The organism is Mycolicibacterium iranicum, assembly GCF_014190915.1.
Lineage (GTDB): Bacteria > Actinomycetota > Actinomycetes > Mycobacteriales > Mycobacteriaceae > Mycobacterium > Mycobacterium iranicum_B.
Genome location: NZ_JACHVU010000006.1, coordinates 114,527 through 295,084, shown reverse-complemented (window position 1 = coordinate 295,084; position 180,558 = coordinate 114,527). Strand labels below are relative to the sequence as shown.

General features: G+C 68.2%; 165 protein-coding genes, 1 tRNA gene, 1 other RNA gene and 2 pseudogenes (1 of these 169 running past the window's edge). 87 read left to right on the top strand and 82 right to left on the bottom strand.

From position 1 onward, the window contains the following. A pseudogene (locus FHR72_RS15845) lies at positions 1-300 on the top strand (HNH endonuclease signature motif containing protein); the annotation flags it as partial. Between the two features lie 13 nt (positions 301-313). On the opposite strand, the gene FHR72_RS15840 reads toward FHR72_RS15845, so the two are convergent. Together FHR72_RS15840 and FHR72_RS15835 are read right to left on the bottom strand one after the other, a co-directional pair. Next, the gene (locus FHR72_RS15840; protein WP_183469649.1) at positions 314-703 is read right to left on the bottom strand and encodes a nitroreductase/quinone reductase family protein; all 390 of its coding nucleotides are present in this window, start codon (positions 701-703) and stop codon (positions 314-316) included. A gap of 22 nt (positions 704-725) precedes the next feature. Continuing rightward, entirely contained in the window at positions 726-1,904 is a 1,179-nt protein-coding gene (locus tag FHR72_RS15835; RefSeq protein WP_183469647.1) for an acyl-CoA dehydrogenase family protein, read from the bottom strand. Between the two features lie 561 nt (positions 1,905-2,465). Between FHR72_RS15835 and FHR72_RS15830 the strand changes: the two genes are divergently transcribed. Then, a complete protein-coding gene (locus tag FHR72_RS15830; RefSeq protein ID WP_183469645.1) occupies positions 2,466-3,440 on the top strand; it encodes an esterase family protein in 975 nt (324 codons plus the stop codon). A gap of 129 nt (positions 3,441-3,569) precedes the next feature. Beyond that, complete coding sequence (locus FHR72_RS15825; protein ID WP_183469643.1) at positions 3,570-4,568, top strand: MDR family oxidoreductase; 999 nt, start codon at positions 3,570-3,572, stop codon at positions 4,566-4,568. On the opposite strand, the gene FHR72_RS15820 is transcribed toward FHR72_RS15825, so the two are convergent. From FHR72_RS15820 to FHR72_RS15805, 4 genes are all read right to left on the bottom strand, one after another. Continuing rightward, positions 4,528-6,801 (bottom strand): molybdopterin-dependent oxidoreductase, encoded by a 2,274-nt coding sequence (locus tag FHR72_RS15820; protein ID WP_183469641.1) that lies wholly within the window; start codon positions 6,799-6,801, stop codon positions 4,528-4,530. The genes FHR72_RS15825 and FHR72_RS15820 overlap by 41 nt on opposite strands. Before the next feature lie 30 nt (positions 6,802-6,831). Beyond that, positions 6,832-8,040, bottom strand: a complete 1,209-nt coding sequence (locus tag FHR72_RS15815) for an acyl-CoA dehydrogenase family protein (protein ID WP_183469639.1) — start codon at positions 8,038-8,040, stop codon at positions 6,832-6,834. A gap of 28 nt (positions 8,041-8,068) precedes the next feature. Continuing rightward, positions 8,069-9,442, bottom strand: coding sequence for an acyl-CoA dehydrogenase family protein (locus FHR72_RS15810; RefSeq protein ID WP_183469637.1), 1,374 nt, complete (start codon positions 9,440-9,442; stop codon positions 8,069-8,071). 173 nt (positions 9,443-9,615) lie between these two features. Beyond that, positions 9,616-10,392, bottom strand: coding sequence for an inositol monophosphatase family protein (locus FHR72_RS15805; protein ID WP_183469635.1), 777 nt, complete (start codon positions 10,390-10,392; stop codon positions 9,616-9,618). A 23-nt stretch (positions 10,393-10,415) separates the two neighbouring features. Here FHR72_RS15805 and FHR72_RS15800 point away from each other — a divergent pair, with 23 nt between their 5' ends. Continuing rightward, complete coding sequence (locus FHR72_RS15800; protein ID WP_183469699.1) at positions 10,416-10,775, top strand: hypothetical protein; 360 nt, start codon at positions 10,416-10,418, stop codon at positions 10,773-10,775. Positions 10,776-10,808: 33 nt separating this feature from the next. Here the strand turns inward: FHR72_RS15800 and FHR72_RS15795 are convergent, their stop codons facing one another. Continuing rightward, positions 10,809-12,185, bottom strand: a complete 1,377-nt coding sequence (locus FHR72_RS15795) for an FAD-dependent oxidoreductase (protein WP_311736156.1) — start codon at positions 12,183-12,185, stop codon at positions 10,809-10,811. Between the two features lie 198 nt (positions 12,186-12,383). On the opposite strand from FHR72_RS15795, the gene prfB reads away from it, so the two are divergent. The 10 genes from prfB (at position 12,384) to FHR72_RS15745 (ending at position 21,272) form a co-directional block, all read left to right on the top strand. Further along, complete coding sequence (prfB, locus tag FHR72_RS15790; RefSeq protein WP_183469633.1) at positions 12,384-13,493, top strand: peptide chain release factor 2; 1,110 nt, start codon at positions 12,384-12,386, stop codon at positions 13,491-13,493. Between the two features lie 2 nt (positions 13,494-13,495). Next, positions 13,496-14,464 (top strand): mechanosensitive ion channel family protein, encoded by a 969-nt coding sequence (locus tag FHR72_RS15785; RefSeq protein ID WP_183469631.1) that lies wholly within the window; start codon positions 13,496-13,498, stop codon positions 14,462-14,464. Continuing rightward, on the top strand, positions 14,461-14,973 hold the full coding sequence (locus FHR72_RS15780; RefSeq protein WP_183469629.1) for an Rv3103c family proline-rich protein: 513 nt from the start codon (positions 14,461-14,463) through the stop codon (positions 14,971-14,973). The genes FHR72_RS15785 and FHR72_RS15780 overlap by 4 nt, the downstream gene beginning before the upstream one ends. 44 nt (positions 14,974-15,017) lie before the next feature. Beyond that, a complete protein-coding gene (gene ftsE, locus FHR72_RS15775; RefSeq protein WP_183469695.1) occupies positions 15,018-15,707 on the top strand; it encodes a cell division ATP-binding protein FtsE in 690 nt (229 codons plus the stop codon). Further along, on the top strand, positions 15,708-16,604 hold the full coding sequence (ftsX, locus tag FHR72_RS15770; protein WP_183469627.1) for a permease-like cell division protein FtsX: 897 nt from the start codon (positions 15,708-15,710) through the stop codon (positions 16,602-16,604). It abuts the gene before it with no gap. A gap of 2 nt (positions 16,605-16,606) precedes the next feature. Beyond that, positions 16,607-17,101 carry an SsrA-binding protein SmpB gene (gene smpB, locus FHR72_RS15765; protein WP_183469625.1) on the top strand — a complete coding sequence of 165 codons (495 nt, stop codon included), beginning with the start codon at positions 16,607-16,609 and terminating at the stop codon, positions 17,099-17,101. Next, positions 17,098-17,937, top strand: coding sequence for a DMT family transporter (locus FHR72_RS15760; RefSeq protein ID WP_183469692.1), 840 nt, complete (start codon positions 17,098-17,100; stop codon positions 17,935-17,937). Before smpB ends, FHR72_RS15760 begins: the two co-directional genes overlap by 4 nt. Positions 17,938-18,049: 112 nt before the next feature. After that, entirely contained in the window at positions 18,050-20,290 is a 2,241-nt protein-coding gene (locus FHR72_RS15755) for a putative bifunctional diguanylate cyclase/phosphodiesterase (RefSeq protein ID WP_311736155.1), read from the top strand. Positions 20,291-20,358: 68 nt separating this feature from the next. Then, positions 20,359-20,726: a transfer-messenger RNA gene (ssrA, locus tag FHR72_RS15750) on the top strand. 357 nt (positions 20,727-21,083) lie between these two features. Further along, positions 21,084-21,272, top strand: a complete 189-nt coding sequence (locus tag FHR72_RS15745; protein ID WP_183469624.1) for a hypothetical protein — start codon at positions 21,084-21,086, stop codon at positions 21,270-21,272. Positions 21,273-21,474: 202 nt separating this feature from the next. Here FHR72_RS15745 and FHR72_RS15740 read toward each other — a convergent pair whose 3' ends face one another. After that, a complete protein-coding gene (locus FHR72_RS15740) occupies positions 21,475-22,374 on the bottom strand; it encodes an NYN domain-containing protein (protein ID WP_183469622.1) in 900 nt (299 codons plus the stop codon). A 93-nt stretch (positions 22,375-22,467) separates the two neighbouring features. Here FHR72_RS15740 and FHR72_RS15735 point away from each other — a divergent pair, with 93 nt between their 5' ends. Genes FHR72_RS15735 through FHR72_RS15725 form a run of 3 tightly spaced genes read left to right on the top strand, consistent with a single transcriptional unit; the run spans position 22,468 to position 25,896 of the window. Beyond that, entirely contained in the window at positions 22,468-23,904 is a 1,437-nt protein-coding gene (locus FHR72_RS15735) for a DUF2252 domain-containing protein (RefSeq protein WP_183469620.1), read from the top strand. Next, complete coding sequence (locus FHR72_RS15730) at positions 23,802-24,518, top strand: DUF998 domain-containing protein (protein WP_311736154.1); 717 nt, start codon at positions 23,802-23,804, stop codon at positions 24,516-24,518. The genes FHR72_RS15735 and FHR72_RS15730 overlap by 103 nt, the downstream gene beginning before the upstream one ends. 10 nt (positions 24,519-24,528) lie before the next feature. Then, entirely contained in the window at positions 24,529-25,896 is a 1,368-nt protein-coding gene (locus FHR72_RS15725) for an FAD-dependent oxidoreductase (RefSeq protein ID WP_183469618.1), read from the top strand. A 26-nt stretch (positions 25,897-25,922) separates the two neighbouring features. Here FHR72_RS15725 and FHR72_RS15720 read toward each other — a convergent pair whose 3' ends face one another. Further along, complete coding sequence (locus tag FHR72_RS15720; protein ID WP_183469686.1) at positions 25,923-26,996, bottom strand: ABC transporter substrate-binding protein; 1,074 nt, start codon at positions 26,994-26,996, stop codon at positions 25,923-25,925. A 134-nt stretch (positions 26,997-27,130) separates the two neighbouring features. After that, positions 27,131-27,985, bottom strand: a complete 855-nt coding sequence (locus FHR72_RS15715) for a cutinase family protein (RefSeq protein ID WP_311736152.1) — start codon at positions 27,983-27,985, stop codon at positions 27,131-27,133. Between the two features lie 324 nt (positions 27,986-28,309). Between FHR72_RS15715 and FHR72_RS15710 the strand changes: the two genes are divergently transcribed. Next, positions 28,310-28,684, top strand: coding sequence for a hypothetical protein (locus FHR72_RS15710; protein WP_183469616.1), 375 nt, complete (start codon positions 28,310-28,312; stop codon positions 28,682-28,684). 7 nt (positions 28,685-28,691) lie between these two features. Here the strand turns inward: FHR72_RS15710 and FHR72_RS15705 are convergent, their stop codons facing one another. From FHR72_RS15705 to FHR72_RS26770, 3 genes are all read right to left on the bottom strand, one after another. Further along, positions 28,692-29,654 carry a cupin domain-containing protein gene (locus FHR72_RS15705; protein ID WP_260156046.1) on the bottom strand — a complete coding sequence of 321 codons (963 nt, stop codon included), beginning with the start codon at positions 29,652-29,654 and terminating at the stop codon, positions 28,692-28,694. A 167-nt stretch (positions 29,655-29,821) separates the two neighbouring features. Continuing rightward, positions 29,822-30,301 (bottom strand): acyl-CoA thioesterase, encoded by a 480-nt coding sequence (locus FHR72_RS15700; protein ID WP_183469614.1) that lies wholly within the window; start codon positions 30,299-30,301, stop codon positions 29,822-29,824. 232 nt (positions 30,302-30,533) lie between these two features. Next, entirely contained in the window at positions 30,534-30,680 is a 147-nt protein-coding gene (locus tag FHR72_RS26770) for a hypothetical protein (RefSeq protein ID WP_311736151.1), read from the bottom strand. A 23-nt stretch (positions 30,681-30,703) separates the two neighbouring features. Between FHR72_RS26770 and FHR72_RS15695 the strand changes: the two genes are divergently transcribed. Further along, complete coding sequence (locus FHR72_RS15695; RefSeq protein ID WP_311736150.1) at positions 30,704-31,396, top strand: LmeA family phospholipid-binding protein; 693 nt, start codon at positions 30,704-30,706, stop codon at positions 31,394-31,396. A 3-nt stretch (positions 31,397-31,399) separates the two neighbouring features. Here the strand turns inward: FHR72_RS15695 and FHR72_RS15690 are convergent, their stop codons facing one another. Further along, on the bottom strand, positions 31,400-31,882 hold the full coding sequence (locus FHR72_RS15690; RefSeq protein ID WP_183469610.1) for an Lrp/AsnC family transcriptional regulator: 483 nt from the start codon (positions 31,880-31,882) through the stop codon (positions 31,400-31,402). 139 nt (positions 31,883-32,021) lie between these two features. Here FHR72_RS15690 and FHR72_RS15685 point away from each other — a divergent pair, with 139 nt between their 5' ends. Continuing rightward, entirely contained in the window at positions 32,022-35,474 is a 3,453-nt protein-coding gene (locus tag FHR72_RS15685) for an indolepyruvate ferredoxin oxidoreductase family protein (RefSeq protein ID WP_183469608.1), read from the top strand. Here FHR72_RS15685 and FHR72_RS15680 read toward each other — a convergent pair. The 9 genes and pseudogenes from FHR72_RS15680 to FHR72_RS15645 form a co-directional block, all read right to left on the bottom strand. Next, a complete protein-coding gene (locus FHR72_RS15680) occupies positions 35,441-36,205 on the bottom strand; it encodes a cutinase family protein (RefSeq protein WP_396888459.1) in 765 nt (254 codons plus the stop codon). The genes FHR72_RS15685 and FHR72_RS15680 overlap by 34 nt on opposite strands. A 12-nt stretch (positions 36,206-36,217) precedes the next feature. Next, complete coding sequence (locus tag FHR72_RS26865; protein ID WP_472670784.1) at positions 36,218-37,306, bottom strand: ABC transporter permease; 1,089 nt, start codon at positions 37,304-37,306, stop codon at positions 36,218-36,220. Then, positions 37,286-37,900, bottom strand: a pseudogene (locus FHR72_RS26860) (ABC transporter ATP-binding protein); the annotation flags it as partial. The gene FHR72_RS26865 and the pseudogene FHR72_RS26860, both read right to left, overlap by 21 nt. A 47-nt stretch (positions 37,901-37,947) precedes the next feature. Continuing rightward, positions 37,948-38,856, bottom strand: a complete 909-nt coding sequence (locus FHR72_RS15670) for a phosphatidate cytidylyltransferase (RefSeq protein WP_183469604.1) — start codon at positions 38,854-38,856, stop codon at positions 37,948-37,950. A gap of 15 nt (positions 38,857-38,871) precedes the next feature. Further along, entirely contained in the window at positions 38,872-39,501 is a 630-nt protein-coding gene (locus tag FHR72_RS15665) for a lysophospholipid acyltransferase family protein (RefSeq protein WP_183469602.1), read from the bottom strand. Further along, entirely contained in the window at positions 39,498-40,325 is an 828-nt protein-coding gene (locus FHR72_RS15660) for a CDP-alcohol phosphatidyltransferase family protein (RefSeq protein ID WP_260156045.1), read from the bottom strand. The genes FHR72_RS15665 and FHR72_RS15660 overlap by 4 nt, the downstream gene beginning before the upstream one ends. 139 nt (positions 40,326-40,464) lie before the next feature. Further along, a complete protein-coding gene (locus FHR72_RS15655) occupies positions 40,465-41,007 on the bottom strand; it encodes a nuclear transport factor 2 family protein (protein ID WP_183469600.1) in 543 nt (180 codons plus the stop codon). 24 nt (positions 41,008-41,031) lie between these two features. Beyond that, complete coding sequence (locus FHR72_RS15650; RefSeq protein ID WP_183469599.1) at positions 41,032-41,883, bottom strand: aminoglycoside phosphotransferase family protein; 852 nt, start codon at positions 41,881-41,883, stop codon at positions 41,032-41,034. After that, positions 41,870-43,045 carry an LLM class flavin-dependent oxidoreductase gene (locus FHR72_RS15645; protein ID WP_183469597.1) on the bottom strand — a complete coding sequence of 392 codons (1,176 nt, stop codon included), beginning with the start codon at positions 43,043-43,045 and terminating at the stop codon, positions 41,870-41,872. The genes FHR72_RS15650 and FHR72_RS15645 overlap by 14 nt, the downstream gene beginning before the upstream one ends. 195 nt (positions 43,046-43,240) lie before the next feature. Between FHR72_RS15645 and FHR72_RS15640 the strand changes: the two genes are divergently transcribed. Continuing rightward, positions 43,241-44,611: an APC family permease gene (locus FHR72_RS15640; RefSeq protein WP_183469595.1), complete on the top strand. Its 1,371-nt coding sequence runs from the start codon at positions 43,241-43,243 to the stop codon at positions 44,609-44,611. Here the strand turns inward: FHR72_RS15640 and FHR72_RS15635 are convergent. Next, positions 44,560-46,140: an alpha/beta hydrolase fold domain-containing protein gene (locus tag FHR72_RS15635; RefSeq protein WP_183469593.1), complete on the bottom strand. Its 1,581-nt coding sequence runs from the start codon at positions 46,138-46,140 to the stop codon at positions 44,560-44,562. The two genes, FHR72_RS15640 and FHR72_RS15635, sit on opposite strands and share 52 nt — an antisense overlap. Positions 46,141-46,313: 173 nt before the next feature. Between FHR72_RS15635 and FHR72_RS15630 the strand changes: the two genes are divergently transcribed. Genes FHR72_RS15630 through FHR72_RS15615 form a run of 4 tightly spaced genes read left to right on the top strand, consistent with a single transcriptional unit; the run spans position 46,314 to position 51,839 of the window. Further along, the gene (locus tag FHR72_RS15630) at positions 46,314-46,982 is read left to right on the top strand and encodes a PAS and ANTAR domain-containing protein (RefSeq protein ID WP_183469591.1); all 669 of its coding nucleotides are present in this window, start codon (positions 46,314-46,316) and stop codon (positions 46,980-46,982) included. Between the two features lie 14 nt (positions 46,983-46,996). After that, positions 46,997-47,359: an STAS domain-containing protein gene (locus FHR72_RS15625; RefSeq protein ID WP_183469589.1), complete on the top strand. Its 363-nt coding sequence runs from the start codon at positions 46,997-46,999 to the stop codon at positions 47,357-47,359. After that, the gene (locus FHR72_RS15620) at positions 47,356-51,525 is read left to right on the top strand and encodes a SpoIIE family protein phosphatase (RefSeq protein ID WP_183469587.1); all 4,170 of its coding nucleotides are present in this window, start codon (positions 47,356-47,358) and stop codon (positions 51,523-51,525) included. The genes FHR72_RS15625 and FHR72_RS15620 overlap by 4 nt, the downstream gene beginning before the upstream one ends. Next, positions 51,525-51,839: an STAS domain-containing protein gene (locus FHR72_RS15615; RefSeq protein WP_183469585.1), complete on the top strand. Its 315-nt coding sequence runs from the start codon at positions 51,525-51,527 to the stop codon at positions 51,837-51,839. Before FHR72_RS15620 ends, FHR72_RS15615 begins: the two co-directional genes overlap by 1 nt. 4 nt (positions 51,840-51,843) lie before the next feature. Here the strand turns inward: FHR72_RS15615 and FHR72_RS15610 are convergent, their stop codons facing one another. Continuing rightward, positions 51,844-52,800, bottom strand: coding sequence for a DNA polymerase domain-containing protein (locus tag FHR72_RS15610; protein ID WP_183469583.1), 957 nt, complete (start codon positions 52,798-52,800; stop codon positions 51,844-51,846). 102 nt (positions 52,801-52,902) lie between these two features. Between FHR72_RS15610 and FHR72_RS15605 the strand changes: the two genes are divergently transcribed. The 3 genes from FHR72_RS15605 (at position 52,903) to FHR72_RS15595 (ending at position 58,955) form a co-directional block, all read left to right on the top strand. Next, on the top strand, positions 52,903-54,966 hold the full coding sequence (locus FHR72_RS15605; protein ID WP_183469581.1) for a TRAP transporter permease: 2,064 nt from the start codon (positions 52,903-52,905) through the stop codon (positions 54,964-54,966). Continuing rightward, a complete protein-coding gene (locus FHR72_RS15600; protein WP_183469579.1) occupies positions 54,951-55,961 on the top strand; it encodes a TAXI family TRAP transporter solute-binding subunit in 1,011 nt (336 codons plus the stop codon). The genes FHR72_RS15605 and FHR72_RS15600 overlap by 16 nt, the downstream gene beginning before the upstream one ends. Before the next feature lie 147 nt (positions 55,962-56,108). Continuing rightward, a complete protein-coding gene (locus tag FHR72_RS15595; RefSeq protein WP_183469679.1) occupies positions 56,109-58,955 on the top strand; it encodes an MMPL/RND family transporter in 2,847 nt (948 codons plus the stop codon). On the opposite strand, the gene FHR72_RS15590 is transcribed toward FHR72_RS15595, so the two are convergent. Both FHR72_RS15590 and FHR72_RS15585 read right to left on the bottom strand, forming a co-directional pair. Beyond that, entirely contained in the window at positions 58,939-59,637 is a 699-nt protein-coding gene (locus FHR72_RS15590; RefSeq protein WP_183469577.1) for an HAD family hydrolase, read from the bottom strand. The genes FHR72_RS15595 and FHR72_RS15590 overlap by 17 nt on opposite strands. A gap of 8 nt (positions 59,638-59,645) precedes the next feature. Then, complete coding sequence (locus FHR72_RS15585) at positions 59,646-60,065, bottom strand: hypothetical protein (RefSeq protein WP_183469575.1); 420 nt, start codon at positions 60,063-60,065, stop codon at positions 59,646-59,648. 385 nt (positions 60,066-60,450) lie between these two features. Between FHR72_RS15585 and FHR72_RS15580 the strand changes: the two genes are divergently transcribed. Further along, complete coding sequence (locus FHR72_RS15580; protein WP_183469573.1) at positions 60,451-61,386, top strand: DUF808 domain-containing protein; 936 nt, start codon at positions 60,451-60,453, stop codon at positions 61,384-61,386. A 3-nt stretch (positions 61,387-61,389) separates the two neighbouring features. On the opposite strand, the gene FHR72_RS15575 is transcribed toward FHR72_RS15580, so the two are convergent. Continuing rightward, positions 61,390-63,291, bottom strand: coding sequence for a RodZ family helix-turn-helix domain-containing protein (locus FHR72_RS15575; protein WP_183469571.1), 1,902 nt, complete (start codon positions 63,289-63,291; stop codon positions 61,390-61,392). Positions 63,292-63,370: 79 nt separating this feature from the next. Beyond that, positions 63,371-63,565: a hypothetical protein gene (locus FHR72_RS15570; RefSeq protein WP_183469569.1), complete on the bottom strand. Its 195-nt coding sequence runs from the start codon at positions 63,563-63,565 to the stop codon at positions 63,371-63,373. 30 nt (positions 63,566-63,595) lie between these two features. Here FHR72_RS15570 and FHR72_RS15565 point away from each other — a divergent pair, with 30 nt between their 5' ends. Together FHR72_RS15565 and FHR72_RS15560 are read left to right on the top strand one after the other, a co-directional pair. Continuing rightward, positions 63,596-64,033 carry a hypothetical protein gene (locus tag FHR72_RS15565; protein WP_183469567.1) on the top strand — a complete coding sequence of 146 codons (438 nt, stop codon included), beginning with the start codon at positions 63,596-63,598 and terminating at the stop codon, positions 64,031-64,033. Positions 64,034-64,072: 39 nt separating this feature from the next. Then, a complete protein-coding gene (locus FHR72_RS15560; protein ID WP_183469566.1) occupies positions 64,073-64,672 on the top strand; it encodes a GNAT family N-acetyltransferase in 600 nt (199 codons plus the stop codon). Between the two features lie 76 nt (positions 64,673-64,748). On the opposite strand, the gene mbtM is transcribed toward FHR72_RS15560, so the two are convergent. The 5 genes from mbtM to crcB (FHR72_RS15535) are packed head-to-tail and all read right to left on the bottom strand — an operon-like array spanning position 64,749 to position 68,476. Beyond that, positions 64,749-66,329, bottom strand: coding sequence for a long-chain-fatty acid--ACP ligase MbtM (mbtM, locus tag FHR72_RS15555; protein WP_183469564.1), 1,581 nt, complete (start codon positions 66,327-66,329; stop codon positions 64,749-64,751). Continuing rightward, complete coding sequence (locus tag FHR72_RS15550) at positions 66,326-66,607, bottom strand: acyl carrier protein (RefSeq protein ID WP_311736158.1); 282 nt, start codon at positions 66,605-66,607, stop codon at positions 66,326-66,328. The genes mbtM and FHR72_RS15550 overlap by 4 nt, the downstream gene beginning before the upstream one ends. Before the next feature lie 35 nt (positions 66,608-66,642). Then, entirely contained in the window at positions 66,643-67,692 is a 1,050-nt protein-coding gene (locus FHR72_RS15545) for a putative PII-like signaling protein (RefSeq protein ID WP_183469560.1), read from the bottom strand. Continuing rightward, the gene (gene crcB / locus FHR72_RS15540) at positions 67,689-68,057 is read right to left on the bottom strand and encodes a fluoride efflux transporter CrcB (RefSeq protein WP_183469558.1); all 369 of its coding nucleotides are present in this window, start codon (positions 68,055-68,057) and stop codon (positions 67,689-67,691) included. The genes FHR72_RS15545 and crcB (FHR72_RS15540) overlap by 4 nt, the downstream gene beginning before the upstream one ends. Next, positions 68,054-68,476, bottom strand: coding sequence for a fluoride efflux transporter CrcB (crcB, locus tag FHR72_RS15535; RefSeq protein ID WP_183469556.1), 423 nt, complete (start codon positions 68,474-68,476; stop codon positions 68,054-68,056). The genes crcB (FHR72_RS15540) and crcB (FHR72_RS15535) overlap by 4 nt, the downstream gene beginning before the upstream one ends. Positions 68,477-68,539: 63 nt before the next feature. Between crcB (FHR72_RS15535) and pgm the strand changes: the two genes are divergently transcribed. From pgm to FHR72_RS15515, 4 genes are all read left to right on the top strand, one after another. After that, complete coding sequence (pgm, locus tag FHR72_RS15530; RefSeq protein WP_183469554.1) at positions 68,540-70,183, top strand: phosphoglucomutase (alpha-D-glucose-1,6-bisphosphate-dependent); 1,644 nt, start codon at positions 68,540-68,542, stop codon at positions 70,181-70,183. Beyond that, positions 70,180-71,448, top strand: coding sequence for an MFS transporter (locus FHR72_RS15525; RefSeq protein WP_183469552.1), 1,269 nt, complete (start codon positions 70,180-70,182; stop codon positions 71,446-71,448). Before pgm ends, FHR72_RS15525 begins: the two co-directional genes overlap by 4 nt. Positions 71,449-71,501: 53 nt before the next feature. Beyond that, positions 71,502-71,574: transfer RNA gene (locus tag FHR72_RS15520), tRNA-Ala, on the top strand. 101 nt (positions 71,575-71,675) lie between these two features. Next, a complete protein-coding gene (locus FHR72_RS15515) occupies positions 71,676-71,933 on the top strand; it encodes a DUF3297 family protein (RefSeq protein ID WP_183469550.1) in 258 nt (85 codons plus the stop codon). A gap of 57 nt (positions 71,934-71,990) precedes the next feature. On the opposite strand, the gene FHR72_RS15510 is transcribed toward FHR72_RS15515, so the two are convergent. After that, positions 71,991-72,806 carry a DUF4344 domain-containing metallopeptidase gene (locus FHR72_RS15510; RefSeq protein WP_183469547.1) on the bottom strand — a complete coding sequence of 272 codons (816 nt, stop codon included), beginning with the start codon at positions 72,804-72,806 and terminating at the stop codon, positions 71,991-71,993. Between the two features lie 686 nt (positions 72,807-73,492). Between FHR72_RS15510 and FHR72_RS15505 the strand changes: the two genes are divergently transcribed. From FHR72_RS15505 to FHR72_RS15485, 5 genes are read left to right on the top strand one after another with little or no spacing between them, the layout of a single operon-like run. Further along, on the top strand, positions 73,493-74,617 hold the full coding sequence (locus tag FHR72_RS15505) for an LLM class flavin-dependent oxidoreductase (protein ID WP_183469545.1): 1,125 nt from the start codon (positions 73,493-73,495) through the stop codon (positions 74,615-74,617). Further along, on the top strand, positions 74,614-75,765 hold the full coding sequence (locus FHR72_RS15500) for a sulfotransferase family protein (RefSeq protein WP_183469544.1): 1,152 nt from the start codon (positions 74,614-74,616) through the stop codon (positions 75,763-75,765). Before FHR72_RS15505 ends, FHR72_RS15500 begins: the two co-directional genes overlap by 4 nt. Continuing rightward, positions 75,765-77,009 (top strand): DUF1214 domain-containing protein, encoded by a 1,245-nt coding sequence (locus tag FHR72_RS15495; protein WP_183469542.1) that lies wholly within the window; start codon positions 75,765-75,767, stop codon positions 77,007-77,009. Before FHR72_RS15500 ends, FHR72_RS15495 begins: the two co-directional genes overlap by 1 nt. 1 nt (position 77,010) lies before the next feature. Continuing rightward, positions 77,011-77,517 (top strand): VOC family protein, encoded by a 507-nt coding sequence (locus tag FHR72_RS15490; RefSeq protein ID WP_183469540.1) that lies wholly within the window; start codon positions 77,011-77,013, stop codon positions 77,515-77,517. Beyond that, positions 77,514-78,944: a carboxylesterase/lipase family protein gene (locus tag FHR72_RS15485; RefSeq protein WP_183469538.1), complete on the top strand. Its 1,431-nt coding sequence runs from the start codon at positions 77,514-77,516 to the stop codon at positions 78,942-78,944. The genes FHR72_RS15490 and FHR72_RS15485 overlap by 4 nt, the downstream gene beginning before the upstream one ends. A 22-nt stretch (positions 78,945-78,966) precedes the next feature. On the opposite strand, the gene FHR72_RS15480 is transcribed toward FHR72_RS15485, so the two are convergent. The 4 genes from FHR72_RS15480 to FHR72_RS15465 all read right to left on the bottom strand — a co-directional run bounded on the left by FHR72_RS15480 (position 78,967) and on the right by FHR72_RS15465 (position 83,878). Continuing rightward, positions 78,967-80,475 (bottom strand): HNH endonuclease signature motif containing protein, encoded by a 1,509-nt coding sequence (locus tag FHR72_RS15480; protein WP_183469536.1) that lies wholly within the window; start codon positions 80,473-80,475, stop codon positions 78,967-78,969. An 81-nt stretch (positions 80,476-80,556) separates the two neighbouring features. Next, complete coding sequence (locus FHR72_RS15475) at positions 80,557-81,969, bottom strand: hypothetical protein (RefSeq protein ID WP_183469534.1); 1,413 nt, start codon at positions 81,967-81,969, stop codon at positions 80,557-80,559. A 445-nt stretch (positions 81,970-82,414) separates the two neighbouring features. Continuing rightward, complete coding sequence (locus FHR72_RS15470) at positions 82,415-83,092, bottom strand: Crp/Fnr family transcriptional regulator (protein WP_183469532.1); 678 nt, start codon at positions 83,090-83,092, stop codon at positions 82,415-82,417. A 219-nt stretch (positions 83,093-83,311) separates the two neighbouring features. Next, a complete protein-coding gene (locus tag FHR72_RS15465) occupies positions 83,312-83,878 on the bottom strand; it encodes a hypothetical protein (protein WP_183469530.1) in 567 nt (188 codons plus the stop codon). A gap of 46 nt (positions 83,879-83,924) precedes the next feature. Here FHR72_RS15465 and FHR72_RS15460 point away from each other — a divergent pair, with 46 nt between their 5' ends. Further along, a complete protein-coding gene (locus FHR72_RS15460) occupies positions 83,925-84,701 on the top strand; it encodes an endonuclease/exonuclease/phosphatase family protein (protein WP_183469528.1) in 777 nt (258 codons plus the stop codon). On the opposite strand, the gene FHR72_RS15455 is transcribed toward FHR72_RS15460, so the two are convergent. Then, a complete protein-coding gene (locus FHR72_RS15455; protein ID WP_183469526.1) occupies positions 84,694-85,938 on the bottom strand; it encodes a sulfotransferase family protein in 1,245 nt (414 codons plus the stop codon). The genes FHR72_RS15460 and FHR72_RS15455 overlap by 8 nt on opposite strands. 28 nt (positions 85,939-85,966) lie before the next feature. Between FHR72_RS15455 and FHR72_RS15450 the strand changes: the two genes are divergently transcribed. From FHR72_RS15450 to FHR72_RS15440, 3 genes are all read left to right on the top strand, one after another. Then, positions 85,967-86,542 (top strand): TetR/AcrR family transcriptional regulator, encoded by a 576-nt coding sequence (locus FHR72_RS15450; protein ID WP_183469524.1) that lies wholly within the window; start codon positions 85,967-85,969, stop codon positions 86,540-86,542. Further along, a complete protein-coding gene (locus FHR72_RS15445) occupies positions 86,539-87,654 on the top strand; it encodes a DUF1214 domain-containing protein (protein WP_183469522.1) in 1,116 nt (371 codons plus the stop codon). Before FHR72_RS15450 ends, FHR72_RS15445 begins: the two co-directional genes overlap by 4 nt. A 133-nt stretch (positions 87,655-87,787) precedes the next feature. Continuing rightward, entirely contained in the window at positions 87,788-88,672 is an 885-nt protein-coding gene (locus tag FHR72_RS15440; protein WP_183469520.1) for a universal stress protein, read from the top strand. A 6-nt stretch (positions 88,673-88,678) separates the two neighbouring features. Here the strand turns inward: FHR72_RS15440 and FHR72_RS15435 are convergent, their stop codons facing one another. Both FHR72_RS15435 and FHR72_RS15430 read right to left on the bottom strand, forming a co-directional pair. Beyond that, entirely contained in the window at positions 88,679-89,821 is a 1,143-nt protein-coding gene (locus tag FHR72_RS15435; RefSeq protein WP_183469518.1) for an acyl-CoA dehydrogenase family protein, read from the bottom strand. Continuing rightward, positions 89,822-91,054 (bottom strand): acyl-CoA dehydrogenase family protein, encoded by a 1,233-nt coding sequence (locus FHR72_RS15430; protein WP_183469516.1) that lies wholly within the window; start codon positions 91,052-91,054, stop codon positions 89,822-89,824. Between the two features lie 216 nt (positions 91,055-91,270). Here FHR72_RS15430 and FHR72_RS15425 point away from each other — a divergent pair, with 216 nt between their 5' ends. After that, positions 91,271-92,176, top strand: a complete 906-nt coding sequence (locus tag FHR72_RS15425; RefSeq protein WP_183469514.1) for a hypothetical protein — start codon at positions 91,271-91,273, stop codon at positions 92,174-92,176. Here the strand turns inward: FHR72_RS15425 and FHR72_RS15420 are convergent. From FHR72_RS15420 to FHR72_RS15410, 3 genes are read right to left on the bottom strand one after another with little or no spacing between them, the layout of a single operon-like run. Then, positions 92,163-94,001 carry a putative bifunctional diguanylate cyclase/phosphodiesterase gene (locus FHR72_RS15420; protein WP_183469511.1) on the bottom strand — a complete coding sequence of 613 codons (1,839 nt, stop codon included), beginning with the start codon at positions 93,999-94,001 and terminating at the stop codon, positions 92,163-92,165. The two genes, FHR72_RS15425 and FHR72_RS15420, sit on opposite strands and share 14 nt — an antisense overlap. A gap of 17 nt (positions 94,002-94,018) precedes the next feature. Continuing rightward, a complete protein-coding gene (locus FHR72_RS15415; protein WP_183469509.1) occupies positions 94,019-96,193 on the bottom strand; it encodes an Rv1355c family protein in 2,175 nt (724 codons plus the stop codon). Then, a complete protein-coding gene (locus FHR72_RS15410; RefSeq protein WP_183469507.1) occupies positions 96,190-96,942 on the bottom strand; it encodes a hypothetical protein in 753 nt (250 codons plus the stop codon). The genes FHR72_RS15415 and FHR72_RS15410 overlap by 4 nt, the downstream gene beginning before the upstream one ends. Positions 96,943-97,687: 745 nt before the next feature. On the opposite strand from FHR72_RS15410, the gene FHR72_RS15405 reads away from it, so the two are divergent. From FHR72_RS15405 to FHR72_RS15395, 3 genes are all read left to right on the top strand, one after another. Next, positions 97,688-98,140, top strand: a complete 453-nt coding sequence (locus FHR72_RS15405) for a MaoC family dehydratase (RefSeq protein ID WP_183469505.1) — start codon at positions 97,688-97,690, stop codon at positions 98,138-98,140. Positions 98,141-98,234: 94 nt separating this feature from the next. Next, positions 98,235-99,575, top strand: coding sequence for a flavin-containing monooxygenase (locus FHR72_RS15400; RefSeq protein WP_183469503.1), 1,341 nt, complete (start codon positions 98,235-98,237; stop codon positions 99,573-99,575). Beyond that, the gene (locus FHR72_RS15395; RefSeq protein ID WP_183469500.1) at positions 99,572-100,462 is read left to right on the top strand and encodes an alpha/beta hydrolase; all 891 of its coding nucleotides are present in this window, start codon (positions 99,572-99,574) and stop codon (positions 100,460-100,462) included. The genes FHR72_RS15400 and FHR72_RS15395 overlap by 4 nt, the downstream gene beginning before the upstream one ends. On the opposite strand, the gene FHR72_RS15390 is transcribed toward FHR72_RS15395, so the two are convergent. Both FHR72_RS15390 and FHR72_RS15385 read right to left on the bottom strand, forming a co-directional pair. Further along, the gene (locus FHR72_RS15390) at positions 100,456-101,277 is read right to left on the bottom strand and encodes a mycofactocin-coupled SDR family oxidoreductase (protein WP_183469498.1); all 822 of its coding nucleotides are present in this window, start codon (positions 101,275-101,277) and stop codon (positions 100,456-100,458) included. The two genes, FHR72_RS15395 and FHR72_RS15390, sit on opposite strands and share 7 nt — an antisense overlap. Continuing rightward, positions 101,274-102,458 (bottom strand): acyl-CoA dehydrogenase family protein, encoded by a 1,185-nt coding sequence (locus FHR72_RS15385; RefSeq protein WP_183469496.1) that lies wholly within the window; start codon positions 102,456-102,458, stop codon positions 101,274-101,276. Before FHR72_RS15385 ends, FHR72_RS15390 begins: the two co-directional genes overlap by 4 nt. Before the next feature lie 116 nt (positions 102,459-102,574). On the opposite strand from FHR72_RS15385, the gene fabG reads away from it, so the two are divergent. From fabG to FHR72_RS15360, 5 genes are read left to right on the top strand one after another with little or no spacing between them, the layout of a single operon-like run. Continuing rightward, positions 102,575-103,327: a 3-oxoacyl-ACP reductase FabG gene (gene fabG, locus FHR72_RS15380; protein WP_183469494.1), complete on the top strand. Its 753-nt coding sequence runs from the start codon at positions 102,575-102,577 to the stop codon at positions 103,325-103,327. Then, entirely contained in the window at positions 103,324-104,541 is a 1,218-nt protein-coding gene (locus tag FHR72_RS15375; RefSeq protein WP_183469492.1) for an acetyl-CoA C-acetyltransferase, read from the top strand. Before fabG ends, FHR72_RS15375 begins: the two co-directional genes overlap by 4 nt. Continuing rightward, a complete protein-coding gene (locus FHR72_RS15370) occupies positions 104,538-105,731 on the top strand; it encodes an acyl-CoA dehydrogenase family protein (protein ID WP_183469490.1) in 1,194 nt (397 codons plus the stop codon). The genes FHR72_RS15375 and FHR72_RS15370 overlap by 4 nt, the downstream gene beginning before the upstream one ends. A gap of 3 nt (positions 105,732-105,734) precedes the next feature. Next, complete coding sequence (locus FHR72_RS15365; protein WP_183469488.1) at positions 105,735-106,403, top strand: GntR family transcriptional regulator; 669 nt, start codon at positions 105,735-105,737, stop codon at positions 106,401-106,403. A gap of 50 nt (positions 106,404-106,453) precedes the next feature. Next, positions 106,454-107,668, top strand: a complete 1,215-nt coding sequence (locus FHR72_RS15360) for a CaiB/BaiF CoA transferase family protein (RefSeq protein WP_183469486.1) — start codon at positions 106,454-106,456, stop codon at positions 107,666-107,668. Between the two features lie 7 nt (positions 107,669-107,675). On the opposite strand, the gene FHR72_RS15355 is transcribed toward FHR72_RS15360, so the two are convergent. From FHR72_RS15355 to FHR72_RS15330, 6 genes are read right to left on the bottom strand one after another with little or no spacing between them, the layout of a single operon-like run. Continuing rightward, entirely contained in the window at positions 107,676-109,196 is a 1,521-nt protein-coding gene (locus FHR72_RS15355) for a class I adenylate-forming enzyme family protein (RefSeq protein WP_183469484.1), read from the bottom strand. Further along, entirely contained in the window at positions 109,189-110,748 is a 1,560-nt protein-coding gene (locus tag FHR72_RS15350; RefSeq protein ID WP_183469482.1) for a class I adenylate-forming enzyme family protein, read from the bottom strand. Before FHR72_RS15350 ends, FHR72_RS15355 begins: the two co-directional genes overlap by 8 nt. Continuing rightward, the gene (locus FHR72_RS15345) at positions 110,745-112,190 is read right to left on the bottom strand and encodes a class I adenylate-forming enzyme family protein (RefSeq protein WP_183469480.1); all 1,446 of its coding nucleotides are present in this window, start codon (positions 112,188-112,190) and stop codon (positions 110,745-110,747) included. The genes FHR72_RS15350 and FHR72_RS15345 overlap by 4 nt, the downstream gene beginning before the upstream one ends. Next, positions 112,190-112,969: an enoyl-CoA hydratase/isomerase family protein gene (locus FHR72_RS15340; RefSeq protein WP_183469478.1), complete on the bottom strand. Its 780-nt coding sequence runs from the start codon at positions 112,967-112,969 to the stop codon at positions 112,190-112,192. The genes FHR72_RS15345 and FHR72_RS15340 overlap by 1 nt, the downstream gene beginning before the upstream one ends. Positions 112,970-112,976: 7 nt before the next feature. Further along, positions 112,977-113,789: an enoyl-CoA hydratase/isomerase family protein gene (locus tag FHR72_RS15335; protein ID WP_183469476.1), complete on the bottom strand. Its 813-nt coding sequence runs from the start codon at positions 113,787-113,789 to the stop codon at positions 112,977-112,979. Between the two features lie 14 nt (positions 113,790-113,803). Next, positions 113,804-114,610, bottom strand: coding sequence for an enoyl-CoA hydratase/isomerase family protein (locus tag FHR72_RS15330; protein WP_311736149.1), 807 nt, complete (start codon positions 114,608-114,610; stop codon positions 113,804-113,806). A 108-nt stretch (positions 114,611-114,718) separates the two neighbouring features. Between FHR72_RS15330 and FHR72_RS15325 the strand changes: the two genes are divergently transcribed. The 3 genes from FHR72_RS15325 to FHR72_RS15315 all read left to right on the top strand — a co-directional run bounded on the left by FHR72_RS15325 (position 114,719) and on the right by FHR72_RS15315 (position 117,669). After that, the gene (locus tag FHR72_RS15325; protein WP_183469472.1) at positions 114,719-115,486 is read left to right on the top strand and encodes a FadR/GntR family transcriptional regulator; all 768 of its coding nucleotides are present in this window, start codon (positions 114,719-114,721) and stop codon (positions 115,484-115,486) included. Between the two features lie 10 nt (positions 115,487-115,496). Beyond that, positions 115,497-116,414 (top strand): enoyl-CoA hydratase/isomerase family protein, encoded by a 918-nt coding sequence (locus tag FHR72_RS15320; protein ID WP_183469470.1) that lies wholly within the window; start codon positions 115,497-115,499, stop codon positions 116,412-116,414. A gap of 79 nt (positions 116,415-116,493) precedes the next feature. Next, positions 116,494-117,669, top strand: coding sequence for a thiolase family protein (locus FHR72_RS15315; RefSeq protein WP_183469468.1), 1,176 nt, complete (start codon positions 116,494-116,496; stop codon positions 117,667-117,669). 35 nt (positions 117,670-117,704) lie between these two features. On the opposite strand, the gene FHR72_RS15310 is transcribed toward FHR72_RS15315, so the two are convergent. Continuing rightward, complete coding sequence (locus FHR72_RS15310; RefSeq protein ID WP_183469466.1) at positions 117,705-118,451, bottom strand: TetR/AcrR family transcriptional regulator; 747 nt, start codon at positions 118,449-118,451, stop codon at positions 117,705-117,707. Positions 118,452-118,724: 273 nt separating this feature from the next. Between FHR72_RS15310 and FHR72_RS15305 the strand changes: the two genes are divergently transcribed. From FHR72_RS15305 to FHR72_RS15270, 8 genes are all read left to right on the top strand, one after another. Next, positions 118,725-119,486: a crotonase/enoyl-CoA hydratase family protein gene (locus FHR72_RS15305; protein WP_183469464.1), complete on the top strand. Its 762-nt coding sequence runs from the start codon at positions 118,725-118,727 to the stop codon at positions 119,484-119,486. A gap of 10 nt (positions 119,487-119,496) precedes the next feature. Further along, a complete protein-coding gene (locus tag FHR72_RS15300) occupies positions 119,497-120,294 on the top strand; it encodes an SDR family NAD(P)-dependent oxidoreductase (protein WP_183469462.1) in 798 nt (265 codons plus the stop codon). Positions 120,295-120,468: 174 nt separating this feature from the next. Further along, a complete protein-coding gene (locus FHR72_RS15295) occupies positions 120,469-121,356 on the top strand; it encodes an enoyl-CoA hydratase (RefSeq protein ID WP_183469460.1) in 888 nt (295 codons plus the stop codon). Further along, positions 121,353-122,579, top strand: coding sequence for an amidohydrolase family protein (locus FHR72_RS15290; RefSeq protein ID WP_183469458.1), 1,227 nt, complete (start codon positions 121,353-121,355; stop codon positions 122,577-122,579). The genes FHR72_RS15295 and FHR72_RS15290 overlap by 4 nt, the downstream gene beginning before the upstream one ends. 5 nt (positions 122,580-122,584) lie before the next feature. Next, complete coding sequence (locus FHR72_RS15285; RefSeq protein ID WP_183469456.1) at positions 122,585-124,213, top strand: acyl-CoA synthetase; 1,629 nt, start codon at positions 122,585-122,587, stop codon at positions 124,211-124,213. Next, positions 124,210-125,049 (top strand): amidohydrolase family protein, encoded by an 840-nt coding sequence (locus FHR72_RS15280; RefSeq protein WP_183469454.1) that lies wholly within the window; start codon positions 124,210-124,212, stop codon positions 125,047-125,049. Before FHR72_RS15285 ends, FHR72_RS15280 begins: the two co-directional genes overlap by 4 nt. Positions 125,050-125,051: 2 nt before the next feature. Continuing rightward, entirely contained in the window at positions 125,052-126,092 is a 1,041-nt protein-coding gene (locus FHR72_RS15275; protein WP_183469452.1) for an acyl-CoA dehydrogenase family protein, read from the top strand. A gap of 3 nt (positions 126,093-126,095) precedes the next feature. Further along, positions 126,096-127,283 (top strand): acyl-CoA dehydrogenase family protein, encoded by a 1,188-nt coding sequence (locus FHR72_RS15270; RefSeq protein ID WP_183469450.1) that lies wholly within the window; start codon positions 126,096-126,098, stop codon positions 127,281-127,283. A gap of 48 nt (positions 127,284-127,331) precedes the next feature. Here the strand turns inward: FHR72_RS15270 and FHR72_RS15265 are convergent, their stop codons facing one another. Both FHR72_RS15265 and FHR72_RS15260 read right to left on the bottom strand, forming a co-directional pair. Beyond that, positions 127,332-128,477, bottom strand: coding sequence for a thiolase family protein (locus tag FHR72_RS15265; protein WP_183469448.1), 1,146 nt, complete (start codon positions 128,475-128,477; stop codon positions 127,332-127,334). A 13-nt stretch (positions 128,478-128,490) separates the two neighbouring features. Beyond that, positions 128,491-129,300 (bottom strand): thioesterase family protein, encoded by an 810-nt coding sequence (locus tag FHR72_RS15260; RefSeq protein WP_183469446.1) that lies wholly within the window; start codon positions 129,298-129,300, stop codon positions 128,491-128,493. A gap of 89 nt (positions 129,301-129,389) precedes the next feature. Between FHR72_RS15260 and FHR72_RS15255 the strand changes: the two genes are divergently transcribed. Then, positions 129,390-130,613: a cytochrome P450 gene (locus tag FHR72_RS15255; RefSeq protein ID WP_183469444.1), complete on the top strand. Its 1,224-nt coding sequence runs from the start codon at positions 129,390-129,392 to the stop codon at positions 130,611-130,613. 3 nt (positions 130,614-130,616) lie between these two features. On the opposite strand, the gene FHR72_RS15250 is transcribed toward FHR72_RS15255, so the two are convergent. Beyond that, entirely contained in the window at positions 130,617-130,991 is a 375-nt protein-coding gene (locus tag FHR72_RS15250) for an NYN domain-containing protein (RefSeq protein ID WP_183469442.1), read from the bottom strand. 43 nt (positions 130,992-131,034) lie between these two features. On the opposite strand from FHR72_RS15250, the gene FHR72_RS15245 reads away from it, so the two are divergent. Next, positions 131,035-133,218 carry a molybdopterin-containing oxidoreductase family protein gene (locus FHR72_RS15245; RefSeq protein WP_183469440.1) on the top strand — a complete coding sequence of 728 codons (2,184 nt, stop codon included), beginning with the start codon at positions 131,035-131,037 and terminating at the stop codon, positions 133,216-133,218. A 15-nt stretch (positions 133,219-133,233) separates the two neighbouring features. Here the strand turns inward: FHR72_RS15245 and FHR72_RS15240 are convergent, their stop codons facing one another. Then, positions 133,234-134,445: a CaiB/BaiF CoA transferase family protein gene (locus tag FHR72_RS15240; protein ID WP_183469677.1), complete on the bottom strand. Its 1,212-nt coding sequence runs from the start codon at positions 134,443-134,445 to the stop codon at positions 133,234-133,236. Positions 134,446-134,648: 203 nt separating this feature from the next. Between FHR72_RS15240 and FHR72_RS15235 the strand changes: the two genes are divergently transcribed. Continuing rightward, on the top strand, positions 134,649-136,112 hold the full coding sequence (locus FHR72_RS15235) for an aldehyde dehydrogenase family protein (RefSeq protein WP_183469675.1): 1,464 nt from the start codon (positions 134,649-134,651) through the stop codon (positions 136,110-136,112). A 61-nt stretch (positions 136,113-136,173) separates the two neighbouring features. Here FHR72_RS15235 and FHR72_RS15230 read toward each other — a convergent pair whose 3' ends face one another. Then, positions 136,174-137,379: a cytochrome P450 gene (locus FHR72_RS15230; RefSeq protein WP_183469438.1), complete on the bottom strand. Its 1,206-nt coding sequence runs from the start codon at positions 137,377-137,379 to the stop codon at positions 136,174-136,176. Positions 137,380-137,442: 63 nt separating this feature from the next. Between FHR72_RS15230 and FHR72_RS15225 the strand changes: the two genes are divergently transcribed. Further along, positions 137,443-138,924, top strand: a complete 1,482-nt coding sequence (locus FHR72_RS15225; protein ID WP_183469436.1) for a coniferyl aldehyde dehydrogenase — start codon at positions 137,443-137,445, stop codon at positions 138,922-138,924. On the opposite strand, the gene FHR72_RS15220 is transcribed toward FHR72_RS15225, so the two are convergent. From FHR72_RS15220 to FHR72_RS15210, 3 genes are all read right to left on the bottom strand, one after another. Then, positions 138,911-140,563 carry a medium-chain acyl-CoA ligase Mig gene (locus FHR72_RS15220; protein WP_183469434.1) on the bottom strand — a complete coding sequence of 551 codons (1,653 nt, stop codon included), beginning with the start codon at positions 140,561-140,563 and terminating at the stop codon, positions 138,911-138,913. The two genes, FHR72_RS15225 and FHR72_RS15220, sit on opposite strands and share 14 nt — an antisense overlap. 67 nt (positions 140,564-140,630) lie before the next feature. Then, on the bottom strand, positions 140,631-141,245 hold the full coding sequence (locus tag FHR72_RS15215) for a cysteine hydrolase family protein (protein WP_183469432.1): 615 nt from the start codon (positions 141,243-141,245) through the stop codon (positions 140,631-140,633). After that, on the bottom strand, positions 141,242-142,258 hold the full coding sequence (locus tag FHR72_RS15210; RefSeq protein ID WP_183469430.1) for an aromatic ring-hydroxylating oxygenase subunit alpha: 1,017 nt from the start codon (positions 142,256-142,258) through the stop codon (positions 141,242-141,244). Before FHR72_RS15210 ends, FHR72_RS15215 begins: the two co-directional genes overlap by 4 nt. Positions 142,259-142,338: 80 nt before the next feature. Here FHR72_RS15210 and FHR72_RS15205 point away from each other — a divergent pair, with 80 nt between their 5' ends. The 4 genes from FHR72_RS15205 to FHR72_RS15190 all read left to right on the top strand — a co-directional run bounded on the left by FHR72_RS15205 (position 142,339) and on the right by FHR72_RS15190 (position 146,604). Then, entirely contained in the window at positions 142,339-143,967 is a 1,629-nt protein-coding gene (locus tag FHR72_RS15205) for a flavin-containing monooxygenase (protein WP_183469428.1), read from the top strand. Further along, on the top strand, positions 143,964-145,088 hold the full coding sequence (locus tag FHR72_RS15200) for an alpha/beta fold hydrolase (RefSeq protein ID WP_183469426.1): 1,125 nt from the start codon (positions 143,964-143,966) through the stop codon (positions 145,086-145,088). Before FHR72_RS15205 ends, FHR72_RS15200 begins: the two co-directional genes overlap by 4 nt. 104 nt (positions 145,089-145,192) lie before the next feature. Next, on the top strand, positions 145,193-145,567 hold the full coding sequence (locus tag FHR72_RS15195; protein ID WP_183469424.1) for a nuclear transport factor 2 family protein: 375 nt from the start codon (positions 145,193-145,195) through the stop codon (positions 145,565-145,567). After that, complete coding sequence (locus tag FHR72_RS15190) at positions 145,531-146,604, top strand: TIGR03857 family LLM class F420-dependent oxidoreductase (RefSeq protein WP_183469673.1); 1,074 nt, start codon at positions 145,531-145,533, stop codon at positions 146,602-146,604. The genes FHR72_RS15195 and FHR72_RS15190 overlap by 37 nt, the downstream gene beginning before the upstream one ends. 62 nt (positions 146,605-146,666) lie before the next feature. On the opposite strand, the gene FHR72_RS15185 is transcribed toward FHR72_RS15190, so the two are convergent. Next, positions 146,667-148,163 (bottom strand): acyl-CoA carboxylase subunit beta, encoded by a 1,497-nt coding sequence (locus FHR72_RS15185; protein WP_183469422.1) that lies wholly within the window; start codon positions 148,161-148,163, stop codon positions 146,667-146,669. Positions 148,164-148,243: 80 nt separating this feature from the next. On the opposite strand from FHR72_RS15185, the gene FHR72_RS15180 reads away from it, so the two are divergent. Continuing rightward, positions 148,244-149,290 carry an LLM class F420-dependent oxidoreductase gene (locus FHR72_RS15180; RefSeq protein WP_183469420.1) on the top strand — a complete coding sequence of 349 codons (1,047 nt, stop codon included), beginning with the start codon at positions 148,244-148,246 and terminating at the stop codon, positions 149,288-149,290. Further along, positions 149,287-150,525: a cytochrome P450 gene (locus FHR72_RS15175; protein ID WP_183469418.1), complete on the top strand. Its 1,239-nt coding sequence runs from the start codon at positions 149,287-149,289 to the stop codon at positions 150,523-150,525. Before FHR72_RS15180 ends, FHR72_RS15175 begins: the two co-directional genes overlap by 4 nt. Positions 150,526-150,599: 74 nt before the next feature. Here the strand turns inward: FHR72_RS15175 and FHR72_RS15170 are convergent, their stop codons facing one another. The 5 genes from FHR72_RS15170 to FHR72_RS15150 form a co-directional block, all read right to left on the bottom strand. After that, positions 150,600-151,895, bottom strand: a complete 1,296-nt coding sequence (locus tag FHR72_RS15170) for an amidohydrolase family protein (protein WP_183469416.1) — start codon at positions 151,893-151,895, stop codon at positions 150,600-150,602. A gap of 53 nt (positions 151,896-151,948) precedes the next feature. Then, positions 151,949-152,086 carry a CstA-like transporter-associated (seleno)protein gene (locus FHR72_RS15165; protein ID WP_396888454.1) on the bottom strand — a complete coding sequence of 46 codons (138 nt, stop codon included), beginning with the start codon at positions 152,084-152,086 and terminating at the stop codon, positions 151,949-151,951. Continuing rightward, positions 152,086-154,392 carry a carbon starvation CstA family protein gene (locus FHR72_RS15160; RefSeq protein ID WP_183469412.1) on the bottom strand — a complete coding sequence of 769 codons (2,307 nt, stop codon included), beginning with the start codon at positions 154,390-154,392 and terminating at the stop codon, positions 152,086-152,088. Before FHR72_RS15160 ends, FHR72_RS15165 begins: the two co-directional genes overlap by 1 nt. Before the next feature lie 101 nt (positions 154,393-154,493). Further along, positions 154,494-156,044 (bottom strand): ATP-dependent DNA ligase, encoded by a 1,551-nt coding sequence (locus FHR72_RS15155; RefSeq protein WP_183469410.1) that lies wholly within the window; start codon positions 156,042-156,044, stop codon positions 154,494-154,496. A 34-nt stretch (positions 156,045-156,078) separates the two neighbouring features. Further along, entirely contained in the window at positions 156,079-157,596 is a 1,518-nt protein-coding gene (locus tag FHR72_RS15150; protein WP_183469408.1) for a molybdopterin-dependent oxidoreductase, read from the bottom strand. Positions 157,597-157,714: 118 nt separating this feature from the next. Between FHR72_RS15150 and FHR72_RS15145 the strand changes: the two genes are divergently transcribed. Together FHR72_RS15145 and FHR72_RS15140 are read left to right on the top strand one after the other, a co-directional pair. Further along, positions 157,715-158,482 (top strand): SDR family NAD(P)-dependent oxidoreductase, encoded by a 768-nt coding sequence (locus FHR72_RS15145; RefSeq protein ID WP_183469406.1) that lies wholly within the window; start codon positions 157,715-157,717, stop codon positions 158,480-158,482. A gap of 104 nt (positions 158,483-158,586) precedes the next feature. Beyond that, on the top strand, positions 158,587-159,639 hold the full coding sequence (locus FHR72_RS15140) for a phosphotransferase family protein (RefSeq protein WP_183469404.1): 1,053 nt from the start codon (positions 158,587-158,589) through the stop codon (positions 159,637-159,639). Here FHR72_RS15140 and FHR72_RS15135 read toward each other — a convergent pair whose 3' ends face one another. Together FHR72_RS15135 and FHR72_RS15130 are read right to left on the bottom strand one after the other, a co-directional pair. After that, entirely contained in the window at positions 159,640-160,413 is a 774-nt protein-coding gene (locus FHR72_RS15135; protein WP_183469671.1) for a sulfite exporter TauE/SafE family protein, read from the bottom strand. 88 nt (positions 160,414-160,501) lie between these two features. Further along, the gene (locus FHR72_RS15130) at positions 160,502-160,768 is read right to left on the bottom strand and encodes a WGxxGxxG family protein (protein ID WP_183469402.1); all 267 of its coding nucleotides are present in this window, start codon (positions 160,766-160,768) and stop codon (positions 160,502-160,504) included. A 514-nt stretch (positions 160,769-161,282) separates the two neighbouring features. Here FHR72_RS15130 and FHR72_RS15125 point away from each other — a divergent pair. After that, on the top strand, positions 161,283-161,768 hold the full coding sequence (locus FHR72_RS15125) for a 2-isopropylmalate synthase (protein ID WP_183469400.1): 486 nt from the start codon (positions 161,283-161,285) through the stop codon (positions 161,766-161,768). Between the two features lie 6 nt (positions 161,769-161,774). Here FHR72_RS15125 and FHR72_RS15120 read toward each other — a convergent pair whose 3' ends face one another. After that, positions 161,775-162,152: a DUF4267 domain-containing protein gene (locus FHR72_RS15120; protein ID WP_183469398.1), complete on the bottom strand. Its 378-nt coding sequence runs from the start codon at positions 162,150-162,152 to the stop codon at positions 161,775-161,777. A 5-nt stretch (positions 162,153-162,157) separates the two neighbouring features. Next, positions 162,158-163,639: a cytochrome P450 gene (locus FHR72_RS15115; RefSeq protein WP_183469396.1), complete on the bottom strand. Its 1,482-nt coding sequence runs from the start codon at positions 163,637-163,639 to the stop codon at positions 162,158-162,160. Between the two features lie 130 nt (positions 163,640-163,769). Here FHR72_RS15115 and FHR72_RS15110 point away from each other — a divergent pair, with 130 nt between their 5' ends. Beyond that, the gene (locus FHR72_RS15110; protein ID WP_183469394.1) at positions 163,770-164,408 is read left to right on the top strand and encodes a TetR/AcrR family transcriptional regulator; all 639 of its coding nucleotides are present in this window, start codon (positions 163,770-163,772) and stop codon (positions 164,406-164,408) included. Here FHR72_RS15110 and FHR72_RS15105 read toward each other — a convergent pair. Then, the gene (locus FHR72_RS15105; RefSeq protein WP_183469392.1) at positions 164,405-164,707 is read right to left on the bottom strand and encodes a hypothetical protein; all 303 of its coding nucleotides are present in this window, start codon (positions 164,705-164,707) and stop codon (positions 164,405-164,407) included. The two genes, FHR72_RS15110 and FHR72_RS15105, sit on opposite strands and share 4 nt — an antisense overlap. A gap of 74 nt (positions 164,708-164,781) precedes the next feature. Between FHR72_RS15105 and FHR72_RS15100 the strand changes: the two genes are divergently transcribed. Continuing rightward, the gene (locus tag FHR72_RS15100; protein WP_183469390.1) at positions 164,782-165,654 is read left to right on the top strand and encodes an SDR family oxidoreductase; all 873 of its coding nucleotides are present in this window, start codon (positions 164,782-164,784) and stop codon (positions 165,652-165,654) included. Between the two features lie 3 nt (positions 165,655-165,657). Here FHR72_RS15100 and FHR72_RS15095 read toward each other — a convergent pair whose 3' ends face one another. From FHR72_RS15095 to FHR72_RS15085, 3 genes are read right to left on the bottom strand one after another with little or no spacing between them, the layout of a single operon-like run. Then, positions 165,658-166,824 carry an AAA family ATPase gene (locus tag FHR72_RS15095; protein ID WP_183469388.1) on the bottom strand — a complete coding sequence of 389 codons (1,167 nt, stop codon included), beginning with the start codon at positions 166,822-166,824 and terminating at the stop codon, positions 165,658-165,660. Positions 166,825-166,834: 10 nt separating this feature from the next. Beyond that, on the bottom strand, positions 166,835-167,917 hold the full coding sequence (locus FHR72_RS15090) for a DNA polymerase IV (protein WP_183469386.1): 1,083 nt from the start codon (positions 167,915-167,917) through the stop codon (positions 166,835-166,837). Continuing rightward, positions 167,914-168,531, bottom strand: a complete 618-nt coding sequence (locus tag FHR72_RS15085) for a TetR/AcrR family transcriptional regulator (protein WP_183469384.1) — start codon at positions 168,529-168,531, stop codon at positions 167,914-167,916. The genes FHR72_RS15090 and FHR72_RS15085 overlap by 4 nt, the downstream gene beginning before the upstream one ends. 86 nt (positions 168,532-168,617) lie before the next feature. On the opposite strand from FHR72_RS15085, the gene FHR72_RS15080 reads away from it, so the two are divergent. The 4 genes from FHR72_RS15080 (at position 168,618) to nrdE (ending at position 172,607) form a co-directional block, all read left to right on the top strand. Further along, on the top strand, positions 168,618-169,181 hold the full coding sequence (locus FHR72_RS15080; RefSeq protein WP_183469382.1) for an NAD(P)H-dependent oxidoreductase: 564 nt from the start codon (positions 168,618-168,620) through the stop codon (positions 169,179-169,181). A 527-nt stretch (positions 169,182-169,708) separates the two neighbouring features. Next, positions 169,709-169,960, top strand: a complete 252-nt coding sequence (locus tag FHR72_RS15075; protein ID WP_183469381.1) for a redoxin NrdH — start codon at positions 169,709-169,711, stop codon at positions 169,958-169,960. A 65-nt stretch (positions 169,961-170,025) separates the two neighbouring features. Further along, on the top strand, positions 170,026-170,472 hold the full coding sequence (gene nrdI, locus FHR72_RS15070) for a class Ib ribonucleoside-diphosphate reductase assembly flavoprotein NrdI (protein ID WP_183469379.1): 447 nt from the start codon (positions 170,026-170,028) through the stop codon (positions 170,470-170,472). Further along, positions 170,439-172,607, top strand: a complete 2,169-nt coding sequence (gene nrdE / locus FHR72_RS15065) for a class 1b ribonucleoside-diphosphate reductase subunit alpha (RefSeq protein WP_183469377.1) — start codon at positions 170,439-170,441, stop codon at positions 172,605-172,607. The genes nrdI and nrdE overlap by 34 nt, the downstream gene beginning before the upstream one ends. A gap of 84 nt (positions 172,608-172,691) precedes the next feature. Here the strand turns inward: nrdE and FHR72_RS15060 are convergent, their stop codons facing one another. After that, complete coding sequence (locus tag FHR72_RS15060; RefSeq protein WP_183469375.1) at positions 172,692-173,078, bottom strand: DUF5997 family protein; 387 nt, start codon at positions 173,076-173,078, stop codon at positions 172,692-172,694. 28 nt (positions 173,079-173,106) lie between these two features. Here FHR72_RS15060 and FHR72_RS15055 point away from each other — a divergent pair, with 28 nt between their 5' ends. Next, the gene (locus FHR72_RS15055; protein ID WP_183469373.1) at positions 173,107-173,829 is read left to right on the top strand and encodes a LysR family transcriptional regulator substrate-binding protein; all 723 of its coding nucleotides are present in this window, start codon (positions 173,107-173,109) and stop codon (positions 173,827-173,829) included. Between the two features lie 82 nt (positions 173,830-173,911). Here the strand turns inward: FHR72_RS15055 and FHR72_RS15050 are convergent, their stop codons facing one another. From FHR72_RS15050 to FHR72_RS15035, 4 genes are read right to left on the bottom strand one after another with little or no spacing between them, the layout of a single operon-like run. Next, positions 173,912-174,328, bottom strand: a complete 417-nt coding sequence (locus FHR72_RS15050) for a VOC family protein (protein ID WP_183469371.1) — start codon at positions 174,326-174,328, stop codon at positions 173,912-173,914. Between the two features lie 15 nt (positions 174,329-174,343). Beyond that, on the bottom strand, positions 174,344-174,751 hold the full coding sequence (locus FHR72_RS15045; RefSeq protein ID WP_183469369.1) for a VOC family protein: 408 nt from the start codon (positions 174,749-174,751) through the stop codon (positions 174,344-174,346). Between the two features lie 31 nt (positions 174,752-174,782). Next, positions 174,783-175,340 carry an SMI1/KNR4 family protein gene (locus tag FHR72_RS15040; RefSeq protein WP_183469367.1) on the bottom strand — a complete coding sequence of 186 codons (558 nt, stop codon included), beginning with the start codon at positions 175,338-175,340 and terminating at the stop codon, positions 174,783-174,785. A 48-nt stretch (positions 175,341-175,388) separates the two neighbouring features. Beyond that, on the bottom strand, positions 175,389-176,570 hold the full coding sequence (locus FHR72_RS15035; RefSeq protein WP_183469365.1) for an NAD(P)/FAD-dependent oxidoreductase: 1,182 nt from the start codon (positions 176,568-176,570) through the stop codon (positions 175,389-175,391). A 152-nt stretch (positions 176,571-176,722) separates the two neighbouring features. On the opposite strand from FHR72_RS15035, the gene FHR72_RS15030 reads away from it, so the two are divergent. Beyond that, entirely contained in the window at positions 176,723-177,463 is a 741-nt protein-coding gene (locus FHR72_RS15030) for a TetR/AcrR family transcriptional regulator (RefSeq protein ID WP_183469363.1), read from the top strand. Positions 177,464-177,678: 215 nt separating this feature from the next. Continuing rightward, entirely contained in the window at positions 177,679-178,641 is a 963-nt protein-coding gene (gene nrdF / locus FHR72_RS15025) for a class 1b ribonucleoside-diphosphate reductase subunit beta (RefSeq protein ID WP_221193632.1), read from the top strand. Here nrdF and FHR72_RS15020 read toward each other — a convergent pair. After that, positions 178,638-180,251: an FAD-binding protein gene (locus FHR72_RS15020; protein WP_183469359.1), complete on the bottom strand. Its 1,614-nt coding sequence runs from the start codon at positions 180,249-180,251 to the stop codon at positions 178,638-178,640. The two genes, nrdF and FHR72_RS15020, sit on opposite strands and share 4 nt — an antisense overlap. 83 nt (positions 180,252-180,334) lie before the next feature. On the opposite strand from FHR72_RS15020, the gene FHR72_RS15015 reads away from it, so the two are divergent. Further along, on the top strand, positions 180,335-180,558 hold the 5' portion of the coding sequence (locus tag FHR72_RS15015; RefSeq protein ID WP_311736148.1) for a TetR/AcrR family transcriptional regulator. Its footprint extends 376 nt past the window's final position; the window shows 224 of its 600 coding nt (coding positions 1-224); its start codon is at positions 180,335-180,337; its stop codon lies beyond the right edge, outside the window.

The window sequence follows — 180,558 nt, the reverse complement described above, 5'->3', positions numbered from 1 at the left end:
CACGCCGTCACCGACTGGACCGCCGGCGGGGAAACCAACATCGACGACCTCGCCTTCGCCTGCCCGGCCGATCACCGCCTCCTCGACACCACCGGTTGGACCACCGCCAAGAACCGCTCGAATCAGACCGAATGGATCCCCCCGCCCGACCTCGACTGGGGGTACCGCCCGCTTGCGGGGGACGGCCAACGCCGCACCAACAGCTACCACCACCCCGAGAGATACCTCCTCGCGGACGACGTTTGGGAAGACGGCGTTTCGGCAGAGGACGACTCCTCAGAAGACAAGGATGACCCGTGAGAGTTGTTGCCGCTCAGTCGGTCAGATCGATGCGCACCGACAGCAGGTTCGTCCCGAAGGTGCGCACACCGAGATTGTTGAACTGCGGCAGTGAGCGCATCCGCGCGCGGGCGTCGTCGTCGGGCAGCAGGTGGGCCGTGCCGCGGTGCCAACGCCCGTTGAGCCGCAGCCGGACTGTGGGGTCGGCCATGATGTTCCGCACGTACTGAGATCTGTCGCCGAACTCGGAGACGAACCAGAACGCCTGTCCGAACCGGCGCCCGCCGATCGGTGTCCGGCGGGGCTTACCGCTCTGACGTCCTGTGGTCTCCAGCAGCGTCTGGAAGGGCATGTGCCGCATGACCCGGTTGGCGATGTTCTTCTGGAAGAACTTGGTGGCGCGGTCACGTCTGGTGTCCGGCATCGGCGGCCCCTCCGTCAGGTCCTCACACCATCGCGGTGCGCGGGATCTCGGCACCTATTGTCAGCGCTCCGGCAAGCTCCCGGCTGGTGTCGTAGTCGAAGATGACGTGGCCGACGATGACGTCGACGTCGCGCTTGACCCGCTGCAGGGGGTTCTCCAGGAAGTGGGCGCCGGCGCCGGATGCGCCGAGAAGATCTCCGATCACCGCGCGTGACTCGTGCACGATGTGGGCTGCGGCCAGCCGTGCCCGGCTGCGAACGGGACGATCCACCTCGTCGCCGGCCGCGACGATCGCTTCGATCTCGCCGACGGTGTCGTCGAGCAGGCTCGTCAGCGCACGCAGCCGCACCTGCGCATCGCCGAGCCGGACCGCGGCAACGGGCTTGTCCTTCTGCATCACGCCCTCATAGGCCAGAAATCTCTGCGAGAGCCTGTCGGTGTAGATCTGCACCGCACGCTCCGCGCTCCCCAGCGCCGGCATCGCCGCCAGCAGGGCCAGCGCGGGCACCATCGGCCACCGGTAGGTGTCGGATGCGTGCAGCGCGGCGCCGGGCGCCCTGCCCGTATAGATGTCGGCGACGGCGACCATCCGGTGCTGCGGGACGAAGGCGTCGTCGATCACCACGTCGTTGGAGCCCGTGGCCCGCATGCCGTCGGTGTGCCAGACGTCCTCGATGCGTGCCTCGCTGATCGGCAGTAGGGCCAGCACCGGATGCAGCGACGACGGATCGCCTGCGGTGCGCTCGCACAGGGCGCCGACCATGATCCAGTTGCCGTCCATGACGCCGGTGGCCCACGACCACCGCCCCGTCAACCGGATGCCGCCGTCGCACGCGACGCCGCGCCCCGTGGGCGCCAGCGGGGCCGGCGCGAGAAACGGACGGGTCGCGAAGGCCTCTTCCTGTGCCTGCTCGTCGAACAGCGCCAGCATCCAGTTGTGCAACGTGTAGAAGCCCAGCGTCCACGCACTCGAGGCGCACCCGTGCGCCATGCGGCGGACGGGGTCGAGGATCGCCGCGAACGGCGCCTGTCTTCCGCCGTACCGGGCGGGGACCAGCAGGTCGAACAGGCCCGCCGACCCGGCCTCCGCCACGGTGGCCGCGGGCAGCCGCCGTGCGTGTTCGGCGTCGGCCGCGCGCTCGGCCAACCTCGCCACGAACTCGGCGGAAACGGGCGAAGGCTCCGGGAGCGCTGCAGGCATGGCCGGAAATTACCATACCTTTTTGTATGGAAAGGGCGCCGCGGGACGGCACCGGGGGAGCGCCGCCCGGGGGCGCTAGCGCGCACGTTGGCGCCGTCTTCGCAGCACGGGGCGTTTCCGGTGGCATTCAGTCGTCGACGGACAACTGCTGCGCCCCGCCGACCCTTTTGGCCTCCGCGGTGCCTGCGAAAATCGGTCAACATCCACGGGCGTCACCACACCGTCAACATTCGGCGTCGACCTGTTCATTTCGCGAAGCCGACAACCCGCCGGCGTCAGCGCTTCTGCGCACTTGAGGGACGTTTCGTCGGGGTCGTCAAATTCGCCTGCGCGCATAAAGGCGCGCCGTCTGATATGGCCGGGCTTTCTCACAGCGTGCCCACATGCTTTACTGCAACCGCTACAACTGAAGTTTTCTCGGGCCCTCCGATGCAGAAATGCAATTCGGAGCGGTGAGACAGCGCGGTGAAGACATTGCTGTGAGGTCTGTGGCGATGTCCGCCTGAGGGAACGCAGGACAAGCCGTACCAGGCGGTACCGGAAGATGGATGGATTGACGGTATGACACTGATTGACAGGATTCTCGGGCCCTGGGCTCGCCGTTTCGGCATTGCCGCGCTCGCCGCGCTGCTGCTGCCGGGCGTGATCGGCCTGACCGGAGGGTCGGCGACTGCCGGAGCCTTCTCGCGGCCGGGGCTGCCGGTCGAGTACCTGATGGTGCCGTCCCCGTCGATGGGGCGCGACATCAAGATTCAGTTCCAGGGCGCCGGGCCCGACTCGCCCGCCCTGTACCTGCTCGACGGACTCCGCGCGCAGGACGACTTCAACGGCTGGGACATCAACACCCAGGCCTTCGAGTGGTACCTCGACTCGGGCATCTCTGTCGTGATGCCGGTCGGTGGCCAGTCGAGCTTCTACTCCAACTGGTACAAGCCCGCCTGCGGTAAGAGCGGCTGCCTGACCTACAACTGGGAGACCTTCCTGACCCAGGAGCTGCCCGCGTGGCTGCAGGCCAACCGCCAGGTGAAGCCCACCGGTAACGCGGCCGTCGGTCTGTCGATGGCGGGCGGCTCGTCGCTCGTGCTCGCGGCGCACCACCCCGGCCAGTTCACCTACGCCGGCTCGATGTCGGGCTTCCTGAACCCGTCTGAAGGCTGGTGGCCCGGCCTGATCAACATCTCCATGGGTGACGCCGGCGGCTACAAGGCCAACGACATGTGGGGCCCGGCCGAGACCGATCCGGCCTGGAAGTACAACGACCCGATGGTCCAGATCCCGAATCTGGTCGCCAACAACAGCCGCATCTGGGTCTATTGCGGCAACGGCACACCCAACGAGCTCGGCGGCGGCGATCTGCCCGCGACGTTCCTCGAGGGGCTGACCATCAAGACCAACCGGACGTTCCAGGACAACTACATCGCTGCCGGTGGCAGCAACGGTGTGTTCAACTTCCCGAACAACGGCACGCACAACTGGGCGTACTGGGGTCGCGAGCTGCAGGCCATGAAGCCCGACCTGCAGGCACATCTCCTCTGACGCAGTACTGAGTGACGAAGCCCCCGGCCACATCGGCCGGGGGCTTCGTCCGTTTCGCCCTCCTGCTTGCACCGGGCCGTCTACCCGCCGCAGTCTTTTCGTGCAGGCCCCGTGGCTACTGTGGCAACCATGACGGAAATCAACGCGATGGTGGCCCACGAAGACGCCGAGGGCGGGATCGTGCTGCGCCACGAGGTGGTCGACGAGTCATTCCTGCCCGAGGGCGACGTGGAGATCCACGTCGAGTACTCCAGCGTCAACTACAAGGACGCCCTGGCGGTGACCCCCAAAGGCGGCGTCGCGCGCTCATACCCGCTGATTCCGGGGATCGACGTCGCGGGCACGGTGACATCGAGCTCGTCGCCGGACTTCGCCGAAGGCGACCGCGTCATCGCGCACGGGCAGGACATCGGCACCGGACGCCACGGCGGCTACGCGCAGACGGCGCGCTATCCCGCCGACTACCTCTTCAAGCTGAACACCCTCGCCACCGCTGACGCCGCCGCGATCGGCACCGCGGGGTTCACCGCCGCGATGAGCGTCAACGCCGTCCGTGCGCACGGGGTCGGCCCCTCCGACGGGCCCGTCCTGGTAACCGGGGCCACCGGGGGTGTCGGCAGCATCAGCGTCGACCTGCTGGCCGGGCTGGGCTATGAAGTGGTCGCGTCGACCGGCAAGGCCGACGCGCACGATCTGCTCAGAGATCTCGGTGCCGCCGAGGTCATCGACCGGGTCCCCGGGCCGGACGAGAAAGTGCGCGCGCTGGGCAAGGCCCATTGGGCCGCCGTCGTCGACTGCGTGGGCGGTACGACGCTGGCCTATGCGCTCAGCACCATGAAATACGGTGGTGTCGCGGCCATCTCGGGTCTCGCCGGGTCGCCCGACCTTCCGGCCACGGTCATGCCGTTCATCCTGCGGGGGGTGACGCTGGCCGGCATCGACTCCGTGCTGCTGCCGATCGACAAGCGGCGTGACATCTGGGCGCAGATCGAATCGGATCTGGCGCCGAAGCACCTGTCGCGGGTCACCCGCGACGTCTCGGTGCGGGAAGTCGCCGACGTGCTGGGCACGATCATCGGCGGCGGCGTCACCGGGCGGACACGGGTAGCGGTGCACGACGGCTTCTGATGCGGCACGGCACGCCGTTGACGACCTGCGTGTTGCTCGGAACATCCACCAGCGCCGCCGGATTGAGCAGATTCAGATTGACCCCGGGATGGGCGTTGGCGACCTCCATGCGGGTGCCGTCGGCTCCGTGACCCCAGCCGTGGGGCAGTGACACCACGCCCGGCATCATCTCGTCGGTCACCTCCGCCACCACCGTGATCGTCCCCTCGCTCGTCGAGATGTCGACCTGCTCGCCGTCTCCGACGCCCTCGCGGTCGGCATCCGCCGGATGGATCAACAGCGTGCACCGGTCCCTGCCGCGCATCAGGCCGGCGACGTTGTGCAGCCAGGAGTTGTTGGACCGCAGGTGCCGTCGGCTCGTCAGGACCAGTCCGTCGTCCGGCCGGTCCACTCGGGCCAGCAGGCGCGGCACGTCGGCGGCGAACAGCGGATGCATCAGCTCGATGCGGCCCGACGGGGTGCTGAGCACCTCGGCCAACCGTCCGCCCTCCAGATCACCGAGCCGCAGCCCGTCGGGGTGTCCGCGCACCTCGGCGAGGGTGAGCCCGCCCGGTCTGCGGCCCAGGTCGTCGCCCCACGGACCCACCCGGATGCCCAGGTCGATCATCCGTTCCGGGCCAACGCCTTTCAGAGCGGCGAAAACCTCGGCAGGGTCGCGGCCGAACAGGGGAGTGTCGGCGGCCTGGCAGGCCGTGTAGACGATGCCCTGGGTGTACAGGTCGTCCATGGCCGCGATGTCGACGTCGGGGACCGGGGTACCGAGCAGCGCGCCGGCCAGACGCAGCATGATCTGCCATTCCTCGGGACGGTCGCCGGGCGGCGGCACAGCCGGATCGGACCACTTCACGCAGGAGGCGATGGAATACATCCAGTAGAGGTCGTCGCAGTGCGGACGCTCCAGGGGCGAGAGCCCCGGCAGCACGACGTCGGCATGCCGGCTCGTCTCGTTGAGCCAGTTGTCGACCGAGATCATGGCGTCCAGGCCGTGCAGTGCCGTGTCAAGGCGGCCGGCGCCGGGGGCCGAAAGCGCGGGATTGCCTGCGACCGTGATGAGTCCGCGGATCTGACCGTCGCCCGGCGTGTCGATCTCCTCGGCCAGGCAGCTGACCGGGAACTGACCCAGAACCTCCGGGGCCCCGCGTACGCGACTGTGGAACCTGCCGAAGCGCCACCCCGGCCCGTCCTGGTCGGGTGGCTTCATGAACATCGGTGACCACACCGGCGCCTTCGGGAACAGCGCCCCGCCCGGGCTGTCGATGCTGCCCAGCGCGGCGTTGACGACGAAGACGAGCCATGTCGCCAGGGTGCCGAATTCCTGTGTGCACGCGCCGATCCGGCTGTACAGCACGGGCCGTCGCGCCGCGGCGAGATCCGCGGCCAGCCTGCGGATGGTGTCGGCCGAGATTCCGGTGGCGGGCGCCACCCGTTCGGGGGAGAACGGGGCGGCCAGCGCGAGGACGTCGTCGAGCCCGTCCAGCATCCCCACGAGGTGGGCGGGGCGACGGATCCCGCCGGTTTCGTCGAGGGTTCGCAGGATGGCGAAGAGCAGCAACGCGTCGGTGCCCGGGCGCACCGGAATCCATTCCGACGCGCGGCGGGCCGTCTGCGTGCGCCGCGGATCGACGACCACCACCGTGCCACCGCGCTCGCGGATGGCTGCCAGCCGCCCCATGATGTCGGGCGCCGACAGCATCGACCCCTGCGAGGCGGACGGGTTCGCGCCCAGCATCATCAGGTGGTCGGTGCGGTCGAGGTCCGGGATGGGTGCGTTCCACATGCCGCCGAACAGCAACGCGCTCACCACGTTCAGCGGCCACTGGTCGACGGTGCCCGGTGTGTAATAGGCGGGCATTCCGGCTGCCGCGGCCATGCCGACGAGCGCGCCGACGTAGGTCTCGAGCCCGAGGTTGTGAGCCACCGGATTTCCGATGTACACCGAGACCGCGCGGACACCGTGCCGGTCGAGGACGGGCCGCAGCACGCGTTCGGTCTCGGCGAACGCGTCGTCCCAGGACACCTGCACGTGCTCGCCTGCACGGTTGCGCACCAGCGGCAGACGAAGACGATCCGGGTCGTGGTGGATGTGCTGCAGCGAGGCGCCTTTGGGGCACAGGTGACCCCGGGACCACACGTCGTCGGGGTTGGACCGCACGGTCGTGACGGTCCCCGCGTCGACGGTGACGCGCAGACCGCACATCGCCTCACAGAGCGGGCAGGTGATGCGATGCTCCACGAGCGCACCGTAACAAGCGGTGCGCCCCGGTTACTTCAATTCGGCGGAGGACAACCCGAGCAGCCTTCGGGCGACGACCAGCTGCTGAATCTGCTGCGTGCCTTCGAAGATGTCGAGGATCTTCGAGTCGCGGGCCCACTTCTCCAGCAGGGTCTGCTCCGAATAGCCCGTCGTCCCGGCCATCTCGACGGCCTTGAGGGTGATGTCGCTGCCGACCCGGGCGGCCTTCGCCTTACCCATCGACGCTTCCTTGGAGTTCGGGATCCTGTTGTCGGCCTGCCACGCCGAGCGCACGGTCAGGAGATAACCGGCTTCCCAGTCGGCCTCCATCCGCAGGAACTCCGCCGCCGGCGCACTCTGCGCGTGGGCCGGCTTGTCGTAGGAGATCTCGATGCCGGCGTCGGTGAGGATCTTGCGCAGCTCTTCGAGCGCGGCGCGTGCCACCCCGACGGCCATCGCCGCCACGATCGGCCGTGTGTTGTCGAAGGTCTCCATGACCCCGGCGAAACCCTTCTCGACGTTGATGTCGGGGCTGCCGAGCAGGTTCTCCTTCGGGATGCGCGCGTTGTCGAACCGGATCGCGGCGGTGTCGGAGGCTTTGATGCCGAGCTTGTTCTCCAGCCGCTCCACGGTCACGCCGGGATGCTCGCGCGGCACGATGAACGACTTGATCGCCGCGCGGCCCTTGGACTTGTCCAACGTCGCCCACACGACGATGTGGGTGGCGCGCGAACCGGCGGTGACATAGATCTTCTCGCCGTTGATCACGTACTCGTCGCCGTCGAGGGTCGCAGTCGTGGACACGGCCGCGGAGTCCGAACCGAAGTCGGGTTCGGTGATGGCCATCGCCGCCCACACCTTGCCGAGCCGCTCGAGCTGTTCCTCGGTGGCCACGCCGGAGATCGCCGCGTTGCCCAGCCCCTGGTAGGGGACCGACAGCAGCAGCGCGACGTCACCCCAGCTCACCTCGAGCGCGTTGAGCAGGGCGGACATGTTGGCGCCGTTGACGTTCTCCTTCGGTCCGTCACCGGAGCGGAACGCGTCGGTGCCCGCGAACGAAATCGTCTTGGCTGCCGAGATTCCTTCGAAAAGCGTTGCCAGCGTGTCCAATTCGACCGGGTAGGCATGCTCTTTGAGGTCGTACTTGCGGGAGATCGGGCGCAGCATCTCCGCAGCGCCCTGATGGCCCTTGTCGATGACCGCCTGCAGCTTCTTCGGCATTTCCAGATTGATCGCCATGTTTTTCAGTCCCTTTCCGGAAGCCTTCTCAGAGCACCACGACACCCTCGGCGACACCGATTGCCCGCAGATCGCGGTACCAGCGTTCGACCGGGTGTTCCTTGGTGTAGCCGTGACCGCCGAGCAGCTGTACGCCGTCGAGGCCGATCTGCATGCCCTTGTCGGTGCCGAGCTTCTTGGCCAGCGCGGCCTCCCGGGCGAAGGACAGGCCCTGCTCGGCGCGCGCCGCACCGCGCCACGTGATCAGACGCAGGCCGTCGAGCTCGATCGCGATGTTCGCCGTCATGAACGCGACCGACTGCCGGTGGGCGATCGGCTCACCGAAGGCGGTGCGCTCCTTGATGTACGGCACGACATAGTCGAGGACGGCATGCGAAGTGCCGACCGCCAGCGCCGCCCATCCCAACCGCGACAGCGCGATGGCCTCGGAGTAGTCGGCGGCGGTCGCGCCGTCTTCACCCAGCCGGGCGCTGACGGGCACGGTGACCTTGTCCAGCTCCACACGGCCGAGGGCGGCAGCACGGATCCCCATGCTCGGGTCCGCCGTCACGGTCAGCCCCTGGGACGACGCCTCGACGAGGAACAGTGCCGGCTTGCCGTCGAGTTGGGCGGCGATGATGAACAGCTCCGCGTCGGCGGCGGCCGGAACCAGTGACTTCACCCCGTCCAGGCGGTAGCCGCTGGGGGTCCGCACGGCCGTCGTCCTCAATGCCGTCGGGTCGAACAGCGGATGGGGTTCGGCGATGGCCAGGCACGCCTGGGGCACGTTCTCCCCGGCGAACTCGTTGAGGTACGTCGCCTGCTGGTCGGCGCTGCCCCAATGCGTCAACGCCGAGGCCACACCACCGGGAGCCAGGATCGGCAGGGCCAGTCCCATGTCCCCGTAGGCCAGCGCCTCGGCGACCAGGGCGTTCGTCACGGTGCTGCGGTGCTCGGCGATGCCGTCGAAGTCTTCGGGGATGTTGATCGCGGTGATGCCGAGTTCGGCGGCCTTGGCGATGAGGTTCGGCGGGTAGGTCGCGGCCTCGTCGGCGTCGTGCGCCGCCGGGCGCAGGATCTCCTCGGCGAACTCCTCGACGGTCTGGACGATCATCTTCTGGTCGTCGTCGGGGGTGAGGTCGAAGAAGTCGGCCCCGCTGGCCTTGAGCCGGGTCGGGGACTTCCCGAGACCCTGGATGCGCTTGAACTGGCGGGTGGAGGCGCCCGCGGCGGCGAAGGCGTGCTGGACGCCGTACTTCAACCCGCGGTTGAACGGGTCGCGCAGGTTGTGCCGGTCGAGGAATTCCTGCCCCACAAACGGTGTGAGCAGCGCGATTCCGATGTCGACCGCGGTCCGCTGATGCTTGCGCAGGCCGACGGCGCTCTCGCGGTCGTTCCGCTTGGACGGAAGGGTGTTCGTCATTGGCGGCTGCCCTCACGTGGTCGTGGACGGTGCGCTGATGCGCAACTGACTCCAGAGTAAGGTAACCGATCTGACTACCGAGTAAGTTTGACCGATCTGTAATGCACTTCACACGTGTCAACGACAGGGTCCCCGGCCCCGTCAGCAAAGTCGACCGAACCCCCGGCGGCGCGTCAGCCCAGCGCGTTCAGGACCGCGTCGTGCAGCAGCCCGTTGGTCGCCAGCGCGCTGCCGCCGTGCGGACCCGGCTGGTTCGACAGGTCGGTGAACCGCCCGCCCGCCTCCCGGACCAGGATGTCCAGCGGTGCGAGATCCCACACCTTGACCTCCGGTTCGACGGCGATGTCGACAGCGCCCTCGGCCACCAGGCAGTACGACCAGAAGTCGCCGTACGCGCGGACCCGCCACACGCTGTCCAGCAACCGACCGAACCGGGACCGCCGGTCGTCCCAGCCCGTGGTCAGGTCTGAATACGACAGGCTCGCCGATTCCACCTCGCCGACCCCCGACACGGAGATCGCGCGGGTGGCGCCGCCGAAGGACGTGAACGCCCCCTGGTCCTGGCCCGCCCACCACCGTCGGCCCAGGGCCGGTGCGCTGACGACGCCGACCACAGGGACGCCGTCGACGAGCAGGGCGATCAGCGTCGACCAGACGGGAACGCCGCGCACGAAGTTCTTGGTGCCGTCGATCGGGTCCACCACCCACTGCCGGCCACTGAACTCCTTGGTGCCACCGAACTCCTCGCCGAACACCGAATCGCCGGGCCGGTCCTCGCCCAGACGCGTGCGCAGCAGTTTCTCGGCATCCAGATCCGCGTCGGTGGCCGGCGTCAGGTCCGGCTTCGTCTCGACGCGCAGATCGACCGCGCCGAACCGTCGCATCGTGAGCGCGTCTGCTTCGTCGGCCAGTTGCAGGGCCAGGGTGACATCGTCGGCGAGGGTCGTCATAGGTGCCGTCCTACCATGGCGGTGTGGTCGAATTCGCGATGATCCTCCTGCTCGTCGGTGCGCTCGTGCTTCTGGCTCGACCACTGCTGCGTCGCAGACAGGGTTTCGGCAACGACTGGGTGCCGGGCACGCTGCTGATCACCGGGGTGAGTCCGCGGCCGGAGGGGGTGACCGGCGAACAGTTCGTGACGATCATCGGGGTCATCAACGGGCCGACCGTCAACGAGTACACCGTCTACACCCGCATGGCCGTGGACGTGAACGCCTGGCCGACGATGGGTCAGCTCATGGAGGTCATGTACTCGCCGCGCAATCCGGAGAAGTGGGGTTTCGGCTCTCGCCCGCAGCCCATGCCGCCGGCGCCGGAGACGCCCTACAACTGACGGGCACGCACGGGCCACGTTCGACGGTGTGCGTCAGCCGTGCCCGATGCGCAGCAGCTCCGCCACACTCGTCAACTTCACCCGTGGCCTGCCCGAGCCGGTGCCCGCTGACCGCTCGTGTTCGTCGATGAGCTTCCAGTGCTCGTTGGTGACGAGTTTCGGCTGACGCTCCAGCAGCCATCGCTCGATGTTGTCGAGATGACCGTCGTCGAATTCGGCGACCTCGGCCGAACTCAGGTCGGTGAGCAGGGTGTCGACCGTGTCGGAGGAATCCTTCTTGTTGCTGCCGATCACGCCGGTGGGGCCCCGCTTGATCCATCCGACGACGTATTCGTTGCGGCTGCCCGCGATTTTCCCGTCGACGTGCGGGATGGTGCCCGCGCGTTCGTCGAAGGGCAGGCCGGGCGTCGGGATGCCGCGGTAGCCGACCGCGCGGACCACCAGCTGAGCCGGCACCTCCTCGCGCTCGCCGGTGTCCTTGGCGGTGACCCGACCGTCGGCCCCGCTGACCAACTCGTTGCGACCGAGCACGATCGACTCCACCCGCGACTCGCCCTTGATCTCGATAGGAGACGTGCGGAACCGGAACACGATCCGGCGCTTGGCGCCCTTCGGAGTCGTCTCGGCGTACCCGCGCAACACTTTGATGTTGTTGCGCACCGTCTTGCCGGCGGCGTCGAGCTCCTCGTCGGTGATGTCGGCGACGTCGGCCGGGTCGACGACGACGTCCACATCGCCGAGCGCTTCAAGGTCCCCGAGCTCGCGGAGCTCGAGCGTGGTGAACGGCGCCTGCAGTGGGCCGCGCCTGCCGATGATGAGCACCTCCTCGACGCCACGGGCGTGCAGGGATTCCAGGGCGTGGTCGGCGATGTCGGTCTCGGCGAGGATTTCGGGGTCACTGACCAGGATGCGGGCCACATCGATCGCGACGTTGCCGTTGCCGACGACCACGGCCCGTCCGCCCGAGACGTCAGGCGCCATCTCCTGGAAATGCGGGTGGGCGTTGTACCACCCCACGAAGTCGACCGCCGCGACGCTGCCCGGCAGGTCCTCACCGGGGATGCCCAGCGCACGGTCGGACTGGGCGCCGATTGCATAGATGACGGCGTCGTAGCGCTCGGCCAGCTCGGCGGGATGCACGTGGTCGCCGATGACGAGGTTGCCGAAGAACCGGAACCGCGGATCCTGGGAGATCTTGTCGAACTGGGCGCTGATCGATTTGATCTTCGGGTGGTCCGGCGCCACTCCCGAGCGCACCAGACCCCACGGCGTGGGCAACATCTCCAGCATGTCGACGTGAACGTCGCGGTTCTCGTCGGCCTCGCCGAATTTCAGCAGGGACGCGGCGGCGAAGTACCCGGAGGGTCCAGAGCCGACGATGGCCACGTAGTACGGCCGCAAAGGGGGCATGGATGAACGCCTTCTGTCGCTGCCCGGACACGCGCAAGGGGCTGTCGCGACGCGGCCGGACGAGGTTCCGGAACCGACTCTAGAACGCCGGCCTCAACCTGGACGTCATTCGGCGGGGTCGAGTCGAAACGCGTCGGGGATTGCCTCGTCAGGCTGCGACAGCCAGCACCGTCGGCGGAGTGAGTAACCTGTTTTCCCGTGGATCCTGACCGCCAATCCGACATCGCCGCCCTCGACACGACACTGACGACGGTGGAGCGTGTCATCGATGTCGACGGGCTCCGCGGCCGCATCGACCAGCTGGAGAAGGATGCCTCCGACCCGCAGCTGTGGGACGACCAGGCACGGGCGCAGAAGGTCACCAGCGACCTGTCGCACGCGCAGGGGGAACTGCGCCGCATCGAGGAGCTGCGCGGGCGCCTCGACGACCTGCCGGTGCTCTACGAGCTCGCCGCAGAAGAGGGCGGAGCCGACGAGCTCGCCGAGGCGGACGCCGAACGGGCCAAGCTGCGCGAGGACATCGAGGCGATGGAGGTGCGCACGCTTCTGTCCGGGGAGTACGACGCCCGCGAGGCACTGGTCAACATCCGTTCCGGCGCCGGCGGGGTGGACGCCGCCGACTGGGCCGAGATGTTGATGCGGATGTACATCCGCTGGGCCGAGCAGCACGGCTACCCCGTCGAGGTCTTCGACACGTCCTACGCCGAAGAGGCCGGCATCAAGAGCGCCACCTTCGCCGTGCACGCCCCGTACGCGTACGGCAACCTGTCGGTCGAACAGGGCACCCACCGGCTGGTCCGGATCAGTCCGTTCGACAACCAGAGCCGCCGCCAGACCTCGTTCGCCGACGTCGAGGTGCTTCCGGTGGTGGAGACCACCGACCACATCGACATCCCGGAGGGTGACGTCCGCGTCGACGTCTACCGCTCCAGCGGCCCGGGTGGGCAGTCGGTGAACACGACCGACTCGGCGGTCCGGCTCACCCACATCCCCACGGGCATCGTCGTGACCTGCCAGAACGAGAAGTCGCAGCTGCAGAACAAGGTGTCGGCGATGCGCGTTCTGCAAGCAAAGCTGTTGGAGCGCAAGCGATTGGAAGAACGCGCAGAAATGGACGCCCTCAAAGGTGATGGCGGCAGTTCGTGGGGTAATCAGATGCGTTCCTACGTTCTGCACCCCTATCAGATGGTCAAAGACCTCCGCACCGAGTTCGAAGTCGGCAACCCGGCCGCCGTGCTGGATGGCGACATCGACGGTTTCCTCGAAGCCGGCATTCGGTGGCGCAACCAGAAAGATGACAACGACTAGCCTTGAACAGCACTCTTCTCGCGTTCGATCTGGCCTCCCATTGGCACGGCTTCTGGCGGGGTGACATCGGGGTCTGGATTCTCGACCGCGGCGTCCGCATCGGGCTGCTGCTGATCGGCGGCCTGCTCGCGGCACGGTTCATCAACTGGATCGCCCAGCGGGTCACCCGCCGCATCGATGCCGAGTACCAGGAGAGCGACCAGCTGGTGCGCTCGGAGAGTGCCAAGCACCGGCAGGCCGTCGCCTCGGTGATCTCCTGGCTGGCGGTCGCCCTGCTGTTCGTGATGGTGGCCGTGCAGATCACCGACATCCTGGCGATCCCGATCGGGTCGCTGGTGGCGCCCGCAGCGGTGATCGGCGCCGCGCTAGGCTTCGGCGCGCAACGGCTGGTGCAGGACCTGCTGGCCGGCTTCTTCATCATCACCGAGAAGCAGTACGGCTTCGGTGACCTTGTCGCGCTGAACGTGGGTGCGCTCGCGCAGCCGGCCGAGGGGACCGTCGAGGACGTGACGCTGCGCGTGACGCGCCTGCGGTCCTCCGAAGGCGAGATGCTGACCATTCCCAACGGCCAGATCATGAAGACGGTCAACCTGTCCAAGGACTGGGCCAGGGCCGTCATCGACATCCCCGTGCCCACGTCGGCCGACCTGAACGCGGTCAACGACGTCCTGCACGAAGTCGCGCAGAAGGCGATCGACGACCCGCAGCTGCACGACCTGCTACTCGACGCACCTCAGCTCATGGGTGTGGAGAGCATCGAACTCGACACCGTGAACCTGCGGATGGTGGCGCGCACCCTGCCCGGCAAGCAGTTCGAGGTGGGCCGCCGCATGCGCGTGCTGGTGATCCGGGCGCTGCGGGTGGCGGGCATCGTCGCGCCGGGGGAGATGGCGCCGCCCGTGGTGGCGGCGATCCCTCACCCCGCCACGACCATGGATGCCGACAAGGACGCCCGGGAGCAGGACAAATGAGGCTCATCCGCAAACGGGACGGGGACGGGCGCGGCTGGCCGCACTACATCCTGGGCGGCCGGATGCGGGCCTCGACGGCCGGTCTGATCGTCGCGTTCATCGCTCTGTTCTGGGTGAACCAGAACTACCAACCCACCCCGCCGGCGCCGGCCGTCGACCCGGCGCAGCAGGTCGTGCCGCCGGGATTCGTCCCGGATCCGAACTACACCTGGGTGCCGCGGACCAACGTCCAGACCCGCGAGCCCGAGTACACCACCACCACGCGGCGCCCGACGACCACGACGACGACGACGACCGAACCCGTCCCGTCCTCTACCGTCACCCCGCCGGAGACCAGCACCAGCCCGATCGTCCCGGGGATCCCGTTCGGTCCGACGACGACCGTCATCGACCCCGACGGACCCGGGCCGCTGAGCCCCGAGACCTTCACGCAGGCGCCGCCGACACTGGCTCCCACCACCGTCGCACCACCCGGGACGGTTCCCGGCACGACGCAGCCACGCCCCTAGTGCCGGGGTGATGCCATGCGGCACCGCTACACTGGCGTGCCGTGATGATCACCCTCGACCGCGTGTCCAAGCAGTACAAGTCGTCTGGCCGCCCCGCGCTCGACAACGTGTCGGTCAAGATCGACAAGGGTGAGTTCGTCTTCCTCATCGGCCCGTCGGGTTCGGGCAAATCGACGTTCATGCGTCTGCTCCTCGCCGAGGAGAATCCGTCCTCGGGGGACATCCGGGTGTCGAAGTTCCACGTGAACAAACTCTCCGGCCGCCACATCCCCGGGCTGCGTCAGGTGATCGGGTGCGTGTTCCAGGACTTCCGGCTGCTACAGCAGAAGACGGTGTTCGAGAACGTCGCGTTCGCCCTCGAGGTGATCGGCAAGCGCGCCGACACCATCAACCGCGTGGTCCCCGACGTGCTGGAGATGGTCGGCCTGTCCGGCAAGGCGAACCGGCTGCCGGCCGAGCTGTCGGGTGGTGAGCAGCAGAGGGTCGCGATCGCCCGGGCGTTCGTCAACCGGCCGTTGGTGCTGCTGGCCGACGAACCCACCGGCAACCTCGACCCCGATACCAGCAAGGACATCATGGACCTGCTCGAGCGGATCAACCGCACGGGCACGACGGTGGTGATGGCCACCCACGACCACCACATCGTCGACTCGATGCGTCAACGTGTCGTCGAACTCGAACTCGGCCGGCTGATTCGCGACGAACAGCGCGGCGTCTACGGAATGGACCGCTAAGTGCGCTTCGGCTTTCTCATCAACGAGGTCCTCACCGGGCTTCGCCGCAACGTGACCATGACGGTCGCGATGATCCTGACCACCGCGATCTCGATCGGATTGTTCGGCGGCGGCCTGCTGGTGGTCCGGTTGGCCGACCAGTCCCGGGCCATCTACCTCGACCGCGTCGAGAGCCAGGTCTTCCTCACCACCGATGTGTCGGCCAACGATCCGACCTGCGACGGCGACCCGTGCAAGGCGCTGCGCCAGACGATCGAGAACCGCGACGACGTGCGGTCGGTGCGGTTCTTGAACCGGGACGAGGCCTACGAGGACGCGATCCGCAAGTTCCCGCAGTACAAGGACGTCGCAGGCAAGGACGCCTTCCCGGCCTCGTTCGTCGTCAAGTTAAACGACCCCGAACAGCATCAGGGGTTCGACGAGGCCATGGTCGGGCAACCCGGTGTGCAGAGCGTGCTCAATCAGAAAGACCTCATCGACAGACTCTTCGCCGTCCTCGACGGCATCAGCAACGCCGCGTTCGCCGTCGCGCTCGTGCAGGCGATCGGCGCGGTGTTGTTGATCGCCAACATGGTCCAAGTCGCGGCCTATACGCGGCGCACCGAGATCGGCATCATGAGGCTGGTGGGCGCGACCCGCTGGTACACCCAGCTGCCGTTCCTGGTGGAGGCGATGCTCGCCGCGCTGATCGGTGTACTGCTCGCGATCGGGGGCCTGATCCTGGTGCGCGCGTTGTTCCTGGAGAACGCGCTGGACCAGTTCTATCAAGCCAACCTGATCGCGAAGGTCGACTATGCCGACGTCCTGTTCTACTGCGCACCCTGGATGCTGTTCCTGGGTCTGGCGATGTCCGGCGTCACCGCCTACGTCACCCTGCGGCTGTACGTGAGACGGTAGCGGTGTCCAAGAAGGCCAAGTCCACCAAGGACACCAACAACCAGGTTGTCGCGTCGAACCGCAAGGCGCGCCACAACTATTCGATCCTGGAAACCTATGAGGCCGGGGTCGCGCTGGTGGGCACCGAGGTCAAGAGTCTCCGCGACGGCACGGCGTCGCTGGCCGACGCGTTCGCCACCGTCGACGACGGGGAGATCTGGCTGCGTAACCTCCACATCCCCGAATATCACCACGGCAGTTGGACCAACCACGCGCCGCGGCGCAACCGGAAACTGTTGCTGCACCGCAGGGAGATCGACAACCTGGTGGGCAAGATCCGAGACGGCAACCTCACCCTCGTCCCGCTGTCGCTGTATTTCACCGGCGGCAAGGTGAAGGTGGAACTGGCCCTGGCACGGGGCAAGCAGGCGCACGACAAACGCCAGGACATGGCTCGCCGCGACGCGCAGCGGGAGGTCACCCGCGAACTGGGCCGCCGCGTCAAGGGCATGACCTGATCGGCATCCTCAGCGCCCTCGTCGCCGCGCTGGGCTATGGCGTCAGCGACTTCGTCGGCGGCATCGCGTCGCGTCGGGTGGCTGCTCTGCGCGTGGTGATCGTGTCCTACCCGGTGGCGCTCGTGTTGCTCACTGTCGTGGCCTTCCCGTTCGGTGGCGAGCTGAGCACCCCCGCGTTGCTGTGGGGGCTGCTGGCCGGGGTGTCGCAGGCGTTCGGTGTGTGGTGGTTCTACGCAGCCCTGGGCTCGGGCCCCATCTCGGTGGTGTCCCCGCTGACCGCGATCCTGGTCGCGGGCATCCCGGTGCTGGCCGGTCTGACGCTGGGGGAGCGGCCGACGGTGCTCGCCGGTCTCGGCGCGGCGGTGGCGCTGATCGCGGTGGTGCTGGTGAGCCAGGTCAACTCCGTCGGCAGCCCACACCGGTTCACCCAGAAGGTCGCCTGGCTGACGGTCGGATCCGGTGTCGCGTTCGGCATGAATTTCGTGATTCTCGACCAGGTCCCTCCCGAGGCCAACCTGTGGCCGCTGGTCTTCGGCCGGCTCGCGTCGACCGCGATCGTGCTGCTCGCCGCGCTCCTGACGGCGAACCTGGTCCTCGAACGCGGCATTCCGCTGCGGCTCGCGTTCCTCGCCGGTGCGCTCGACACCGTTGCCAATATCGCCACGCTGCTGGCCCTGCAATCGTCGTTGCTGTCCCTGGCCGGTGTGCTCGTCGCGCTCTATCCTGCGGCAACCGTCGTATTGGCGATTGCGGTCCTGCGCGAAAAGGTGACACGCTGGCAGTCGGTCGGCATGGTGCTCGCGCTTGCTGCCGTCGCGATGATCACGGCGGGTTAGGCAGAGTCGCGAGGGGGCATCCGACGGCCAGGCATCGGCGCAGCGGTTAGGGGGTGGGGACGTCTCCGGCTACCGCATTCGCATAGCGCTGGTCGTCACCATCACCGTGCTGGTGGCGCTGAACGCGTTCGCCCCATGGGGCGTGACCTCGCTGCGGATCGATGCGGTGCTGCAGACGTGCACCGCCGCCGTGGCCATCGGGTACGGACTCGTGGTGTCGCGGCACATGCAGGGCACCAAGCGGCTGTGGCGGCTGTTGGCCGTCGGTGCGGTCGCGAGCCTGCTGGTCGGCGAGATCGCGTGGTGGCTGGGTCCCGATCTGCCGCCGGCGGTGTGGGTGGTGCCCTATTGGCTGTTCCTTCTTCTCGCGCTCGGCGCGGTGGTGGTGCTGGCGATCAAGGGCCGGGGGGTGGCGGTCCCCGCCGACGGATCGCTGCGCCACACCGCGCTGCTGACGATGTTGGACGGTGGCGTCGCCGCCGCCTCTTTCGCGTTGCTGGTGGTCATCGGGCATTACGGAGGGCACTCCACGTCGTCGTGGCCCCGGTCCGGCCTGCCGGCGATGGAGATCGCCTTCGCGGTGTTCGAGCTCGTCGTCGTGGTCATCGCGGCCGTGGTCGGCATGATGTACTCCGCCGACAGCCTGGTGCGCTCCAACTACCTGCAGTTGGCGTGCGGCGTGGTGGTGATCGTCTCGTCGGACCGGGTGATCGCCTACTTCGAAGCCCACGGCGCGTCCACCGCGGAGGTGGTGTGGGGTGGCGCGGGGATCGTCCTCGGCCCGGTGTTCATCGCGCTCGCGATGCGCGAGAGAGCGGCGTCGGTGCAGCGCACTGAACGTCGTTCGAGGCCGATGGACTGGGCGCAGCTGATCCTGCCCTACACCGGGTTCCTGGGCATCACGATCCTGCTGTCCTACCACGTGTTGGCCGGCAAGGTGCTGGAGCCGGTGGTCGTCGCGACGACGCTCGGGATGGTGATCCTCGTGGCGGCTCGCCAGATCGTCGCTATCGGTGCCCAGCGGCTGTTGACGCAGCGGCTGTACGAGGCCCAGCGGGGCCTGGCACACCAGGTGCTCCACGATTCGCTGACCGGCCTGCCGAACAGACTGCTGTTTGCCCAACGCCTCGACGCCGCCGTGAAGGAGGGCGAGTTCGTCCTGATCTTCGTCGATCTCGACGATTTCAAGGAGGTCAACGACCGCTTCGGCCACGCTGCCGGCGACGAGCTGCTGCGGGCGGTGGGTGAGCGGCTGACGCGGCACGTCACCGAACGGGACACGCTGGCCCGCATCGGCGGCGACGAGTTCGCAATCCTCGTCGAGGGTGGTGGTGAGGTTCCGGAGGTGGTCGCCGACCGCCTACGGGTGGCCCTGCGTGACCCGTTCCCGGTGCACGGATCCTCGGTGCGCGTGCGTGCCAGCATGGGCCTGGTTCGCTCCAGCGCCGACGACAAGTCCCGAACCTCCGACGATCTGCTGCGCCAGGCGGACATCTCGATGTACGCGGGTAAGCGGCTCGGCAAGAACACCGCGGTGGTCTATCAGCCGTCGTCGGGGGTGCGTGCAGAGTTCCCCGCCGCGCTGCGCGAGGCAGAGGGCGGGGTCCCGAACGGGTTCCGGCTCGTCTACCAGCCGGTGGTGCGGCTGCCGGACGAACGGCTGGTCGCCGTGGAGGCGCTGGCGCGATGGACGGCGCCGAACGGCATCGTCATCCCGCCCGAGACGTTCGTCGCGGTCGCCGAATCCGCCGGCCTCGGTGCCATGCTGGACGCCCTGGTACTCGACATGGCCTGCCGCGACGTGGAGGAGGCCGGCCTCGTCGATGCGAGCATTCACGTCAACATCGGGGCGGCACGGCTCGGGAACCCCAACTTCGAGGAGCGGGTCCGGCGCACCCTGGAGCACTGCGAGATGGACCCCGCCCGTCTGGTGCTGGAGATCACCGAGACCGTCCCCATCGTCGACCTGGACGATGCCGCGGCGCAGATCGAACGGTTCAACGACATGGGGGTGAAGATCGCCCTCGACGACTTCGGAGCCGGCTATAACTCGCTGACCTATCTGCATGCGTTGCCCGTCGACATCGTGAAGCTGGACCGAAGCCTCGCCGTGGGTTCGCGCCCTGAGCGTGATCTGGCGCTGTACCGCTCCGTCATAGGCCTCTGCGACGACCTGGGGCTCGACGTCGTGGCCGAGGGCATCGAGACACGGCTGCAGGCCGACACCATTCACGCGGCCGGGTGCCGATTCGCCCAGGGTCATCTGTTTAGCAAGCCGGTTCCGATGGACGAGTTGCGCCGGGAGTGGGCCGACCGGCAGGTCCGCGTCAGCAGCAGCTCGCGCGGGGACTAAATAATGGCTGGCCAATGTTGATGAGGTCGGTAGTATGGAACTTCCGCCGATGGTCGGCGGGTGTGCGAGGGGCTGAACGGTTTCGACTTCGCGCATCGAATCAAGGGAAGCGTGCCGGTGCAGACAACTGACCACCGTAAGCGTCGTTGTAACCAATTAAGCGCCGATTCCAATCAGCGCGATTACGCTCTCGCTGCCTAAGCGAAGCTAATCCGTCAGACCGGGAGAGCCCTCGACCCGGACCCTGGCGTCATCTAGAGGGACCCACCCACGGGTTCGGTCGCGGAACCCATGGGGACATCAAACAGCGACTGGGATCGTCATCCTGACTTGTTCGCGTGATCAGGAGATCCGAGTAGAGACGTAGCGAACTGCGCACGGAGAAGCCTCGAGGGAATGCCGTAGGACCCGGGTTCAATTCCCGGCAGCTCCACCGGAGAAGAAGCAGGTCAGGGACGAAAGTCCCTGACCTGCTTTCGTTTCGATCAACATCTGATCAGTACACGTGAATTGACTCGCCGCGATGGCATCACTGCGCAACGGCAGGCCACGCGAGGACGGCACCTCCGACGTTCAGGTTCTGTACGCCACGGCCTTGTTGTCAGCTCGGCGTCAGTGTCGTCTGGATCCCGCGTTCATGTATCCGTGGGCTGAACGCCGGCGGCCCGGGTGCGGCGCTTCACAGACCTGACGTGTGAGTTCTACAGTCTGTTTCATGGGGAAACGGGGGGAATCTTTCGCACGCTGGTATTACGCCCGAGGGAAGGGTCAACAGTTTCTACTGTGCCTGAGCTTGGTCGTGATGGTGGTCATCGGTCTGGTGCTGACCATTCCGATGCCGGAGCAGCATCCGGACGGGGCGCTGAAAGTGCCGTGCCCCACGAGCGATGTTTACATCAGTCTTGACGATCCGCTGTTCGACGAGAACGATCTCGAAACCAGCCTTTTCCGCGCATGCGCTCGTGCTGGTGACCCCAAATAACTGGATGTCAGCTGGGTGAGGTCCACAGTGTGATCTCAGGCACCGTGTCTGACGCGGATTTACGCCGCATCACCCGGTGACGCTCCTTGAGAGCCTCTGTTACCTGGAGCAAAGTCGGATGCACGTGCTCGGAAAGTTGATGTCAGTTGGGTCTGGCGACCAAGGTGTTGTCGGCTCAACCTCGGCCAGACCGGCGTCCGTGTCACGCGCTTTCGCGTAGCCGCACCATCCGGGTGGTCGAGCTCTCGTCGAGTTCGACGACGTCGCTGCGGGACCGCAGGAAATCGCTGAACGATTTGAAGCCCAGCGACTTTTCGCTGAACGACGGGTCCATCCGTTTCATCTGCGCCTTCACCGCCGAGTTGTGCAGCCACTCGACGTCATCTTTTTCCAGTCCGATCCGCAAGGCTCGGGTCAGCAGGCCGGTCGCGACCGCCTGCGGGTCCGGAGCCTCGGACTCCTCCGACGCCTCGGACGGTTCGGCCGCCTTGCTTCGCGACGAGCGGCGCTTCGGGGCCGGCTTCTCCTCGGCAACGGGATCGGGCTCGAAGACCGGAACGCCCGGCAACGCGTCATAGGTGACGAACTCGTCGCACGCCGCGGCGAGCATCCGGCTCGACGAACCCGCCACACCGATGCCCACCACATACCGGCCCAGCCGCTTGCACCGCTGGGCCAGTGCGATGTAGTCGGAGTCGCCGGCCACGATCACCACGTGCGTCAGATCGGGCAGACGGAACATGTCCTCCACCGCGTCGACGGCCAGCCGGATGTCGGCGCCGTTCTTGCCGTACGCCGCCGCCGGGAACAGCTGAACCAGGTCCACGGCGCGGCCGACCAGCTGACCCCGATAGCGCGCATTGATCTCCGCAGACCAGTCGGCGTAGGCGCGGGTGAGGACCAGCGTGCCGAAGGACGACGCGAAATCGATGATCGCGCCGACATCCACGGTCGCACGGGTGAGCTTGTCCGGGCCGTCCTCGAAACCCTTGGCCTTGTCGCGCTGGAACGAATTGCGCCCGTTGACCTGGTCGTACCGCGAGATGACGATGTTGTCGAAGTCGAGGTACACCGCAACTCGGGTCGCGCCGGATTCTGTCACCAGGACAGTGTGATCGATGAACAGCGCACAGACGGGTCCCACCGCCGACTGCGATTCTCCTAATGTGCCCCACACCGCTGCGGACGAGGCAACATGGCATCGGTGAGTGCCGCGACAGGACCCCCACCCACCAGGCACACGGTGCTGGCCGAGGCGGACGCCGCGCCGTATCACTCGTTGCGTCAGCGCCCGGTCACCCGTGCCGAGCGGTATGCGCTCGGCAAGAGCCTGCGCAAACGGGTGCCCCGCAAGACGCTCGCGGAATGGACGCCGCCGGACGACCGGCCCGACCCCGTGCAACTCATCCAGGCCAACCACCGGGGCCGGGTGGAACGGCTCATTCCGGTGCGGGTGGGCCGAATGATCGCCTCCCCGTACGGGTTCCTGCGCGGCACCGCCGTGGTGATGGCCGACGACGTCGCCCGGCTGCCGTCCACCGGCATCATGCCGGTCGTCTGCGGCGACTCACACCTCGGCAACTTCGGCTTCTACGCCTCCCCGGAGCGCGACCTCGTCATCGATCTCAACGACTTCGACGAGGCGCACCCGGGCGGGTGGGAGTGGGACCTGCGCCGGCTCGTCGCCAGTATCTGGGTCGCGGGGCGCCACAACGGCGCTGCCGAGGACGACTGCGCCGCAGCGGTGCGTTCCTGCGTCTCGGCCTACCGCACCGAGGTGCGCCGACTCGCCGACGAGCCGCTGTTCTCCCGGTCGTTCACCCGCCTCGACGTCGACCGGCTCGCGGGGGAGACGGCGGGTCCGCTGGCCGATCAGGTGCGCCGCTCGGCGGTCCGGGCCCGCCACCGCACGAGTGACCGCGCGCTGCCGCGTTTCACCGAAGAGGTGGGCGGGGTCCGGCGCATCGTCGAGGAACCGCCGCTGATCACCCGACTGCCGGACCGCGAAGCCGACGCGCTGTCCGCCGCGCTCGACGACTATCTCCCGACGCTGTCCACCCATTGGCGGCGCGTGCTGGGTGGTTACACGATCCTCGACGTCGCCCACAAGGTGGTCGGGGTCGGCAGCGTCGGCCTGCGCGCGTATGTGGCTCTGCTGGAAGGATCTTCGCCCGAGGACGTAGTGTTCCTCCAACTGAAGCAGGCGCGCCGCTCCGTGCTGGCGCGCTACGTGCACGGCGAATCGGCGTGGCACGCGCACCAGGGCCAGCGGGTGGTCGAATACCAGCAGGCGCTGCAGACCGTCAGCGACCCGCTGCTGGGGTGGACGACGGTCAACGGGCGGCAGTTCTACGTCCGTCAGTTCCGCAACATGAAGGGCACCATCCCGCTGGACGCCATGGACGGCAAGGCGCTGATCGACTACACCGGTGTCGTCGGGCAGTTGCTGGCCAAGGGGCACGCCAGAACCAGTGGGGCGTCGATGATCGCGGGCTACATGGGGCGCTCCGAGCGGGTCGACGACGCGTTGTGCACCTTCGCGCGCCGGTACGCCGACCAGACCGAAGCCGACCACGCCGCGCTGACCGCCGCAGTCGACAAAGGTCAACTGCCCGTCGAGCGCGGGGTGTAGCGATCACCACCTCTGCCCGTGCGGCGGCGTATCTGTGGCTCCTCGGTGCGGGTGTCTATCTGGTCTGCGAGGCCGTCGCCGCGACGCATGTCGACGGATACAGCTACGTCGCCGACTACATCAGCGACCTCGGTGTCTCACCGGTGATGAACATCGGGGCGTTCATGGTGCACGGATCTCTGTTCCTCGCCGGGGCTGTGGTGCTCGCGCGCGCATCCCCGACCAAACACTGGACGGTACGGGCGTTCGTCGCCGCGGCCGCGGCGAACGCCGCCGGCAACATCCTGGTCGGCGTGTTCCCCAGTGGCTCGGCCCAGGCGCACTGGCATGTCCTCGGCGCGGGGCTGGCGATCGTCGGAGGGAACACCGCCGCGATCATCGGCGGGGCCGGCAGCGGGAGGTTCGGCGCCACAACGGCTTTCCGCCGCGCCGGCATGCTGCTCGGCGCCTTCGGGATCGCGTGCCTGCTGATACTGATCGTCGACGGTGCAGGGGGCTCGACGGTTCTGCCGGTGGGACTCGTCGAGCGCGGCGCGGTCTACCCGATCATTGCGTGGGAACTTCTGGCCGCCATGGCGATTCTGCGTCGCGGACCGGACACGTTCGGGGGCTAGGATCCGCGCCATGCCGCGCACCATCACCGAACCCGCTCGCGAGATCGACGTCCTCCACGAGACCGACGTGCTGGTCGTGGGCTCGGGCCCCGGCGGTCTGGCGGCCGCGTTGGCGGCGGCCCGGGCGGGGGTCGAGGTGACGCTCGTCGAGCGCTACGGCTGTTTCGGCGGGAACATCACCGCTGTCGGCGTCGAGGGCTTCGCCTGGTACCGGCACGAACAGACCGTCGAGGCCGGCGGCATCGGGTGGGAGTTCGAGCAGCGCGCCAGGGCGATGGGCGCGGCGGTACCCGAAAGTCAGTCGCTGTCCTACGAACTCGATTCCGAAGGCTTCAAGGTGGTGGCCGACCGGCTCGTCGAGGAGGCCGGCATCCACGCGATGCTGCACCGTCAGTTCGTCGCGCCGTTGATGGACGGCGACACCGTGATCGGGATCCTGACCGAGTCGAAGGCGGGCCGCGAGGCGATCCTGGCTCGACGGGTCGTCGACGCCACCGGCGACGCCGATGTGGCCACCCGGGCCGGCGCACCGGTGTCCAAGACACCGGTCGAGGCGATGATGGCCGCGTCGGTGATGTTCCATCTCGCCGGGGTGGACAAGGCCGCGTTCCTGCGCGGGGTCGCCGACGATCCGCAGACCTACAGGGACTGGGCTGCCGGGGAATTCGCCGCCGACGAGACAGCCGCCAAGGACGCCGATCTGTATTCGCCGTACCTGGGCAAGCCGTTCGCCAAAGCCATCGAGGACGGCCTGCTGCCGGCCGACCTGAATACCATCGGCGGCACGTGGGGCGCGATGCACGACACGGGCGAGCTGACGTACATGAACCTCGTGCACCTGTCCGGCTGCGACGGGACCGATCCGGACAGCCTGACGCGGTGGGAGATCGAGGGGCGCAGGCAGGCGATGCTGGCCATCGAGGCGTTGCGCCGCTACACGCCCGGCTGCGAGACGGCCCGGCTGCGCAACTTCGGGATGACCATCGGTGTCCGCGACACCCGCAAGATCGACGCCGTCTACAACCTCACCGAGAACGACGTCCGCGAGCAGGGGCGCTTCGACGACAGCATCGGCATCTACCCGGAATTCATCGACGGCTACGGCGTTCTGGTGCTTCCGACGACGGGACGTTATCTGCAGATCCCGTACCGGTCCACCCTGCCGAAAGCCGTGCGCCACCTGATCGTCGCCGGCCGCGCCACCGGCGGAGACCGCATCGCGCACGCCGCGACGCGAAACATGTCCTGCTGCGCGGTCACCGGTCAGGGCGCAGGTGTCGCCGCCGCGCTCTCGGTGCGCTCCGGCAGACAATTCGCCGACGTCGACGTCCACGCCGTCCAGCAGGAGCTGATCCGCCAGGGCGTGCGGATCAGCTAACAGGCCTACTCAACTGACCGGCCTGCTCAACTGACGGCGGAAGCCCAGTTCGCGCCGAGGAACTCCGCGTTCTTCGTGCTCTGCTCGTCGGTCGGGATGATCGGGGCGCCGTCCACCGCGGGCAACGCATCGAACGCCGCCCTGTCGACGGTCCCCGCGTCGGCCATCGCTTCGGCACGCACAGGGCGGGCCATCCCCTTGAGGTAGAGGTTTTGGCCTTCGTCGCTGTAGAGGAACTCCTGCCACAGCCGCGCGGCCGCGGGATGGGGCCCGTCTTTGTTGATCGCCTGAAAGTAATAGCCGCCCACCAGCGCGTCGGACGGCACGAACACCTTCCACGTCGGAATCGTGGCCGTCTGCGCGGAATTGAGGTAGTCCCAGTCGATGACGACCGGTGTCTGGCCGGCTTCGATGGTGGCCGGCGTCGGATCCACCGGCAGGAAGTTGCCGGCATCGTTGAGCCGCCGGAAGAAGTCCACGCCCGGGGCGATGTCGTCGACCGATCCACCGTTCGAGATCGCCGCCATCAGCACACCGTTGGCGGCGGCACTGGCGGTGGTGGGGTCGCCGTTGAGCGCGACCTTGCCGGCGAACTCCGGCTTCAACAGGTCGTTGACGCCGGTGATCTCGGGAACCTTCGCCGAGTCGTAACCGATCGACATGTAGCCGCCGTAGTCGTTGACCCAGGTGCCGTCGGGATCCTTGAACTGCTCCGGGATCTCGTCGAAGGTCGCGACCTTGTACGGCGCGAACATCGCGGTGTTCGCCAACGCGATCGCCTGGCCGAGATCGAAGACATCCGGCGCGGTGCTGCGGCCCTTCTGTTGGTTCGCGGCGTTGATCTCGTCCTGGCTGTTCGCGTCCGGCTGCGCCGAGTTGACCTTGATGCCGTATTTCTCGGAGAAGGCATTGATGATCTCGCCGTAGTTCGCCCAATCGGGTGGCAGCGCAATCACATTCAATTCGCCCTCGGCCTTGGCGGCTTCCACCAGAGCATCCATGCCGCCGAAGTCCTCCGCAGAGGTCGCTTCGCGGGCGTTCACGCCGGACCCGGTCTGGTTGCCGCTGTCGGATTTCTCCGGCGGGGCGCACGCGGCCATCCCGACGACGAGGAACGTGGACGCAGCAAGTGCGAGGAACCGTGATCTGGTCACTGCCGACCCTTCAGGTGAGCGATCAAAACTGGTGTGGGAACACTATCGCGACCGTCGGCCCGCAGCGGCGGGTTCCGACATCACTGCGGTGTCTGTTCCTCCGAGGTGTCCGCGTCCTCTGAGGTGTCCAAGGCGCCGGCCAATTTCCCGACCGCGAAGTCGGCCGCCTGCATCACCAGACCGTCGGAGACATACCGCGCATGCGCGCCGAAGTCGTTGCCCGGCGAGCACACGAAGTCGTTGGGGACACACAGCTCGATGGTCTTGGGCTGATACAGCGGGCCGATGGCGACCGGAGGCTGATTGATCATGCTCATGAACCGATCCGACGGCGTCCCGAGCAGCGTCACCGCGGCGACATGGTCGGCGATGTCGGCTGGCATCGGCTGCGGAACCTCCGACGCCGACACCCCGTCCGGGATCAATTCCGTTGTCACGAAACCCATGACGGCCGCACCCTGGGAATAACCGCCGAGGACCAGCTTGGTGTCGGGGCAGTTCATCGCGATCTGCTGGACATGCGTGCTGGCATCGGTGATGCCCTGGATGGCCGTCGGAAAATCCGGGCTGGCCGGGTAATCCACCGCATACACACGCACCGACCGGCCGGGCAGCTTGGCCTGCAGATCGTCGGCGAGCGCCTGACCCACCGTGCCCAGGCCCGGAGCCTCGGTCGTGCCGCGCGCAAAGACGACCTCGACATCGGGGCAGCCGGGCGGGGCGGCCAGCGGTGCTGCCGCAGGAGCCGGCGCGGGTGCGGGGCCGGGGGCCGGTCCGACGGCGGCGGGCGGCGGCCCCGGGGGTGCCGGCGGGACCGGCGCCGGGGGAGCCGGTTGCGCCCCGGCACGCGGCGCGGCGAGAGGCGCGATCGTCAGCGCGACGGCGGCGACGAGGGCGGGGCGGACAAAAGAACTTAGACGATCTGACAGTCCCACGGCTCGATGGTTGCACATTCGGCTCGAACGAGCACGTCCAAATACGGTCCGTCACAGATCTTTACCGAGGCGTTGTCCAATGCGGACCGTCACCGGCGCGCGACTTCGATACTGGCAACGTCGGATACAGGTTTCACCTGGGCGAATCGGGTCCGCCGGCGAACACAGCTTCCTACACTCAGCGGATACGTCGCCGGCCGTGAGGAACAGACCATGAGACAGTCCATCGTTCAGGCAGGGGGCGCTCCGGCAGGGGGCGCTCCGGGGAGGGCGCCGTCGAGTAGGACCGCCGTCGGCCCCATCGCTGTGGGGGCGGCGTGTGCCGTGGGCAGCCTCGTCTGCGCGCCCGCGGCGGGCGCCGACCTCGCACCGGGGTTTTACCTGTATCGCAGCGTGATGGCCAACGGCGTCGTCACCGACACCCGGATGCGCGTGGACAGCTGCGGGCCCGGCTGCCTGAGTCTGTTCAATCTCGACGCCAACACCGATCAGGGACAGGCGCGCCTGCAGGGCGGCCAATTCGTCCTCGACCAGTGGGTGCCCGGCGGCGCGACCTGTGCCGACGGGCGCCCGGTCGACGTCGTGGCCAGATACACGTTCAACCCGGACGGGACGAACGGTGTCTACACGCTCAACGGTCCGAACCCGTGCGGCGCCGGACCCGTCGGAGTCACGACGTTCACGTTCATCCCGGTGTGACCGCGGTTCAGTCCCGTGGATTGCTGCGCGTCACGATCAGCGGATCTGCTGGGGTGAAAGGGAAGTGGGGCAGGTCGTCGATGTGGGTGTCGAAGGCCGCGGCGAGGACTTCGCGGGAGTAGGCACTCGCCGACGCCCGGTAGCCGATGTCGGCGGGGAACGGCTGGTCGAAGAAGATGAGGAAGTGCCATTCGTCGGTGCCGATGTTCTCGATGTGGTGCGGGTAGGCGCGTGGGATGAAGTACATGTCGCCGGTGGTCATCGTCCAGGTGTCCAGCGTGCCATCGGGATTCATGACGGTCATCCGGGCATCGCCGTGGTGCACGTATCCCATCTCGGCGGTGACCGGATGCCAGTGCGGTTCACGCATCCCGTCCTCGGCGACCCGCAGCGAGTACATCGACATGTCGGTCAGCGCCGGCCAGAACTGATCACGCGCGAACCGTGCGTTGCCGCTCACGTAGTTCAGCCCGGGCGCCTGCGCCTCGATGTCGAACTCGTGCGGATCGTTGAGATACGCGACGGCCGGGATCTCCGGCGCCCCGACGCGCGCGGCGAGCTTGCGATCGGTGGTGTCGCGGCGGATCTTGGCCAGATCCGAGGCGGGCAGGTCGTAGGTGTTGCCGAGAACCGCGTCCGAGAATGCGCCCAGGGTCGCCCCGAATCCGAAGTCCTCGGGACGTTCGTGGCGGAACGCGATGATGAACTCGGCGACGTCGGCGCCGATGTTCTCGATGTGGTGCAGCGAGCCCGAAGCGGCGTGGAACATCTGTCCTGCGGTCACAATGAAGGACGAGAACCTGCTGTGGTCGTCGAGGATCGACACCAGGGCCGTCCCGGACACGCAGTAGGTGAGTTCGTTGGCGTTGGCATGCCAGTGCGGGGTGCGCATCGCACCGGGGTTGAGCAGCACCCGCTTGATCGACAGCCCCGTGAGGATCGGCAGGTTGTCGGCGGTCACGCGCCGCATCGAGCCGAGGTCCGACTCCTCGACGATCTCGCCGTCGGCCAGAGACGCGGTGTGGCTGCTGCGTGCGGTGGACGTCGTCGGGGTGCCCTCCTGACGGGGTGTGCGTTGTCAGAGACGACTCTGCTCCCTCGCGCGCACGCTGTCATGGATGTTGGCGCAGCTCTGCCCTACCTGCTGGCGGTAAGCCGCAATTCCTCCAGGCGGGCTCGGGCGTCGTCGGGGATCGGTGTCGGACCGTCGTCGTCGAGGAGCACCAGCACGGTGTCGCAGAGGCTGATGCAGTCCTTCCCGAGGAACAGGCCCGTCGACGCGACGAAGGAGGTGCGACCGACGTGGCCGATCCCGACCGCGGTGTCGATCACCGACGGCCACGGCGCTTCGCGCAGGTAGTGGACGACGATCGTGGAGGTGACGATGCGCAGGCGCCGGGTGGTGCGGTCGTACACGTCGGGGAAGACCCGGCGGTTCAGCGTCGCCCGCGTGTTCTCGTGCAACGACTCCAAGGCGACGTTGTTCAGGTGCCCGTTCGCGTCCATGTCGCCGAATCGGGCATCGATCGGATGGTGCACCGGGTAGAGGTGGGCGTCCCGCCGCGCCGGGTGGGGCCGCGGCACGGCGCTGACCAACGGGTTCGGTCCGGAATCCATGGGCTCAACGTAGTGTCGCGTCCTCGGCCGACTTCCACCGCCGTCCTGCGCCCATGGGGCACAATTGCCCAGGTGACGCACCCGCCGCATCGCCCCGGGCAGCCCGACCGGCGCGGCCGGGGGACGCCGCAGCCCGACCCCGCGACCCGGCGGATCCCGCGCCCGGGCGGCCCGGAGTCACCGACCGAGCGGCTTCGCGCGCGACCGGCCGATGCGGCGCCGACCGAGCAGTTCAGGCGACCTCCGCCTCCGGCCCGTCCCGCTGGACCGCCTCCGCCCAGGGATGTCCCGCGACCACCCCCGCGGCACCCCACACCTGCAGCGCCGGCCCCGGCACCGGCACTGGCGCCCAGCGCTGAAAAGCCGCATCGCTCAGCATTTTTCACCCGGCAGACCATCGCGTTGCTCGCCGTCGTTGCCGTCGCCGTGATCGTCGGCGGCCTGGCCGGCGCCGAACTCTACGCCCGGCACCGCGCCGACGACGTCCTGGTCGGTATCGCCGAATGCGTCGTCGAGGACGGTGCGACCATCTCCTACGGGGTGAACCCGCCGTTCCTGTGGCAACACCTCACGGGCCACTACACGAACATCTCGGTGCGCACCGCCGGCGACCGAGTACAGGCCGCGGACGGCATGACGGCCGACGTGACGCTGCAGGATGTGCGTTTGAACGATTCCGGTGACTCGAAGGGCACCATCGGCCGGTTGGACGCCACGCTGACATGGCGCGCCGAGGGCATCAAGGAAACCGTCGCGGCGAATCTGCCCGGGGTGGGCGCTCTGGTCACCGACGTCCGTACCGACCCCGCGGCCGGAACCCTCGTCCTGGACGCCGGAAGCGCCGGCGTCACCGCCAAACCCGTTGTGGTCGAGGGGGATCTGACCCTGCAGGTCCTCGAGGTGAGTGGGCCGTTCCCGAAGGACGCCGTACAGTCCGCGCTCGACGACCTGACCAAGAAGCTCAACGACAACTACCCGCTCGGAATCCAGGCGGACAGCGTCGAGGTCACCGACTCGGCGGTTGTCGGAACGTTCTCCAGTCGCGACGCCTCGATCCCGAGCGAAGAAACCAATCCCTGCTTCGCCGCGCTCTGAGGCTCACGTGGGCTGCCGGCCCGCGGCGAGCTGTTCGAGCAGCGGCCGGGTCCGGTAGGCGACGACCTCGTGCATCGCGACCGACATCGTCGTGCGCTCGACGCCCGGGACCGCCAGGACGAGACCCGCGACCCGATAGAGATCGTCGGCGTCGGTGGCGACCACCGCGATCAGCAGGTCGGCGGCGCCCGAGAGCCCGGTCACCTGGGTTATCTGAGTAACGGTCTCCAATTCGGCGATGACGTTCTCCAGCCGGTGCTGGTCGACCACCACGGTGATGAAGGCCTTCAGTGGATATCCCAGGTCGCGCGGGGACACGCACCGGTCGATCGGCGCCAGGACCTTGTCCTGGTCCCAACGGGCCAGCCGTGCCTGCACCGTGTTGCGCGCCAGGTTGAGCATGGTGGCCAGTTGCACTCCCGTCGCGCGGGGCGCGTCACACAGCGCAAGCAACAGACGGGCATCGGTGCGATCCAGCTTCGGCATGTCGCTTAGTATCGCACGTCACACTTTGAGATTTCTGGGCAACATGCTCAATAGAACCTCACATGCTTGCTCACAATGAGTGGCGATGGCACCCTGAGGTCATCAATACGCACAGCAATAGCCGAGGCGGTGAGCTCAGATGACAGACCTCGACATCCGCAGACCCGGTCCGAGTGCCTACGACCTCGGCGACCGGTTCCGCGCCGGATCACCCGCCGTGCTGCTGACCGGGGTGCAGGCCATCGCGCGTGCCCTGGTCGAGCAGCAGGAGCGCGACGCGCGCGCGGGTCGCCGAATCGCCACCTTCGTGTCGGGATACCAGGGCAGCCCACTGGGCGGGGTCGACCGGATGCTGTCCGGGATGCCCGAGGTGCTCGCCGACCACGACATCACCTTTGTTCCGGGCCTGAACGAAGAACTCGCAGCCACGTCGGTGTGGGGGAGTCAGGCGGATTTCGCGGCGCTCTCGCAGAAGGAGCCGCGCTTCGACGGCGTGGTCGGTGTCTGGTACGGCAAGGGGCCCGGTCTCGACCGGGCGACCGACGCGCTTCGGCACGCGAACATGTACGGGGCCAACCCCTCAGGCGGAATGCTGCTGCTGGTCGGCGACGACCCCGCGTCCAAATCCTCCACCGTGCCGGCCGTGAGCGAGCGATCCCTGGCCGCACTGGGCATACCGGTGCTGTTTCCGCGCAACGCCCGAGATATCGTCACGATGGCGATGCACGGCGTGGCGTTGTCGCGCGCCTCGGGATGTGTTGTGGCGCTGAAGATTGTGGCGGACGTGGCCGACGGTGCCTGGACCGTCGACGCGCAGGACGTCGACATCGACATCGTCGTTCCAGAAGTGCTGTGGGAAGGACGCCCTTTCGTCTACCGTCAGCGGCCGATGGCGGCACCGGCCGACAGTCTGCTGGCCGAGGCCGATCTCTACGGTCCGCGCGCAGAGGTCGTGCGTGCCTATTCGTCGGCCAACCGGCTCGACGTCATCGATGTCGACCCTCCCGTGGCGACCGTCGGAATCGCCGCCACCGGAACAGCCTTCGATGCCGTACGGCAGGCTCTCACCGACCTCGGCGCCGACGACGCGGCGCTGCGCCGCGCCGGTGTGCGGCTGCTGCGGATCGGCATGCCGTGGCCGCTGGGGCCCGACACGGTCACCGCGTTCGCCGAAGGGCTGGATGAGATCCTGGTGGTCGAGGACAAGACGGCCTTCGTGGAAGCGCAGATGCGGGACATTCTCTACGGCGGCACCAACGCACCGCGCATCGTGGGCAAGAAGGACACCCAGGGGCAGCCGCTGGTCCCCGCCGACGGCGAGCTGACAGCCGGGCGACTGCTCGGCCCGCTACGCCGCGTGCTGGGAGGCCGGCTGCAGCTGAAAAAGCCTCCGCCACCGGCTCTGTCACTGGAAGTGCTTCCCGTACGCCGCGCCGCCTACTTTTGCAGCGGCTGCCCGCACAACCGCTCCACCGCGGTGCCGGAGGGTTCGCTGGCCGGCGGCGGCATCGGCTGCCACACGATGGTGACCATGTCCGGCCGTAAGGACAGCGCGGTCACCGGGCTCACCCAGATGGGCGGCGAGGGCAGCCAGTGGATCGGCCAGGCGCCGTTCACCGATGTCCCCCATCTCTTTCAGAACATCGGCGACGGAACGTTCTTCCACTCCGGCCAGCTCGCCGTGCAGGCCTGCGTGGCCGCCGGGGTCAACATCACCTACAAGCTGCTCTACAACGAGGTCGTCGCCATGACCGGCGCCCAGCATGCCGAAGGTGCGCTGGCCGTCGCGGCATTGACGCACAAGCTCAGAAGTGAAGGCGTCGCACAGATCATCATCTGTGCCGACGAACCGCAGCGACACCGCAGGCGTGCCCTGGCGGAAGGGACCCTGGTATGGCACCGCGACCGTCTCGACGAGGCGCAGCGTCGCCTGCGCGACGTCACGGGCGTCACAGTGCTGATCTACGACCAGCACTGCGCCGCCGACGCGCGACGGCAACGCAAGCGCGGCACCCTGCCCACACGGACCACCCGGGTGCTCATCAACGAAGCCGTCTGCGAAGGATGCGGCGACTGCGGTGTGAAGTCCAACTGTCTGTCGGTGCAACCGGTGGACACCGAGTTCGGCCGCAAGACCCGGATCGACCAGACGTCGTGCAACACCGATTACAGCTGTCTGGACGGTGACTGCCCGTCGTTCGTCACCGTCGAGGTCACCGGCCGCAGGCAGGCACCTCGGCCGGTGCCGCCGCCACCGCCGGTGTCCGATGTGTCGCTACCCCCCGTCACCTCCACGCAGAACATTCTGTTCGCCGGGATCGGCGGCACGGGCATCGTCACGGTCAACCAGGTGCTGGCCACCGCGGCGCTGCGCGCGGGATACGACGTCGAGAGCCTCGACCAGATCGGGTTGAGCCAGAAGGCCGGGCCCGTGGTCTCGCACCTGCGGTTCGCTGCCGAGCGCCTCGATCCGTCGAACCGGCTGACACCCGGCACCGCGGACTGCGTGGTGGCCTTCGATCTGCTGACCGCAGCCGATACGCGCAACCTCGGCTATGCCGATCCCGCAGCGACCGTCTGCATCGCCTCGACGAGCAAGACGCCGACCGGTGACATGGTGTACGACAAGGAGATCGAGTACCCCGACACGGCCTATCTGCTCAACCGGCTGGGGCAGGTGTGCCGCTCGGTGCACTCCTTCGACGCCCTCGCCGCGGCGCAGTCCCTGTTCGGCGACACCGCGACGGCCAACTTCCTGTTGATCGGCGCCGCGTACCAGGCCGGTGCGCTGCGCATCCCCGCGTCAGCCATCGAAGAGGCCATCGAGATCAACGGCGTTGCCGTGCAGGCGAACACGGCGGCTTTCCGCTGGGGACGAGTGGCGGAGGCCGATCCGGCCCGCTTCCACGACGCCGTGTCACCGGTACCCGCGCGCGGTGCGGCGGCGGTGCCCGCCCAGGTGCTGGCGGACACCACGTTCGCCGGCCACGTCGGTGACCTCATCGCGCGGCGCGCGGCCGATCTCGTCGCCTACCAGAACACGAAGGTCGCGCGTCGTTACGTGACATTGATGCAGACGGTCTGGGCGGCAGAACGGGCACTCGGGACGCGCACCGACTTCAGCGAGGCCGTCGCGCGGGGACTCTACAAGTTCACGGCGTACAAGGACGAGTACGAGGTGGCCCGCCTGCTGACGGATCCGGGCTTCCTCGCCCAGGTGAAAGCCGAAGTGCCGGACGGGGAGAAGCTGACCTACCGGCTGCACCCGCCGATGCTGCGGGCGATGGGCCGTTCGAAGAAGATCGCGCTGGGACCGGCGAGCCACGTCGCGCTTCGGGCGCTGGCCAAGGGAAAGCGGTTGCGCGGGACGCGATTCGACCCCTTCGGTTACGCCCACGTCCGCAGGGTCGAGCGGCAACTGCTCACCGAGTACGCCGACATCGTGACGACCCTGGCCGGCCGACTCGACCACGACAACTACGACCGTGCGGTCGACGTGGCGCGTCTGCCCGACATCGTGCGTGGCTACGAGGCCGTCAAGCTCGGCAACGTCGAGGCCTACCGTGCCCGGTTGGAAGAGTTCGGGTTCTGATCCTGCTGTCGCACATGCTTGGTGATCCACTGGGCGGCCAGCTTCACGAGCCCGGACTGGAGATACCGCACGTGGGCGTCGAAATCGTCGCCGCGCGAACAGATCGGGTCATTCCTGTTGCACAGGTCGGCGGTGCGGGCGCCGAAATCCGGGCTCAGCACCGTCAGAGGCCTGCCGAACCGCGCTGACGGATTGCCGAACACCGCGATCGCCGCGATGTGGGGGATGACCGTGGCGGGCATCGGGGCGGTGTACCCCAGGCCGGCGATCGGCGCGGTCGCGACCACGTCGATCACGGCGGCTCCCTGTGAGTAGCCCCCCAGCACGATCCTGCTGTCCGGGCAGCGGGCCACCAGCGCCTGCACCCGCCGGCTGGCGTCGTTGGCGCCGACCGCGACCTGGCCGAAGTCCCAGGACGCCGGATACCTGACCGCATACGTCCCGACCGACAGCCCCTTCACCATGGGGCGCAGGGTCTCAACCAGTGACGTGCCCACCACACCCAGGCCGGGCGGTTCGTCGGTGCCGCGCGCGAACACGACCTCGACGTCGTGGCACTCCGGCGCGGCTGCCGCGGGCGGCGCACCGAGCGTCAGCGACGTCGTCGAGGCGATCAGGGCGGCTCCCACCGCAGCGATGGTGCGACGCGTCAGCGCACGGGCGGTGCACACGGCCACGGGCCTCTCCTCGACCTGAAGCGGATACGGATGATGCTTCGGTCGCATACCCATCTGTCACAGGATTCACTCCTGCACCAGGCCTCCTGCCCGGCGCCGGACGATCTGCCAGCGGGCGATCGCGGCGAAGAGCAGCGTCAACGCTGCCAGCACGGCCATGTTCACCAGCCAGGTCGATGCGGTGTGCTGCCAGTGCCGGTCGTCGGCGATCCCGACGACCAAGCGCGTCAGGTCCGCCGTCGATGCGGTCGCCGCGAAGCCCCAGCGTCCGGGCATCACGGTCGCGACGGTCTCGAACAGCGGACGGTCCGTCACCGGGATGTAGCCTCCGGCGAGCACCAACTGCGCCATCAGCGTCATCGCCAGCAGCACGATCACCTGGTCGCCGGTACGCGCCACCGCCGACAGCGCGAGCCCCAGCGCCGACGCGGCCACGGCGGTCGCCGCGACGCCTGCGAACATCTCCAGCAGGGGACTGCTCAGGGCCGCCGCGTGCGACGGCGCGGCCTTGCCGACACCGGGTGCGGTGACGACGAGCACCAGGATCGCCGACTGCAGCACCGCGATCCCGCCGAACACAGCGGTTTTCGCGACCAGGTAGGCCGTTGCCGACAGACCCGCGGCCCGCTCGCGCTCGAACAGGGCGCGCTCGCCCACCAGTTCGCGGATGGTCAGGGTCATTCCCATCAGGATCGCGGCGAAGCTCGTCAACGCCACGACATGCTTGGCCTCGAAGGGCGGAGCGCCGTCCGCAGGTATCGCCGCGAGGCCGGCGTCGCCGGCGACGGTCAGCGGCAGCAGGCCGACGAGGAATGGCAGGGCGGCGAGGAACAGCGTGTAGCCGCGGTGGGCGAGCAGCAACCGGACCTGGCGGCGCACCAACGTCCACACCTGACGCCATACGCCGGGCCCGGTGGAGGGCGCAGACACCGCCGCGGTGTCGAGAAGGGCGTTCGATGAACGCCTTTCGGACGGCTGGGCCCTGGTGTCGCGCACCCCGGCGGTGACCCTGGAGAAGACGTCGGCCCAGTCGCTGGCCCCGATCGCCGCGGCGATGTCGCGAGGCGCTCCGCAGAAGGCGAGGGTGCCCCCGGGCGCGAGCAGCAGCACCTGGTCGCAGACGTCGAGGAAGGTCAGGGAATGCGTGACGACCACGACGACGCGGCCGGCGTCGGCCAACCGTCGCAGCATCGCCATGACGGCACGGTCGAGTGCCGGGTCCAGCCCTGTCGTCGGCTCGTCGAGCACCAGCAGCGACGGGCCGGTCAGCAGTTCCAGCGCCACGGAAACCCGTTTGCGCTGGCCGCCGGAAAGTGCGTCGATCCGCGTGTGGGCATGCGGGGTCAATTCGAGCTCGGTGAGCACGTCGGCGACGACCCGTGCGCGTTCGGCCGCCGAACTGGTGGCCGGCATCCGGAGCTCGGCGGCGAAATGCAGTGCCTGCGTGACGGTGAGGCGCTCGTGCACGACATCGTCCTGCGGCACCAGCCCGACGTGGGAGTTGCCCTGGGCGGCGCGGCCGTGCACGGGGCGCCCGTCGAGCAGCACGGTGCCGCGGGTGGGGCGCAACCCTGCGATCACGCGGGCGAGGGTGGACTTGCCCGAGCCGGAGGGTCCAATCACCGCGGTCAGCGATCCGCGCCGTGCGGTGAACGAAACATCCTCCAGCAGAGTCGAATCGGGCGCCACGGTGAGGCTGACGGCCGAGACGGTGAGGCCGCCGGTGGCCGCCGGTGGCCGCCCCGTCATGGGGAGGGTGGGCGCGTCGGTGGTGCAGTAGGTCGTCATGGGTCCGCTCATCCGAGGAAGTAGGCCAGTGGGAGGACAACGAGCAGGGAGTCGATGCGATCGAGCAGGCCGCCGAAGCCGGGGAGCCAGTCGCCGGCGTCTTTCACCTGGGCCTGCCGCTTGAGCATCGACTCCAGGAGGTCACCGAACACGCTACCGAGGGCGACGGCGATCAACAGGCCGACCGTGAGGGTGCCCAGCACGGACAGGATCAGGAAAGCGCCGATCACCGCGCCCACCAGGCCGCCGACGGTCTTGTTGGGGCTCAGCGGGGACAGCGGGCGCCGGGCCCACGCCATCCGCCGCAGACCCTTGCCACCACACCAGGCGGCCACATCGGTGGCCGCGACGGCGAAGCACATCAGGTACGTGTCGGGCCACACCATCACCAGGTGGGCCAGCGACCAGCAGATCCACACTGAGCCGAAGGCCGTGAAAGCGGTTCTGCGGCAACCGTGCTCGATGTCTCCGCCGAGTACGGACGGCAGCGCGCACAGCAGGACGACGATCGGGGCGAAGCCGAGCATCTCCGGCCGTAACCAGGCCGCGGCCGGGTACAGCACGGCCAGCGCGAGCAGCACCCAGGTGTCTGCGCGGCCCAGCCGTACCAGCCGCGCGTATTCGACGACCGCGGTCACGGCGAGCCCGGCGGCCAGCACCGCGGTGGTGCCTTCCCCGATCCAGACGGGCACGCCGACGACGGGCGCGATCAGCACCCAGGTGCGCCACTTCTGGACCAGCTCCGGCTTACGGGCGACGAGGACCGCCAGCCCTGCCGCGCCCAGGACGGCCACGGTCAGCCACAGGAAGAACACGGCCCGTGAGTGCAGGTGTACCTGCAGCGGGCCCAGGTCCACGTCGAGCGCCATGCGCCTGTCGAGGTGCAGGAAGCGCAGATATTCGTCAACGATCATCATGTCCGGCAACCCGTTTCACGAAGCCAACGCGTAGCGCTCGTCGTGACCCGCGTCCGCGCGCAGCGCCACCACCTGCTCGCGCAACTGGGCGGCCGTGACGTCGTGCGGGTCCAGCGGTTCGCCCAGGCGCACCTGCATCGGGGCGGGGGAGTAGCGGCCGTCCTTGGGCAGGACGTCGGCGGTGCCGAGCACCGCGACGGGTACCACCGGCACGCCGCAGTCACGCGCCAGACGCACGGCGCCGGAACGGAATTCCGCGATCACGCCGTCCGTCGACCGGGTTCCCTCGGGGTAGAGGACCACCGTGCGGCCGGCACGCAGCGCCGGCCCGGCTGCGGCGAGCAGCGCGGCGTAATTGCCTGCTCCGGCCCGTCGCACCGGCAGGATTCCCGCCAGGGAGGTGGCGATGACGCGACGCACCGGAACCTCGAACCAGTAGTCGGCGGCGGCACCGAAGACGGGGCGTGCCGCGGGCGGCAGTGCCGCCAGCAGTGCTGCGGTGTCCGCGTGCGACGAATGGTTGGCGACCACCACGCAGCCGCCCCGGACATCCCATCGTCCGTTGACGGTCACGCCGCCCGACGCCGCGCAGACGATCCGCCACAACCAGTGGCGCGCGGTGCTCGCCGCGATCGGGGCGCTCATGCCGCCGCTCCCACCATCGGACGGGTCACTGCCTCGCGCCCGAGGGCGTACAGGGGCTGGGTCACCATGTCGATGGGCTGCGTCACGGCGTCGAGGCGTTCGGCCACGACGCGCCGCGCAGGCTGGGGACGTACCGGGCGGGTAGCCGGACGCGCGGTGCGCTGGGCGGCCAGCTCGCGGCGTGCGGCGCGCAGCCGCAGCACCGTGGTGAGCACCGAGCCGTTCAACAGCTGCATCAGCAGCACCGGCATGAGGACAGGGATGGCGACGGCCAGCACCACGAACACACACCGTTCGGTCTTGCCGAGCGGTCCGCCGTTGCGGCGGGTGGCGCCGGCCCCCGCGGCCGCCAGCGACGCGAACGTCGGAAGTGTGGCCGCCAGCGCGGCGAGGAGGACCTGCAGTACGGGCCAGGACAACCAGTCCAAGCCCGGGCCGCCCTGGCGGGCTGCCCACACGGCCAGGCCCGAGAACGCCAGCAGGTCGGCGGTGCGGTCCCCGATCTCGTTGACCACGAACCCCCACGGGCGGCTCACGCCGCGCGCCCGGGCCACGGCGCCGTCGAGGTTCGCGCCCGCCAGGCGCAGCACCATGAACACGGCCGCCAGCGGCCACCAGCCGAAGGCGAGGGTCACGCCCGCGGCGCCGCCGCCGAGGACGCCGACGACGGTGAAGACATCCGGCGAGATGCGCCGGGCGACGGCCGCGTCGACGATCGGGGTCAGCCGCGAGGTGAACCACGGCTTCAGGGCGTAGAGACCGGTCATGCGCGACCGGGTGTTCGTCGACGGTGTGAGACTGCGCGTCGCGACGGGTGCGTTCATGGCCGGCTCCTTTCGTTGTCGCGTCGATGCCTTTGCGCTCATGCCCGCGGGGTGCGGTGCATGGCGATGAGTACATCGACGCGCAGCGACTACCGATCCCAAACTCGGCGGCGGGATGCGGCGCGCGCGGCCGGCGGCGTCAGCGCACGGGGGCCGAGGGCAGCAGCGAGAAGAAGTCGTGCGACGGGTCGCTGCCGTCCGGCGCTCCGACCGGGGTGTCCCTGGTGACGGGATGGCCGAGGTCGAGCCTGGACGGGTCGTTGACGAAGGCGGAGTCGGTGACGATGGCGCGGTGGGTCACCTTCCACGTGCCGTCGCGTTTCTCGTATCGGTCCAGATACCGTCCGCCCACAATGACGTCGACGTCGTGGTCGCCGACGGTGAAGGTGTGGGTGGCGATGGTGTAGATCTCGCCTTCGGCGACGGCGCCGTCGATCGCGAAGTTCGTTGTGGTGATGTGGTGTTGCATCGATCGGAGAAACGGGCGTGCCGCCGCGATCTGCTCGACGAGTCGGGTGGCCGGACCGGACGAGAAGCTGCCGTGAGCGTCCTCGGCGTCGTCGTGGTAGAGGCTGCGCAGCGTGGCGTCGTCGCCGCGATCGACGGCGCGGCAGTAGCGGTGCACGAGCTTGCGCAGTTCGTGCTCGTCGAGCATCTCCTGCAATGCATCGGTCGGGGTCATCTAAAAAGTCCTTCCGTCGTGCGGTCAGTCCTGCACAGCTTTGGCGATCGCCGCGTATCTGCTCGACGCCGCAGCATCCGCGACGGCTTCGGTAGCGGCGCCGGCCAGCAGTTCGTGCGTCCACGCGTGCACGACCCGCACCAGGGTCCATGCGCGGGCGAGATCCTCGTCGAGGTCGGCGACGGCGACGAGGGTGTGGAACCGGTGGCGGACACCGTCGCGGATGTTGCCCGTGAGCGCATCCCACCGGTGCCACAGCATCGGTGCGATCTCGTAGTGCCGGTCGCCGTTGACCGGACGCGGAGCCACCGCCAGCCACGGTCGGCGTCCGGCGGTGAAGACCTTGCCGGGGTGCAGGTCGCCGTGCAGCACCACCTCGCCGCTCCGGTCGGCCGTCAGGTCTCGGCTCAGCGCGATGACCTGGGTGACGAGCCGGTGCGGGATCGGCGCGCCGCGGGGCAGCCTCCGCAACACCTCGATCCGGTCTGCGACATCCGCTGTGGCAGAGAGCAATTGAGGCAATGCGGGCACGTGCAGGGTGCGGTAGAGCCCCCCGATGACCTCGCACGCGATCGTGTCGGCGCTCTCGTCCAACCGTGGCGGCCGGAGCCGCTCGAGCAGGAGCGCATGTGCCGGCGGATCCGCCCGCAGCAGTCGCACGGCTCCGTCGCCGCCCCAGCGCCGTAGCACGAGGTGCTCGTGCGGGGATGCGGTCTGCGGCGCGCTCACCTTGAGGACGGCGGCCGTCCCGTCGTCGGTGCGCACGGGTGTGACCAGAGAGTCTGCGCCCTCGTGGGTGGGTCCGTCGACGCGAAGCTGCCACTGTGTCAGATGGTTCCGCAGGACGGTGCCCAGATCGTGGTCACCCTCGATCATCGGGCCTCTGGCTCGGCGCAGCCTGTTGTTCGGCGGCGTGATCGTCGATGGCCTTGCCGATCGCGTGTGCCGCCTGGTCGACGAAGGAGCGCCCACTTCCGGTGACCCAGTCGCGCGAGGCGATCGGTCCGCCGAGTTGGCCGGTGAAGTGCGGGATCACATACTGCGCGAACAGTTCGTAGCTGCGCAGCTTCGCCGCCGGCGGCGCCCAGTCGTGGTCGAACAACAGAAAGGCGCCGAACCCTCCGTTGCTCGCCTCCACCAACTCCTCGATTTTCGCGATCGCGTCGTCCGGCGTGCCGATCACCGCAAAGCCCGTCTCCCGATTGTTGGCGATGATCTCCGCGGGCGTGCCGCCCTGGACCGGCCCGGCGGGCAGGATGTGGGTGAAGTAATCGGAGAACTCCGCGATGCCGTACTCCACGTCCCGCTCGGCCTGCTCACGCGTCTCGGCGAGATGCATCGGCCCCACCAGCCGCCACTTGGACCGGTCGGCGACGTGACCGTTCTGCGCGGCGACCTCTTCCCACGTATTCCAGTGCTGGGCAAGCAGATCCATGCCCTGTCGGGCCGTGGCGGCGATCGAGAGCATGCCGATCCCGTGCCGGCCCGCACCCCGCGGGCCGGTCGGGGAGAACGATGCGGCGACCGCGATGTCGAAGCAGGGTCGGCTGTAGGGCCGCAGCTGCAGGCGCGCGTCCTGCAGGGTGAACCCGTCGGTGTGCATGGTGACCGTCTCCCCGCGCAGCAGGCGGACGATCGCATCGAGGCACTGCTCCATGCGCGGGCGCTGCTCGTCGGCCGGAATGCCCAGCATGTGGGCGTCCGACGTGAGCTGGCCGGGCCCGCAGCCCAGCATGACCCGGCCCCGGGTCAGGTGGTCGAGCAGCACCATGCGATCGGCCAGCATCAGCGGGTTGTGGTAGGGCAACGAGCTGACACCCGTGCCGAGCCTGAGGTGTTTCGTCCGCTCGGCGGCGACGCCGATGAACACCTCGGGGGAGGCGATGATCTCGAAGCCTGCGGAGTGGTGCTCGCCCACCCACGCCTCGTCGAAGCCCAGGTGGTCCATCGCGACGATCAGGTCCAGATCGCGCTCCAGGGCGAGAGTGGGGTTCTGACCGGTGGGGTGGAACGGAGCCATGAAGTTTCCGAAGCGCATCTGGTCATTCTGACCGCCGCCCCCGTGGCGCAGGTGGCTTTCTGTGCGTGACGAACGGGCGCAACCACCGCGCCGCCGAGCGACGGTGCGGGGTCCTCAGCCACCTTTCGATCGTGAAAATGCATCGAATGGCCCAGGTCGGGGTACCTGCTGACACGGCCGTATCGGCCGGCAGGCCGACCAGTAGGGGGAGCGATGGCAACCGACGCAGCAGAAGTGAGGGCAGAGCCGACGAAGCTGGCGCGCCGCATCACGGGCCCGCTGCTGTTCCTCTTCATCCTCGGCGACGTCCTGGGAGCCGGCATCTATGCGCTGATGGGTGAGCTGTCCGGCGAGGTCGGAGGCGTCCTGTGGGCGCCGCTGACCGTCGCCCTGCTGCTGGCGCTCCTCACCGCCGGGTCCTACGCCGAGCTGGTGACGAAGTACCCGCGGGCCGGTGGTGCCGCGGTGTTCGCCGAGCGCGCGTTCGGCCGGCCCGTGATCTCGTTCCTTGTCGGTTTCAGCATGCTCGCCGCGGGCGTCACGAGTGCGGCCGGTCTCGCGTTGGCCTTCTCGGGCGACTACCTCGCCACGTTCGTCGACATCCCGACCACCGTTGCCGCGCTGGCGTTCCTGGCGCTGGTGGCCTGCTTGAACGCGCGGGGCATCAGCGAATCCCTGAAGTCCAATGTGGTGATGACGGCCATCGAGGTCTCCGGACTGATCCTCGTCATCGTCGTCGTCGCCCTGATGGTCGGCCGCGGAGACGGCGACGTCGGCCGGGTCACCGAGTTCCCCGACGGCACGACGCCGGCACTGGCGATCCTGGGCGGCGCCATCCTCGCCTACTACTCGTTCGTCGGTTTCGAGACCTCCGCCAACGTCGTCGAGGAGATCAAGGATCCGAGCCGGGTGTATCCCCGGGCGCTGTTCTCCGCGCTGATCACCGCCGGCGTGGTGTACGCGCTGGTCGGCATCGCCAGCGCCGTCGCACTGCCGCCGGCGGAACTCTCGCAGTCCTCCGGGCCGCTGCTCGACGTGGTCGCCGCGTCCGGGGTGGCGGTGCCGGGGTGGCTGTTCAGCCTGATCGCCCTGATCGCGGTGGCCAACGGCGCGCTGCTGACGATGATCATGTCGAGCAGGTTGACGTTCGGGATGTCGGAACAGGGCCTGCTGCCGGCGCTGTTCGCACGCGTGCTCCCCAACCGCCGGACCCCGTGGGTCGCCATCGTCGCGACGACCGCGGTCGCCATGGTGCTGACGCTCATCGGCGATCTGTCCATGCTCGCCGAAACCGTCGTGCTCCTGCTGCTGTTCGTGTTCCTCTCGGCGAACGTGTCGGTACTGGTGTTGCGGCGCGACCACGTCGACCACGACCACTTCCAGGTCTGGACGTTCGTGCCGGTCCTGGGCATCGGCTCCTGCGTGCTGTTGCTGACACAGCAGAGCGCGAAGGTGTGGCTGCTGGCCGCAGCCCTGCTCGCCGGCGGAGTGGTCCTGTACTTCGTGGCGAGAAGGTTTGGAGGACAGCGGAATCAGACGGAGGCCCGGGTCGACACCACGGACGGCCCCACCAGGTCTGCGTAGACGCCGGCCCGATCCTCGTGGGCGTCGGGCAGGAACGGGAACGTGAACCAGTCGTGGATCAGCCCCGCGCGGAACTGGAACGTCACGTTCGGAATCCCCTCGGCGAGCACGCGGTCGCGCAACCGCACCGTGTCCACCGTCAGCAGGTCCCGCGACGAGCTGTAGACGACGGTCGGCGGCAACCCCTGCAGCGACCCGAACAGTGGGCTCGCCATCGGGTCGGACGTGCCTGCCGCGCCGGCCCACTTCGCGCCCGAGCGAACGAGATTCGGGATGTCGAGCAGGGGATCCCTGACCTCGGCACTGCGTGGATCGCTCATCGAGACGTCCAGCCACGGCGCCAGCAGCACCATCCGCGACGGCGTCGTCGCGTTGCGGCGCACCAGTTCCTGCGTCGCGGCCAGGGCGAGGCCGCCACCGGCGGAGTCGCCGAACAGGCTGACGTTCTGCGCGCCGTGCTCATCGATCACCGCGGTGAGGAAATTCGCCGTGCGGGGCACTTCGGTGGCTGCCGTTCCGCCCTTGGTGACGAGGGTCTGCAGCGGAACGATCACCGTGGCACCGGTGTCGCGGGCCATGTCGGCGTAGGTCCACCAGTGGAAGATGCTGGCGGTGGCGACGTAGGCGCCGCCGTGCAGCGCGACCACGACGTCGTCGGTGGCATTCCTGCGCGGCGTGAGCGACCACACCTTCATGCCCTCGAACTCGGTGCGCGTCACGTCGAGTCCGGCCCTGAAGAAGAACGGCGGGATGCCGTCGGTGAAGAACGGGATCTTGAGGCTGGTGAAGGACAGCAACCCGCCGAACGGTTTGAGCACCACCTTGAGCACGTTCAGTCCCGCCGTGACGAGGTTGTGCACGAAAGACGGCCGGCCCGTATAGACCGGCTCGGTAGCGGGCGGGACCGCCAGCACCGCGATCTCCGAGGCGGGAAGGGTGCCGGCCGTCGTGGGAGCGGTGGATTGTTCGTGGGTGCGGTCGTCGTCCTCGCGGCGGGCGGCCCCGGCTAGCGACCACAGGGCCGGCACGGCGGCGGGCGCGTCCGGGGTAGTGGTCCCGGTGGTCGTGTCGACGATGTCGACCGTGGCCGTATCCCGGCTGTCCGGCGCCTCGGCATGGGCATGCGCATCGGCATCGGCATCGTCGAGGGTCTCGTCGGGGTCCGCCTGCGCGTCGGTCGGATCCTCCGCGAGGTCTGCGTCGCTGACGTCCGACCCGTCCTCCGGCTCGGCATCGTCCCGTGGCTCGCCGGTGCCGCCGGTGTCGCCAGTACCGCCGGTCTCGGCAGGGTCGGCGGGATCCTCCGTGCCGGACGCCGGTGCGGCCGGGGTCGACTCGGAGTCGTTGTCGCGGGCGGGTTTCGGCGCGTCGTCGGTCTGCGACGAGTCCGACGGACTCTCTGCGGACGTTCCCTCGTCGGCCGCCCAGGCCGGACCTGCCGCACCGAGGGCGATCACCGCCCCCACACCGAGCGCGGCGGTGAACCCACCCACGCGGCCGGCCTTGCCCCGAACACGATCCACGGTCATCGACGCCTCCCCGTTCCCGACTCTCCGGCGATTCACGGTAGCCGCTCGGCTACCGGCGAACAATGGAGGCGCGGGACGGAATTCGGCGGCCACGACGGCTCGGGGCAGCCACGTCACGCCCCCACCCTGGCTGAACAGGTTTGCCGCGCGCGCTGAAGTGGAATAATGCGGCAATGCCGCATACTGACCGGGCGTCCGCACCCGAGTTGGATGACTTCCTCCGGTCCAGTGGCGATCTCCGCGTCGGCAGCTTCCGATTCTGGTTCGTCGGTCAGCGCTGGGAGTGGTCGGACGAAGTGGCCCTGATGCACGGTTACGAACCCGGCACCGTCACTCCGAGCACCGAGCTGTTGCTCGCGCACAAACATCCCGAGGACCGACGGCACGTACAGGAACTTCTCGATCAGGCGCTGCACACCGGCGGGGCGTTCTCCAGCAGGCACCGGTTCATCGACACCCGCAACCAGGAGCACACTGTGCTCGTGCTGGCCGACCGGATGTTCGATGACCTCGGGGCCGTGGTCGGGACCGAGGGCTACTACGTCGAGCTCACCGACACGTTGAATCAGGCCCGGCGGGACGCCCTGAACAGTTCGCTACCGGACCTGTTCGCCGCGCGTGCAGAGATCGAGCAGGCCAAGGGAGCGTTGATGCTGGTGTACGGGGTCGATGCGGACCAGGCCTTCGAACTTCTGCAGTGGCGCTCCCAGCAGACCAACACGAAACTCCGGGTCCTGGCATCCCGGATCGTCGCGGAGTTCCCCGCGCTGGTGTTCCAGCAGGACGAGCTGCGCAGGCAGTTCGACCATCTCCTCCTCACCGCTCATCAGCGCGTCCGGTGACGGTGCGAGAAGTCGTGACACATCTGGACGTCGCTCAGGAGATGCGGCCCGGCGCGATCGTCCTGTGTGCTGACGGCGAAGTCGACACCGGCACAGTCGAAATCCTCGCGGCCGCGCTGGAGGGCGCCCTCGCCGCGGCCGCAACACGATCCGCAGTTCTCGTCGTCGATCTCGACGCGGTCTCCTACTTCGGCAGCGCCGGGCTCAACGCGTTGCTCGACGGCGCCGAGAGGGCAGACGTGCGGGGGGTCGCGCTGCGGGTGGTGGCCACCAACTCCGAGGTGACCCGGCCCATCGAGGTCACCCGCCTGCAGGAGATCCTGCGGCCGTACCCGAGCCTGGACGAGGCGATGGCCGCGACGGGCGGCGCGCAGTGACCGGCACCGGAGTCGACGGTTCCACCCCGTCCGGCGTCTTCGCCGACGGAAGCGACGTCGGAAGGGATCACGCCCGGGTGGATTGGGCCGCCACGCCGCTGGGCCCGCCCGACCAGTGGCCGCAGAGCCTGCTGACCGCGACCAGCATCCTGCTGTCCTCGCGATTCCCGATGTGGATGGCCTGGGGCCCGGAGCTGACGTTCTTCTGCAACGACGCCTACCGCCGCGACACGCTCGGCCGCAAATACCCGTGGGCACTGGGCCGCCCGGCGCGCGAAGTGTGGGCCGAGATCTGGGGCGACATCGGGCCGCGCATCGAACGAGTCCTGTCCACCGGCGAAGCGACGTGGGACACGGCGCTGCTGCTCTTCCTGCGCCGCTCCGGCTACACCGAGGAGTCCTACCACACGTTCTCCTACAGCCCGCTGCGCGACGACGACGGAACAGTCGTGGGCATGCTGTGCGTCGTCAGCGAGGACACCCAACAGGTCATCGCCGAACGCCGGATGGCCACGCTGCGCGACCTCGGTTCCGACCCCAGCCTGGTGCGCACCGAAGAAGAGATCCTCGGCTTCGCCGATCAACAGCTGTCGCAGAACCTGCGCGACCTGCCCTTCACGCTCACCTATCTGTTCGCCGACGACGGTTCGGCGCGCCTGGCGGGTCGCAGCGGTATCCCCTCGGGTCACCCGGCGGCGCCCGAGACGTTGACGGGCACCGCGGGGGAGCCGTGGCCGTTGGCGGAGCCGACCCGCGGCGATTCCGTCGTGGTCACGATCGATCACGACGCGTATCCGTCGCTGCCGACCGGTGAGTGGCCCGATCCGCCGGAGCAGGCGCTGATCGTCCCACTGCTGCAGCAGGGCGGCTCGCCCAGCGGCTTCCTGGTGGGCGGGCTCAACCGCTACCGCCCACTCGACGAGGCCTACCGGGGTTTCGTCACGCTCGTCGCCGGACACATCGCGGCCGGCATCGGCCTGTCACGCAGCTACCGCACCCAGCAGAAGCGCGCCGAGGAACTGGCCGAACTGGACCGCGCCAAGACCACGTTCTTCTCCAACATCAGCCACGAGTTCCGCACACCGCTGACGCTCATCCTGGATCCGGTCGCCGAACTGCGGCGCTCCGAGAGCATCGGAGAGGATGCCCGCCAGGAGCTCGATGTGGTGTGGCGCAACGGATTACGGCTCACCAAGCTGGTGAACACGCTCCTGGACTTCTCCCGCATCGAGGCGGGGCGCACGCAGGCCCGCTACGAACCGGTCGATCTCGGCAGCCTCACCGCCGAACTGGCCAGTGTGTTCCGCTCGGCGATCGAACGCGCCGGCCTGACGCTCACCGTGGACTGCCCGCAGATGGACGACTCGGTGTACGTCGACCGCGACATGTGGGAGAAGATCGTCTTCAACCTCTTGTCGAACGCGCTCAAATTCACCTTCACGGGCGGCATCTCGGTCACCGCCCGCCGAGACGGCCACGACGCGGTGGTGACGGTCGCCGACACCGGGACCGGCGTGCCGGCCGACGAGATGCCCAGGCTCTTCGAGCGGTTCCACCGGATCGAGAACGCCAGGGCCCGCTCCAACGAGGGCAGCGGGATCGGCCTGGCGCTCGTCAAGGAGTTGATCGGCCTGCACGGCGGCACGATCTCCGCCGACAGTGCCGAGGGTCGGGGCACCACCTTCACGATCCGGCTCCCGTTCGGCACGGCACACCTGCCGGACGACGCCGTCGCGCCGGTCCTCAACGGGCGCAGGGCCGTCGTAGGCGCGGACGCCTACGTCGAAGAGGCGCTGCGCTGGATCCCCGCCGATATCACCGACATCGAGGCTCAGACCGCCGTCGCCGCAACGCTTTCGGAGAGGAGCGCGGGGGGCGCCGAGACGCCCGCGCGGGTGCTGATCGCCGACGACAACGCCGACATGCGGGAGTACCTGACGCGGCTGCTGCGTTCCGACGGCTACCAGGTCGACGCCGTCGTCGACGGGCAGCAGGCGCTGGAGGCCGTCCGGGCAAGTGCCCCGGACATCGTGATCAGCGATGTGATGATGCCCAGGCTCGACGGGCTGGGCCTCGTCGCGGAACTGCGCGCCGACCGCCGGACCGCCGCGGTCCCGGTGCTGCTGCTGTCGGCGCGGGCAGGCCAGGAGGCGTCGATCAGCGGTCTGCGCGCCGGCGCCGACGACTATCTGGTCAAGCCGTTCGCCGCGGCCGAGCTTCTGGCCCGGGTGCGCGCGAATGTCGAACTCGCCCGTCTGCGCAATCACCACGCGCGGTGGCGCACCGCGCTGGTCGACTCACTGCAGGAAGCCTTCTTCGTCTGCGACGAGGACGGCGCGGTGGTCGAGATCAACCCGGCGTTCACCGAGATCCTGGGATTCGGCACCGCCGGGCTGCCCTATCGGCCCACCTATCCGTGGTGGCCGTCCGCGGAGAGCGACCCGGACGCCCACCGCCGGGTAGCCGAGGCGTTCGGCAGCCTGATCGACCAGCCGCACGGCACCATCACCGCGGTACCGGTCAACCACCGCGACGGGCACCGCGTGTGGGTCACCGCCACGTTCACCCATGCCGAGGATCCCGAGACGGGCCGTGACGTCATCGTGGGCACGTTGCGCGACGTCACCGCCGAGCGGTACATCGTGCAGCGTGAGTCCGCGCTGGCCTCGCTGAGCGAGGCGCTCGTGCAGGCCGACACCCTCGACGACGCGGTGCTCGCCGCCGCGGAGGCGTTCTCGGCCGTGTGGCAGGCCCGGCGGGTCGTCGCGGCCACATGGCACGGCCACACCGATGCCGAGGCCGACCCCTCGGGTCCCGACCTGATCTGCGTCGGCGATCCTGCCCGCTGGACGGGGCTGGCCCAGGACGTGCGGGACGCGATCGTGGCGGTGCGGGACGACGATCTGCTGGATCCGCACACGTCGGTCGCCGGGTCGGCCGGCATCGCCCTGCGCCATCCGCTCGGGGTCCTGGTCATCCATCTCGAGCTCTTCGAGCAGCGGCACTTCACCGCCGACGACCGCACGTTGCTCACGATGCTGGCAGGCCGGCTCGGGCAGGGCCTGCAGCGCGTCCACCAGATCGATCAGCAGCGCGAGACCGCGCTCGCCCTGCAGCACGCGATCCTCGGCCCGTCGCTGTCGAGCGGTTTCGCCGTCCGGTATCAGCCGGCCACCCGGCCGCTGCAGGTCGGCGGCGACTGGTACGACGTCGTCGACCTCGACGACGGCCGGATCGGATTGATCGTGGGCGACTGCGTCGGGCACGGGCTGGCCGCTGCCACGGTGATGGGGCAGTTGCGCAGCGCCTGTCGTGCGCTGCTGCTGGAGCATCCCAGTCCTGCCGCTGCTCTCTCCGCGCTGGACAGGTTCGCCGCCCGGCTTCCCGGCGCCCGCTGCACCACGGCGTTCTGCGCGGTCCTCAACCCCGAGACCGGCGAGGTCGTCTACTCGTGCGCGGGCCACCCGCCGCCGATCCTGGTCATGGCCGACCGGAGCACGCACCTTCTGGAGGGCGCCCGGACCACACCGCTGGGCCTGCGCAACGCTCCGCACCGCACCGAGGCCACCGAGACGATGCCGCCGCGCGCGACGCTGCTGCTGTACACCGACGGCCTGGTGGAACGCCGCCGCGAATCGATCGACGACGGCATCGCCAGGGCCACGGATGTCGTCCAGGACAATCGCTCCACCGAACTCGACGAACTCGCGAACGTGATCATGGCGAGGCTCGCGCCGACGGATGGGTATCACGACGATGTGGCACTTCTCCTGTACCGGCAGCCCGCGCCGCTGGACCTCGACATGGCCGCCGATGTCGGCGAGCTCGCGGCCAGCCGGACCGCGCTGCGCGGCTGGCTGGACAGCGGCGGGGTGTCGGCCGATCAAGCCCTCGACGTACTCATCGCCGTCGGGGAAGCGCTCGCGAACGCGATCGAGCACGGCCACCGCGACCACCCCGACGGGCGGGTCCGTCTGCAGGCGATCATGCTGCCCGACCGCCTGCAGGTGACCATCGTCGACACCGGCAAATGGAAGACTCCGGCCGAGATACCGTCGGTGCATCGCGGACGTGGTATCGCGCTCATGCGAGCCTTGATGCACGATGTCACCATCGAATCGCACTCCACCGGCACCACCGTGCACATGAACACGAGGATCGCTTGATGGCCACCCCGCTGCGGCTGCGCACCGACCGTCGCGACGACGGCGTGCTCGTGCTGGTTGCTGTCGGCGAGCTCGATCTGAGCAACATCTCGACCTTCGCCGACGCCCTCTCGACGGCGACCGAGGTCGGCGCGGACGGCTCGCCCCTGCACGTCGACCTCAGCGAGGTCGAGTACCTGGACAGCGGCGCCATCAACGTGCTGTTCGACCACGCCGAGTCGATCGCCCTCGTGGTCAATCCGGTGCTGCTGCCGGTGCTCAAGGTCAGCGGGCTGACCGAGGTCACCACCGTGACACCCGCGACCGGTTCCTGAGCCGTCAGCCGCCGTCGCGGCGGGCCTTCGCGCGCCTCTTGCCTTCGTGCATCGCCGCCACCCGCGCCACCGGGATGGTCCGGCCCTGCCCGATGAGATCGAGCGGTAACCGCTGGGCCGTCGGCATGGCCTCAGCCCAGGGGTCGCGGCCGTCCAACAGCGCGACGGCGGTGTGGACGGTGAAGTCTGACGGCTGCACGCGATCGAGGTCCGACCACGCCACCGGGAACGACACCGGCGTGCCGGCCCGCAGCCGGGGGCTGTAGGCCGCGGCGACAGTGGCGCCCCCGGCCCGCGTGGCGTCGACGAACACCTTCCCGGCCCGGTCCTCGACGATGAAGGCCGTCGTGGCCAGCGACGGGTCGAGTGCCTCGGCCCGCGCCGCGAGCGCCCGGGTGGCGGCAGCGACATCGTCGACGGCCGCGCTGTCGTCGATCGGGACGAAGATGTGGACGCCCCGGGAGCCGCTGGTCTTCACCGCCCCGGACAGCCCGCAATCGGCGAGAGCCTGCCGCACGAGGTGGGCCACGGCGACGACGGCGGCGAAGTCGTCGCCCGTCGGGGGATCGAGATCGAGGATCAGATGCGTGGGTCGGTAGATGTCCTCGGCCGGCCCCAGGGCGGGGTGGTACTCGATCGCGCGCTGGTTGGCCAGCCACAGCAGGGTGCGCCGGTCGTCGCAGAGGGCGTAGTGGATCTCCCGCTTGGACGCCTCAGCCCAGATCGCCACCGTTCGCACCCATTCCGGGGTGTGCTTCGGCACGTTCTTCTGCATGAACGGCGCCCGGCCCCGCAGCGCCCGCAGCACGGTGAGCGGCCGACCCGCCAGGACGGGGAGCATGCGGTCGGCGACGGCATCGAGATAGTCGACCAGGTCGCGTTTGGTGGCCGCGGCATCACCGGTGAGCTGCTCGTCGAGGTTGGTCAGGTCCACGCCTGCACGCTGCTCCACGGTGCCCATCACCCCAGGGTAGGCGCGTCGGTTCGATGACAAGCGTGGCGCGCCAATGGAAGTCGGTATTCCGCCGCGGCCCGGGCCTGCGGCGCTTACCGTTTGGTGCCAATGGACCGGAGCTCAACGCAGGAGCCCGGCGACTCCCCGACGGTGGTCGCCACGGCGTCACCCACCGCGCCCGTGACCGCGGCAGCCGCCGCACCCCAGGTCGACGATCAGGAGAAACCCGGTCGTGAGCTGCGGGGCGGGACACTGCGCCTGGTCGCCTGCGTCGCCTTCGCCGTCGCGCTGCTGACCGTCTGGCAGGTCTTTCGACCGCTGCCGCAGGGCAGCCAGTTCTACCTCATCGTCTTCCTGGCGGGCTCCCTTCCGCTGGTGTACCTGGTCTACCGCTCGGGCTGGAAACGGCTGGACCCCGAGGATCGGCCCGGGATCGTCGACTGGGTGCTGGCCGCCGTCACGCTGGTGGTGTGTCTGTATCCCGTCCTGCCGGTGAGCCTGGGCGCCGGCGGCGGCGGATACAACGCGTTCCTCGACCGGCAGGGCACGCTCGAACCGATCGACGTCGTGATGGGCGCGCTGCTGCTCGTGCTGATCCTGGAGGCCTGTCGACGGACCACGGGTTGGGCGTTGCCCGTGGTGTGCGCGGCATTCCTGGCCTACGGCTACTACGGCGGTCTGCTTCCCCAGGGGTGGGCCATCGCGCACGCGGGGCTGGACTTCGACCAGATCGTCGACGCGCTCTACAACTCGGGCAGCGGCTTCTTCGGCACTCCGCTCGATGTTGCCGCCACCTACATCGTGCTCTTCACGATCTACGGTGCAGTTCTCGAAATGTCAGGCGGTGCACGGTTTTTCGTCGACCTGTCGGTGGCGGCGTTCCGGCGCTCGCGCAGCGCGGCGGGCCGCACCGCGGTGGCGTCGGGCTTCCTGCTGGGGACGGTGTCGGGGTCGGGCACCGCGACCGCCGTCAGCGTCGGGGCGGTGACCTGGCCGATCATGCGGCGGGCCGGCTACACGCCCGAACGCGCAGGCGGTGTACTCGCCGCGGCGGGGGTCGGGGCGTTGCTGTCTCCGCCGACGCTCGGCGCGGCGGCCTTCATCGTCGCCGAGTATCTCGAGGTGTCGTATCTGACGGTGCTGGGCTGGGCCATGATCCCGACCGTTCTCTACTACCTCGGGATCCTGCTGGCGGTCGAGATCGACGCCCGTCGCTTCGGGATGGCGGCGACGCACCTGGACACGCCGTCGGCATGGAAGCTGCTGGGCAGGTTCGGCTATCACTTCTCCTCGCTGATCGCCATCGTGGTGCTGTTGGCGCTGGGGATGTCGGCCACCAGGACGGTGGTATACGCGACGGCCCTGGCATTCGTGTTGTCGTTCCTGGACCGGCGCTTCCGGTTGACGCCCCGTCGGCTCTTCGATGCACTCAGCGCCGGAGTGCGCGGCGTGCTGCCGGTGGTCGCGGTGTGCGCCGCAGCCGGTGTCATCACCGCGATGACGACCAAAACCGGCCTCGGCGCCCAGTTTTCGTCGGTTCTCGTCGGCGGGGTGGATGCCCTGACCGACAACCGCACGCTGATGCTGGCGCTGACCGCGGTCTTCGCCGCCGTGGCGCTGGCGCTGCTCGGGCTCGCGATCCCGGTGACGGCGTCGTTCGTGATCGGGTGGGTCATCATCGGTCCGGCGCTGCTGGCCCTGGACGTGCCCGCCCCGGCCGCGGCGATGTTCGTCTTCTACTACTCGGTGCTCTCCGAGGTGACACCCCCCACCGCGCTGGCGGCCGTCGGGGCGTCGGCGGTCACGGGTGGACGTGCCATCCCCACGATGTGGCAGGCGCTGCGGTACGCGGCCCCGGCGTTCCTGGTGCCGATCGCGTTCGTGCTGACCGGGCCGGGGGAGTACCTCCTGGCCCGCGGACCCCTGCTCGGCGTCGCATGGGCGTCGGCGGTGGCCTGTGTCGGGATCGTCGCGCTCTCGTCTGCTGCCGGCGGGTGGATGCTCGGCATCGGCGCGATGGGCCGGATCCCGCGGACGCTCACCGCGATTGCGGCCCTGCTCCTGCTTTTTCTCGACCCCGTCACGATCGTGGCGGGGCTGGCGTGCCTGCTCTGTGCAGTCGCGCTGACCATCATCACCGACAGGAGGAGACGGCTATGCGACGTGCAGTGACGGTGGTGGCGGCGCTGGTGTTGACCGGCGCCGCGGCGAGCGGATGCGGCGGGAGGCAGGACGCCCCGACCGCGGACTCGGGCGGCGAGATCACCTGTGAGGTCGGCGCCGACACCAGGGTGAGCATCGCGACCGGGAACTCGACAGGGGTGTACTTCTCGCTCGGAAACGCCTATGCCGAACAAGTCTCGGCCGCCACCGACGGGACGGTCAAGGCGACCGCCGCGGAGACGGGTGCCTCGGTGCAGAACATCGAGCAGCTGGTCGGCGGCAGCTACCAGGTGGCGTTCTCGCTGGCCGACACCGCGTCCGACGCGATCGAGGGCAAGGGCAGTTTCGACGGCGAGGAGCAGCCCATCCAGGCGATCTCGCGCATCTACCCCAACTACACGCAGGTGATTGCGCGCGCCGACAGCGGCATCACCTCGATCGCCGACATGCGGGGCAAGCGCGTCTCCACCGGATCGCCGGGCTCGGGGACCGAGGTGATCGCGAACCGGTTGCTGGAGTCGGCGGGGCTCAACCCCCAGAGCGACGTCGCCGCCCAGCGGCTCGACCTCACCAAGACCGTGGACGGTATGAAAGACGGCTCCATCGATGCGCTGTTCTGGTCGGGCGGGCTGCCGACACCGGGCATCACCGACCTGTTCACCTCGGCCCGCGGCGACGTGGTGTTCGTCGACATCACGCCTCAACTCGGTGCGATGGCCGAGATCAGCCCCGCCTACGAGGAAGGCCTGATCCCCGCCGCGACCTATCAGCTGCCCTCCGATGTCGCCACGATCGTCGTTCCGAACGTGCTGCTGGTGCGCGACGACGTCGACGCGAACCTGGCGTGCGTGTTGACCAGGACGCTGTTCGAGAAGCAGCCCGAACTCGCCCAGGTCGTGGGCGCGGCGAAGGGCATCACGCTGGAGAACGCCCGCGACACCGACCCGGTGCCGTTGAACCGCGGTGCCGAATACGCCCTCGACGAGCTCGGTGCGCCGAAGTAAAGCGCTGGTCAAGCTGTGAATCAGCTGTCAACGCCCGATTGACAGGCAATGGTTTGACGCACTACATGTATGACACGCGACACAGTTTGTGTCACGCGCGCGGCTTCGGTGTGGGCCGAGGGGTAGGTCTGAGCGGGGGCGGTGGAAGTGGCAGGTGCCGGGCGGTCCGGGATCGGCGGGGTCATCCGTGCCCTGGCGGTGCCGATCATCCTGGGCTGGATCCTGCTCACCGTTGTCACCAACGTCGCGGTTCCGCCGCTGGAGAAGGTCGGTGAGGAACACACCGTCGGGCTGAGCGCCAACGACGCCCCGTCGATGGTGTCCATGAGGCGCATCGGCGCCGACTTCGACGAGTTCGATTCCGACAGCACCGCGATGATCGTGCTGGAGGGTGAACAGCCCCTCGGCGACGCCGCGCACCGCTACTACGACGAACTGGTCGACAAACTCGAGGCCGACACCGAGCACGTCCAGCACGTCGCCGACTTCTGGGGAGACCCGCTCACCGCATCGGGCGCCCAGAGCACCGACGGCCTCGCGGCCTACGTGCAGGTGTACCTGCACGGGAACCAGGGGGAGCCGAAGGCCAACGAAGCCGTGCTGGCGGTGCGTGAACTCATCGCCGAAACGGCGGCACCGCCGGGCATCGAGGTCTATGTCACCGGAGGCGCGCCACTGGTGGCCGATCAGCACAACGCCGGCGACAAGAGCATCTTCATGGTCACGATGATCACGATCGGCGTCATCGCGGTGATGCTGCTGATCGTCTTCCGCTCCGTGGCCACGATGCTGCTCACCCTGTTCATGGTCTTCGCCGAGTTGGGCGCGGCCCGCGGCATCGTCGCGTTCCTGGCCGACGCCGAGATCATCGGCCTGTCCACCTTCGCGACGAGCCTGCTGACTCTGATGGTCATCGCCGCGGGCACCGATTACGCGATCTTCGCGATCGGCCGCTATCAGGAATCGCGGGGCGCGGGCGACGACCGGGAAACTGCCTACCACACGATGTTCCGCGGCACCGCGCACGTGATCCTGGGCTCGGGCCTGACCATCGCGGGCGCGATGCTGTGCCTGAGCTTCACCCGGCTTCCGTATTTCCAGACGATGGGCGTGCCCTGCGCGGTCGGCACGTTCGTCGCGGTCCTCGCGGCGCTGACGCTCGGCCCCGCGGTCATCGCCGTCGGCAGCCGCTTCGAGTTGTTCGACCCGAAGCGCGAGATCAGCTCCCGCGGGTGGCGGCGGATCGGCGTGTCCGTGGTGCGCTGGCCCGGTCCGGTGCTGGCCGCCACGCTGGCGCTGGCCCTGGTCGGCCTGGTCACGCTCCCGGGGTACAAGACCAACTACGACGCGCGCGACTACCTGCCCGCCGAGGTTCCCGCCAACGTCGGATATGCGGTTGCCGACCAGCATTTCGGCTCCGCGCGGATGAACCCCGAGCTGCTGATGATCGAGAGCGACCACGACCTGCGCAACCCGGCGGACTTCCTCGTCATCGACAAGATCGCCAAGGCCGTCTTCCGGGTGCCCGGTGTCGCCCGCGTGCAGACGATCACCCGTCCCGACGGCAAACCGATCAAGCACACCACCATTCCGTTCCAGATGAGCATGCAGGGCACCACACAGCGTCTCAACGAGAAGTACATGCAGGACCGGATGGCCGACATGCTCGTCCAGGCCGACGCGATGCAGACCAACATCGACACCATGACCAGGATGTCGAGCCTCATGCAGCAGATGTCCGACGTCACCCACCAGATGGTGGCCAAGACCAGGGACATGACGATCGACATCGCCGAATTACGCGATCACATCGCCGATTTCGACGACTTCTTCCGACCGATCCGCAACTACTTCTACTGGGAACCGCACTGCTACGACATCCCGGTCTGCTGGACGATCAGGTCGGTGTTCGACACGCTCGACGGCATCAACCCGCTGACCGACGACATCCAGGAGCTGGTGCCCGAACTCGAGCGGCTCGACGAGCTGATGCCGCAGTTGATCGCGCTGCTGCCCTCGCAGATTCAGACGATGCGCGACATGCAGACGATGATGTTGACGCAGTACCAGAGCCAGAAGGGCCAGCAGGATCAGAGCGCGGCGATGTCGGAGGACGCCGACGCCATGGGCGAGGCGTTCGACGACTCCCGCAACGACGATTCGTTCTATCTGCCCCCCGAGGCCTTCGACAACGACGACTTCAAGCGGGGCATGGAGAACTTCATCTCCCCGGACGGCAAGTCGGTGCGCTTCATCATCAGCCACGAGGGGGATCCGGCCACCGTCGAGGGCATCTCGCATGTGCTGCCGATCAAGACTGCGGCCAAGGAGGCGATCAAGGGGACCCCGCTGGAGGGCTCGACGGTGTACCTCGCCGGCACCGCGGCCACCTACAAGGACATGCGCGACGGTGCGTTCTACGACCTGCTGATCGCCGGAATCGCCGCGGTCACACTGATTTTCGTGATCATGTTGATCATCACCCGTAGCGTGGTCGCCGCCGCGGTGATCGTCGGCACCGTATTGCTCTCGCTGGGAGCATCTTTCGGTCTGTCGGTATTGCTCTGGCAGCACATCCTGGGCCTGGAACTGCACTGGATGGTCCTGCCGATGTCGGTGATCCTGCTGCTCGCCGTCGGTTCGGACTACAACCTGCTGCTGGTGTCGCGGTTCAAGGAGGAACTGGCCGGAGGCCTCAAGACCGGCATCATCCGTGCGATGGCGGGCACGGGGTCGGTCGTCACCTCCGCAGGCCTGGTCTTCGCCGCGACGATGGCGACCTTCGCATTCAGCGATCTGACCGTGATGGCCCAGGTGGGTACCACCATCGCCCTCGGGCTGCTGTTCGACACGCTGATCGTGCGGTCGTTCATGACACCGGCGGTTGCGGCCTTGCTGGGCCGGTGGTTCTGGTGGCCGCAGAAGATCCGGAGCGCCGCATCGCAGCGGCGCCTTGCCAGGATCCGACCCGAGATCGCTACCGCGGGGCGCTGACCCGCGCCGCGAGATCACCGATCTGCGTGGAGTCCAGTTTCGTCAGCAGGTCGCGGGCATTCTCGAACACGTCGGACGCGCCGGCCTCCCGCAGTTCGGAACGCGAGACGCCCCCGCTGAGCAGACCGATGGAGGGGACTCCTGCGCGGTTGGCCGCCTCGCAGTCCCAGATCGCGTCGCCCACGAAGACGGCATCCTCCGCGCTGACCCCCGCGCGGTCGAGTGCGATCTCGACGATGTCGGGCTTGGGTTTGGCCGTGTCGACATCCTCGGAGGACGTCACCGCCGCCACCACGTCGTCGCAGTCGAGCACCTCGCGCAGCATGGCCAGCTCGTCTTCGGGCGCGGAAGTGGCCAACACCACCTGCAGGCCCTTGTCGGCCACCCCGCGCAGCAGTTCGCGTGCACCGGGCAGCGGGGCGAGCAGGCCGGACGTCTCTTTGTAGAACCGGCTGTGGGCATCTTTGAGCCGGTCCAGGACATCCTCGGCGGCATCGCCGGCGAAGGTCTGCATCAGCGTGGAGCCGTCCATGCCGATGCAGCGGTGGACCCGCCAGCTCTCGACCGGTATCCCTTCGGCGTCGAACGCCCGCAGCCACGCGGCGACGTGCAGGTAGTTGGAGTCGACGAGCGTGCCGTCGATGTCGAAGAGAACGGCAGGCGTGCGTGTGTCAGTACTCACGGGGCGGTTCAGGGCACCGGGATGTTGATCGTCGGGCCGCCGGGAATGGAGCCACCGCCGCCGCCGGGTCCGCCGGTGATCGTGGGGCCGCCGGGGATGGCGCCGCCGCCGCCTTCGGGTCCGCCGCCACCGGTGGGCCCACCCGGAATGGAGCCGCCGCCACCCTCGGGTCCGCCGCCGCCGGTCGGGCCACCGGGGATCGAGCCCCCGCCGCCGGGCGCCGTGGTCTCCGCCGGCGCGGGCGCAGACGTCGTCACCGGGGCCGTCGGCGTGGACGGCGTCGTCATCGTGGTGCTCGTCTCCGTCGAGGTCGTGGTGGTCGATGTCGTCGACTCGTCTCCACTGTCGCTACCGCCGCATCCGACGGCGAGCGCCAACACCGCGGCGCCTCCGGAGGCGAGCAGCGTTCGTGACAAACGAGAATTCATGGGTCCACCTTGCTGTCGAGGAATCCACCGGAGGTACCCCGGTGGCCGTATCCCAAACGCTCAGCCGACCGCGTCCGCGCTGCGGCCTGCCCCGTGTGACGCACCGGCGATCAAGGGGTCAGGTCCGTCGCGCACAAGTGGTGGCGGGTCCGGCGGGCGCGCTCTCCGCGGGTGCGCGTCCGTGGCACCTGTGTGCTGCCAACGTGTTTCGAGCGTGTTTCGCGGTCGGGCGGAACGACTCGCCGCCGGAGACGCCAGTGAGCATGCTCGCCACCGGCGCGGCTGGGCATCTGGCCGGCGGATCGTCCGCGTTGGGCCTGGCGTGCGGCCGGGTCCTGTTGGGTAACCTTCCAGCCATGACCGCCCAAGCGATCGGGATGGCTCCATGAGTGGGGGCCTGTTTGCGCTGCTCGACGACGTCGCCGCGCTGGCCCGCCTCGCGGCCGCGTCCGTCGACGATATCGGTGCCGCCGCGGGACGGGCGACCGCCAAGGCCGCCGGCGTGGTCATCGACGACACCGCGGTCACCCCGCAATATGTGCACGGCATCGCCGCTGAGCGCGAGTTGCCGATCATCAGACGCATCGCGCTGGGCTCGCTGCGGAACAAGATCGTCTTCATCCTGCCGGCCGCGCTGCTGCTCAGCCAGTTCGTTCCCTGGCTTTTGACACCCATCCTGATGCTGGGCGCCACCTATCTGTGCTTCGAGGGCGCCGAGAAGGTGTGGGGCATGATCCGCGGCCACGACAAGCACGGCGCCCCGGTGGCCGCGTCCAGTCAGGACGCCGAGAAGTTCATGGTCACGGGCGCGATCCGGACCGACTTCATCCTGTCGGCCGAGATCATGGTGATCGCTCTCAACGAGGTCGCCGACCAGTCCTTCTGGCCGCGGTTGGTCATCCTGCTCGTCGTCGCGGTGGTGATCACGGTCGCGGTGTACGGCGTCGTGGCCGGAATCGTCAAGATGGACGACCTCGGTCTGAAGCTCACCCAGAAATCGTCGGGCTTCGCCAAGAAGCTGGGCCGGGGTCTGGTTGCGGGCATGCCCAAACTGCTGTCGGCGCTGTCGGTCATCGGCACCGCGGCGATGCTCTGGGTTGGCGGCCACATCCTGCTCGTCGGGAGCGATGAGCTCGGCTGGCACGGCCCGTACTCGCTGGTCCACCACGCCGAAGAGGCTGTCCACCACGTCGCGGGCGTGGGCGGTGTGCTGGGCTGGCTGGTCAACACCGCCGCGTCGGCGGTCATCGGTCTGGTGATCGGGGCCCTGGTGGTCGCCGTCGTGCACGTCCTGCCGTTCGGCCGCAAGGACAAGCACTGACCGTCACGGTGTGAACCGGCGGCTGAACCCTGCTCTGCGGAGGGCGAGTTGAGCCTCGCGTTCCTCGGCGGTGACGTAGTCCGTGGTCGTCGGCAGTGTGGCTGCCAGGTCGCCGAGGGGGACCACCCGCGCGGTGACCGTGGGCGCGAGCGACGAGGCCAGGTCCAGGTCCTGGAACCGGATCGACACTGTGCCGCGGTTGAGCCCGCCGGTGGACACCCAGTTGTACACACCGGGGTCGGTCGGCGAGATCACCACAGTGACGCTCCCCTCGGGATCGACTTTGGCCTGGGCGTTGTTGAGGCTGGTCTGCTCGTCCCAGTAGTCGTCGGAGATGGTCCACTGGTTGGTGACCGGAACGACGAAGTAGCGCGCGTTGCCCGGCGTGATGGTGACGACGAGTGCCTCGTCGTCGGACAGGGCGAAGTACCCGGCGCTCTGCAGCTGGGTGGCCAGGAACTCGGCGTTGCGGGAGGGCTGGGGCAGCGTGTTCGGCGGTACCCGGTCTCCAGTCTGTGGGTCGGTGGTCGCGACCTTGATGTATGTCGATTCCCTCCCCAGTCCCATCGCCATCACGAGGGCGGTGAACGTCCCGCGCAGGAGTAGCGGCGGCTCTTTGACGGGCGGGATCAGCGACACCAACGCAGTCAGCAGCCGGCTCTTGGTCACCATCGGACCGAGACCGGGGATCGCGAACCCGCCCAGTTGGCTGAACAGGCTGTTGCGGGGTCCTGACACCCGTTCGATCGACAGGCTCATCGGTGACTGAGTGGTCCAGTCCGACAACGTGTTCCGCACGGCGATCAAGGTCGTTTCCGGGGTGAGCTGCAGGTGGTTACCGTGGCCGGGTGTGGCCGCCTCGGCGCTGACGGTGATGGTGAACGAACCGTCCGGTTCCACGATCAGCCGGCGGCCACTCAGGTTGTCGGCGGTGATGCCGGACAGACCCGTCAGCACACTGAAGTTCGTGTCGGCAGGCAGTGCACCCGAGAACTTCCCCGTGATCACATAACTCGAGGACATGTTCACGCCCATGAACCGGTAGACGGTGTCGGGATTGTCGTAGAGGATGCGGGATCCCTTGACGTCGCGGCCGAACCAGGTGTGCGGTGGGGCGACCTGCGTGACCACCGTCGGGGTCATCGGATTGAGCAACTGCTGTTGGAAGGCCGCGCCCAGCGCGTACTCGTCGACCGACCGGCCCAGGTGCCAGAAGTTCTGTCCGTCGACGCCGCCGATCTCGTCGTACTCCCGTTGCGCGGTGGCCAGCCAGCCGATGCCCAGGACGAACTTCATGAGGCGCACCGGCCAGGTCCTGACCGTCGCAGCGGCCAGCTTCTCGGCCTCGGCTTGCTGCTCTGTGGCCAACGGGCTCGCCGAGGTCTGGGCGAGGGCCGTGAATTCGGTCGTCTCCGCGGTCTCGGCGGTGCTCTCGCGTCGGGCGGACCCGGCCAGGGCGGACACCGCCGCCGGAGCGGGCTCGATGGGGTCGTCGGCGGTGTCGTCGCCGGTGTCGTCACGGTCGTCCCCGTCCACATCGGCACCGGGGGACACGACCTCGACCGTCGCGCGCGAGCTGGAACGGCCTGCGGTCGTCTCGTCCTCGGCCGACGGGTCGTCGGTGGGTAGGTCGTTCTCGGCCTGCTCATCGTCGATGTCGACCGGCTCGTCGCTGGCACCCGCGTCGGCGCTGCTGTCTGCGACGTCCTTTGAATTCTGTTGTGCCGGTTTATGTTCCGAGGTCGCCGAGTCGGACGTGGCGGTGTCGTCATCAGCCCCGGCGACCGCGGGGGACTGCGCGATCGCCAGACCGATGCCCAGAGCGACTGCGAGTGCCCCGACCCGGCCGATGACCTGCCCGTGGCGTGCGAACGGACCGTCGATAAAGGCAGACGTGGTCACCATGGCGGGGTCCTTCCGTGCGTCTGATCCGTACGGTAACCCCGGCCGCCGTTCTGGTCGGCGGAACAGCAGGACGGGGCGGTCAGTCCTCGCTGCTGTCCCGGCCGGCGACGAACGCCAGCAGGCGGGGGTCGTCGCTGGTGAATCTCCCGACCTCTTCGCCGCCGTCACACGTCATCAGCACCACCGTCGCCGACGAGGCGGTGCGGCCGACGACGCGCCACAGCGCACCGGAGTCCTCCCAGCGCTGGAGTTCGGAGACGCGGTCGGTGTCCATCGCTCCACGATGTCACCTAAGCTTCGGCGCGTGAACGCCGCTCACGCGGTCGCCACGGCGGCCACATTCGTCTGGCTGGGGATGGTGCTGGCCATTTCGTTCCTGGAGGCACCGCTCAAGTTCCGTGCGCCCGGAGTGACGTTGCCGGTGGGGCTGGGCATCGGCCGGCTGGTGTTCCGCGCACTGAACACCTGCGAGATCGTCCTGGGCGCTGCGGCGACGCTCGCCGCATTCGGCGCCGCAGCTCCGTGGCCGCCGCGGTCGGCGTTACTCGTCGCGGTGGCGGTGCTGATCGGGCAGATGGCCGTGGTGCGGCCGGCGCTGACCCGGCGCTCCGACCGCGTCCTGGCGGGAGAAGACGGGCCGCGCTCACGCGCTCACTACGCCTACGTCGTTCTGGAGGTGGTCAAGGTCGTCGCCTTGCTCGCCGCCGGCGGTCTGTTGCTTGCCGCACCGGGTCTGGCCTAAGCATAGGCTCACCTATCTCCGGTAGGCTCTGGCCTCACCATGACAGACGTGCTGCCGATCCTGCCCAGGGAGCTCACCGACCTCAGCGACGAGGTCCGCGCCGTGCCGCCCCCGCCGATCCCACAGGTGGCTGCGCCGTACCACTTCCGGCTGGTCGATCCCGACACCGACGCGGCGATAATCTCCGAGTGGATGAACCGGCCGCATCTCGCCGAGGCGTGGGAGTACGACAGACCCGTCGAGTGGTGGCACGGGTATCTGCGGGCGCAACTGGCCGGCACCTACTCCCGGCCGCTGATCGGCGAATTCCACGGCGAGCCCAGCGGCTACATCGAGGTGTACCGCGCAGCCAAGGACTCCATCGCGCCACGATATGACGCCCACCCGTACGACCTGGGCCTGCACGCCGCGATCGCCGATCTGAACATGGTCAACCGGGGTTTCGGTCCGCTGCTTCTGCCGCGGCTGGCCGCCAGCCTGTTCGCGATGGAACCCGAGTGCTCACGCATCATGTTCGACCCGGACCACCGCAACACCGGCGCGCGCAGACTGTGCGAATACGCCAGGTGCGACTTCCTGGGCGAGCATCAGATGTCGAACCGGAAGATGGCGCTGTACGCGCTGAACAGACCGGCCTGAGCAGGACCGGCGCCCGCAATCAGGGTGCAGCGCCTCCTCGCCGGCTCGCGGTCCTCCGTCAGACCGGCGGACCCGTTCATACCCGAGCGGATTCCAGGTCGCGTCTGACCTGGAGCCGGCGCAGCTTGCCCGAGCTGGTGCGCGGCAGCGAGCCCGGCGTCAGGAACACCACCTCGGCGGGGACGACGCCGCATTCGGAGGCGACGCGTTGCACGACTTCGCTTCTCGCGCCTGCCTCGTCGGGCCCACGGAACTCGGCCGCGATGACCAGGCCCTGGCGGACCGAATCGTTGTCGGTGCCCACGGCGACAACCGCGCCCTCGCGCACGCCCCGCACCTGCGCCGCCACGCGTTCCACCTCGCTGGGGAAGATGTTGCGGCCGGCGACGGTGATGAGCTCCTTGGCCCGTCCGCACACGACGAGGCCGCCGTCGGTCATGTAGCCGAGATCGCCTGTGGGGAACCAGTCGCCGGGGCTGTGCGGCTGACCACCGAGGTATCCGGACATCATCGACGTGCCGCGGATCTCGATCTCGCCGATCTCGCGGTCACCGGACTGTTCGGCCGCGGGCGACGGGGCGATGCGCAATTCCATCCCGGGGACGGGCTTGCCCAGGACGGCGTGAGTGCGGACGGCGTCGGTGCCGGGATCGACGATCCGATCGACGAGCAGGCCGGTCCCGGGGCCCGGGGCGGTCACGGCGCAGGTCGACTCCGCCAATCCGTACGACGGAGCCGCGGCGCTGCGGTCGAGCCCGAAGCGGGACAGCTCGTCGAGAAAGAGGTCGAAACCGGCGCAGTCGATCGGTTCCCCGCCGTTGATGGCGAACCGCAGGTGTCCCAGATCCACCTGCGGCACGCGGCGGGCGTACTTGCCGATCACCGAATACGCGAAATTCGGTGCCGCAGTAAGGCTTGCGCGGCTCTCCGACAGCCAGGTCAACCACCGGAACGGTGAGGCGGCGAACGCCGCGGTCGGCGCCAGCCACATCTCGGCGCCGCTGACGAGCCCGGTGAGCAGGAACGTCAGCCCCATGTCGTGGTACAGCGGCAGCCACGTCAGCCCGATGTCGACGGCAGGGTCCACGCCGGTGTGGGTCAGCAGAGCGGTGATGTTGGTGCGGACCGCTTCGGCGGACAGCATCGCGGTGCGCGGTGTCCCGGTGGATCCGGCGGTGCCCTGCAGCACCGCGGGAGTGCCGCCGGGCGCGGGCTGCGCGACCAGCGTGCGGGAGCGCTGCGCGTGGCCCACCGCGGCGAGGTCATGAACGTTGATACCGAATACGTTGTCTCGCAGAAGGTTCAGATGATCGCCGTGCGTGCCGATCTGGGTGACGCCGATCCCGCTGAAGCGTTGGGCGGTGGCGTGTGCCCACTGCCGGTCGTCCGCGCCGCGGACGGGACCGGGGAGGATCGACAGCGCTCGCCCGGCGAGCCAGGCGCCCTGGATCGCGGCGACGAACTCCACGGTGGGTTCGCCGACGAGCCCGACGGCGCCGTCGGGTCCTTCGAGGATCCGTTCGGCGACGTTCTCGGCGCGGGTGTGCAGTTCCTGCCACGGGTGCCGGATCCACTGACCGCTGGCGCGGTCGAGGATGACCAGGTCGCGCGTCGAGCTGGTCATCGTCTCGGACAGCGTGGTCGCGAGAACGCTCACCAGGCCGCAGGCGCTTTGGCCAGAATGGCCGCTTCGAGATCGCCGACAGTGTCGCACGCGAGGAGGTCCTCTTCGGCCAGCGCGACGCCCAGTTTGTCCTCGATGGCCACCATGCCGACCGCGAACGCGACCGAGTCCAGTCCGACATCGTCGATCAGCCGTGAGTCGCTCGTCAGGCGGCTGGTGTCGACGTTGAGGTCGTGGCGCAGGATCTCGATGAGGGCTGCGCTGACGCCGTGTGGAGATGGCGCCGGGGATGTGGTCATGGCGGCAGAGATTACCCCGTCAGCTAAAGATAGGCTACCCTCACAGTTTATTTGGACAGCCCCGTCTCGCCACCGGGTCCGAGGTGACCCCGCCGCTGACCGTCGTAGAGCTCCAGCAGACCCGTCAACGGGCTCGACGTGACCAAACCCTCGCCGGAGGTGAGCTCGTCAACGATCGGAAAGACCGCGGCGATTCGCTCGGCGGTGTCCAGCACCACCGTCGTCACGGGGACCTGACGGGCCAGTTGTAGTAAACGATCTCCGTGGGGCTCGCCGGGTGTGCGGAAGCCCCAGATCGCGCGCAAGACCGTCGCGCCACCGGCACGGTCTGACTGCCTGAGCCGCGCGATCAGCGCCCGGTGGATCGGCTGGCCGTGATGGAGCGACGATTCCCACGTGCGCACGGCCATGCGGCGGAATGCCCCGTCGTCCGCCGGGGTCCCGGCGACGTGGCCGCCGCCGTTCCGATGCACCGTGACCGGCTCGAGGGTGAACCACGCCTCCGGCAGCAGCCCCCGCACCTCGTCGGCGGCACGCAGAGCCTGCGCCGCGGTGCCGATGCCGGCCACGAGCACCGGCACGTCCCGGTTGCGGCCGAAGAACCGTGCGCGGCGCCGCTGCCCGGCCGCCGTGCCGTCGACCCCGAGGTACGCCTCGGCGCCGAGGAACCCGTGCCGGTGGAGCGCGTCGCAGACCGCGAGGTAACCGGGGCGCCCCGCCACCCGGTGCCGCCGGCCCACATGCAGGGACAGCTGCACGTCGCCGTCGAGCGTGCCCGGGTCGTCGGGCAGGAGTGACCCACGCTCCAGCGCGAGCACCGCGCGATCGGTGAGTGTCGCCACCTCCGCGGCCAGCTGGGAGATCCGTTCGGCGGTGTCGACGGCGACGACCGCGACCGGAGGATCCTCGGACAGGCTCAGCGACCGGTCGGTGCGCACGACGTTCGTCGGGCCGAAGCCGGCGATGCCGCGCAGCAGCACGGTGTTCGCGATGCGATGCCGCTCGAACAGATCGAGCACCGCGTCGGCGAGGAAGCGGTCGCCGCTGCGCTGGCGCTCGGCGAAGTACACCGTGAGAGTGAGGATGTCGCGGTTCACCACAGGCCTCCCACGGTCTGCCCCAGCAGCGCGGCGCCGAGCCCGAGGACCATGCTGACGCCGATATTGCCCAGTGCAGACCAGATCTGGCGCTCCTCGGCCAGCCGGTGCGTCTCGAGCATCCACGTCGAGAACGTGGTGTAGGACCCGACGAACGCGGTCCCCGCCAGCAACGCCAGATGCGGGGGCAGCGCGAGGCCTGCGAAGAAGCCCAGCAGTAGCGCCCCGCTGATGTTCACGACGAGCGTGCCGTACGGGAACGCCGTACTCAGCCGCCGGGACACCGCCTTGTCGACGGTGAGCCGGGTGACCGCGCCTGCGCCGCCGAGCAGGAGCACGCCCACCCACACCAAGGGGTCGGTCATCGAGCGCCCTGCCGCTGCCGTAGGCGTCGTGTCACCCCGGCCCGCCGGGTCAGGGCGGTCCCGAGGTACACCGCCACCAGGCCGACCGCGATGCTGGCCGACGTGTAGCCGACCGCCAGGCCGTAGTGGCCGTGCTCGACCATCTTGATGGTCTCGACCTGCATGGTGGAGAACGTCGTCAGGCCGCCGCAGAGCCCGGTGCCCAGAAACGGTCGCCGGTACGCGGAGACCGGCAGACGTTCGAGCAGGCGGGTGACGATCGCGCCGAGCAGGAATGCGCCGACGATGTTGACGGTGAAGGTCGGCCAGGGCCAGCGGCCGGGATCCGGTGCGGCGAGTTCCTCGAACCCCGCGCGGGCCAGGGTGCCGAGCGCACCTCCGGCGAACACCGCGGCCAGTTCTCGCCGGTCGAGCGCCATGGGCGACAGTATGCCCACCCCGCGGCGTGCTGTGGGGGAGGTGGAAGGAGCAGAATCGACGGTATGGCGAATCCGCGTGCCGGCGAACTGGCGCAACCCGAAGACCTCATCGACATCGCCTCCGTCGTGACGGCGTACTACACCGTCGAGCCCGACCCCGACGACGTCGATCAGCAGGTGACCTTCGGCACCTCGGGACACCGGGGATCCAGCCTGGACGCGGCGTTCAACGAGGCGCACATCCTGGCCACCACGCAGGCCATCGTCGAGTACCGCTCCGCGCAGGGCACCACCGGTCCGCTGTTCATCGGTCGCGACACGCACGCCCTGTCGGAGCCGGCCTGGGTGTCGGCGCTGGAGGTGCTGGCCGCCAACGACGTTGTCGCGATGATCGATTCGGCGGACCGCTACACCCCGACCCCGGCCGTCAGCCACGCGATCCTGTCCTACAACCGGGGCCGCGAGGGTGGTCTGGCCGACGGGATCGTCGTCACCCCGTCGCACAACCCACCCCGCGACGGCGGCTTCAAATACAACCCGCCCAACGGCGGACCCGCCGACACCGATGCCACCGGCGCCATCGCCAAGCGCGCCAACGAGATCCTGCGGGAGGGGCTCAAAGGCGTGCACCGGGTTCCCCCGGCGCGCGCGCTGCGGACAGCCCAGCGGCACGACTACATGGACGCCTACGTCTCGGATCTGCCCAACGTCGTCGATCTGCACGCGATCAGCGCCGAAGGGATCCGCATCGGGGCCGACCCACTGGGCGGCGCGAGCGTCGACTACTGGGGTGCCATCGCCGAACGGCACAACCTGCAGCTGACGGTCGTCAACCCGCTCGTCGACGCGACGTGGCGATTCATGACGCTCGATACCGACGGCAAGATCCGGATGGACTGCAGCTCTCCGAACGCGATGGCCGGCCTGCTCCGGGCGATGAAGGCCGACCCCGACGCCTATCAGATCGCGACGGGCAACGACGCGGACTCCGATCGGCACGGCATCGTCACGCCCGACGGCGGCCTGTTGAACCCGAACCACTACCTCGCGGTGGCGATCGACTACCTGTTCGCGCACCGGCCGCAGTGGGCCGGCGACACCGCGGTCGGCAAGACCGCGGTCAGCTCCTCGATCATCGACCGCGTGGTGGGCGGACTCGGCCGCACGCTGGTCGAGGTTCCCGTGGGCTTCAAGTGGTTCGTCGACGGGCTGATCGGCGGGACGATCGGGTTCGGCGGCGAGGAGAGCGCGGGGGCGTCGTTCCTGCGGCGTGACGGCTCGGTGTGGACGACCGACAAGGACGGCATCATCCTGGCGCTGCTGGCCTCGGAGATCCTCGCCGTCACAGGATCCACGCCGTCGCAGCGGTATGCGGAACTGGCCGACAGGTACGGCGCGCCCACCTATGCCCGCATCGATGCGCCGGCCGACCGCGAGCAGAAGGCGCGGCTGGCGAAGCTCTCGGCCGAGCAGGTGACCGCGACCGAACTGGCCGGCGAGAAGATCACCGCGAAGCTGACGTCGGCGCCCGGCAACGGTGCCCCCCTGGGAGGTCTGAAGGTGACGACGGAGAACGCCTGGTTCGCCGCGCGCCCGTCCGGCACCGAGGACGTCTACAAGATCTATGCCGAAAGCTTCCGCGGCGCAGACCATCTCGCCGAGGTGCAGGAAGCCGCGCGCGACGTGGTCAATAAGGTCATTGCGTGACGTCCGCCGCAGAGGGCGACTGTCAGGACAAGGTCAAGCAGCGGCTCCCGCGCGAGGTCTGGGTCCTGGTCGTCGCCAACGTCGTCGTGGCGCTGGGGTACGGCGTGGTCGCCCCGGTGCTGCCGCAGTACGCCCGCCACTTCGGGGTCAGCATCGCGGCCGCGACCTTCGTGATCACCGCGTTCGCCGTGATGCGACTGGTCGGGGCGCCGCCGGCGGGTTTCCTCGTGCAGCGGCTGGGGGAGCGGCGCGTCTACATCAGCGGCCTGATCATCGTCGCGCTGTCCACGGCGGCGTGCGCGTTCGCCGAAACCTATTGGCAGCTCCTGCTGTTCCGCTCGCTCGGCGGTGTCGGGTCGGCGATGTTCACGGTGTCGTCGCTCGGACTGATGATCCGCATCTCACCGGCCGACGCCCGCGGGCGCGTCGCGGGCCTGTTCTCGTCGGGCTTCATGATCGGTTCGGTCGGCGGGCCGATCCTGGGCAGCCTCACCGCAGGCTTCGGGCTGTCGGCGCCGTTCCTGATCTACGGGGCCGCGCTGCTCGTCGCGGCGACCGTCGTGTTCGTCAGTCTGCGCAACTCCACGGTCGTCGGCCGGGGGGACGAGACGACGGAGCCTCCGGTCGCGTTCCGGACGGTGTTCCGGCACCGGGCCTACCGCGCGGCACTGTTCTCGAACTTCGCGACGGGGTGGGCGTCGTTCGGCCTGCGGATCGCGCTGGTGCCGCTGTTCGTCGTCGAGGTGCTGGGCCGCGGACCTGGCGCCGCGGGTCTGGCGCTGACCGCGTTCGCCGTCGGCAACATCTCGGTGGTCATCCCGAGCGGCTACCTGTCGGACCGGCTGGGCCGGCGCAAGCTGCTGATCTTCGGGCTGACGCTGGCCGCGGTGTCGACGTCGCTGGTGGGCTTCACCACGTCGCTGCCGGTGTTCCTGGTGGCCGCCTACGTCGCGGGTGCGGCGACCGGGATCTTCGTGTCTCCGCAGCAGGCTGCGGTCGCCGACGTGGTGGGCAACAAGTCGCGTGGCGGGACGGCCGTGGCGACGTTCCAGATGATGGCGGACTTCGGTTCCATCGGCGGTTCGCTGCTCGTCGGGCTGATCGCGCAGTACACCTCGTACGGGTGGGCCTTCCTCGTCAGCGGCGTCATCCTCGGCATCGCGGCAATCGGATGGGTGTTCGCTCCCGAAACGCGCCCGCGGCCGTCCGACAAGCACACCGAGGCGCGGCCGCTGGGCCCCGAAGCCGGTGGCGAAGTGCCGTGACCAGCGATTTTGAGCCGGTACCCGTCGTGGTGTAGCTTCGATGAGCACAACAAGGGGCTATGGCGCAGTTGGTAGCGCACCACACTGGCAGTGTGGGGGTCAGGGGTTCGAATCCCCTTAGCTCCACCCACGGAACGAGCAGTTCAGCGAGTCGGCTGCGCGGTCAGGGTCGGGTAGGTTCACTGCGATTCCACCCGAGACCGACGCACCATCTACCGAAGGCCATCATGTCCGACGATTCGATCACCGACGTTCCACCCAATCACCTCTCGATTGATCCGAACAGCCCGTTCTATAGCGAAGAGGCGCTCCTGCGCGACGTCGGTATTCGCTTCAACGGCGCAGAGAAGACCAATGTCCACGAATACGACGTGGAAGAGGGTTGGGTGCGCGTGGAAGTGCCCACCGCCAAGGATCGTCGCGGGAACCCCATGGTCGTGAAGCTCAGCGGCACGGTCGAACCGTACTTCCGCCAGCCCAAGTAGCCTCTGCGTGCCGGAGGGCGATCCAGCATTGTGCTGACGTCGCCACCACCCTTCGCGTTACTTGAGGTGCGGCGCCAGCAATGCGGACCACGCTTGTGCGAGCTTGTTGTATTCGGCTTCGCAACCCTGCGCCCGGCGCGGAGGAAGAAGCCCGTCGTCCACGACGTCGGCGTTGGCGGTGGGGTCCGACCCGTAGATCCAGCACTGAAAGTTGTACATGCGGGCCTGATCGAGCGGGTGTTCATCGGCGAACACGTCCTCGCCGACCTCGCCGCGCTCCTCCGCGTACGCGCGGAACATCCGGGCGTAATCCTTGGCGGCCTGCACCTCCTCGACGTCGACCTCGCCGTTCTCGTCCGGTTCGAGCAGCATGTAGGCCGCCAGCTGGTCGGCCACGTCTTCTTCCCGGCCGGTCGTCGGAAGGTCGTAGATGTCGATCGTGGCGTGGCCGAGTTCGTGGTAGAAGGTCGCGATCTCGGCGTTGACGGCAGACTTGTCGGGGTCGGGGTCTTCGTTGGCGGTGAAGATGCGCAGGCTGTGCTCGGCGTCCTCGTAGCAGATCGTCATCGTCTTGCCCGACGGGTCCCAGAAGGCGTTGTCCACGTCGCACTGCGCGCCCAACAGCGGGATGTCGAAAGGGAAGTCGAGCAGCTCGTTGGCGCTCGCTGCGAGATCCTCCAGCAGGTTCGCGTTCTGCATCAGCGTCTGCCCGGCTATCGCTTCCGGCGACGTGGCGTCCTCGTAGGTGGCCACCATGGTCCCCGACTCCGCCGCTGCGGATGACGCCGTCGCGCCCCCGGCGGGGCCATCAGCCCCGCACCCCGCGGCGAACACAGCGGTCGCGAGCGCGGCGGCGGCACGTGAGCGTCGCAACCAGACCTCCTTGTTCACCGCGCGTGTGATCTACGCGTCGCGCACGGACTCGATCACCGCGCCGCTGACAGCAGGGCCGGCCACCGCAGCGTTCGCCACGTCGCAGGCAGCCAACTATAGGTCCCACGCGCCGGCCCAGGGTCTGAATGGGCCTAGGTCGCTCATACTGGTTGCGGGACAACGCTATTGAATGATTGTCAGTCACTGTGCCAGCGCCCGGTGGACACCTGTGCTCCTGGGACGGCAGCGCTGACGAACGTCGTCAGCTCGATCGGAAACCCTTCGTCGTGTGCTATATAACGACACATCTGTCTGAACGACAGGACGTCGAGGTGGGGGTCAACATGAAAAACGAACGGGTCCGCATATCCGCAACCGGTGTCCGGCGGCCTCGACCCGCACGTCGTCTTCCGGCGCTCGCGGTGGCGATCGGGATCGTCTCCCTGGGCACGCTGGTCGCAGGATGCGGCGGTGGTGACGATCCCTCCAGCACGTCGACGACAACGACGACGACCACGACTGCGCCGGGCACCACGGCCCCCGCGACGCCGCCGAAGTCCAAGAAAGACAGCCTCCCGTAGCGATCACTGCCGCGGCGCGCTGCTCGGCAGCGCCGGCCCACCCGTGCTGAGCGAATGCTCAGCATTCCGCTGACGTAGCCGCCATCCTGGGGTAGCTTCCGCTGCATGCCCTTAGAGCTGGCTTCGTTCTTTCGGACGACCCTGCCGCTCGACCTCACCGGGCTCGCCGCCCTCGATGACGGCCGCTACCACTCGCTGTGGATGCCCGACCACCTTGTCAGCTTCTGGCCGGATTCGATCTGGACGCCGGAGTTCACCGACCTCGCCGAGATTTCACCGTCGCCGCACCGCTACCTGGATTCGATGACCGTCGCCGGCGCCGTCGCCGCGCGCACCACCCGCGTGCGCCTCGCGACCAGCGTCCTCGACACCGTCCGCCGCCACCCGGTGATGCTGGCCCAATCGGCGCTCACGCTGAGCCATCTCTCGGACGGCCGGTTCATCCTGGGACTCGGTGCCGGCGAGCGGGAGAACCTGGCGCCGTACGGTTTCGACCACACGCGCACCGTGGGCCGGTTCGCCGAAGCGGTCCGCCTGATCCGGCTGCTCTGGGACACCGAGGGGCCCATCGACGTTGCCGGACAGTACTTCACGCTCGAGCACGCGCGACTGGACGCCGAACTGCACCACAGTGGCCCGCCGCCGATCTGGATCGGCGCCAACGGCCCCCGCATGCTGCGACTGGTCGGGGAACTGGGCGACGGCTGGTGGCCGACGGGCAGCGCGGGGCCCGAGACGTACGCGATCCAGCTGGCGCAGATCAGGCAGGCAGCCGAACAGGCCGGGCGCGACCCGCAGGCGATCACACCCGCGAAGATGGTGGTCTGCCTTCTGGGCGAGCCCGACGAACTGACCGAGATCCTGCAACGGCCCCTGGTGAAGTCGCTGGTTCTACAACTCACGGCCGACGCCCTCGAAGCCGCCGGCCACCGCCATCCGATGGGGCAGCGCTGGCGGGGAATCCAGGACATCGACCCGCGCGTGCTGACCCGCGACAGGCTGCTCCGGCTCTTCGAAGACGTCGACCCGGCGGCGATCCTGTCCGTCGTTACGCACGGCACGCCGAAGCAGGTCGCCGAGCAGATCGCCGATTTCGGCGACGCGGGCGCCCGGGTCGTGTCGGTCCTCGACTACAGCGGCATGGCCGGCCAGGCCTACGCCGCCGCCTCGGCGCGCAAGGTCCGCGAGGTCGAGGACGCACTGCTGCAGCTCACAGGAAGCACACGATGACCCTATTGGGCACCGACGTCCTCCTCGCCGCCGCGCAGGAGTCGACGGGGCTCACCGACTTCGGCGATGACACCCTGCCCGCACGCGTGGCACTGGTCGTCGACCGCCTCAACGACGCCGGCCTCGACGACGCAGGTTCGCAGGCAGCCGCGTACACGATCGATGAGCTGCTGACCAGCCGCCTGCACTTCGTCGCCGACCATGCTCGCTTATCGCTTGCAGGAGAACCGATCACGGCTCCGCTGTTCGCCACCGGCGAGCCGAGGTCGGGTACGACGCTGCTGCACGCGCTGCTTGCCGAGGACGAGGATTCGCGAGCTCTGCGGTTCTGGGAGGTGATGTACCCGTCGCCGCCACCCGGTCCGGCGGCCGACGACGACCCTCGCCGGGCACAGGCCGATGCCGACTGGCGCGCGATCCTCGACCGCATCCCGCCATGGATCGTCAGCCATCCCTACAACGATCTACTCGGTGACGGCCTGCCCGAGTGTGAACGCACGTGGGCGTTCGACTTCCGTGCGACGAACCCTAGCGCCTGGTGGCGAGTTCCCATGACGATCAACAACTTTCCTCAGGACCACCACGCGCAGTACGCCCTGCACCGGATGATGCTGCAGCACATCCAGTACACGCGGCCACCGAAGCGGTGGTTGCTCAAGGGTTTCCACGGCCGACGGCTTCGGGCTCTCTTCGACACCTATCCCGATGCCCGCATCGTGTGGGTGCACCGCGACCCCGTGCAGGTGCTCGCCTCCCAGATCGTGGCCTTCGGGCAGATCAACGAGAGCCTGGCCGGGACGTTGGACTGGACGCAGTACGCCAAGGCCACGATCGAGGGGTCGCGGGCCAACTTCCATGCCTACCTCACCGACCCACTGGTGGACGACCCACGCATCCACCATGTGCGTTACCGCGACTTCGTCGCGGACCCGGTCGCCACGATCGCCGGCTTCTACGACTTCGCCGGAGCGTCGTTCTCGGCCGCCGCGGAGAAGGCGATGCGCGACTATCTCGTCACCAACCGCAGCGACCGGTACGGCAAGTTCACCTACTCCACCGATGTCCTGCCGGTTCCCGTGCAGCAGCTACACGACGAATTCGCCCCCTATCGGGAGCGTTTCGGCATCGACATCGAGACGAGGCGCTGATGGCCTTCGGCGACACCGACGACGACGTGGAGTTGCAGGCAGCGTGGCATGAATTCTGCGACCGGCTCAAGGCGGCCGGGGATCTCGCGTTCAAGGACACCTCGCCGGCGAACGGGCTGCAGCGCGCCGACGCGTTCCGCTACCTGACGCAGAATCTCGGGCAGGCTTACGACCTGGCTCTGGAGACGAAGGACACCCGTTATCCGGTGATCCACCCGTTCTGCGGCCCCACCCGCAAGCTCGGCGGCGACAACGCCGACTTCGTCTATCTGCAGGCGTGGATCGACGGCGCGTCGACGTATCGGATCGCCGGCGACCGGGGCACGGCGCGCTTCCTGAACTTCACCGTCCAGGGGCCGCGTCCCGAGAAAGACGTGTACTACGGCGCCAATCACCCGAATCTGCACGAGCCCTTCGGCGACACTCCGGAGGCGAACATCACCGGCGACGAGCTGAAGACCGAGCCCGACGGCAGCTTCGTCCTCTACATCGGCGGTGAACGGCGAGAACCGAATTGGCTTCCCACCACGCCGGGTTCCCGAAAACTGTTCATGCGGCAGGGGTTCGACTCCTGGGCGGAGCGTTCGGCGCAGTTCAGCATCGAGCGCATCGACATGGACGAGCCGCGGCCGGTCCCGACACCGCAGGATTTGATCGCATCGATGCAGTGGGCCGGCGACTTCCTCACCGGAGCGATGACGGACTGGCCCGATCGCGAGCTGCAGATCGGTTCACTGTTCGGCGAGCCCGAGCCGAACGTGTTCCCCGGTGCGCGGTTCGCAGGCACAGCCGAACAGCGCGACGCGCGCCGAGGCCGGCTGATCGTCACGATGCCCTGGCGGCTCGGACCCGACGACGCGTTGGTCTTCGAATTCGCCGACGACGGGGAGTTCTGGATGCTGACCAACATGGGCGCATTCTGGAACAGCATGGATTACCTGTACCGGCCCGTGAGCTACACGCCGAGCAGGTCGGCCATTGACGGTGACGGCCGTGTGCGAATGGTGATGTCACACAACGATCCCGGCGTGCACAACTGGATCGACACCCAACGTTTCGGCGAGGGCTACCTGACGATGCGCGTCATCGGAAGCCGGCAGCTTCCCGAGGTCACCACCACGGTCGTCCCGGCTGCCCAGCTGCACACCGCCCTGCCGGAGGACACCCGGCGCGTCACGCCCGAAGAACGCGCCGCGCAACTGCACGCACGCTTCGACGCCATCCGCCGCAGGTACAGGATCTGACATGGACCCGAGACTCGAGACGCTCGCCGCGTCGGCGTTCGACAACGTCTACCACGTGGGCCACCTTGTGCCAGACCTGTTGCCTGCCATGCACAGTCTGAGTGCCGCGTTGCAGATCGAATGGGCCCCGCCGTTCGAGATGCGCAGCGGCTTCACCCGTCCGGACGGGTCGTCCGACGACCAGACCGTGCGCATCGCATTCTCCACGTCCGGCCCGCCGTACCTCGAGCTGATCGAGGTCGTCGCCGTCGCGGATTCGATCTTCGCCGAACCGCAGCTCGGCGGCATGCACCACGTCGGCTACTTCGCACAGCGCTGGCGCGACGACGCCGCGCGACTGCAGGACGACGGATGGGACCTGGAGCGCACGGGTTCCGGCGTGGCTTTCCTGCGCGACCCCCGCAGCGGACTTCGCGTCGAAGTGGTGAGCTTCAAAGGCCGCGACTTCTTGACCCGGGTGCTCAGCGGCGAGATGGCTCAGGCTTATCCACTGACCGAGCGCCCGTGACCGCGGTCGCCCACACGTCGTACGGAGCGCTACGCGGCGAAGTCCTCGACGGCGTCGTCGTCTTTCGCGGTGTGCCGTATGCTGCGCCGCCGACGGGCGAGCGTCGATGGCGACCGCCGCAACCCGTGTCGGGCTGGGACGGCGTGCGTGACGCGACCGCGTTCGGGCCCATTGCGCCGCAGGACATCTCGCCACAGCGGCTGGCCAAGCGCGGTCTCACGATGAGCGAGGACTGTCTCACGCTCAACATCTGGACGCCCGCGGCCGACGACCAGCGCCGGCCCGTGTTGGTCTTCCTGCACGGCGGCGGACAGGCGCAGGGCCATGGATCCGCTCCGCTGCTCGACGGCGCGCGACTCGCCCGGCGCGGCGACATCGTCGTGGTGACCCTGAACTTCCGGCTCGGCGTGCTGGGTTCGCTGTACGCGCCCGACTGGCACGGCCCGGACTCCACCAACCTTGCCGTGCGCGACCAGAGGCACGCACTGCAGTGGGTGCGGGAGCAGATCGCGGCGTTCGGAGGCGATTCGGGCGCGGTCACGGTGGCAGGCCAGTCCTCCGGCGCGGTCGCGATAGCGGTTCTGCTCGCGGGAGGGTGCGACCTGTTCGACCGTGCGATCCTGCAGAGTGGCGGCTTGGAGCGTATTCGCTCGGCTGAGGCCGCCGCCGGCGTCGCCGAGCAGCTCGCCGCGCTCCAGCGGTCCGAAGAACCGGGCGTCATGGACATCCTTGCTGCGCAACGCACCATCGACACCGGGTTCGTGCCGCCGCAGGGTCCCTTTCATCCCTGCATCGACGGCGACGTCATCTCCGAGCATCCGCTGGTGGCCGCGAGGACGTCGGACATGCCGACGATCCCGATCCTCGCCGGCACGACTCGCGACGAATGGCGGATCTTCGACGCGGCGCTGGACGAGGAGGTCTTCACCGAGCAATACGTGCGCGACAGGGCACGTGCGCTGGCCGGGGACGCGCACGACCCCGACGTCGTGGTGGCGAACTACCGTTCCGGCCACGACACGTTGCGCGAGGCCGCCGGCGCGATGGTCACCGACTACCACTTCACCGCACCGACCGAGCAGTTCGTCCGCGCCCACGCCGAGCGCGGCAACGCGGTGTTCCGCTACGAACTGCAATGGCCCTCGCCGCGAGCCGGATTGGGGGCATGCCACGATTCGTGCCTGCCCCTACTCTTCGGCAACCTGGCCGCCGCGCCCGTGCTCGCCGGTGACGATGACGCGGCACGCCGCATGTCCGACGCCGTACAGGAGTTGTGGCTCGAGTTCATTCGCGGGGGAGAGCCGTGGGAACGTTACGTCGGCGCCGCGGGATCCACCCTGCTGCTCGGCCCCGAGACCGGGATCGCCCGCGATCATCGCAGCGAGCAGCTCGCCGTGTGGGAGGGGCGCTATCCCGCCTACGGCTGACCTCAACTGCGGCACGTCGCTCTCATGCCACGCGATCTTCCGGAGGCGCAGGTCCACCGGGTTCGTCGACGACGTCTGGTCGCGGTGGTTCTTCTTGCTGGGCATTGCCGGCAGTCTGCTCGGTCGAATCAGCAATAGGGTTGCTGTTCGGCGTATTTGGCTCGGGCGGACGCAGAAGCCGCTCGGGTCGGTGGTGGTAGTTGAGCCGTGCCTGTCCGGTATCGAGTGGGGGCGGCGGGATCCATTCGACCTCGCAGCGGTCGTTCATCCGGGTCGTCCAGCTGCCGCCCTTGACGCCGCGGTTGTCGGGTCCGCAGGCGAGGCCGAGTTCGTCGACATTGGTGTTGCCGCCCTGAGCCCAGTCGGCCACGACATGGTGCACCTGCGAGCCGTAGGCGCCGACGTTGCAGCAGGGCTTGGTGCAGCCGCCGTCCCGCGCGATCAGCATGACCCGCTGGGCCGGGGATGCGATGCGCCTGCTGCGGAACAGATTCAGCGCCGATCCTGTCGCGCCGTCGAACACGGCCAGGTAGTGGTTGGCATGGCCACCCATTCGGATCACGTCCGCGATCGGTATGACCGTGCCGCCGCCGGTGGTGCCGATCCCGGCCCGAGACTCCAGGTCCTGCAGGGTGGTACGGATGATGACAGAGACCGGTAGTCCGTTGTGGTGCCCGAGTTCGCCGCTCATCAGGGCGATACGCCCGACCGCGACCAGCGCGTCGTGCTGTCGCTGGGCGAGGCTGCGGTGGTCGTTGTCGATCTGGGCCTGTGACGGCGTGCCCGACGTACACGGTTCGGGATCGTCGGGATTGCACATGCCTGGCGCCGCATACTTCGCGAAGATGGCCTCCCACACTGCCCACGCCTCCGGCGTCAGTGTCGCAGTGAGATCGGTCATCGCGTCAGGGCGCTGCTTGCCCTTCGAAACCCCGCGCTTGCGAACGCGTTCGGTGTCATCGGGCTCGGGGCCGTCCTGGTCGAGCAGGAACAGTGTCAGGTCGGCAGCGTCCTTGAGTTCTTTGGGACCCACACCGACCGCGGTGCGGACGAGGTCGACCTCGAACTGATCACGGGTGGTCGCATCGACGAAACCGGGCAGTCGATCGATGGCCTTACGGATGACCTCGACGTGCTCGCCGTTGATGAGCCCGCGGGATAGCGCGGCGGCTGTGGCCGGGAGTACCGGCGGCAGTGGCGGCCCCGTCAGCGACTGACGTGGCGCCAGCAGGGCAGCGTCGTTCAGCCGTCGATTGGCCTCGGCGCCCGAGATCCGCCAGCGGGTCGAGAGCACCTCTCTCCACGACTTCGCGCCCATCTCCTGCGGCGTCGCCTCAGCCTGCAAGCGGGCCAGTAGGCGGTGGTTCATGGTGGGCAGCAGGCACCGCAGGGTTTCGAGATCATCAAGGGCGGCAACGAGTTCCGAGCGCGTGAGCAACTCGACGTCGCAACCGGCCACCTCGTCGAAGGCAGCGCGCAGGGCCGCCACCGCGGTCTGCAGCGTGTCATCCGGCATACTTCGAACATACATTCGATGTCCGACAAGTCGGGCCCGTCTCGAGCGGGAACGGCCCCCTCCAGCGGAGGGGGCCGTTCGCGTGCTCACGGGTTGTCAGGCGTCGCTGTCGGACGAACCGCTGCCTCCGGACGAACCGCTGCCTCCGGACGTGCCGCTGTCGGTGGCAGCCGCGCTGCTGTCGGTCTCCGACGCGGTGTCGCCGGCGTCGACCGCCGCGCCGTCGTCGTCGGACGTGTCGACGGCTTCGGCAGGATCGGTGGCAGCGTCCTCGGACTCCTCGTCCTCCGTTGATTCCTCCGCCGGTTCTTCCTCGGTCGTGGGCTCCGGCGCGACGGTCGGATCCTCTTCGGCGTCAGCGTCCGTCGGCAATGCCTCACCGGTCGGCTCCGGTTCCGTGGACTCGGCGGCGCCCGATGCGTCGGCCGGTGTCTCGGTGCCTTCGGCGGTGGTGCTGACGTCGAGGGTCACCAGGTCGCTCTTGTCAGCGAGCTCGGTCGAAGACACCTGTGCCAGTTCGGTTTCGGCGCTGTCCGCCGCCTCGGCCTCTGGGGAGAGTCCCGCCAGCGCCGCGGCGATGGCCTTGGGCAACTGCACGAAGAACGCGTCGACGGGACCGCCCTCGCTGAAGACACCCGGGAAGACCTCCCATTCGGCGGCCACGGTCGGCTGGTACCCGTTGAGGAAGGCGTTGAGAACCTTGGCCGGTGCGTTGACGACCTCGCTGATCGCCGTCTCCCAATCGCCGTCGTAGATCGACGCCGACACCACGTTCAGGATGTCGGTCAGCTGGTAGATCGCCGTGATCGGCGGGCTCAGCAGCGAGTACGCGTATCCGGTCGTCGCGCTGTTGCCGACGAAGACGGCATCGGGCACAGCGCCCACCGCGGTCAGGCCGAAGTCGCGCGCGATCTCCCCGGGGATCTTGAACGCGGGCTCCAGGGGCCAGCCGAACTCACCCAGGCCGAAGATGCTCCAGCTCGTGATGGTCGCGAACGCCCGGGTGAACTGGCCCTGCTGCACCAGTTCCCAGGCAGCCTCCAGCGCGGCGGGCAGTTCCGTCAGGTGCTCCGAGTAGCCAGCGCTGGAGCCTTCGATACCCGACTGGAGCGTCGCCGCGTACGTCGACAGGTTGGCGAAGAACCGTTCGAGCCCGGGCGCAGGATTGAAGACGGCCGCGGCGATCTCGCTGTACAGCGAGGAATTGCTGATGATCTCCCACGTCGCGGGAAGACCTTCGGTCAGAAGGGCGCCACCGCGGCTCCCGATGTTCTGCACCGTCGTGGTGAGCGTGTCACTCCAGACGCCCACCGGGTCGACCCATGCGGACAACTCGACCGCGCGGTCCTGCACCGCCGCAGGCAGGGCGGGGGCCACCGGGTTGATGGCGATAACGGACGCGCCGGCGATTGCCACAGCGGCGCCGAGCAACTTATTGGGGCGCGGTTGACGGGACGACAGCTCGGACGCGAAGACGCGGTCCGACTCGGCACTGATGGCCAGTTGCACGGTAACTCCTGGAGTGAAAGACGGGGTGGCAAGCCCGGAGGCTGCCTGCACGGTAGCTGTGGGTTCCCTGGGCGACAAGACCTACCTTGGTGTTCAGCTAACCGGCAAAAAATAACTGTCAGAAGGGTTTTGCGCGCGTTCGGCCCAGCGGTGCACCCGCAGACGGTGTGCCGAGTTCTGCGCCGACGATCGACTGAGGCGAACTGTAACCAAGGGGTCTCGCGCCGGGGCGGCTACCTCTCGGCAACGTGGCGCAGATCACGTCCCCCGAACCGCGGCAGCAAACACCCTGCCGCACAGGCGAATTAGCAACCGCTCGTCAATATGCGGACTCCACGGGGTTCGCGCGCCCGACCGGGCCCCGGCGGGACGTCGTGGACCTACCTCCGACCTCGGGTGCGACCGGGCGCGAGAGGCTGCGTCCGCGGCCCGCGGGACGGCGAAGTCAGCGACGGGCGCGACGGGCCAGTTGAGCGGGATCGTGGATGAGGATCGTCTTGCCCAGGGGCTCGATCCAGCCTCGCTGCGTGAATTCCGAGAGCGCCTTGTTGATCGTCTCGCGGGACGACCCGGCGAGTTGTGCGATCTCCTCCTGGGTGAGGCCGTGGTCGACCCTCAGCGACTTGCCCTGCTGAGTGCCGAATCGGCGCGCCAGGTCCAGCAGTTGCTTGGCCACACGGCCGGGGACGTCGGTGAAGATCAAATCGCTCAACGTGTCGTTCGTCCGGCGCAACCGGCGCGCCAGGACGCGCAGCAGCTGTTCGGCGATCTCCGGGCGTTCGGCGATCCAGAACCGCAGGGCATCACGATCCATCGAGACGGCGTGCACCGGCGACAGCGCGGTCACGGTGGACGTCCGAGGCCCCGGATCGAAGATCGCCAGCTCACCGAACATGTCGGCCGGCCCCATCAGGGTCAACAGGCTCTCGCGTCCGTCCGGCGAGGTGCATCCGACCTTCACCGTCCCCGACGTGATGATGTACAGCCGGTCGCCCAGCTCGCCTTCGATGAAGATCTTGTGACCCCGACGAAACGAGACCTGCTGCAGCTGGCTGCACAGGGCGGCGACGGCAGCTTGGTCGACTCCCTGGAAAATGGCTGCGCGCGCCAGTACCTCGTCCACATTGCCCTTTCCGGCTTGAGCGCTCGACCCGCCCGAACCCGACAGGCCGGGTGTTACACGAGCGGAAGCATCCGTAAATTATCAGTTGGGCATCCACGTCGCGACCCCGCACGCCCGCAATTGCGGTATGCGGGAACTGATGTCGGTGGTCGCCACCGGACGGCATGTGCGTCAGGGCGCTGCCCAGCCCGTGCGCTCGAGCTCCAAACGGGTTGCCTGTCAGGCGGTTTGAGGCCCGTCGGAGATCCCCAGGCTGTCACATAGGGACAGGAACGCGGTGGCGAACGGATTGTGTGAGGTCAGGTCCCGCATCTGCGGCCAGTCGAGCTGTTCGCGAACGGCGCGCACCGCGGGCAGCAGCTTGGCGAAATCGCAGTGGTGTTCGTGGAGTGCGCGCAGCTTCTGCGTCATCACCTCGGTCGCCGACAGCACCGGGATGGACAGGGCCAGCACGTCCTGCTCGACGGCACGGCCCAGCAGCGCCGCATCCACGGGCACCCGGTTGATCTGGTGCAGCACGTCCACCAGCACCGGGCCGTCGACGGCCAGGGCCGCTTTGAACAGCCATTCCTCCGGCGGCCTGCGGATGTCGAATCCTGCCTTCGACAGTGTGGCTGCGGCGGCCTCGGTGTCGTCCTCGGAGACCACGAAGTCGACATCGTGGTCGGGTTCGGGGCCGCCGTGCACCCACAGGGCATAGCTTCCGGCCAGCGCAAACGGCGGACCGTCGGCTTTGAGCGCCGACGCGGCGCGCTTCAGCGCCTCGCGCAGATCGTCATGGGACATCCGTACCACCGTTGGTTCCTGTCGCAGGGTGGGTAGTTGCATACCCATGAAGCTGGTGACCTTCAACATCCTGCACGGGCGAACACCCGGCGACGGAGTTGACCTGGACCGTTTTGCCGACTGTATCTCCAGGTTGGACGCCGACATCCTGGCACTGCAGGAGGTGGACTCGATCCAGGCGAGGTCCGGACTGGCCGATCTGACCGCGCTGGCGGCCGAGGCGATGGGGGCCCGCAGCCACCGGTTCGTGGCCGCGATCGCCGGAACGCCGGGCGCGACGTGGATGGCGGCCACGGGTGAGGAACAGCCCGGCACCGCCGGTTATGGCGTTGCGCTGCTCTCGCGCTATCCCGCGCTGAACTGGCAGGTCTTGCGGTTGCCGCGGATTCCGTTCCGCTTCCCGCTCTATCTGCGAGAGCCCGGCAAGGTCATCGTGGTCCATGAAGAGCCCCGGGCCGCCGTCGTCGGTCAGTTCGACACGCCACTGGGCGCCCTCACCGTGGTCAACACCCATCTGTCGTTCGTACCCGGCTGGAACCGCGTCCAGCTGCACCGTCTGATGCGCGACGTCCGGGGGATGCCATGGCCGCGGATCCTGACCGGCGACCTGAACATGTCCGCGGTGCCGGCGAGCCGCTGGTCGAGGCTGCGCCCGTTGGCCTCGGCGCCGACCTTCCCCGCCGAGCGGCCCACCAGACAGCTCGACCACGTGCTGACCGACGATCCGGCGCTGTCGGTGAGCGTCTGCGAGACGCCCGAGCTGCCGATCTCCGATCACCGTCCGCTCGTGGTGGAACTGGACCGTCTGGGTGGGGTCAGCTGAGAAATCGTGTCGTGTAGGGCGCGAAGCGCGCACGCAGCTCTGCAGGATCGAGTCCGAACATCTCTGCGTCGGTGTGGACCCGACCGTGCCGTCCGCGCCGGTGGCCCTGCAGGTACGCCTCGATCGAGGAGCGGGACCCCTCGTCGAACGGGGTGCCGGTGAGGCGATAGACGGATTCGGCAACACCCATCTCGTCGCCCATGAAGTCGTCGAACCGGATGTCGATCGAGCGATCGTCGGGAATGCGGTCACGGTCGCGGACGCATGCCCCCAGGAGTTTCTCCAGGCGATCGACCCAGGCGGCCGCGACCGTGGGGACGTCGACGGTGTCGCGGTGCATGCGTTCGGAGTAGGTGACCATGGCGATCATCGAGAGTGCGACGGGCACCGGGTCGCGATGGGTGAACACGACCAGGGCCTCCGGCATGACGCGGTTCAGCACCGGCAACTGGCCGAGGTGCTGCGGGGACTTCAGCACCCAGCGCCCACCCCCACGCAGGAACTGCAACGCCTTCAGCTGGGTGACGAGGTACTCGTAGGTGGACGTCTGATCCCGCGACCAGTAGTAGTCGGTCCAACGCGGCACGTGGGCCAGCGTCTCCATCAGCATCGTCGAGAAGTCGTTGGCCAGCAGCTGAATCTCCTCGTGCACATGGTCGGTCGTCATCTCGTGCATGAGGGCGAAGTGCGGCATCAACAGGTCCATCGTCTGCACCGCGATGTCCATCCGGGCGATCCTCGGATCCGGCGTGAGGCCGGCCTCGGCCGGTAGTGGGAACGGCTCGACGCTCTCCCAGTACGGCAGGCTGCGGAAGGTCTTCGCCGCGGCCAGCAGATTGTGCAGGTGCGTCGTGCCGGAGCGGGGGAGGCCGGCGATCACCACCGGCGCCAGCAGCTCGATGTCGTGGATCTCGGGATGCCGGGCGAGCAGGTCGGCCAGCAGCAGCCGGTTCTTGAGCCACTGCAGCAGCTGCATGTGGAAGTTCACGACACCCGGTGCGTGCATGTCGATGTCCCGCAACTCCGCCAGGTAGCGGTCGAGACGCTCGCGGTAGTCCTCGGGTCCGAAGTCGGTCAGGCCGGTCGCGTCGCGTGCCCTCTCGTGCAGCACGTCGCCGTCGAGTGGACAAGCGTCGGCGATGCCGGCCATCGCGGCCCGAAGTTGTTGCGCCTCAGGGCTGTACCGCGGCGAGGCGAGATCGTCGAGGAAGACCAGACCGTCTGTGGTGTCCGTCACACGGCGTTATGTTACTCTCAGTATCGTAATGGCGACAGAGGCAGGACGACCGAGAAACAGAGCGATCGACGAGGCGGTGCTGCGGGTGACCGCCGAACTGCTCGACGAATGCTCCTACGGGGAGCTTTCCCTGGACCTGATCGCGTCGCGGGCGGGGACCAGTAAGCCGGCGATCTATCGACGCTGGCGCGGCAAGGCGCACCTCGTCCACGAGGCGGTCTTCCCGATCGACGCCACCATGGTGCTCCCCGAGACGGGGTCGCTGCAGGGTGATGTGCACGAGATGATCCGCCGCACCCTGGCGGTCCTGAGCACCCCGGCAGCGCGCGCCGCGCTTCCCGGGCTCGTCGGCGAGATGGCGTCGGATCCCACGCTGCACACCGCGTTGCTCGAACGCTTCGGCGACATTCTCGTACAGGGCCTCAGCGGCTACCTCACCTCGGCGGTCGAGCGCGGCGAGGTTCGCGAGGACGTCACCGCCGCCGAGCTCGCCGAAGCCGTCGCGGGAATGACGTTGCTGGCGTTGATCACCCGCGGAGGTGACGTCGACGACGCATGGATCGACCAGACCGCACGCCTCATCACGAAGGGAATCAGCGCATGACCGACACCGGGTCCCATCAGGCCACCGCGGCATGGCGCGAGTTGCTCGACACCTTGCGCGGCCTCGACGAATCGTTCATGACCGGTCCGAAGGCCGTGACCGACGACCGCCACATCGCCGACGGCTATCGCATGATCGCGACGACCCTCGGCGTCGCGCTCGACACCTATCTGTTCGCCGACCGCAGCCGCCCCCGCTGGCTCGAGGTCAATTCGCCCTTCCGGCCGGACCGCCGGTGGGGCGGGGACAACACCGACGCCCTCTACTACATGTGCCCCGTCGACCCCGCCCGTCGCTATCGCATCAGCGGGAATCGCGGTGACAGCGTGTACTTCTCGGTGACCGCCTATAACGAACCCGCCCCCGGCGCCTGGTCCGACCGGATCGTCGCGATCCTGCGCGACGACGATCTCGACATCGACGACAACGGGGACTTCACCTTCGATTTCGGGCCCGAACCGGACGCCGCGGTGTTGATGACGCGCGACTACCAGGCCGATCCGTTGGTGGGCCGGCCGGCCACCTGGCGGATCGAGGCTCTCGATCCCCCCGAGCCGTTCCGTCACGGCGAAGCCGAGACCGCCGCGGCGCTGCGGGCCAGTGCGGCATGGCTGCGCACCATGTTCGCCATCCTGCCGTTGTCGGTGGGGGTGAAGAACGCCGACCTGCACAACCTGGGACACGAGACATCGATGGCGGCCAACGATTTCGCCGACCCGTACCAGGTGCCGGATGCGAACTTCGGGTGGTCGGCCCGCGACGCGTGCTATTCCTACGGCAGCTTCGATCTGGCCGAGGACGAAGCCCTGGTGATCACCCACCGGCCTCCGAGGTGCCGCTTCTGGAACCTCGTGGTGTGGAACCAGTTCATGGCGGTCCCGGGCGTTTCCGACGCGCGCAGTTCGGTCAACGGTTCCACCGCGGTGCCCAACAGCGATGGATCGGTCACCGTCGTCGTGTCCCGCGGGATGACCGAACACCCGAATTCTGTGACCACACTGGATTATCCGCGCGGCAACCTCGCCTTCCGGTGGTTCCTGGCCGAGGCGGTTCCGTCGCGACCCGAGGTCGCCCTCGTTCGGGTCGCGGATGCCCCCACCGCGGTGCGCTGACGGGGCGCCACGCCGGTCTTGCGGCGAGGTCGTCGAGAGGACTTAAGTCCCCGCAATACGGGACCGCCGCCACTTACTCTCGTCCCGATACGGGGCTAGCGTCGATAGTGCAGATCGACGTGAGGAGTGCGATATGTCCACCCCATCGAAGTCCCTCGGCATCGTCGTCGGAGTGGACGGCTCGGCTGCCTCGCGAGTGGCCGTCGACTGGGCCGCCCGCGATGCGGGCATGCGCCGCGCTCCGCTGACGCTGGTCTACGTCCTACCGAGTGCCGCGGTGCAGTCCTGGATACAGGTGCCGCTGCCCGCCGCCTTCTACGAGGACGAGAAGCAGGAGGCCGCAAGGATTCTCGCAGACGCCCGAGCTGTCGTCGACGCGGCGACCGTGGATACCCCGCTGCCGGCGGTGACGGACCGGGTCGTGTCCGGCCAGGCGGTTCAGGTGCTGGCCGAGCTGTCAGACGACGCCGACATGATCGTGGTGGGTAGTCGCGGGGTGGGGAAGTGGGAGCGTCGCCTGCTCGGATCCGTCAGCTCCGGCGTGGTGCATCACGCCCGCTGTCCCGTCGCGGTGATCCGCGACGAGGATCCTCTGATCCCGCACCCCGCGCAGGCTCCGGTCGTCGTCGGCATCGACGGCTCGCCCGCCTCCGAGCGCGCGACCGCGATCGCGTTCGACGAGGCGTCCCGGAGGGGCGTCGACGTGGTCGCCGTGCACACCTGGAGCGACGCCGGATACGAACTGCCCGACATGGGGTGGACCGAGGTTCAGCCCGAAGAGGACATGCTCCTGGCCGAGCGGCTCGCGGGCTGGCAGGAGCGCTACCCCGACGTCACCGTGCGGCGCGTGGTCTGCCGCGACCAGCCTGCCCGTCGGCTGCTGGAAGAGGGGGAGCGGGCCCAGCTGGTGGTGGTGGGCAGCCACGGCCGGGGTGGGTTCGCCGGCATGCTGCTCGGGTCGGTCGGCTCCCAGGTGGTCCAGTCGGCCCGCACACCGGTGATCGTCGCGAGGACGTGACAGCCCTCACCCGGTGGTGAGGCGTCCGTACCGGGCGATGTGGTGGTCTGTCGAGCCGAACTCGAACTGCAGCGCGGTCAACCGCTTGAAGTAGTGCCCGATCGCCAGTTCCTCGGTCATGCCCATGCCGCCGTGCAGCTGGACGGCCTGCTGGCCGACGAACTGCGCGGCGCGGCCCACGGTCGCCTTGGCCGCCGACACCGCTTTCGCGCGGTCGGCCTCCTCGCCGTCGAGCTTGAGGATCGCCAGAAGCACTGCGGCGGCTGCCTGTTCGACCTCCATGTACATGTCGACCATGCGGTGCTGCAGCACCTGGAAGCTACCGATGGGCTGGCCGAACTGCTGACGCTGCTTGCAGTACTCGACGGTGTCGGCGAGCACCTTGCGCATACAGCCGACGGCCTCGGCGCTGATCGCCGCGGCGCCTTCGTCCCTGGCCTGCGCGAGCGACGGCCAGGCGCCTCCCTCGGCGCCGATCAGCGCCGACCCGGGCAGCCTCAGGCCGTCGAGAACGATGTCCGATGCGCGCCGGTCGTCGACGGTGCGGTAGTTGTGGAGTTCGAAACCCTCTGACGCGCTGCTGATCTCGATCAGGAACAGCGAGATGCCGTCGGTGCCGGCGGGTTCGCCCGACGTGCGTGCGGTGACGAGTACGTGGCCGGCCAGCGGGGTGCCGGCCGACACGATCTTCTCACCGGACAGCACCCAGGTGTCGCCGTCACGGGTCGCGGTGGTGCGCACGTCCTGCCAGAACTCGCCCGATGTCGGCTCTGTGGCAGCCAGCGAGACGATGGCGGTCCCCGCCACGATCTGTTCCAGGAGCGCGGCGGCGACGTCGCCGCCTCCACGCCGCAGCAGCCCCGCCGCGACCACGGCGGTGTCCACGTAAGGCTCGATCACCAGGGCATGTCCCAGCGCCTCGGCGATCAGCATCATCTCCACGGGGCCGCCGCCGATGCCGCCGCTCTCCTCGGGCAGTGCCGCACCCAGGATGCCGAGCTCCTCGGCGAAGGCGCGCCAGATGTCGGGCTGCCATCCGGGACCCGATTTGGCTGCGGCGCGACTCTTCTCGAGGTCGTAGCGGGTGGCGAGGAACCTGGTGAGCCCCCCGCGCAGCAGCTCTTGTTCGTCGTTGAGTGTGAAGTCCATCTAGAGCCCCAATGCAGCTTTGGCGAGGATGTTGCGCTGAATTTCGTTGCTGCCGGCGTAGATCGATCCGGCTCGGTCGTTGAAGTACCGCAGCGGTGCGACCGCCTGCCACGGTTCGCCGCTCACGTACTCCCCTGCGGGCGGTTCGAAATCGGCGATCGGGCCCCCCGGGCACGTCGCATGCGGCTGGTACACCCGGCCCCGCGGTCCGGCGGCCTCCATCGCCAGTTCGGTGATCGTCTGGCTCAACTCGGTGCCCAGCACCTTGAGCATGGAGGATTTCGCGCCGGGGTTGCCCCCCTGCGCGACGACGGCGAGGACCTGGTATTCGAGGATCTCCAGCACGTCGGTGCGGATGCGTGCATCGGCGAGCTTGCGGGCGAACGCGGGATCGTCGAGGAGCCCTCCACCGTTCGGGCCGGGTTGGCCGGCGGCGACGGTGGCGATCTCTTCGGCCATCACCTGCAGTGCCGGCGCGGACGAGCCGCCGCCGCGTTCGAACTCGAGGAGGTACTTGGCGACGGTCCAGCCGTCGTCGATCTCACCGATCACATTGGTCTTGGGGACGCGCACGTCGTCGAAGAAGACCTGGTTCTGCACCTCCTCGCCGGAGGTCATGACCAGCGGGCGGATCTCGATGCCCGGCGAGGACATGTCGATGAGGACGAAGGTGATCCCGCGCTGCTTCTTTTCCGACCGGGTGGTGCGCACCAGGGCGAACATCCAGTTGGCTTCCTGGGCGTGCGTGGTCCAGATCTTGCTGCCGGTGCAGACGAGGTGATCGGCGTCGTCGCGGGCGGCCATCGACAACGCGGCCAGATCGGAACCGGCCTCCGGCTCGGAGTAGCCCTGGCAGAAGAAGACCTCGCCGGTGAGTATCCGGGGTAGGAAGTAGTTCTTCTGCTCGTCGCTGCCGAACTTGATGATCGCGTGGGCCACCATCCTGATGCCCATCGGAGACAGAGACGGCGCTCCGGCCAGGGTCGATTCGCGGCTGAAGATGTAGTGCTGCGTCAGGCTCCAGTCGCAGCCCCCGTGGGCGACCGGCCACGCCGGAGCCGCCCAGCCCCGCTCGTGCAGGATCTGCTGCCACCGCATGCTCGCCTCGTGGTCGGCGTACACGCTGGTCATGAGGCGACCTGCGCGCCGCAGTTCCGGGGTCAGTCTGTCGTCGAGGAATGCCCGCACCTCATCGCGGAACTCAAGGTCGGTCGCCGACCACTCCAGGTCCATCACTGTCTCCTTACGACGGGCGTCAGACACACAGTAAACCTAGTTAGTTAAGTGGACGCCAGCCTGGGTGTGCCGGACGGCACTGTCACCAGCGAACGCCGGCCGTGTCACGTGCCTGCGTACGCCGTGTTTTGATCCCGTTCCCGCATGCCATAGCCTTTAGCGGCCGAGAAGCTCCGACTCCGGCCGATCCGATTCGATGCGAGGCAGTACATCGTGCTCTGTGAACCCGACTGGGACGACGAAGTCGACGTCGTGTGCACCGACAGTGCCGCGGCGGGGTTCGCGACCGCGATCTCGACCGTCGACGCGGACGGCGAGGTCTTCCTCGCGGGTCTTCCCGCCGTCGCACGATCTACCGAGATGGCCACTCACACATCGTGGTTCGTCCCGACCGGCGACGAATTGACCGATGGCTATCTCGCCCGGTTGACCGACGACATCGACGTCGCGGGGCTGGTGCGGCGTGAGGCCGACGTGCCCGTCCGCCCCGAAGGAGAGCCGATCCGTCCCCGACGACGGCCGATTCCGCCCTTCGAGGGTTGGCGGCTGCGGGACTGGGCCGCCCGCTGCATTCCGTCGCCCTCGGGCTACCTCTACACCCAGGTGACCGACTGGACCTCCACGCTGGTCGACCGCGGGGAGGGGGAACTGTTCACCGTCGCCGAATTCGGTTCGTTGCCCTCGGATGCACGGCCGTCACTGAGTTCGGTCCGCGACTGGCTGGCCGACGCAGCGCTGGAACGCGACATCACCCCGTATCCGGTGTCAGGATTCGACCGCCTGGTCTTCGAGGAGGGTGTGGTCGTGGGCGCCGTGTTCTCCACCGACAGCGGACCCATGGCTGTCCGGGCACGCCACGGGGTCCTGATCTGCCGTGACACCACCGCCCCCGACAGTGCTCCCGACGGTGCCCCGGCGAACCCCCCTCGCGACGCCGGCGATGGACGCCAGGCGGCCGACGGCGACCTGCGGGTCGCGCTGGTGGGCAAGGCGGCCAGCCGTTTCGGACGCGTGGAGCTCGTGACCGCGAACCCCGACGGTCAACGGAATCAGGCCGACACCGACGATCCGGCAACCGCTGATCCGGCAACGGCTTCCCGCACCGTCACGACCTGGTGAAGCTCACGGGGATACGTCCCTGTGCGAACAGTGATTCCATCGCAGCGCCGGCGATGGGGCGCGACAGCAGGAATCCCTGCGCCCGATGGCATCCGTGCCGCAGGAGTGTCAACGCGGCCGCATCGGTCTCGACTCCTTCGGCCACCAGCTCCAGCCCGAAAGCTTCGGCGAGGGCGATGATCGCTCGGACGATCGCGAGATCACCCGGGTCCGAACCCAATTCGCGCACGAAGCCGCGATCGATCTTGAGCGTGTCGACCGGCAGTGACTTCAGGTGCGACAGCGCGCTGTAGCCGGTGCCGAAGTCGTCGATGGCGATCCGCACCCCGGCCTCCTTGAGGCCGTTGAGGGTGACCCGGGTGGTCTCGATGTCCTGCACCACCACGCTCTCGGTGATCTCCAGGCACACGGAGCCTTGGTCGAGACCGTACTCGTCCATGATGGCCGCGACGGTCTCGACGAAGCCGTCGGTCACCAACTGCACGGGAGAGACGTTGATGCGCATGATGGCGTCCCTGCCGATGCCCTGCGAGCGCCACCTGGCGAAGTCGGAACAAGCCTGACGCATCACCCAGCGGCCCAATTCGCCCGCCATGTTGATCGATTCGGCGACACCGATGAACGATTCCGGCGAGAGCAGGCCCCGGGTGGGATGCTGCCATCGGACCAGTGCCTCCGCGGCCAGGATGTCGCCGGTCCGCATGTCGATCTCGGGCAGGTAGTGCAGCAGCAGCGCACCGTTTTCGATGACGTTCTGCAGGTGCAGTTCGATGTCGTTGTTGAAATCGTTCTGCCGAGACATGTCGTCGGTGAAGACGGCGACCTTGTTGCCCCCGGAGTTCTTCGCCGCCAGCACAGCCTGATCGGCGCGCCGGAGCAGGTCCGAGGTGGTGTCCTTCCCGGGAAACCCGAGCGCGACGCCGATGCTGACGGTGCGGGTGAGCATCTCGCCGTCGATGGAGACGCGTTCGCGCAGAGTCGATTGCAGCTGGTAGGCGAGTGCCTCGGCTTCCTCGACATCCATCGGCGCGGTGGGCACGACGACGAACTCGTCGCCGCCGAGCCGGGCGATCACATTGGGCAGTTCGGCGCCGCTGCGCAGCCGTTCGGCCAGGACCCGGATGAACCAGTCACCCGCGGTGTGCCCGAGGTAGTCGTTGATGGCCTTGAGCCGGTCGAGATCGAAGAACAGCGCCGACACCGGCCCGGGCTGCCCCTCGGCCAATCGCTCGTCCAGATGCGCGAGCAGGGCCCGGCGGTTGTACAGGCCCGTCAGGTCGTCGTGCTCGGCGAGATATCGCAGTTGTTCCTCGGCCTGCACCCGCGCCTGGGCCTGCGCGAACAGCGACGCGATCGCCTTGAGCGCGTTCTGCTCCTCGTCGGTCCAGTCGCGGTCGCCGAACTTGACGAATCCGATCACCCCGGTGGTGAGGTCGCCGGACAGCAGCGGAACGCACGCCATCGAGGTCTGCGGAATCTGCCTGCTCTCGTTGATCTTCTGCTGGTACTCGTCGGTCGCGGGTTCGGGACGGAAGATGACGGGTTCTTTCTGGTGCTCGGCGAGAGCGAAGACAGGATCGGCGTCGGCGAAGTACACGACCCCCAGCGGATCGGGATCCGGTATGCCCGGGCGCACCGGCCATTCCGCGACCAGAACCGAGGCCCGGATCGCGTGGTCATTGCGGCGCAGGAAGCTGACGTCGACATGGAAATGCTCGACGAGTTCGGCCAGGACCTGCTGACTGATCCCGACCCACGTTGCTGCCTCGACACCCATCAGGTGGGTCGCCACCGAAGTGACCACGAGGTCCAGGCTTTTGGACACGGACCTCCGTATCTGGTTCAGGTCGGCCCGCAATTCGAGCGGGTCGTGCGACCGGACATCTGTCGGCGTCTGCTCGGCACCGAAGGCCGTGGTGCGTAGCTGAGCCTGAGAATCAGGACCAACGACTCATCCGGTTCGATGTCGAGAGACGTTTCGAGAGAGTATTGCAGGTCGGCGAGGCGCTGGGAGTACGCCGGTGAGAGCGCGTCGAGCTCACCGCGGTCTCGGGCGTACAGGAAAGCAGGTGAAATGGGCTGCACGGCCAGCCCGTGTTCCTGCGCGTCGATCCACAGCGACTCCATCGCCGCGCCTCCCCGGACGTAGTCACAGAGCGTGGCGCCCCGAACGGATACGACGGCGACGGCGGACGCGGCGGCGACGGCCGAGTTCGTCGCGTCGCCCAGCGCCGACCCCGCATCCCACGACGCGAGATGGGTCATCACCTGCCCGTTGCGAAGAATTTCCAGGAACGCCATGTCGGCGTCGTCGAGTTCGAGGCTCCGGACGTCGATCCCGGTGTCGGCAAGCGGGTCTCCGGGCCAGCGGAGCTCGCTGATCATCTCCGTGTGCAGTACCGGGGTGAGGTACCTGATGCGATCGGCCTCCGCGAGCACCGACGCGATGTCGGCGATGTCGCTGCCGGCGGTGATCAGCCGCAGCCGCGCGCCCTCGTCCTCGACGCTGCGGGTCAGCGACGCGACCACATCGGCAGCGATCTCCGCGGCGGTGCCCGCGTGCCGGTTCGTCTCGCGCCGCATCATCGCGTCATGGCGACGGGCCAGTGCCGGATCGGCACCCGGGGTGACACGCACCACCGCCGTGATCGGGAACGGCCCCTCGCCGCGCCGACACTCGACGGCCGCCGTCAGATCGTGTGCGGCCGCGGCCACCCGGGCATTGAAGGTCGCGGCCCCGATCGCGACGGCGCTGCCCCGATAGCCGATGTCCATGGACGAGGTGAGTTCGGGATCGAGGCGGATCATGACGCTGTCGTCGCCGGGAATCAGTCGCCACGGTTGAGAGTTCCCGCCCGACGGCGCACGCGCTGCAGCCTCGGCGATGGCCGCCAGGGCATCAGAGGTGGCGGCCCGGTCGAGTTCCGGGTGGGCATCCGGCGGTGGACCTGCCCGTCGCGCGCGGTCGCCGCCGTCGTCGGCAGGGTCGGCGATGTCGTCGAGCATCGAAGGGATGTCGACCCGGACCCGGCCCGAGGGCAGGTTCTCGCCAAGCCCGATGCGTCGCACGGCTTCCGCGACCGAGGCGGCGCCGACGGCCACCTCGGAGGACAACTGCGGCCAGGTCGACAACGTCTTGCCCACCTCCAGCAGCGAGGCCTGCATCCGCGGGCGCAGCACCGCGGCGTCGATCACCCGCAACACGTGGGGCACCTTTTCCTTCGAGCTGAGACGGGCCAGCTGGGCGGCGTCCACGTCGCCCAGCAGACCGTGGAACACGGGTCGGCCGGGCTCCTGGTCGAAGCGCTCGACGTCGAGCAGCCCACCACTGCTGGTCGCCATCAACGTCGGCAACCGCCTGCTGCGGGCCGCGTCGCGGATCAGCAGCTTCACGTCGAGCGAATCGCACTCCTCGACCACGATGTCGAGACCGTCGAGGAACTCGTCGATCGAGTCGGGTGTGACGCCAGAGGGCATCACCTCCACCGGGAAGTACGGATCCAGCTCGGCGATCCGTCGTGCGCACGCGACGGCCTTGTTCACCCCGATGTCGAACACCGAGGCCGGAACCCGGTTGAGGTTGGTGACGTCGAGCACGTCGAAGTCGGACAGCCGCAGTGCACCGCACAGTCCTTCGGCAGCCAGCGCGTAGGCGATCGAGTGGCCGACGCTGAGCCCGACGACACCGACCCGCAGGGTCGAGAGTTTCGCGAGTTCGTCGTCGGTGATGAGGTAGCGGTTGCGGTCCAGGCGGGTCGACCGGAACTCGCGCGGACCCGACACCCGGATCACGGCTCGCCGCCACGGGTAGTACACCCACCGCCCGGCCTCGGCTCCGGGGTCGCCCCCGGGCCGGGGCCGAAACGGTTCGGCTGCGTTGCTGTCACCCACGGTCCGGTCCACGAATTCGATTGCCGCATCCGCATGTAGCGCGGCGAGCAACTTTTCGTCGGCCGGGTCCGAGAGGTCGAGGACCACAGGGCGGTGAGGATCGTCCGGGGTGTCGGCTTCGGTCATCGAGTGCTTGCGTGGGACGCGGCGGGGGTGCTCACGGCTCCTATTGTGACCGCCATCTGGCGCTGCTCGGCATAGAAGGCCGAAACCTGGGCAGGCTCAGCATGCTTGGCGAAGTTCACCCGGTCCCACCACGCGAGCTTGGTGTCGTAGCGTGCGTCTGGGTACGGAGTCGCCGGGATCTTCGAGGCCAGCACGCCGCCCGAGGACAGCCAGCGCTTCAGCACGTAGGACGCCGCGGTGGCGACGATGAACTGGATGTCGAGCAGGGTCATCGCGTGCAGGGGAGTGCGGGCGATCGCCGTGGTGAGGCGGCGGCTCTCGGCGGGATCATCGGTGACCCACGCGGTCTTCATCTCGGCGACACCGAACGGGATGCGGTCGGCGACCATCTTGTGGACCGCATCCTGACCGACCTGGCCGTCCCATTCCCGGACGGCATGGCATTCGTCCGCAGACCCGTAGGGTCCCCGGGCGCGCAGGCCTGCGACCACCCGTCCCGAGGTGTTCACGCAGGCGGCGAACAGCACGGTGTCGTGACCCCGTCGCAGGGCGTCCATGTCGAGAGCGGCAGCCACGCCGTGCTTCTGGTAGCTCTCGCACGCGCCGCTGACGTAATCCTTCCAAAGGTCGCGCTCGACAGTCGGAGACGCGTACACGACGGTGCATTCGGTCGCGGCATCCCAGTAGCTCGGGGTGGTCGCCAGGGAGGTGAAATCGGGGGTGGAGGAGCGAAACTCGGGAAGGGTCATTTTCGGTCCATTCTTCTGGGCAGCCGTTGTATTGGCCGCACTTCGTGGGGGATGTGTGCCGTTATCTGCACGCGCGTAAAGTATCTCGCGACAACGCCCTGAGATACCACTTATCGAGCTCCGGAAGCGGCCATTTCTTCGGCTTGTCCTCATTCGGTGCAGACGCTTCCCGCGCGAAGACAATAGAGGGGCTATCTATCGATATCCCGTCAATGCAGGTCAAATGCCCCTTCGGACCAGATAGCGAACAAAACCGACCCCGGCGACTACGTCGGTCAAGGGACACTGCGTTATTCGCGAAAAGTGCACCGGACGGGGGCGCGCCGACCCGAAGATCGGTATTTCGGCGAGTCGAATGCGGCCCTCGAAATGGTTACTGCCGGGTAACCGATAAACGCGCCGTGTTTTGGCAGCGAACGCCGGAGAATTTGACCGCGGCGTCGAAAGTTTGGCAAACAGATTTGCTGACCAGTCCGTGGATGTCGGGGATGCACGCTGGAATTGCGGTAATCGCCGGTACCCGATCGGATTGTGCGGCCGCTAATGCGACGGGCTGCCGAAAGAGTTGACGCAAAGACCCGGGTGTGGCCCGGGTGTGGACTTTCGGGCGGCACTCCCCAGGGACCCGTCGCGCCTCTCCGTGCCCGAACGCCGTTGCCGGGATATGGCACAGTGAGTGCTCGTCGGTTCCGTGGGACTCGCCGCGGTTTCGACACCGTGGAGCGGCTTTCAAAGGAGAAACGGCGTGAAGAAGTTCAACAATCTCGCAGAGTTCGTCGCGGCCGAAGGCACCCAACTGGGCCCCACCGAGTGGTTGGAGATCACCCAGGATCGTGTGAACCTCTTCGCCGATGCGACCGAGGACCACCAATGGATTCACGTCGATCCTGCGCGCGCGGCAGACGGGCCGTTCGGTGGACCGATCGCGCACGGCCTGCTGACGCTGTCCCTGTTGCCGTACTTCACCCATCAGCTCTACACCGTCGACAACGTGGCGATGGCGATCAACTACGGCTACAACAAGGTTCGATTCATCACACCGGTCCGCGTCGGAACCAAGCTGCGTGCCCGCGCCGAGATCTCCACGGTGGCCCAGCTCGACAACGCGGTCCAGGCGACGCTCAGCACGACGGTCGAGATCGAGGACTCCGACAAGCCGGCGGCGGTCGCCGAATCGATCGTGCGCTTTATCGGCTGACTTCACCGCGCCGCGCCGAGCCTCGTGATAGACAAACGTCAGGGAAAACTGACGTACGTCAAAAAGTGGCATGGCCTGCGCGTGAGGAGCGACGGTGGACAGAGCGGACCCGCATGTCGCGGTGATCGGTGCGGGTATCAGCGGACTGACCGCGGGCAAGATGCTCAAGGACTACGGCATTCGGTACACCACTTTCGAGGCATCGGATCGCATCGGCGGGAACTGGGCGTTCGGTAACCCGAACGGGCGCAGCAGTGCGTACCGATCGCTGCACATCGACACCTCGAAGCATCGGCTGTCGTTCAAGGACTTTCCGATGCCCGAGCAGTACCCGTCGTTCCCGCACCATTCGGAGGTCAAGGCCTACCTCGACGACTACGCGGCCGCCTTCGGTCTGCTGGAGCACATCGAGTTCGGCAACGGCGTCGTGCACGTGGCCAGAACGCAGGACGGCGGCTGGCGCATCATCGATCAGGCCGGCGCCGAACGCCGGTTCGATCTCCTGGTGGTCGCCAACGGACATCACTGGGATCCGCGCCTTCCGGACTTCCCCGGGGAGTTCGCCGGTGAGTCGATCCATTCGCACACCTATATCGACCCTGCGACCCCGCTCGCGCTGAGCGGCAAGCGCATCCTCGTCGTCGGGATCGGCAACAGTGCCGCCGACATCACCGTCGAGTTGTCCTCGAAGGCGCTGCGCAACCAGGTGACCCTGTCGACGCGGTCCTCGGCCTGGATCGTGCCGAAGTACATCGCGGGCCGTCCCGGTGACACTCTGTTCCGGACCTCGCCGTACCTGCCACTCTCGTGGCAACGCAAGGCCGTTCAGTTCATCGCACCGATGCTCGGCACCGACCCGACGATGTACGGTCTGCCGCCCGCCGATCACAAACTGTTCGAGGCGCACCCGACGCAGTCGGTCGAACTGCCGTTGCGCCTGGGCTCCGGTGACGTGACGCCGAAGCCGAATGTGGCCCGCCTGGACGGACACACCGTCCATTTCGTCGACGGCACCAGCGCCGAGTTCGACGTCATCATCTACGCCACCGGATACAACATCACGTTCCCGTTCTTCGATCCGGACTTCATCAGCGCGCCGGGCAACGCGATCCGGCTCTACAAGCGGATGTTCCTGCCCGGCATCGACGGTCTGGCGTTCATGGGCTTCGCGCAGGCGGTTCCGACGCTGTTCCCTTTCGTGGAGAGCCAGGCCCGGCTCCTGGCGGCCTACGCGATCGGTCGCTACGCGTTGCCGTCGGTCGCCGAGATGGAGCGCACCATCGATGCCGACCAGCAGTTGCACGCCGGACACTGCACCGACCGTCCCCGGCACACCCAGCAGGTCGATTACTTCATCTACGAACACGATCTTCGCCGGCGTGAGATACCGGCGGGCCTCGCGAGGGCGGAGCGCACCGCGGGGGCGGTGCGATGACGTACACCGAGGTCCATTTCGCCAGCGGCGACGATGTCTGCAGCGCATGGCATTTCGCTGCCGAAGCACCGCGGCGTCCGGTGGTGGTCATGGCGCACGGCTTCGGCGGCACCAAGGACTCGGGCCTCGAGCCGTTCGCGCGCAGGCTGGCCGCCGCCGGATTCGACGTCTTCGCTTTCGACTACCGTGGTTTCGGCGCCTCCGGCGGCACACCGCGCCAATCGCTGTCGGTCCGCCGCCAGCTCGACGACTACCACGCCGCCGTCGAGGCGGCCAAGAAGCTCGACGGTGTGGATCCGAGCCGGATCGCCCTGTGGGGGGCGTCGTTCTCCGGCGGCCACGTCCTGCGGGTGGCGGCCGAACGTGCCGACATCGGCGCAGTCATCTCGCTGACGCCGCTGACCAGTGGGCTCGCGGTCAGCCGCGCGGCCGCGTCGTCGCGCCGGGTCGGTACCTCACTGCGGTGGACTCTGGCCGGTGTCAAGAGCCGAATCAGCCTGCGGTGCGGGGGATCTCCCACGATGATGCCGCTGGTGGCGCCGGTCGGTGAGCCCGGGGCACTGGCTCTGGACGGCGCGTACGAGAGCTACACGGCGATCGCCGGCCCCACCTGGCGCAACGAGATCGACAGTTCGATCGGGCTAGAGGTGGTGGGGATCCGCACCGACGCGGCGGCCAGAAAACTTCGGTGTCCGCTGTTGGTTCAGATCGCCGATTTCGACCAGTACGTGCCCGCGGACTCCGCGGCGGCCACGGCCGCGCACGGCCGGGCCCAGGTGCATCACTATCCCTGCGACCACTTCGACGTGTGGCCCGGCAACGACTGGTTCGACAAGACCGTCACCGACCAGATCGCCTTCCTGAACCGGGTGCTGCCCGGTCAGTAGTGGGTCGAACCCTGGTCGACCGAGATCGCGCCCGCGGTCACGAACTTCGACTCGTCGCTCGCCAGCCAGCACACGGCGTCGGCGATGTCCTCGGGCTCGACCGCCCACGTCGGCAGGAACGGCGTCATCATGTTGGACAACTGGGGATTGGTCTCCATCGCCTTGCCCAGCGCGGTCACCATGTCGCCGGTGCCCATGTCGGTGAGGACCGGACCGGGGTGCACGCTGTTGACCCGGATCGAATGCCTGCCGAGTTCGGCGGCGAAAGCACGCGCCATGCCCGTCACCGCATGCTTGCTGGCGGTGTAGTGGATCATGAACGGCTGCAACTTGATTCCGGCCGCCGAGCTGATCAGCACGATGGATCCACCGCGGCCGCCGTCGATGATCTTCTGTGCGCCCGCCATGACGGTGTTCCACGTCCCCGTCACATTGATGTCCATCACGTCGCGGAAGTCCTCGGCGCTGATGTCGTCCCAGGCCTGCGGGGCTGTCACGCCGGCGTTGGCGACGATCACGTCCAGTCTGCCCAGCTCGGCGACCCCGGCATGCACGGTCTCGCGCAGCGCGTCGCCGTCGCGGACGTCGACCACCGAGGCGAGGATGCGGCGGCCCGTCGCCTCGACGAGGGCGACCGTCTCGTCGAGATCGGCGGGTGTGGCGTGAAGGTAGGGCACGCAGGGCGGTAGAGGGCCGGCGATGTCGACGGCGATGATGTCGGCGCCTTCGCGGGCCATCCGCACAGCGTGCGCCCGGCCCTGCCCTCGTGCAGCCCCGGTGATGAACGCGACCCGGCCCTGCAGTCGGCCGGTCACCGGTTGGCTTTCGCGTAGGCCTTGACGAGGCCGCCACCGACGATCAGCCTCTGGATCTCGCTGGTTCCCTCGTAGAGCCGCAGCAGCCGGACGTCGCGATAGATCCGCTCGACGGGCACTTCCCGCATGTAACCGCTTCCGCCGTGGACCTGAACCGCCAGATCGGCGACCTTGCCGGCCATCTCGGTGCAGAACAGCTTCGCCGCGGACGGCGCGATTCTGCGGTCCTGCTCGGTGATCCACTGCTGTGCGGTGTCCCGGACGAGCGCCCGTCCGGCGAGCACCCCGGTCTGCTGGTCGGCCAGCATGGCCTGCACCAGCTGGAATTCGCCGATCGGCGTCCCGCCCTGGGTCGCGGTGGCAGCGTAGGCCACCGATTCGTCCAGTGCCCGTTGCGCTGTCCCGACCGCCAGCGCGGCGATGTGCACCCGTCCGCGCGCCAGCGACACCATCGCCGCCCGGTAGCCGATGTCCTCCGCACCCCCGACCAGTGCGCTGTGCGGAACCCGCACGTCGGTGAAGCTGACGTCAGCGGTCCACGCCCCTTCCTGGCCCATCTTCTTGTCCTTGGCGCCGACCTCGACCCCCGGGGTGTCGGCGGGGATGAGGAAGACGGCGATGCCGGCGCCCTGCTCGTCGGCGGGGCGGCTCCGGGCGAAGGTGACGAACAGGTCGGCATCGGGAGCGTTGGTGATGTACTGCTTCTGGCCGTTGATGATCCAGTCGGCGCCGTCCTGCGAGCCGTCACGCACCGCCTTCGTCCGCAGCCCCGCGGGGTTGGAGCCCGCGCCGGGCTCGGTGAGGGCGAACGAGGCGACGACCTCGCCCGAGGCGATCCGCTCCAGCCAGGTCTTCTTCTGTTCGTCGGTGCCGTAACCGACGAGGACCTGGCCGGCGATGCCGTTGTTGGTGCCGAACATCGACCGCAGGGCAAGGGATGTGTAGCCGAGTTCCATGGCCAGCTCGACGTCCTGGGCGAGGTTCAGACCGAGGCCGCCCCACTCCTGTGGGATCGCATAACCGAAGAGCCCCATGGCTTTTGCCTGGTCGCGCAGATCATCGGGCACGCGGTCCGACGCAAGGATCTCCTGCTCGCGGGGGACGACGGCGGTGCGGACGAACTGTCGGGTCTGAGCCAGGATCGCCTGGAAATCCTCGTCGCTGACTTCGGCTGTCGTCATCGTCTGATGCTCCTCGGGGACTGGGTCGACTGGGCCCGCCTGACAGGCCGGCGATCGGCCAATATCGTATATGAAATACGATGACGATCCCGATGAGGGTTCCTACTGGCGTGAGGATGGGTGAACAGGTGTCATTGCTGACAGGTCGGACCGCTGTGGTCACCGGAGGGGCTCAGGGGCTGGGCTTCGCCATCGCGCAACGGTTCGTTGCGGAGGGCGCCCGCGTGGTGCTCGGGGACGTCAACATCGACGCGACGCAGGAGGCTGCCGACACCCTCGGTGGGGCCGAGGTGGCGCGTGCCTTCCGTTGCGACGTCACCGATTCCGGCGAGGTCGAGGCGCTGGTCGCGGCGGCCGTGGAGACGTACGGCGGTCTCGACATCATGATCAACAACGCCGGCATCACCCGCGACGCCACGATGCGCAAGATGACCGAGGACCAGTTCGATCAGGTGATCGCGGTCCACCTGAAGGGCACCTGGAACGGTCTGCGGGCCGCCGCAGCGATCATGCGAGAGAACAAGCGCGGCGCGATCGTCAACATGTCGTCGATCTCGGGCAAGGTCGGCATGGTCGGGCAGACCAACTACTCGGCGGCCAAGGCCGGCATCGTGGGCATGACCAAGGCGGCCTCCAAGGAACTCGCCTACCTCGGCGTGAGGGTCAACGCGATCCAGCCCGGGCTGATCCGGTCGGCGATGACCGAGGCCATGCCGCAACGGATCTGGGATTCGAAGGTGGCCGAGGTCCCCATGGGGCGCGCAGGGGAGCCCGAGGAGGTCGCGAACGTGGCCCTGTTCCTCGCCTCGGACCTGTCGTCGTACATGACGGGCACCGTCCTGGAGGTCACCGGCGGACGGCACCTGTGACGCGCGAGGCGGTCATCTGCGAACCGGTGCGGACCCCGATCGGCCGCTACAACGGCATGTTCCGGTCGCTGACCGCGGTCGAGCTGGGCGTCGTCGCGCTGCAGGGGTTGTTGGCCCGCACCGGTGTGGCACCGGAGGCCGTCGAGGATGTGATCGTCGGGCACTGCTACCCCAGCACGGAGGCGCCCGCCATCGGTCGGGTGATCGCGCTCGACGCCGGGCTGCCGGTGACGGTGCCCGGCATGCAGATCGACCGCCGGTGCGGTTCGGGTCTCCAGGCGGTCGTGCAGGCGGCGATGCAGGTCGCCGGCGGTGACAACGATCTGGTGGTCGCGGGCGGTGCCGAGTCCATGAGCAACGTGGTGTTCCACTCCACCGACATGCGCTGGGGCGGGGCGCGCGGGGGCATCACCGTGCACGATGCGCTCACACGGGGCCGAACCACCGCAGGCGGCAAGCACCACCCGGTGCCCGGAGGAATGCTGGAGACCGCGGAGAACCTGCGCCGCGAATACCGCATCCCGCGTGAGGAACAGGACGAGCTCGCGGTGCGGTCCCACCGGCGCGCGGTCGACGCGCAGACCGCGGGGCTGCTCGCCGAGACCATCATTCCGGTGACGGTGTCCAGCCGGTCGGGCGAGGAGGTCGTCGACACCGACGAGCATCCGCGCGCCGACACGTCGGTCGAGGCGCTGGCCAAGCTCACTCCCGTTCTCGGCAAGCAGGACTCGGAGGCCACGGTGACGGCGGGCAATTCCAGCGGCCAGAATGACGCCGCCGCGATGTGTCTGGTCACCACGCCGGAGAAGGCCGCCGAACTCGGATTGCGGCCGCTGGTGCGCATCGTGTCGTGGGGTGTCGCCGGGGTGGCCCCCAAGGTGATGGGAATCGGGCCGGTGCCCGCCACCGAGCGCGCCCTTGCCAAGGCCGGGCTGACGCTGGCCGACATGGACCTGATCGAGCTCAACGAGGCGTTCGCCGCGCAGGCCTTGGCCTGTCTGCGCGAATGGAAGTTCACCGATGCGGATCTGGAGCGCACCAACGTGCACGGTTCCGGGATATCGCTGGGTCATCCTGTCGGCGCGACCGGCGGGCGGATGCTTGCCACGCTGGCGCGCGAACTGACCCGCCGTGACGGCAGGTACGGCCTGGAGACGATGTGCATCGGCGGCGGCCAGGGGCTGGCCGCGGTGTTCGAGAGGGTGGCGCAGTGACCAGGCTCGCCCAGACTCTCGGGCTGACGGAGTTCCAGACCGAGATCGTCTCCACGGTGCGGCAATTCGTGGACAGGGAGGTCATCCCGGCCGCCCAGGAGCTGGAGCATGCCGACGCCTATCCGCAGGCGATCGTCGACGCCATGCGCGAGATGGGGTTGTTCGGGCTGATGATCCCCGAGGAGTACGGCGGGCTGGGGGAGTCGCTGCTGACGTACGCCCTGTGCGTCGAGGAACTCGCCCGCGGATGGATGAGCGTGTCGGGGGTGATCAACACTCACTTCATCGTCGCCTACATGATCCGCCAGCACGGCACCGCGGCCCAGAAGGCGTCCTACCTCCCGCGGATGGCCACCGGGGAGACCCGCGGCGCATTCTCAATGTCCGAGCCCGAACTGGGTTCCGATGTCGCGGCGATCCGGACGCGTGCCAGGAACAACGGCGACGGCACCTACACCATCGACGGCCAGAAGATGTGGCTGACCAACGGCGGGAGTTCGACCCTGGTCGCCGCCCTGGTCCGCACCGACGAGGGCGCCGAGAAGCCACACCGGAACCTGACGGCGTTCCTGGTCGAAAAGCCCACGGGCTTCGGCGAAGTCGCGCCCGGGCTCACCATCCCGGGGAAGCTGGACAAGCTCGGCTACAAAGGTATCGACACGACCGAGCTGATCTTCGACGGATACCGGGCCGACGCCACGGACATCCTGGGTGAGGCGCCGGGTCAGGGTTTCTTCCAAATGATGGACGGCGTCGAGGTGGGGCGGGTCAACGTGTCGGCGCGGGCCTGTGGCGTCGGGGTGCGGGCATTCGAGCTCGCGGTCCGCTATGCCCAGCAGCGCAGCACCTTCGGCAAGCCGATCGCCGAGCACCAGGCCATCGCATTCCAGTTGGCCGAGATGGCGACCAAAGTCGAGGCGGCGCACCTGATGATGGTCAATGCCGCCCGGCTCAAGGACTCCGGGGACCGCAACGACGTGGCCGCGGGTATGGCCAAGTACTTCGCGAGCGAGGTGTGCGCCGAGGTCACCCAGCAGAGCTTCCGGATCCACGGTGGCTACGGCTATTCCAAGGAGTACGAGATCGAGCGGCTGATGCGCGACGCGCCGTTCCTGCTCATCGGCGAGGGCACCAGCGAGATCCAGAAGAACATCATCAGCAAGCGGTTGCTGGCGGACTACCGGGTCTAGCCGATGAGCATCCCTGAATTCGCGGCGCGGCCGCAGCTCGCCGAGGACGTAGCCCGGTTCGTGCGGCGGCGCATCTTCGAGGGCACCTATCCGGCCGGACAGTACATCCGGCTCGAACAGCTGGCCGACGAACTCGGAATCAGCGTCACCCCGGTCCGGGAGGCACTCTTCGGGCTGCGTGCCGAAGGATTGCTCACCCAGTTGCCCAGGCGCGGTTTCGTCGTCCTGCCGATCACCCGGCGCGACATCGCCGACGTCTCGGACGTTCAGGCCCACATCGGCGGGGTGCTCGCCAGCCGCGCCGCCGAGCACATCAGCGATGAGCAGTTGCGCGATCTCAACCGCATCCAGGACAGGCTCGAAGTCGCCTACCGCGCCGACGATCACGAGGCCGCGGTACGGCTGAACCACGAGTTCCACCGTGGGGTGAACGTCGCGGCCGGGTCGCCGAGGCTGGCTCAGTTGATGGGGCAGATCACCCGATTCGCCCTGGAGTCGGTCTATCCGACCGTCGAAGGTTGGCCGGCGCACTCCATGCGGGACCACCGGCTCCTTCTGGCCGCGCTGCGGGAGCGCGACGCCGAAGGTGCCCGCGCCGCGATGTCGGCGCACCTGTGCGCCGCCGCCGGGCCGTTGATCGACCACCTCACCCAGCGTGGCGTCATCGGCTGACGACGGTGTTACCGTAACGCTTACAGTCAGCAGCTCGGCGGAGGCGGTTCATGAGCGTGGGTGCGGAATCTGCCGGCGGCGCCGCCGTCCTCGACGGCATCCGCGTCCTGGACTACGGACGTTTCATCGCCGCGCCCTGGTGTTCGGCGCTGCTGGCGGACATGGGCGCCGACGTGATCCGGGTCGAGAAGCGCGAGGGCGGTGAGGATCGCTGGGTCCAGTCGGTCACCGAAGGCGGTGAAGGCGGAACCTTCCTGCAGTGCAACCGCAACAAGCGCTCACTCACGCTCGACACCACCACCGAAGAGGGCCGCGAGATCACCCGCAAGCTGGTGGCGGGGGCCGACATCGTCGTGGCCAACATGCCCGCTGCCGGGATGCGCTCCAGCGGTCTGGACTACGACACGCTGCGCGCCGTCAAGCCGGACGTCATCCTCGCCAGCGCCACGGCCTACGGCGAAGGGGGCCCGTACAGCGAGCGGATCGGATTCGACGGCGCCGGTCAGGTCATGTCGGGCGCGGTGTACCGGCAGGGGCTGCCCGACCAGCCGATCCGAACCGTGGTGCCGTACGCCGACTTCGGCACCGCGTTGACGTTGACGATCGGGGTCATGATGGCGCTGTTCCATCGCGACCGCACCGGGCGGGGACAACACGTCGAGGGGGCCTTGCTTCCCACGGCGATGATGCTGTCGAACGCCTTTCTCATCGAGCGCGACCTGCTCGGGATCGACAAACCTCGGATGGGCAACCAGGGGGCGTCGGTGGCGCCGTGCGACCTGTACCGGACGTCGGACGACGGCTGGGTGCTCCTGCAGATCGCGGGTCCGTCGATGTTCGCGCGCTGGTGCAGGCTGGTCGGCAGGCCGGAATTGCTCGACGATGCGAGGTTCGCCGACGACGACTCGCGATGGCGCCACGGCGACATCCTCAACGACATCATGGCGCGGTGGTGCGCCGGGAGGACCAAAGCCGAGGTACTGCAACTCCTGGAGCGGGCCAAACTCCCTGCGGCGCCGATGCATTCCACCCAGGATGTGCTCGACGACCCCCATGTGGCGGCGATGGGGTATCTGAAACGGGTGCCGTTCCCCGGGGCGGCGCACGACGTGCCCATCCTCGACACGCCGTTCCGGCTGTCGGCGACCCCCGGGCAGATCCGGCGCCGCGCCCCCCTGCTCGGGGAGCACACCGCGGAGATCCTCGGTGAGATCGGCTACACCGACGAACAGGTCGCCGCCCTGCGCGAGCGCAATGTGGTGTGAGCTGTGCTCAGGCGCGGTCGATGAGAGCCCGCAGGCCCACCACGTCGACCTTCCCTGTGCCGCCCCGCGGAACGGCCCGGTCGTCGGCGAGAAGTGCCCAGCGCGTCGGCACCTTGAAACTGCTGAGCACGGTGCGTGCCGCCGAACGTAGCTGGTCGACTACGTCGGCGCCGTCGAGCGGCCCGTCGCAGACGACGGCCGCGCCGACACGGTTGCCCTGGCCGTCAGGAACATTGGTGGCATAGGCGGCCCGCACGCCGGGCAGGGTGCGCAGCGCCCGTTCCACCTCGGCGGGATACACGGTGGCGCCGTTGACCTTGAACATGTCGTCGCAGCGTCCGTGGTAGAACGGGAAACCCTGCGGGGACAGGTGTCCGAGGTCGCCCGTCGGGTAGTAGCCGTCGGCGGTGAACACCTCGTCGCGGGTGCGACCGCAGATCCCCCGCAGCGTGTGCGGACCCCGGAGCTGGATCATGCCGACCTCACCCGCCGGTAGCTCCTCGCCGCTGTCGGGATCGACGATGCGGACCTGCGTTCCGTCGAACGGCTTTCCGCAACTGCCCCAGGCGTCTTGGGGCATGTCGGTGTCGGCGGGATAGCCGCTGTACGGACCGAAGGACTCCGTCATGCCGAACAACCGGGCGCGGGCTCCCGGACGGGACCGCAACCGCGACGGGAGGAGCGCCTCCAGGCTGCCGGGCTGCAGGTGCGACAGATCGACGCCGGAGCTGTCGAGGTGCCGGGCCAGGGCCTCGGCCTGATCGGGCCATCCCCGGAACAGGGTCACGCGCTCCGCGGCGAGGAGGCGCAGCGTCGAATCGGGCTGCGGTGCAGGCTCGGTGACCAGGGTGGCCCCGGCGACCAGGGCGGACAGCAGGCCGCCCGCGAGGCCGCCGACCCAGAAGAACGGCATCGGCAGGTACAGCCTCGTGTCGCTTCCGATGCAGCGGGCGGCGAGGCCGGACGCGACGGCACCGATCGCGCTGCCGTGCGAATGCAGGACGCCCTTGGGGGGACCGCTGCTGCCCGAGGTGAATACGATCGCCATCGGGTCGGCGGGCCGGACGCCGCGGGCCATCGCCGCACCGACTGCGGCAGTCGACGAAGCGGTGGGGAGCGCAAGCATCTCAGCGGGGGTCCGCACCGTGCGCAGCGCGGGCGGCCTCGGCTCGAGGCCGTCGGAGAAGTGGCGGCCCCGGAACTCCTCCACAGCGATCAGGTGCTGGACCGAGGCGGTGTGTAGTTGCGCGGCGAGTTCGGGCGGCGACAGCAGTGTGCTGAGTGGGACGAGGATCGCGCCGACGCGCATCGCGGCCAGCGCGATCGTCGCCCACGACACCCCGTTGGGCATCAGCAGACCGACCCGGGTGCCCTTGCCGATCCCGGCCGCGATCATCGCCGCTCCCAGATCCGCTGTGGCGGCGTCGAGGTCGCCGTAGGTGATCCGCTCGTCCGGGTCGACGACAGCTTCCTTCCCGCCCTGCAGCGCTGATCGGGCGCGGAGCAGTCCGTCGATGGTGTCACTCATCGAAAAGCCTCCGCAGTGCGGCCGGATCGACTTTCCCCGAGGAGAGTACGGGGATGTCACGGTGCCTGACGGCGATCACCCGGCGCGGCACCTTGTAGGCCGAGACCTCGGAGCGCAGCGCCGCTACGACGGTGTCGTGGTCGAAGGTGGTGCCGTCATCGGTGGCGATGACCGCGCCGACGATCTGCCCGCGGTCGGCATCGTCGAGGCCCACCACGTGCACCGCGACGCTGGAGTCGATGATCGAGAGTGCCTCGGTGAGAGGTCTTTCGACCTCCGCAGGGGCGACGTTGGCGCCCGCGGTCTTGATCATCGCGCCGGACCGCCCGAGGTAATAGAAGACGCCGTCGGGGTCGCGACGCACGATGTCACCGGTGGGGAACCAGCCGTCGGCGTCGAAGGTCTCCTCTCGGCTGCGGCCGTAGTAGCCCTGCATCAGCAACGGCCCACGCACGTGCAGTTCTCCGACGGAGCCACCCTCGGGGCCCACGATGCGTGCCTCGAACTCCGGGGCGAGGAATCCGTAGGACCCCCTGCGGGACTCCGGCTGGTCGGATTCGTCACCGCTGAGCAGGAGGACACCGCCGGCTTCTGTCATGCCGAGCATGTTGTGCCGCAGCTGGGGGTCGCTCGGGCGGACGTCGGGGGCCATGATCGGGTAGAGGTTGCCGCGGCGGGCCGACAGAGCGCGGCCGCCGATGCTGTGGTGGCGGGCCAGGTGGGCGATCCCGGCGACGAATCCGTTGGTGACGGTGGGTTTCTCGGTTTCGATCAGGTCGAGCGTCTCCGCGGCGTCGGTGGCGTTCGAGCAGATGAGGGTCGCCCCGGCCACGAGCGTGGCGAGCAGCGCGAACGCGAAGCCGCCGATCCAGAAGAACGGCGAGTTGCAGAACAGCCGGTCGGCCTCGGTGAAGTGCCGTATTGCGTTGAGATTGCGTTGATGCCGCAGCAGCGAGGCGTGCGTGTGAACCACGCCCTTGGGCGCGCTCGTCGAACCCGAGGTGTAGATGACGGCCAACACATCCGAGCCGGCGACGTCGTCCTGCAACGCGGTCCACAACGGCTCGTCGGAGGAGGCGGCGGTGTCGTCCGGATCGACGAGGACGTGGCGCAGTACCGGGGTGTCGGTGCTGTACAGCGGATCTGCACCGGTGAGGGGGACGCCGATCGCGGCGGTCAGATCCGGCACGTAGTCGCGACCGCGGAAGCTCCGCGCGGCGAGCAGGACGCGGACGTCGCTGTCGGCCAGCTGCCGGCGCAACTCCGGCGGTGTGCTGAAGGTGGAGAACGGGACCACCACCGCCCCGATCCTGGCGGCGGCCAGTGCGGCGGTCACGAACTGCGGGCCATTGGGAAACAGCACACCGACGTGCACGCCCTTGCCGACGCCCAGCCCGACGAGGCGTTGAGCCAACGCCGCCGATCGGGTGTCGGCCTCGGCGTAGGACAGGCGTTGCGCGTCGCAGATCAGCAGGGGCGCATCGCCACGCCGCCGCTGTGTGGCCAGGATGTCGCCGAGTGTCGGCGCGACGGCCGTCACCGCGGTCGTCATGGCGGGGGGAAGTGGGAGCGGACGGCGGTCAGGTCGGGCTTGCCCGACGGCGTGCGGGGGATCTCGTCGGTGATCACCACCGCGGTGGGGATCTCGTAGCGCGCCAGCCGTGTCTGCAGATGGGCGAGCAACTCGGTGGTCGAGGTCGTCGCGTCCGGGCGCAATTCGACGAGCGCAGCGGGTGTTTCGCCGAGGCGTGGGTCCGGCACACCCACCACGGCCGCGCCGGCCACGGCGGGGTGGCTTTCGAGCGCCGTCCTGACGTCGTCGGGCATCACCTTGAACCCGCCGCGGATGATGGCCTGATCGGCCCGCCCGAGGATCCAGACGAAGCCGTCGGTGTCGATGCAGGCGAGGTCCGTGGTCCGCAGCCAGTCCGAGCTTCCGGCCATCTGGGCGGGGATGACCTCCAGCAGGCCCTGCTCCCCGGCGGGCAGGGGACGACCGTCGTCGTCGACGACGCGAAGGCGGGCACCGGGGTTCGCTCGCCCGACGCTGCCCCGCTTGCACTGCCAGTACTTCTGATGATCGGCCAGCGTCCAGCCGGCGACGCCACCACCGAATTCGGTGGCCGCGTAGGACGTCAGCACCGGGACGCCGAACTTCTCGGTGAAAGCGTCCGCATCGTCGGCCGACAGCGGCGCCGTCCCGGAGGTCACCGCGCGCACACCGGCGAGGTCCTCCCGGGTCAGCGCCGAGTGCAGGACCGTGCGCAGCGCCGCAGGGACCAGGGAGACCGCCCTGGGGCGGTGTTCGCGGACGGCTTCGGCCCACTGCTGCAGGTCGAATTTCGGCAGCAGCACGAAGGGGCGTGCCTCGGCCAGGCACAGCAGAACACGGAACACCCCGCCGACGTGGACCAGCGGTGAGTTCACGATGGCGACGCCGCGGCGGACCTGCGTGGGGGCGGCCGACGATTCGGGGTCGGGGCCCATCACGCTGCGCGCCAGCATGTCGTAGGTCAGATCGACACGTTTGGGGGGACCGGTGGTCCCGCTGGTCAGCATGCGGACCGCCACCCCCGGGCGGGCGGCCGCGTCCCGCACGTCGCGACGGGTGACCTGCGGGGCGTCGTCGAGGTCCCCGATCGCGACCGTCGTGGCGCGGGCGTCTGCCGCCAGTGTGGCGAGGTCGCCCCCGGTGCCGATGAGCACCGGTAGGTTCAGGGTCGCGATGTCGTCCCGTGCCCGGTCGTCCCCGCGCGCCGGGTTGATCGCCACCGCGGTGCCGCCACCGGACAGCACGCCGAGCAGCGCTGCGACATGAACAGGAGTGTTGCGCAGCATGATTCCGGCCTGGTCGGTACCGGTCACGGCAGCGATCCGGCGGGCCAGGGCGCCGATCTGACCCCAGCTGTGCCACTGGCCGCCGAACTGGATCGCCGGCGCCGCGGCGTCGAGGCCCACGACGTCGTCGATGCGCCGCGAGAGGGGATGGGCCATCACCGGATCCGCGGCGCCGAGGTGGGCGGCTGTCGCTGCGCCAGTTCGGCCTTACCGATCGGATTGCCCAGCCGCGTGTAGATCAACCCCTGGTCCATGGCGGCGCGGTAGGGCTTGTCCAGCGATTCCCAGATCGCCTTGACGGTGCCCTGGGTGGCGGTGGGCGGTTTGGCTGCGATGGCAGTGGCGATCGCGTGGGCCCGGGGCCACAGGTCGTCCTCGGCGACCACTTCGGTGACCAGGCCGATCCGCAGCGCCGTCTGCGCGCCGACCCGTTCGTCGTTGCCCATCAACGCCATCCGGAGTGTCTCACCCAGGCCGACCCGCCGCATCAGGCCCACCGGCTCGAGGGCGGACACCAGGCCGGCGCTGACGTGGGAGTCGAAGAAGGTGGCGCCGTCCGAGCAGATCACGATGTCGGCCTCGTTCACGAAGTACAGCGCCCCGGCGGTGCACATGCCCTGCACGGCGCACACCACCGGTTTCCACATCTTCTGCCACTTGGGGCTGAGCAGCTCGCCCGGATCTTCGTGGTTCCAGACGATGTTCGGTTGGCCGTAGGTCGATTTCACATCGAGCCCGGCGCTGAAGGCGCGGTCGCCGGCTGCCCGCAGCACCACCGCGTTGATGTCTTCGTCGTCCTTGATGACGTGCCAGATGTCGCGCATCTCCCGGCACATCGCGCGGTTGAACGAGTTGAGTGCCTCGGGACGGTTGAGCGTGACCGTGGCCACGCGGGATTCGTGGTCGAGGTCGAGGGCGATCGTGTCGTAGGTCATCGATTCCTCAGCGGCACTGCCACTTCGGGGCACGCTTCTCGACGAAGGCGCGTGGGCCTTCGTGTGCGTCCTCGGTGCGCACGACGCGCTCGCGGAACGTCTCGGCGAGGATCTCACCCTCCAGCAGCGGCAGATCCAGGGTTTTGTGGATGGCGAGGCGGGTTCCGCGCACCGCCAGCGGCGCATTGGAGTTGACGATGTCGGCGATCTCGTGCGCGCGTTCGAGGAGCTTCTCGTGCTCGACGACCTCGGTGATCATGCCCAGTTCGTAGGCCCGTTCAGCGCTCATCCGTTCGTGTTTGCCCATCAGTGCCATACGCAGTGCCACCGAGCGCGGCAGCGCCCTGGCCAGCCGGACCATCTCGCGCGCGGCGACCAGCCCGATGCTGACGTGGGGATCGAAGAAGGTCGCCTTGTCCGAGGCGATGACGATGTCGCCGGTGGTGACCCAGTCCAGCCCCGCGCCGCAACAGATTCCGTTGATCGCTGCGAGGACGGGTTTGGCCATCCGGCGGAACGGGGGAGTGCCCTCCTGCGGTGCCTCCCACTGGTCGTAGGTGGACAGGTACGGCTTTTCGTAGATCACCTTGCCGTCCGAGGGGATCTCGGTGACGTCGGCGCCCGTGCAGAAGGCGCGCCCGGCGCCGGTGACGATCATCAGCCAGATGTCGTCGTCGCTCTCGGCCTCGTCGTAGGCGGCGCGCAGTTCGGCGACCATGTGGGGGGACAGGGCGTTGAGTGCCTGGGGGCGGTTGAGGGTGATCGTGGCCTTGTGGCCGTCGACCTCGTAGGTGATGGTGTCGTAGCTGGGGGAACTCACATGCCTTCTTTCGTCTATCGTCCGCCGAAGTCGGGTGCGCGGCGGGCGCGGAACGCGGCGAGACCTTCTTTGAAATCTGAGGTGCGGCAGGCCAACTCAAGCGCCGACAACTCATGGGCCAGGGACTCCGATAGTGAGGCGTGCAGCCCGTAGTTGATGGCCCGCTTGGCCAGGCCGATCGCGACGGTGGGTCCGGAGGCCAGCCGCGCGAGCAGGGCGTCGGCCCCGGCGTCGAGCATCTCGGCGGGTACCGCGTCGTGGATCAGGCCCCAGTCGGCCGCGTCGGCGCCGCTGATCTTCTCGCCCAGCAGCAGCATCCGCCTGGCCCGTGCCACGCCTGCCAGGCGGGGCAGGAGCCAGGTGGCGCCGGAGTCCGGGCTGAAGCCGCGGTCGATGAACGGCTCCCAGAGGTTGGCATCCTCTGCGGCAACGGTGAAGTCGGCCGCCAGCGCCAGATTGCAGCCGAGACCGACCGCCCAGCCCCGGACGCTGCACACGACCGGCAGCTCGATGGTGGTGACCAGCTCGATGATGCGGTTGGCGGTGTGCGGGATCCGCCGGCTGAGATTGCCGGGTCTGGGCTTGCGGTCGGTGCTGTTGGTGGCGACCCAGTCCGCCCCCGCGCAGAAGTCGTCGCCCGCCGCGCAGAGGTGGATCGCGCGCAGTGTGTCGTCGTGGGCCGCCGAGGTCAGGGCCGCCACCAGGTCATCGACCATGCTGTGGCTCAACGAGTTCCGTCGGCCCGGGCGGTCGAGAACGATGTGCAGGACGGCGCCGTCCCTGGAGAGCCGCACCACGCCTGCATCCGCGTCGTCGCGCACCCGGCACCGTCCTTCCGGAGGCGATTGGTCTTCCATACTGATAGCCATACCGTTGGACTACCAGTACTATCCTGTACAACTTAGCAAGGAAAGGCTGTCCGCGGAACAGTGTCAGTGCATCGGATCCGTCAGCCCCGGGTCGCCGAACTCGTGGCGTCGCGCCTGCGTGACGACATCCTGACCGGTCGACTCAAGGAGGGTGACGTGCTGCCCTCGCAGGAGGCGTTGTTCGCCGAGTTCGGGGTCAGCCCGCCCGCGGTGCGCGAAGCGATCCACATCCTGGAGTCCGACGGTCTGATCTCGGTGCGGCGGGGGAACATCGGCGGCGCCGTGGTGCACCTGCCGTCGGCCGACCGGACCGCGCAGATGATCAGCATGGTGCTGCAGACCCGTTCGGCCACACCGGCCGACGTCAGCGAGGCGCTGCTGCACCTGGAACCCATCTGCGCGGGGATGTGTGCTGCGCGCAAGGACCGCGACACCGAGGTGGTGCCCCATCTGCGGGCCGCGATCGAGGCCCAGGCCGAACAGTTCGACACCCCGTCGCGGTATGTCCCGAATGCCCGGAGGTTCCACGAGGAGATCGTGACCCGGTGCGGCAACGAGCCGATGATCCTGCTGATCGGCTCGCTGGAGGTGATCTGGACCTCCCACGAATCGGCGGTGTGGAGCGACGAGCACCACCCCGAGGATCCGATGGTCCCCACGACGATGCGGGCCGCCCTGCGGGACCATCACCGCCTGCTGGAGGCGATCGCCGACGGCGATGCCGCGCGTGCTGTGCGCGTGGCGCAGGACCATCTGGCCGCTGCCCGCCGCAACACGCTCGCCGCCGGATCCGACCGGACCATCGACGCCAGACTGATCCCCACGTGAAGGAACCGATATGACGAGCGCCGCCGACGACCGTGTGCTGTTCGAGGTGGACCGCGAGACCCGGATCGCGACCCTCACCCTCAACAATCCGACGCAGCGGAACTCCTACGACGCGTCGATGCGCACTGTGATGAGCCGCTACCTCGACGAGGTGGCCGAGGACGACGACATCACGGTGGTGCTGCTGCGCGGGGCGGAGGGCGTGTTCTCCACCGGCGCCGACATGAACAACGCCTACGGCTGGTACGGATCGGCGCGTACATCGGACAGGGACGGATCGGACAGCGGCGGCGAGTTGGCGCGATCTCGGCCGAGTCAGCGCCGACGGCTCACCGTCGACCGCAAGGCGTTCGGCTTCTATCACAACCTCATGGGTTTCCCGAAGGTCACGGTCGGCGAGATCAGCGGCTACGCGCTGGGCGGCGGATTCGAGATGGCTTTGATGACCGACATCTCGGTGATCGCGCGCGACACCAGGATCGGCATGCCCGCCACGCGGTTTCTCGGACCTGCGCTGGGCAGCCTGCACATGTTCTTCCATCGACTCGGGCCGGTGCAGGCACGGCGCCTCCTGCTGACGGGCGACATCATCCGCGCGTCCGAGGTCGAACACCTCGGTGTCTTCACCGAGACCTGTGACGCCGCGGCGGTGACGGCCCGCGCGCGGTACTGGGCGGAGAAGGCCGCGAAGATGCCCGCCGACGGCGTGGTGATCGCCAAGGAGGCGTTCCGACTCGTCGAGCAGAGCCAGGCCTACCAGGGCGAGGAGGTCGCGAGCTACCTGTTCCACGCATACGGCACCAACCTGCAGTTCGCGGACGGTGAGTTCAACTTCGTCAAGACCCGCGCGCAGCACGGCACCAGGGAGGCGTTCCGCCTCCGCGACGAGCATTTTCACGTCCCCGAACCCGACCTCGGGGCCGAGTGACCCGCCTCACCTACTGCCGGCGCTACATTATCTGTTAGTTTTGTAACGTCCGTCTGCCATGAAACCGAGGTCGAAGAGCATGCCTACACCCGTCATCGTCGGTGCTGCCAGGACGGCCATCGGCCGCTCGTTCAAAGGCACCCTGGTCAACACCCCGCCCGAGACGCTGATCACCACGGTCCTGCCCGAGATCGTCCGGCGTTCGGGAGTGGACCCGGCCGACATCGACGACATCATCTTCGCCGAGTCGCACTACGGCGGCGGCGATCTGGCTCGCTATGCGGCCGACGCGACCGGTCTGAAGCATGTTCCCGGTCAGTCCGTGAACCGTCACTGCGCGGGCAGCCTCACCGCCATCGGCAATGCGTCCGCACAGATCGGCTCCGGCATGGAGCGGGTCCTGATCGCCGGCGGGGTGCAGTCGCTGTCGATGACCCCCCTGGTCAACTGGCGTATCCCGGGCCCCGAGCTCAAGTTCGAAGAGCGCTGGATGCCCCCCACCCACGTCGAGACCCCCGACGCGCCCGCCAAGGACATGTCGATCACGGTCGGTTGGAACACCGCGCAGGCCGCGGGCATCAGCCGCGAGGACATGGATGCCTGGGCCGCGCGCTCGCACCAGCGGGCGATCGCCGCCATCGACGCGGGCAAGTTCGTCGACGAGATCGTGCCGTTGAAGGTCGAGCAGTTCGACGGTTCGGTCGTCGACTTCAGCGTCGACGAGCACCCGCGGCGTGACACCACGGTCGAGAAGCTGGCGGGACTCAAGGTCCTGCACCCCGAGATCGAGGGGTTCTCCATCACCGCGGGCAACAGCAGCGGAACCAACGACGCCGCGGCGGGCGTGGCGCTCGCCGAGGCCGAGTACGCGGCCGCGAACGGGTTGACCGTGATGGCCAAGGTCCGGGCATGGGGCGCGGTGGGCGTCGACCCCCGAGACACCGGTCTGGGCGGCGTCCGGGTCATCGGCAAGGTGCTCGACCGTGCGGGCCTGAAGCCGTCCGACATCGCGCTGTGGGAGATCAACGAGGCCTTCGCGTCGGTTCCCATCGCCGCGGTGCGCGAGTACGGCATCGACGAGGAACTCGTGAACTTCTCGGGCAGTGGGTGCAGCCTGGGCCATCCGATTGCGGCGTCCGGCGCCCGGATGATCACGACCCTGGTCTATGAGCTGCAGCGCCGCGGCGGTGGCATCGGTGTCGCCGCGATGTGCGCCGGCGGCGGCCAGGGTGGCGGCGTCGTCATCGAGGTCTAGTCACCTCCGCAGGAATTCTGCGGCGGCAGGAGAACTCAGCGCTTCCGGGGGGCGGCCTTCGCTGTCGCCTTCCGGGCCGGCTTGGCGTCGCGCTCGATGAGCCGCGCGGCGTGCTCGAGGATGCATTCGAGTCCGAACTCGAAGTTCCGGTCGTCCGAGGCGCTCAGGTGGTGGCCCTTCTGAGTGACGGCGGCCAGCAGCGGGGAGCTGTCGGAGTCGATCGACATCGTGTCGTCGATGTCCCCGTGTCCGTCGCCCGCCAGGTTCTTCTCGCGGAGCCGTTGAAGTACCACCGACCCGCGGACATGCACCGACATCGCCGAGTAGGTGTCGAACGCGTCCTCGGCGGAAAGGCCTGCCTCGACCAGACTTTCGATTGCCTTCTCCACCTCCTGCACCCCGACCTTCGCCGCGCGGGGGCTCAGGGCGGAACGGATCAGGATGAGGTCGCACAGGATCGGGTTGCCCATGAACGTCTCCCGCATGGACCGGGCATGGTTGGCCAGCGTCTCGCGCCAATCCTTGGCCTCGACGTAGGGCGTCGCGAACGCGTACTGGCGCAGGGCGCGATCGGTCATCGCGTTGAGAAGATCGTCCTTCTTGCGGAAGTACCAGTAGATGCTCGTGACACCGACTCCGAGGTGTTTGCCGAGCAACGGCATGCTGAGGTTGTCGATACCGACCTGTTCGGCCAGTTCGAAGGCGCCCTTGATGATGTCGTCGGGATTGATGGAACCGCGTTCGCGGCGCTGACGCTTCTCCGCTGTCGCCTGTTTTGCCACGGTCGCCTGTTTTGCCACTGTCGCCTGTTTTGCCACTGTCGGCACCTCCATCGTGTCGCGCTGCAGGTGCAGCCCCCGGCAACGGGGTTGGTGACTGTGACCGCCGGCAGCGGCTAGGCTGAACTGCGTCTTTGCGTCCGTGTCGCTGCGCGGGCGTGCAGACGAGACTACCGTCGCTCGTCGATCTCCAGATTCGCTCTATTACTGTAAGTCCTATAGTAAGCTTTTCCAGCATTAGTCGGCGGCATCCCCACCACAGCTGAAGGGCGGCAAGTGTCTGACGAGGTTCTGGTAGAACGCCAGGGGCGGGTCCTGATCATCACCATCAACCGGCCAGAGGCGCGCAACGCGTTCAATCTCGCGGTCGCCCAGGGCCTCGCCGACGCCATGGACGAACTCGACGACTCGCCCGAGCTGTCGGTGTCCATCGTGACCGGGGCGGGCGGCAACTTCTGTGCCGGCATGGACCTCAAGGCCTTCATGGCAGGCGAGGTGCCCGCCATCCCGGGCCGCGGCATCGGTTTCACCGAGCGGCCACCCCGTAAGCCCGTCATCGCGGCGGTCGAGGGTTACGCCCTCGCCGGGGGTACCGAGATCGTGCTCGCGACCGACCTCGTCGTCGCCGCCAGGAACGCGAAGTTCGGCATCCCGGAGGTCAAGCGCGGTCTCGTCGCGGCGGGCGGGGGACTGCTGCGCCTGCAAAAGCGCATCCCCTATCAGAAGGCGCTCGAATTGGCCTTGACCGGAGACAGTTTCACCGCCGAGGAGGCCTCGCAGTGGGGCTTTGTCAACGTGCTGACCGAGCCCGGGGAGGCTCTCGCCGGGGCACTAGCTCTGGCCGAGCGCATCACCGTCAACGGCCCCCTCGCGGTGGCCGTCACCAAGGAGATCGTGATCAAGTCCGCCGGCTGGAGCGAAGACGAGATGTGGCGCAAGCAGCTCGAACTCGTCAATCCGGTCTTCGCGTCCAAGGACGCGATGGAGGGCGCGACGGCGTTCGCCGAGAAGCGCACACCCAACTGGACGGGTACGTGACGGGACCGGGATGGACCTGGGCCTGCGGGACGCCGCCGCCGCTGTCGTAGGCGGCGGCCGGGGGATGGGTCTGGCGGCCGCCCACTGTTTCGCCGAGGACGGCGCCCGGGTCGCCGTGCTGGGACGCACGCGTGCGGTGCTCGACGCCGCGGCGGCGCAACTGCGTGAGCGAGGAAGTCCCGATGCCGTCGGCGTGGTCGTCGACACCGGTGACCAGAATCAGGTCGACGCGGCATTCACCGAACTGAGCAGGCGCTGGGGCGGCGAGCTGAACATTCTCGTCAACGCCGTCGGTCCGAGCGTGCGTGGCTCCTTCGACGAACTCGGCGACGACGACTGGCGCCGCGCCGTCGAGGACGGGGCGATGGGCATGATTCGTTGCGTGCGTGCCGCTCTGCCCTTGCTGCGCGCCGCCGAATGGGCGCGCATCGTCAACTTCTCCGCGCACTCGACGCAGCGCCAGAGTGAGATCCTGCCGGCCTACACCGCTGCGAAGGCGATGGTCACGAGCGTCTCGAAGAACCTCTCCCTGTCGCTGGCGCGCGACCAGATCCTGGTCAACGTGGTGTCGCCCGGCAGCATTGCCTCCGACGCGCTGGTGGGCTGGGCTGATTCGGTCGGTGTCGACGGCAGCGATCCGTACGCGCTGATGGCGGCGATCGACGAACACTTCGGGCATCCGGCGCACCTTCCCCGCGCCGGGCTGCCCACCGAGATCGGGCCTGTCGTCGCCTTCCTGGCGTCGCGCCGCAACTCCTACATGACCGGCGCCGACGTCAACGTCGACGGCGGGAGCGACTTCACCTGAGGGCCCGCCACGGCGGCAGCAGCTTCGAACGTGAATCCGGATGGGACAGAACAACATCCGTGTGGCGCACCGGAACGCGGTAGACCCGGCGCCCGACCCGTCCCGGAGGTTGCGGAAGGCGCTACCGATAGGTGTACAGTATGGTCATTCTCCGAAGCTGAGGGAGGTCCACCGGTGAGCGCTGTCGATCGCGTCGCCGAGCCCGCAGCGGCCGGACCGGCGGAGCCGGTTCTGTCCGAGCACCTCGACAACGGCGTCGCGGTGGTGACGCTCAACCGGCCGGAGCGCATGAACGCCTGGGGCGGAGGTCTGGCCCGCGCGTTCTACCGCTGCATCGACCGCGCCGAAGCGGATCCCGGCGTTCGCGTCATCGTGCTCACCGGCAACGGCCGCGCCTTCTGCGCGGGCGCCGACATGGGCGACCTCGACACCATCAGCGGGGCCGCGCAGCCGAGCGGGTCGCAGGGCGCCGACGCCGGGTCCGGCCCACAGGGCACCGACGTCACGCAGCTCGTGGGCGAACGCCATCCGCACTTCGTCACGCAACTCCGCACTCCCGTGATCGCCGCGATCAACGGAGCATGCGCCGGGATCGGCCTCACGCAGGCATTGATGTGCGACATCCGGTTCGCCTCTGCGGGAGCGAAATTCACCACAGCCTTCGCCCGCCGCGGGCTGATCGGCGAGTACGGCATTTCCTGGATCCTGCCGCGGGTCGTCGGCTGGGGTGCCGCCCAGGATCTGCTGCTGTCCGGGCGGACGTTCTTCGCCGAGGAGGCCAGGGAACTGGGCATGGTCAAGGATGTGCTGGCGCCCGACGAGCTGATGCCGCGCGTTCTGGCCTACGCCGACGACATGGCCCGCAACTGCGCGCCGAGTTCGCTCGCGGTGATCAAGCGCCAGCTCTACGGGGACGCTGTGCGCAATGTCCACCACGCCAGTGCCGATGCGGAGAAACTGATGCATGAATCCATGCTCCGGCCCGATTTCATCGAAGGCATCACTGCGTTCTTCGAGAAGCGCACACCGAACTTCCCGCCGCTGAAGGAGGAGACGCCATGACCGGCGAGCACGTGCAACCCCTGGACTACCGGGCGATCGACGTGGACAACCACTACTACGAACCGACCGACTCGTTCACCCGGCACCTGCCCAAGGAGTTCACACGCCGTGGTGTTCAGATGCTCACCGAGGGCAAGCGGACCTTCGCCGTGATGGGTGGCGTGGTCAACCACTTCATCCCGAACCCGACCTTCGACCCGATCATCGAGCCGGGGTGTCTGGATCTGTTGTTCCGCGGGGAGATCCCCGAGGGCGTCGACCCTGCCTCGCTGATGAAGGTCGACCGCCTGGGTGACCACCCCGAGTACCAGAACCGCGACGCCCGGGTGACGATCCTCGACAAGCAGAACCTCGAAACCGTCTTCATGCTGCCCACGTTCGCGTGCGGTGTCGAGGAGGCCCTCAAGAACGACATCGAGGCCACGATGGCGTCGGTGCACGCCTTCAACCTGTGGCTCGACGAGGACTGGGGCTTCGACCGCCCCGACCACCGCATCCTGTCGGCGCCGATCATCTCGCTGGCCGACCCGGACAAGGCCGTCGACGAGGTGGAGTTCGTGCTCGGCCGTGGCGCCAAGATCGTCTGCGTGCGGCCCGCACCGGTTCCGGGAGCGGTCAAGCCCCGCTCCCTGGGCGACCCGCTACACGATCCGGTGTGGGCCCGGCTGGCCGAGGCCGGCGTCCCGGTCGTCTTCCACCTGTCCGACAGCGGGTATCTCGCGATCGCGGCGCTGTGGGGCGGTAAGGCGACGTTCGAAGGGTTCGGCAAGAAGGATCCGCTCGACCAGGTGCTGCTCGACGATCGCGCGATCCACGACGCGATGGCGTCCATGATCGTCCACCAGGTGTTCACCCGGCACCCCACGCTGAAGGTGGCCAGCATCGAGAACGGCTCCTACTTCGTCTACCGGTTGATCAAACGGCTCAGGAAATCGGCGAACACCGCGCCCTACCACTACAAAGAGGACCCGGTCGAGCAGCTGCGGAACAACGTCTGGATCGCGCCGTACTACGAGGACGACGTCAAGATGCTGGCGGAGACCATCGGCGTGGACAAGATCCTGTTCGGCTCGGACTGGCCCCACGGCGAGGGCCTGGCAGATCCGATGACGTTCACCGCCGACATCCCGCAGTTCCCGGAGTTCAGCGCGGAGGACACCCGAAAGGTCATGCGCGACAACGCACTCACGCTCGTGGGTGCCGACGTCGGCGCCACGGCGTAACCCTCATGGCCGAATGGACGCTGGGCGATGTCGTCGATGCCATCGCCGACGTGATCCCCGACCGCACGATGACGCTGTGCGGTGAACGCACGACCACCTACGGCGACATGGCCCGGCGCACGCGGCAGTTCTCGAACTTCCTGGCCGGTCGCGGGCTCGGCGCCCACCGCGAGCGCGACGGGCTGGACAACTGGGAGTGTGGACAGGACCGCGTCGCCCTGATCATGTACAACGACCGGTACCCCGAGGTCGTCCTCGGCGCCCTCAAGGCGCGCACGGTCCCGGTGAACGTCAACCACCACTACACGCCGCGCGAGGTCGCCGAACTGCTCGACTACGTCAAACCCCGCGTCGTCGTCTACCACCGGGCACTGGGCCTCAGATTCGCCGACAACCTCCCAGCGGGCGCCGAGCTGCTGATCGAGGTCGACGACGAATCGGACGCGCCGGGGCTTCCCGGCGCCGTTCGGTTCGACGATGCTGTCGCCCAGGGGGATCCGCACCGACGCATCGCGGGCTCACCGGATGACCTCATCATGTACTGCACCGGCGGCACCACCGGCCGCCCCAAGGGTGTGCTGTGGCGCCAGAGCGACACCTACGTGTCGTCGATGGTCGGCGCCGACCACGCCTCGGCGAGCGAGATCCAGGACAAGGTGGCCGGCAACACCGGCGCGCCGTGGTTCGCGGTCTCACCGTTGATGCACGCCGCGGGGCTCTGGACGGTGTTCTCGGGCGCGCTGGCCGGTCTGCCCGTCGTCCTGTACGACGACCGTGCGAAGTTCGACCCGCAGCGGGTGTGGCGCACGGCCGAGCAGGAGAGGGTCGGGCTGATGACGATGGTGGGCGATGCATACGCCGCCCCGCTCATCGCCGAACTCCAGCGGGCCGACTACGACCTCGGATCGCTCTATGCGATCGGAACGGGCGGCGCGGCAACCAATCCCAAACACGTGGCGGCCCTGTTGGAGAAACTGCCGCAGCTGACGATCATCAACGGGTACGGCTCCTCGGAGACAGGCAACATGGGCTTCGGGCACAACCAGCGCGGGTCCCGTCGTGAGACGTTCGACCTTCGCGAGGGCGGCACCGTGGTCTCGGCGGATCTGAGCCGGTTCGTCGAACCGGGGGAGACCGAGGTGGGCTGGGTGGTCAGGAAGGGCCGGATCCCGCTGGGCTACTTCGACGATCCCGTCGCGACACAGAGAACCTTCCCGGTGGTCGACGGGTTGCGCGTCGTCGTCTCGGGTGACCGGGCCTCGCTCGAACCGGACGGGACGTTGCGGCTCTACGGCCGGGACTCCCTGGTGGTCAACACCGGCGGCGAGAAGGTCTTCGTCGAGGAGGTGGAGGCGGTTCTGCGCGCACACGACGACGTCGCCGACGCGCTGGTGGTCGGCCGCGACAGCGATCGCTGGGGTCAGGAGATCGTCGCGGTGATCGAGCGCCGCCCCGGTGCCGAGGCGGATCCGGACGCCCTGCTGAAGAGTTGCACTGCGCACCTGGCCCGCTTCAAGGCGCCCAAGGAGTTCGTCTACGTCGACAAGGTGCGCAGGCTCGGAAACGGCAAGGCGGACTACCGGTGGGCGAAAAGCGTTGTCGCGGAGCGGAACGCGTTGGCAGGTCAGCCGTGACGCACAGGGTCCTCGACGCACTCGTCAATGTGCACTTCGGCGAGACCGCCACGCAGCCGGAGTTCATGCTGAAGGTTCGCGACGACTACTTCAAGGGACCGCGCTCGCTCTACGACCAGGTCGAGCTCCCCGCACTGCTCGACGAGATGGCCGAGCACGGCGTCGAGAAGGCCATCCTGATGGACAACCTCGTCAGGCCGTCGGCGACGGCCCGCAGGTTCGTCGAGGAACGACCCGACAAATTCGCCCTCGGTATAGGCGGCGTCAACCTGCTGCGGCCGATGCCGTCGCTGCGCGAACTGTCCGCGGTGGTCGCCGGTCTGCCGGTGGCCTACGCGGTCGTGGGTCCCAGCTTCTGGGGCGACGGCATGTATCCGCCCAGCGACGCGGTGTACTACCCGCTCTACACCAAGTGCGCCGAGTTGGGCCTTCCGTTGTGCGTCAACACCGGTCTGCCCGGCCCCCCGATCCCCGGAGAGGCGCAGAACCCGATCCATCTCGACCGGGTGTGCGTACGGTTCCCCGAGCTGAAGCTGTGCATGATCCACGGCGCCGATCCGTGGTGGGATGTCGCGATCAGGTTGCTCATCAAATACGCGAACCTGCGCATCATGACCTCGGCGTGGTCACCGAAGAGGTTGCCCGAGAGCCTGCTTCACTACATGCGTACGCGCGGCAAGCACAAGGTCCTGTTCGCCTCGGACTGGCCGGTGCTGCGCCAGAGCCGTGTTGTCCCCGAGGCACTCGCGCTGGACCTGCCCGCCGACGTCCTGGACAACTACCTGTACCGCAACGCCAACGACTTCTTCTTCGGCCCCGACGAACAGGAGACCTGACCGTGGACCGTTACGAACTGCGCAGGCTCGACTACAGCCTCTCGGAGGACCATACGGCGCTGCAGGCGGCCTACCGGGATTTCTTCGCAACCCGGTGCACCATCGAGACCGTCCGCGCAGCCGAGGAGTCCGGGTTCGACAAGAATCTGTGGGAGCGGCTGTGTGCCATGGGCGCCACCACGATGGCCCTGCCGGAATCCGTGGGCGGCGACGGGGCGACGCTGGTCGACCTGACCCTGGTGGCCGAGGAGATCGGCCGGTCGTTGGCGCCGGTGCCGTGGATCGATCACGTCGTCGCGGCGCGGTTGCTGGCGCGGCTCGGTTCGGTCGGGGCGGATGTGGTGAGCGGTCGACAGGTGGCCGCGCTCGACCCCCAGCAGGACACCCGGCCCGGATCGCGGCTGATCCCTGCCGGATCGGTCGCCGACCACGTGATGGCCCGCGACGGCGACGAGATCGTGTCGCTGACCTTCTCGAGCCGACCCGCGCGTGTCGACAACATCGGCAAGCTGCCGATGGCGTGGGTGGACCCCGCGGCCGCGGACGGTCGGACCGTGCTGGCCTCCGGGGCCGACGCCGTGGCCGAATATCAACGTGCGGTGGACGAATGGCGACTGCTGACCGGCGCCGCGCTCGTGGGCCTGGTCGAGGCGACCATGACGATCGCCGCCGAGTTCTCCAAGACCCGCTACACCCTCGGTGTTCCCATCTCGACGCTGCAGGCCATCTCCCATCCCCTGGCCAACATCGCGATCACCGTGCAGGGCGGTCGCAATCTGGCCCGGCGTGCGGCCTGGTTCCTGGACAACGAGCCGGACGAACGGCGCGAGCTCGCCCCGTCGGTCTTCGTCTTCATGGCCGAGGAGGCCGCGAAAGCCGCGACGATGGCCGTTCACGTCCAGGGCGGTCTCGGCGTGTCCGCGGAAGCCGCCGCCACCGCCTACCTGGTGCGGGCCCGGGGATGGGCCGTCGCCGGGGGAGATCCCGCGATCGCGGCCAAGCACATCGCCGGGATCGTCGCCGAGCGCGAAGGACGGAGCTAGACCATGGACTTCTCGCACGTGGACCTCGCCGAGGACGAGCAGAAGTTCCAGCACGAGGTCCGGTCGTTTCTGGGTGAGATCGTCACCGAGGACGTCCTGCGGCGTGACCGCGAGACCGGTGACAACTTCGATGAGGGCGTGCATCTCGCGCTCGGCAGCGCCGGCTACCTGGAGCGCGAATGGAAGGCCGACTCCGAGCACGCGTTCACCCGGGTGCAGCGGCGGATCTGGGAGCTGGAAAAGCGCCGGGCCCATGTGCCGTGGGTGACGTCGGGCACCACTGCGATGATCACGAAGTCGGTGGAGAAGTTCGGGTCGCCCGAGCTCAAAGCCGAGGTGCTGCCGCGCGTCTACAGCGGGCACGTCCGCATGTGCCTGGGCTACACCGAACCCGAGGGCGGCTCGGACGTCGCCACGTGCAAGACCCGCGCCGTGCGCGAAGCGGACGGGTCGAGCTGGATCATCAACGGCTCCAAGATGTTCACCACCGGCGCACACAACTGCCAGTACGTCTTCCTCATCACCAACACCGACCCGGACGCGCCGAAACACAAGAGCCTCACCATGTTCCTGGTGCCGCTGGACACACCCGGCATCGAGATCCAGGGCATCCGCACCGTCGACGGCGATCGCACGAACATCGTCTATTACAGCGACGTCAGGATCTCTGACCATTACCGCCTGGGCGAGGTCAACGGTGGGTGGACCGTGGTCCGCGAACCGCTCAACGCCGAGCACGGCGACGTGGCCGCCGCCGACGACGGGCTGCAGGACGTCGCGATCATGATGCACCAGGCGATGTTCATGGCCGCCGCGGTCGACAAGGCCGCCCAGAAGTCGACCGTCGAGGGTCTCGACGGGCACCGGCTGATCGACGACGGGTCCGTGGCGTATCGCCTGGGGCGCAGCGTCGCCAGGATGGAAGCCTCGCTGTCGGCGCCCAGCATCTTCGGCCGGGTGGCGCTGGCCCAGACCATGCGCGACATCTCACCCGACCTGATGGATCTGCTCGGTGCGGCGTCGGCACTGCCGGTCGGCACCGACGGCGCGGCCGACGACGGCGCGGCGGAGTACGTGTACCGGTTCGCACCGCTGGTCGGCATCTACGGCGGCACGCTCGAGGTGTTCCGCAACATGATCGCGCAGTACGTGCTGGGCCTCGGCAAGCCCAGCTACCCGTCCGCCCGGTGACTTCGGTGCCGTCGGTCACGCTGACGTTGACCAGCGACACCGAAATCGTTAGGTGGTGAGGATGGTGGCGCCCGCGGTGCCCGGTGCGCCGTAGAGCTGGGCGAAGCCGACCTTCGGCGCACCGGGGATCTGGCGGTCGCCCGCCTCACCACGCAGCTGACGCACGATCTCGTGCAGCTGACGCAGCCCGGACGCACCGATCGGCTCGCCGTTGGCGAGCAGGCCCCCGTCGGTGTTGACCGGCATGGCCCCGCCGATCTCGGTGGCGCCGTCGGCGATGAGCTTCTCCTGCTCGCCGTCTGCGCAGAAGCCGGCCTCGGCCATGTGGATGATCTCGGCGCCGGCGTCGGTGTCCTGCAACTGGATCACGTCGACGTCGGAGGGTTCGATGCCCGCCTTCTCGAAAGCGGCCCGTGACGCGTACACGGTCGGGGCCACGTCCTCCTCGACGGGGGCGAAGGTGGTGTTGACCTCATAGGCGCCGTACTTGCGGGTGCGGACCTCGACGGCGCGGACGAAGACCGGCTTGTTCGTGTACCTGTGGGCGAGGTCGGCCCGGCACATCACCACGGCGGCAGCGCCCTCGTCGGGTGAGCAGAACATGTACTGCGTCAGCGGGTAATTGAGCATCGGCGAGTCGAGGATCGCGTCCTCGGCCATGGGCTTGCGCCGGAACGCGTTCGGGTTCAGCGCGCCGTTGCGCAGATTCTTGGTGACGACCTTGGCCAGCGTCCGGTGGCTGATGCCGTGCTCGTGCAGATAACGGTTGGCCTTCATGCCGAAGAACTGGGTGGTCAGGTACTGGCCGTTCTCGGCGTACCAGGCCGGCATGCCGACCAGCCCGGGGTCCTCGGTGAACGCGCCGCGGGGGTGTTTGTCCAGACCGACGGCGATGCCGATGTCGTAGTCGCCGAGCCGGATTCCGTCGGCGCAGGCCTTCGTGGCGCTGGCCGCGGTGGCGCACGCGTTGAAGACGTTCGTGAACGGGATCCCGGACAGGCCCACCATGCCGACGATCGCGTCCGGGTTGGCGACCGTCCAGCTTCCGCCGACCCCGAACTGGATGTCATTCCAGGACACGCCGGCGTCGGCGACCGCCGCGGTGATCGCGTCGACTCCCATCTGCATCGCGGTCTTGCCCTCGAACCTGCCGAACGGGTGCAGGCCCACCCCGATGATCGCGACGTCGTGCATGGAAGGTTTCCTTTCAGGCTCGTAGACGCACCAGCTGCGCCTGCTGAATGGCTGCCACAGGGCCGTCCTCGTCGAACAGCATTCCTCGGGACACCCCGACTCCGTCGGCGCCGTAATGGTTTTCGGACCGGACCCCGATCCAGTCGCCGGCGGGCATGCGGTGGATGTGGACCGCGAGGTCGGTGTTGAGGAACGTGTATCGGCTCGGGTCCAGCCGGCTGCCCATCCCGTTGGCGATGTCGGCGACCGTGAACAGACGCTGCGCGGGCGTCAGCGACTCGCCGGCCACCAGATCGACCAGCGGCATGGCCCAGCACTCGGCCCGCACGCTGTGCAGGATGTCGTTGAGCCATCGCCAGTCCAGGCTCTGGATGTAGGTGCGGTCACTGCCGTCGTCGTGAAGCCGCCGGACGCCTTCTGTGACCGGTCGCATCGGCTCGACCGGACCGTCGGGCAGCGACGCGGTCGCCGCCCGCTGGAACCGCCACGCCGACGCCGTCGCGACCCGCCTGGGCGACCCGTCGGGCCCGGGCGCGGTCATCTCGGCGCTGAGCAATTCGATCTGCCTGCCCGGCCGCTCGACTCGCGCCTGCACCCACAGCTCCTCGGTCACGGGAACCGGTCCGAGAAGATCGACCACGACGCGGCTGAGGCGGGCATCGTCGCGCGGTGCGCACCCCTCGATGGCCCGGACCAGAAGCGCCGACACCGGGGCGGCGTTCTGCATCGACGATCCCCACGTGCTGATGACGTGCTCGGAGGCCGTGAAGCGTTCCCCGCGGGGGTCGTCGCCGTCGACGAGCTCGTAGTAGGCGTCGGTCACATCCCGTCCTGTCCTGTGCCGCGGTGGCCATCAGCAGGATAGGGTGACCCTTATCGAAAGCACAACCGGATGGCTTACAGGAGGTGGTCGTGCCCGTCCTCGGCGCAGGTGTGCACTTCGATCCGTTCTCGGCGGACTTCTATGAGGACCCGCACGCCTGCTATCCGCGGCTGCGTGCCGAGGCGCCCGTGTACTACAACGAGACCTACGACTTCTACGCGCTGAGCAGGCACGCCGACGTCGCGGCCGGGCTCAGGGATTTCGCCACGTTCTCGTCGGCCTACGGCGTGGACCTCGGCATGGTCCGCAGAGGTGAGAAGGTTCCGGCCAAGATGATCATCTCGATCGACCCGCCGGAGCACCGCGCGATGCGCAGCCTGGTCAACAAGGTCTTCACCCCGCGCGCGATCGAAGCATTGCGCGCCATGGTGACCGACACCGTCGAGCGTTTCCTCGCGGCGGCCGTCGGCGACGGGGACTGCTCGGAATTCGATGTCGTTCAGGACTTCTCCGTGTATTTCCCGGTCGAGGTCATCAGTCAGATGCTCGGCGTCCCGGAAGAGCTGCGCCAGCAGGTGCGCGTGTGGATCGACGAGTCACTGCACCGTGAGCCGGGGCAGATCGACATGTCGGAAGCCGGAATGCAGGCGATGGCCGAGATGTGGCTGATGTACTACCAGTTGATCCAGGAGCGCCGCGAGAAGCCACGCGAGGACATGATCAGCGCGCTGATCGCCGCGCAGGTCGAACGCGAGGACGGCACGGTCGACCGGCTGCGGGACTCCGAGATCGCCGGCTTCGCCACCCTGCTGGGCGGGGCAGGAGCCGAAACGGTGACGAAGCTGATCGGCAGTGCCGCTGTCACATTCGCGCGCCACCCGGAGCAGTGGCGGGAGCTGGTCGCCGACCGAAGCAGAATCGGTGTCGCGATCGAAGAGCTCCTGCGCTACGACGCTCCCGTGCAATACAACGTCCGCAGGTCCCGAGCCGACGTCACGGTGCACGGGGTGACGATCCCGGCCGGCGCGCCGGTGTTCCTCCTGGGCGCCTCGGCCAATCGCGATCCCGACGCCTGGACGGCGCCCGACGTGTTCGACATCCACCGCGATCGTTCCGAGGCGCAGAACCTGGCGTTCGGGTACGGCATCCACAGCTGTCTCGGTGCGGCGCTGGCCCGGCTGGAGAGCGCCATCGCCCTCGACAGGCTCCTGGACCTCATGCCGCGCTACGAGGTGCGGTGGGACGGATGCCGGCGGGTCAGCATGCAGAACGTCGCGGGCTGGTCCCACGTCCCGGTGCGGATTCTGCGGTGACGCTCACCGCGGGTCGATCACGTCGCGGAACTGCTCGGCGGGACAGACCGTCGCGTTCGATGCTCGGACGCGTTCGGCCAGGGTCCGGTCCGAGGTCGCGACGCGGATCTGCTCCGGATGAGGATCGGCGGCGATGATCCTGACGATCTCGTCGTCGGCGGAGTTCGGGGCTGGTAGCGGTGCATGGGCGACGGTGACCGACGCGGACTCGATCGGCGGTGCCGGCGGGCGCTCGAAAACCACTGTCACATCGGCGCCTTCGGCGGCCGCCCAACGCTCGAGGCGTTCCACCAGGGTGGCCATCGCCCGATGCCGGTCGCGCCACCATCCGTCGGGACGTGAGCCGATCACATTCATTCCGTCGACAATCCAGCGCATCCGCCGCAGACTATCGAAGTAGCACAGCCCGGAAGAGGACGATATGGCGAACCACGTCGAGCACAAGGTCACGTTCTGCCGGATCTGTGAGCCGCTGTGCGGCATGATCGCCACCGTCGAGGACGGCACCCTCGTCTCGCTGAGGCCCGACAGGGAGCATCCGCTGTCGGCCGGTTTCGCCTGCCAGAAGGGCATCGCGTTCACTGAGGTCGTCAACGACCCCGATCGTGTCACCTCGCCCCTGCGGCGCACCCCGGGCGGTTTCGAGCCGGTGACTTGGGAGGAGGCGCTGACTGACATCGCGAGCCGCCTGACCGCGGTGTTGCGTGACCACGGCGCGGGCGCCGTCGGCTGGTACATGGGAAACCCGGGAGCGTTCAGCTACGCGCACGTGCTCTCGATCATGGGCTTCATCAAGGGAATCGGCCGCGGAACCCACTTCTACACCGCGTCGTCGCAGGACACCAACAGCCGCCTGATGGCCAGCCAGCTCCTCTACGGAACGCCGACGTCGGTGCCGATCCCGGACCTCGCCCGCACGGACCTGCTCGTCGTCATGGGCGCCAATCCCGTGGTCTCGCACGGTAGTTTCCTCACCGCGCCCCGCATCAAGGACCGCATGCACGACATCGTCAAGCGCGGTGGTCGCGTGGTGGTGATCGACCCGCGGAAGACCGAGACCGCAGCTCAGTTCGAGTGGTGCGGCATCGTGCCCGACACCGACGCGCTGCTGCTGCTCTCGCTGCTGCAGGTGATGTTCGCCGAGGGTCTGGCCCACACGCGCGACATCGCGCCCGTCGTCGACGGAGTGGACTGGCTGCGGAGCCGGGTCGCGCCATTCACCCCCGAGGCGACGGCACCGCACACCGGGATCGATCCCGACGTCGTGCGCGGTCTGGCGCGTGACCTCGCCGCCACGTCGCGCTCGGCGGTCTACGGGCGGCTCGGGACGTGCGTGGGCCGCTACGGGACGCTGACGTCCTACCTGATCGACGTCGTGAACCTCGTCGCCGGCAACCTCGACAAGCCCGGCGGCTCGGTCATCAGCGGGTTGGGCCTGCCCGCGCAGCGGCTGGTGAACATCGGCATGGGCGCGGTGCTGCGCCGCACCTACCGGCGCCGGCGTTCGCGCATCGGCGGCTTCCGCGCGATCATCGGCTCGGAACCGGCCGCGTTGATGGCCAAGGAGATGACCACGCCCGGACAGCGCCAGATCCGGGCCATGTTCATCAGCGCGGGCAACCCGGTGCTCTCGGTGCCCAACGGCGACGAGCTCGAGTCGGCGCTCGACGCCCTGGATCTGTCGGTAGCGCTGGACTTCTACCTGACCGAGACGACGTCGCACTGCGACTACGTGCTGCCGGTGACGACGATGTACGAGCGCGACGATTTCCCGCTGACGTTCCAGCCGTTCCAGGCGACCCCGTTCCGGCAGGCGACCGACGCAGTCGTCGCCCCGGTGGGCCAGGCTCGTCAGGAGTGGGAGATCGTCGGCGACCTGATGAGCCGGATGTCCGGCGAATCGCGGGTGTTCGGCGCGCTCGCCGCGGCAGGGCGGGCCCTGAGGAAGATCGGCCGACCCTTCACCCCGAAGATGTTCGCCGACGGAATCATCCGGGTCGCCGCGGGCGGCGACAGATACGGGCTGCGCAGCGGTGGGCTCACTTTCGACCGGCTGGCCCGTGAGCACGCCCACGGCAGGGTGATCTCACCGAACCTCCGGACGGGGGTCCTCAAGGAGGCGATCTCGTATCTGAACGGCCGGATCCAGCTGGAACACGCGGACATCGCCGCCGAGATCGCCAGCGTGTCGAGGCCGGAGAAGCCGCAGGCGTATCCGCTGCGCATGATCGGGATGCGCGAACCTCGTTCGGAGAACTCGTGGATGCACAACGCGCCGCTGCTGATGCGCGGTGACCGAGGCCACCATGGGCTGATGAACGCCGACGACGCCGCCGAACTCCGCATCGACGACGGCGGAACGGTGCAGATCAGCTCCCCGTTCGGGGCGATCACCGTCCCCGTCACGGTGACCAAGGACATCATGCCCGGGGTCATCGCGGTGCCGCACGGCTGGGGCCACAAGGGAACCGGTGGTTGGCAGGTGGCCAACAAGGCCGGCGGCACCAACGTCAACCTGCTCACCTCGAGCGAGCCCGACGATGTCGAGTCGCTGTCCGGCATGGCGTGGCTGACGGGCGTGCCCGTCCGCGTCGACAGGGTCTGACGTGGCCCCGGCGGGCTAGGCGATCGCGCCCTTGTCCTTGAGCTCCTCGATGCGGTCCCAGTCCAGGCCCAGCTCCATCAGCACGATCTCGGTGTGCTCGGAAGCCTGTGGCGCGCGCGTGGTCTCCAGCGGTTCGTGGTTGAACTGCACCGGCCCGCGGACCACCTTGAACGGTGCGCCGCCGTCGCCGGCCTCGACTTCGGCGACCATGTCGTTGGCGAGGGCCTGCTCGTCGGTGGCCAGGTCCACCAGGCTCTGGAACGGGGCCCACTGACCCTTCATCGTCTTCAGGTGTTGCCGCCAGTAGTCGAACGGCTTGGCGGCGATGGCCTCGGCGATGAGCTGCACACCCGCTTCGGCGTTCTGGATCAGCGGCATCACGTCACAGAACCGCGGATCGTCGGCCAGTTCGGCGAGGCCGAGGTGCTCGAACGCGTCGCGGATGTACCCGGTCGGGCTCACGATGCACAGGTTGATGGTGCCGCCATCGGAGGTCAGGTAGTTCGCCATGAACGGGTTCACCGACGTCGTCGTCCCTGGCATCAGTGAGCGCATCGTCTCGCCGGTCTCCATGCCCTGGGTCACGCTGGCGCCTGCGGCCCACCATGCGGTGCTGAGCAGCGACACGTCGAGCTCGATGGCTTCACCGGTGCGTTCCCGGTGGAACAGTGCCGCGGAGATGCCGCCGGCGATGTTCATGCCGCCGATCGAGTCGCCGAAGGCCGGAATGCCCTGTGGCAGTGCGCCGCCGAGCTCTTCGGGAGTCAACGCGTGGCCGACGCCGCTGCGCGTCCAGAACGCTGTGCCGTCGAAGCCTCCGACGAGGCGCTCGGGTCCCTTGTCGCCGTAAGCACTTCCGCGCGCATAGATGATGTCGGGGTTCACCGCGCGGATGTGTTCGATGTCGAACTTGTTCTTCTGCCGCGCCTGCGGCATGTAGTTGGTCAGGAAGACGTCGGCGGTCTTGGCGAGCTCGTAGAGCACCTCCTGCCCCTCGGGTGTGGACACGTCGATCCCGACGCTGCGCTTGCCGCGGTTGGGATGCTCGATCAGCGGGTGGCGGTTCGGATCCAGCTGGAAGCCGCCCATGTTGATGAAGCCGCGCTGGGTGTCGCCGCGGACGGGGTGCTCGACCTTGATGACGTCGGCGCCCCAGTCGGCGAGGATCGCCCCGGCCGCAGGCACGAACGTGAACTGTGCAACCTCGAGGACCCGGACGCCCTCCATCACCTTGATCACGCTCATTCCCTTCTGACCACGACGTCGAACGGCTACTCCGGGGAAGTTTAGCGGAACGTCAATACTGTAATGTTTACCGTTGGTCATCCCAGACAGGCCGCCGGAGGTGTTAGGTGAGCGCGATCCCCGCCGAACGTACCGAGACCAGCGTCGACTGGGGCAGGCGAGCCGGCGCTCGTGCCGAGGGCAGGATGCTCATCGCCGGCGAACTGGTCGAGGCCGTGTCCGGCGCACGATTCGACAATCTCAGTCCCGCCACCGGCATCGTCCTGGGGGACACCGCAGCGGCCGAAGCGCAGGACATGGACCGCGCGATCGCCGCGGCGCGCGCCGCCTTCGACACGACCGACTGGTCGACGAACCGCGTGCTGCGCAAGCGCTGCCTGGAACAGTTGCAGGCCGCCATCGACGCCGAGAAGGACGAGCTGCGAACCGAACTCGTCGCCGAGGTGGGTTGCCCGGTGATGACCACCGAGTCCGCGCAACTGGACTGGCCGCTGGCCGAATCGCTGCGCTACCCGACACGGCTCATCGACGAGTTCGAGTGGGAGCGTGTTCTCGACGGCGGTGGGCTGTTCGGGGACCGCAACATCCGCACGGTCGTCAAGGAGGCGGTCGGTGTCGTAGCCGCGGTGACGCCGTCGAATTTCCCCATCGAGGTCATCCTGAACAAGCTCGGGCCTGCACTGGCGGCGGGTAACACCGTCGTCCTCAAGCCCGACCCGCACACCCCGTGGAACGCCACCCGGTTGGGTCGGCTCATCGCCGAGAAGACCGACTTCCCGCCGGGTGTGGTCAATGTCGTGACGACACCGTCGAACGACGTCGCCGGTCTGCTGGGTACCGATGCGAGGGTGGACCTGGTGTCGTTCACCGGGTCCACGGCCGTCGGCAAGCTGCTGATGCGTCAGGGCGCGGACTCGATGAAGCGGATGTTCCTCGAGCTCGGCGGCAAGTCCGCGGCGATCGTGCTCGACGACGCCAACCCCGCCGTCATCGTCCCGACCGCGGTCGGGGTGTGCGTGCATGCCGGGCAGGCGTGCGCGGCCACCAGCCGCATGCTGATCCACCGCTCCCTCTACGACCAGGCCGTGGCTGACATCACGACGGCCTATCAGTCTGTGCCCGTTGGTGATCCGATTTACCCCGGCACGCTGGTCGGTCCGGTGATCAGTGCCGCGCAGAAGCAGCGGGTGCTCGCCGCGATCGCTCGCGCACGTCGCGACGGAGCCGAGGTCACCGTCGGTGGGGGACCGGTCGAGGGCCTGCCCGAGCATCTGGCCGACGGACACTTCGTCGCGCCGACGGTGATCACCGGCGTCGACAACAGTTCCGCGATCGCCCAGGACGAGATCTTCGGACCGGTCCTGGTGCTGCTGCCGTTCGACGATGACGACCACGCGGTGCGGCTGGCCAACGACAGCGCATTCGGGCTCGCCGGGGCGGTGATGTCCCGTTCGGCCGAGCGGGGGATGAGCATCGCGCGGCGCGTCCGGACCGGGTCGTTCGGAGTCAACGGCGGCATGTTCTACGGCGCCGACGCCCCGTTCGGCGGCTACAAGAACAGCGGTGTCGGCCGCCAGTGCGGTATCGAGGGTTTTCAGCAGTACCTGGAGACCAAGACCATCGCCCGCCGCGAACGCCGGAAGGCCTGACCGTCACGCCGCGGGCGAGAGGTCAGGGCTGTGCGCCCCGGCCCCATCGCGACCGGGAATGCTATTCCGCGGGGGTGAAGGTGACCGGGATCGCCGTCGGCGACCGGAACGGTTGGCCGTGGATGTGCGGGTCGTCATCGGTGACCAGCCGGATGTCCGACAGGCGGGTCAGTAGCGTCTCGACGGCCACCCGGGTCTCCATGCGCGCCAGGTGCAGACCCATGCAGGTGTGTTCTCCCGCGGCGAAAGAAAGGTGCGGCAGCCTCTTTCGGAAGATGTCGAACTCCTCGGGGCGTTCCCAGCGGGCTCCGTCGCGGTTGGCCGCACCGATGCACACGTCGATGACCGATCCTGCGGGGATGGGCACCCCGTCGATCTCGGTGTCCTCGCCGGCGAAGCGCTGCACGGTGGTCAGCGGGGTTTCGAAGCGCAGGCCCTCCTCGATGGCCTGCGCGATCAGTTCGTGGTCGGCGTTTACTGCGTCGAACTGATCCCGGTGGGTCAGCAGGAGGTAGAGCAGATTCCCCGAGGAGCGGTAGGTGGTCTCCAGGCCAGCGGGCAGCAGGAGCCGGAGGAACGAATAGATCGCCTCGTCGGTGAGCCGCTCGCCGTCGATCTCGGCCGAGACCAGGTCGCCGATGATGTCGTCGGTCGGTGCGCTGCGGCGCTTCTCGATCTGAGTGAGGAAGTAGTCCCTGAGCGCAGCGGACGCCTCGAATGCCCGCTTGTATCTGACGGTGTAGCTGATTAATTCGACGGCGCGTCGACGGAACCACGGCAGGTCCTCCTGCGGCAGTCCGAGCAGGCGCGAGATGACCCGGGTCGGGAACTCGAACGTGAAATCGCGCACCAGGTCCGCGTGGCCGTTGTCGATGAACTCGTCGATCAGTTCGTCGACCACCGGCCGGACGATCTCGGGCTCCCAGCGCGCCAATGACCGCGTCTTGAACGCGGCCGAGACGAGGTTGCGGTGCTCCCAGTGCGTTCTGCCCTCCATCGCGAGGATCGTCGGGCCGATGAACAGTCCGATGGTCGCGTCGTAGATCGCGGAGTTGAACACCCTGCCGTCGCGGAACACCCTGTTGACCGCGTCGAAGGACACCGCCGCATAAAGGTTCTCGGGCTTGAGCGAATCCGGCGTTCTCGACCAGTCCATCACCGAGCCGCGGAACACTCCGCCTTCCTCACGCCGCCGCGCGAACATGGGGTAGGGGTCGCGCAGGTCGATGGGATCCTCCATCGAGACGTCCTGTACCGGGGTCTCCACAGAGTTACTGTAACTCTTACAGTATTGTCCTGTACAGCAGCCTGAGGTGTTACCGTGGGCGCCATGCCAGCCCTGCTCGACGGTGTCGATGCCCGCAGGCAAGACCCGATGACCGCCGTCCTGGAGCGTCAGCGCGCGGCATTCCTTGCCGACGGCCCGCCCGATGCGGCACTGCGGCGCAACCGGATCGACCGCCTGCTGGCGCTGGTCCTCGACAACACCGACGAATTCGTCGACGCGATGGCCCGGGACTTCGGGACGCGGCCGCGGGCGGCGTCGTTGTTCACCGAGATCATGGGCATGATCTCGGTGATCGAGCACACCAGATCGCATGTCGGGCAATGGATGCGGACCCGGCGGCTGATGCGTCCGGCCCGGGTGTTCGGACTCCGTGCCGAGGTGGAGCCGTCTCCTCTCGGTGTCGTCGGCATCATCGGTCCGTGGAATTTCCCGCTCAACCTCGTGGTGCTACCCGCGGCCGCGGCGTTCGCGGCCGGGAACCGGGTGATGATCAAGATGTCCGAGGTCACCCCGCGCACGGCGGAGACGATGCGCAGACTGTCGGCCGACTATTTCGCGACCGAGGAGCTCGCGGTCGTCACGGGCGGCCCCGAGATCGCCGCCGCGTTCGCGGCGCTGCCCCTCGACCACCTGTTCTTCACCGGCTCGCCGTCGGTGGGTGCGCTGGTCGCGCGGGCGGCCGCACCGAACCTCGTGCCCGTCACACTGGAACTCGGCGGGAAGAACCCGGTGGTCGTCGGTCCGGACGCGGAGGTCACGCGCGCGGCGACGCGAATCGCCCAGGGCCGCATGATCAACGGCGGCCAGGTGTGCGTGTGCCCCGACTACGTCTTCGTGCCGAGGGAGCACACGGACGAGTTCGTCCGCGTCGTGCTCCAGACGTGGCGCGCCATGTTCCCGTCGATCCACACCAACGAGGACTACTGCTCGTCGGTCAACCACGCCAACTTCGACCGCGTCGCCGGCCTCATCGAGGACGCCCGCGACAAAGGTGCCCGCGTGTACTCGATGGTGCCGCCGGGGGAGACGCTGCCCGACCGCGGCACCCGCAAGATCGCGCCCACCGTCGTGCAGGACGTCGACGACCGCATGCGGATCGCATCCGAGGAGACCTTCGGTCCCGTGCTCACGGTCGAACCCTACGAGCGGTTCTCCGACGTGATCGACTACGTCAATGCCCACCCTGCCCCGCTGGTGGCGTACTGGTTCGGGCCCGACGACGCCGACTTCCGGTCGTTCGTCAGGCATACACGCAGCGGGGGTGTGGCTCGCAATGACTTCGCGGCGCAGATGATCCCGTCAGCGGCGCCGTTCGGCGGCGTGGGCCGCAGCGGCATGGGCGCCTATCACGGTAAGGCCGGCTTCGACACGTTCAGCCATCACCGCACCGTCGCCGGCAGTGACCTTCCGTTCACGATCACCGGTCGCGCGGCGCCCCCCTTCACCCGCTCGATGCGGGTGACCACGGCGCTCGCGCTGGGTCTGGCCCGCCGGCGGACGCGGCGGCGACTCAGGCGCCGCTGACGGCCTGCTCGCGCGCCCAGCGGTAGTCGGCCTTGCCGGCCGGACTGCGCTCGATGGCGGGCCGGAACACGACCGCTTTGGGCAGCTTGTAGCGGGCGATCACCGCCGACGCGTGGTCGATGAGCTCCTCGCCCGTCGCGGAGGCCCCGTCGGCCAAGGCGACCACGGCAACCACCTCTTGCCCCCAGCGGTCGCTGGGTCGGCCGGCGACCACCACATCGGCCACGGCCGGATGGGACGCGATCGCCGATTCCACTTCCTCGGCGAAGATCTTCTCGCCACCGGAGTTGATGGTGACCGAGTCTCGCCCGAGCAGTTCGACCGCCCCGTCGGCGAGGTGGCGGGCCCGGTCGCCGGGCACCGAGTAGCGAACACCGTCGATCACCGGGAAGGTGGCGGCCGTCTTGGCGGCGTCGCCCTTGTAGCCCAGCGGCACGTATCCGCGCTGGGCGAGCCAGCCCATGCCGTCGTGGCCGGGTTCCAGGATCGCGCCGAGATCCTCTGCGGCCACGAAGGTGTCGGGCCCGGCCGTGAACCTGCCCGTGGACACCGAGCCCGGGGCCGACATGTGCGTCATCTGGGCGCCGGTCTCCGACGAGCCGACGCCGTCGACCACCATCAGGTTCTCCTTGGCGTCGATGAGCCGCTGTTTGGCGGTGGGCGTGAGCTGTGCGCCGCCGTTGGCCACGACGGCCAGCGACGTCAGATCGGCGCTGGTGCGCTCGAAGGCATCGGCCAGGGGGCGGGCCATGGCGTCCCCGACGACGGTGACGGCCAGGATCTTCTCCCGCTCGATCGTGGCGACGACGTCGTCGACGTCGAGGTGATCGGTGACGGGGGAGAACACCACGGTTTGACCGGTGTTCATCGCCGTGAACACGGCCCATTGCGCGGCGCCGTGCATGAGCGGCGGGAGCACCATCAGCTTGGTGCCCGGCGATTCGAGGCACCGCTGGGCGATGTCCTCGTAGGAGGTGGCGAGCTCGCCGGTGTAGAGGCTGCGGCCGCCGAACGACGCGACGAAGATGTCGTGCTGGCGCCACAGCACTCCCTTGGGCATCCCTGTGGTGCCGCCCGTGTAGAGCACGTAGAGGTCGTCGGGGGACGGTTCGACGGGCGGAGGCTGCGCCGGGCCTTCGGACACGATCGACTCGTAATCCACTGCGCCGGGCAGCAATTCGTTACCGGACGCGTCGGCGATCTGGATCAGGACCTTCAGCGCGGGCAGGTCGGGCATCACCTCGGCCAGGCGGGGTGCGAACGCGGCGTGGTAGAGCAGCGCGGTAGCGCCCGAGTCGGCGAGCAGATAGTGCAGCTCGCTCTTGACGTATCGGTAGTTGACATTGAACGGCGCGACGCGGGCCCGCCACGCGCCCAGCATCCCCTCCACGTACTCCGGACCGTTGTGGGCGTAAATGCCCAGCAGATCCTGCCCCACTTCGTGGCCGGGCAGACCGTCCCGCTCGGTGTGACAGCCGAGCCCCTGGGCGTGCAGGAAGGCTGCGAACCGGGTGGATCGCTCGACGATCTGGGCGTAGGTGTAGCGGCGCTCGCCCTGGATGATGAACTCGCGGTCGCCGATCACCGCTGCGACGGCGTCGGCGGCGGCCGGGACGGTGAACTGAGTCGACTCGGTCATGCGATGGACTCTAGACGGGCCAGCCCGATGGGTGGACAGTTGGGCGAAAGTTGTATGGCCGCCACCGTCACCTCCAGGCCGCGAGCAGATCGTCGGTGGTCGTCACCGTCGCAAGCAGCGACAGCGTGTGGTCGACGACGGCGCCGGCGTAGTCGGCCGGAACTCCGGCCACCGCGTCGCGCGGCAGCACCACCCGGTATCCCGCGTTGACCGCATCCATCACCAGGTTGGTGACCGCGACATTGACCGAGACCCCCACGGCGACGATCGTCGTGACGCCGAGGTTACGCAGGATCGCGTCGAGGTCGGTGCCCCCCATCGGGCCGAGGCCGTGCCACCGGTACAGGACCAGATCGCTTGGCTGGAGGTCGATTTCGGGGACCAGCCGGGTGCCGGGGCTGCCCGGGGTGATGTCGACACCGGCCGCTCCCAGGGCGAAGAGCTTGGCGTTGTGGTTGGCGCCGCGGCCGTCGGGGCGGCGCTGCACCAGGCAGTGCACGACGTCTACGCCGGCCTCGCGCGCCACGGGCAACAGGCGGGCGATGTTGGGCAGGGCCTCGCGGCGCGCCTCGGCGGCGAGCGTCCCGAGACCCGCGTCGGTCCCGACGACCGCGCCCTGGCACTCCTGAGTCACCACGGCGGTATGCCCGGGGGCGACCAGTTCGGCGAGGGGGACCCTCATCGAGCGGGGGCGGGTTCCCCGGCGGGGGGAACTTCGTAGAACTGCTGGGCCCACTTGCGCAACGCCATGTACGGCTTGGCGTCCACCTTGGCCAGCGCCGGATGCTCGATGTACTTCTGGTGGCGCCAGATGTCGCAGTCCTCCCACACCGTCTTGAGGAACTGCCGTTCCACCTTCTCGATGACCTCGGGTGGCGGCACGTCGGAGGTCTCCCCGGGGAGCTTGGGCCACCAGATCGAATAGAACATGTCGGACACCTCGTCGTCGACCGGTGTGCACGCGAAGATCAGCCGGTGGTTCGACGAGCCTTCGAAGGCACTCATCGCAAAGCCCAGTCCGGAGAAGTGGCTGTGGATGCGCAGTGCCATCGCCTCCGGGTCGTCGCTGCGGGCGTCGGGCCAGCCGGTCAGGAACCGCCACTCCTCGTCGGCGTTCTCCCAGTGCAGGCAGACCGGCGTCACCGACGCGCCGTGCACGTAGCGGAAATGGGAACTGTCCGGGCCGTTCTCGGCGACGATCTGCGGATGCACCGGGATGGCATCGGCGCGGCTGGAGAACTCGGGGTAGGGCCGGTAGTAGGCGCCTGCGTCGGTCTCGAACTGGGGGAACTTGTGGAAGATGTCCGGCAGCTCCCACTGCGGTTCCTCACCTGCGGGCTGGTACCACAGAAAGATGCACCCGTACTGCTCCTTGACCGGGTACGACCGCAGCCTGAGCCCTCGGTTGGGGCGGTCGGGCTGATACGGGATGTAGGCGTTGGCACCATCGGGTCCCCACCGCCATCCGTGGAAGGGGCATTCGACGCAGTCGCCGACGACCTTGCCGCCGTGGCCGATGTGGGCGCCGAGGTGGCGGCAGTGTGCTTCCAGAACATGGAGTTCGCCTGCCTCGTCGCGGTAGGCGGCCAGGTCTTCCCCGAAGTACTTGAGCGCCTTCACGTCGCCGATCTCGAACTCGGCCGACCACCCGATCATGAACCAGCCGGTGACCTTCCAGGTGAACGGAACTTTCATGACGTCTCCTCGGATCCGCCCACGCACATCTGTGGACGTCGATACTGTAACAGCGACAGTATCGCGAGCCCGGAGGAACAGTGACGATCGAACGCGACCCCACGCGCTATGACGCGATCGTCGTCGGTGCGGGCTTCTCCGGGCTCTATGCGCTGCACCACCTCCATGAACGCGGGCTGACGGTCCGGGTCCTGGAAAGGGCGCACAACGTCGGAGGGACGTGGCTGTTCAACCGCTACCCGGGTGCGCGGTGCGACATCGAGAGCATCGAATACTCCTACAGCTTCTCCGACGACATCCAGCAGGAGTGGGTGTGGACAGAGACCATGCCCGCCCAGCCCGAGATCGAGGCGTACCTCAACTTCGTCGCCGACCGGTTGGACCTGCGCCGCGACATCTCGTTCAACACGAACGTCGTCGCGATGGCCTTCGACGAGGACGCATCGGAATGGACCGTGACAACGGATGCCGGCGAGGTGTTCGTCGCGCCGTTCGTCGTGGCGGCCACCGGGATACTGTCGGTGCCGCTGGAGCCGACGATCCCCGGCATGGACACCTTCGGCGGGACCTCGCTGTTCACCAGCCGGTGGCCCGAAGACGGGTGCGACCTCACCGGCCGCCGCGTCGGCGTGATCGGGACGGGATCCACCGGTGTGCAGCTCATCCCGGTGGTAGCGCGCGACGCCGCGCACCTCACGGTGTTCCAGCGGTCACCGGCCTACACGCTGCCCTGGCAGGTACGGGCGTTCGAAGCCGGCGAGCTCGACGAGCTGAAAGCCCGCTACCCCGAGATCCGGGCCGCGCAGCGCGAGCACCCGGTCGGTGCGGCCCGGCTGAGCGCGTTCTCGGTCCTGTTGGAGATGCTCGTCAAGCCACCGCTGAAGTCGGCATCACGGGAGGAACGGTCCCGCGCGGTCGACGAGGACGGCATCATGGGCGCCCTCAACTGGGGCGACCTGTTCTTCGATATCGACGCCAACCGGATGGCGGCCGAACTCTACGGCGAGGCCATCGCCCGGATCGTCGAGGACCCGGATACGGCACGGGCATTGACGCCGAGCCATCCGTTCGCGTGCAAGCGGCCGATCATCGACCAGGGCTACTACGAGACCTTCAACCGCGACAACGTGACGCTGGTCGATCTGCGCGCCGACCCGATCGTGTCGGTGCGGCAGCACGGGATCGAGACGGCACGCGGAGTCCACGAACTCGAGGCGATCGTGTACGCCACCGGCTTCGACGCGATGACCGGGGCCCTGAGCCGCATCGACATCCGGGGCCGTGGCGGGGCGTCGCTGCGGGACTTCTGGACCGACGAGGGTCCGCTGAGCTACCTGGGGATGGCGGTGGCGGGCTTTCCGAACCTGTTCACGATCCAAGGGCCGGGGAGTCCCTCCGCGGCGTCGAATTTCGTTGCTGCCCTGGAACAGAACGTCGAATGGATCGGCGCGTGCATCTCACATCTGCGTGAGCGCGGCCAGTCGACGATCGAGGCGCTGCCCGACGCGCAGCAGCAGTGGATCGATCAGGCGACGGCACTGGTCGCGCAGACCGTGCTGGTCCACCCGTCCTGCAACTCCTGGTACAACGGCGGCAACGTGCCGGGAAAGAAACGCATGTACATGGGCTACACGGCCGGCATTCCCGAATACCGCAGGCGCTGCGACGAGATCGCCGCGGCCGGCTACACCGGATTCGTGATCACGTGAAGACCGCTGAACGGGTCTGGCGCATCGGGAGCGACGTCGCCGGCGTGGTCCCGAGGGCATACGGTGCGGTCGCCGGCTCTGGCGACTGGAACCCACTGTCGCGGAACGGACTCCAGCAGTTCGGCGAAGTGTTCCTCGATGAGCTGGCCCTGACGGGCATGACCGTGACGGCGCCGCCCCCGCCGCTGGAACGCTCCGCCTCCTCGTGCGCGGCGGCCGCGGCGGAGCTGGCCGCACTCGGCGTGGCGGGGGCGAACGTCCCGCCCGACCCCGTCCGGGTGACGTCGCTGCGACGGCGCCGATTCGGGCGGCGCACCTACGAGCAACTGACCTTCGACCACGATCCGCACCTTCCGGACGCCTTGACCGCCGAGGGATTCGGCGGCCCGGCCACCGCCGTCGTGCATCTGTGCCGCACCGAGGCCGAGCCCAGGCCGTGGCTGGTGTGGGTGCACGGCGCCGGGCAGGGCCAGCCGATCGATCTGCTGTTCTCCCGCGCCCGGAGGATCCAGGAGGAGCTGGGCGTCAACGTGGCGCTGCCGGTCCAACCGGGCTGTGGCGTGCGGGGCGGCGCCTGGCCGGAATATCCCACCATGGACCCGCTGGGCAACGTCGCGGGCTTGCTGCGGGCCGTGTTTGAGGTCCGGGCGGTCGTGCAGTGGCTGCGGCCGCAGTCCACAGCGATCGCGGTCGCCGGGGTCTCGATGGGAAGCCCGGTGGCCGGGCTCGTCTCACACCTCGAGCCGGTCGACGCGGTCGCGGTGTACACGCCGATCTTCGGCCTGAGCGCCATGATCGCCGCCCATCTGGGCCGGTGGGGTCCCTCGGTCGACGACGTCATCGCGCTGCTGCGTTCCGACACCGTCGACCAGATGACGTCGGCGGTCGACTATCAGTCCGTGGAGCCGTCCGCGCCGCCTGCCCGGCGCCTGATCGTGGGCGCCACGCACGACCAGATGGCCGGTCGCGAACCCGCCGAGGTGCTCCACCGGCGCTGGGGAGGTGAACTGCACTGGCATCACGGCAGCCATGTCGGGCATCTGTTCGCCCCGGGCGTGCAACGGGCCTCGGAACGGCTGCTCGCGTCGATCGCCCCGGAGCCGAACCGTCCTCGCGGATGAGGCGGTCGCACGCCCACCCCGTCCGGGCGCGGTCTCGGGCCCTGTGCCTGGAACTCCCGTACCGTCGGCACGATCGACGACATCGATGCCAGGGAGGTGCTCTCGTGACGCGAACCGCCCGCGACGTGGTGGAACAGTACAACCTCGTCGTCTGGAACCGACGCGACTTCGCGCTCGCCGACGAGCTTCTCGGCGAGAGCGTCATCCGCCACGACGTGGGGGAGTCGACGACGCTCACCCATGAGCAGGCCGTCGCCCGCGTGGTCGACCACTGGGACATGTTCGAGACCATCCGTTTCGACCTGACGCTGGTGATCGCCGGTGACGACGGGGAGCATGTGACGGTCGTGTACCAGTCACCGATGAGGCTCAAGGACGGCACCGAGACGACGATTGCGAGCATGGAGATCTTTCGCGTGGTCGATGGCAGGATCACCGAAGTCTGGAACTGCGGCTACAAGCAAGGGATTTGGATGTGACACGCACATTGGACGAGCTCGGCTACTACCTGCTGGCCGGTGCCGGCGGCGAAGGACCGGCCACACTGATGGACGAGGCCCGCCGCGGCGAAGAGCTGGGGTTCGGCACGGGCTTCATCTCCGAGCGGTGGAACGTCAAGGAAGCGTCGTCGCTGACCGGCGCGGCGCTTGCGGTGACGACCCGGATGCGGATCGCGACAGCGGCGACGAACCACAACACCCGTCATCCCTTGATCACCGGGTCGTGGGCGACCACGATGCACCGGCTGTCCGGAGGACGTTTCACCCTGGGGCTCGGCCGCGGAATCGCCGCGATGTACAACGCCTTCGGCGTGCCCGCGGTGACCACTGCCCAGATGGAGGATTTCGCCCAGGTCATGCGCAAGCTCTGGCAGGGCGAGCTGATCTTCAATCACGACGGGCCCATCGGCAAGTACCAGGTGCTGTTCCTGGATCCCGAATTCCGCGAGGACATCCGGTTGGCCATCGTCGCGTTCGGACCCCAGACCCTGGCACTGGGTGGCCGCGAGTTCGACGACGTCATCCTGCACACCTACTTCACCCCGGAGACGCTGCAGCGCGCGGTCAAGACCGTGAAGGACGCCGCTGAGCAGGCGGGCCGCGACCCGGCGTCGGTGCGGGTGTGGTCGTGCTTCGCCACGGTCGGCGACCACCTCCCGGAGGAGTTGCGGCTGAAGAAGACGGTGGCACGTCTGGCCACCTATCTGCAGGGCTACGGCGACCTGCTCGTCGACACCAATGGCTGGGATCATGCTGTGCTGCAACGGTTCCGCGACGATGCCGTGGTGCAGTCCATCCCCGGCGGCATCGACCACAAGGCCACCGCGGAGCAGATCGAACACATCGCCACGCTGATCCCCGACGAGTGGCTGGAACCCTCGGCGACCGGATCGGCACAGCAGTGCGTCGACCGCGTTCGCAAGGAGTTCGACTACGGCGCGGATGCGGTGATCATGCACGGTGCCACGCCCGACGAGCTGGAGCCGATCATCACCGCGTACCGCGCGGCCACGTAGCAGGGATTTCGGTGTCGTCGGTCACGCAGGCCTTGACCAACGACACCGACATCGCGAGGGGGCTAGGGGGTGATGACCGTGCGCGTGACCGGTTGCGCCGCGGCCTGGCGGCTGTGGAGGCCCCGCTCCAGCGCATCGATCAGCACGTCACGCGTCTCCTCCGGATGGATCAGGTCGTCGAACCCCAGGTGTCCCGCCGAGCGGAACGATGCGTCCACCTCGGCCTGGCGCAGCCTGGCCTCGACGTCCTCGGTGGCGTGCGAGGCGCGACTCAGTGCCGCGGCGCTCATCGCGCCCATCGTCGCACCCGGATAGGCGAACGTCGCGCTCTGGTTGTCGAAACCCAAGAGCGACATCACCATCGAGCCGAAGCCGTATGCCTTGCGCAGGGTCACATGCAGCTTGAGCGTCGTCGCGGCGGTCTGGGCGGCGAACATGCGGGCCCCGCTGCGTAGCACGCCCGACTTCTCGGAGCGGCTTCCCGGCAGCATCCCCGGGTTGTCGGCCAGGAAGACGATCGGCAGATGGAACGCGTCGGCGACGGCGATGAAATGCGCCGCCTTGTCGGCGGCGTCGGCGTCGATGGAGCCGGCGAGCACGTTGGGCTGGTTGGCCACCACCGCGACGGGGTGACCGCCGAGGTGGGCCAGCGCCGTGATCATCGCCCGGCCGAACCTGGGCTGCACCTCGAACCAGTCCGTGTCGTCGAAGACGACGTCGAGCACAGCCCGCATGTCGTAGACCTGACGGTTGCCGCGAGGCACGATGTCCAGCAGCTCGGGGGTCGGCCGGCGGCCCGTCGCCTCACCGGCCGGCGCGGACGACGGATACGACCACGCGCTCGACGGGAAATAGGAGAGGTAGCGCCGGATGTCGTCGAGCACCGCGGCGTCGTCGGCGCCGAGATTGTGGATCACCCCGCTGGCCAGCGCGACGGCGGGGCCACCCAGGTCCTCCTTCGAGATGTGCTCGCCCGTCGACTCTTTGACCACCGGCGGACCCGCGGTGAAGATCGCCCCCTGTGCGGTCATGATGGTCCAGTCGCACACCGGGGCGACGAGGGCGCCGTGGCCGGCCGAGGGGCCGAACAGTCCGCCGACCATCGGCACCTTCCCCGAGCACTGCGCCTGCGCGAGCAGGTCGGTCGGAGTGCGGCCGTAGTGCTCGCCGCTGGGGCGGAACCCGGCTCCTTCCAGCAGCATGACCAGCGGAACCCGGTCGCGCAGCGCCAGTTCGGCCAGCCGGTAACGTTTCGCGTTGCCTCCTGGGCCGATGCTGCCGGCCAGTGTGGTGAAGTCCTCGGCGCCGATCATGACCGGCCGGCCGTCGACCAGCCCCGAACCGGCGACGATCCCGTCGGCGGCGACATCGCCACCGACCAGCGTGCCGAATTCCCGGAAGGTCCCTGTGTCCAGCAGGTGCTCGATGCGGGTACGGGCGTCCCACTTGCCCTTGGCGTGGTGCCGGGCCAGCCGCTCCTGGCCGCCCATGCTGCGGGAAACCTCACGGCGGCGCGCCAACTCGTCGAGTGTCCCGGCCCAATCCTCGGCCCCGGCCATACGCAGTCTCCCGTCGTCGGCGACGCACAACGCTTCGCAACGTTGACCTTACTGAATTGCTTACTGTAGCTTCATTCAACATGGGTGCTGAAGGCGGCCTCAAGGTGGACGCTGCCGTCGTCAGTCAACTGTCCCACGTTCCCACCGGCGCCAGAACGCTGGAAGACCGAGGCTACGACGGTTGCTGGACGGCGGAGATCAACCACGACCCCTTCCTGCCGCTGACCTTGGCGGCCGAGCACACCAGCCGCATCGAGCTGGGCACCAGCATCGCCGTCGCCTTCGCGCGGAACCCGATGACCGTGGCGCAGATCGGTTGGGACCTGCAGGACTTCTCGCAGGGGCGACTCCTCCTGGGATTGGGTTCGCAGATCAAACCCCACATCGAGAGGCGGTTCAGCATGCCGTGGGGCCGGCCGGTCGCACGGATGCGGGAATTCGTCCAGGCCCTGCACGAGATCTGGGCGTGCTGGCGCGACGGTACCCGGCTCGACTTCGAGGGCGACTTCTACACGCACACTCTGATGACGCCCATGTTCGTGCCGCCCCCGCATTCCTTCGGCGAGCCCAGAGTGTTCGTCGCGGCCGTCGGTGACCGCATGACCGAGATGTGCGGGGAAGTCGCCGACGGCCTGCTCGCGCACGCCTTCTCGACCCAGCGGTACTTCCGGGAGGTGACGCTCCCGACCCTGTTGCGCGGCATCGAGAGGTCGGGCAGGCGACGGCAGGACGTCGAAGTGGCGAGTCCGCTGTTCGTGGTGACGGGCCGCGACGAACAGGAACTGAGCGCGGCGTCGGTGGCCACCCGCAAGCAGATCGCGTTCTATGCGTCCACCCCCGCCTACCGCGGGGTGCTGGAACTGCACGGCTGGGGGGAGCTGCAGACCGAACTGCACCGGCTGTCCCGCGACGGCGACTGGGACACCATGGGCTCGCTGATCGACGACACCATCCTCGGCGAGTTTGCCGTCGTCGCACCGCTCGACGACGTGGTGCACAAGGTCCGCGCCCGCTGTGACGGTCTGATCGACCGTGTCCTGGTGGGCTTCCCGTCGTCGATCGACGAAGACACCGTCATCGAGCTGGTATCGGAGATGCGTTGCGGCGCAATGAAGGAGACACCATGACCGTGCGAGTGGCCGATGAGGCCGCGAAGGTCTTCGCAGACCCGACCGCCTACGCCGACGAGGGGCGGCTGCACGCGGCGATGACGCACCTGCGGGCGCATGCGCCCGTGTCGTGGGTGGAGGCCGAGGGCTACAACCCGTTCTGGGCGATCACCAGACACGCCGACATCATGGCCGTCGAACGCGACCACACCGTCTTCACGAATTCGCCGCGGCCGGTGCTCACCACCGCCGAGGGCGACGCGCAGCACGCCGCGATGGGGGTCAGCACGCTGATCCACATGGACGATCCGCGGCATCGCAAGGTCAGGGCGGTCGGGGCCGACTGGTTCAGACCGAAAGCGATGCGCGCGTTGAAGATCCGAGTCGACGAGCTGGCGAAGTCGTTCGTCGACCAGATGGCCGACCGCGGCGGGCAGTGCGACTTCGTGCAGGAGGTCGCCGTGAACTTCCCGCTGTACGTGATCATGTCGCTGCTCGGGATCCCCGAGGCCGATTTCCCGCGGATGCTGACCTACACCCAGGAGTTGTTCGGCAGCGATGACGCCGAACTGCAGCGCGGGGCCACCATGGAGGAGCGGGGGCTCGCGCTGCTGGACATGTTCACCTACTTCAACGAGATCACCGCGTCGCGGCGGGCGCAGCCGACGGAGGATCTGGCCTCGGCGATTGCGAACGCGCGCATCGACGGCGAACCGCTCTCGGACATCGACACCGTCTCCTACTACCTGATCGTCGCGACGGCCGGACACGACACGACCAGCGCGACCATCTCAGGAGGGCTGCAGGCGCTGATCGAGAACCCGGACCAGCTGGCGCGGCTCCAGCAGCATCCCGAGCTGCTGCCGCTGGCGGTCGAGGAGATGATCCGCTGGGTCACGCCGGTGAAGGAGTTCATGCGAACCGCGCAGCAGGACACCGTGGTTCGCGGAGTGCCGATCGCCGCGGGGGAGTCGGTGCTGCTGTCCTACCCGTCGGGAAACCGCGACGAGGACGTCTTCGCCGATCCGTTCTGCTTCGATGTTGCCCGCGACCCCAACAGGCACGTGGCGTTCGGCTACGGCGTGCACTTCTGCCTGGGGGCGGCGCTGGCCCGCATGGAGATCGCCAGCTTCTACGCCGAGCTGCTGCCGCGCCTGACATCGATCGAGCTTGCCGGCAGCCCGGAGCACACCGCCACGATCTTCGTCGGCGGGCTCAAGCACCTCCCGATCCGGTATGCCCTGAAAGGCTGACGCCCCGACACTGCATTTCCGCAGGAAAAGTCCGAGTGGACGCCTGCCGGAATGCAGTCTCGGCGGGCCGTGACTCAGGAGTTGCCGCGGGCTGCTGCGTTCAGCGCATCGAAATGCCCTGTCCCGCCGCCGCGTTCGCCCTCCTTGTGGTGGGACAACGCCTGGATCGAGACGTCGTGGCCCTCGGCGGCCTTGCGCAGCGCCCCGACGGTGGCCTGCTCCTTCGGGATGTGGGTGAACGGATCCCAGTGGTACCAGCGCATCGCGTTCTCGAAGGTCATCTTGTTGATCTCGTCGTCGGGCACGCTGTGGGCCTTGAGGACCTCGTCGAGCTGTTCGGGCGCTTCGGGCCACATCGAGTCGCTGTGGGGGTAGTCGGCTTCCCAGCAGATGTTGTCGATGCCGATCTCGTTGCGCAGGGCGACCCCGACCGGATCGGAGATGAAGCAGGTCAGGAAATGGTCGCGGAACACCTCGGACGGTTTCTGGTCGCCGAAGTCCTGGCCCGTCCAGGTCGAGTGCATCTCGTAGGTGCGGTCGGCGCGTTCCAGGAAGTACGGAATCCAGCCGGTGCCGCCCTCGGACAACGCGATCTTCAGGTCGGGGTATTTCTTGACCGGCTTGGACCACAGCAGGTCCGCCGCCGCCTGCACGATGTTCATCGGCTGCAGCGTGATCATGACGTCCATCGGCGCGTCGGGGGCGGTGATCGCGAGCTTGCCCGAGGAGCCGATGTGGACGTTCATCACCGTGTCGGTGTCGACCAGTGCCTCCCACAGCGGCGTCCAGTAGTCGTCGTGGAAGCTCGGATAGCCCATGGCCGCGGGGTTCTCCGAGAACGTCAGCGCGTGGACACCGCGCGCGGCGTTGCGGCGCACCTCCTTGGCGCAGGCCTCCGCATCCCAGATCACCGGCAGGGTCATCGGGATGAAGCGTGCCGGATAGGCGCCGCACCACTCCTCGACGTGCCAGTCGTTGTAGGCCTGCAGCAGCGCCAGTGAGAACTCCGGATCCTCGGTCGCGAACAGCCGACCGGCGAAACCGGGGAAGGACGGGAAGCAGACCGAGCCGAGGATGCCGCCGGCGTTCATGTCCTTGACCCGCTCGTCGACTTTCCAGCACCCGGGCCGGATCTCGTCGAGGCCCTGCGGTTCGAGGCCGTACTCCTCCTTGGGGCGGCCCGCGACCGCGTTGAGGGCGACGTTGGGGATGACCACGTCGCGGAACTGCCACGTGTCGCTGCCGTCGGCGTTGTGGACCAACCGCGGTGCCTCGTCGAGGTACTTCTTCGGCAGGTGGTTCTTGAACATGTCCGGCGGCTCGACCACGTGGTCGTCGACGCTGATCAGGATCATGTCGTCTTTGTTCATGGCCGTCCCGTCTGTAGGCACTTACCGTATGGCCGACAGTTTAGCGTGGTCGATCAGCAGCAGCGTGCGCCCGGATTCGCGTCCGCCGCAGCGTGACGATGACGCCAGTAGTCACGTTCGGACATCGCTTCACGCCCGGCGTGGGTGCGGGCGTGGTGCTCCAGGTAGCGCTCGTAATGGTTGTCGCCCATCAGTGACTTCCAGTACCACCCGATCTGGCCGAGGATCCGGCGTGCGCGGTCGGTCGTGCGTCCCATTGTTTCTGGACCTCCTTCTCGGCTGCGGTCATGAACATCCCCGACGGCGCGAACATGCGGGAGGGGACCGGGTCGTCCTCGGTGAGCGGACTTCCCGTTCCTCGAATGGCTTTCAGCGCGACGATCACGCCGGCGACGAACACGATCACCACGAGCACCGCGAAGATGATCGACAGGGTGCCCTGGATGAAGGTGTTGCGGATGACGGCGTCGAGCTGTCCGATGTCCTTGGCCGCGCCGAAACTGGTCTGACCGGCGTCCTTGGCGTTGCGGTACTGGAAGTGCTGCGTCCAGTAGCCCACCTTGGGATCGCCGGAGAAGATCTTCTGCCAGGACGCCGTCATGGTGACGACCAGATCCCAGGCGAGCGGAATGCCGGGTATCCAGGCCCATTTCAGCAGCCCCCGCTTGATGACCACGACCGTGACGACCGTCAGCGCAATGGCGGCCAACAACTGGTTGGCGATACCGAACAGCGGGAACAGCGTGTTGATGCCGCCCAGCGGATCGGTCACCCCCATCAGCAGGATGGAGCCCCACGCCGCGACCACGATCACGCTGCAGATCCAGGCTCCGACACGCCAACTCGGGTTGCGCAACTTCTTGAGCGGACCGCCGAGATTGCCGAGGCCGTCGGAGAGCATGAACCGCGCGACGCGGGTTCCGGCGTCGACGGTGGTCAGGATGAACAGCGCCTCGAACATGATCGCGAAGTGGTACCAGAACGCCTTGAGTGCTTCCCCGCCGAACACCTTGTGCAGCACCTCGGACATGCCGAACGCGAGCGTCGGCGCGCCGCCGGTGCGCGACACGATGGAACTCTCCCCGACGCTCCTGGCGGCCTCGTCGATCTCCTGGGCGCTGATCGGAGCGCCGGACAGCCCGAGCCCGTTGACATAGTCGGCGGCACTCTGCGCGGTCGTGCCGGTCGAGGCGGCGGGGGCGTTCATCGCGAAGTACAGGTGCTGGTTGAGGATCGCCGCGGTGATCAGCGCCATGATCGCGACGAACGACTCGGTCAGCATGCCGCCGTAGCCGATCAGCCGCATCTGGCTCTCTTTTTCCAGCAGCTTCGGCGTGGTGCCCGACGAGATCAGCGAGTGGAACCCGGACAGGGCGCCACAGGCGATGGTGATGAACAGGAACGGGAACAGCGAACCCGCGAACACCGGTCCGGTGCCGCTGGCGGCGAAGGCCGAGATCGCCGGCGCCTCCATGACGGGGCGGGCGAGCAGGATGCCGACGGCCAGCAACGCGATCGTGCCGACCTTCATGAACGTCGACAGGTAGTCGCGCGGGGCGAGCAGCAACCAGACCGGCAGCACCGACGCGGCGAGGCCGTAGATGATGATGCACCAGGACAGCGCCACCTTCGACAGGGTGAACCACTCTTCGCCCCAAGTGGTTTCGGCCACCCAGCCGCCGGCGACGACCGCCAGCAGGAGCAGGGCCACACCGATCAGCGACACCTCGGACACCCGCCCGGGCCGAAGGAACCGCAGGTACAAACCCATGAAAATCGCGATCGGGATCGTCATCGCGATCGAGAACACGCCCCACGGGCTCTCCGAGAGCGCGTTGACGACGACCAGAGCGAGGACGGCCAGCAGGATCACCATGATGACCAGCACGCCGATGATGGCCGCGGCGCCGCCGACGACGCCGAGCTCGTCGCGTGCCATCTGCCCCAGCGAACGGCCGCGGCGCCGCACGGAGATCGACAGCACCAGGTAGTCCTGGACGCACCCGGCGACCACTGCGCCGATGATGATCCAGATCGCGCCCGGCAGATAGCCCATCTGCGTGGCCAGCACCGGACCGACGAGGGGACCGGCACCCGCGATCGCGGCGAAGTGGTGCCCGTAGAGCACCCGCCGATCGGTGGGCATGTAGTCGGTGCCGTTCTCGAAAACCTCTGCCGGAGTGGCGACCTCGTCACGCGGCTTGACGATCTTCATCTCGATGAGACGGGCGTAGAACCGGAACCCGAGCACATAGGTGCAGAATGCGGCGATCACGAACCAGACGGCGTTGACCGTCTCGCCGCGGAAGAACGCGATCATCGCCCAGGCCAGGGCGCCCAGCACTGCGATGACCGCGAACACGATCTTCTGCTTGGTGGTGATCGGCGACCGGTCGATGACCGCCACCGGCGGCTGGTCCTTGTCGGTGCGGATGTAGGTGATGTCGCCGACGGTTTCCTCGATGCGTTCCGACGATGCGGCGGTCGGTGTTGCCATCCTGCCCGGCCTCTCCTCATTCGAATTGGCTGTGCTTTTCGTGTGTGCCTCGATACTGGCACCGCACAAACGGGGCGTGGGGGGAAACCCCCGGATCGTTGTCAGTCGGCCCGTGAGTACAGTGCGCGCACCGTGTCGATGGTGTCGGCCTCGGCGGCGGTCTTGTCGTCGCGGTAGCGCAGCACCCGGGCGAAGCGCAGCGCCATCCCACCCGGATAGCGCGTAGAGGTCTGCAGACCGTCGAAGGCGATCTCGACGACCTGCTCGGGGCGGACCTTCACCACACCACCGATCCGCCCCGAACCGTCCGTGGGCCCGTCGGCGAGCTCCAGGAAACGCTCCGTCTGCCAGGCCAGCATCTCGTCGGTCATGCCCTTGAACGTCTTGCCCAGCATCACCAGCCCGCCGGTCTCGGGATCGCGGGCACCGAGGTGGATGTTGGACAGCTTGCCCGTGCGCCGGCCCGAGCCCCACTCCACCGCCAGCACCACGAGGTCCAGGGTGTGCACGGGTTTGACCTTCAGCCAGCCGGCGCCGCGGCGGCCGGCCTCGTACGGCGCCGTGGTGGACTTGGCCATCACGCCCTCGTGGCCCGCGGCCAGCGTCGCGTCCAGGAACCGTTCGGCGGCCGCGGCGTCGGAGGTGACCAGGCGGTCGACGCGTTGGCCCTGCGGGGCGAGCGCGTCCAGCCGGGCGATGCGCTCATGGGCCGGAAGGTCGAGAAGGTCCGTTCCGTCGACGTGGAGCAGGTCGAAGAAGAACACCGACAGCGCCTGGCCCCCGGCGTCGGAGGAACCGCCGCGGCCGCCGAACCGTGACGCGGTGACCTGGAACCGGTGGGGGCGTCCGTCGGGCCGCAGGGCGATCGCCTCGGCGTCGGCGATCAGGTCGGTGGCGGGCAGGGCGAGCGTGGCGTCGACCACCTCGGGCAGTCGCGCGGTGACGTCGTCGAGGCTGCGGGTGAACACCGACACCGTGTCGCCGCGGCGATGGATCTGCACACGCGCGCCGTCGAGCTTGGCTTCGAACATGGCTGTTCCGCCGAGACGGTCCAGTGCGTCGGCGACACCGGTGGCGGTCTGCGCGAGCATCGGACCTACGGGAGTGCCTGCCCGAAGGCTGAATTGGGCCAGCGCGGCCTCTCCGCCCGTCAGGGCCGCCTCGGCCACGGTTGGCAGAGCGCCACCCAGCATCGCTGCCCGGCGCACCGCGGCGGCGGGGAGGCCGGCCGCCTTGGCGACGGCATCGGCCATCACCCCGACCAGCGCGCCCTGACGCAGCTCACCGGTCAGCAGGCGGCGCAGGAAAGTCTGCTCGACGTCCGTCGCCGCGGCGAACAGGGCGCCGAGCAGTTCGGCGCGCCGGGCCTGGGACCCTTTGCCCGACGTCGCGCCGATCTCGGTGAACCTGGCCTCGACGTCGGCGACCTGCAGGGTGGGATCCGTTGCCGGATCGGGGATCGAGCGCAGTGACGCCCACCCCACACCGATCTGGCGCTGCGTCAGCTCACCGGACAGCCAGGAGACCACGACGGCGACGACGCCGCTGTCGTCGGCCGCGCCGAGCAGGTCGGCGATGCGGGCGATCTTGGCCAGCCTGGCCGAGGTCGCGGCGACCTCGGCGGAAGCCCGGGCGACATCGTTCAGCAGCACGACACGATGCTCTCACCGCCGGCCGGCGACGACCTCAGCGGACCGCGAAGGTGATCGAGTGCCAACCCGTGGCACCGTCGGGAACGGGGTCCACGCGGTCCGGGGTCTGCGTGTAACCGTCGTTGTCGGTGGCGCGCACGGTGATCTTGTGGAAGCCGGTCTCGCGTGCCTCCCACGGGTAACTCCACAGACGCCAGGTGTCGTCGGAGTAGCTCTCACCCAGTGTCGCCTGTTCCCATGGGCCGTCGTCGATCTGGACCTCGACGGCGCGCACCCCGCGAGGCTGCGCCCAGGCGACGCCGCCGAAGGTGACGGGGCCGACCGCGACGTCCTGACCGCTGCGCGGCACGTCGATACGCGACTCGGTCTTGATGGGCCCGCGTGCCGACCATCCCAGGCGCGTCCAGTACGCCTCGGCGCGATCGAACCGCGTCAGTTCGAGGTCCGTCACCCACTTGGTGGCCGAGACGTAGCCGTACAGGCCCGGTACCACCAGACGCGCCGGATATCCGTGCTCGATGGGCAGTGGCTCTCCGTTGAGGCCGACGGCCAGCAGGGCGTCCTCGGCGGTGAGCGCCTCGACCGGTGTGCCTGCCGTCCACCCGTCGACCGACATCGACAACACCATGTCGGCATCGGACTTCACGCCGGCATCGGCGAGCAGATCCCTGACCCGGTAGCCGGTCCACACGCCGGTCGAGATCAGTTCTCCGCCCACCGGATTGGAGACGCAGGTCAATGTGACGACGCTCTCCACCACCTCGAACCGCTCGAGATCCTCCCAGCGGTAGGTGATCTCGCGGTCCACCATGCCGTGGATCCGCAGCTGCCAGTCGGTTCGGCTGAGCTGCGGGACGCTCAATGCGGTGTCGATGCGGTAGAAATTCGCGTTGTCGGTGACAAATGGCGCCAGCTCAACGCCTTTGGGCTGTACCGCAGCCGGTATCGGGGCTGCCGGCTTGTCGATGCGGGGCAGGGCGAAGGCACTGCGATCCCCGGACACCGATGTGGTCAGCCTGCTGATCACCACTCCGGCGACCCCGCTGGCGGCACCGGCAGCGAGCACACCGAGGGTCACCAGCGACAGGCGTCTACCCCGATCGGTCTCCTGCGCGTCGCCGGTTTCGGAGAAACGCTCCGATACCAGGAAGCGCAGCACGGCGACCCCGCACGCGGCGCCGATCAGGGTGGGCACGACATCGACGAGGGTGGCCCCGGCCCGGGAAAGCACTGCCGCACAGCCGACACCGCCCGCGGCCACGATCGCGATGCTGCCGATCGGCCGGCGCCGGGTTTCCAGCAGCCCCGCGACCGCGGCGATGGCGACGATCGCGAGCAACACCATCACGGTCAGGAACAGCTTGTCGGCGGTGCCGAACGTGTCGATCGCCCATTCCTTGACGGGACCCGGCGTCAACTGGATGACCGAGGAGCCGACGGCGGTACGCACGTCGGCTTCGGGGCCGAAGGCGACCGCGGTCAGCTGGGCGACGCCGACGGCGACCGCGGCCGCAGCGATACCGCGCAGCGCTTTGGCGCCCGTTGTGGTCATACCCGCCAAATTACCGTCGCGGCGAACCCGAAATCCTTACCGAACGGTGTCATCGGCTAGGTTGCAGGTGGGCTTTACAGATTGACCACTACTTGGAACGTTCGCGAAAGGCAGGCAGATGGAGATCGAGGGCAAGAAGGCCGTCATCGTCGGTGGTGCGTCGGGCTTCGGGCGCGCGACCGCGGAGGCATTGGCCAAGCGCGGCGCGAGCGTGGCGGTGCTGGACCGCCCGCAGTCCAAGGGCAAGGAAGTCGCCGATCAGATCGGCGGCACCTTCCACGAGGTCGACATCACCGACTTCGAAGGAACCGAGTCGGTGCTCAATCAGGCCATCGAGGCCCTCGGCGGGCTGCACATCGCCGTCACGACCGCCGGGGGCGGGATCGCCGAGCGGACCGTGAAGAAGGACGGTCCCCACAGCCTGGAATCGTTCCGCAAGAGCATCGACCTGAACCTGATCGGCACGTTCAACATCAGCCGGATCGCGGCATGGCAGATGTCGAAGAACGATCCGGTGGACGACGAGGCCGAAGAGCGCGGCGTCATCATCAACACCGCCTCGATCGCAGCGTTCGAGGGGCAGATCGGGCAGCTCGCCTACACCGCGTCGAAGGCCGCGATCGCCGGCATGTGCCTGACGATGGCACGCGACCTCGGCAGCCTCGGGATCCGCGCGCTGGCCATTGCGCCCAGCCTGTTCGCCACCGGTCTGACCGAGGGCATTCCGGACGAGTTCGCCACCGTGCTGACCAAGGACGCGGCATTCCCCAAGCGGCTGGGCAAGCCGGAGGAGTACGCCAAGCTCGCCGTGGCGATCGTCGAGAACCCGATGCTCAACGGGCAGTGCCTGCGACTCGACGCCGGGCAGAGGTTCGCCCCGAAGTAGAGCCGATGCGACGTGGATGCCCTCGGCCGCCGGGTGCATCCACGCCGGCATCGTCCGCCGGCGATTTGCGAACGTCGCGTCGCAGAATTTGACACGATGTCGCCATGCCCGTCGATGTGACGCTGAGCGACACCGCTCAGGACGCCCTGCAGGAGTGGATCCGCCGGATCGGGATCGGGTCCGCGGTCACCGACGTCGAACCGTTGACGGGCGGCTCGCAGAACATCGTGGTGCGCCTGCGCGTCGACGGCGAGCCGATGGTGCTGCGCCGCCCTCCGCCCCATCCGAGGCCGACCAGCGACAACACCATGCGCCGTGAGATCGCGGTCCTGCAGACACTGTCCGGCACCGACGTTCCGCACCCGGCGCTGATCGCCGGATGCGAGGACCTCGATGTGCTGGGGGTGGTGTTCTACCTGATGCAGGCGGTCGACGGGTTCAACCCCGGCACCGAGATCGACGACGCCTACATCCACGACGCGCGCATGCGCCACCGGGTCGGGCTGTCGTATGCGGCGAGCCTGGCCCGCCTCGGCCGGGTGCCGTGGGAGGGCAGCCCGCTCGCGGCCATCAAACGTCCGGGATCCTTTCTCGCGCGCCAGGTTCCGCAGTTCATGCGGCTCCTCGAGAGTTACCGGCACGATAAGTACGCACCCGAGTCGTTCCCGTCGGTGCACGTTCTCGCCGACTGGCTGGAGTCGCGGCGTCCCGAGGACGGCGAGCCGGGAATCATGCACGGCGACTGCCACCTCAACAATGTGTTGCTGCACAGGCACGTTCCCGAGCTGGCGGCGTTCATCGACTGGGAGATGTGCACGGTCGGCGACCCTTTGCTCGACCTCGGGTGGATGCTGGTCTGCTGGCCGGACGGGCCCAATCCGATCGACGCCGGGTCGGCGCTGGCTGCGCACGGCGGGCTGGCCACGCGTTCCGAGTTGATCGAGGCCTACCTGGGCGCCGACGGGCGGCCCACCACGCGGCTGGACTGGTACATCGCCATGGCGTGCTTCAAACTGGCGATCGTCATCGAGGGGACGTGGTCGCGCTACCTGGCGGGCCAGGCGAGCGCGGAAGCGGGGGAGCGGTTGCATGCCTCGGCGGAGAACCTCATCGCGCTCGGCACGCGAGTCTCCCACGGAGACAACCCGTTCCTGTGATCAGCGGTAGGCGTCGAGTCCGAGTTTGATCGCGAGGACGACGCCTGCGATGCCGATGAGGACCCGCATGGGTCTGTCCGGGGTGTGCCGCACGACCATCGGGCCCAGCCGCCCACCCAGTAGACAGCCGAGACCCAGCGCCACGACGGCGCCCCACTGCACCGGCGCGGCGATCGAAAAGATCACGGCGGCAACACCGTTAGCGATGCCGAGGACGACGTTCTTGGCCGCGTTGGCGTGTGCCAGCGTCTCACCACCGAGGCGCAGGAACAGCGCGAGCAGCAGAACACCCGCTGCCGCACCGAAATAGCCGCCGTAGATGCAAATTCCGAAGACGGCGAGGCCCTGGACGGTCAGCGCCGTCACGTGCCGTCGCCGCGTGGGTGTGCCGACGTCGCGCGGGGGCCGTACAGGCAGCAGGATCGCCAGCGAGGCGAATGCCAACAGCACCGGCACGATCTTCTCGAACCCATCCGCCGGGGTCGACAGCAGGAGGGCCGCGCCGGCCACCCCGCCGACTGCGGCGAAGGGCAGCATGCGTCTGAGCATCGTGCCCTGGCCGGCGAGCTCGGGCCGCGATCCCCAGACCGAGCCGACCCCGGTGAACACCAGCGCCACCGTGTTGGTGACGTTGGCGGTGACCGGGGGCAGGCCCGCCAGCAGCAGGGCCGGATAGGTCGCCACCGAGGCCAACCCCGCGATGCTTCCGGTCAGCCCACCCAGGATTCCGGCCGCGAACAGCAGCACCGCATGCGACCAGGACACCGCGCACATTCTGCCCGTAACGGGGCGCACAGTCGCAGCGGGCAGACCGAGCGAACCCCGCCGGCGATGCGCCGGCGGGGTTCACGCGAGTGTCGATCTAGACGCGAGGGTTACCCGTGCCGGTGTGGGGAGCCACCCGGACATCGGTGTCCTTGCGACGCTTCAGACCGGCGAGCCCCAGCAGACCGAGGAGTCCGGCAAGACCCCACAGACCGGTGTTGTCGCCGTCTTCCTGCTCGGCTTCCTGCTGCGCGACCGTCGTGGTGGTCGATGCGGGGATCGCTGTCTCCGTGGCGGACGCGATCCCGGTGCCGCCGAACAGCAGTGCCAGGGTCGTGGTGCCGATAACCAGTGATTTACGCATGTTTTCCTCCCGTGATGCGAAGCGGTTGCTTCCGCGGCAATCAATAGCCGTCTACGGAAGACGTAAACCTGGTTTGCCGAATATTTCGTTTTGCGCACCTCCGGGCCTGTCTGGAGGTCCCGCTGTGGAGTCGGCGGACTGCGAGTGTGGCCTCGAGGTATCCAAAGGTGTTCGCACGCAGGGGAGTCCGAGGGCGCAAAGCGAGTATGCCGAGGGGGGATTGCAACGAGGGTGTGCACATTACGTCGACGTAAGACTTTGCTGAACTAACGACAGGCGTAGAGCAGGCAAAATAGAGGTGGTTCCCGCAAAGCATCCGGGGTGCAGACCTGCCCCCGCGACCCGCTCGAACCGCCGAATCCGGTTGCAGAGTGCGATCCCGGGGGTCTAGCATCGCTGTCGTGCCGAGGCGACTCGTAGTAGCAACCCGCAGCGGGGTCTGATCCTGACCGACCCCTCGCTGTGGGGTCGTGCTACACCGTCGGTCGCTCTCTTCAAATCTGAAGGCCGGCACATGACATCTCTCGCCACATCCAGCGATACCGCTGCCCCGCTGTGTTTCGCGGCGTTCGTCGACGGTCGGCTGCCCCGCGCACTGCGCGAGTCCGCGGAGTCCAAGTCCTTCGAGGAATTCGTCGACGAGTACGCCCCCAGCACCGGACCCCTCCGCCTGGGGCAGTGGGCATGTGTGGACGGTGAGGGCCGGCGCGGGCCGCAGGCGCGCGATTACCAGGCCACGCTGGCGCTGGGCGATCGCATCGACACCTCGCGCGCCTCGGCGTGCGGACCCGTGGCCGCGCTGACGGCGATGCTCTACGACCGCGGCGTCGCCGTCGAGATGACCGCCTTCCACCAGCTGCGGGCCGGTGACCACACCGCGACGTTCATCCGGGGTAGCCGGGGCCGCACCCATCGATGGGCGATGGGGTGGTCGGAGGACCCGACCGAATCCGCACTGCGCGCGGTCATCTCATGCGCGAACAGGCTGCTCGCCGACTGAGGCGGATCAGGAGCGTCGGCCGAGGGCCCAGCCGCCGAAGGCCACCGCGGCCGCAGGAACGCCGATCATGGCCGCCGCGCTCGTGGACGTGACGTCGCGGCGGCTCAGAGCCCCCGCCGCACCGTCGGCGACATCGCAGGCCAGTCCCACGCCGGCCCAGGTCCGGCGGCGCGGCCCGGTCGAGGCGACCGTCCCGAGTCCGACGAGGACGTCGCGGACACCGAACAGCCGCCACAGATAGCGCGCCTGGCCGTCGGGAGGCCGCAGGCCGAACAGGGTCGCCGCCGCCTCGGGACGCACCCAGGCCAGGGCGCCGATGCCGATCCGCATCGCCGCCAGTGACACGATGCCGGCGTCGGCGACGCGGGCGCGGGATCCGGGCACGCGGATCAGTGCAGCGGCCGCAGGACGATGGGCATGCCGTCCTTGGGCACGGGCATGCCGCCGTAATCCCATTCGGTCGTGTAGTTCGGGTTCGGCACCTCGAGCCGGTACTTGCGCAGCAGCCGGTGCAGGATCGTCTTGACCTCGAGCTGGCCGAAGGTCATGCCGATGCACTTATGGGCACCACCGCCGAACGGGCTGAACGCATACCGGTGCTTCTTGTGTTCGTTGCGCGGTTCGGTGAAGCGCTCCGGGTCGAACTTCATCGGCTCGGGGTAGAGCTCCTCGAGGCGGTGGTTCATGCCGGGGTAGGCGATGACGTTCGTACCCTTGGGCAGGTAGTGGCCGAGCAGTTCGGTGTCGCGGACCGTCTGGCGCATCGCCCACTGCACCGGTGTGACGAGCCGGATCGATTCGTTCATCACCAGGTCCAGCGATTCGAGCTTCTCCAGCGACTCGATGTCGACGGGTCCGTCGCCGAGCCGGTCGGACTCGTCGCGGCAACGCTCCTGCCATTCGGGGTGCTTGGCCAACTGGTAGATCATCGTGGTGGCCGTCGACGTCGAGGTGTCGTGCGCGGCCATCATCAGGAAGATCATGTGGTTGACGATGTCCTCGTCGGAGAACTTGTTGCCGTCCTCGTCCTCGGTCTGACACAGCACGGTCAGCAGGTCGGAGCCGTCCTTGCCGCGGCGCTCCTTGACCCGGGCTTCGAAGTAGTTCTCCAGCAGCTTGCGGGCCTGCATGCCCCGCCACCAGGTGAACGGCGGCACGGGCGTCCTGATGACCGCGTTGCCGGCCCGGGTGGTGGTGGTGAAGGCCTTGTTGACCTTGGTGACCAGCTCCTTGTCGGAGCCCGGCTCGTGGCCCATGAACACCATCGACGCGATGTCGAGTGTCAGTTCCTTCATGGCCGGATACATCAGGAAGCGGGCGTCGTTGGCCACCCAGTCGTTGGCGATCACCTGCGAGACGACCTTGTCGACCTGCTCGGTGTAGCCGACGAGCCGCGTGCGGACGAACGCCTCCTGCATGATGCGGCGGTGGAACATGTGCTCCTCGAAGTCGAGCAACATGAGTCCGCGGTGGAAGAACGGCCCGATCACCGGGACCCAGCCCTGCTGGGAGAAGTCCTTGTTGCGGTTGGAGTAGACGGCCTGCGCGGCGTCGGGTCCCAGGGCGGCCACCGAGGGCAGGGCGGGGGAATCGACGTAGAAGAGCGGACCGTGCTTGCGGTAGATGTGCAGCGAGAAATCGGGCCCACCGCGGAACATCTCGATCATGTGGCCGATCACCGGCAGACCGGAGTCGCCCTTCACCGGCTTCAGGTCGCTGCCCGCGGGCGGTTCGGCCAGCGTGTGCTGGGGCCAGTCGCGTTCGAGCAGACGCCGCTCGAGGTAGCCCATCCCGGGGAAATTGTTGATCGACGGTGTCAGGCGCCGTTTAGCCTGGTCAACCAGGTAATCGGTGGTGGAAATGGTCGGCATCTTCGACACTCCTTTGGGTGAAGGGCTGTGGCCGATGTCACGTGGGCCTTATCCTGGTAGAAGAACTTGACGCCTGTCAAGTTTCCCTGAGTTTGTGCCGGGAGGTGCAGCGATGCCAAGGTTGACACCCATGACGGCCGAACCCACCGATCTGCGGCGCAGCCGAGGTGACCGGCAGCGGGACGCCATCATCACGGCCGTCCGTGAGCTGCTCCAGGAGCGCTCGTTCGCCGATCTGTCGGTGAGCACCATCAGTGAACGCGCCGGCGTCGCCCGATCGGGCTTCTACTTCTACTTCGACTCCAAGTACGCGGTTCTCGCCGTGATCGTGGCCGAGGCGATGGCCGAGCTGGACAAGCTCACCCATCACTACACGCCGCGCGAAGAAGGGGAGTCGCCGTCGGCCTTCGCCAAACGGATGGTCGGCTACGCTGCGACCGTCTTCGCGTCCAACGACCCGATCATGGGTGCGTGCAACCTGGCCCGCAGCACCGACGCACAGATCCGCGAGATCATGGACGACTTCCAGACCACGGTCGTCGACAAGATCGTCGGGCTCGTCGAGCAGGACTCGGGAGCGCGGCCGATCTCGTCGGACCTCACCTCCCTGGTGCGCACCCTGACCGCGGTGACCTCGATGACGCTGTCTCACGACAGCGGATTCGTCGGACGGGGAGAGGATCCCGAGCGTGCCATCGAGATCGTGGAGCGCCTCTGGTTGAGCAGCCTCTGGGGCGGCGACAACCTGCGGCCCCACACAGGGGATTAGTCGCTGGCGGGCAGCGGCTTGGCTTCCTTGAGGTTCAGCGGCGTCGAACCGACCGTCAGCGTTCCCGCGCCGGCCTTGGTGACGAGGACCTCGGCGCCACCGTCGTCGACATAGCGATTGCCCATCGCATTGCCGCCGGACAGTTCCGGATCCAGCGACAGCCCGGAATCCTTCTCGGCGTCGAGGGCCACCATCGGCGCGCCGCCTGCGCGCAGGTCGTCGAGGCTGTCGGCGCTGCGAACGACGATGACCTGCGTCTCGCACACCTGACTCTGCAACCGCGTGCCGTTCTTGATCATCACCGCATGCTATTCGGAATCGCCCTGCGTGCGACGTTCATTGGCCGATGAGTGCGCCGGTAGTGTCACGTCATATGGCGCAGCGGAGCGGATCTGAGGGTTTTGCCGGCAAGCGGTGCTTTCTGACCGGCGCGGCGAGCGGGATCGGGCGGGCGACGGCGCTGAAGCTGGCGGCCCACGGCGCCCAGCTGTATCTGACCGACCGCGACGCCGAGGGTCTGGCGGTCACCGTCGCCGATGCGCGTGCGCTCGGGGGAGTCGTGGCCGAACACCGCGCCCTCGACATCTCCGACTACGACGCGGTGGTGGCGTTCGCGAACGACATCCATGCCCGTCATCCGGCGATGGACGTGGTGATGAACATCGCCGGCATCTCGGCATGGGGCACCGTCGACAAGCTCAGCCATCAGGACTGGAAGTCGCTGATCGACATCAACCTGATGGGGCCCATCCACGTGATCGAGGCGTTCGTGCCGCCGATGATGAAGGCCCGCCGCGGGGGCCATCTGGTCAACGTGTCCTCGGCTGCGGGCATCGTCGCGCTGCCGTGGCACGCCGCCTACAGCGCGAGCAAGTACGGTCTGCGCGGGTTGTCCGAGGTGCTGCGCTTCGATCTCGCCCGGTACCGCATCGGGGTGTCGGTGGTGGTTCCCGGCGCGGTCCGCACACCGCTGGTGGACACCGTGCGTATCGCGGGTGTGGACCGCGACGATCCGCGGGTGCAGAAGTGGACGGGACGATTCTCCGGTCACGCCGTGTCCCCGGAGGTCGCCGCCGAGAAAATCTTGCAGGGTGTCGTCAAGAACCGCTACCTGATCTACACCTCCACGGACATCCGCGCGCTGTATCTGTTCAAGCGCACGATGTGGGGGCCCTACAGCGTGGCGATGAAGCAGGTGAACCCACTGTTCACGCGGGCCCTGAGGCCAAAGAGCACGCGGCGCTGAAGATCACCTCCTGCCCCAGTCCCACGGCGGGGTGGTGAGCAGGCCCTGGTCGGCCACCTTCGTCTCGCCCCAGTCCTTGTAGAGTTCGACCTCCCACGCATCGCCGTCCGAACCCAGCGGCTGTGCGCCCAGGCATTCGCGCAGTGTCGCCGAATGCGTCACCACCACCACCTGCGACCGGGTGGCAGCGGCGCCGATCAGGTCGGCCAGGGGCGGCACCAGATCGGGGTGCAGCGAGGTCTCCGGCTCGTTGAGAATCATCAACGACGGCGGCTGCGGGCTCAGCAACGCGGCGGCCCACAGCAGGAAGCGCAGTGTGCCGTCGGAGATCTCGGCGCTGCGCAGCGGCCGGAGCATGCCGCGCTGATGTAGTTGCAGATCGAACAGGCCGTCGCTGCCCGTCACCGAGACCGTGGCCCCGTCGAACGCGGCGGCCACCGCGCGGGCCAGGTCATCGGTGCCCGTCTCCAGGATCGTCTGGACCGCCGCTGCCAGATCGGCCCCGTCGTCGGCGAGCACGGGTGTGCGGGTGCCGACCTGCGGCAGACGCGACGGGGCGTGGCTGTCGGCGCGGAACCCGTCGTAGAACCGCCAGTCCCGCAGCCGTTCCCGGACCATCACGAGCTCGGGCGCGGCGCCCGCCCAGTCCGCGAGCACGCTGCGGTGCGCGGGCAGGTTGCGGGCCAGCTCGTCGAAGCCCCTGCCGGATTCGGAGGCGACCTCCACCAGTCCCCGCACCCGGCGCACCAGCGTGGTGGCCGGGCGCGCGACTGGGCCCGCGAAGACGAGCTCGCGTTTCACCTCCGGATCGCGGGCGAACGCGGTCTGCTGGGCCTGCGGTAGGCCGAGATCGATCAGATAGCCGAAATCATCGGCGGCATAACCGAGTTCGATCGACACCGGTCTGGTGCGGGGCCCGCCCTGCGCGGTGCCGGTGCGCCGCGCGCCGCCGAGGTGTTCCGGACCCGCCCACAGCGCGGACTCGACCCCGCCTTCGCGGGCGAACGACCCGATGACCTCACCGCGGCCGCAGTCGGCGAGCAGACGCAGCGCCCGGTACAGCGACGACTTACCGGTGCCGTTCGCACCGGTGATGACGGTGAGCCTCCGCAGCGGGAGCACCAGGTCCCGCAGGGAGCGGTACCCGCGGATGGCGACCGTCTCAAGCATGGCTGCGACGCTAGCGGCCGGCGGTGACAGCCGGTGCGGCCGCGCCGTCCATCGCCAGCTCGAGGCGCACGCCGAGCAGCCGGACGGGACGGTCGAGCTCGAAGTCCCCGAGCAGGCCGATCGCGGTGTCGCGGATCGGGGCCGGATCGGTCGTCGGTGTGGCCAGTTTGCGGATCTTCGTGCGGGTGAAGAACGTCTTCGTGCGCACCGTGACCGCCACCCGCGTCACCACCCGCTGCTGACCGACGACTTCGTCGAGGGTGCGCTGGGCGAGGTCGACAACGGCGGCCTCCATCTCGGCGCGGTCGGTCAGATCCTGCGGGAACGTGATGACGTGGCTGCGTGAGCGGGGCACCCACGGCTCGGCGCTGACGGTGGTGTCGCCGCCGCCCTTGGCCAGCAACAGGATCCAGAGCCCGGTCGTGGGGCCGAACGCCGACGTCAGCACCGCGGCGTCGGTGGACGCGAGATCGCCCACGGTCGTGATCCCCATCGCGGCAAGCTTTTTCGACGTCTTGGGCCCCACACCCCACAGCGCATCGACGGGCCGGTCGCCCATCGTGGCCATCCAGTTGTCGTCGGTGAGCGCATACACCCCGGCCGGCTTGCCGAACCCGGTCGCCACTTTCGCGCGCTGCTTGTTGTCGCTGATCCCGACCGAACAGGACAGCCCCGTCTCCGAGGCGACGACGTCCTGGATCCGATGGGCGAGCGCGTGTGGATCCTCGACGTGGGCGCCGACGTAGGCCTCGTCCCAGCCCCACACCTCGACCGGATGACCCAGGTCGCGCAACAGGCCCATCACACGTTCCGATGCGGCGTCGTACGCCTCGGCGTCCGACGCCAGGAACGTCGCGTCCGGGCATCTGCGGGCGGCCGCGCGCAGTGGCATCCCGGCGTGTACGCCGAACCGGCGCGCCTCGTACGAGGCGCAGGTGACCACCTTGCGAGGCTCGGTGGGATCTCCACTGCCACCGACGATCACCGGCAGTCCGATGAGCTCGGGGTGGCGCTGCAGTTCGACCGATGCCAGGAACTGGTCGAGGTCGACGTGCAGGATCCAGTGGTCGGGGCCCGCACCCGACAGCGTCATGAGCCGCAGATCTTGCGCGCCACCGTTTCCCACGCGTCGCCCAGGTCTTGCAGCGAACGGCCCTCCTCGGTGAGCCGGTGATGGACGTAGTCGGCGTCGAGCAGCGCCAGCAGCGCGGTGGTCTGGGTGTCGAGATCGCCGGAGGTGCCCGCGGCCTGGAGCAGCAGACGGACATGGCTGTGGTGGAGCATCATCGGCGCGTTGAAGCGCATCTGGGGGTCCCGGCTGACGTCGGAGAGCAGTGCGTGATGGGCCTCGACGAACCGCAGCCGCTCGCGGCCGTAGGCCAGGAGCCGCTCCAGCGGGGGCGCCCCGGGGCCCAGCGGAGGAGGCCCGAACAGGAAGGCCTCCTGCTGAACTTTCTCGTCTTCGTCGAGCAGGACGATCATCAGCCCGGCGCGGCTGCCGAACCGGCGGAACAGGGTTCCCTTGCCCACCCCGGCCGCGGCGGCGATGTCGTCGGTGGTGACGGCTTCGGCGCCGCGCTCGCCGACCAGGCGGCGTGCCGCGTCGAGCAACAGGGCGCGGTTGCGTGCCGCGTCGCCGCGCTCGGCGGGCCCCGAATCGCCGTCCGGCAGCACCGGCAGCACGTTCCGGTTCTCCGCGACGCTCACCTGGCAACTTTAACTCAGCCGGAATAGAACGGACTGCAGTCCGGTTTTCCGATGGGAGTATGGCCCGAAGCGACCTAAGGAGAACGATGTCGGACACCGCCCACAGCACGGTATTGGTACTCGTCGGAAGTCTGCGTGCAGCCTCGATCAACCGGCAGCTGGCCGAACTGGCCGTCGAGTCCGCCCCCGACGGGGTGCGGCTCGAGGTGTTCGACCGGCTGGGGGAGTTGCCCTTCTACAACGAGGACATCGACAACGACGAGGAGAACGGCGGCGTGGCCGAGCCGGTGGCCGCGCTGCGGGAAGCGGCGGCGCGCGCCGGCGCGGCCCTGGTGGTCACACCCGAATACAACGGGAGCATCCCGGGGGTGTTGAAGAACGCGATCGACTGGTTGTCACGCCCGTGGGGCAACAGTGCCCTGAAGGACAAGCCGCTCGCGGTCGTCGGGACGGCGCTGGGCCAGTACGGCGGGGTGTGGGCGCACGACGAGACGCGCAAGTCCTTCGGCATCGCCGGTCCGCGCGTCGTCGAGGACCTCAAGCTGTCGATCCCGGCCAAGACGCTCGACGGGAAGCACCCCCGTGAGAACGCCGAGGTGGCCGATCGCCTGCGGGAGATCGTCGACAAACTGGCCGCCGAGATCGGCTGACCCGCTTCCGCGGGATCCGATCGCCGCAGAGCTCGTCCGTCACCCCCGTCTCCGTAGGAGGCGGGGGTGACTGCTGGGCCGGGGACACGGTGTCGGCGATGTTTGCTGGAGGGCGCCGCAGGCCTGGGGTCGTCAGGAGGGTGACGCAGCCGTGTCGGTGCCCGGGGGTAGACCTGAGAGTGGTGGGCGGGTGGGTGTCGCGACACGCCGGTGTGACGTGCGACACGCCGGTCCGATCTGCGCCACACTGGTTACGACCTGGGAATTTCAGAAATGTCATTCAGAACATCTTGTATCTCTTCTGAATGTCGGACACCAGGTGTAGTGTTTCGAACACCGACAGACCCCCAAGATCTAGGGGTTGGCCGGAGTCAGAAGTTCCGGCGGAGTCGGTGTCCAGGCCCGCAGGTGCACTGCCCGGCCGGCCAGGAATTTCGGGGACCTCCGGGTCGCTGATACATAGCGAGACGCACGACGCCGGCAGTTGCCAGCCCAGCCATTCTTCCGCGATAGGAGCCGTACCGCAGATGACTCAGTCAGCGCCCGTCACCGTGTACACCAAGCCGGCCTGCGTGCAGTGCAACGCCACCTACAAGGCCCTCGACAAGCAGGGCATCGCCTACGAGGTCGTCGACATCAGCCTCGACAGCGAGGCGCGCGACTACGTCATGGCCCTGGGTTACCTGCAGGCGCCGGTCGTGGTGGCCGGGAACGATCACTGGTCGGGGTTCCGTCCCGACCGGATCAAGGCGCTGGCGGCGGTCGCGGCCACCGCGTAGTCCGGTGGCCCGGCACGGGCCATGGCTGAGCAGTGAATCCACCAGGTGACATCGGAGAGGTGATCGTGAGCAATCTCGTCTACTTCTCCAGCGTGTCGGAGAACACTCACCGCTTCGTACAGAAGCTCGAGCTCCCTGCCATCCGGATCCCCTTGAAGGAACGGATTCAGGTCGACAACCCGTACGTCCTGGTCGTGCCCACCTACGGGGGTGGCCACGCCAACGGACCCGATCCCGACGCGGGGGGATATGTCCCCAAGCAGGTGATCGCGTTCCTGAACAACGCACACAACAGATCGTTGATCCGCGGCGTGATCGCCGCGGGAAACACCAACTTCGGGGCCGAATTCGGTTACGCGGGCGACGTGGTCTCGCGCAAGTGTGGCGTCCCGTATCTCTACCGCTTCGAACTCATGGGAACCACGGACGACGTCTTCGCCGTCCGCGCCGGCTTGAAAGACTTCTGGAGGGAACAGTCGTGCCACCAACCGTCACAGCTGCAGAACCTGTAACCACCGGCGCGCACGCGCTCCCGGGGGAGATGGACTATCACGCGCTGAACGCGATGCTGAATCTGTACGACGCAGACGGCAAGATCCAGTTCGAGAAGGACGTCCAGGCGACGCGGGAGTACTTCCTGCAGCACGTCAACCAGAACACGGTGTTCTTCCACAGCCAGGACGAGAAGCTCGACTACCTGATCGAGAAGAATTACTACGAGCGCGAGGTGCTCGACCAGTACTCGCGCAACTTCGTGAAGGGACTGCTCGATCGCGCGTACGCGAAGAAGTTCCGCTTCCCGACGTTCGTCGGCGCGTTCAAGTACTACACCTCCTACACGCTCAAGACCTTCGACGGAAAGCGTTACCTCGAACGCTTCGAGGACCGCGTCGTCATGGTGGCGCTGACGCTGGCCTCCGGTGACACGACGCTGGCCGAGCAGCTCGTCGACGAGATCATGGACGGCCGGTTCCAGCCCGCCACCCCGACATTCCTGAACTCGGGCAAGAAGCAGCGCGGCGAGCCGGTGTCGTGCTTCCTGCTGCGCATCGAAGACAACATGGAGTCGATCGGCCGCTCCATCAACTCGGCGCTGCAGCTGTCCAAGCGCGGCGGCGGAGTCGCCCTGCTGCTCTCCAACATCCGCGAGCACGGCGCCCCCATCAAGAACATCGAGAACCAGAGCTCGGGTGTCATCCCGATCATGAAGCTCCTGGAGGATTCGTTCTCCTACGCCAACCAGCTCGGCGCCCGGCAGGGTGCCGGCGCGGTGTACCTGCATGCCCACCACCCCGACATCTACCGCTTCCTCGACACCAAGCGTGAGAACGCGGACGAGAAGATCCGCATCAAGACGCTGAGCCTCGGTGTGGTGATCCCTGACATCACGTTCGAGCTGGCGAAGAAGAACGAGGACATGTACCTGTTCTCGCCGTACGACGTCGAGCGTGTGTACGGCGTTCCGTTCGCCGACATCTCGGTCACCGAGAAGTACTACGAGATGGTCGACGACGCGCGGATCCGCAAGACCAAGATCAAGGCGCGCGAGTTCTTCCAGACGCTCGCCGAGCTGCAGTTCGAGTCGGGCTACCCGTACATCATGTACGAGGACACCGTGAATCGGGCGAACCCGATCGAGGGCAAGATCACCCACTCGAACCTGTGCTCGGAGATCCTGCAGGTCTCCACGCCGTCGTTGTTCAACGAGGACCTGTCGTACGCCAAGGTGGGCAAGGACATCTCCTGCAACCTCGGCTCGCTCAACATCGCCAAGGCCATGGATTCGCCGGACTTCGCGCAGACCATCGAGGTGGCCATCCGCGCGCTGACCGCGGTGAGCGATCAGACCCACATCTGGTCGGTGCCCTCGATCGAGCAGGGCAACAACACCTCACACGCGATCGGCCTGGGCCAGATGAACCTGCACGGCTACCTGGCGCGGGAGCAGATCTTCTACGGCTCCGACGAGGGCGTCGACTTCACCAACATCTACTTCTACTGCGTGCTCTACCACGCGCTGCGCGCCTCCAATCGCCTTGCGATCGAACGGGGTACGGCGTTCGGCGGGTTCGAGAAGTCGAAGTACAAGTCGGGAGAGTTCTTCGACAAGTACACCGACCAGGTGTGGGAGCCCAAGACCGACAAGGTCCGCGGCCTGTTCGCCGACGCCGGCATCCGCATCCCGACCCAGGACGACTGGAAGCTGTTGAAGCAGTCGGTGCAGGAGCACGGCATCTACAACCAGAACCTGCAGGCCGTCCCGCCGACCGGGTCGATCTCCTACATCAACCACTCGACGAGCTCGATCCACCCGATCGCCAGCAAGGTCGAGATCCGCAAGGAAGGCAAGATCGGGCGCGTCTACTACCCGGCGCCCTACATGACCAACGAGAACCTGGAGTACTACCAGGACGCCTACGAGATCGGCTACGAGAAGGTCATCGACACCTACGCCGCGGCCACCCAGCACGTGGACCAGGGTCTGAGCCTGACGCTGTTCTTCAAGGACACCGCCACCACGCGCGACGTGAACAAAGCGCAGATCTACGCCTGGCGCAAGGGAATCAAGACGCTGTACTACATCCGGCTGCGCCAGATGGCCCTCGAAGGAACCGAAGTCGAGGGTTGCGTCAGCTGCATGCTGTGACGCGCTCCTGACGTCGACCGTGCGGTGTCCTTCGCAACACGCTTCGTGCTGCGGACGGCGCCGCACCGTCGTATGTGAGGCCGCTCAGCCTTCCCGGGCCTTGTCGGCGTGCAGCGCCTTGATGCGACGCTGCTCGCGGAGCACGTTCTGATAGCTCTCGCGCTCGGCGATCAGCCAGTCCGGCTTCTCCTCGAGCAGCGCGTCGATCTGTTCGGTGGTGAGGGCTTCGTCGACACCGCCGCGCGCCAGGCCCGCGATCGAGACGCCCAGCTTGGCCGCGACGAGATTCTTCGGATGCGGCCCGTTCTTGCGGAGGTCCTTGAGCCATTGCGGGGGGTCCGCCTGCAGCGCCTCGAGCTCACCGCGGGTGATCGCGTTCTCCTGGAACTCCGCAGGTGTGGCGGGCAGGTACACGTCGAGCTTCTTCGCCGCAGTGGCGGGCTTCATGGACTGTGCGTTCGGCCTGCTCATGGTGTCAGCCTATCGATAGCCTGATGCGGTGGTTCCGCCTTCACCGCCCTCGCTGACCCTGGGGTACGTCCCTGGTGCGACCCCCGCGAAGTGGGCCCGGATCTGGACGGAGCGTCACCCCGATGCGCCCCTGGAGTTGCGCGGTGTCGCCGCGGCCGACGCGGCCGCCGACGTCCGGGACGGTGCCGTGGACGTCGCGGTGCTGCGGCCGACCACGGCCGACACGACAGGCCTCGCGCTCATCCCGCTCTACGAGGAGACGACGGTGGCGGTCGTGCCGGCCGAGCACCTCCTCAGCGCCGTCGGCGCGATCACCTCGACCGACCTCGACGGTGAGCCGACGCTGCTACCGCTCGACACCGTCGTCACCCGGGCCGACAGCATCGGTTCGCCGGTCGACCATCGACCCGAAACCACCGCCGACGCAATCGAACTCGTCGCTGCCGGGGTCGGTGCGCTGATCGTGCCCCAATCCCTGGCGCGGTTGCATCACCGCAAGGACCTGACGTACCGCCCGATCACCGACGTGCCCACCTGCCCGGTCGTGCTGGCTTTTCCGGAAGGGCCGCAGTCGGCGGCGCTCGAGGAGTTCATCGGCATCGTCCGCGGTCGCAGAGCAGGATCCTCACGCGGGCAGGCTGAGCCGGCCCCCAAGCGCTCCGCCCGGGAGAAGACCTTGGCCAAGCAGGCTGCCCGCGCGGCGGCGGGGAAGGTGGCCCGCAAGCCCGGCCGGGCGCAGCGCGGTCGCTAGTGCGCGGTCGTCCCGCGCCGACACTGACTGGACGGAGGGGTTCTCTCGTCTTTGCGCTGCGCAGAGTCGGTCTCGGTGAGGGTCAGATCGTCAGCGTGCCGTCGTCGTTGATGGTCCACTGCGGGTTCACCGCGACCTCCCACACGTGGCCGTCCGGGTCGGCGAAGTATCCCGAGTAACCGCCCCAGAACACCTTTTCCGCACGTTTGAGGATCGTCGCACCGGCGGCCTCGGCCTGGTCGAGCACGGCGTCGACGTCTGCCTCGCAGCGTTGGTTGATCGCGATCGTGATGCCGCTGAACCGGCCGTCGACGGGGTGGTGGGCATCTTCGGCGAGGTCGGCGCGGCCGAACAGGGCCAGGGCGATACCGGGCAGCTGATAGAACACCACGCCTTCGGGCGCAGCAGCCGGGACCCAGCCGAGGCCGTCCTCATAGAAACGGCGGGCGCGCGGCAGATCGTCGACTCCGAGCGTGATCAGGCTGACGCGTTGCTCCATGGTCTGCGACGTTACTCACCAGTCACCGGGTTGGCCGGGCAGATACGTGCCGATCGACCATTGCCGTCCCTCGGGATCGAGAAGCTCGAGGCGGAAGTTCCCCCACGGTGTCGTCTCCGGCGCGACCAGGATGGTCGCGTCGTGCGCCACCGCCCGGCCGTGGATGTCGAGGACGTCGGCCTCGTCGACCACGACGTAGAGACCGGACCCCACGCAGTCGCCCCGAGGTGCCGGCACCTCGTAGCCGCGGTCGTCGCGCTGCACGCACACGACGGCATCCCCGCGCGTCAGCTCGGCGTGGGCCAGGCGCCCGTCGTCGCGGAATTCGCGCACGATCGAGAAGCCGAGCACCTCGCAGATCCACCCCGCGAGGGCGTCAGGGTCGCGGTAACAGATGAACGCCGTCAGGTGGCCCGTGGTCATGCCCCCAGGTCTACCGGTAGGGGACGACAGATCAGGACACGAGGTCCGACCAGAACTCCACGGTGGGAGTCGCGGCCGCGGCGGCCCCGGCCGTGCTGTCGACGAATTCGGCCAGGTCGGCGGCACGGACGGTCACCTCGGCCTGGACGACCGACAGCACCGGGTGACCGAACGACCCGCGACCGGACGGCAGATAGTGGTGCCCGCACACCGGAATCAGGTGCGGAACCCGCTCCATCTGGTAGCGCGCGCTGCGCAGCGCATCTTTCATCTTCGCGGGACGCCTGCCCCACCCGTCATGCCAGAACTGCTTCCACTCCACGCTGAAGACGATGCCGTCGACGGGCAGCTGCACACGTTTGGCCAGGCTGCGGCGGCCTTCACCCCGCCAGTCGGGCCATTGGCCGCCGACGGGGAGACCGGCTGCCAGGAAGGCGCGGTGGTCGTCGGCGAACTCGAACCCGAATTCGCTTTCCACACCGGCGATGTCGTCGTCGGACAACCCCGGCTCGATGGTGACCGAGCCGAGGGCTGCCAGGCGTTCGGCGGCCGCGAGGCCGAGCTGCGTGCCGCGAGCGTGCAGGTTCATACGCTCCTCACGGTGTGTGGCCTGGGGCACCGCACCTTCGGCGGAGCGTCAGAAGCTGTGCTGCGGGCCCTGCGCCTTCTTGTACAGCGCCTTGAGCATGCGGTCGCGGAACGCGGCCTTGTCGATCAACTTCACGCCGGCGTCGGCCAGCTTCGGCTGCCCGATCAGCTTGTGCATGTAGCGGCCACGCTTGTACTCCCGGCCCCACGCCGCTTCCATCCGCTGCGCGTAGTTGGTGAAGTCGTCGGGCCCGCCGTTGGTCAGCGCCGCGACCGCGCATTCGCCTGCGGCCAAACCGGATTCGAGGGCCTTGGAGATGCCCGCACCCGACGCCGGCTTGCCCGCGCCCAGCGAGTCGCCGGTGAACAGGACGCCGGGGCGCCATGGCGGCCACGCCGTGAAGCCCATCGGCAGTCGCCATGCCCGGACGCTCTTGTTCTTCTTGAGCTCCTCGATGGGCGGCAGGTCCCACTCGCGCGGCAGCGTGCGCAGGAAGTCGCCGAGGAACTGCGTGGCGTTGATCGACTGCCAATTCTTGTAGCTGTTGACGTAGCCCAACCCGATGTTGAAGATGCCGTTGCCCATCGGGAACACCCAGCCGTAGCCGGGCAGCTGGTCGCCTTCGAACATCAGCTTGAGGTAGATGTCCAAGGAGTCGGAGTCCGCGCGGTTCGCCGGCATCTCGGAGCGGATCGCGATCGCCGAGTAGCCGTTGTACTCCGAGTCGATCTTGAGCGCCCGCTTGATGGGGGAGTAGGCGCCGTCGGCGGCGATCACCGCGTCGCCGTAGACCTTCTCGCCGCCCTTGAGGACCACGCCGATCACCCGGCCGTTGGCGTCGAACTCCGGCCCGGCGACCTCCGCGCCCTGACGGATCTCGGCGCCTGCGCCCTCGGCGTGCTTGAGCAGGACGGTGTCGAGGTGCTCGCGGCTCACGGTGTGACCGTGGTCGGGCATACCGGGACGCTTCGGGAACGACAGTTCCCAGCGGCTCGGGCTGAAGACCGTCACCCGGTTCACCCGGTGGTAGGTGGCGACCTCGTCGGCCAGCCCCATCTTCTGCAGGTAGCTGACCGCGCGCGCGGTCAGACCGTCGCCGCAGGGCTTCGAGCGCGGGAACTGGGCCTTGTCGCAGACCACGACCTTGGCGCCGGTTTGCGCGGCCTGCCATGCGGCGGCGGCGCCTGATGGCCCACCGCCTGCGATGACCACGTCGTATCGCTGCGTCATAGAACTCTCTCGTCGAGCGGATGTCGCAGCGATAGTACCCAAACTGGCGGTAGTCATCGCGGCGAGGGAGTTTGCCGTCACAGACGTGTGAGATACGTCTGCGGGGCGCGGTCTGAGCAGGTCAGCGCCACCTGAGCGGGTACAGTGATCGGGTGCGACGAGGGTCGAGGGCACGCCAGGGCGACGAAGCGGGCGTCAAGGTGGACGCCCGCAGCGAACGCTGGCGCGAACACCGCAAGAAGGTGCGCGCCGAGATCGTCGACGCCGCCTTCCGTGCGATCGACAAGCTGGGGCCCGAGGTGTCGCTGCGCGAGATCGCCGAGGAAGCCGGCACCGCCAAACCCAAGATCTACCGCCACTTCACCGATAAGTCCGACCTGTTCCAGGCGATCGGGCAGCGGATGCGCGACATGCTGTGGGCTGCGATCTTCCCCTCGATCAACGTCTCGACCGATCCCGCGCGGACCGTGGTCCTGCGCGCCGTCGAGCAGTACGTCCGGCTGGTCGACGAGCATCCCAACGTGGTGCGCTTCCTGATGCAGGGCAGGTTCGCCGAACAGAGCGAGTCGGCGATGCGGGCCCTCAACGAGGGTCGCCACATCACCCTCGCCATGGCCGACATGTTCAACAACGAGCTCAAGGACATGGAGCTCGACTACGCAGCGTTCGAACTGGCCGGCTTCGCCACCTTCGGCGCCGCCGCGTCGGCCACCGACTGGTGGCTGGGCTCCGATCACGACAGCCCCCGCCGGCTGCCGTCGACGAAATTCGTCGACTACCTGACCACGATCATGGTGGGCTCCATCAACGGCACCTGTGAGGTGCTCGGCATCAGGATCGACCCGGACCTCCCACTCCACGAGGGCGTCAAACGCCGCGAACAGGTCGCCTGAGCCGGGAGCGGCTCAGCACGGGTGCGACAGTGCGTCCAGCGCGCGAAACGGCGCCGGAAATCGATCTGGATGCACTCTCGGCGCGACACGTCGAACACAAGATGTCGTGTTGCGGTCGTGCGCGCGGCACCAGGGGTAGTGTCGATTCCACCGGCCCGGTTGGGTCTGGTATCACAACTTTCCGCAGGTGAAGAGGGGTACTCGTGAGCGATGGCATGAAACTGATCGACCGTGTCTCGGCCATCAACTGGAACCGCCTGCAGGACGACAAGGACGCCGAGGTGTGGGACCGCCTCACCGGCAATTTCTGGCTCCCCGAGAAGGTGCCGGTGTCGAACGACATCCCGTCCTGGAACACGCTGACCGCCCACGAGAAGCAGCTGACGATGCGGGTGTTCACCGGCCTCACACTGCTCGACACGATCCAGGGCACCGTCGGTGCGGTGAGCCTGATCCCGGACGCGCTGACCCCCCACGAGGAAGCGGTCTACACCAACATCGCGTTCATGGAGTCGGTGCACGCGCGCAGCTACTCCAACATCTTCTCGACGCTGTGCTCCACCTCGGATATCGACGATGCGTTCCGCTGGTCGGAGGAGAACCCGAACCTGCAGCGCAAGGCCGAGATCGTCATGCAGTACTACAAGGGTGACGAGCCGCTCAAGCGCAAGGTGGCCTCGACGCTGCTGGAGAGCTTCCTCTTCTACTCTGGGTTCTACCTGCCGATGTACTGGTCCAGCCGCGCCAAGCTCACCAACACCGCCGACATGATCCGGCTGATCATCCGCGACGAGGCGGTACACGGCTACTACATCGGCTACAAGTTCCAGCGCGGTCTGGCGCTCGAGAGCGAGGCCACGCGCCAGGAGCTCAAGGACTACACCTACGAGCTTCTCTTCGAGTTGTACGACAACGAGGTCGAGTACACACAGGACCTGTACGACGAGGTCGGCCTCACCGAAGACGTCAAGAAGTTCCTGCGCTACAACGCCAACAAGGCGCTGATGAACCTCGGCTACGAAGCGCTGTTCCCGCGGGACGAGACGGACGTGAACCCGGCGATCCTGTCCGCGCTGAGCCCCAACGCCGACGAGAACCACGACTTCTTCTCCGGCTCGGGGTCGAGCTACGTCATCGGTAAGGCCGTCAACACCGAAGACGAGGACTGGGACTTCTAGGGATCGGTGTGGTGGGTCGAACTCTGCTCCACGACATGCTCGGCGGCACGTCGTCCCGAAAAGACGCAATCCGCCAGAGACAGTCCGCTGACGTAAGAGTTAGCGCAAATGCCGATCGCCGTCCGGCCGGCCGCATACAAGCCTTCGATGGGTTGACGGTCTGCTGTCAGCACGGCGCCGGAGGTCTCGTCGACGACGAGACCTCCGAGGGTGAACATCGGGCACGGATTGATCAGGCTCGGCTTCACGGCGATGGAGATCAGCGAGAAAGGCCCGGCGCCAACCGGCCGCACGAATTCCGCGGGCTTGCCCATCGGGTCGGGCTGTCCGCCTGCCGCCGCGGCGTTGTGGGCTGCTATGGTGCCCCGCAGGCCGCCGGGATCGATGCCTGCCTTGGTCGCGACGAGCTCCACCGTGTCCGCGACGACCCGGTCGAACCGCAACATCGCCTCCATTTGCAGACGCTGAAACCAGATCGCCTGGCGGGGTAGGTCCTTGCGCGCCGTGCGAAGAAGTTCGTCGTCGGCCAGGATCCATGCTCTGCCCTCGTGCTCCTGAACCATCGCATGGCCGACCGCTGCGCCGTAACGCGTCTCGTCGATGAAGCGGTGCCCCGCGGAGTCCACGATGAGCGCGCTGAGAAACGCACTAGGAGGCGTGATGAACCGCCACGCCGACACGTTGTCGAGTCGCGCTGTCGCCGCACCGAGTTCGGCGGCCAACTGCATCCCCGCGCCGTCGTCCCCGGACGTACCCAGCTGCAGGCCGTCCAGGTACGCCGGGGCGTGCTCACCGATGAGTTGACGGTTGGCGATGTAACCGCCTGCGCTCAGGATGACGCCCTTGCGGGCGCGTATGTCGACGGTGCGGGCGTGTCGCTGCTCTATCCGCGCCATGAGCGACTCCATCGCGGCGCGAAGGGGCGGGTAGTAGATGCCGGGTTTGATGGCCAGTGCCGCACATCGCCGATAGCGGGATCGGACATGCGACGGCGCATCGGCCAGGGTGCTGACTCGGACACCCGTCACCCTCCCGCGCTCGTCGACGAGTAATTTCTCTGCCCTGGTGTGGAATTGGGTTCTCACCCCGAGACGTGCGGCGCTGCGGGCGAGTGGCTCGTAGATCTTCTTTCCGGACGCACCGGGCCCCTTCGCCCGGTGGCCACGCTGGGTCGGTGGGGTGACGGCGCGGAACCGACCCGAATTCTCGCTGCCTGAGAAATAAAGGTAGTAGTTGTTGTTCGGAAAGGACGTCTTGTACGGGCATACCGACGCCTCGAACGGGACGCCGTGTCCGGTGAGCCAGTCGATCATCCCCGGACTCGAATCGACGAAGCGACGCAAGGTTTCCGGACGCACGGCATCGCCGATCTCAGCCTGAAGGTAGGCGTACATCGCGTCGTTGCTGTCCTCGATACCCGCCGCGCGCTGAACCCACGTCCCGCCGCCGGCGTAGATGATGCCGCCGGACACCTGGGTGGTCCCGCCGCCGTCGAACCGGTCGACCGCCAGGACGTCTGCACCGCGGGCCCGCGATTCCAGGGCCGCGCAGACCCCGGCGGCGCCGTAACCGACCACCACGACGTCCGCGGACGTTCTCTGCCTCGTCATCCTGCGCCTGTCCGTCGACTTGAACCAAAGGTTTGTACTAACAGTACAAGATTACGGTACAGACGGTCTCGTAGACTGCAGAGGTGGTTGAACAGGGCGGCCGGCAGGTGCCGGCCTCGGTGGCGCAGAAACTCTATGCAGCGACCGATGTGATAGCAGCCCGTGGGCTGGGGAGGACGAAGATCGAGGACATCGCCACAGCGTCCGGGGTTCCGAAAGCCACGCTCTACTACTACTTTTCAGGCAAGGACGAGATTCTGTCGTTTTTGCTAAAGGATTCGCTGGGCGCCCTCGCGCGCGAAGTCGC

What these genes read in the sequence shown, in the direction of transcription:
- FHR72_RS15225 (WP_183469436.1), top strand. Translation starts at nt 137,443, where the DNA reads ATGCCAGCCCTGCTCGACGGTGTCGATGCCCGCAGGCAAGACCCGATG.
- FHR72_RS15500 (WP_183469544.1), top strand. Translation starts at nt 74,614, where the DNA reads ATGACCCTATTGGGCACCGACGTCCTCCTCGCCGCCGCGCAGGAGTCG.
- FHR72_RS15355 (WP_183469484.1), bottom strand. Translation starts at nt 109,196, where the DNA reads ATGAGTGACACCATCGACGGACTGCTCCGCGCCCGATCAGCGCTGCAG.
- FHR72_RS15780 (WP_183469629.1), top strand. Translation starts at nt 14,461, where the DNA reads ATGAGGCTCATCCGCAAACGGGACGGGGACGGGCGCGGCTGGCCGCAC.
- FHR72_RS15080 (WP_183469382.1), top strand. Translation starts at nt 168,618, where the DNA reads ATGTCGGACACCGCCCACAGCACGGTATTGGTACTCGTCGGAAGTCTG.
- FHR72_RS15220 (WP_183469434.1), bottom strand. Translation starts at nt 140,563, where the DNA reads ATGACCGAGTCGACTCAGTTCACCGTCCCGGCCGCCGCCGACGCCGTC.
- FHR72_RS15140 (WP_183469404.1), top strand. Translation starts at nt 158,587, where the DNA reads ATGCCCGTCGATGTGACGCTGAGCGACACCGCTCAGGACGCCCTGCAG.
- FHR72_RS15835 (WP_183469647.1), bottom strand. Translation starts at nt 1,904, where the DNA reads ATGCCTGCAGCGCTCCCGGAGCCTTCGCCCGTTTCCGCCGAGTTCGTG.
- FHR72_RS15495 (WP_183469542.1), top strand. Translation starts at nt 75,765, where the DNA reads ATGGCCTTCGGCGACACCGACGACGACGTGGAGTTGCAGGCAGCGTGG.
- FHR72_RS15445 (WP_183469522.1), top strand. Translation starts at nt 86,539, where the DNA reads ATGACCGACACCGGGTCCCATCAGGCCACCGCGGCATGGCGCGAGTTG.
- fabG (WP_183469494.1), top strand. Translation starts at nt 102,575, where the DNA reads ATGGGTGAACAGGTGTCATTGCTGACAGGTCGGACCGCTGTGGTCACC.
- FHR72_RS15250 (WP_183469442.1), bottom strand. Translation starts at nt 130,991, where the DNA reads ATGCGCTGGATTGTCGACGGAATGAATGTGATCGGCTCACGTCCCGAC.
- FHR72_RS15135 (WP_183469671.1), bottom strand. Translation starts at nt 160,413, where the DNA reads ATGTGCGCGGTGTCCTGGTCGCATGCGGTGCTGCTGTTCGCGGCCGGA.
- FHR72_RS15645 (WP_183469597.1), bottom strand. Translation starts at nt 43,045, where the DNA reads ATGCGCTTCGGAAACTTCATGGCTCCGTTCCACCCCACCGGTCAGAAC.
- FHR72_RS15610 (WP_183469583.1), bottom strand. Translation starts at nt 52,800, where the DNA reads ATGGGCACCGTGGAGCAGCGTGCAGGCGTGGACCTGACCAACCTCGAC.
- FHR72_RS15050 (WP_183469371.1), bottom strand. Translation starts at nt 174,328, where the DNA reads ATGGAGCAACGCGTCAGCCTGATCACGCTCGGAGTCGACGATCTGCCG.
- FHR72_RS15450 (WP_183469524.1), top strand. Translation starts at nt 85,967, where the DNA reads ATGGCGACAGAGGCAGGACGACCGAGAAACAGAGCGATCGACGAGGCG.
- FHR72_RS15235 (WP_183469675.1), top strand. Translation starts at nt 134,649, where the DNA reads ATGCTCATCGCCGGCGAACTGGTCGAGGCCGTGTCCGGCGCACGATTC.
- FHR72_RS15670 (WP_183469604.1), bottom strand. Translation starts at nt 38,856, where the DNA reads ATGATGATCGTTGACGAATATCTGCGCTTCCTGCACCTCGACAGGCGC.
- FHR72_RS26770 (WP_311736151.1), bottom strand. Translation starts at nt 30,680, where the DNA reads ATGCTGAGCGATGCGGCTTTTCAGCGCTGGGCGCCAGTGCCGGTGCCG.
- FHR72_RS15830 (WP_183469645.1), top strand. Translation starts at nt 2,466, where the DNA reads ATGACACTGATTGACAGGATTCTCGGGCCCTGGGCTCGCCGTTTCGGC.
- FHR72_RS15655 (WP_183469600.1), bottom strand. Translation starts at nt 41,007, where the DNA reads ATGACCCCGACCGATGCATTGCAGGAGATGCTCGACGAGCACGAACTG.
- FHR72_RS15815 (WP_183469639.1), bottom strand. Translation starts at nt 8,040, where the DNA reads ATGGCGATCAATCTGGAAATGCCGAAGAAGCTGCAGGCGGTCATCGAC.
- FHR72_RS15180 (WP_183469420.1), top strand. Translation starts at nt 148,244, where the DNA reads ATGGGTGCTGAAGGCGGCCTCAAGGTGGACGCTGCCGTCGTCAGTCAA.
- FHR72_RS15360 (WP_183469486.1), top strand. Translation starts at nt 106,454, where the DNA reads ATGAGCGTGGGTGCGGAATCTGCCGGCGGCGCCGCCGTCCTCGACGGC.
- FHR72_RS15105 (WP_183469392.1), bottom strand. Translation starts at nt 164,707, where the DNA reads ATGATCAAGAACGGCACGCGGTTGCAGAGTCAGGTGTGCGAGACGCAG.
- FHR72_RS15270 (WP_183469450.1), top strand. Translation starts at nt 126,096, where the DNA reads ATGGACTTCTCGCACGTGGACCTCGCCGAGGACGAGCAGAAGTTCCAG.
- FHR72_RS15690 (WP_183469610.1), bottom strand. Translation starts at nt 31,882, where the DNA reads ATGCCGAAGCTGGATCGCACCGATGCCCGTCTGTTGCTTGCGCTGTGT.
- FHR72_RS15130 (WP_183469402.1), bottom strand. Translation starts at nt 160,768, where the DNA reads ATGCGTAAATCACTGGTTATCGGCACCACGACCCTGGCACTGCTGTTC.
- FHR72_RS15040 (WP_183469367.1), bottom strand. Translation starts at nt 175,340, where the DNA reads ATGAACCTGCACGCTCGCGGCACGCAGCTCGGCCTCGCGGCCGCCGAA.
- FHR72_RS15240 (WP_183469677.1), bottom strand. Translation starts at nt 134,445, where the DNA reads ATGGAGGGCGTCCGGGTCCTCGAGGTTGCACAGTTCACGTTCGTGCCT.
- FHR72_RS15340 (WP_183469478.1), bottom strand. Translation starts at nt 112,969, where the DNA reads ATGACCTACGACACGATCGCCCTCGACCTCGACCACGAATCCCGCGTG.
- FHR72_RS15515 (WP_183469550.1), top strand. Translation starts at nt 71,676, where the DNA reads ATGTCCGACGATTCGATCACCGACGTTCCACCCAATCACCTCTCGATT.
- FHR72_RS15020 (WP_183469359.1), bottom strand. Translation starts at nt 180,251, where the DNA reads ATGACGAGGCAGAGAACGTCCGCGGACGTCGTGGTGGTCGGTTACGGC.
- FHR72_RS15720 (WP_183469686.1), bottom strand. Translation starts at nt 26,996, where the DNA reads ATGGCCGCGTGCGCCCCGCCGGAGAAATCCGACAGCGGCAACCAGACC.
- FHR72_RS15600 (WP_183469579.1), top strand. Translation starts at nt 54,951, where the DNA reads ATGCGACGTGCAGTGACGGTGGTGGCGGCGCTGGTGTTGACCGGCGCC.
- ftsE (WP_183469695.1), top strand. Translation starts at nt 15,018, where the DNA reads ATGATCACCCTCGACCGCGTGTCCAAGCAGTACAAGTCGTCTGGCCGC.
- FHR72_RS15490 (WP_183469540.1), top strand. Translation starts at nt 77,011, where the DNA reads ATGGACCCGAGACTCGAGACGCTCGCCGCGTCGGCGTTCGACAACGTC.
- FHR72_RS15575 (WP_183469571.1), bottom strand. Translation starts at nt 63,291, where the DNA reads ATGGTGACCACGTCTGCCTTTATCGACGGTCCGTTCGCACGCCACGGG.
- nrdF (WP_221193632.1), top strand. Translation starts at nt 177,679, where the DNA reads ATGAAACTGATCGACCGTGTCTCGGCCATCAACTGGAACCGCCTGCAG.
- FHR72_RS15795 (WP_311736156.1), bottom strand. Translation starts at nt 12,185, where the DNA reads ATGCCCCCTTTGCGGCCGTACTACGTGGCCATCGTCGGCTCTGGACCC.
- FHR72_RS15810 (WP_183469637.1), bottom strand. Translation starts at nt 9,442, where the DNA reads ATGACGAACACCCTTCCGTCCAAGCGGAACGACCGCGAGAGCGCCGTC.
- FHR72_RS15825 (WP_183469643.1), top strand. Translation starts at nt 3,570, where the DNA reads ATGACGGAAATCAACGCGATGGTGGCCCACGAAGACGCCGAGGGCGGG.
- FHR72_RS15110 (WP_183469394.1), top strand. Translation starts at nt 163,770, where the DNA reads ATGACGGCCGAACCCACCGATCTGCGGCGCAGCCGAGGTGACCGGCAG.
- FHR72_RS15605 (WP_183469581.1), top strand. Translation starts at nt 52,903, where the DNA reads ATGGACCGGAGCTCAACGCAGGAGCCCGGCGACTCCCCGACGGTGGTC.
- FHR72_RS15395 (WP_183469500.1), top strand. Translation starts at nt 99,572, where the DNA reads ATGACGTACACCGAGGTCCATTTCGCCAGCGGCGACGATGTCTGCAGC.
- FHR72_RS15640 (WP_183469595.1), top strand. Translation starts at nt 43,241, where the DNA reads ATGGCAACCGACGCAGCAGAAGTGAGGGCAGAGCCGACGAAGCTGGCG.
- FHR72_RS15735 (WP_183469620.1), top strand. Translation starts at nt 22,468, where the DNA reads ATGGCATCGGTGAGTGCCGCGACAGGACCCCCACCCACCAGGCACACG.
- FHR72_RS15320 (WP_183469470.1), top strand. Translation starts at nt 115,497, where the DNA reads ATGACGAGCGCCGCCGACGACCGTGTGCTGTTCGAGGTGGACCGCGAG.
- FHR72_RS15725 (WP_183469618.1), top strand. Translation starts at nt 24,529, where the DNA reads ATGCCGCGCACCATCACCGAACCCGCTCGCGAGATCGACGTCCTCCAC.
- FHR72_RS15075 (WP_183469381.1), top strand. Translation starts at nt 169,709, where the DNA reads ATGACTCAGTCAGCGCCCGTCACCGTGTACACCAAGCCGGCCTGCGTG.
- FHR72_RS15650 (WP_183469599.1), bottom strand. Translation starts at nt 41,883, where the DNA reads ATGATCGAGGGTGACCACGATCTGGGCACCGTCCTGCGGAACCATCTG.
- FHR72_RS15290 (WP_183469458.1), top strand. Translation starts at nt 121,353, where the DNA reads ATGACCGGCGAGCACGTGCAACCCCTGGACTACCGGGCGATCGACGTG.
- FHR72_RS15160 (WP_183469412.1), bottom strand. Translation starts at nt 154,392, where the DNA reads ATGGCAACACCGACCGCCGCATCGTCGGAACGCATCGAGGAAACCGTC.
- FHR72_RS15410 (WP_183469507.1), bottom strand. Translation starts at nt 96,942, where the DNA reads ATGACCCTTCCCGAGTTTCGCTCCTCCACCCCCGATTTCACCTCCCTG.
- FHR72_RS15430 (WP_183469516.1), bottom strand. Translation starts at nt 91,054, where the DNA reads ATGGACCTGGAGTGGTCGGCGACCGACCTTGAGTTCCGCGATGAGGTG.
- crcB (WP_183469556.1), bottom strand. Translation starts at nt 68,476, where the DNA reads ATGGCGCTCGACCGGCGAGAACTGGCCGCGGTGTTCGCCGGAGGTGCG.
- FHR72_RS15685 (WP_183469608.1), top strand. Translation starts at nt 32,022, where the DNA reads ATGACAGACCTCGACATCCGCAGACCCGGTCCGAGTGCCTACGACCTC.
- FHR72_RS15480 (WP_183469536.1), bottom strand. Translation starts at nt 80,475, where the DNA reads ATGTATGTTCGAAGTATGCCGGATGACACGCTGCAGACCGCGGTGGCG.
- FHR72_RS15210 (WP_183469430.1), bottom strand. Translation starts at nt 142,258, where the DNA reads ATGAAAGTTCCGTTCACCTGGAAGGTCACCGGCTGGTTCATGATCGGG.
- FHR72_RS15585 (WP_183469575.1), bottom strand. Translation starts at nt 60,065, where the DNA reads ATGAATTCTCGTTTGTCACGAACGCTGCTCGCCTCCGGAGGCGCCGCG.
- FHR72_RS15185 (WP_183469422.1), bottom strand. Translation starts at nt 148,163, where the DNA reads ATGGCCGGGGCCGAGGATTGGGCCGGGACACTCGACGAGTTGGCGCGC.
- crcB (WP_183469558.1), bottom strand. Translation starts at nt 68,057, where the DNA reads ATGACCGACCCCTTGGTGTGGGTGGGCGTGCTCCTGCTCGGCGGCGCA.
- FHR72_RS15035 (WP_183469365.1), bottom strand. Translation starts at nt 176,570, where the DNA reads ATGACGCAGCGATACGACGTGGTCATCGCAGGCGGTGGGCCATCAGGC.
- FHR72_RS15095 (WP_183469388.1), bottom strand. Translation starts at nt 166,824, where the DNA reads ATGCTTGAGACGGTCGCCATCCGCGGGTACCGCTCCCTGCGGGACCTG.
- FHR72_RS15365 (WP_183469488.1), top strand. Translation starts at nt 105,735, where the DNA reads ATGAGCATCCCTGAATTCGCGGCGCGGCCGCAGCTCGCCGAGGACGTA.
- FHR72_RS15215 (WP_183469432.1), bottom strand. Translation starts at nt 141,245, where the DNA reads ATGAGGGTCCCCCTCGCCGAACTGGTCGCCCCCGGGCATACCGCCGTG.
- FHR72_RS15145 (WP_183469406.1), top strand. Translation starts at nt 157,715, where the DNA reads ATGGAGATCGAGGGCAAGAAGGCCGTCATCGTCGGTGGTGCGTCGGGC.
- FHR72_RS15465 (WP_183469530.1), bottom strand. Translation starts at nt 83,878, where the DNA reads ATGTCCCATGACGATCTGCGCGAGGCGCTGAAGCGCGCCGCGTCGGCG.
- FHR72_RS15660 (WP_260156045.1), bottom strand. Translation starts at nt 40,325, where the DNA reads ATGAACGCACCCGTCGCGACGCGCAGTCTCACACCGTCGACGAACACC.
- FHR72_RS15245 (WP_183469440.1), top strand. Translation starts at nt 131,035, where the DNA reads ATGGCGAACCACGTCGAGCACAAGGTCACGTTCTGCCGGATCTGTGAG.
- FHR72_RS15505 (WP_183469545.1), top strand. Translation starts at nt 73,493, where the DNA reads ATGCCCTTAGAGCTGGCTTCGTTCTTTCGGACGACCCTGCCGCTCGAC.
- FHR72_RS15090 (WP_183469386.1), bottom strand. Translation starts at nt 167,917, where the DNA reads ATGACGCTGTCGGGTGCGGGCCCCGACCACTGGATCCTGCACGTCGAC.
- FHR72_RS15385 (WP_183469496.1), bottom strand. Translation starts at nt 102,458, where the DNA reads ATGACGACAGCCGAAGTCAGCGACGAGGATTTCCAGGCGATCCTGGCT.
- FHR72_RS15435 (WP_183469518.1), bottom strand. Translation starts at nt 89,821, where the DNA reads ATGGACTTCACACTCAACGACGAACAAGAGCTGCTGCGCGGGGGGCTC.
- FHR72_RS15345 (WP_183469480.1), bottom strand. Translation starts at nt 112,190, where the DNA reads ATGGCCCATCCCCTCTCGCGGCGCATCGACGACGTCGTGGGCCTCGAC.
- FHR72_RS15635 (WP_183469593.1), bottom strand. Translation starts at nt 46,140, where the DNA reads ATGACCGTGGATCGTGTTCGGGGCAAGGCCGGCCGCGTGGGTGGGTTC.
- FHR72_RS15415 (WP_183469509.1), bottom strand. Translation starts at nt 96,193, where the DNA reads ATGACCGAAGCCGACACCCCGGACGATCCTCACCGCCCTGTGGTCCTC.
- FHR72_RS15285 (WP_183469456.1), top strand. Translation starts at nt 122,585, where the DNA reads ATGGCCGAATGGACGCTGGGCGATGTCGTCGATGCCATCGCCGACGTG.
- FHR72_RS15460 (WP_183469528.1), top strand. Translation starts at nt 83,925, where the DNA reads ATGAAGCTGGTGACCTTCAACATCCTGCACGGGCGAACACCCGGCGAC.
- FHR72_RS15060 (WP_183469375.1), bottom strand. Translation starts at nt 173,078, where the DNA reads ATGAGCAGGCCGAACGCACAGTCCATGAAGCCCGCCACTGCGGCGAAG.
- FHR72_RS15700 (WP_183469614.1), bottom strand. Translation starts at nt 30,301, where the DNA reads ATGGATTCCGGACCGAACCCGTTGGTCAGCGCCGTGCCGCGGCCCCAC.
- pgm (WP_183469554.1), top strand. Translation starts at nt 68,540, where the DNA reads ATGGCGAATCCGCGTGCCGGCGAACTGGCGCAACCCGAAGACCTCATC.
- FHR72_RS15125 (WP_183469400.1), top strand. Translation starts at nt 161,283, where the DNA reads ATGACATCTCTCGCCACATCCAGCGATACCGCTGCCCCGCTGTGTTTC.
- FHR72_RS15440 (WP_183469520.1), top strand. Translation starts at nt 87,788, where the DNA reads ATGTCCACCCCATCGAAGTCCCTCGGCATCGTCGTCGGAGTGGACGGC.
- FHR72_RS15630 (WP_183469591.1), top strand. Translation starts at nt 46,314, where the DNA reads ATGCCGCATACTGACCGGGCGTCCGCACCCGAGTTGGATGACTTCCTC.
- FHR72_RS15045 (WP_183469369.1), bottom strand. Translation starts at nt 174,751, where the DNA reads ATGACCACGGGCCACCTGACGGCGTTCATCTGTTACCGCGACCCTGAC.
- FHR72_RS15115 (WP_183469396.1), bottom strand. Translation starts at nt 163,639, where the DNA reads ATGCCGACCATTTCCACCACCGATTACCTGGTTGACCAGGCTAAACGG.
- FHR72_RS15680 (WP_396888459.1), bottom strand. Translation starts at nt 36,205, where the DNA reads ATGGGTATGCGACCGAAGCATCATCCGTATCCGCTTCAGGTCGAGGAG.
- FHR72_RS15170 (WP_183469416.1), bottom strand. Translation starts at nt 151,895, where the DNA reads ATGAACAAAGACGACATGATCCTGATCAGCGTCGACGACCACGTGGTC.
- FHR72_RS15350 (WP_183469482.1), bottom strand. Translation starts at nt 110,748, where the DNA reads ATGACGACCGCGGTGACGGCCGTCGCGCCGACACTCGGCGACATCCTG.
- FHR72_RS15300 (WP_183469462.1), top strand. Translation starts at nt 119,497, where the DNA reads ATGGACCTGGGCCTGCGGGACGCCGCCGCCGCTGTCGTAGGCGGCGGC.
- FHR72_RS15315 (WP_183469468.1), top strand. Translation starts at nt 116,494, where the DNA reads ATGCCTACACCCGTCATCGTCGGTGCTGCCAGGACGGCCATCGGCCGC.
- FHR72_RS15665 (WP_183469602.1), bottom strand. Translation starts at nt 39,501, where the DNA reads ATGAGCGCCCCGATCGCGGCGAGCACCGCGCGCCACTGGTTGTGGCGG.
- FHR72_RS15570 (WP_183469569.1), bottom strand. Translation starts at nt 63,565, where the DNA reads ATGGACACCGACCGCGTCTCCGAACTCCAGCGCTGGGAGGACTCCGGT.
- FHR72_RS15580 (WP_183469573.1), top strand. Translation starts at nt 60,451, where the DNA reads ATGAGTGGGGGCCTGTTTGCGCTGCTCGACGACGTCGCCGCGCTGGCC.
- FHR72_RS15165 (WP_396888454.1), bottom strand. Translation starts at nt 152,086, where the DNA reads ATGGGCGACAACCATTACGAGCGCTACCTGGAGCACCACGCCCGCACC.
- FHR72_RS15100 (WP_183469390.1), top strand. Translation starts at nt 164,782, where the DNA reads ATGGCGCAGCGGAGCGGATCTGAGGGTTTTGCCGGCAAGCGGTGCTTT.
- FHR72_RS15805 (WP_183469635.1), bottom strand. Translation starts at nt 10,392, where the DNA reads ATGACGACCCTCGCCGACGATGTCACCCTGGCCCTGCAACTGGCCGAC.
- FHR72_RS15705 (WP_260156046.1), bottom strand. Translation starts at nt 29,654, where the DNA reads ATGCGGCGCGTGACCGCCGACAACCTGCCGATCCTCACGGGGCTGTCG.
- FHR72_RS15265 (WP_183469448.1), bottom strand. Translation starts at nt 128,477, where the DNA reads ATGCACGACGTCGCGATCATCGGGGTGGGCCTGCACCCGTTCGGCAGG.
- FHR72_RS15150 (WP_183469408.1), bottom strand. Translation starts at nt 157,596, where the DNA reads ATGACCACAACGGGCGCCAAAGCGCTGCGCGGTATCGCTGCGGCCGCG.
- FHR72_RS15560 (WP_183469566.1), top strand. Translation starts at nt 64,073, where the DNA reads ATGACAGACGTGCTGCCGATCCTGCCCAGGGAGCTCACCGACCTCAGC.
- FHR72_RS15175 (WP_183469418.1), top strand. Translation starts at nt 149,287, where the DNA reads ATGACCGTGCGAGTGGCCGATGAGGCCGCGAAGGTCTTCGCAGACCCG.
- FHR72_RS15840 (WP_183469649.1), bottom strand. Translation starts at nt 703, where the DNA reads ATGCCGGACACCAGACGTGACCGCGCCACCAAGTTCTTCCAGAAGAAC.
- FHR72_RS15615 (WP_183469585.1), top strand. Translation starts at nt 51,525, where the DNA reads ATGGCCACCCCGCTGCGGCTGCGCACCGACCGTCGCGACGACGGCGTG.